Below are 228,367 nucleotides of genomic sequence, written 5' to 3' on the forward strand. Positions count from 1 at the left end.
GAGTGCGAGCATCGAGCGCGGATGGGCGCCGGCGGAGGTGAGCCAGCTGCCGCCGGGCGGTGTGACATGGGCGGAGTGGTGTCCGCCGTCCTCCCTCAGGAAGGCGAAGATGTCGGTCCGGCGCTCGTCGTCACCGGCACCGGCGTTCATCAGGGAGTCGTCTCGCAGCCATGCGCTCATGAAGCAAGATCTACCCGGAGTTACCATTCCGTTTCTGAGAGTTGCCGGAAACGGGGACAGGGCGGGGCGGGCAGGAGTATCTTGCGCACCGGCATATGCCGGGTGGGATGTTCCCGGGGCACGCCCTATTGCTGGGACCCGCCGCGCTGCAGCTCGCGGCCGAATTCGATCATCTTCTTGGCGTAGTCGGCCGTCCACTCCGCCCGCTCGGCGATGTCCGCGGGGGTCAGCCGGTCGAAACGGCCCGGGTCGGCGAGCTGGGCCGCCGCGAGGGCCTGGAACTCCACCGCCCGGTCGGTGGCCGCCCGGAAGGCGAGCGTCAGCTCGGTCGCCCGGGCCAGCAGCTCCTGGGGGTCCTCGATCGACTCCAGATCGAAGAAGTGCTCGGGGTCGGCGGCGGCCTCCGACGGCTCGAAGAGCAGCGGTGCCGGTCGCAGCTTCCGCTCGCTCCGCTCGGGTTGCGCCATGTGGTTCTCCTCCTCGCACAGGTTCGGCCCCGTCCCGGCCGCCCCCCATTGACCTTGTTCTTTGATCTGTTCCCCGGCCGCTCTCTGCCCATGGCCGTCTTCTATTGTCGCGGCCCGCGCAAGGCCGCCTACGGAGCCCAGCTCACGCGGTGTTCCGCCATGTGAGCGAGGACCGCGTGGTTGGCCCCCCAGCCGTCGGGGGCTGTATCCATTGGCCGCCTCCGGCGGCGTGCCGGACTCCGTCCGGCGTTCGGGGGCGCGAGCCGTCCGCTGTTGCGGGTTCACGGGCGCCAGGTGACGCGGTGGTTCGACCAGTGTTCCCATGTGGACTGCATCGCCTCCCAGCCGTCGGGGAATTTGACCGTGACGCCCAGCTGGACCGGCTCCGTCGAGGGATGTTCGTCCAGGAGGTCGCTCACGCCCGCGCGGCACACCACGATGCACGCGTGCCGGTGGCGCGACGCCAGCACGCACAGCCTGCCCGTCTCCAGGTGGAACGCCGTCGCGTCAGGTCGGCCCGACAGCGGGTGCAGCACGACCGTGACATCGAACTCCCGGCCCTGCAGACGGTTGGCCGTGTCCACCGTGACATCCGCGACGCCCACCTGAGCCAGCGCCGCCCGTACCGCCGCCGCCTGGTCGCGATGGGCCGTGCCGACCGCGATCCGGTCGGCGGTCACCGGGACCGGGTCCGGGGAGCGCTCGGAGACGGCCGCGCCGCCGCGGTCCAGCAGCCGGCGGACGACCAGGGCCACGGCCCGTACCGCCTCCGGGTCCGTACGGGGCGTGTGCCGGGCGGGCAGCTCCAGCAGGCCCCAGCCCGACTCGGCCGCCTCGTCCAGCACCCGGTCGGGGCCCGAGCCGTCCGACGCCACCCCGAAGGCCAGGCGCCGCTCCGACTCGCCCGTGCCGCTGCGGAAGGGCGTGTACGGATAGAACGCGTCGGAGACCAGCGGCGCGGCCGACGCCGGGAGCCGCCACGACACCGGCAGCCGGTGCTGCGGCAGCTCCGGATTGTGGGCGAGCAGCGTGGAGACCGCACTCGCGGACGGGTCGTAGGAGAGCCCGGCCCACTGGTCCGCGGCGACGATCGAGAACGGGTCCAGCTGACCTGGGTCGCCCACGAACAGCGCCCGCTCGAAGAGCCCGGCGACGGCGAGCAGCGCGTCGGAGCGCATCTGGTAGGCCTCGTCGACGATGGCGTGCCGCCAGGGCTCGACGCCCTGGACATGTGCCCACTTCGCGGCGGTCGAGATGACGATCTCCAGGCCCGCGAGGTCGCCCGCCTTCGCGGACTTGCGGACGTTGTCCAGTTCGTCGAGCGCCTTGTCGTACGGGTCGGGGTCATTGCTGTGCAGGCGCCCGACCGGCAGCTCTGGCTCCTTCTCGGCGAGCCGCAGGACCAGGTCGTCCACCTGGGCGTTGGTCTGCGCGATGACCATCAACGGCCGTCCGGCCGCGGCCAGTTCACGCGCGGCGTTCACGACGAGGGTGGACTTGCCCGCGCCGGGCGGTGAGTCCACGACGACGCCGCGGTGGGCGCCGTCCAGTGTGTCGGCGAGGATCGCGCCGGTGGCCCGCGCGGCCTCGGCGGCCGGATCGAAGGCGTGCGCCGTCACAGGAGATCCTCCGCAGTCACCGGGTCCGGGCTCTCCGCGGCCGTGCCCGGGGGCCCGCCGTGCGTCCACGGGGTCTCCTCCGGGTCCGGCAGCTTCGGGCCACCCCGCTGGTCGTGCTCGAACAGGGTCCAGGCGATCCGCTCGCCCTTGTCCGGTACGGAGCCTTCCGCGGGGTCCCTGGAACGGCCCATGCGGTCGGTGAGCCGCAGCACCAGCGTCCCGTCCGCCTCGTGGCGTACGAACTCGGCCGTCTGCGGCTTACCGCCCAGCGAGCGGTACACCTTCGCACGCTCGCCCAGATACGGCCGGTCGTCCGTACGGACCGTGAGCAGCGGGCGGGGGCTCGGCCGCTTCGAGTCGGACCAGGCCATCACGACCTCGGTCACCTCGCCCAGGAACGCCTCGCCCGCCAGCCTGCGTCCGGCCAGCACCAGCGGGTCGTCCAGCGCCTCCTGCGCCTCCAGCTGGGCCTGAGCCGTCTCCCGGGAGGCGAGCTTCTGCGCGGCGGTCACCGCGTCGTCGCGTCGTGGCTGCGGCGGCTCGCCCGCGCGGACGCGGTCGCGGTGCCCGGTGAACGACCAGCGGTCCCGCGTCCAGCGGTCGGCCGCCCGGGAGCCCTCCGGCAGCGCGCGCAGCAGCTCCAGGCTGCGCCACACGGCGTGCCAGGTGGGCTTCAGCTGGGTCAGCAGGAGGCGGCGGATCTCCCGCTCGGCGAGGGTGAGTTCACCCAGCCGGGCATCCGCCTCGGTGCCGTCCTGGGCCGCCCCGAGCGCCTGGCGTGCCCGGTCGTACCGCTCGACCGCGGGAGCCAGCAGTCTGTTGTCGAAGGCCGGGTCGGTGGCCGGACCGGCGGGCGGGCACAGCAGCTGGCCCCGGGCGTCCCGGGCGAGCTCCGCCCGCAGGGCCGCATCCGCCCCCGACTCGCCTGGAGGTGGGGGTCCCCCCGGCGAAGCCAGGGGGCGGTCGATCCAGGCGAGCAGCGCACCGAGGTGCTGGTCCTCCAGCGAGGACTGACCGGTCGCCCAGTGCCGCCCCAGGAGATCGGTCGCGGCGAGCAGCAGCGAGGAGCCGGGCACCCGGGCCCGCTCGCCGTAGTGCGTCAGCCAGCGGCCGAGCAGCGGGACGCGCGGCGGCGCGGGATAGGGCGTGTCGGGGTCCTGCTCAGCCGTACGCCGAAAGCGCATCGAGCGGCCCAGCAGCCGTACGAAGTCGATGCCCGCCCGGCCCGGCACGATCAACTGCGGTGCGTCCGCGCACAGTTCGACCTCGACCTTGACCCGCTTACCGGTCTCGGGATCGCTCTCGCTGCGCTCGGCGGGCTCCACGTCGTCGGCGTACGCGTCCAGGTGCGGCAGTACGGCGTCGGCGAGCTCGGCGAGAAAGGCGAAGCGCAGATCGCGGTCGCGCGGCTGTGCCACGACCAGCAGCCGCGGCTCCTGCTCGTCGGTGCCGACCAGCGCGCCCAGCGGTGCCCCCGCCTCACCGGCCGTCGTCAGCGGTACGAGAACCAGCGGGCGCTCGGACAGATGCCGGTGACGCACCGTCGCGAGCGCAGTGGCCCGGCCCGACTCCACGGCCTCCAGCCGGGCGAGGGTGGAGATCAGCGACATCCGGCCGCCTCCAGTGCTTCGGCCCGTAGAGCGGCGGCCCGGCGCAGGGCGGCGACCGCCGGGTCGTCCGGATCGCCTGCCGTGCCCCGGGCCGCGGACAGGACGTCGCCGATGGTCGTCAGACCGCCGAGCTCGCCGCGCACCCCGCGCCCCAGCGCCTCCACCGCACCGGCGTCGCGGGCCCGGTCACGGCAGTGGAAGGCCAGCTCGCAGGCGGCCAGGCACTCGGGGGCGTACGCGGCCGACACCGACTCGACCGCTGCCGTCAGCTCTTCGGCCGGGCGCTCCACATCGAAGGTCGTGCCCTCGGGCAGGGCCTCGGCGATGTCCTCGATCCGGGTCAGCCTGGCCAGTTGACGCCGGGTGACCGACAGCTGCTTGCGTACGTCGACGACGGACGCGGTCGGCAGATTGGAGAAGTCCTTGGGGCAGACCAGCAGGACCGAATGAGCCACCTGCGCCCCGCCCGTCACCGCCGCCACCCGCTCCAGCGCCAGTACGTACACCGCGGCCTGGCGCGCGGCCGCGCCCACCTTCGCCGCGTCCGCCGAGGCGTCGATCATCGGGAAGGACTTGATCTCGACGACCGTCCACGTCCCGTCCGGGTGGACGACCACCGCGTCCGGCTCCAGATAGGCGGGGGAGCCCGCGACCTCCAGCGCCAGCATGGGGTGGTCGAGCAGTGTCCACGCCTTCTCGGCGGTCGCCTCGCGCAGCGCGAGAGCCGTGCGCGCGGCCCGGCCCTCGGGCCCGGCGGCCGACAGTTCGGGCACCCGGACCTCGGCCGGGGTGTCCACGCCGAGGAGCCGCGTCAGCTCCTTGCCGCCGTCGGCCTTGACCTTCGCCTCGAAGGCGTTGCCGCGCATGAAAGCGAACTGGGACTGGCCGAACGCCGCCGGGGATCCCAGTGCGGAGGCGAGCGCCGCCTTGTCCACCCCGGCACCGTCCAGCAGAGCACGCCGCTTGCAGCCGGGGTTGGCCGCGAGGGCGGCCAGCGCGCGGGCGTCGAGCGGATGGGGCTGGGCGGCGGGACCGCGCAGCTCAGCGAGCCGCTGCCGTAGTGCTGTCGTCGGCGCCTGCGGAGGTGGTCCGCTGTCCAGGGATTCGCTCACCCGCGGAAGTCTCGCATCCGGCACTGACAATCGGGGACTGCGAGGCGGAAGGGGCGGTCGACAGGCGGGTGCGCACACGGTCGGCGAGACGCAGCGCGGGCCTGGTCAGCAGGGCGCCGACGCCCATCACGGCGCATCCGGCGACAGCGTCGAGGAAGTAGTGGTTGGCCGTGCCCATCACCACCAGCGTGGTGAGCAGCGGGTAGGCGACACCGAGTGCCTTCATCAGCGGCGTACGCCCGTGGCGCCACAGCATCACGCCGCACCACAGCGCCCAGCCGACGTGCAGACTCGGCATCGCGGCGTACTGGTTGGTCATCGCGCCCATGCCGCGCGGGGCGCTCGCCTGGCCGCCCCACCAGCCGTACGAGCTGTACTGCGCCATCGTGTCGACGAAGCCCTGGCCCGCGTCGAGGAGCCGCGGCGGGCAGGTCGGAACAAGCGTGAAGCCGACGAGGCCGAGAAGCGTGGAGAGCATCAGCCAGGTGCGGGCGGCCCGGTAGCGGGCGGGGCGTCGGCGGAAGAGCCAGACCAGGACGACCGGGGTGACCAGGTAGTGCAGCGAGGCGTACGCGAAGTCGGCGGGTATGCCGAGCGCGGGGGTGTGAGTGAAGAGGCGGTTGAGCGGGTGTTCGGCGTTGAGGAGGAGTGCCTTCTCGGCCCGGAGTATCGCCATGCCGTGGTCGACCGCGGTGTTCACATCGCCGCGCGCGAGCAGCCGGCCGGCCGAGTAGGCGGCGTAGACCACGGCGAGCAGCGTGAGTTCGGTCCACCAGCGGGGCCGATGGCGGGTCGCGGTGTACGGCATCCGAACGTTTCTCCCGTTTGTGTTCAGGCGGCCATCGGCCAACCGCTCAACCGTACGGCGTATGAGAAAGTGCTCGGGCGTCGGGTCCCGGCCTCTGGAGGACGCTGAGATCCTCCCGGAGGTTGCCTTGCGTTCAGGTGCGAGATGATGGGACGACACCGCTCGTGAACCGCTCGCGAACCTCAGGAGAGCCCCTCATGGCACCGCGCATCCTGCTCGCCCGGCACGGCCAGACCGAGTGGTCGCGGCTCGGCAGGCACACCGGCCGGACGGACATCCCCCTGCTCGAAGAGGGCAGGCGCGGGGCAAAACTTCTCGGTGAGCGACTGCACCGCGCACCGTGGTCGGGCCTGGAGTCCGTCGAGGTCCGCACGAGCCCGCTGGTGCGGGCGAGCGAGACCTGCGCGCTGGCGGGGTTCGCGGAACGGGCGACCGAGTGGGACGCGCTCATGGAGTGGGACTACGGGGGCCTGACCGCGGGGGCGATCTGGGCGGACCGCCCGGACTGGTTCATCTGGCGCGACGGCGTCCCCGAGGGCGAGACCCTGGCCGAACTCGGCGCCCGCGCGGACAAGGTGGTCGAGTGGGCGCGCTCTGCGGACCGCGACGTCCTGGTCTTCGCCCACGGCCACATCCTGCGCGTCCTGGGCGCGCGGTGGCTGGGCATGGACCCGTCGTTCGCGGCGAGAATCCGACTGGACCCGACGTCGCTGTCGGTACTGGGGTGGGCGTACGGGGAGCCGGCGCTGGACCGCTGGAACGACACGGGGCACATGGAGCTGTGACGGGTCCGCGGCGCGGTTGAGGGTGCCGCTGCGCGGGGCTGAAAGGTGCGGCCCTGCCGCACATTCAGCCCCGCCGGCGTTTGAGGCGCGGGGTCCGGGGCGGAGCCCCAGTTCGGGAAGGGGCGGGTAGGGGAACAGGCCCGCCGCAGGCGCACCCCCCGCCTACACCCCCCGCCCCGCCTCCCCCACCCGGTCCAGGAACACCCCCACGTCCCCCGCCCTGCGCTGCCCCCGCAGCACCCGCGCCGTGTCCGACAGCATCGACTGGATGCGCGTCGACCGGACCTCCTCCAGCAGGTCCAGCACCTGCTGCCCCGCCCGCGCCGCCTCGGCCGGTGCGCCCGCGTGGGCCAGGTTCAGGGCCAGTTCCGCCTGGTACAGCGCCAGGTTGCGGGTGAAGCGGCGGTCCTGGAGGGACGCCGCCCGGCGGGCGTGGCGGGCCGCCCGGGACCATTCGCCGAGGGCCGACCAGCACTGGGCCTGCAGTGCCTCCAGTTCCGGTTCGCCGAAGAAGGACATCCACTCGGGGTCCGCGTCCGCCGCGCCCCGGTCGAAGTACCCGTGCGCCCGCACCAGGGACTTCTCGCAGGCGCCGCGGTCCCCCATCCCCGCCCAGCCCCCCGCCTCCCGCAGCGAGAGCAGGGAGAGCAGCCGCGCCGAGGCCAACCGGTGTGCCGCCCGCTGGCCGGCCTGGGCCGAGCGCACGGCCTCCCGGTACCGGCCCGCGTCCCGGGCCAGGAACGACGTATTGCAGAAGGCGTGCGCCTCGAGTGCCCCGTCGCCCGCCACGCGCGCGGTCGCCAGCGCCTCCGCGTAGTGCGAGCGCGCATCGTCGAAGCGGCCCGAGTCGTGTGCCAGCCAGCCCACGGAGATGGCGAGTTCACCCGCACCCGAGTGCAGCCGGTCCGCCGTCGAGCGCCGTGCCGCCGTGCCCGCGTCGAGCAGCGCGTACGCCGCCCGCAGCGGCTGTGCGGCCTGCCGGTAGAGCCCGTCCGCGCCGTGCCGGTCGTCGAGCAGCCGGATCCGCCGTACGGCCTCCTCGACGGCGTTGACCTCAGCCTCGCCGACCCGGCGTTGGTTGGGCACAAGACCGAGTCCGAGCCCGAGGGACGCGGCCGCCACCGTGGTGGTGCCGCTCGTCATGAATGCGCGACGCAGCACGTCGCTCTCCTCGTCGATGTCGCTGTCAATGTCGAAGGGGCAGCAGGGATGCGCCGGTTCGGGCCCCCGGCGTCGTGCGACCCGGCCGCCCCGCACGCGTTCCCGCGCCGTGAAGCCGAGATCCGTCAGCGTCAGACCGGGGAACATGTGCAGGAACACCCGCTCGTACGCGTAGTTCGGACAGCGGATCTCGCCGGCCTCGACCCGCCCGATGTAGCGGGCGTCGCACGAGACCTGTTCGCCGATCTCCCGAGCGGCCTTGCGCACCGCCGCCGCGAACTCTCCCGCCGAGCGCTGCCCGCGCAGTCTGCGGAAGGCGAGATTGGGAACTGCCTGTAATCCCTGCCCTGATGCCTGTGACGACGACGCCATGGCGGAGCCCTCTCTTGGTGCACCGTGTTCCGGCGGAGCAAGAACGTACCTTCTGTGACGAGCCGCACACACAAGGTTTGCCTACAAAAGGGATATCTCCCCCTCGATCTGCCATGAACTGCCATCCTTTGCGGCGGCGTGCCGCCGTAGCCCTTGACGCGTACAAGCGTTGAACCTCTTGGAGGCGCGGTACGTGTCTCCACTCGAGCGAGGAGGGGATCCCCTTGTTGGAGGTCGGCATGGAGACCAGCGCCCTTGGCGGCTCAGGCACGACTGCGACGACAGCTCGCCACAGACCAACCCCGGACAGCAGCGCACCACCTCACGGCGCACCGGCCCACACCCCGCGGCCGGTCGAATCCACCGAATCCATCGCGTCCAACGAGCCCTGCGACCTGGTGACCGTCCCCGCCCGCCAAGGGCTCGAGGCGGTCGACATCCTGCGTCGCGGTGCCGCCCCGGCCGTCGCCCCCGTACTGCACGACGGCGCCTGCGACACCCTCGGCTTCCTGGTGCCGCCGGGCACCGCCGACGGCTGGGACATGCCGGGCAGCGCCTGTACGCAGACCGCGGGACGCGGTCTGCGCCTCCCCGAGGAGCCCCCGGTCACCGGCTCCGGCTGGCTGCTTCCGCCGGACGGCACGGACCCGGTCACCGACCCGGTGGTGCTGCGCGAGGCGCTCGGCGAGGCGGCCCGGCTGATCGAGGCGGCCGACAACTGCAGCTGAGCCGCGTATCGGCTCTGCGCCGATAATGGGTTGGTGGCAAGGAACAAGCGGCGCAGCCGCACGGGCGGGGCAGGCGGCCCCGAACCTGTCGTCGAGCAGGTCGACGGCGGGCTCGCCGAGCTGATACCCGACCGTGAGCGGCCCCGTGGCTGGACGCTGCTCATCGACGGAGCCCCGCAGTCCCATGTCGACCTCGACGACCCGGTCCATCTCTCCTTCGAGTACCAGCGTCGCCTCGGCCATGTCATCGACCTCGCCGCCCCGCCCGGCCGCCCCCTCCAAGCCGTTCATCTCGGCGGCGGCGCTTTCACTCTCGCCCGCTACATCGCGGCGACCCGCCCCCGCTCCACACAGCAGATCGTGGAGCTGGACGCCCTTCTGGTCCAACTGGTCCGCAGGCAGCTCCCGTTGGACCCCGGCGCGCGGATACGCGTCCGGTCCATCGACGCCCGCGCCGGGCTCGGCAAAGTCCCGGACGGCTGGGCGGACCTGGTGATCGCCGATGTCTTCAGCGGCGCCCGCACACCCGCGCATCTGACCAGTACGGAATTCCTCGGCGAGGTGCGCAGGGTCCTCGCGCCGGGCGGGTTCTACGCCGCCAACCTCGCCGACGGGCCGCCGCTGGCGCATCTGCGCGCCCAGGTCGCCACGGCCGCGGTGGTCTTCCCCGAGCTCGCGCTCGCCGCCGACCCGACGGTGCTGCGCGGGCGCCGCTTCGGCAATGCGGTGCTGCTCGCCTCGGACGTCCCGCTGCCCGTCGCGGAACTGACCCGCCGCGTGGCGACAGACCCGCACGCCGGCCGGGTCGAACACGGAAAGGCGCTGGACGACTTCACGGGCGGCGCGCCCGCGGTGACGGACCAGAGCGCGAAGCCGTCACCGACCCCGCCGCCCGACGCCTTCCGGTAACGCTAACGCTCGTCGAACTGCACCATCGGCGGATGGCCGTTCCAGGTGCAGAAGACCGAGCTCTCATGGCCGTCGCGGGTGAACGTCACGCGGATCCACTCCGGTTGCTTCCAGACCTGCATCTGCCAGCCCGCGTCCGGAGTCGCCGACACCAACTCGGCCCAGGTCTTGGCGATGTCGAAGACGACCCGGCCGCCGTCGACGGTGTAGCCCTTCACGTTCCCCGGCGCCGGCGGCGACGAAGGGGGCTGCGAGTACGGCGGCTTGGTCTCGCCCGCCTGCCCGGCCGAAGCAGTGGCCGACGGTTTGCTGCTCTTGTCCGTTGTGGCCGGTTTCGACGCGGTAGGGCTCGGCGGCCGCTGCGTGCTGGAGGCCTGCGGTCTCGCGCCCTGCGTCGTCGCCGCGTCCGCGCTGATGGGCAGCGCGCGCGGACGGTCGTACGCGGTACCGGACATGACGGTATGGACGCCCCACCAGGAGAGCGTGACTGCGGCTCCGGTGGACAGCGACCACGCCAGGGCATGTACGAGTCCTCGATGCATCCGGGCCATACTGCACCACGCGCCCCACGTCTGTCCCGGCCAGGGTCTGGCGGGGACTCCCGCAGTGACATCGGCCGCTCCCGCCGCGGGCCGGATGGCGTACGGTGCCGCCCATGGCAAGTGTGCTCGTCGTCGAGGACGACCAGTTCGTGCGCTCCGCCCTCATCCGGCACTTGACCGAGGCCTCCCACACCGTGAGGAGCGTCGGCACGGCCCTGGAGGCGCTGCGCGAGGTGGCCCATTTCCGTTTCGACGTGGTCATCCTCGACCTCGGTCTGCCGGACCTGGACGGGTCGGAGGCGCTGAAAATGCTGCGCGGTATCACCGACGTACCGGTGATCATCGCCACCGCGCGGGACGACGAGACGGAGATCGTCCGGCTGCTCAACGACGGCGCCGACGACTACCTCATCAAACCCTTCTCGGTGGAGCATCTGTCCGCGCGGATGGCCGCCGTGCTGCGCCGCTCGCGGGCCGCCGCCGGAGAGGCTCCGCCCTCGCGCGTCATCCAGGTCGGCGGGCTCTCCATCGACCCGCTGCGCCGCCAGGCCGAGTTGGACGGGGCGGCACTGGACCTGACCCGCCGCGAGTTCGACCTGCTGGCCTTTCTCGCCGGGCGGCCCGGCGTCGTCGTACCGCGCAAGGAACTGCTCGCCGAGGTGTGGCAGCAGAGTTACGGCGACGACCAGACCATCGACGTCCATCTGAGCTGGCTGCGGCGCAAGCTCGGGGAGACGGCGGCGAGGCCCCGCTATCTGCACACCCTGCGGGGTGTCGGTGTGAAGCTCGAACCTCCGAACGGACAGCGGCCGAACGGACACATGCCATGAGATGGGCGCTGGTCAAGGTCTCCCTCGCCGTCACGGCGATGGTCGTGCTCGCCTTCGCCGTCCCGCTGGGCATCGTCATCAAGGAGATGGCCAGGGACCGTGCCTTCTCCAACGCCGAGCGACAGGCCGCCGCCATCGGCCCGACCCTCTCCATCACCGCCGACCGCGATCCGCTGGAACGCGCGGTCCTGTCCACCCAGGCCGGTTCGGCCGGGCGGATGGCCGTGCACATACCGGCCTCCGGTGAGCCCGGCAGCAAGCCCGTGGACATCGGCACCCGCCGAGCCGCCCAGAAGGACCTGCTCACCACGCAGCGCCTCGGCCGCGCCTCCATCACCGAGGTCACCGGCGGCTCCGCGCTGCTCCAGCCCACGGCGATCAGCACCGGCCAGATCGCCGTCGTCGAGGTCTTCGTGCCCGACGGCGAGGTGTCCAACGGCGTCGACACGGCCTGGCTGGTGCTCGCGGGCGTCGGTCTGGCGCTGGTCGTCGGCTCGGTCGCGGTCGCCGACCGGCTCGGTATACGGATGGTGCAGCCCGCCCAGCGGCTCGCGGGTGCCGCGCACGACCTCGGCGAGGGCAAGCTCGGGGCGCGCGTCCCCGAGGAGGGCCCGACCGAACTGCGTTCCGCCGCGGTCGCCTTCAACTCCATGGCCGACCAGGTGGTCCAACTGCTCGCCAACGAACGCGAACTGGCAGCCGACCTCTCGCACCGGCTGCGTACACCGCTCACCGTGCTGCGCCTCAACGCCGCCTCGCTCGGCGAAGGACCCGCCGCCGACCAGACCAGGGCCGCCGTCGAGCAGCTCGAGCGCGAGGTCGACACGATCATCCGCACCGCCCGCGAGGCCAAGCCGCAGACCATGGCGGCCGGCCCCGGCGCGGGCTGCGACGCCGCCGAAGTCGTCCGGCAGCGGATGGACTTCTGGTCGGCGCTGGCGGAGGACGAGGGCCGCAAGGTGCGGGTCGCGGGCGTCGACCGTCCCGTACGGATCCCGGTCGCCCGCCCCGAACTGGCCGCCGCGCTCGACGCGCTGCTCGGCAATGTCTTCCGGCACACCCCGGAGGGCACGGCCTTCTCGGTCGACGTCCACAACGGCGAGGACGCGGTCATCGTGCTGGTCTCGGACGCGGGCCCGGGCATCACCGACCCGGAGGCGGCCATGGCCCGCGGCAACAGCGGGCACAGGGACGGCTCGACCGGGCTCGGGCTGGACATCGTGCGCCGGGTGGCGGAGTCCACGGGCGGGGACGTACGGATCGGCAGCTCGGTGCTCGGCGGCACGGAGGTACGGATCTGGATCGGCCTCGACCCGCGCGAAGGCGGGGGCCCGGTGCGCGGCCGCGGCCACCGCGGAACGGTTCGTCGACGCAGGCGGACGAGGGGAACTGGTCTCTACCATTAATCGCCTCCCATGCCTTCCTTAAGGCCGCCCTAAGAAGTGCAACCCCCGCCCCGAACTGGTCATTTGTCCGTTTCCGTCTCGCTAGCGTGCTGCCTCACCACCCCCCACCCCCGTAACGCAGAGGCAGGCACGCAATGGGCAGCAGTACGCACCGGCGCAGGGCGAGCGTCAGGACCAAGGCGGTCGGCGCCGTCGTCGCCGCCGCGGTGATCGGCGGCGCGGCATTCGCCCTCACGGGCACCGCGCAGGCCGCGTCCATCGGCGCCGCGTACACCAAGACCAGCTCCTGGACCGGCGGTTACACCGGCCAGTACGTCATCACCAATGACACCGACACGGCGCAGACGGACTGGACGCTCGAATTCGATCTGCCCACGGGCACCACGATCAGCTCGCTGTGGAACGGCGAGCACACGGTCAGCGGCCGGCACGTCACCGTGAAGCCCGCGAGCTGGAACAAGCGGCTCGCGCCCGGCGCCTCGGTCACCGTCGGCTTCGTCACCGCCGCGAGCACCACCGCGACCGCGGGCGACCCGACCTCCTGTCTCATCAACAAGGTCAAGTGCTCGGTGGACGACGGCGCGACCCCGCAGCCCAGCGGCCGTCCCACCGAGCAGCCCAAGCCGACGCCCACCCCGACGGCGAGCGCCACCCCCACCAAGCCCCCGACCTCGGCACCGACGCCTACGCCTACGCCGAAGCCCACGCCCACCGAGACACCCGGCGGCGGCACCGGCGCGCGATTCGCGCCGTACGTCGACACCTCGCTCTACCCGGCATACGACCTGGTGGACACCGCGACCAAGACCGGGGTCAAGGAGTTCAACCTCGCCTTCATCACCTCCGGCGGCAGCTGCGCGCCCCTCTGGGGCGGTGTCACCGACCTCGGCAGCGACCAGGTGGCCTCCCAGATAGGCGCGCTGCGCGCCAAGGGCGGCGACGTCCGCGTCTCCTTCGGCGGTGCCGCGGGCTCCGAGCTGGGCCTGCGCTGCTCCTCCGCCGACGAGCTCGCGAAGGCGTACGGCAAGGTGATCGACGCGTACAAGCTCACCAAGGTCGACTTCGACATCGAGGGCGCCGCCCTGCCGGACACCGCCGCCAACTCCCGCCGCTCGCAGGCGATCGCGCAGCTCCAGAAGTCCCACCCGGGCCTGGACGTGTCCTTCACACTGCCCGTGATGCCCGAGGGACTGACCCAGCCCGGCGTGGATCTGGTCGCCGACGCCAAGAAGAACGGCGTCAAGGTCAGCGCGGTCAACATCATGGCGATGGACTACGGGCCCGCCTACAGCGGCGACATGGGCCAGTACGCCATCCAGGCGGCGACCGCGACCCAGGCGCAGATCAAGGGCGTGCTCGGTCTGTCGGACGCGGCCGCGTGGAAGGCCGTCGCCGTCACGCCGATGATCGGCGTCAACGACGTCGCGACCGAGATCTTCAAGGTCGACGACGCCACGCAGCTGGTCGAGTTCGCGAAGTCGAAGGGCATCGGCTGGCTCGCGATGTGGTCGTCGGCGCGTGACAAGCAGTGCGCGGGCGGCGCGAAGCCGTCGGCGGACGCGACGTGCTCCTCGATCGTCCAGGAGCCGCTGGCCTTCACGAAGGCCTTCGGCGCCTTCAAGTAACCCCTACGAGAACGTCGGCGCCCCCCACCCGCGCGCCCCGGCCGGACCACCCCCCATCCGGCCGGGGCGCGCTTTCATGCGCCATTGAGTGATTCATCGCCCCACCCCGTACTGAACAGTGGCGAACGAGGGTCACAGGCACCGCATTCCCCACCTGGAGGCGCCCCATGGAGGATCCCCCGACCGGCGATGTCTCGCTGGTCTTCCCGCCCGACCCCTTGTGGGTCCGTGCGGCACGCGAAACCGTACGGACGCTCCTCGGCGCGACCCGGCGGACCGAACTGATGGACACCGCGGTCCTGCTCACCTCCGAGGCTGTGACGAATGCGATCAACGCCTGCGTCCTCAAGGGCTGCACCGCCCCGGTGACCCTCTTCGCCGGCTGGACCGACGCCCACCGCCTGCGCATCCTCGTCCACGACGAGGCGCCCGGGGTTCCGGCCTGTCAGACGCCCGCGGAGGAGGACGAGAGCGGTCGCGGCATGCAGCTGATCTCGTACGGCGCCGACGCGTGGGGTGTCTGCAGCCACGGCCCGGGCCGAGGCAAGGCGACCTGGTTCGAACTGACCCACTGAGTCCGGTGGTTGATCATCCACGGGAAGGACAGAGTGTTGCGCCCACGTGGGTTGCCCTTTCTCGCGCTCATCCTCTGCGCGGGAGCCCTCGGAGCCGGTACGCGCCAGGCCCCGCCCCCGGCCCCGACCACAGACGGGTACTGGACGGCGCAGCGCATGGCCGATGCCGTACCGGTCGACTCCGCCTCAGGCACGTCCCGTGTGGGACCGGCCGCGCCGGGCGGGATCAAGAAGGGGGAGTACTTCGGCGGACTGCCGATGGTCGGCACCTTCTTCTACGACGGCAGGCCGCTCGGCGGAGAGGTGACCTCCTGCACCGGCAGCGTCGTCCACAGCGCTACCAAGGATCTCGTCCTCACCGCGGCCCACTGCGCGGGCGGCCTCAAGCGATCCACGCACAGCGTCTTCGTACCGCAGTACCGCCACGGAGCCCCCGCCGCCCGCCAGCCCAGTGGCATCTTCGAGGTGCGGCGGGTCTTCGTCGACCCGCGCTACGAGCACAACACCAAGAAGCCCGTCTCCGACCTGGACTTCGCCTTCGTACGCCTCGCCCCCAACAGCAGGGGCAGGGCCGAGGACGTCACCGGCTCCCTCACCCTCACCCTCACCCGGGCGGCCGGCTACCGCCACAAGGCCACAGTGATCGGCTATCCGAGCGGCGAGGACGTCAACAAGAAGCACCAGGCGCTCCGTTGCGATGTCACCACCTCGCGCCTCACCGGCCTGCGGCAGATGCGGATGACGTGCGCCGGCTTCCACGGCGGGGTGTCCGGCGGTCCCTGGATCACGGACTACGACCCGGCTACCCGCACCGGCAAGGTCATCGGCAACACCGGCGGCTACAACGGCGGAGGCAACGACCAGAACGTCGACTGGATCACCTACTCGCCGGTGTACGCCAAGGACGCGCAGGCTCTGTACGAGGACGCGGTGGCGGACAGGAGCGACGCGGACATCAAGCGCCCTCCGTACCGGCGGTGAGCCCCGTGTTCAGCCCCCGGCCGTGCGTCACTCCGGAGGCTCCGGCAGCACCCCCGTCCGCGCCAGTTCCCCGTACCAGTACGCACTCGACTTGGGCGTACGGGCCAGCGTCTCGTAGTCCACGTACACCGCGCCGAAGCGCTTGCCGTACCCGTACGACCACTCGAAGTTGTCCATCAGCGACCACAGGAAATAGCCGCGCACATCCGCGCCGTCCGCGATCGCCTGCCCGACCGCGAGGAGATGGCCGTGCAGATAGCGGATGCGGTCGGGGTCGTGGACCGAACCGTCGGCGGCGGGCTTGTCGACGTACGCCGCCCCGTTCTCGGTGATCATCAGCGGCAGGCCCGGGGCCTCGCGGGTGTAGTGCAGCAACAGGTCGTAAAGCCCCGTCGGGTCGATCGACCAGCCCATCTCGGTACGGTCGCCGGGCGGCTGGTGGAAGGAGACCCCGTCCGCGCCGGGCCAGGGGGAGTGCTCGCTCGCGCCGTGGCCGTCATTGCGCTCGGCGTGATTGTCAGTGGCAGCCGATACAACTGCAGGTGCGTAGTAATTCAGTCCGAGCGAGTCCAGGGGGTGCTTGATGACTGCGAGATCGTCGCCGTGGACGAAGGACCAGTCGGTGAGGCGCGCGGTGTCCGCGAAGAGATCTTCCGGATACGTGCCCTTCAGCATCGGGTCCGTGAAGATCCGGTTCGCGAGCGCGTCGATCCGGCGGCGGGCTTCCAGGTCCTGGGGGCTCTGGCTGCTCGCCCTGACCACACTCGGATTGAGGCTGACGGAGAGCTGGGCGCCCGCGGGGAGCGCCGAGCGCAGCGCCTGGGCCGCCAGGCCGTGGCCGAGGTTGAGATGGTGGGCGGCCCGCAGGGCGGCGACAGGATCGGTGCGGCCCGGGGCGTGCACACCGGAGCCGTATCCCAGAAAGGCGCTGCACCAGGGCTCGTTGAGGGTGGTCCACATATCCACGCGATCGCCGAGGGCGTCGGCGACGATCCGCGCGTAGTCGGCGAAGCGGTGCGCGGTGTCCCGCTCGGGCCAGCCGCCCGCCGTCTCCAGCTCCTGGGGAAGATCCCAGTGGTAGAGGGTGAGCACGGGACGTATGCCGCGCTCGATTAGATCGTCGACGAGGCCGCGGTAGAAGTCGAGGCCGCGCTGGACGGCGGGCCCGCGGCCGGTGGGCTGCACGCGCGGCCAGGAGACCGAGAAGCGGTAGGCGTTGACGCCGAGGTCCGCCATCAGCGCGACGTCCTCGGCGCGGCGGTGGAAGTGGTCGACGGCCGTGTCCCCGGTGTCACCGCCCTCCACCTTGCCCGGCGTATGGCTGAAGGTGTCCCAGATCGACGGCGTGCGGCCGCCTTCGCGTACGGCGCCCTCGATCTGGTACGCGGCGGTGGCGGTGCCCCACAGGAAGGCGGGCGGGAAGGTCATGGGCGCGTCGGACATGGGTGCTCCCAACATGTGTGTAGGTACGGGAATGTGAGGAGGCGTCAGCCCTTGACGGCGCCCTGCATGATGCCGCCGACGATGTGTTTCCCGAAGAGGACGAAGGCGATCAGCAGAGGCAACGTGCCCAGCAGCGCGCCCGCCATGATCACGGACTGGTCGGGGATGAAGCCGCGGCCGAGCCCGGTCAGCGCGACCTGCACGGTGGGGCTGCCGTTCTGGGTCAGCGCGATGATCGGCCAGAAGAAGTCGTTCCAGGCCATGACGAAGGTCAGCATTCCCAGCACGGCCATCGCGGGCCGCGCGGCGGGGAAGACGACATGCCACACCACGCGCCAACTGCTGGCGCCGTCCACGCGCGCCGCCTCGATCAGCTCGGTGGGCAGTGCCTCGATGAGGTACTGCCGCATGAAGAACACGCCGAAGGCGCTGACCAGGGTGGGCAGGATGACGGCTTGCAGCTGGTCGGTCCAGGACAGCTCGGCGATCAGCATGTACAGCGGTACGACGCTGAGTTGCGGCGGCACCATCATCGTGCCGATCACCAGCAGGAGCAGGAGGTTCTTGAAGCGGAAGCGGAGTTTGGCGAAGGCGAAGCCGGCGAGCGTGGAGAAGACGACGGTCCCGGCCGCGATCGACCCCGCGACGATCGTGGTGTTGAGCAGGGCGGCGCCCATGTTGGCATCGGTCCAGGCGAACTGGAGGTTCTTGAAGAGATTGCCGCCGAACCAGAAGGGCGGGGGAGTCTGCGCGAGCCGGGTGTTGTTGCGGGAGGCGGCGATGGCCGTCCACACGAGGGGGAAGAGGGAGCCGATGGTGAAAACGATCAGTACGGCATAGGTGATCCGGCCACCGTGCAGGTGGCGTCCGGCGCGCTTGGCGCCGCGGCTGCCTTTGGCACCTGTGGTTCGGCCGGCGCCTTGGGCGCGTGCGGCGCGGCCCTTGGCCCGCTCGGTGCTCAGCGAAGTCGTCACGTCACATGCCCCCTACGCGCTCTTGCTCAGACGGCGGGCGAGCAGCCAGTTCACCGCGCCGATGACCAGCAGGATCAGGAACATCGACCAGGCGATCGCGGAAGCCCGGCCGAGATGGAGGTTCACCCAGCCCTGCTCGTACAGATAGAGCCCGAGCGTCTGGAACTGATGCTCGGCGCCGCCGGTCGCACCCGCGCTGCCGTTGAACAGCAGTGGCTCGCCGAAGAGCTGGGTCGCGCCGATCGTCGAGACCACACAGGTGAACAGGATCGTGGGCCGCAGCGAGGGGACGGTGACATGCAGGAACTGCTGCCACCGCGAGGCGCCGTCGAGCGCGGCCGACTCATAGAGATCGTTCGGGATGGCCTGCATCGCGGCCAGATAGATCAGCGCGTTGTAGCCCGTCCACCGCCAGATGACGATGGTGGAGACGGCCAGTTGGGAGGTCCAGGTGCCGTTCTGCCAGTCGATCTTGTCGAAGCCGACCAGACCCAGCGCCCAGTTGATCATTCCGTAGTCGCGTCCGAAGAGGAGCACGAAGACGAGCGTCGCGGCGGCCACCGAGGTGGCGTACGGCGTCAGCGCGGCGACGCGGAAGAACATCGAGCCGCGCAGCCGGTAGTTCAGCAGATGCGCGATGCCGAGCGCGATCAGCAGCTGAGGCACCGTGGAGATCAGCCCGATGGTGACGGTGTTCCTCAGCGCGTTCCAGAAGAACTCGTCCTCCAGCAGCCGGGAGAAGTTCCGCAGCCCGACCCACTCCATGTCGGTGGGCGCGGTCAGTTCCACCTGGTGCAGCGAGGCCCAGCCGGTGTAGAGCAGCGGGAAGAGCCCGAAAGCCAGGAAGAACACGAAGAATGGCGCGACGAAGGCGTACGGACTCCACCTGACGTCCAGCCGGTAGCGACGGCTGCGCCGGGCCCGGCGGCGCTGTTCGGCCGCAGATTCGCCCGGTGTGCGCGACTCGGGCGATGTGCGGGGGCCGGGGGGTGTGACCGGGCCGGAGGGTGTACGCGGGCCGGGGGGTGTGCGCGGGGCCGCGCCCTCCTCCCCCTGGGAGGGCGCGGCGGCCTGTGCGTCACTTGCCATACCGGTCACTGGTCCAGTGCGTTGTCGATCGCCTTCACCGCCGCGTCCCACCCTTGCTGGGAGGAGCGGCCCTTCTGGTCGACCTGGAGCATGCCCACGTCTCCCAGGTTCTGCGCGATGATCAGGTCCTTCGGCCCGACGATCTGGACGGGCACACCCTCGGCGGCCTTGGAGAAGATCTCCCCGATGGGCGCGTTGCCGAAGTATGCGTGCTTGGCGCCGGAGACTTCGGGCAGGGAGTACGCGGCCTTGGCGCTCGGGAAGCTGCCGCGCTTGGCGAAGAGCTTCGCCTGCTGCTCGGGCGCGGTCAGCCAGGCGGCGAGCTTGGCCGCCTCCTCCTTGTTCTTGCCCGCGTCGGGCACGGCCAGGAAGGAGCCGCCCCAGTTGCTGGGCCGGGGCGCGGCGGCCACGTCCCACTTGTCCTTGCCCGCGGCTCCGCCCTTGTCCTGGATATAGCCGAGCATCCAGGCGGGGCAGGAGACGGTGGCGAAGGTGCCGTTGGCGAAGCCCTGGTCCCAGGCGGGCGTGAACTGCTGGAGCTTGCCGGTCAGACCCTCCGTCGCGAACGCCGCGGCGATGTCCCAGGCCTGCTTCACGGCCGGGTTGGTCTTGTAGACGACCTTGCCGTCCTTGTCGTAGAAGCGGTTCTCGTTGCTGCCGGTGATGGCCGACATCACTCCGGTCGCGGAGTCCACGAATGCCGTGCCCTTGGGCGCCTTGGCCTTGAACTGCTTGCCCGCGTCCAGGTACTTGTTCCAGTCGCCGGCCCACAGTTTGCCGACCGCCTCACGGTCGGTGGGCAGACCGGCCTTGGCGAAGAGATCCTTGCGGTAGCAGATGCCCTGCGGCCCGATGTCGGTGCCGAGCGCGATCGTCTTGCCGTCCTTGGTGGTTGCCTGCGCCCACTTCCACGGCAGGAACGCGTCCTTCTGCACGCCCGCCGTCGTGCCGAGGTCGACCAGCTTGCCCCCCTGAGTGGCAGTGATCTCCGCGATGTTGTTGACCTCGACGGCCTGGATGTCGGCGAGTCCGCTGCCGCTGCCCAGGTGGGTCAGGAGCTGCGGGTAGTAGTTCTCGTTCCGCTCGATGGAGGTCTGCTTGATCTCGATGTTCTTGTGGAGCTTCATGTACTCGTCGTACAGACCGGCCTCCTTGAGGCCGAAGGCGCCGAAGACCCCTACGGTGAGCGTGGTCCTGCCCTTGCCGCCGCCGCCGTCGGAGGCACTGCCGGTGGGTTCGTCGCTGTCCTCGGCACAGCCGGCCAGCAGACCGGCGCCGAGCGCGGCGACGACCGCGAGGATTACTGCCCTGCGCATTGCGTCCTCCTTGTGCCCTGACGTGCCGACCCCCCGGCCAACTGGCGTGCGGCCCCGTTACGTTGACGTTCTGCGGCTCGGGCGGGGAACGTGCGGGTTGTGTATGACTGAGGTACGGTGGGAGCGCTCCCATATGTGATGTGTTGAAGGGTCGCGGCTCGCCGCAGGGGTGTCAAGGCACCCGGCACGTTATGTTCTCGGACGGGAAGCCTGGGGAGGCGGAGATGGTGTCTCGCACAATCCGAACGCGCAACGGCGGGCGGGGCACGGGCAGGCCCACCCTCGAAGAGGTCGCCGCACGCGCGGGCGTCGGCCGTGGCACGGTCTCGCGCGTGATCAACGGTTCGCCGCGGGTCAGCGACGCCACCCGCGCCGCCGTCGAGGCGGCCGTCGCCGAGCTCGGGTACGTACCCAACCGTGCGGCCCGCGCGCTGGCCGCCAACCGCACCGACGCGATCGCCCTGGTCGTCCCGGAGCCGGAGGACCGTTTCTTCGCCGAGCCGTACTTCTCCGACATGGTCCGCGGTGTCGGCGCGGCCCTCGCCGACACCGACATGCAGTTGCTGCTGACCCTCGCCGGCAGCGACCGCGAGCGCCGCCGCCTGGCCCAGTACCTTGCCGCCCACCGCGTCGACGGCGTCCTGCTGGTCTCGGTGCACGCCGACGACCCGATCCCCGAGATGCTGGAGGACCTCTCCATCCCGGCCGTGATCAGCGGCCGCCGCTCCGCCGACGAGACGCTCGCCGCGGTCGACTCCGACAACTTCGAGGGCGCCCGCAGCGCGGTGACGCACCTGGCCGCCCGCGGCCGCCGCTCGATCGCGACGATCACCGGACGCCTGGACGTGTACGGCGCGCAGTGCCGCCTGGAGGGCTACCGCGCCGCCCTGACGGCGGCGGGCCTGCCCGCGGACGCCCGGCTGACGGCCCCCGCGGACTTCACCGAGGAGGGCGGCCGCCGTGCGATGCGGGACCTGCTGGAGCGCTGCCCCGAACTGGACGCGGTCTTCGCGGCCTCCGACGTGATGGCGGCGGGCGCCCGCCAGGTGCTGCGCGAGTCAGGCCGCCGGATCCCGGACGACGTGGCGCTGGTCGGCTTCGACGACTCGGCGGTGGCCCGCCACATGGACCCGGCGCTGACGAGCGTGCGCCAGCCGATCGAGGAGATGGGGCGCACGATGGCGCGGGTGCTGCTTGAGGAAATTTCGGGGCGGACGACGGGGCGACCGCAGATCGTGCTGCCGACGGAGCTTGTCGTACGCGAGTCCTCGTAGAAACGATCAAGGGCCCCGGCCTGTCCGCGACGGGGGACGCAGGCAGACCGGGGCGGCATTCGGGTGCCGGGGATTGCTCCGACACCTGCTCTACGGGGACGGGCGGCTCGTCCGTCGCGACAGAGCTGATGTTTCTTACATCATTCGATGGTGAGCCGGCCCGTGCGAAGGGTGGCGTGGTTGGCGATGCTCCCTTGTGTGTTCTCGGCGCGAGGCCTCTCCTCGCCCCGTCGTGCACGTGCTGGGCCCGTAGCAGGGGCCCGTCACCGCCTCGGCCGGGGTTCCTGGCCGGAGTCATCGGCCGAGGCGGGGCTCATGGGGGATTCAGGGGCAGGCCCACACCTCGACGTCGAGTTTGTGCGCGCCCTGTCGGCCGGTGGCTCGCCCGCACGAGACGGCGCCGACGGTCAGCTGCTTGCCGCAGGCGAAGCACGCGCGACCGGCGTACTGCTCGTAGTTCAGGCTTCCTGCGGGCGGCACTGGCTGGCGCCGGCACACCCTCCGGGCTGATCGAGGCTTGGCCGGGGCGGTCACGACTGGCCTCGCCGCGGGCATGTCCGGCAGCGGCGGGGAAACCAGCGGGTGCGCATGTCGAGGCGGCGGAAGAAATGCTCGCCCCCGATGTCGACCGCGGTCCCGGCGGTGAGGACGATCCCGCAGAACACACAGTCCATGCCGCGCTGCTGGCGCTGGGTCAGCGTCCCGATGGCGGGGAGGTCCGGCAGGGAGGTGGTCATGCCGCGCTCCTTGCCGTCGCAGTTTCCCGCGCGGCGGGCAGACGCTCGTCGAGGGCCTTGACTCCGCGGGCGTCGGCGCAGGAGGAGTGTGCGCGCTTCGTCCAGCCGCCGCCGCTGTTGCTGTTGCTGTGGACGATCCCCACGAGACGGTCAGCGCCGGGCAGCCCGCAGTAGGTGCAGTTCATCGAAAGCGCCCTCGGTCGCAGTGACTGGCTTGTCACTGACCGTAGGAACGTTGCCGAGAAAGCCCGAGGAAATTGCTCGGGATTTCTCCAACTGCCGGAGAGGTTGCGCCTTATGAGGCTGGTGCGTCCATCGCGGCGTGCAGCAGCTGGCGTGCATCGGTGCCGTACCGCGCCATGGTGGCGAGCCGATCGAAGACGGCGCGGTACAGGGTCAGCTCCTCGGGCTGCGTGAGACGCATCTCCGCGGCGACGTCTCGACCATGACGATTCGGTTGTCGAAGAGCCAAAACCCGTGAAGTGGGCTGACAGGCAGGCGCACGCCGAACGGGACAATGCCAAGCCGGACGGACGGGAGCGACGTGGCGCTCATCAGGCGGTCGATCTGCCCAGCCATCACGCCGCGGGGTGCCGTCCCGTACCGCAGCACCGCCTCGGTGATGACGAAGTGGAAGCGCCGGCCTGGTTGGTAGAGCGCGTTCTGTCGCTCCATGCGGGCCTGCACGCCGGCGTCGATGTCGTTGACGATGCCGTACAGGTCGACGACCTCGGCGAGGCGGCAGCGCGCATACTCCGGCGTTTGCAGCAGGCCAGGCACCCACGTGTTCTCGAAGGCGCGGATGGTGCGGGTCGTGGCGTCAACCTCGGCGAGGGCCTGCTGCCGCAGCTTCGTCCCGTCACGAAGCTGGCGTCGCCATTCCGCGTACTGGGTCTCGAGGTTGCGCAGCGCCGCAGTCAGCGCGGAGGCCGCGTCCGGAGCGCCGCAGGCACAGGCCCATGCGGAGATGTCCGCCTCGGACGGGGTCTGCTTGCCGAGCTCAATCTTGCTGACCTTGCTGGCCGGCCAGCCCAACGCCTCCGCGAGCCCTTTGCCGTTGAGCGATGCGTCACGGCGGAGTTCACGGAGGCGCTGGCCGAGCGCTTCACGCGCTTCGTGGATCTTTGTCACCGGGTGACGGTCCGCCCGGCGACGTAGTCGGCATACGGAATGGCGTGGTGCCAGGCCGTGTCACGCAGGTAGCTGTGCCTGACCACTTCGGCAGGATCCTCGATCATCTCGGTACCGAGGGGGACGCCATCCGCAGTGAAGTGCATACGGCCCAGCCGACGGGAGTCGAAGAGCCAGTAGTCATAGCCTGGCAGGCCGAGCTTGTCCGCTTGGTCCTGCGACAGATACCGGATGTCCTCGCCGACTTGGACGTTGAACTGGCACAGCCACAGCTCGAATTCGAGGTAGTCCGTCAGGACGTCCGGGACGACCCGTACGCGCTCGATCCGCTTGCCCTGCTCGATGCCGCGGCGCATGGTGTCGAGCCATGGCCGGAACCAGTCGGTGCCGGGGTTCTCGCCGCGCCGGTGGCGGGCGAAGGGCTCCTGCTCCTCGTCGACGGTGTAGAGCGTGCGGGTCTCCAGCCGCCACGCGGTGTGCTCGAAGTCCTCGAAGAGGCGGCCGAACGCCTCGCCCGTGATCAGGTCGGGCACGTCACTCCTTGGGTGCGAATCGGGTGAGGAGTTCGCGGGGGATCTCGACGAACGTCTCGCCGTCGAGGACGTCCCGCAGTTGGCCGAGGGCCTCCTCGTCGGTGACCTTGTAGCCCTGGACGACGATGGTGCCGCGGTCGGTCTCGTACAGCGTCGGGCAGTTGCCGCCGCCCGAGGTGGTGCCGACAAAGCGTAGCTTCATGACGCTTCCCCTCTCACTGCTATTTCTCGAAATTGCAGCACCGGTACGAGGGTTGGGCAAAGGCGCGATCCGGACGCACGGGCCAGGCCACTGGCTCGTTCTGTCGCTGGGCTGCCCTCGGGCACGACCAAAAGCGAGGCGCCCCCTCCCCGATGCCTGCGAGGAGGGGGCTGGCCTGCTGGAAATCCGTGCTCACACGGTGGAACGTACCTGCCTCGTGAAATCGGCCGTACGGGTTGTGTGATGCCATGCCGTGTCCCGGGCCTGGCATGCGGCGAGGACTTCGCTGGGGTTCTCGCTGACGATGACGCCGAGGGTGGTGTCCTGCTCGTCGAACACGAAGCGCACCAGGGTGCGGGAGTCGAAGAGCCAGAAGTCCCAGTCCGGCAGGCCGTAGCGTTCGGCTGCCGCGCGGGTGAGGTTGCGGATGTCCTCGCCTGCGGCGACATTGCCGAGGCCGGAGGCGAGCAGGAACCGCTGCCCGTCGGTGGGCGGTGTGTCAACGACGCGGACCCGCTCGAACCGCTTCCCCTGCGACACCTGTGCGGCGACGTTGTTGCGCCAGTCGTCGAACGGCTCGGCGGCGATGTCTTCCCCGGCCTGCCACCGCTGCCACTTCGGGCTGTTGCGGTCGGAGGCGTAGCCCGGGCGGGTCTCCAGCCTCCATGCCGTGTGCTTGAAGTCGCTGAACAGGTGGCCCACTTCCGTGAACGGCACCATGCCCGCAGACTCGCTCCGCGGGGCGAAGCGGGTGAGGAGGTCACGCGGGACGATGACGACTGTCTCGGAGTCCTTCACATCGCGGAGTCTGGCCAGTTGCGCGGGGTCGGTCAGACGCTCGCCTTGGACGAGGATGCCGCCCGTCGCCTCGACCTCGTAAAGGGTGGGACAGTCGCCGCCGTCGCTGGTGGTGCCGATGAACCTGAGAGTCAAGGGCCCTCCGTGCTGGCTGGTTGGTGGTCCAGGATGCGCCGGACAGTTGGAGAGCGCCTGCGGATTGCGTCAGATTGCGGAGCACTGCCGCGCCGTGCCGGTTGCGCGCTACCCGCCATCGCGGTGGGCGTCGTACTGGCGTGAGGTCGCGGCGCCGCTGATGTCACTCATCCGTGACTCAAACGGGCGCGGACCGCGCTGCATTATGGGCACGCTTGCCGGATGCAGATGACCGAACCCTTTGCGGCCAGCATCGCCGCCGTCGCACCGGTTCTCGTGCTTGTGGCAGCAGTCGAGCTGGCCAACTCAGAGCGCAAAGCCGCTGCCGCCCTTGTCGAGATCGGCGACGAGATGGAACGGGACCGGGCCAACGGACTCCCGCGACCCGACGGGAGAGCCGCTCTCAAGTATCTGCGCCCAGTCATGAGAAGCATGTTGGGGCAGGTCGTCGCTATGGCTTGGGCGGTGTTCGGGATCTTGCAGGTCGCCGCAGTCACAATCTCGCTTGTTTGGCTCGCGACGCCGAAGGCGAAGCCTCACACCGGCTCGGCCATTGTGTGCCTGGTGGCCATTTTGGGGGGAATGGTCTGGCTGATCGCGTTCCCCTTCATTCGCTCGCTGTTCTCTCCGCTGGCTCAGGCGTCGCGCCTCAGCCGGATCGCCCGACAGTGGGAAGGGCCCGAGCGCGTGGATGCCTCTCCGGGTGGGGCCGCGGACGGTTCCTGATACGGGCGCGCCATGCCCCGACCGGAGGGGATTGGTCGAGGCCTCCCGAGTGCCAGGACCGGCGCACGAAGATCCTCGACAGCCGGTAGACCTTCGGCGGGGCGCGTAGCGGGCCAGTGGGGATGTCGCCGGGTACGGTCGGCTCCTCGACGAGCCATGGCCGCGGCCCCAGTCGTGCCGCCACTGTCCGCCGTGCGCCTCGAGGCGCTTTTGGATCGTGTGGCGCCATCGGCGTCGGGACTGCCACACGGCGTCCTGCCGCCACTGGACCTGAGCTGACCGTGCCGTCCCCCGGGGCGCTCCAGGGTCGGGCCAGGGGCTGCGCTCCCGTTGTGTTCCCGACGTTTCGGGCATGAAGAAGGGCCGACCCGTTCTCACAGGTCAGCCCTTGATCATTCAGGGTGAGTAACGGGACTCGAACCCGCGACATCCTGGACCACAACCAGGTGCTCTACCAGCTGAGCTATACCCACCACGACCGGTCACTTTCCGACCGGCCGAGAAAAAGTGTACAGGGTCCCGGAGGGTGCTCGCGCCCGGGTTTACGCCCCCTTGGCGCTCGCCCCCTCCGGCCCTACTCCGCGGGAAGCACGTGCTTCGCCGCGATCTTCTTCGCGGTCTCCGAGTCCGGTCCGGGCTGCGGCACGAAGACCGCCTCCCGGTAGTAGCGAAGCTCCGCGATGGATTCGCGGATGTCCGCCAGCGCCCGGTGGTTGCCGTTCTTCTCCGGACTGTTGAAGTACGCCCTCGGGTACCAGCGGCGTGCCAGTTCCTTGACCGAGGAGACATCGACGATCCGGTAGTGGAGGTACTGCTCCACCTTGGGCATGTCACGCAGCAGGAAGCCGCGGTCGGTGCCGACCGAGTTTCCGCACAGGGGAGCCTTGCCGGGCTCCTTGACGTGCTTGCGTACGTACGCCAGGACCTGCTCCTCGGCGGCCGCGAGCGTGGTGCCGCCCGCAAGCTCGTCGAGGAGGCCCGAGGTGGTGTGCATCTGCCGCACCACCTCGGGCATCGTTTCCAGCGCCGCGTCCGGCGGGCGGATCACGATGTCCACCCCTTCGCCGAGCACGTTCAGTTCCGAGTCGGTGACCAGTGCGGCCACCTCGATGAGTGCGTCGTCCGCCAACGAGAGCCCGGTCATCTCGCAGTCGATCCACACCATGCGATCGTTCATGCGTCCTACCTTAGGTCCCCCGGCGATCGGGGGGCGTCGCATCCCGTCGGACTATGGCGCACTCCGCTGGCCCGGCAGGCTCGGACGGCCGTGGCCCGACGCGTACGCGTCGGAAGGAGGCTTCCCGAGCTCCGGCGGAGCGGCCGATGTGGCCGCCGGTCCCGTCGCTCCGGCCGCCGCCGCGGTCCTTCTGGCCTGGGGGCCCGCCTGCGCCGGTACGACGGCCTCCACCACCGGGGGCGGTGCGGACTCGCTCTGCGGACGGCGGACCCGGTAGGCGGCCCGGTACGCGGCCGGTGAGGATCCCAGCTGGCGCCGGAAATGGCCACGCAGCGCCACCGGCGAGCGGAAGCCGCAGCGGCCCGCGACCTCGTCGACCGAGTAGTCGGAGGTCTCGAGCAGCCGCTGGGCCTGAAGCACCCGCTGGGTGATCAGCCATTGCAGCGGCGCGCTGCCGGTCAGCGAACGGAATCGCCGGTCGAAGGTGCGCCGGCTCATGTACGCCCGGGCCGCCAGGGTCTCCACATCGAACTGTTCGTGGAGATGCTCCAGCGCCCACGAGACGACCTCGGCCAGCGGGTCCGACCCGATTTCCTCTGGTAAAGACCTGTCCAGATACCGCTCCTGCCCCCCACTGCGGCGCGGCGGCACGACCAGCCTGCGGGCCAGCGCCCCGGCCGCCTCCGTGCCGTGGTCGGTGCGCACGATGTGGAGGCACAGGTCGATTCCGGCCGCCGTCCCCGCGGAGGTGAGCACATCGCCGTCGTCGACGAACAGCTCGCGCGGATCGACATGGACGGACGGATATCTCTTGGCCAGTGTCGGCGCGTACATCCAGTGCGTGGTGGCCGGGCGGCCGTCAAGCAGACCGGCCGCCGCGAGTACGAACGCACCCGTGCACAGGCCGACGATCCTGGCCCCCTCCTCATGCGCCCGGCGCAGCGCGTCGAGCGCCTCGGGCGGTGGCGGTGACGTGATCGACCGCCATGCCGGTACGACGACGGTGCCTGCTCTGCCGATGGCTTCAAGGCCGTACGGCGCGGTCAGTTCGAGCCCGCCGGTGGTCCGCAGCGGGCCCTCCTCGCCACCGCAGACGAGCAGTCGATAGCGGGGAACTCCGGCGTCCTGACGGTCAATTCCGAACACCGAGAGCGGGATGGAACTTTCAAAGATGGGGCCGCCGCTGAACAGCAGCACCGCGACAACCTCCCGGCGCCGGCGGCCGGAAAGCTTCCGCGCTGCCTCCGGTGCGGCGGAGTCCTGACTCATGACGCTAAGCCCCCCTCGGTGTTCGCGTCTCCCCGTTCGTTTCGGGCCTTTCGCTCCTGCACGTTTCCCCTCGGTTTTGCACGAGTCCCGAGTCTTCGATACTCATGATCGAATCTACTGTGTCCCGTGGCGCCGACGTGACAAGTTCGGCATGCCCCGCTATGTCGACATGGCAACTTGGCGCGAAGCATTCGATCACGAAGCGTTCCACTTGGCGGGCGCCCAGGGAAGTGCGCCTGGCACTCATGGCCCATCCACGTAGGGCGCAAGGGCCGCGAATAGTCCTTTCTTCCCTGGTGGCAAGGGGGTTGGCAGGCCATTTCGCCAAGGGGGAGCCAGTGACGCGAAGTTGGCTGAAATCATACGGGTGCGAGTGTACGAACCCGTCAGCCGCCGGGCGCACTTCCCGCCCCGTGCCGACCGCCCCGGCGCGCCCCCGGACCGGTCCGGGCGCGGCGGCCGCGCGTTGGGGTGGCCTCGGCCGTACGGGCACGGGCCGCACCGCGCTCGGACTGGCGCAGCAGCACCCGGCAGGCGGCGGTGACCGCGGCGAGACCGAGGGCAGCGGCGGCCGCCCCGCCGACGGACGTCCCGTACACGACCAGCACGACAGGCACGAGCACACAGCTGAAGGCCGCCCAGCGGACCACGTCGCCGGCGGACTCGGACGAGGGGTGCGGGACGCACCCGACGGGCCCGGCGGGCGCCTCCTGCTGCCGTCGCGGCGCGCGGCGCCGTCCGTGCTGCGGGGCCGGGGAGGGGGCGGGAGAGGGGGCGGAGGCGGGGGCGGACGGTGGTGCGGACACGGAAGCTCCCTGGAGGCGGCGGGGTGACCGAGGTGCCAACGACGGGCGCAGCGGTTCGGTCACCCTGAGTCGTCCCGGCAGTGTGCCGGACGGCTGTACATACCAAGCGGCATTGCCATACGGGGCGGGCTCGGGCATGCTCCCTGGAACGCCGGAGGAGGGCCTGTGGGCTCTGGGCAGGGGAAGGAGTGTCGCCGTACCCTTGGGGGTATGCGCCAGGGAAGATGATTCCCGGACACAGCTCTGCCGCCCACCGTCGCCCTCCCATGAGGATCTGAACGCCGAGACACCGATGGCCGGTCACGAATTCCCCGAACCCGCGGACCGCAAGCAGGTCGCCGACCCCACGTCGGACCTCCAGGCGGCAGAAGAGACACGTCATTCCTGCGATCCGGCCTTCCGGCACGGAGTCGTCGTCGGCTTCGACGGGTCGACGTCCAGTGAGCGGGCGCTCGCCTACGCCATCGGCATGGCCAAGAGGTCCGGTTCCGGCCTGATCATCGTCCATGTCGCCAACCGGCTGCCCACCACCGTCTGGGCGGGCTGTGAGCCCCCGGTCTTCGTGGATGTCCCCGATCACCGCACCGAGGTGCTGGGCCTGGAGCTCGCCTGTGCGGACTATCTCGCCGAGGTGCCCTGGATCCTGGTCGAGCGCGGTGGTGACATCTGCCACGAGCTGGAGGAGGTCGGCCGGGAGTATTCGGCCGACGCGATTGTGGTCGGCTCGACGCACGGCATCGTCGGGCGCCTCTTCGGCTCGGTGGCGGGACGGCTCGCGAAGCGCGCGCAACGGCCTGTTGTCGTCATCCCGTAGCCAACCCGTAATCACGCTTCCACTTGCGCTTTCCGCCCAGGTCGCGCGGGGTCAACTCCCTTGGTGTGCACGGAAATCTACCCACCCGTACAGGTGGATTGTGCGCTTGTGAAGGGTAGATAAGGGTGGCTGGGAAGCAGCACAACTGCACAGGACACGAAGGGAGCCCGCCGTGGACAACGAAGTCTCTGCGGGAAGCGCTACTACCTCGACTCTCGGCCACCTCGCGCTCGGACTGACCCTGCTGGCGTTCGGCGTCGGCCACACCGGTGTCATCGACAATGTGGCGGCGACGGACGCCGCCGGTCTCGCGACGTGGGTGGGCGGCGTCGCACTGTTCATCATCGGTCTTCTCGAGTACCGCGCGGGCAACGCCGGTGCGGGCACGGCGTTTTCGGGTCTCGGCGCCTTCTGGTTCACCTGGGGCACCGGGGTCGGCACGGAGATGTCGGCCGAGGCCGCAGGCCTCTTCCTGCTGCTGTGGGCGCTGCTCGCACTCACCCTGACCGCCGCGTCCGCAGGCAGCGGACTGTTCGGACAGGGCGTCTACGGGCTGCTGTTCGTCTCGCTGCTGCTCATAGGCATCGCCTCCTTCGCGGACAACGACGGTCTGGCCAAGGCGGGCGGCTGGGTCGGCGCGGTCGCGGGCCTGGCGGCCTGGTACGGCGCGACGGCCGCACTCGCCAAGTGGCCGACCTTCTCCGGACGCGCTGCCGGCCGTGGAGTGACGGCCACCGGCTGAGGCAGCCGCAAAGCCGGCGCCTGGGCCGCGCCGGCTTACCCAAAAGGCGGTCCCCCCTACGCAAAGGTGGCTGCGCAAGGGGGACCGCCCCTCTTTGCGGCTAAACCGCCGCCGCTCTCGCGGAGGTGGTTGATCGCCGTTGGGGTTGCTCAATTGATGGTTGCGGTACGACCAGAAGTGGGGCGACCTACTCGACGGTGACCGACTTTGCCAGGTTGCGCGGCTTGTCGATGTCGCGGCCCATGGCCAGGGCCGTGTGGTACGCGAAGAGCTGGAGCGGGATGCCCATCAGGATCGGGTCCAGCTCGTTCTCGTTCTTCGGCACCACGATCGTGTGGTCGGCCTTCTCCTGCTCGCGGTGCGCGACGGCGAGGATCCGGCCGCTGCGGGCCTTGATCTCCTCCAGGGCCGCGCGGTTCTTCTCCAGCAGCTCGTCGTCCGGGACGATCGCGACCGTCGGCAGCGCGGGCTCGATGAGCGCCAGCGGACCGTGCTTGAGCTCGGAGGCCGGGTAGGCCTCGGCGTGGATGTAGGAGATCTCCTTGAGCTTCAGGGAGGCCTCAAGAGCCACGGGGTAGCCACGCACACGGCCGATGAACATCATCGACTTGGCGCCCGCGTACTCCTCGGCGAGCTTCTTGATCTCGGCCTCGCCCTCAAGGATCTCGCTGATCTGCGCGGGCAGCTTGCGCAGGCCCTCGATGATCCGCTTGCCGTCGGAGACCGAGAGGTCGCGGATGCGGCCCAGGTGCAGGGCGAGCAGCCCGAAGGCGACCACGGTGTTGGTGAAGCACTTGGTGGACACGACGCAGACCTCGGGGCCGGCGTGCACGTACACGCCGCCGTCGGCCTCGCGGGCGATCGCGGAGCCCACCACGTTGACCACGCCGAGGACGCGGGCGCCCTTGCGCTTGAGCTCCTGGACGGCCGCGAGCACGTCGTACGTCTCACCGGACTGGGAGACGGCGATGTACAGGGTGTCGGGGTCCACGACGGGGTTGCGGTAGCGGAACTCGGAGGCCGGCTCGGCGTCCGCGGGGATCCGGGCCAGGCCCTCGATCAGCGAGGCGCCGATCATGCCCGCGTGGTACGAGGTGCCACAGCCGAGGATCTTCACACGGCGGATGCCACGGGCCTCGCGGGCGTCCAGGTTCAGCCCGCCGAGGTGCACGGTGGAGAACTTCTCGTCGATACGGCCGCGCAGGACGCGGTCCACCGCGTCGGACTGCTCGGAGATCTCCTTGTGCATGTACGTGTCGTGGCCGCCCATGTCGTAGGAGGCGGCCTCCCACTCGACGGTCTCGGGGGTGGCGGTGGTGCGCGTGCCCGAGGTCGTGTACGTCCGGAAGTCGTCGGCCTTCAGGGTGGCCATCTCGCCGTCGTCGAGGGTGACGACCTGGCGGGTGTGGGAGATCAGCGCGGCGACGTCGGAGGCGACGAACATCTCCTTCTCGCCGATGCCGAGGACGACCGGGGAGCCGTTGCGGGCCACGACGATGCGGTCGCTGAAGTCGGCGTGCATGACGGCGATGCCGTAGGTGCCCTCGACGACCTTGAGCGCCTCGCGGACCTTCTCCTCGAGCTTCTCGGCCTGGGAGCGGGCGATCAGGTGCGTGATCACCTCGGTGTCGGTCTCGGAGGCGAAGACGACGCCGTCGGCCTCCAGCTTCGCGCGCAGCTCGGCGGCGTTGTCGACGATGCCGTTGTGGACGACCGCGACCTTGTTCTCGGGGTCGAGGTGCGGGTGGGAGTTGATGTCACTCGGGGCGCCATGGGTGGCCCAGCGGGTGTGTGCGATGCCGGTGGTGCCGGCGAAGCGCTTGGGGACCCGGGCCTCCAGGTCACGGACCCGGCCCTTGGCCTTGACCATCTTCAGGCCGGGGGCCTTGGGGCTCGTGATCACGATGCCCGCGGAGTCGTAGCCCCGGTACTCCAGCCGCTGCAGGCCTTCGAGCAGCAGCGGAGCCACGTCACGCTTGCCGATGTAACCGACAATTCCACACATAGAGTTTTGCCCTCCGGTAGATCAGGTGTGTGCCCGGCCGGTCAGCCGTAGACGATGCGGCGCAGCTGGCGGAGCGAGAGCTCCGGCGGCGCGACGGCGCGGTACGGCAGCTCGGCCGCGATGCGCTCGAAGATCTCCGTGTTCGCCAGGCCACCCGATTGCAGCTCGCGGTGGCGGCGGCGGACGAATTCCTCGGTCCTCTCGTCGAAGTACGCCAGCACGTCGAGCACCACACGGGCCGCCTCACCGCGCTGGAGCGCGGTGCTGCGCACCAGATGGTCGATGAGATCGTCGTGCGACGATGGGCGGCGTTCGAGCACCCGTAGATATTGCGGGGTCACCTGTCGCGAATGCAAGAATCCTGCCCGATTGCGGGCACATCTCACTCAGAGGTGCTTGAGAACCGCCCGTTTTGCGGTGGTGAACTCCTCTTCCGTCAGTATCCCGGCCTGATGCAGCTCGCCCAGCTCCCGGAGCCGGCGCAGCAGCGCGTCATGATCGTCGCTGCCGGACGCGGGGGCCGACACGGCGTCCTGCGGTGCGTACGGATGCGGCATCCGTGCCGTTACGGCGGCCCCGACCAGCGCCATCAGGGGGTCCTTGCGGAAGCCCCACAGCTCCACGGCGTACGGGTCGTACTTCGGTGGGGGCGGGGAGCCGACCTTGGTCACCCGGAACCGCAGGTAGCCGTTCTCCAGACCGGCCGAGGGCAGCCACTCCACCGCCTCCACGTCCTCCAGGGCGATGCTGCGGGCGCCGCCGGACGACTTGGACTCCTCGGTCTTCCAGTTCCACTCCAGCCGGATCCGCTCACCGTCGAAGGTGGCGGTGCCGTCTCCCGCGCCGACGGTGATGGGCAGGGCGGGGCCCGGCAGGAGATAGGTGTCGACGGGGCCGGTCTGCACCTGGTCGAGGAGCAGGGCGTTGCGGACCTCGTCGACGAAGTACTCGGCGACGCCGGTGCGGTCGTTCTCGACGGTGAGCCGGTAAGGGGCGGAGCTGTCCTCCAGCTTGCCGCCGGTGATCTGCAGCAGCGGGTCGGCGCCGTTGCGCAGCCGCAGTCGCAGGCGTCCGGACTTCTTGCCGGGCTCGAAGGAGATCCCGGCGAGCGCGGTCAGGGGTACGGCGACTTCCCCGAGGGTCTTGCGCAGCAGACTGACGTTCTTGTCGCTGCCGGGCACGATGCGCACCGTGTCCCCGTCGAAGGTCCAGGTGCCGTCCTTCTGGATGATTTCCGCCATGCGGTGATTCTTTCACCTGAGGCTTGAGGGAGTGGTCTACACCTTGACCTCAACTGGGGTGCACGGTACGCATGATGACTGCCGTTCGGTTGTTCAGCACCACAGTTGCGACGCCCGTCGAAGGGACCCAGCCTGTGAGACAGCCCAGAGCGTTACCCCGTCTGTTCGGCTCGCTGCTGCTTGTCGCCGCCGCGGGCATCGCCGCCATCGGCGCCGGGCCCGCGCCCGACCGGTCGGTGCCCGACCGGTCCGCGTCCACCCCACGGCCGCTGGGGCAGATCGTCCCCGCGCCCGCGTCCGTGAGCCCGGGCGGCGCTCCGTACACGCTCACTCCCTGGACCCGGATCCGGGTCGACCAGCGCTCCCGCGAGGCACAGCAGATCGGCACGTACCTCGCCGGGATTCTGCGGCCGTCCACCGGATACGCCCTGCCCCTCACTGACGGCCCCGCCCCCGGCGGCATCCGGCTGCGGCTGAGCGCCGACGAGCGCGCCCTCGGCGACGAAGGGTACCGGCTCCAGTCGTCCCCCGCCGGGCTCACCCTCACCGCCCGCAAGCCTGCCGGCCTCTTCCACGCCGTGCAGACGCTGCGCCAACTGCTGCCCGCGGCCGTGGAGAAGGACGCCCGCCAGCGTGGCCCGTGGCAGGTCGCGGGCGGCACCGTCACCGACACCCCGCGCTACGCCTACCGGGGCGCGATGCTCGACGTCTCCCGGCACTTCTTCACCGTCGACCAGGTCAAGCTCTACATCGACCAGCTCGCGCTCTACAAGATCAACAAGCTGCATCTGCATCTCTCCGACGACCAGGGATGGCGGATCGCCATCGACTCCTGGCCGCGTCTGGCCACCTACGGCGGCTCGACCCAGGTCGGCGGCGGGCCCGGCGGCTACTACACCAAGGCCCAGTACAAGGAGATCCTCGGCCACGCCGCCTCCCGCTATCTGGAGGTCGTCCCGGAGATCGACATGCCGGGCCACACGAACGCCGCGCTCGCCTCGTACGCCCAGCTGAACTGCAACGGCGTCGCACCGCCGCTCTACACCGGTACGGACGTCGGCTTCAGCTCGCTCTGTGTGCCGAAGGCCCTGACGTACGACTTCGTGGACGACGTCGTACGCGAGCTCGCCGCGCTGACACCCGGCAAGTACCTCCACATCGGCGGCGACGAGGCGCACTCCACCAGCCATGCGGACTATGTGGCGTTCATGGACAAGGTGCAGCCGGTCGTCGCCAAGTACGGGAAGACGGTGGTCGGTTGGCACCAGCTGACCGGCGCCACGCCCGCGAAGGGCGCGCTCGCGCAGTACTGGGGTCTGGACGGCACCAGCGCCCAGGAGAAGGCGCAGGTCGCGAGGGCCGCGCGGAACGGCACCGGGCTGATCCTGTCGCCCGCGGACCGGATCTACCTCGACATGAAGTACAACAAGGACACCCCGCTGGGGCTGGACTGGGCGGGCTTCGTCGAGGTGCGCAAGGCGTACGACTGGGATCCGGGCGCGTATCTGCCGGGCGCTCCGGCGTCGGCGGTGGCGGGGGTCGAGGCACCGCTGTGGTCGGAGACGATCTCGACGAGCGACCACATCGAGTTCATGGCGTTCCCGAGGGTGGTGGGGGTCGCGGAGCTGGGCTGGTCGGCGGCGTCCACGCACGACTGGGAGGCGTACCGGCTGCGGCTGGCGGCGCAGGGACCGCGGATGGAGGCGCTGGGAATCGACTTCTACCGCAGCCCGCAGGTGCCCTGGCCTTCGGGCTGATCGACGAAAGAGGGACGGGCGTGCCGGTGAGGGACCGTAGTCACCGGCGCGCCCGCCCGTTCAGTGGGAGAACCGCGCGATCGGGTTCTCCAGCGCGCCGACCAGCTGCAGCGCCCCCGCCGGGTCCGCCAGGTCCACCATCTGCTTGTTGTTGCGCAGCTGGAGCCGGTTGAGGCAGGAGAGCGCGAACTCGTCCGCGAACATGTCGTACTCCCGGAACTTGTCCGCCAGATGCGGCACCGACTCCTGGTAGGCCAGCACGCACTCCGCGACCGTCCGCCAGAACGTCTCCTCGTCCAGCCGCCCCTCCGCGACCAGCGTGGCTCCCAGGAAGCGGAAGAAGCAGTCGAAGACGTCCGTGAAGACGGACAGCAGCTTCATGTCGTCGGGGACGTCCGCGCGGATCCGTTCGACGGCCGGCGGCAGCACCGCGTCCGGGTCCATCACCGCGATCTCCTCGGCGATGTCCTTGAAGATCGCCCGCTGGACCGTGCCGTCCTCGCCGATGACGAGGATGACGTTCTCGCCGTGCGGCATGAAGACCAGGTCGTACGCGTAGAAACTGTGCAGCACCGGCGTCAGATACGCGTCCAGATACCGGCGCAGCCACTGGGCGGGAGCGAGCCCCGACTCGTCGATCAGCGCGCCCGCGAACGACGCGTCCTGGTGGTCGACATGGAGCAGTGATGCCATGGTCGCGAGCCGCTCGCCCGCCCGCAGTGACGGCACCGGGCTCTCGCGCCACAGCGCGGCGAGCATCTTGCGGTACGGCGAGTAGCGGTCGGTCGCCCGCTCGTACTGGCGGTGGTGGTACCCGATCGCCGCCCGCTCCCGGATGATCGAGAAGCGCGCCGCCTTCAGTACGTCGTCGCTGTCGATCAGGCCCGCGAGCCAGTCGTTGATCGCCGGTGTCGCCTCCATGTACGCGGCCGAAAGGCCCCGCATGAAGCCCATGTTCAGGACGGACAGCGCGGTTTTGACGTAGTGCTTCGCCGGCGCGCTCTTGTTGAAGAAGGTGCGGATCGACTGCTGCGCGAGATAGTCGTCGTCGCCCGCCCCCAGGCACACGAGCCGCTGCTGGGCGACCTCGGCGGCGAAGGTGACGGACAGTTTGTTCCACCACTGCCAGGGGTGGACGGGCAGCAGGAAGTAGTCGGCGATGTCGAGCCCGAGGGCGCTGAGCTGCCCGCCGAAGCGGGCGAGCGCCGCTTCGCCGAGCTCGCTCCGGACGAGTGACTCGTAGTCGAGGCCGGTGCCTGCCGTGAAGGTGGCGACATCCCGCCGGGCGGCGAGCCAGACGAGGCGGATCTCGCCTGCCGTCTCGGGGGCGTACGAGAGGTATTCGTGCACCCCGAAGCCGAGCCGGCCGTTGTTGGCCACGAAGCAGGGGTGGCCTTCGGTCATGCCCGTCTCGATGGCCTGGAAGCCGGCCGTGGCGAGCTCGGCGGAGGTGACGGGCTTCTTGGTCAGTTTGTACGCCGTGCCGGAGAGGGTGGAGGAGATCTCCTCCAGATAGACCGGCAGGATCTCCTCGCTCAGGCCCAGCGAGCCCCGCAGTTCGATGAAGAAGTCCAGCGCGTCCACGGGCTGCTTCTCGCCGTCCCGGTGCCGGGTGATGGAGTCGGTGTGGACCTGCCAGTGGTCGAGCGCGAACCGGCCCGCGGTGAAGCGGTATTCGCTCGCGGCGTCGTCGCTGAGAACCCGGTAGCGGTCCTCGCCGAGCGACTCGGGGACCAGCAGCCGCTCGTGCGAGAACTCCGCCAGCGCCTTGCGTACGAGGAGCCGGTTGGCCTGCTCCCACAGCTCGGGCGTCAGATGCGACACGGCGTCGGTGAGGGTCATGCCGCCACCCCCCGGGCCGCCTCGAACTGTGCGCGGGTGCAGAAGCTCAGCAGCGCGTCCTTCTCCGGCTTCTTGATCTCTCGCTCCGGCACAAAGCCGACGGCCTCGTTGAGCGCGTGCACGGCCTTGTTGCGCACGTCCGGCTCGACGACCACGCGCTTGGTGGCCTCGTCCGCGAAGAGCGTGTCCATCACCGCGGTGATCACCGCGCGGGTGAAGCCGTGCACGGGCGTATCGGTCGGCGCGACCAGGAAGTGCATGCCGACGTCGCCCGGCCGGGGGTCGTACAGCCCGACGAGTTCGACGTGTGCCGGGTCGTAGCGCTCCATCAGGAAGACGGGCTCGCCGTCCTTCAGCCCGATGAAGGCGTGGTGGTGCTCATGGGCCGATATGGCCATGTACTCGCGCTCGACGTCCTGCAGTTTCGCGTCCTGCATCAGCCAGAACGCGGCCTTGGGGTGGGTGACCCACCCGTGCACCAGCTCGGCGTCGGCGAACGGATCGAGGGGACGGACGGTGAACGTCATACAGAGAACTCCTGGAACGCGATGGACTTTTCGACGGCGTAGTACTCGGATCCCAGCAGCTCTCCGATGATGTAGGCATTGCGGTACGCACCCATGCCCAGGTCGGGCGAGGTGATGGAGTGCGTGTGGACCCCCGCGTTCTGCAGGAAGATCTCGCGGCCCGCCGTGTCGATGGCGTAGTTGCGGGCGACGTCGAAGCGGCCCTGCCCGTCACGGCGGATACGGTCGGCGACGGGCCCCAGGAATTCGGGCTCGGCGTACTTGTACCCGGTGGCCAGGATCAGCCCCGAGGTCTGCAGCTCGAAGTCCTTGCCCTGCTCCTCCTGGCGCAGCCCGAGGGTGTATGTCCCGCTGTCGTACCGCGCGCTCCGGAGCGAGGAGTTGGTGAGCAGTCTGGTCGGGACCGGGCCCTTGAGGCTCTTCTGGTAGAGCAGGTCGAAGATCTCGTTGATGAGATCGCCGTCGATGCCCTTGAAGAGGCCCTTCTGCTGGGATTCGAGGCGGTAGCGGGTGGCCTCGGGCAGCGCGTGGAAGTAGTCGATGTACTCCGGCGAGGTCATCTCCAGGGTCAGCTTGGTGTACTCCAGCGGGAAGAACCGCGGGGAGCGAGTGACCCAGTTGAGCCGGTAGCCGTGTACGTCGATCTCGGACAGCAGGTCGTAGTAGATCTCCGCCGCGCTCTGGCCGCTGCCGACGAGGGTGATCGACTCCTTCTGCTGCAGCGCCTCTTTGTGGTCGAGGTAGCGCGAGTTGTGCAGAAGGTCGCCGTCCAGTCCCTGGCAGGGCTCGGGGATGTACGGCGGGGTGCCGGTGCCCAGGACGAGGCGCCGGGCGCGGAACTGTTCGCCGTCCTCGGTGTGGACGACGTACAGCTCGTTCTCGTACTCGACCCGGGTCACGGTGGTGCTGAAGCGGATGGAGCTCAGTTTGGCCGCGGCCCAACGGCAGTAGTCGTTGTACTCGGTCCGCAGCGGATAGAAGTTCTCGCGGATGTAGAACGAGTACAGCCGCCCCGATTCCTTCAGATAGTTGAGGAAGGAGTAGGGGGAGGTGGGGTCGGCGAGGGTGACCAGGTCCGACATGAACGGCGTCTGGAGGTGGGAGCCCTCCAGGAACATGCCTGAGTGCCACTCGAAGTCCGGCTTGGACTCCAGGAAGAGGCCGTTCAGTTCAGCGATCGGCTCGGTCAGGCAGGCCAGTCCGAGATTGAAGGGCCCGAGCCCGATACCGACGAAATCCAGGGGCTCATGAGGCGTGGACAAGATTCTCTCCCAGGTACTGCTCGGCGTGGCCGGCGATCAGATCGAGTACGGCGGCGATGTCTTCGGTCGTCGTCTCGGGATTGAGCAGGGTGAACTTCAGGTACTGGCGGCCGCCGACCTTCGTACCGGCCACCACGGCCTCGCCCGACGCGAACAGCGCCTTGCGGGCATACAGGTTGGCCCGGTCGATCTCGGCGGGGTCGGCGGCGGACCACGGGATGTAGCGGTAGACCAGCGTCGACAGCTGCGGCTGCACCACGACGTCGTAGCGCGGGTCGGCGGCGAGCAGCTCCCAGCCCGCCGCGGCCAGGTCGCAGACCTCGTCGAAGAGCTGCCCGACGCCGTCAGCGCCCATCACGCGCAGTGTCATCCACAGCTTCAGCGCGTCGAAACGGCGGGTGGTCTGCAGGGACTTGTCGACCTGGTTGGGAATGTGCTCCTCCAGCGTGCGCCGCGGGTTGAGGTAGTCCGCGTGGTACGTGGCATGGCCGAGCGTGGCCCCGTCCCGTACCAGCACGGCGGACGAACTCACCGGCTGGAAGAAGGACTTGTGGTAGTCCACGGTCACCGAATCGGCGTGCTCGATGCCGTCGAGGAGATGACGGCGGGTGGGGGAGGCCAGCAGTCCGCAGCCGTACGCCGCGTCCACATGCATCCAGGTGCCGTACTGCTCGGCCAGCCCGGCGATCTCGGGCAGGGGGTCGATGGAGCCGAAGTCGGTGGTGCCTGCTGTCGCGACGACCGCCATGGGGACCAGCCCGTCACGGGTGCAGCGCGCCAGCTCGGCGGCGAGAGCGAGGGTCTGCATCCGCTTGTTGCGGTCGACGGGGATAGAGACGACGGCCTCGCGGCCGAGGCCCAGCAGCGTCGCCGACTTCTGCACGCTGAAGTGGCTGCACTCCGAGGTGAAGATACGCAGCTTGGCCAGGTCCGTCGTTTTGGCCTCCTCGCGGGCGAGCAGCAGCGCCTGGAGGTTGGACTGTGTGCCGCCGCTGGTGAACACGCCGTCGGCGGCGGCTCCGAGGCCGATCCGCTGCGCGGTCCAGTCGATGAGGCGCCGTTCGATGAGGGTGCCGCCCGCGCTCTGGTCCCAGGTGTCGAGCGAGGAGTTGACCGCGGAGAGCACGGCCTCGCCGAGCACTGCCGGGATGACGACCGGGCAGTTGAGGTGGCCGAGGTAGCGGGGGTGGTGGAAGTAGACCGCGTCGCGCAGGTAGACGGTCTCCAGCTCGTCGAGGGCGGCGGAGGCGTCGCCGAGCGGACGGTCGAGGTCGACCGCGGAGATCACCGGAGCGAGTTCGTCGGCGGTCACCCCGGTGAACGGCTTCCGGGTGGTGGCGAGTCGGTGCGCCACCCGCTCGACTCCTTCGGTCACGGAGCGCCGATAGCTCTCCGCCGTCACGTCATTGAGCAGGTGCGAGCGCATGCGATGTCCTCCGGACAAGCGAGGGGGGCGAGGGATGCTGAAGTAAGGTTAGCCTAACCTAACTTTCCAGGCCAGCGGTCCCTCGCCCCCTCGGGGCACGGCTGTTATGCCGTTGTTCACATGTCGTCAGCCTCGCTCGCGGCTTCGTCCGGCACGCCCGCCTCGGCCTGTTCGCGCAGGCCGTCCTCGCTCACGCCGCGCCGCCAGTAGCCCACGAACGTGACGCGCCGGCGGTCGAGTTCACGCTCGCGCACCAGATGGCGGCGCAGTGCCTTCACGCTGCCCGATTCGCCCGCGATCCAGGCGTACCCCGTGCCCTCGGGCAAGTCCGCCCGGCTGACCGCCTCCAGGGCCGAGGGGGCGCCCTCTTCCCGTACGAGCCAGGTGACATGGGCGTCCGACTCGGTCCTCACATCCTGGCGGTCCTCGGTGTGCTGCACCTCCAGCCAGACCCGGGCCCGCATTCCGGCGGGCAGCCACTCCAGGATCGCCGCGGCGGCGGGCAGTGCGGTCTCGTCGGCCCAGATCAGCACCCAGTCTGTGTCCTCGGGCGGACGGCAGCGCACGGCGGTGTTGTCGGCGACGGCCGGGCCGAGCACCGTCACCCGGTGACCGGGCGCTGCCTGGAGGGCCCAGCGGCAGGCGGGTCCGCCGTCGGCGTGGACGGCGAAGTCGATGTCCAGCTCTGCGGGTTGGAGCCGCTGCTCCCGCACGGTGTACGAGCGCATCACGGCGCGCACGTCCTCGGGCAACGCACGCCAGGCGCCGAGCGCGGCGTACAGGTCACCGTCCTCGGGCACCGGTACGACGGGAGTCTCCTGGCCGGGGTGCGGCAGGAAGAGGGAGAGGCTCTGGTCGCGGCCTCCGGCCCAGAAGGCCTTCAGGTCCTCGCCCCCGAAGGTCACGCGGACCATGGACGGGCCAAGCCGCCTGGTCCGTACAACCTTCAGGTCGAAGAAGCGGAACGGGGCGAGCTCGGCCGTCGTCGTCATGGTCAGGCGACCTTCTTCGCGGTCTCGATGGCCTTGGCCAGGTCTTCGAGGATCGGCGCGCACTTGTCGTAGGAGTAGATCGGCTCGGTGACGCGCGGGACGACCTGACCGGCCTTGACGGCGGGCAGCTGGGTCCAGGTCGGCTTGCTCTTGAGGGCGTCGGGCTGGAGGGTCCCGGTGCGGTTGTCCAGGATGATGATGTCTGCGCCGTACTTGCCGGCGTTCTCCCAGCTGAGCTCCTCGAAGAAGCCCTGCGCGTTCGGCTTCGGCTCGACGAACTTCACGCCCAGCTCCTGGAAGTACAGGGTGTCGGCGGACATCTTCGGCACGGAGACATAGAAGAGCTCCGGGGTGCCGGAGCCGATGAGCACCTTGACGTCGGGCTTGGCCTTGGCGGCGGCGCGCAGACGGGCCGCGGCCTTCTCGAAGCGGGCCTTGGCATCGGCCGCCTTCTTGCCCTTGACGTCACCGCCGAGCGATGCGGCGAGTTCGGCGTGGCGCTCCAGCGCCTTCTGCATCGTGGTCTCGGCCGCCCACAGCAGAACGCTGGGGGCCAGCTTCATGATCTTGTCCTTGGACTGCGGCGGGACGTACCACGGGTCGTCCTTGACCCACATGTTGGTGATGAGCAGCTCGGGGTTCAGGGCCGCGTACTGCTCGATCTTGAACTCGCCGTAGACATTGCCGATGACCTTGACCTTGGTGACATCGAGGTCGCCCGCCTGGACGTCGGGCTTTTCGTCCTTGGTCGTGGTCGGGCCGAAGACGCCCTTGACCTTGACGCCGTAGTCGTAGAGGGCCGCGGCGGTGCCGGTGAAGGCGACGATGTTCTTCGGGAACGCCTTCAACTGGACGTTCTTGCCGCGGTCGTCGGTGAAGGACCAGGGGCCCGACTTCTCGGCGGCCTTGTCGGTGCCGCCCTTTTTGTCGTCGCTGCCGCAGGCGGCCAGCGCCGCGCCGAGACCGAGGGCGCTGCCCGCGGCGAGCAGACCGCGACGGGTGAGATGGGAAGGGCGGGCGTTGGGCATGATGATGTCCGCTTTCGTACGTGCCGGGTCGGCCACTGGGCAGTTCGAAGGTAGGTTAGCCTAACCTCAGAAACTGTCCAGTGGGCGTCCCGGCCCAAGCCCGCCCTCCGGGGCGACCGGGTCAGCCCGTAAGCCCCAACTCCCGGGCGATCAGCATCCGTTGCACCTCGCTCGTGCCCTCGCCGATCTCAAGGATCTTGGAGTCGCGCCACATCCGGGCCACCGGATACTCGTTCATGAAGCCGTAGCCGCCATGGATCTGGGTGGCCTCGCGCGCGTTGTCCACAGCGACCGTTGAGGAGTACAGCTTGGCGAGCGCCGCCTCCTTCTTGAACGGCTCGCCCTGGACCAGCCGCGAGGCCGCGTCGCGCCAGCCGACCCGGGCCATGTGCGCCCGCATCTCCATGTCCGCGATCTTGAACTGTATGGCCTGGTTGGCGCCGATCGGCCGGCCGAACGCGTGGCGCTCCTTGGCGTACTTCACGGACTCGTCCACACAGCCCTGCGCGAGGCCCGTCGCCAGCGCCGAGATGGCGATCCGGCCCTCGTCGAGGATGCGCAGGAACTGGGCGTAGCCGCGGCCCTCCTCGCCCAGCAGATTCGCCAGCGGCACGCGTACGTCGTCGAAGGACAGCTCGCGGGTGTCCGAGGCGTTCCACCCGACCTTGGAGTAGGGGGCGGCGACGGTGAAGCCGGGGGTGCCGGAGGGGACGATGATCGAGGAGATCAGCGGCTTGCCCTCGGCCGTGCGGCCGGTGACCGCGGTGACCGTGACCAGGCCCGTGATGTCCGTACCGGAGTTGGTGATGAAGCACTTCGAGCCGTTGATCACCCACTCGTCACCGTCGCGGACGGCCGTCGTCCTTGTGCCGCCGGCGTCCGAGCCCGCGCCCGGCTCGGTCAGGCCGAAGGCGCCGAGCATCTCGCCCGAGCACAGCTGCGGCAGCCACTGCCGCTTCTGCTCCTCGGTACCGAAGCGGTACACGGGCATCGCGCCGAGCGAGACACCCGCTTCGAGGGTGATCGCGACGGAGGAGTCGACGCGGGCCAGCTCCTCCAGGGCGATGCCGAGGGCGAGATAGTCACCGCCCATGCCGCCGTACTCCTCGGGGAAAGGCAGTCCGAACAGGCCCATGCGGCCCATCTCGCGGACGATCTCGTAAGGGAACTCGTGGCGCTCGTAGAAGTCGCCGATCTTCGGCGCTATCACGTCGTGGGCGAACTGCTCCACGGTGCGGCGGAGTTCCTCGTGCTCGGGGGTGAGCCGGTGGTCCAGGGACATGGGGGAGTCACTCCTTGTGGGAGAGGGCACGGACGGTGCGGGAGGGGCTCGGTCGGCCCAGCTGTTCAGCCATCCACACGCTCGTGGCGGTGAGGCGGCCGAGGTCGACCCCGGTTTCGATACCGAGGCCCTGGAGCATCCACACGAGGTCTTCGGTGGCGAGGTTTCCGGTCGCGCTCTTCGCGTACGGGCAGCCGCCGAGGCCGCCCGCGGAGGCGTCCACGGTTCTGACGCCGTGCTGGAGCGCGGCGAGGGTGTTGGCGAGTGCCTGGCCGTACGTGTCGTGGAAGTGCACGCCGATGGCATCGGTCGGCACGCGCTGTTCGTTCAGGGCGGCGAGCAGGGCCTGTACATGGCCGGGCGTCGCCACGCCGATGGTGTCGCCGAGGCTGAGCTCGTCGCAGCCGAGGTCCATGAGCTGCTTGGCGACGCGGACGACCTGGTGGACGGGGACGGGCCCCTCCCACGGGTCGCCGAAGCACATGGACAGATAGCCGCGGACATGGATCCTGTCCGCTCGGGCCTTGGCGACGACCGGCTCGAACATGGCCAGCGACTCGTCGACGCTGCGATTGAGATTGCGCTGCGCGAAGGTCTCGGTCGCGGACCCGAACACGGCGATACGGCGCGCACCGAGGGCGGCGGCCCGCTCAAGACCGCGTTCGTTCGGTACGAGAACGGGCAGGGCTACCCCCTCGATGTCGCCGACGAGGGGGAACAGCTGCTCGGCGTCGGCGAGTTGGGGCACCCACTTGGGGTGGACGAAGCTGGTCGCCTCGATCGTGGTCAGTCCCGCGTCGGCGAGCCGGCGGATGAACTCCGCCTTGACCTCGGTGGGGACGACCGTCTTCTCGTTCTGCAGGCCGTCACGTGCCCCGACCTCGTGGATCCGGACGCGGGGCGGCAGATCCTGGGCGGGAACGGCCATGGGAAGCCCGTCGGTCATGCTTCCTCCCTCGGGGTGACGACCGCCAGGATCTGGTCCATGGCGACGGTCGAGCCGGGCGTGACGTCCAGCTCGGTGACGGTGCCGGCGTGCGGGGCGGAGATGACGTGCTCCATCTTCATCGCCTCGACGACGAGGAGGCCCTGGCCCGCCTCGACCTCGTCCCCGACGGCGACCTTGACGACGGTGACGGTGCCTGGCATGGGCGCGGCAAGGGTGTCCGCGCCCGCGTGCGCGGCGCCGCTGAGGGACGCCTCGACGGGGTCGTGGTCCTGGACGTGCCAGGACTCGCCGTCCCGGCCGAGCCAGGTCCCCTCCGGGGAGGGGGCGCACTGGAAGCGATGTGTGACCCCGTCCAGCTCAAGGGTGACGTTGCCCGAGTCGGCGTGGACGAGCCGGGTGCGCTGGATCTCCCCCGCGCCGGGCAGGAGTTCCGCGTCCGTCGACTCGCCGCGTACGCGAATCGCCACCGGGTCCTGTCCCGGCACGCGGAAGTGATGGACCGTCCAGGCCGGTACGCCGCCCAGGCGCCAGCCGTTGGCCACGCCGAAGGGGTCCGTCCAGCCCCCGGCAGGGGGGAGGCCCTGCTGGGCCAGCAGCGCCGCCGCCGCGTACACCTCCTGCGGGACCCCGTCCACGACCAGGCTGTCCGCGTCCCGTTCCACCAGGCCCGTGTCCAAGTCGCCCGAGACCACGGCCGGGTGGGCGAGCAGACGCCGCAGGAAGCCCGCGTTCGTCGGGACGCCGAGGGTGACCGTGTCCGCGAGGGCCGCACGCAGCTTGCGCAGGGCGGTCGCGCGGTCGGGGCCGTAGGCGATGACCTTGGACAGCATCGGGTCGTACAGGCTGGAGACCTCCGTGCCCCGCGTGAGACCGGAGTCGGTGCGTACGCCGTCGCCCTGCGGCTCTTGCAGAGCCAGGACCGTGCCGCCGGAGGGAAGGAAGCCCCGGGAGGGGTCCTCCGCGCAGATACGGGCCTCGACCGCGTGACCCGTGAGGGTGATGTCGTCCTGGACGAAGGGCAGTTGCTCGCCCGCCGCGACCCGCAGCTGCCACTCCACCAGATCCAGACCGGTGATCAGCTCCGTCACCGGGTGCTCGACCTGGAGACGGGTGTTCATCTCCATGAAGTAGTACGAGGACGGATCGCTGCCCGGGACGATGAACTCCACCGTGCCCGCGCCCACATAGCCGCAGGAGAGGGCCGCCTCCACGGCGGCGGCGCCCATCGACGCACGGGTCTTCTCGTCCAGCAGGACGCTCGGCGCCTCTTCGATGATCTTCTGGTGGCGGCGCTGCAGCGAGCACTCGCGCTCACCCAGGTGCACCACGTTCCCGTGCCCGTCCGCGAGGACCTGGATCTCGATGTGCCGGGGCCGGTCGATCCAGCGCTCCACGAGCAGGGTGTCGTCGCCGAAGGAGGCCCGCGCCTCGCGCCTGGCCGCCGCGATCTCGTCGAGGAGCGCCGACTCCACGCGCGTGAGGCGCATGCCCTTGCCACCGCCGCCCGCCGAGGGCTTCAGCAGCACGGGCATGCCGATCTCCCGGGCGGCGTCGGCCAGTTGGTCGTCGCTCAGGCCGGAACCCGAGGAGCCCGGAACCACCGGGACGCCCGCCGCCCGCACCGTCTCCTTCGCTCGGATCTTGTCGCCCATCAGCGAGATCGCCGAGGCGGGCGGCCCGATGAAGGCAAGACCCGCGTCGGCGCAGGCCTGCGCGAAGGCCGCGTTCTCCGCGAGGAAGCCGTAGCCGGGGTGGACCGCCTCCGCGCCCGTGCGTGCCGCGGCTTCGAGCAGCCGCTCCACGCGGAGGTAGCTCTCGGCGGCGGCCGGCGGGCCGATGCGGACCGCGGTGTCCGCCTCCCGTACATGCCGGGCGTCCGCGTCCGCGTCGCTGAAGACGGCGACCGAGCGGATGCCCATCGCGCGCAGCGTACGGATGACGCGCACCGCGATCTCGCCTCGGTTGGCGACAAGGACTGTGCTGAACATCGTCATGGTCCGTCTCACATCCGGAAGACGCCGAAGGCGGGGTCGGTCAGCGGGGCGTTGGCGCAGGCGGTGAGCGCGAGCCCGAGCACCTGGCGGGTCTCCAGGGGGTCGATCACGCCGTCGTCCCAGAGCCGGGCCGTCGCGTAGTAGGCATTGCCCTGGGATTCGTACTGGGCCCGGATCGGCGCCTTGAAGGCTTCCTCGGCATCGGCGGGCCACGCCTCGCCGCGCCCCTCCAACTGGTCCCGCTTCACGGTCGCCAGCACGGAGGCCGCCTGCTCGCCGCCCATCACCGAGATCTTGGCGTTGGGCCACATCCACAGGAAGCGCGGCGAATAGGCCCGGCCGCACATCGAGTAGTTGCCCGCGCCGTACGAACCGCCGATGACGACGGTCAGCTTCGGCACGCGCGTGCAGGCCACGGCCGTGACCATCTTCGCGCCGTGCTTGGCGATGCCGCCCGCCTCGTAGTCCCTGCCGACCATGAAGCCCGAGATGTTCTGCAGGAAGAGCAGGGGGATGCCGCGCTGGTCGCACAGTTCGATGAAGTGCGCGCCCTTCTGGGCGGATTCGGAGAACAGGATGCCGTTGTTGGCGACGATGCCCACCGGGTGGCCGTGGATCCGCGCGAAGCCGGTGATCAGGGTCTGCCCGAACTCGGACTTGAACTCCTGGAACCGGGAGGCGTCGGTGATCCGGGCGATCACTTCCCGGACGTCATAGGGGGTGCGGGAGTCCACCGGCACCGCGCCGTACAGACCGGCCGGGTCGACCTTCGGCTCCTCGGACGGCTCGACCGACCAGGGCAGCGGCCCGCGCTCGGGCAGCGTCGCCACGATGTTCCGTACGATCCGCAGCGCGTGCGCGTCGTCCTCGGCGAGATGGTCGGTGACGCCCGAGATACGGGAGTGGACCTCGCCGCCGCCGAGCTCCTCGGCCGTGACGACCTCGCCGGTCGCGGCCTTCACCAGCGGCGGGCCGCCGAGGAAGATCGTGCCCTGGTTGCGGACGATCACGGCCTCGTCGCTCATGGCGGGCACATACGCCCCGCCCGCCGTGCAGGAGCCGAGGACGGCAGCGATCTGCGGGATGCCCGCGCCGGACATGCGTGCCTGGTTGTAGAAGATCCGTCCGAAGTGCTCGCGGTCGGGGAAGACCTCGTCCTGCATCGGCAGGAAGGCGCCGCCGGAGTCGACGAGATAGACGCAGGGCAGCCGGTTCTCCAGGGCCACCTCCTGGGCGCGCAGATGCTTCTTGACCGTCATCGGGTAGTACGTGCCGCCCTTGACGGTGGCGTCATTGGCGACGACGACCACCTCGCGGCCGCTGACCCGCCCGATCCCGGCGATCACGCCGGCGGCCGGTGCCTGCCCCTCGTACATCCCCTCGGCGGCGAGGGGAGCGAGCTCCAGAAAGGGGGAGCCGGGGTCCAGGAGGGTGTCCACCCGGTCGCGCGGCAGCAGCTTTCCGCGCGCGGTGTGGCGGGCGCGGGCCTTCTCACCTCCGCCCAGACGCGCGGCGGCGAGCTTGGCGCGCAGGGCGTCGGCCAGCTCCTGGTGCGCCGCCTCATTGGCCTGCCAGGCCGGGGAGGCGGGGTCTGCCGCACTCGCCAGCACGGGTGCCTGCTGCATCGCTCGAGCTCCCTTGCTCGGTTAATGAGCGTTAACGTGTTTCCTCTAGGTTAACGAGCGCTAACACCCCTGTCTAGAATGAATTCCCATGAGCACCAGGACGGCGGCCCCGACGCGCCGCGAGCAGATCCTCAAGGAGGCCGCGCGCCTCTTCGCCGAGCGCGGCTTCCACGGGGTCGGTGTCGACGAGATAGGAGCTGCCGTCGGCATCAGCGGGCCGGGTCTCTACCGCCACTTCGCGGGCAAGGACGCGATGCTCGCCGAGCTGCTCGTGGGCATCAGCGAACGGCTCCTGAGCGGCGGCCGGCTGCGGGTCGAGGAGTCCGCCGCCGACCCCGAGGTGCTGCTCGCCGCGCTGATCGACGGGCACATCGACTTCGCGCTGGACGACCGCCCACTCATCACCCTGCACGACCGGGAGCTGGACCGCCTGCGGGAGAGCGACCGCAAGCTGGTGCGGCAGCTTCAGCGCCAGTACGTGGAGCTGTGGGTCGAGGCGGTCCGCGCGATGTACCCGGCCCTCGCCGAGGCGGACGCCCGGGCGGCCGTCCACGCGGTCTTCGGCCTGCTCAACTCCACTCCGCACCTGGGCCGCCCGGACGCCCGCCCGGGCCGTGACGCGACGGCGGACCTGCTCCACCGCCTGGCCCGCGGGGCCTTCGCGGCCGCGGCGGACGGCGCCTGAGGCGCCCTGGCGTACGCGAAGGGCACATGTACAGTCCAATCGGCGCCACGACCGGCGCAGCGAGGCCTGACCAGCCTTGTCGACAACGGGGGTTTCATGTCAGAACACATCGGGCCCGACCGCCGGGAAACGATCGAGCGGAACCTGTGGGCCGCGCCCGCGATGTTCGTCGCCGTGTCCTGGGCGCTGTTCCAGAAGGACGACGCCTCGTCCGCATCGACCGTCGCCTGGATCATCTACACCGCGGGATGGATCCCGGCCCTGGGCCTGCTCGTCAGGTCTGCCGCCCAGCGCAGGAATCCCGGTGTCGGGGCGGTGTTCGCCTTCGGGCTCCTCGTCCTCATGGGGCTGCTGTTCTGGGCGAACCACGGGTGACGCACGCCTGAACTTCCGGCCGGGCGGCCGCTCCGAGGGGCGGCCACGCCTGTGAGTGACGCGATCGGCACGTCCAGCGTTCGGGACACCCGGCACGCGGTGTGCGCCTGACGGCACAATGGGCGCATGCCGATACCCAGCCGTGCCGCCCTTGTCGACCACCTCGTCCGCACACGTATCGCCGGAGATGTCGCCACGCCCCGCGACAACAACCTCTCCCACTACCGCAAGCTCGCCAACGGTGACCGTCACTTCTGGCTGGGTCTCGAGCTCGGGGACCGCTGGACCGACGAGCAGGACGTGCTCGCGGTCATGGCCGAGCGGTGCGGGGTCAACGACGATCCCGAGCACCGGACCGGGCAGGACACCATCGACCCGGAACTGACCGTCGACGCGCTGGAGCGGCTCGCGGCTCGGCTGCGCAAGGCGGCCGCCGACCAGGAGCGGGTGCTCTTCGCGACCGGGCATCCCGGTGGTCTCCTTGACGTGCACCGGCAGACGGCCGACGCGCTGCGTGCCGCCGGGTGCGAGATCGTACGGATTCCCGGCGGTCTGACGGCCGACGAGGGCATGGTCTTCCAGTTCGCGGACGTCGCGATGCTGGAGCGCGGCGCGACCCTGTGGCACACACACTCCCCGGCCCCCATGGCAGCGATCCTGGACGGCCTGGAGCGCGATGGCAGACCGCAGCCCGACCTTGTGGTGGCCGACCACGGCTGGGCGGGCTGCGCGGGACAGCGCGGCCTGGACTCCGTCGGATACGCGGACTGCAACGACCCCGCGCTCTTCATCGGCGAGGCGGAGGGCACCCTCCAGGTGGCCGTGCCGCTGGACGACCACGTCACGGACCCGCGCTTCTACGACCCGATGACGGCGTACCTGCTGGACGCGGCGGGGCTGTCCTGACGCACCGGATCAGCGCGGTACGCGGACCACGCCCTCCTGGATGACGGAGATCGCCAGCCGGCCGTCCTGGGTGTAGATCCGGGCCTGCCCCAGACCGCGGCCGCCGGACGCCGACGGGGACTCCTGGTCGTAGAGCAGCCATTCGTCCGCCCTGAAGGGGCGGTGGAACCACATCGCGTGGTCGAGCGAGGCGCCCACCACGTCGCCGACCGCCCAGCCGCCGCGGCCGTGCGCGAGCAGCACCGAGTCGAGCAGTGTCATGTCGGAGACGTAGGTGGCCAGGCAGACGTGCAGCAGCGGGTCGTCGGCGAGCTTGCCGTTGGCCCGGAACCACACCTGCGAGCGCGGCTCGCGCGCCTGGCCCACGGTGCCGTACGGCGGCTCGTCGACGTAGCGCAGATCGACCGCGGCTCGCGCCTGCAGCAGTCGTTCCACGGTGCCCGGGTCGACGAAGTCCTTCGCGTACCTGGGCAGAATCTCCTGTGCCGTCGGCAGCGTCTCCGGGGCGGGTGCGGGCGGCATCGGCGCCTGGTGTTCCAGGCCTTCCTCGTACGTCTGGAAGGACGCCGAGAGGTGGAAGATCGGCTGCCCGTGCTGGACGGCGACGACCCTGCGGGTCGTGAAGGAGCGGCCGTCGCGGATGCGGTCGACCGTGTAGACGATCGGCACGCCGGGGTCGCCCATGCGCAGGAAGTACGCGTGCAGGGAGTGGGCCGTGCGGTCGTCGGGGACGGTGCGGCCGGCGGCGACGAGCGCCTGGGCCGCGACCTGTCCGCCGAAGACGCGGGGGACGATCGCCGAGCGGGACCGTCCCCGGAAGATGTCCTGCTCGATCTGCTCCAGGTCGAGCAGATCGAGCAGTTCGTCAAGTGCTTCGCTCATGAGGAGAAGGTAGTTGAGGAGCCAACTGCCTTACAGGCCCATGTCCTTGGCGATGATCGACTTCATGACCTCGCTGGTGCCGCCGTAGATGCGGTTGACGCGGTTGTCGGCGTAGAGGCGGGCGATCGGGTACTCGTTCATGTAGCCGTAGCCGCCGTGCAGCTGGAGGCAGCGGTCGATGACGCGGTGGGCGACCTCGGTGCAGAAGAGCTTCGCCGAAGCGGCCTCGGCGGCGGTCAGCTCGCCCGCGTCCAGGGCTTCCAGAGCACGGTCGGAGACCGCCTCGGCGGCGTCCACCTCCGCCTGGCAGGCGGCCAGCTCGAACTTGGTGTTCTGGAAGTGCGCGACCGGCTTGCCGAACACCGTGCGCTCCTGCACGTACTGCTGGGCGAACCGGACGGCGGCCTTGGCCTGCGCATACGCGCCGAACGCGATGCCCCAGCGCTCGGAGGGAAGGTTCGCGCCGAGGTAGTGGAAGCCCTTGTTCTCCTCGCCGAGCAGATCCTCGACCGGGACCTTGACGTCGACGAAGGCAAGTTCGGCGGTGTCGGAGGTCTTCAGGCCGAGCTTGTCCAGCTTACGGCCGACGGAGTAGCCCTCGGACTTGGTGTTCACGGCGAACAGGGATATGCCGAAGCGGCGGTCGTCCTCGCGCGGGGCCGAGGTGCGGGCGCAGACGATCACGCGGTCGGCGTGCACACCACCGGTGATGAAGGTCTTGGCGCCGTTGAGGACGTAGTGAGTCCCGTCCTCCGAGAGCTTGGCGGTGGTCTTCATGCCGGCGACATCAGAACCGGTGCCCGGCTCGGTCATCGCCAGCGCCCACATCTCCTCGCCGGTGACGAACTTCGGCAGGTAGTTCTTCTTCTGCGCGTCGGTCGCCAGCATCTTGATGTACGGCAGAGCGAGCAGCACATGCACACCGGAGCCGCCGAAGTTGACGCCCGCGCGCGAGGTCTCCTCGTAGAGCACGGCCTCGAACTTGTGCGTGTCCATGCCCGCGCCGCCGAACTCCTCGGGCACGTTGATGCCGAAGACGCCCAGCTCGCCGAGCTTGTAGTAGAAGTCGCGGGGCGCCTGGCCTGCCGCGTACCACTCGTCGTAGACGGGGGCGACCTCGGCCTCGATGAAGGCGCGGATCGTCTCGCGGAACGCCTCGTGGTCCTCGTTGTAAACGGTGCGGCGCACGGTCGACGCCTCCTTCGGGGTGCTGGGCGGATGTCTAAGCGCTTGCTCAGTACTAAGTTACCCGGCAGTCGCAAGTGCTGTCCAGAGTGATGCTGAGCACGCCGCGATGTCCCCCAGGGGCGGGTGTCAGGCTGCCGCCCGGCCCGGCTGAGGGGCTTCTCCCTCGTACGCCGCCAGCGCGGCCTGGCGGCATTCCAGCAGCTCGCGCAGGTCATCGGGGGTCAGCTGCTCGTGTGCCAGCTTCAGGCCCGCCCTGCCCTCCAGGTCGGCCCATGCCCCGCGGGCGCGCTTGTTGGCGATGCGCCTGGCATCGCTCCGCAGGAAGCCCGACCCGGCCGCGAATCCGGCGGAGGCCAGGGCGATCAGCGCCGCGGGGACGCGTGCGTCGGCCGTCGCCAATCCGGCGGCACCCGAAATGGCCGCGAGCAGAGCCCCGGGGAAACCCAGGGCGATGTGGGCCTTCGTCCAGAACTCCGCCCGCCGCTGGGCGAGCTCCCGCTGTCGCGTCGCCTCGTCGCGCAGACGCCCGATCTCGGCGCGCAGGCGGCGCGAGGGCTCATCGGCGGACGGGCGCGTGGAACCGGCGGTGGTGGTCATGTCTCGATTCCAACACGCCTTCTCCTCCAGGGACTTGAGATCGTGACGACAGCTTTCGAGACCGGGATTGGTGGGCTCCCGCCAGAACCGTCCACCCCCGGAACGCCGGTCACCTCAGCCGTGCCGCAATGCGAACCACAGCTCCATCCGTACGTCCGCGTCGTCCAGGTCCTCGTCGAGGAGCGTCTGGCATCGGGCGATGCGCTGACGGACCGTGTTGCGGTGGATCTCCATCGCCGCCGCCGTGCGGTCCCAACTGCCGTGCAGGGACAGCCAGGTGCGCAGCGTCTCGACGAGGGCGGGGGAGTCCGCTAGGGGCGCCAGGCGGTGGCGGGCCTCGTCGAGCGAGACGGGGGCGGTGTCCCGGTGGCGGACCAGGGCCTTGCGGGTGGCCGTGGCGCGGCGCACCGCCCTGGCTGCCTGTGCGTCGGCCGCGGCCAGCTCCTCGGGGAGCACGGGCGCGCTCACGCCCAGCGTCCAGCCGGGCTGTGCGCCGACCTCGCGCTCGGCGGGGAGCAGGACTCGTACGCAGCCGTCCGCGTCCGGATCGACCAGCGCGCTGCCGAGCGCCGCGCCCAGTGCCGTAGCCGCGAAGGGGCTGTCGTCGCCACCCTGCCCATGGACCACCCTCCAGGGCCCCGGTCCCAGCAGTGGAGCGGTCTTGGCGGGGCTCGCGCCGAGCAGCATGCGTACGAGGGCGGCGCTGCGGCCCGCCGCGTCGGCGCCCTGGTGCGGGGCTGTGAGCAGCGAGAGCAGGACCACGGCGACCCCGGCGACCGTGTGGTCCCCCGCTTCGCGGGCGGGTGCCGCGAGCCCGAGGACGAGGCCCCGGCTGCCGCCGAGTGCGTACGCGGAGAGGTGGGAGACGGCGGCGACGCCCGGCCCTGCGGGCCCTGCGGCCCCGGGCTCCGATGCCGATGGCGGTGACACCGTGTCCGTCGCCGATGCGGGGGTCGGGCGCGGCGACGGGCCCGTGCCCGGGCTCACCACCCGCGCCAGCCGGATCACCCCCGCCCTGGCCTCGGGGGACGGCGCACGGCCCGACGACGAAAGTTCCGTGCCGTCCGTGCCCAGCAGGACCGCCCAGCCCTCAAGACGTACCGCCAGCTGGTGCAGGACCGCCGGGACCGGGTCCGGGCGGGCCGCCGCGGCGGCGAGGCCCTGCTGGGCCTGGGTGACCCGGCGCAGTTCCCGGTGGCGGGCTTCCGCCATTAGCCGCCACACCGCCCGCGCCACCGCCGTGAACGTCGTCTGCGGCGGCACTTCGAGCAGCGGCAGCCCATGCCGGTCGCACGCCTCGATCAGGTCCGCCGGCACCGTGTCGTACACCGGCGCGAGCCCGAACCCGAGCGCCGTCGCCCCCGCCTGAACGATGCGCGAGACATAGCGGTCCGGGTCCTTCAGCAGCACCCCCGCGCTCAGCAGCAGCTCGCCGCCGAGCAGATACGGAAAGGGATCCGCCATCTCCGAGGTGTGCACCATGTGCACCGCCGCGCCCGCCTCCACCGGCCCGGCGATCTGGCGCAGACCGAGATCCTCGCGGGCCAGCAGTGCGGCAAGAGGGATCGGCGGGGTCGGTGGGGCTGCTGCGGTCTCCGGCATGGACAGTCCATCCATCGGCGGCGTGAAGAATGGATAAAACCTACACTTCAGCGTTGCATTCCAGCCACCTACCGTCATCGCACAAGACCCGAGGACCCGGGGGACGAGACGGAAGGAAAGCCGATGGCTGTCGACTATGCAGTAATCGTCGTCTATCTGGCCGGCATGCTCGGCATGGGCTGGTGGGGCATGCGGCGCGCCAAGTCCAAGAGCGAATTCCTGGTCGCGGGCCGCCGCCTCGGGCCCGGCATGTACTCCGGCACCATGGCAGCCATCGTCCTCGGCGGCGCCTCCACCATCGGCGGCGTGGGCCTCGGCTACAAGTACGGACTCTCCGGCGCCTGGATGGTCTTCGCCATCGGCCTCGGCCTGCTGGCCCTGTCCATCTTCTTCTCCGCGCGCATCGCCCGGCTGAAGGTCTACACCGTCTCCGAGATGCTCGACCTGCGCTACGGCGGCAAGGCCGGTCTCATCTCGGGCGTGGTGATGTGGGCGTACACCCTGATGCTCGCCGTCACCTCGACCATCGCCTACGCCACGATCTTCGACGTCCTCTTCGACATGAACCGGACCCTCGCGATCATCCTCGGCGGCTCGATCGTCGTCGCGTACTCCACGCTCGGCGGCATGTGGTCGATCACCCTCACCGACATGGTGCAGTTCGTCGTGAAGACGGTCGGTGTGCTGCTGCTCCTGCTGCCCATCGCGGTCGTCAAGGCCGGCGGCTTCGGCGCGATGAAGGCCGCGCTGCCGACGGAGTACTTCGACCCGCTGGGCATCGGCGGCGAGACGATCTTCACGTACGTCCTGATCTACACCTTCGGCATGCTGATCGGACAGGACATCTGGCAGCGGGTGTTCACCGCCCGCAGCGACAGGGTCGCGCGCCACGGTGGCACCGTCGCCGGTACTTACTGCCTCGTCTACGCCCTCGCCGGCGCCGTCATCGGCACCGCCGCCAGGGTCCTCTACCCGAAGCTGCCGAACGCCGACGACGCGTTCGCGACCATCGTCAAGGACGAACTGCCCATGGGCGTGCGCGGCCTGGTGCTCGCCGCGGCCCTCGCCGCCGTCATGTCGACGTCCTCCGGAGCGCTGATCGCCTGCGCGACCGTCGCCAACAACGACATCTGGTCGCGCCTGAGGGGTCTCACCTCCCGGGGCGGCGGCGACCACGACGAGGTCAAGGGCAACCGCGTCTTCATCCTGATCATGGGCGTCGGCGTCATCTGTACCGCTATCGCGCTGAACAACGTCGTCGAGGCGCTCACCGTCGCCTACAACCTGCTCGTCGGCGGACTGCTCGTGCCGATCCTCGGCGGCCTGCTGTGGAAGCGCGGCACGGTGTACGGCGCGCTCGCCTCGGTGATCGTCGGCGGCGTCGCGGTCATCGGCCTGATGGCCTCGTACGGAATCCTCGCCAACGAGCCGATCTACTACGGCCTGCTCCTGTCGCTCGCGGCGTATGTGATCGTCTCGCTGGCGACCAGGCCGACGGACGCGGCGATCCTGGCGAACTGGCGCGAGCGTCTGGCGGGCCGGGGCGCCGAGGACGAGGCCGCCGCCGAGCCCCTGGCTGTTCCCAGCTAAAGTCGAATTACCGCAACGAAGCGTACGAAAGAAGGCAAAACACATGAGCAGCAACGAGCAGCCGCGCGGCCCGATCGACTCGTCCCGTATTCCGCGGTACGCCGGACCCGCGACGTTCGCCCGGCTGCCCCGGCTCGACGAGGTCGGCACCACCGATGTCGCCGTGGTCGGCGTTCCCTTCGACTCCGGGGTCTCCTACCGTCCCGGCGCACGCTTCGGCGGCAACGCCATCCGCGAGGCGTCGAGGCTCCTGCGCCCCTACAACCCGGCGCAGGACGCCTCGCCCTTCGCTCTCGCGCAGGTCGCCGACGCGGGCGACATCGCCGCGAACCCGTTCAACATCCACGAGGCCGTCGAGACGATCGAGGCCGCGGCCGACGATCTGCTGGGCACCGGCGCGCGCATGATGACGCTCGGCGGCGACCACACCATCGCGCTGCCGCTGCTGCGCTCGGTCGCCAAGAAGCACGGCCCGGTCGCGCTGCTGCACTTCGACGCGCACCTGGACACCTGGGACACGTACTTCGGCGCGGAGTACACCCACGGCACCCCGTTCCGCCGTGCCGTCGAGGAGGGCATCCTCGACACCTCCGCCCTGTCCCACGTGGGTATCCGCGGGCCGCTGTACGGCAAGCAGGACCTGACCGACGACGAGAAGATGGGCTTCGGCATCGTCACCTCCGCCGACGTCTACCGGCGCGGCGCCGACGAGGTCGCCGACCAGCTGCGCCAGCGCATAGGCGACCGCCCGCTCTACATCTCCATCGACATCGACTGCCTCGACCCGGCGCACGCCCCGGGCACCGGCACGCCCGAGGCGGGCGGCATGACCTCCCGCGAGCTGCTGGAGATCCTGCGCGGCCTCGCCTCCTGCAATCTCGTCTCCGCGGACGTGGTCGAGGTCGCCCCGGCGTACGACCACGCGGAGATCACGTGCGTGGCCGCCTCCCACACCGCGTACGAGCTGACCACGATCATGTCCCGCCAGATCGCGGCCGCGAAGGCGGCGCAGTGACGCACGACCACGATCTCGTCCTGCGGCCGACCGAGGCGCAGACCGCGGCCGCGCTGAACCCCCCGGCGGGCCGCAACGGCGGCGATCTCGTCGTCGAGACCCTGGCCGGTCTCGGTGCGACGACCGTCTTCGGGCTGCCGGGCCAGCACGCGCTGGGCATGTTCGACGCCCTGCGCCGCTCCTCGCTCTCGTACGTCGGGCTGCGCGTCGAGAACAACGCGGGCTTCGCCGCCGACGCGTACGGCCGGATCACCGGCGAGGTGGCGCCGCTGCTGTTGTCCACCGGCCCGGGCGCGCTGATGGCACTCGCGGCGCTGCAGGAGTCCGCGGCTGCCTCCGCCCCCGTCCTGGCGATCGGCAGCCAGGTGCCCACGGCGGGGCTCGGCGGCGGACGGCACGGCTATCTGCACGAACTGCGCGACCAGCAGGCCTCGTTCAGGGATGTGGTGAAGTCCGTCCACACGGCCCGCACCCAGTCCCAGATCCCGTCGGCGATCGCGGCGGCCTGGGAGTCGGCGCTCACGGCACCCCACGGGCCCGTGTGGGTCGAAATCCCCCAAGACGTCCTGCTGGCGCCGACGACGCTGCCGGTCGTGACCGCCATGGACGCGACCCCGCACGAGGTCGTGCCGCGCCCCGAACTGACCGCGGTCGCAGCCCACTTGCTGTCCGGAGCCGCCCGTCCGGCGATCATCGCGGGCGGCGGAGTCGTACGCTCCGACGCGTCCGGCAAGCTGCTCGCGCTGGCGGAGAAGCTGAACGCCCCGGTCGTCACCACCTTCGGCGGCAAGGGAGCGTTCCCCTGGGAGCACCCGCTCTCGCTCCAGTCCTGGCTGGAGGACCGCCACACCACGGACTTCCTTCAGTCCGCGGACGTACTGCTCGTCGTCGGCTCGGGACTGGGCGAACTGTCCTCGAACTACCACACGTTCGCCCCGCGCGGCCGGGTCATCCAGATCGAGGCGGACGCCGGCAAGCTGGAGTCCAACCACCCGGCCCTGGGCATCCACGCGGACGCGCGTCTCGCGCTGTCGGCGCTCCTCGAGACGGTGGAGGAGCGCGAGGACGACACGGCGGCCGCATCCGTACGGACGGTCCTGGACCGGGTCCGGGCCCGGATCGCGGCCCAGGAGCTCACCCTGGAACAGCAGGTGCTCGCCTCGGTCCGCGAGGCCCTGCCGGACGACGCCCCCAGCTTCTGGGACATGACGATCCTCGCCTACTGGGCCTGGTCCGCCTTCGACGCCCGGCACTCGAACACCATGCACTCGGCCCAGGGCGCGGGCGGCCTCGGCTACGGCTTCCCGGCGGCGCTGGGCGCGGCCGCGGCCGACCCCACCCGCCCGGTCCTCGCGGTCTCCGGCGACGGCGGCGCGATGTACTCGATCGCGGAACTGGCGACGGCCCGCCAGTACGACCTCCCCGTCACCTGGCTGATCGTGGACGACGGCGGCTACGGCATCCTGCGCGAATACATGCAGGACACCTTCGGCGAGGCGACGGCGACGGAACTGTCCCGCCCGGACTTCGTGGCCCTGGCGGAATCCTTCGGAGTGCCCGCGGTCCGTACGACCCCGCAGTCCCTGGCCGAGGACCTCGCGAAGTCCCTGACGGAGCCGGGCCCTTCGGTGGTCGTGCTCCCGGCGGTCCTGCGGATGTTCGCCCCGACACACCTCTGAGACGACCCGCCCCCGACCCCTGCGCCCTGCCGTTCACTCCCCCGGGACGGCGGGGCGCAGGCATGTCTCGCTCAACCCACTCGGACCGCGGGGCCTTGCCGCTCCCCGGAAGTGGCCATATGCTTCATATGTCGTCGCCCTATGGAGGATATGTCATGTCGAATCTCTACGTGGAAGTCGATGACGATGCCCTGAGCGAGGCCGCGTCGATACTGGGCACCACGACGAAGAAGGACACCGTCAATGCCGCGCTGCTGGAAGTGGCGAAGCGCCGACGACGCCTGAACGCGCTTGAGGAACTGGCCGCGATGGGTGAGCGTGGCGACTTCGACGTTCTGCTGGACAAGAGCAACTACCGTCGATGAGCCCGGTCACCCACCTCATCGACACGTCCGCCGCCGCCAGGATTCTGACCAACAAGTCGGTGCGGGAGCGGTGGAGCGAGCATCTGGCGGAGGGCGTGATCGGCCTCTGCGACATCACCGAGATGGAGATCCTCTTCTCGGCCCAGTCCCTGGCCGACCGGCTCGCAAAGGAAGAGCTGCTTGCCGAGCTCTTCAACTGGACCCCCGTACCCGACGACGTATACCGGCGTGCCCTTGCCGTGCAACGGATGCTGACGGAGAGGGGCGAACACCGCAGCGCCGGCCCCGTGGATCTTCTGGTTGCCGCTACTGCTGAGCTGTCCGGACTCACGGTGCTTCATTACGACGCCGACTTCGAGACCGTTGCCAGGGCCACCAAGCAGCCCACAATGTGGGCGGCCCCGCCCGGCACGATCTGATCGGCAGCTCCTCGGCCTGCCGGTCCGATCGGCCCGGACGGCGTGCCCCCATACTCGTTTCACCGCGCGCCGCCCGAGTGCGCCGCAGCGCGGAGTCCCGGCCGGTCCGTGGGCCGTACACTCCACCCATGGGTTGCACACAAGCGATGAGGGAGAGCCTGCGACAGGCACCTCGGGCGCTGTGCGTTTCCGGGCCCGGTGCCCGCTGCCGCGCTCTGCACGGTCACGGCTGACCGACCCGACCGGCTCGAACGATCCCACCGGCCCTCTGGGGCCTTTCGCCCCGCCCGCGGAGCTCCTTCCGTGCAGCCCGGGCTTCTCTCCGGTTTCCGGAACACCGCACCACCTTCTTTCTGTCTGCTGAGCACCACCTCCGCGACTCCTCGGCGTGCCATCGGCATCGCCTTCGGCGACGGCCGGGCGACCGGCGAAGCCACACCCCTGAGAGGACCCCCTGTGAAGTTGAGCGAGTTGCTGGCCGGGCACGACCATGAGGTTCTTCTGGGCGATACGAAGACGAGGATCACCGGGGGAGCCTGCTTCGACGCCCACCGCGTCTCGTCGGGCTCGCTGTTCATCGCGGTGCCCGGGCACCGCGAGGGCGGACTCGAGCTCGTCGGTCCCGCTCTGGCGCGTGGCGCGGTCGCGGTTCTCGTCGACCGAGCGGTACCGGACGCGGTGTGGGCGTCGGCCGACGGAGTCTGTGTCGTACGGGTGGCGGACACGCGCAAGGCGGCCGCGGTCGTCACCTCCCGCTACTACGGCGAGCCCGGGCGGGCGATGGACATGGTGGCCGTCACCGGCACCAACGGGAAGACGTCGGTGTCGTACATGGTCGAGTCCCTGCTGCGGATCGCGGAGGGCGCGCGCGTGGGCGTCATCGGGACGGCCGGCAGCCGGATCGGGGACGAGCTGATCCCGATGCCGAGATCGGTGCTGACCACGCCGGAGTCGCCGGACTTCCAGTACCTGCTCGGGTGCATGCGCGACCGGGAGGTGAGCACCGTGGTCCTGGAAGCCACCTCGATGGGCCTGCTGAACCACCGGATCGACCGGGCGTTCCTGGACGTCGGGATCTTCACCAACCTCACGCAGGACCACCTTGACGACCACGGCACCATGGAGAACTACCGGGACGCCAAACTGCGCCTGTTCCAGGGGCTGTGCCGGCGCGCGGTGGTCAACGCGGACGACCCCGTGGGAGCCGGGATCCGGGCCATGATGCCCGGTCCCGGTGCGGTCTCGACGTACGCACTCGACACCGAGGCCGACTACCGGGCGACCGACCTCAGCATGAACGCCCTCGGTACGCGCTTCACCCTGCACCACGCCGGCCGCAAGTACCCCGCGGCGATCCCCGTCCCCGGGCGCTTCTCGGTGTCCAACGCGCTGGCCGCCGTGGCGGCCTGCCATCTGCTGGGGCACGACCTGACGGGACTGGTCACCGCACTCGACCGGATGCCGGCGGTCCCGGGGCGTTTCGAGCGCTTCGAGACGCCTCGCGGCACCTCAGTGATCGTGGACTACGCGCACTCTCCCGACTCCCTGGACAAGGTGCTCACCGCCATCCGGGACTTCGCCACCGGCCGGGTCGTCACCGTCTTCGGCTGCGGCGGCGACCGGGACGTCACCAAGCGCGCGAAGATGGGGGAGATCGCCGGGGCCCACTCCGATCTGTGCGTTCTCACCTCGGACAACCCTCGCAATGAGGACCCTGAGGCGATCCTGGACCAGATCGCGCCGGGTCTCGCGGTGGTCGGCACCCGCTTCGAGCGCTTCGCCGACCGCCGCGAGGCGATCGCCTTCGCGCTGGACGCCGCGGGGCCGGGCGACATCGTCCTGGTCGCGGGGAGGGGCAGCGAGCCGTATCAGACCGTCGGCGAGCAGCTGCTCCCCTTCAGCGACATGGCGACGGCGCGGGAACTCGCGGCCGCTCAGCCGTAGCGCGCCGGGCGGCCGAACGTTCACGGGAAGTCCGCCCGGGCTCAACCCGCACCGGCCTACGGTGGCGCCATGCGTCTGCGAACCGTACTCGCCACCGTCTCCGCCGGCCTGGCCGTCGCCACCTGCCTCGGCGCCGCCGCTCCCGCCGACTCCCGTCCCCGCACGGGCAGTTGCTCGCCCCGGGTGAGCATCGACAATTACTCCGACGCGCTCGACAAGACCGAGTTCCAGGGCACCTTCGTCGGCAACTTCTCCGCCCTCGCCGTCGACACGGACGGCGGCATCGCGGCGGTCTCGGACCGCTCGGAGCTGTTCGGCCTCGACCGCGTGAGTCTGCGGCCGACGAGCGTCGTGCATCTCGCCGACGAGAAGGGGGCGCAGCTCGACTCCGAGGGGCTTGTCGTCGAGCGGGACGGCAGCCGGCTGATCAGCTCCGAGATCGAGCCGTCCATCCGTCGCTACAGCCGCGAGGGCGCGATACTCGCCTCCCTCCCCGTGCCCGAGGCGCTGCGCGTCGCTCCCGCGGGGCGGGCCACGCGGAATCTCACCTTCGAGGGGCTGACGCTGGGGCCCGGCGGCCGTACCCTCGTCGCCGCCATGGAGGGCCCGATCGCCGGTGACGGGGCCGGGATCATGCGGCTGCAGACCTGGAAGCGGCACAGCCCGAAGCAGGACTTCCGTCTCGACGAGCAGTACGCGTACCGCGCCGACGCCGGTCTCGGGATCAGCGAGACCACCGCCACCGGGGACGGCCGGCTGCTCGTGCTCGAGCGCGGGTTCACGCCGGGCATCGGCAACACCGTCCGGCTCTATCTCGCCGACCTGCGGCATGCCGACGACGTCAGCGGTGTCGAGTACGTCACGGGGCAGGACGGGGTCCGGCTCGTACGCAAGACCCTGCTCGCCGACATCGCCGACTGCCCGTCCCTCGGTGCCCCGGCCAAGCAGCCCCAGCCCAATCCGCTGCTGGACAACATCGAGGCCATGACGGTCACTTCGCGAGGACCCGGTGGCCGGCTCCAGCTCCTGCTGGCCAGCGACGACAACCAGAATCCCGCCCAAATCACCCGTTTCTACCGGCTTTCGGTCTGCCTTCCGCAGTACTGAGCCTCGTACTGAGACCTCACTCACTACAACTTTTCGGCCAGTCGTGAGTCATGTGTGGCGGGTGCACCGCAGAGGCGCACCCGTGACAGCACCAGGAGACAGGGAAAGCCTCCATGACTCACCACCGAATATCGCGCCGCGCGCGGGCGGCTTCGGCCGTCGTGGCCGCGGGCGTGTTCGTGCCGCTGGCCGCGGGCTCCGCGCCCGCGGCCGCCGCGACCCCGCAGGTTGCCTGCACTTCCAAGACCGTGGGACTCGCCGCCAAGCTGACCGCCGACATCACCGCCGCGCTCTCGGGCCGTAGGTCGACGACCGCCGTGCTCCTCAACGACCGCGTCAGCAAGACGAGTTGTGTTCTGCGCCCGGACCAGAAATACGACTCGGCCAGCGTGGTGAAGGTGACCGTGCTCGGGGCCCTGCTGCTGGACGCGCAGCGGCAGAAGCGCGGCTTCACCCAGCGCGAGTTCACGCTCGCCTACGACATGATCACCAAGTCGGACAACGCCGCCACCAGCGCCCTGTGGAAGCAGCTCGGCCTGACGAAGATCAAGAGCTTCCTCACGGCCGCCGGGATGACCCAGACGATCCCCGGCGCCGATGGTTACTGGGGGCTCACCCAGATCACCGCTCGTGACGAGCAGAAGCTGCTCGCGCTGCTGACCGTGCCGAACACCGTGCTGTCCGACGGCAATCGCGCGTACGCCCTCAAGCTGATGAGCAAGGTCATCACCTCCCAGCGCTGGGGCACCCCGGCCGGAGCCCCCGCCGACGTCACCGTTCAGGTCAAGAACGGCTGGCTGTCCCGGGCCACCCACGGCTGGCGCGTCCACAGCATCGGTGCCTTCACCGGCAACGGCCACGACTACACGATCACCGTCCTGACGTGGGACAACGCGACCATGGACTACGGCGTCACCACCATCCAGGCCGTTGCCCGCGCCATCCACAAGGACCTCAACCCGACCACAGCCCGGTCGGCCGAGGTCTTCACCCCGCCCGCCGTTCCGCAGGAGGCCCTGCCGGCCACCCCGGAGACGGCCGCGAGGGACGCGATTTCCGCCATCCGGTGAGGCGCCCGTTCGCCGGGGCGGGATGAAATCCGCAGCTCGCCGCGTTGGTGCTTTCCGGTAGATCAGAACACGATTTCAGAACTGGATCGGGCGACCGGGAGGCACCACGTGGCGGCGGCAGACCAAGGCTGGGCACGGAGGCTCGCCGGTTACGCCTGGCGTTACCGGCGCAATGTGGTGCTCGCGCTCGGTTCGTCGCTGGGCGGTATGGCCGTCATGGCGCTCGTCCCGCTGATCACCAAGGTCGTCATCGACGACGTGATCGGTGACGGAACACGGTCCGTCGCCGTCTGGACCGGGCTGCTGATAGTCGGGGCCCTGGTCATCTACGCCCTCACCTATGTACGCCGCTACTACGGCGGACGCCTCGCCCTCGACGTCCAGCACGATCTGCGGACCGAGATGTACGGGACAATCACCCGTCTGGACGGCCGCCGTCAGGACGAACTCTCCACCGGCCAGGTCGTCGGCCGCGCCACCAGCGACCTCCAGCTCATCCAGGGCCTGCTCTTCATGCTCCCGATGACCATCGGGAACATCCTGCTCTTCCTGATCTCTCTCGCGATCATGGCGTGGCTGTCGCTGCCGCTCACCCTGATCGCCCTGGCCGTCGCCCCGGCCCTCTGGTACATAGCCAAGCGCAGCCGCGTCCGGCTGCACCCCGCCACCTGGTACGCCCAGAGCCAGGCCGCGGCCGTCGCGGGCGTCGTCGACGGCGCCGTCTCCGGCGTACGCGTGGTCAAGGGCTTCGGGCAGGAGGACCAGGAGACCGGCAAACTGCGCGAGGTCGGCCGCAAACTCTTCGCGGGCCGCCTGCGGACCATCAAGTTCAACGCCAAGTACACCCCCGCGCTCCAGTCCGTCCCCGCGCTCGGGCAGGTCGCGATGCTGGCGCTCGGCGGCTGGCTGGCCACCCGCGGCCAGATCACCCTCGGTACCTTTGTCGCCTTCTCGACCTATCTGGCGCAGCTCGTCGGCCCGGTCCGGATGCTCGCCGTGGTGCTGACGGTCGGACAGCAGGCCCGCGCCGGTGTCGAGCGCGTACTGGAGCTGATCGACACCGAGCCGACGATGCAGGACGGCACCAAGGAACTCCCGGCGGACGCGCCGGCGACGGTCGAGTTCGACGACGTGACCTTCGGATACGACGAGCAGCGCCCCGTCCTGGACGGCTTCTCGCTGGAGATCCTGCCGGGCGAGACCGTCGCCGTCGTCGGCTCCTCCGGCAGCGGCAAGTCAACCGTCTCGCTGCTGCTGCCCCGCTTCTACGACGTGACGCACGGCGCCGTCCTGGTCGGCGGCCACGATGTGCGCGAGCTGACCATGGAATCCCTGCGTGCCGCCATCGGCCTGGTGCCGGAGGACAGCTTCCTCTTCTCCGACACCGTGCGCACCAACATCGCGTACGGAAAGCCGGACGCCACCCAGGAAGAGATCGAGACCGCCGCGCGCGCCGCCCAGGCCGACCGCTTCATCGCCGAGCTGCCCCAGGGCTACGACACCAAGGTCGGCGAACACGGTCTCACCCTCTCCGGCGGCCAGCGCCAGCGCATCGCGCTCGCCCGCGCGATCCTCACCGATCCCCGGCTGCTGCTCCTGGACGACGCCACCTCGGCCGTGGACGCCCGTGTCGAGCACGAGATCCACGAGGCGCTGCGCAGCGTCATGGCGGGCCGGACCACCCTGTTGATCGCCCACCGCCGCTCCACGCTCGGCCTCGCCGACCGGATCGCCGTTCTCGACGGCGGACGCCTCGCCGACATCGGTACGCACGAGGAGCTGACCGGGCGCTCGGCCCTGTACCGGCGGCTGCTGACCGACCCGGACGAGCTCGGCGGCGTATCACCGGGCCACACCCCGACGCCCGCCGCGGAACCGGAGGAGGACAACTCCGTACGGGACGAGCTGGACGCCGAGTTCGACGTCGAGCGCGGCATCACCCCCCGCCTGTGGGAGCGCGAGGAACGGGCCGAGGAGTCTGCGGCACCCGGCGCCACCCCCGAGCTGCTCGCCCAGGTCGAGGCGCTGCCCCCGGCGACCGACACCCCCGAGATCGACGAGGCGCGTGCCGTACGCCCCGAGCAGACCTACGGCCTGCGCAGGCTGCTGCGCGGCTTCGGACTGCCCCTGCTGGTCAGCCTGCTGCTGGTGGCGACCGACGCGGGCATGGGCCTGCTGCTGCCGGTCATGATCCGGCACGGCATCGACGAGGGCGTCGAGCAGGTGGCACTCGGCGCGGTGTGGGCCGCGTCCCTGCTCGCGCTGGCGAGTGTGGTCGTGCAGTGGCTGGCGCAGATCGGCGAGACCCGGATGACGGGCCGCACCGGCGAGCGCGTCCTCTACTCCCTGCGTCTGAAGATCTTCGCGCAGCTCCAGCGGCTCGGACTCGACTACTACGAGCGCGAACTGACCGGCCGGATCATGACCCGGATGACGACGGACGTGGACGCCCTGTCCACGTTCCTGCAGACGGGCCTGGTCACCGCGTTCGTCTCGGTGGTCACCTTCTTCGGCATCCTGGTCGTCCTGCTCGTCATCGACCTGCAGCTGGCGCTGGTGGTCTTCGCGACCCTGCCGGTGCTGATCGTCGGCACGTTCTTCTTCCGCAAGAAGAGCGTCAAGGCCTACGAACTGGCCCGTGAACGCATCAGCGTCGTCAACGCCGACCTCCAGGAGTCCGTGTCCGGGCTGCGGATCGTGCAGGCCTTCCGGCGCGAGCGCGACGGCGCGGACAGGTTCGCCGGCCGCAGCGACAGCTATCGCCAGGCCCGGGTGCGCGGCCAGTGGCTGATCTCGGTCTACTTCCCCTTCGTCCAGCTGCTGGCCTCGGTCGCCGCCGCGGCCGTGCTGATCGTCGGCGCGAGCCGCGTCGAGGCGGGCACCCTCAGCACCGGCGCGCTCGTCGCCTACCTCCTCTACATCGATCTGTTCTTCGCGCCCGTGCAGCAGCTCTCCCAGGTCTTCGACGGATACCAGCAGGCGACGGTGTCGCTGGGCCGCATCCAGGAGCTCCTCCAGGAGCCGACATCGACCGCCACCGCGAAGGCGCCCGTCGATGTGCGCTCGCTGCGCGGTGAGGTCGCCTTCGAGAACGTCGACTTCGCGTACGGGGACGACGAAGCGGCCCTGAACTCGATCGACCTGCGCATCCCGGCCGGCCAGACCGTCGCCTTCGTCGGCGAGACAGGCGCGGGCAAGTCGACGCTCGTCAAGCTGGTCGCGCGGTTCTACGACCCGACAGGCGGCCGGGTCACCGCCGACGGCACCGATCTGCGCGAGCTGGATCTGACGGCCTACCGGCACCGGCTCGGCGTCGTCCCCCAGGAGGCGTACCTCTTCGCGGGGACCGTCCGGGACGCCATCGCCTACGGCCGCCCCGGCGCGAGCGACGCGGAGGTGGAAGCGGCGGCCCGCGCGGTCGGCGCCCACGACATGATCGCCACCCTCGACGGCGGCTACCTGCACGCGGTCTCCGAACGCGGCCGCAACCTCTCGGCGGGCCAGCGCCAGTTGATCGCGCTGGCCCGGGCCGAGCTCGTCGACCCGGACATCCTGCTGCTCGACGAGGCGACCGCGGCCCTCGACCTGGCCACCGAGGCCCAGGTCAACCAGGCCACGGAGCGGTTGACGGGCCGCCGCACCACGCTGGTCGTCGCCCACCGCCTGACCACGGCGGCCCGCGCGGACCGGGTCATCGTGATGGACCGCGGAAAGGTCGTCGAGGACGGTACGCACGACGAACTCCTCGCCCTGAACGGGCCGTACGCCATGCTCTGGCGCACCTTCATCGGGGAGGACGAACCCGCCGCCGTCTGACGGATCGCCGAATACCGCAACCATAGGACGCCCGGCTGCGTCGTACGCATGTACGGGGCCGTGACAAAGGGGTGCGAGCGTGTTCGGTGGAACGGGGAACATAGACGGGTCGGGGAACAAACGACGGGGACGGCGGCTGCTCGCGCAGGGCGTCGCCGTCTTCATCGCGGCAGGTGCGCTCACGCTGGCGGGACCGGGCGCATCACACGCCGAGGCCGCCGTCTCCACGTGCAGCGGCCGGCCGCTGAAGACCGTCAAGTTCCCCAGCGGCGAGCTGCGGGTCTACAAGAACCGGCAGTACGCCTGCGCCGTCACGGTCGCCAGCAGGCCCGGCGCGCGGCGGGTCATGTCCATATCGCTCCAGGCGCGCGGCGGTCGGGCCGCGGTCGACAAGGGCAATTTCACCCGCCAGGCGGGACCCGTCACCGTTCACGCGCTCAACCGCTGTGTACGGGCCACCGGTTCGATCGCGGGCATCTCGCGCTCGACCGGCTGGATCCTCTGCTGACGCCTCCGCCGCCCGCCGCCTGACACCTGGTCGGACCAGCCGATCCCAACTGGGGCTGGCGGGACTGGTGTTCCCCCGCTAGGTTCACCGCGACCACAGGTGAATCAAGGGGAGGGTGAATGCGCAAGGCGCTCAGATGGCTGCTGTCGCTCGTGGTGCTCATTGGCACCGTGAGTGCGGCCGGTGCGACGGCCGGTGCGGCTACCGCCGCCGAGCCGACGGCCGGCACGGACATCAAGGACCAGATCCTCGCGATCGAGGGCATGAGTCTCATCGAGGAGAAGCCGTACCCGGGTTACCGGTACTTCGTCCTCAACTACACACAGCCGGTCGATCACCGGCACCCCGGCAAGGGCACGTTCAAGCAGCGGATCACCCTGCTGCACAAGGACACCAGCCGCCCCACCGTCTTCTTCACCTCCGGCTACAACGTGAGCACCACGCCACGCCGCAGTGAGCCGACGGCGATCATCGACGGCAACCAGGTCTCCCTGGAGTACCGCTTCTTCACCCCGTCCAGGCCCGACCCGGCCAACTGGTCCACGCTGGACATCTGGCAGGCGGCCAGCGACCAGCACCGGGTCTTCAAGGCGCTGAAGAAGATCTACACCAAGAAGTGGCTCGCCACCGGCGCTTCCAAGGGCGGCATGACGGCCACCTACTTCGAGCGCCACTACCCGCGGGACATGGACGGCGTCGTCGCGTACGTCGCGCCCAACGACGTGGTCAACAAGGAGGACTCGGCGTACGACCGGTTCTTCGAGAACGTCGGCACCAAGGAGTGCCGCGACAAGCTGAACGCGGTCCAGCGCGAGGCACTGGTACGGCGCGAGCCGCTGGAGGCCAAGTACCAGGCGGCCGCGACCGCCGAGGGCTACACCTTCACGACCGTCGGCAGCCTCGACAAGGCGTACGAGGCGGTCGTCCTCGACTACGTCTGGGCCTTCTGGCAGTACAGCAAGCTCGCCGACTGCGGATCGATCCCGGCGGCCGCGACCGCGAGTGACCAGGAGATCTACGACAGCGTCGACGCGATCTCGGGCTTCTCCGCCTACACCGACCAGGGCCTGGAGACGTACACCCCGTACTACTACCAGGCAGGCACCGAGCTGGGCTCGCCCGACATCAAGCAGCCGCACCTGAACGGCCTGACCCGGTACGGGTACCAGCCGCCGCGGAACTTCGTGCCGCGTGACATCCCGATGCGCTTCAAGCCGTGGGTCATGCGCGACGTGGACACCTGGGTGCGGCACAACGCCAACCAGATGCTCTTCGTCTACGGCCAGAACGACCCGTGGGGCGCCGAGCAGTTCCGGCCCGGCAGGGGCACCCACGACAGCCATGTGTATGTCGCTCCGGGTGCCAACCACGGCGCCAATGTGGCCGCCCTGGTGCCCGACCAGAAGGCGGCAGCCACCGCCGCGATTCTGAAGTGGGCGGGCGTCGCCCCGGCCGCCGTCCAGCAGGACGAGGCGAAGGCGAAGCCGCTGACCAGGTACGACGCGAAGCTCGACAAGCGCGACATCGAGCGGGAGCCGGCCCTGCGGCCGTAGGTCCCCTGGGGCTGCGCCCGCCGCCGAGTGATCCTCACACGCGGCGGGCGCAGCCCACCGGCTTGTCCCCCTCCAGCCGTACATACAGCGCCGTGGACGGCGGGCACTTCGCCCGGCGCTCCACCGAGGACGCCACCGTGAACTCCGGTGCGCGCGTTCCCGATCCGTCGCAGGCCGTCTCCTTCACCTGGCCCGCGCTCGCGCTGTAGACGCAGTCGCCGACCACGGTGTGCGGACCGCCGCCCCCGCCCGGGTCGCCCGGATGCGGCGGCTCCAGATTGCGCATGCAGGCGTACCCCTGACCCACGTCGCCGTCGCCGTCCTCGTCCGTCGAGAGGCGGCTCTCGGAGATGTGCAGGACGAAGTCGGTGGCGGCGGGGCAGGCCGGGCCCGCCGACAGTCGCCCCTCGTTGCGGGCGGTCACCCGGGCGGACGCCTTCTCGCTGGTGCAGGGCACTTCACGGAAGTCGCGGCCGCGCGAGGCGCAGTCGCCGGGACCGAGGAAGACCGGGCCGTATCCCGCGGGCGTCGGGCCGGCGCTCTCGACCTTGCTCGCGGCCGCTCCGGTGCGTCCGCTCGTCTGCTGGCAGCCTGCGATCAAGGCCACCACCAGGGCGAGTACCGGTACCAGGCTGCTCACCACCCCGGCTGACCGCTGCTTCACGCCCATCACGTACCCCCCACGAGCCCCGACCCCCGGCCGGTCCGTCCGGCGTGACCCGCCGGGGCGGGCCACGCCGGACGTGCGGGGCGATTGATGACATTTTGCGGGAGTGCGCCGGGGGTGCGTGGCACGTTTGCGTATGTCGGTCTTTCGCCCTCGGGTCTTTCGCTCTCCGGTACGACGGACTCTGTCAGTCGTACGACAGGCCGTGGCCGATGGGATACAGCACCTGGAGCGGATCGTCCGCACGCTGCACCGGCACCGGAAGCTGCCCTTCCGGGCCGCACCGGCCAGCGATCACCCGTACCGCCGCGCGCAGTTCGACATCGGTCCAGCAGTATGCGGCGAGCGCCGCCCGTACGCCGGTGAGCTGGGCGATGTCATACGGATTGCGGATGGCGACCACGACGACGGGCACGCCGGTCGCGGCGAGCCGGGCCACCAGGGTCCGCTGCGGGCTGGTCGCCGTGACGTTGTACGTGCCGACGATCACCGCGTCCTTGCCGCCCGCCGCGGCAACCGCCTCGTCGATCTTCGCGGCCGTCGGGGTGATCCCGGTGGACAGCGCGCTCGCGGCGAAGCCCAGTTCGGTCAGCGCCTTCGCCAGTACGGAGGTCGGCGGTCCGGTCGTCCCGGTGGGTGAGGCCGGATCGGCGCCGACCACCAGGAGATTGCGCCCACTGCGCCGGTTCAGAGGCAGCAGCCCGCCCTCGTTGACCAGCAGGGTCGTGGTGCCCTCGGCGATCCGGTCGGCCGCCGCGAGATGCGCACGGGCGCCGACGGTGCGCTCCACGTCGCGCCGGGAGACGAACGGGTCGCGGAACAGGCCCAGTTTCTCCTTCAGGAGCAGGATGCGCAGGATCGATTCCTCCAGGCGGGCCACGGTGAGCTCGCCGCTCCTGACCGCGCTGAGGACGCCGTTCCAGGCGACCGCCAGGTCCGGCGGGTTGAGCAGCTGGTCCACACCCGCCTTCAGCGCGAGCACCGGCACCCGGCTGTCGCCGTACTTGTCGCGCACGCCCTGCATATTGAGCGCGTCGGTGACCACCACACCGTCGTAACCGAGCTCCTCGCGCAGGATGCCGGTGAGGATGGGGCGCGAGAGCGTGGCCGGGTCGTTGCTCGGGTCCAGCGCGGGGAACTGGATGTGCGCCGTCATGATCGAGTCGATACCGGCGGCGATCGCGGCCCGGAACGGCGGGGCGTCGATCTCCTCCCACTGCTCGCGGGTGTGGGTGATGACCGGGATGCCCGTGTGACTGTCGACGGTGGTGTCGCCGTGCCCGGGGAAGTGCTTCGACGTCGCGGCGATTCCGGCGCTCTGATAGCCCTTCACCTGCGCGGCGACCAGGCCTGCCACCGCGTCGGGGTCGGCACCGAAGGAGCGGACCCCGATGACCGGATTGGCGGGATTGACGTTGACGTCGGCGACCGGGGCGTAGTTCTGGCAGATACCCATCGCGGCCAGCTCGGCCCCGGCGATCCGCGCCGCCGTACGGGCGTCGGAGCGGGACCCGCCCGCGCCCAGCGCCATCGCACCCGGCATCAGGGTGGCGGGCCTGCCCACGCGGGCCACGATGCCGTGCTCCTGGTCCGTGGAGATCAGCAGCGGTACGGGAGTGGACTGGGCGAGTCCGGCCCGCTGGATGCCGTTGGACAGATCCGCGATCTGGTACGGATCACGGGTGTTGTGCGCCCAGGAGAAGTAGATGATGCCGCCGACGTGATACGCCGCGATCAGCTCGGCGGCGGTGCGGACGCCCATCTCCTTGAGGTTCAGCTCGATGTCGGCCTGGTCGGGGGCGGTGGCTGAGTGCCCGTACACCCGCATCACGAAGAGCTGGCCGACCTTCTCCTCCAGGCTCATCCGGGAGATGAGCCGCTTGAGGCGGTCGCGGTGGGAGGGAAGGGCGAGTGCGGGGGAGGCGCCGGCAACGGCGCCCGCCGCCACGGCGGTGGCGGCAGTCGCGGTGAGGAGGGTGCGTCTTGTGAGGCTCCGGTCGTGCATGGGGCTCCTTCCGGCCTTGCTCGACAAGGGAGTTGAAGGAAACTTCCAAGGACACACGGATAGCCCGAAAATTACTGCCAGGTCAAGGGTGTGGCAAGACAAAGACGGCGCGGCGCGCGGAAGGTCACCGGGACGGGGGCCGCCACCGGTGTTGTCGGAGGGGGCCGCACCGGTGGCGGTGTGCTGCCGGCCGCAGGCGGCTGGAGAGGGGTGGTCAGCGATCGCAGCCAGCAGCGAGAGCCGACACCGCACAGCGGAGACTCACCCGGCAGTACGGCCCGTTAGACGGCCGGTCCGGGTGGGGGGTTCCCCGCCGCGCCGGGGTTGCCGCCAATTGGTACGCGAGGCGCCGCGCGGGGCGGGCGGGTCGCCTGCGGCGGGCTTTCTCCCCACCCCGCCCTCCCCCAGACTCCGTCCGGGGGGACCCCAACCTTCCCGCGCCTCAAACGCCGGCGGGGCTGAGTGTGCGGCTGGGCCGCACATTCAGCCCGTCCGGCGCTTGAGGACACGCGCGAAGCGCGTACGGGGGTCTGGGGGCTTGCCCCCAGTTCGGGATGGGGGTACCTCCCACGGCCGCCAGGCCGTAGGGGGAGGGCGGGTAGGGGAGAAGGCCCGCCGCAGGCGCACCCCGCACCCCGCACCCCCGCCGTCAACCCCCCGCCCACCGCCCCCGCAACACCCCCACCGTCTCCGTGATCGCCGGCCTCCTCGCCGCCCCCGCCCGCCACAGCGCGTACAACCGCCGCTTCGGCACCGGATCCAGGCCCACCGCCACCACCCCCGCCGGCAGCGTGCCCCGGCCGAGCCGCGGGATCAGGGCGATGCCCAGTCCGGCCGCGACCAGCGCGAGCTGGGTGTGGTACTCCTCGGCCCGGTGGGCGAGATCGGGCTCGCACCCGGCCGCGCGCAGTGTACGGACCAGCCAGTCGTGGCAGACCGTGCCCGGCGGCTGGCAGATCCACCGCTGCCCCGCCAGCTCCTCGCGGCGTACGGACGCGTGCGCGGCCAGCGGATGCCCCTCCGGTACGAGCAGATCGCACAGGTCGTCCCCGATGACGGCCTGCTCCACCCCCTCGGGCGCGGGCAGCGGCGCGATGTCCCAGTCGTGCGCGACTGCCACGTCGATCATGCCGCGGGCGACCAGGTCGATGGACAGATGCGGGTCGACCTCGGTCATGCGGGCGTCGAGCCCGGGATGCCTGCGGCTCAGTTCGGCCAGGACCTCGGGAAGCAGACCACGCGCCGCCGTGGCGAAGGCGCCGATGGTGAGCCGCCCGGTCGGCTGCCCCCGGCGCTCCTCCAGCGTGGTCTCGGCGCGTTCGACGATGGCGAGCAACTCCTGTGCGGTGGCGGCCAGATGACGCGCCTCCTCGGTGAGCGCGACGCCCCGCCCCCGGCGCTCCAGCAGAGTCGTACGCGTCTCCCGCTCCAGCTTGGTGATCTGCTGGGACACGGCGGACGGGGTGTACCCGAGCGCGACGGCAGCCGCGGCGACGGACCCGTGGACGGAGACGGCGTGCAGTGCGCGCAGTCGTCCCAGATCGAGCACGGCGGCCTCCCTATGGTGTGTTCCTGATCGGGCACTCGTAAGCAACGCTCAATTCCACCATGAAGAAACCCGCGCTGGTGCTACATGGTCGACGCCGTTGATCATCGACCCATGCGCCCCGTACACATGGCACTCGCCGTCCTGGTCACCGCGGTCTGGGGAGTGAACTTCGTCGTCATCGAGCTTGGGCTCGGCCACTTTCCGCCCCTGTTCTTCTCCGCCCTGCGCTTCCTGGTGGCCGCGCTGCCCGCGGTCTTCTTCGTGGGCCGTCCCAAGGTCGCCTGGAAGTGGGTGATCGGCGTCGGACTGGCTCTGGGCGTCGCGAAGTTCGGGCTGCTGTTCATCGGTATGGACCGCGGGATGCCGGCCGGGCTCTCCTCGCTCGTCCTGCAGATCCAGGCGGTCTTCACGGCTCTGTTCGCGTCAGTCGTCCTGCACGAACGTCCGGGCAGGGTGCGGATCCTGGGCATGGCGATCGCCCTGTGTGGCATCGTCCTCGCGGCGGTCGACGAGGGAACCTCGGGACCCGTCCTCGCCTTCCTGCTCCTCATCGCGGCCGCGGCCTGCTGGGGCGTGTCCAACGTGCTGACCCGCAAGGCGTCCCCGCCGGACGCCCTGAACTTCATGATCTGGGTCTCCACCGTCCCCGTGCTGCCGCTGCTCGCGCTCTCCCTGCTCCTCGAAGGCCCCAAGGCCGACATGGAGGCGCTGCGCTCCCTCGACTGGAGCGGGGTCGGCACCATCGTCTATGTCGCCTGGGGCGCGACGGTGTTCGGCTTCGGTGCCTGGGGTTTCCTGCTGCGCCGCTACCCCGCCACCGCCGTCGCCCCCTTCTCGCTTCTCGTCCCGGTCTTCGGCATGTCGTCCGCGGCGCTGCTGCTCGACGAGTCGGTGAGCCCGCTGCGCTGGGGCGCGGCGGTGCTGCTGGTCGGCGGTGTCGCGCTCACCTCACTGTCGCGAGCAGGCGTTCCAGGTGCTCCCGTCCCGGCACCAGCAGTCCCGGCAGATCGGCTGCCTCCGGATGCCAGCGCTTCTCGTACTCCCAGCACAGCCACGTCTCCTCGGTGAGCGTGGCCAGACACTCGGACAGCGGCAGTACGCCCGCGCCGAGCGGCAGTGGCGCGAGGTCGTCGGCCGATGCGACGTCCTTGACCTGGACGTAGCCGAGGAAGGGGGCGAGCGCGGCATGCGCCGCGGCCGGGGACTCGCCGTCGAGCCAGGGGTGCACCACGTCCCAGATCGCGCCGACGTGCTTGTGGCCGACCGTGCCCAGGATGCGCGAGACACCGGCGCCTGTGCGGTGCGAGTCGTGGGTCTCCAGCAGGATCCGTACACCGAGTTCGGCAGCGGTCTCGGCGGCGGTCCCGAGCCGGCGGGCGGCGGTGGCCTCGGCCTCGTCCGGGTCCTGGTCGCCTGCGCCGGCGAAGACGCGTACATATGGAGCGCCCAAGTCCTTTGCCAGCCACATCAGTTCGTCGAGCTCCTTGTACACCGGAGCGTCGTCACCGGCGGCAGCGACGCCGGTGTACCCGCACACGGTGAGAATTTCCACGCCCGCCCGCTCGAACTCCGCCACCACGGCGGCCCGCTCCCGCATGCCGGTCCCCGGATGTACCGGCTCCTCGGGGTGGGCACGCAGCTCGACCCCCTGGTAGCCGGTGTCCACGGCGAGCGCGACCACGTCGGGGACCGGCATGCCCGGCACACCGAGGGTGGAGAAGGCGAACTTCACGTGATCGTTCCTTCCAGCAGGGGCAGCCGCCAGTCCTGGCCGACCAGATCGGCTCCGTACGAACGGTGCGGCTTCTCGGCGACGAGGGTGAACCCGGCCCGCTGATAGATCCGGCGGGCACCGGCCAGTACGTCATTGGTCCACAGCACCAGTTCTCGATACCCCACATCGCGGGCGAAATCCACGACGGTGCGCACCAGCAGGTCGCCGAGTCCGTGCCCGCGCGCATCCGGCTCGACCAGCAGCAGCCGCAGCCGCGCGGTCGCGGGGGCGTCGTCCCGTACGCACATGACCGACCCCACCGGCCGCCCGTCCAGCTCGGCGATCCACACCCGCTCCAGATGGGGATCGTGGTCCTGGGCGAAGTCCGCGACGATCCGGGCGACGAGCCCCTCGAAGTCGGCGTTCCAGCCGTACTCGGCGCCGTACAGGGCACCATGGCGCTGCACGATCCACCCCAGATCCCCGGGACCGGGCTCGCGCAGCACGGGCCCTTCCCGGTGGGCGGGCCGCCCCCGGCCGAGGATCTCGCGCACGGTCCGCATCGCCTCGACGAGCCGCGGCCGCTCGTCGTCGGGCACCTTGGCGAGCAGCGCCCCCACGGCCTCCCGCGACCGCTCGTGGAGCAGCGCGGCGGCCTCGCGCCCCCGCTCGGTGAGCGTGATCCGCTGCCGCCGCGAATCCACCTCGGACGGCGCCCGTCCGACCAGTCCGTCCCGCTCGAACTTGGCGAGGAGCCTGCTCAAGTACCCGGCGTCGAGGGAGAGCTCGGCCCGCAGATCGGCGGCGTCGGTACGGGGGCTGTGGGCGAGCTCGTACAGGACGCGGGACTCGGTGAGGGTGTACGGGGTGTAGAGGTGCTTGCTGTAGTCGAGCGCGCCGATGAGGTTGGTATAGAAGCGGTTGAAGGCGCGGATTTCCTGGATGGGCATGGGCTGCTCCGGGCTCTATCCTTGACTGAGTCAACGGTACGACGAGGCCGTAGTCCCGGCAAGAGGGCGACCCGCTCCGGGCAGAGCTCCAAGTCCGGGAGCAGGAAGATGGTTGATTCTTCACATCAACGGAACCGGCTGCCGCCCGCTGATCCCGGATTCGCCCCGTCTCACCCCTTTCGCGGCGGCGCCGTCGACGACCGTGCCATCAGTTCCGCCGCGATCGTCGCGATGCCGCCCGGCGGCGCGGCCTCCGTGCCCATCGCCAGGCGGCCCGCCCGTGCCCCCGCCTCGTACAGCGGCAGGCGGACCGTCGTCAGCGCGGGTACCGCGTCGATCGAGAAGGGGAGGTCGTCGAAGCCCGCCACGGAGACGTCTTCGGGGATGCGCAGGCCCTGGTCGCGCAGGGCCGCGCAGGCGCCCAGCGCCACGGTGTCGTTCGCCGCCACGACGGCGGTCAAACCGGGGTCGCGGCGCAGCAGTTCGAGGGTCGCGTCGTAGCCGGAGCGGCGGGCGTACGGGCCGTGGACCGTGAGCCGGTCCTGGTCGCCGTCGACGCCCGCCGCGGCCAGTGCCGCCCGATGGCCCTCGAGCCGGTGCCGGGTCGTCGTGCGCTCGGTCGGCCCCGCCACATAGCCGATCCTGCGGTGGCCGAGCGCGACCAGATGCTCGGTGAGCCGCCGCCCGCCGCCCCGGTTGTCGAAGGCGAGCGCGGCGACGATCGCCTCGCTGCCCGGCAGCGGGGGCCGGCCGCAGAGTACGACCCGTGTACCCGCGTCCGCGAGCTTGGCCAGCTTCGTGGTCATCGCCGCGATGTGGTCCGGGTCCTCCAGTGCGCCGCCGGTCAGGACGACGGCCGCCGCGCGCTGGCGCTGGAGGAGGGTGAGATAGGTGAGTTCGCGCTCGGGGGAGCCGCCGGTGTTGCACACGACGGCCAGTTTCTCGCCGCCCGCGCGCCCCGAGCCCTCCTGCCCGCCGATCTCGGCCTGGGCGGCCCCGGCCATGATCCCGAAGAAGGGGTCGGCGATGTCGTTGACGAGGATGCCCACCAGATCCGATGTGGCCGCCGCCAGCGAGCTCGCGGGCCCGTTCAGGACGTAGTCGAGCTCGTCAACCGCTCGCAGCACCCGTTCCCGCGTTGACGCCGCGACCGGGTAATTGCCGTTGAGGACACGGGAGACGGTGGCCGGGGACACCCGGGCGCGTGCCGCCACATCCGCCAGGGTGACTGTCATCGCTTTCCTCCGCGGGAGACGGGACGGGACCCTTGTCCGGGCCGCCGTGGGCAGGCTAGCGTCATACCGCGTAGAAAGCGCTTGCTACTCGTGTATCAGGGGAAAACGGCCGTAATGAGGGAAGGCGGAGGCGACTTCATGACACGCAGGACTGTGCGGATCGCCATGAGCGGCGTCACGGGGCGGATGGGTTACCGCCAGCACCTGGTGCGCTCCCTCCTCGCGATCCGCGAACAGGGCGGCCTCGACCTCGGCGACGGCGACGTCCTGTGGCCCGAGCCCGTCCTCGTCGGCCGCCGCGAGCACGCCCTGCGTGAGATCGCCGAACGCCACGGCCTGGCCCATGTCTCCACCGACCTCGACGCCGTGCTCGCCGACGACAGCATCGACATCTACTTCGACGCGCAGGTCACCTCCGCGCGCGCCCGTGCGATCAGGCAGGCCGTAGCGGCGGGCAAGCACATCTACACCGAGAAGCCGACCGCGACCGGTCTCGCGGACGCGCTGGAACTGGCCCGTCTCGCCGACGCCGCCGGCATCAAGCACGGTGTCGTCCAGGACAAGATCTTCCTGCCGGGCCCGCTGAAGCTGAAGCGCCTCGTCGACGGCGGCTTCTTCGGCGAGATCCTGTCCGTACGCGGGGAGTTCGGCTACTGGGTCTTCGAGGGCGACTGGCAGGAGGCGCAGCGCCCGAGCTGGAACTACCGCGCCGAGGACGGCGGCGGCATCGTCGTCGACATGTTCCCGCACTGGGAGTACGTACTGCGCGAGCTGTTCGGCCGGGTCACCAGCGTGACGGCGCAGATCGCCACGCACATCCCGCAGCGCTGGGACGAACGCGGCAAGCCGTACGCCGCGACCGCCGACGACTCCGCGTACGCCACCTTCCAGCTGGAGGGCGGTGCCGTCGCCCAGATCAACTCCTCCTGGGCGGTACGGGTGATGCGCGACGAACTCGTCGAGTTCCAGGTCGACGGCACGCACGGCTCGGCCGTCGCGGGCCTGCGCCGCTGCCGCGCCCAGCACCGTTCTGCGACCCCGAAGCCCATCTGGAACCCGGATCTGCCCGCCACGGAGTCCTTCCGCGATCAGTGGCAGGAGGTGCCGGACAACGGCGAGTTCGAGAACGCCTTCAAGGCGCAGTGGGAACTGTTCCTGCGACATGTCGCGCTCGACGAGCCGTACCACCGGGACCTGCTGGCGGGCGCGCGCGGCGTGCAGCTCGCCGAGCTGGGTCTGAAGTCGTCGGCCGAGGGCCGCCGCTTCGACGTGCCGGAGCTGTCGCTGTGACGATCAGGCTCCTGGGCGGGGTGTACGAGCCCCGCACCGAGCCGGCTGTGTTCGCCGGTGGGGCCGCGCTCACCTCCCGTACGGTCTTCGCGGCGCCGCATGTCGTGGCCGACCCGTACGCCGATGTCTCGCCGGACTCGCCCGCCGCCGTCGACTGGGACGCCACGCTCGCCTTCCGACGCCATCTGTGGTCGCACGGTCTCGGCGTCGCCGAGGCCATGGACACGGCGCAGCGCGGCATGGGTCTCGACTGGGCGGGCGCGACCGAGCTGATCCGGCGCTCGGCGGCCGAGGCCAAGGCGGTGGGCGGCCGCATCGCATGCGGGGTGGGCACCGACCAACTGACCGGCCCGGCTGATCTGCAGGCCGTCCGTACGGCGTACGAGGAGCAGCTCGCACTCGTCGAGGAGACCGGCTCGCAGGCGATCCTGATGGCCTCGCGCGCGCTGGCGGCCGCGGCCGGGACCCCTGACGACTACGTGGCCCTCTACACCCACCTGCTGCGCCAGGCCTCCGAGCCGGTGATCCTGCACTGGCTGGGTCCGATGTTCGACCCGGCGCTGGAGGGGTACTGGGGCTCGTCCGACCTCGACGCGGCGACGCGGACATTCCTGGAGGTCATCGCGGCGCACCCGGACAAGGTCGACGGCATCAAGGTCTCGCTGCTCGACGCGCAGCGCGAGATCGACCTGCGACGGCGGTTGCCGGAGGGTGTCCGGTGCTACACCGGCGACGACTTCAACTACCCCGAGCTGATCGCCGGCGACGAACGAGGCTTCAGTCACGCGCTGTTGGGGATCTTCGACCCGCTCGGTCCCCTGGCGGCCCATGCGGTACGGGTCCTCGACACCGGCGATGCCCACGGTTTCCGCACACTTCTCGACCCGACCGTCGGGCTGTCCCGGCATCTGTTCCAGCCGCCGACGCGCTTCTACAAGACGGGCGTGGTGCTGCTGGCCTGGCTGGCGGGGCACCAGTCGCACTTCACGATGGTGGGCGGCCTGCAGTCGGCGCGCTCGCTGCCGCACCTGTTCCGGGCGTACGAACTGGCCGACGGCCTTGGACTGTTCCCGGATCCCGGGCTGGCCGAGCACCGTATGAAGTCCCTGCTCACGATCTACGGAGCCGGTCGATGACGACGGACTTGACGCGCCTCAGCATCAACCAGATGACGGTCAAACAGCTCACCCTGCCCGAACTCACCGAGGCGTGCCGGACCCTGGGCATCGGCGGGGTGGGCCTGTGGCGCGCACCGGTCCAGGCGTACGGAGTGTACGCGGCCGCCAGGCTGGTGCGGGACTCTGGCCTTACGGTCACCAGCCTGTGCCGCGGCGGCTTCTTCACGGCGACCGACCCGGCGGAACGGACCCGCGCACTGGCCGACAACCGCACGGCGATCGAGGAGGCCGCGGCCCTCGGCACGGACACCCTGATCCTGGTATCGGGCGGTCTCCCGCCGGGTAGCAGGGACCTGCCGGCGGCGCGCGAACGCATCGCGGACGCGCTGTCGGTCCTGGCTCCCTACGCGGGGGAGCGGGGCGTGCGCCTGGCGATCGAACCGCTGCACCCGATGTTCGCGTCGGACCGCTGCGTGGTCTCCACCCTGATCCAGGCCCTGGACCTGGCGGAACGCTTCCCGTCGGACCAGGTGGGCGTGGCGGTCGACACGTACCACATCTGGTGGGACGACACGGCCCCGTCGGCCGTGGCTCGCGCGGGCGCGTCGGGCCGCATCCACGCCTTCCAACTGGCGGACTGGATCACCCCGTTGCCGTCAGGCGTCCTGCACGGCCGCGGCCAGCTGGGCGACGGCGCAGTGGACCTGCGCGAGTGGCGGGACCGGGTGGACGCGGCGGGGTACGGCGGGCCGATTGAAGTGGAGCTGTTCAACGAGGGGTTGTGGGCGAGGGGCGGGGTGGAGGTGCTGCGGGAGACGGTGGGGCGGTACGCGGAGCACGTGGCGTAGGGGAAGTGTGCGGCGAGGGTGGCGGGGCCCGGGCGGGCTGCCGACATACCAGTGCCCGCGGGAGCTTGATTTTTGAGCACGGCTCCGATTGACCCGGCGGCGCGAAGCTGCCGCTCCGGGGCATCGGGGCGCCGTCCCGCATGCACCACCGGGCGGGCGCACGCGGTGGTGCGAAGTTTGCGGCTGTGCGGCGTGCGCGGCCTCCCGCCGGTGGGTACGAAGGCGGGGTTGGGCGGGCGCTTCGGGCTTCCCGCCCCGGGCACGAAGCTGCCGGTCGGCGAGCGCTCCCGGCCTGCCACCTGCCGCGAAGATCCCGCCGCACGCACTTCGGGCCTTGCCTCCCAGCCGACCCCGGCTCCCGCCCCGGTGCGCGCGATTGCCCGCGCGGCCCGTAGCTCCCGGATCTGCGGCTCACCCCGCGGCGCGGAAGCTGCCGCTCCGGGGTCCGGGGTCTGAGGGCGTCAGCCCCGACGCTCACCTCCCCCAGGGGGCTGGGGGCTTGCCCCCAGTTTCGGGAAGGGGCGGGGTGGGGGACCAACACACCCGCACCCCCACCCCCACCCGCCCCCACGCCCGGGCGAAACGCGAGGATCACTCCATTTCGTCGGCATTCCGAGATTCCGCAAAAATAACTGCCCGCAGTCGTACAACCCTTTCCCCGTCACGCGAGTCGTATCTGTCATCAAGGCTCCTGGGGGGATCTGGGGGGATTCGGGGAGTTCTTGATGGAGGGGGAGTTCGAGGGGCCCGGTCGGTCGACCGGGCCCCCTTGGCCTTGCCGGGCGCCGGCTGTCGCGGCACCTGCCGGGTCGCCGCCCGCCCGCCGGACCGGAGTTGTCCACAGGCCGCCCGCACTGTCCGACCCCGGCTGTAGCGTCGGATCATGTCCAATCTGGCAGTGCTCGAAGGGGTCCTCGAGCGGATCACGTACGCCAATGAGGAGAACGGCTACACGGTCGCCCGCGTCGACACCGGCCGCGGCGGCGGTGATCTCCTCACGGTGGTCGGCTCGCTGCTCGGCGCGCAGCCGGGCGAGTCCCTGCGTATGGAGGGCCGCTGGGGCTCCCATCCCCAGTACGGCAAGCAGTTCACGGTGGAGAACTACACCACCGTCCTCCCGGCCACCATCCAGGGCATACGCCGCTATCTCGGCTCGGGCCTGATCAAGGGCATCGGCCCGAAAATCGCCGAGCGCATCGTCGATCACTTCGGCGTCGACACCCTCGACATCATCGAGCAGGAGCCGAAGAAGCTCATCGAGGTCCCCGGACTCGGCCCGAAGCGGACGAAGTTGATCGGCGCCGCCTGGGAGGAGCAGAAGGCCATCAAGGAGGTCATGATCTTTCTCCAGGGCGTCGGCGTCTCGACCTCCATCGCGGTGCGTATCTATAAGAAGTACGAGGACGCCTCGATCTCGGTCGTGAAGAACCAGCCGTACCGCCTGGCCGCCGACGTGTGGGGCATCGGCTTTCTCACGGCCGACAGGATCGCGCAGGCGGTCGGCATTCCGCACGACAGCCCCGAGCGGGTCAAGGCGGGCCTGCAGTACGCCCTGTCGCAGTCCACCGACCAGGGGCACTGCTTCCTGCCCGAGGAGCAGTTGATCGCGGACGCGGTGAAGCTGCTCCAGGTGGACACCGGCCTCGTCATCGAGTGTCTCGCCGAACTCGCGGGCGACGAGGAGGGGGTCGTCCGTGAGCAGGTCCCGGCCCCCCACGGCGGCGAGGCGCTGACCGCGGTCTATCTCGTCCCCTTCCACCGCGCCGAAATCTCGCTCGCGGCTCAGCTGAACCGTCTCCTGCGTACCGCCGAGGACCGGATGCCCGCGTTCCAGGACGTCGCATGGGACAAGGCGCTGGCCTGGCTGGCCGAGCGGACGGGCGCCGAGCTGGCGACCGAGCAGGAGCAGGCGGTCCGTCTCGCTCTCACCAGCAAGGTGGCCGTCCTGACCGGAGGCCCGGGATGCGGCAAGTCGTTCACGGTCCGCTCCATCGTGGAGCTGGCCCGCGCCAAGAAGGCCAAGGTCGTCCTCGCGGCCCCGACTGGGCGCGCGGCCAAGCGTCTTGCCGAGCTCACCGGAGCCGAGGCCTCCACCGTGCACCGCCTGCTTGAGCTCAAGCCGGGCGGGGACGCCGCGTACGACCGGGACCGGCCCCTGGACGCGGACCTGGTGGTGGTCGACGAGGCGTCGATGCTCGATCTCCTGCTGGCCAACAAACTGGTCAAGGCGGTCGCTCCGGGTGCGCATCTGCTGCTGGTGGGGGACGTCGACCAGCTGCCGAGCGTCGGCGCGGGCGAGGTGCTGCGCGATCTGCTCGCGGACGGCGGTCCGGTGCCCAGCGTCCGCCTCACCCGGATCTTCCGTCAGGCCCAGCAGTCGGGTGTCGTCACCAATGCCCATCGCATCAATTCCGGCGTCCAGCCCATCACTTCGGGGCTCTCGGACTTCTTTCTCTTCGTGGAGGAGGAGACGGAGGACGCAGGCAGGGTCACCGTCGATGTGGCTGCCCGCCGGATTCCCGCCAAGTTCGGCCTCGACCCGCGGCGCGATGTGCAGGTCCTCGCGCCGATGCACCGCGGTCCGGCCGGCGCCGGCACGCTCAACGGGCTGCTTCAGCAGGCGATTACCCCCGCGCGGCCGGACCTCCCGGAGAAGCGCTTCGGCGGCCGGGTCTTCCGGGTCGGCGACAAGGTCACCCAGATTCGCAACAATTACGAGAAGGGCAAGAACGGCGTCTTCAACGGCACCGTCGGCGTGGTCACCTCGCTCCAACTCGACGATCAGCGGCTGACGGTGCTGACGGACGAGGACGAGGAGGTTCCGTACGACTTCGACGAGCTGGACGAGCTGGCCCACGCCTATGCCGTGACCATTCACCGCTCGCAGGGCAGTGAATACCCCGCGGTGGTGATCCCTGTCACCACAGGAGCGTGGATGATGCTGCAGCGGAACCTCCTGTACACCGCGGTCACCCGGGCCAGAAAACTCGTCGTGCTGGTCGGCTCCCGTAAGGCGATAGGGCAGGCAGTGCGCACCGTTTCGGCAGGCAGACGCTTCACCGCGCTCGACCACCGGCTGACCGGCGGTTGACACGGACGGCTCGGCCGCCCGGGGGAAGTCACCCGGCCCCGAGGGTCGGGAAACACCACCCCGGTTTCCGGAACCTGGGCGAACGGGGCAAGATGAGCAGGTTGGCGGCACTGAGTGCCGCCAGTAGGCCCAATGGTCGACCCCGAGTGCACTCTCCTGAGCCAAATGGGGGATGGTAGAGACAGTCAGGGCACCTCGAAGAAGAGGCACTACGTCGGTGAGGGATGACGTGAGCGACAACTCTGTAGTACTGCGGTACGCGGACGGTGAATACACCTACCCGGTGGTCGAGAGCACCGTCGGCGACAAGGGCTTCGACATCGGGAAGCTCCGAGCCAATACCGGTCTGGTCACCCTGGACAGCGGATACGGCAATACCGCCGCCTATAAATCCGCGATCACCTACCTCGACGGCGAGCAGGGCATCCTGCGCTACCGCGGCTACCCGATCGAGCAGCTGGCCGAACGCTCCACCTTCCTCGAGGTGGCGTACCTGCTGATCAACGGCGAGCTTCCGACAGTCGACGAGCTGGCGGCCTTCAAGGGTGAGATCACCCAGCACACGCTGCTGCACGAGGACGTCAAGCGGTTCTTCGGCGGGTTCCCGCGTGACGCACACCCGATGGCGATGCTGTCCTCGGTCGTCAGCGCGCTGTCGACGTTCTACCAGGACAGCCACAACCCGTTCGACGAGAAGCAGCGTCACCTCTCCACCGTCCGGCTGCTCGCCAAGCTGCCGACGATCGCGGCGTACGCGTACAAGAAGTCGATCGGCCACCCCTTCGTCTACCCGCGCAACGACCTCGGGTACGTGGAGAACTTCCTGCGGATGACCTTCTCGGTCCCCGCGCAGGAGTACGACCTGGACCCGGTCGTGGTCTCGGCGCTCGACAAGCTGCTGATTCTGCACGCGGACCACGAGCAGAACTGTTCGACCTCCACCGTGCGTCTGGTCGGCTCCTCGCAGGCGAACATGTTCGCCTCGATCTCCGCCGGTATCAGCGCCCTGTGGGGCCCGCTGCACGGTGGCGCCAACCAGTCCGTGCTGGAGATGCTCGAGGGCATCCAGGCCAACGGCGGCGACGTGGACTCCTTCATCCGCAAGGTGAAGAACAAGGAGGACGGTGTCCGGCTGATGGGCTTCGGCCACCGCGTCTACAAAAGCTTCGACCCGCGCGCGAAGATCATCAAGGCCGCGGCGCACGATGTCCTCTCGGCGCTCGGCAAGTCCGACCAGCTGCTGGACATCGCGCTCAAGCTGGAGGAGCACGCGCTCTCCGACGACTACTTCGTCTCGCGCAACCTCTACCCGAACGTGGACTTCTACACCGGTCTGATCTACCGGGCCATGGGCTTCCCGACCGAGATGTTCACCGTGCTCTTCGCCATCGGCCGTCTCCCGGGCTGGATCGCCCAGTGGCACGAGATGATCAAGGAGCCGGGTTCCCGCATCGGCCGTCCGCGCCAGATCTACACCGGCGAGGTCCTGCGCGACTTCGTCCCGGTCGAGGCCCGCTGACACCACGTCCGCGGCGGTCGGCGGCGGTCGGTCCTGGCAGTAGATGGAGCCGGTGACCGTACCCCGCTGAGCGCCGCCGCACAGAACGCGGAAAGCGCCCCGCTGCCGATCCCCCCACGGGTCGGCGGGCGGGGCGCTTCCCATATCCCCGGAGCGGATTCCCCCCACGGGATCCGGCCGGGCGCCTGCTGGCTGCAGGAGCTCCTCACGCGGTCTGCCGGGGTACGTACGCACGGGAGGGCCGCTCAAAGCTCCCCGGGCACGTGCCCCGGCCAACGCTTGCCTGAGACGTCCCCCAAGACATCCCATGAACGTCCCCCAAGACGTTCTCGGCATCGCCAATTTAGACCCGCGAGGAGCCTTAATGGTTACCCCTCAATATCTGTGATCTAGGTCTCCTTGTGAAGGTCTTGTGACCTATTTGTAGTCACCAGAAGGAGCGCAGAAGGAGGCTGCTGGTTGCCGCAAATGCGGACGAAAAGGCCATGCCGAATCCGGTGATCATGGGGTTGACCAGGCCTGATGCCGCGAGAGGTAGTGCGGGGACGTTGTAGCCGACGGCCCAGTAAAGATTCCCTTTGATCGTTGCCGACGTCCGGCGTGCGAGACGGATCGCGTCGGCGGCAACCCTCGGATCCCCACGTACGAGTGTCAGGTCACCGGCCTCGATCGCCGCGTCGGAGACGACGGGCGCGGAGAGTACGGCCGAGGCGACGAGGCGTTGGCGCGGGGCAGTCGCCCGGCAGGAGGCGTTCGCGGGGTGCTGAGGGGCGTGGGCGGAGGACTTGCGCCCGGCGTCGGGGGTAGGTGCTCAGGCTCGGCCGACGAGCTCGTACCCGGCCTCGTCGACGGCCTCGCGTACGGCGGTCTCCTCCAGCGGGGCGTCGGAGACGACCGTCACCTGGCCGGTCGCGGCGACCGCCTTCACCGAGGTGACGCCAGGGAGTTCGGAGATCTCGGCGGTGACGGCGCCTTCGCAGTGGCCGCAGGTCATGCCGGTGACCTGGTAGACGGTCGTGACGCCACCGATCTGCACATCGGCCGCACCGCCGTGACAGGAGCCGGTCGACGAGCAGCAGGAGCCTGTCGCCTGGGCGGTCTCGGTGTTCGTCTCGGCGGTCATGGCGTTCTCCTCTTCGAGCGTGCAACACGTACGAGTTCATGGTGGCGCCGGAGGTCCACGGGAATACCGAGGCTCCCCGACACTCGCCAGACTATACCCCTAGGGGGTATTAATGCGAATGTGCGCCCGGCTCGGCGTCGCGCTGCTCCGCAGCCCGTTGTCCGGCCGGGCAGAAACCGACGATGGGGGCCAGGTAGCGGAACAAGACCTTCTTGATCTCGTCGATGTACGCCTGCCGCTCCTCCCCCTCATGGGCGAGGACCAGATCGAGGCCCGCCTTGAAAATGGCGAAGATCATGGTCGCGATGAGGGAGAGCTCGGCGGGCGGGGCGTCGGGGAGGAAGCTCGCGACGATCTCCTCGATCCGCGTGAGCAGCACGGCGTGCAGGGCGTCGAACTCCTGGGTGATCTGGCCGGGTACGTCCGGGCCGTGCACCAGGACGGCGAAGGCCGGGTTCTCGTGATTGAAGGCGAAGAGTGGATCGAGGACCGCGTCCAGCAGCTGGTCGAGCGGGAGGTCCAGATTGGCGGCGGTCAGAGCCGCGCCGTGGGACTCGCGCCACCGCTCAAGGAGCCGGCCGCCCAGCTCGACGGCGATGGCTTCCTTGTTCGGGAAGAACTGGTAGAGCGTGCCGGGGGAGACGCCCGCCTCGCGGGCGATGGCGTTGGTGCTGGCCGCGGTGTAGCCGCTGCTGCAGAAAACGCTGGCCGCGGCGTCGAGGAGCTGGGCGATACGGCGCTCGCCGCGGGCCTGCCGACGGCGCGGCTTGGCGGCGGGTGTCGGCTCGTCGCTCGCGGGGGTGGCGGGCTCGGCGGTGGCGGGCTCGGCGGTGGCGCGCCGGGCGGGCCCGGTTGCGGGCGGCTCGGGCCTGGTCGGCTCCGGCTCGGAGGTCGCGGCGCGGGTGCGCCGGGTCGGGGCGGGCTCGGCGGTCGCGGCGGGCTCCGGCGTCGTGGGCTCCGGCACGTGAAATCCCCAGCTTCCTCAAGCGGTTGACAAACGCGAGTGGTCGCTCGCATTCTTGATTAATGCGAGCGATAGCTCGTGTTTGCCAGTCTATGGCAATGGTCGACCCATGCTGCCTGCCGGGAAGCCAGCGCATGGGCCACGGTGAAGGGGACACCGCACCATGTCCGAAGTCAACAGCCCGCCTCCCCTCGGGGGATGGACCCGCTTCGTCACCGCGCGCCCCCGGCTCTCGCTGCTCGCCGCCCTCGTCCTCACCGCGCTGGCCGTATTCGCCGGCAGCTCAGTCGCCGAGCGCATGGGCAGCGGTGGCTGGGCGGACCCGTCCGCCGAGTCGACGTATGCCACCAAGGCGCTGGAGCGGGAGTTCCCCGCCTCCCAGCCGAACGTGCTGCTGCTCGTGGACAGCGGGCGGGCAAGCGTGGACGACCCGGCGGTCGCCGCCGAGGGACGGCGCCTGGCGGAGCGGCTGGCCGCCGAGAAGGACGTCACGGGCGTCGGTTCGTACTGGCAGACGGGCTCACCCGCGCTGCGTGCCCAGGACGGTCGGCAGGCTCTGATCGCAGCCCGCATCCAGGGCGACGAGAAGGCCGCGGCCGAGGTGCTGCAGCGGATAGCGCCCGACTTCCGCGGCGCCCACGGCCCGGTGGACGTCTCGATCGGCGGCCCTGTCGCCGTGCAGCACGAGATGACGACGATCATCCAGGACGACCTGCTGCGGGCCGAGATGATCGCCCTGCCGGTGACGCTGGTGCTGCTGGTGATGGTGTTCGGCAGCGCGATCGCCGCGCTGCTCCCGCTGGGAGTCGGCATCGTCGCCATCCTGGGGACCAATGCCGTACTGCGCGGCATCACCGAGTTCGCCGATGTCTCGGTCTTCGCACAGAACCTGACCACGGCCCTCGGTCTCGGACTCGCCATCGACTACGCCCTGTTCATCGTGCGCAGATTCCGCGAGGAGCTGGCTGCGGGGGCAGAGGTGCGGGAGGCGGTGGGCATCACGCTGCGCACGGCGGGGCGCACGGTTCTGTTCTCCGCGCTGACCGTGGCGGTGTCGCTGGCCGCGATGCTGGTCTTCCCGCAGTACTTCCTGCGGTCCTTCGCCTACGCCGGGATCGCGGTGGTGCTCCTGGCGGCGGGCGCCGCGCTGATCCTGCTGCCGGCCGCGCTGATGCTCCTGGGGCATCGGGTCAACGCACTTGATCTGCGCCGCCTGTTGCGGCGTGGGCGAGGCAAGGGCGCTGCGGGTGCGGACGGGGCTACGGCTGAGACCGGTGCGGGATGGGGGCGCTTGGCGGGCCTGGTGATGCGCCGCGCCCCGCTCTTCGCCTTCGCCACCGTTGCGGGTCTGGTGCTGCTCGGACTGCCCTTCCTGGGCGTGAAGTTCGGTACGCCCGACGATCGCCAGCTGCCGTCGACCGCCGAATCGCATGTGGTCCAGCAGGAGATACGGGACGGCTTCCCCGGCAGCCCCGCCGGTGGCCTCGAAGTCTTCGCCGAGGACACCGAAGACGTAGAGTCCCGCACGACGCCCGCCGAGTACGCCGACTACCGCGCTCGCATCGCCGCACTGCCGGGTGTGCTGCGGGTCGACGGGCCTGTCGTCGCGAACGGTTCGGCCTACTTCACGGTCCAGCCCAAGGGTGAGGCGGTCGGCCGGGAGGCCCAGCGGCTGGTGCACGAACTGCGCGATGTCCCGGCCCCGTTCGAGACCTCGGTGACGGGCAGGGCGGCGGTGCTGGAGGACTCCAAGGCAGCCATAGCGGACCGGCTGCCGATGGCGCTGGGGATCATCGCCGTGGCCACCCTGCTCCTGGTCTTCCTGCTCACCGGCAGTGTGCTGATCCCGATCCAGGCGGTCGTGCTCAACGCACTGAGCCTGACAGCGATGTTCGGTGCGGTCGTCTGGGTCTTCCAGGACGGCAACCTCTCCGGAGTGCTCGCTTTCACCTCCACCGGGGACATCGAGACGACGCTGCCCGTGCTGATGTTCTGCATCGCCTTCGGGCTCTCCATGGACTACGGCGTCTTCCTGCTCTCCCGTATCAAGGAGGAGTACGACCACACGGGCGACCATGAGCATGCGGTGAGGTTCGGCCTTCAGCGCACCGGCGGGCTGATCACCGCGGCGGCCGTGATCCTGGCTGTCGTGATGGTGGGCATCGGCACCTCACGGGTGACCAACACCAAGATGCTCGGTCTCGGAATCGCGCTGGCCGTGCTGATGGACGCCATGGTGGTGCGCAGCCTGCTGGTCCCGTCGGTGATGAAACTGATGGGCGCCTCGACCTGGTGGGCGCCCGGGCCGCTGCGCCGCTTCCACCAGCGGTTCGGACTGAGCGAGGGCGAGATATCCCAGCCCGCTCCGCAGCCGACCTCGGCGTCGACCCCGGCCTCGGAGCCGAAGGTGGACTCGGAGTCGCAGCTGAAGGCGGACTCGGGGCCGGAGACGGACCCCGACGCGGTACGGGACAAGGTCGAGGCCTGACGCCGCGAGCACGCCGGAGCCCCGCATCAGGGGGGCGGGGCTCCGGTGGTGCAGGTCCTGGCGGCGGGCCCTCGGCGGGGCCCGTCGGTTCTCACTCCCGGCGGCCCCTGTTCCCGGGGCGATTGGCGACCCACGCACGGATCGTGTCCGCGTACCAGTAGGGCTTGCCGGTCTCCACATGGTCGGGCGGCGGGAGAAGGCCGTGCTTGCGGTACGAACGGACCGTGTCCGGCTGCACCTTGATGTGCGCGGCGATCTCCTTGTACGACCAGAGTCTTCTGTCCGTCATATGTGTGGCACCTCCCTGCGTGCGCGGCAGCGGCAGCCGGGGGGCTGTCGGGGGAGCTGCGGCGCGGACGCTGGCGATCACTGAGCCTGTGCCCGTTGAACGACTGTGGGTGACGGGAGGGGTGGGCCTGTTGATCGCCTGTGACGGAAGACCCGCGTAATGGAGACATGCGTGATGAGCGGGCGACAACCGTGACAGAAGTGGTGCCTGCGCGTCAGGCGCCGCACGAGCGCAGGAAACGGCGTGTCCGCCGGGCGATCGGGAAGGGTTTGTCGGGCGGGCAGGGATACATGTCCTGCTCGACGATGGCGAAGAGTTCGACGTCAAGCGCCTGAGCCGCGGCCAGTACGGGCTCCAGCGCGGGCACCCCGGCCGGCGGCTCGCACATCACACCGCGGCCGACGGCCGGCCCGAACGGCACCTCGTCCGCGACCACTTCGGCCAGGATCTTTGGATCAACCTGCTTGAGATGGAGGTAACCGATCCGCTCGCCGTAGGTCTCGATCAGCTTGACGCTGTCGCCGCCGCAGTAGGCGTAGTGCCCGGTATCCAGGCAGAGCGAGACGAGCGAGGGATCGGTGGCGTCGAGGAAACGGCTGACGTTCTCCTCGCTGTCGATATGCGTGTCCGCGTGCGGGTGGACGACGATCTTCAGCCCGTAACGCTCACGCACCTCGCGGCCCAACCGCTCGGTCTGAGCGGTCAGATCGCGCCATTGTGCGGGGGTGAGGGTGCTGTCCTCCAGCACCTGGCCGGTCTTGTCGTCGCGCCAGAAGGAGGGGATGACGACCAGATGCTCCGCGCCCATCGCCTGTGTCAGGGCCGCGATGTCCGCGACATGTGCCCAGGTCTTGTCCCAGACGGCGGGCCCGTGATGCAGGCCGGTGAAGACCGTTCCGGCCGAGACCTTCAGGCCGCGCCGGGTCGTCTCCTCGCCGAGGCGGGCGGGGTCGCTCGGGAGATAGCCGTACGGGCCGAGCTCGATCCATTCGTATCCGGCCTGGGCGACCTCGTCGAGGAAGCGCTGCCAGGGGACCTGCTGGGGGTCGTCGGGGAACCACACCCCCCAGGAGTCGGGGGCCGAGCCGACCCGGATGCGGTTCAGGGAGGGGACGGATGAGGTCATGCCGGTCAGCTTTCCGGCCGCCGGAGAAGGGTGTCAAGAGTTCGTCCGAATGTAAGGACAAAATGTTGACAGGGCTCAGGACGGAGCACTAGACCTGGGTGCAGCCGGCGTCGAACCGAAGGGACGCGCATGCCTCAGCCGTACGACGTGATCACCATGGGACGGATCGGGGTGGACCTCTATCCGCTGCGGACCGGGGTCCCTTTGGCGCAAGTCGACACGTTCGGAAAGTTCCTCGGCGGCTCGGCCGCGAATGTCGCGGTCGGGGCGGCCAGGCTCGGCCGGCGGACGGCGGTGATCACCCGCACCGGTCAGGACGCCTTCGGCGACTATCTCCACCAGGCACTGGGGGAGTTCGGCGTCGACGACCGCTGGGTGACGCCGGTGGCCGAGTACCCGACCCCCGTCACCTTCTGCGAGATCTTCCCGCCGGACGACTTTCCCCTCTACTTCTACCGGCAGCCCAAGGCCCCCGACCTCGAGATCCACGAGCACGAGCTGGACCTGGCGGCCATTCGCGAGACGCGCGTGTTCTGGATGACCGGGACCGGTCTGTGCGCGGAGCCGAGCCGTACGGCGACGCTGGCCGCGCTCGCTCACCGGGACCGGTCCGCGACCACCGTCTTCGACCTCGACTGGCGGCCGATGTTCTGGAAGAACCCGGACGAGGCGCGGCCGTACTACACAGAGGCGCTCGCGCACGCCACCGTCGCCGTCGGCAATCTGGAGGAGTGCGAGATCGCCACCGGCGAGCGCGAACCGTATGCCGCGGCCCGCGCGCTGCTGGCCGCCGGGGTCGAGCTCGCCGTGGTCAAGCAGGGGCCCAAGGGGGTCCTCGCCGTTCACCGGGACGGTACACAGGCCGAGGTTCCGCCGGTCCCGGTCGAGGTGGTCAACGGACTCGGCGCGGGAGACGCGTTCGGCGGGGCCCTGTGTCACGGGCTGCTGTCCGGCTGGGAGTTGGAGCGCATCATGCGGTACGCCAATGCCGCAGGAGCGATTGTCGCCGCGCGCCTGGCCTGCTCCGCCGCGATGCCGTACGCCGCCGAGGTCGACCAGGTCCTCTCCGGGGACCCGGTCCCGCCGTCCCCGGCCCCACCGCCGTCGCGGCCCGTGCCCGGGCCGGTCCCATCGCCCGGCCAGGCGCCCGCGCTCGGGCCGGTCCCGCCCGGAGCCCTGTCGTGAGCCCCGTCGACATCGCCGAGCTCGTCGGTATCCGCACCCGCCACCCAGAGGCCGTGGCCGAAGCCGCATCCCGGCGGCGCAGGCGGCCCCGGCTCATCGGCGAGAGCGGCCGCCTGATGATCATCGCCGCCGACCATCCCGCCCGCGGCGCCCTCGCCGTCGGTGAGCGTCCACTCGCCATGGCCAACCGCCTCGACCTGCTCGAACGGCTCTGTCTGGCGCTCTCCCGCCCCGGCGTCGACGGCGTCCTCGCCACCGCCGACATCCTCGACGACCTGCTCCTCCTCGGTGCCCTCGACGACAAGGTAGTCATGGGCTCGATGAACCGCGGCGGCCTGGCCGGCGCCGCCTTCGAGCTCGACGACCGGTTCACCGGCCACCGTCCCCAGGACCTGGACCGCCTCGGATTCGACGCGGGCAAGCTGCTGCTCCGTATCGACTACGAGGACCCGGGCTCGCTCGACACCCTGTACGCCACCGCCCGAGTCGTCGACGAGATGGCGGAGCGTCAGCTTCCCGTCTTCGTCGAGCCGTTCATCTGTCACCGGATCGACGGACAGCTCCGCAACGATCTCAGCGCCGAGGCAGTCACCCGGTCGATAGCGATCGCGTCCGGGCTTGCAGGCACTTCCGCGTACACCTGGCTGAAGGTCCCTGTCACCGACGACCCCGACGACATGGCGTCGGTGATGGAGACCTCCACCCTGCCCGCGGTCCTTCTCGGGGGAGAGATCGGCGACGACCAGCACGGCGCGTACGAGAAATGGCGTGGTGCGCTGCAACTGCCCACCGTCCAAGGACTCGTGGTGGGACGCTCGCTGCTCTATCCGGTCGACGGAGACGTCGCCGGTGCGGTCGATACGGCCGTAGGACTGCTGTAGGGGGTACGGAGAAGTCATGAGCGACCACGACGACCAGAAGCAGTATCTGCGGGCGGGCAGCGCGGCCGACGGGCCCTATACCCTCCGGATCGACCCGGAACAGGCCGGCTGGGGGTACTCCAGCCTGCGTGTACTGGAGCTGAAGCCGGGCGGTTCACACTCCCTCGTCGCCGGGGACAGTGAGTGGATCGTGCTGCCGCTCACCGGCGGTTGCACGGTGCAGACACAAGGCGAAATCTTTGAACTGCAGGGCAGAGAAAGCGTGTTCGGCGGAGTGAGTGACTTCGCCTATGTCCCGCGAGATGCCCATGCACAGATCGCCTCCGGTGCGGGAGGCCGCTTCGCCCTGGCAGGAGCGAAGTGCGAGCGACGACTCCCCGCTCGCTACGGCCCCGCGCCGGAGGTACCGGTCGAGCTGCGCGGCGCGGGCAACTGCTCGCGCCAGGTCAACAATTTCGCCGCGGCCGACACCTTCGACTGCGACAAGCTGATCGCGGTCGAAGTGCTCACACCCGGCGGGAACTGGTCCTCGTACCCGCCGCACAAGCACGACGAGCACCGCCCCGGAGCCGAGTCCGAGCTCGAGGAGATCTACTACTTCGAGATCGACCACGACGGCATGGGCTACCACCGCGTCTCCCCGTCGAGGCCCGGCGGTACGGACGTGCTGGCCGAGGTCCGCACCGGCGACGCGGTTCTCATCCCCGACGGCTGGCACGGCCCGTCCATCGCCGCGCCCGGCCGCGACATGTACTACCTCAATGTCATGGCGGGCCCGGGCGACACCCGGGAGTGGCTGATCTGCGACCACCCGGACCACGGCTGGATCCGCGACACCTGGCCGGCGCAGCCCGTCGACCCCCGCCTTCCCCTGTACGAAGCCGGAACCGAAGAGGGTGCCCGATGAGCAGTACGCGCCGACTCACCGTCGCCCAGGCCCTCGTCGCCTTCCTCGCCCGCCAGTACAGCGAGCGCGACGGCCGCCGCCACCGCCTGATCGACGCCACCTGGGGCATCTTCGGTCACGGCAATGTGGCCGGACTCGGCCAGGCGCTCCTGGAGTCCGGAACTGACATGCCGTACATCCAGGGCCGCAACGAACAGGCGATGGTGCACGCCGCTGTCGGTTACGCCCGCCAGTCACGGCGCCTCTCCGCCCACGCCGTGACCACATCCATCGGCCCCGGCGCCACCAACCTCGTCACCGGCGCGGCGCTCGCCACCATCAACCGGCTGCCCGTCCTGCTGCTGCCCGGCGACATGTTCGCGACCCGCCCCGCCGACCCGGTCCTCCAGCAGCTCGAACTCCCCTACGCGGGCGATGTGTCGGTCAATGACGCCCTGCGACCGGTCTCGCGCTATTTCGACCGGGTCACTCGTCCCGAGATGCTCATTCCGGCTGCCCTGCAGGCGATGCGCGTCCTCGCCGACCCCGCCGACACGGGAGCCGTGACGCTGGCCCTGCCCCAGGACGTGCAGGCCGAGGCGTACGACTGGCCGGAGGACTTCTTCGCCGAGCGCGTCTGGAAGGTGAGCCGCCCCAGGCCCGATCTGGACGCCCTCGAAGCGGCCCGCCGCGCACTGGCATCCGCCCGCCGCCCCCTGATCGTCGCGGGCGGTGGCGTCCACCACAGCGAGGCCGAGGAAGCGCTGAGGTCGTTCACCGGCGCCACCGGCATCCCGGTCGCCTCCACCCAGGCGGGCAAGGGGTCGCTGCCCCACGACCACCCCTGTGACGTCGGCGGAATCGGCCACACCGGCACCGCCACGGCCGACGAGCTCGCCCGCACCGCCGACCTCGTGATCGGCATTGGCACCCGCTGGTCCGACTTCACCACCGCCTCCGCGACCCTCTTCCAGAACCCCGCCGTCCGCTTCCTCAACATCAACATCACCGCCTTCGACGCCCACAAGATGGCCGGGCTCTCGCTGGTCGCGGACGCCCGTACTGCCTTGGCCGAACTGGCCGGGGCGCTCGGCACCCGCTTCCGCGTCGAGCCCGCCTACGCGACGGAGTACGGCGACGACAAGGAACGCTGGGAGCACCGCGTCGATGCGGCCTACGAGGCCGAGGACCCGGACACCCGCCCCACCCAGCCCCAGGTGCTCGGCGCACTCGACGCGCTGGTCACCGGCGACGACATCCTGATCAACGCGGCGGGCTCGCTCCCGGGCGACCTGCACAAGCTGTGGCGGGCCCGTTCCGCCGACCAGTACCACGTCGAGTACGGCTACTCCTGCATGGGCTACGAGATCCCGGCGGCCATCGGCGTCGGCATGGCCGCGCCGGGACGACCGGTGTGGGCGCTCGTCGGCGACGGTACATATCTGATGAACCCCACCGAGATCGTCACCGCCGTCCAGGAGAACGTCCCGATCAAGGTGATCATCCTGCAGAACCACGGATACGCCTCGATCGGCGGCCTCTCCGAGTCGGTCGGCGCCGAGCGTTTCGGCACCGCCTACCGCCACCGCTCCGCCGACGGTACGTACACGGGCGCCCCGCTCCCCGTCGACCTGGCCGCCAACGCCGCCTCCCTCGGGCTGCGTGTGATCCGCGCCAAGACGGTGCGTGACCTGCGCGAAGCGCTTGCCGAGGCGCGTGAGGCGGACGTCCCCACAGGTGTCTACGTCGAGACCGAAACGGCAGACACTGTGTCGGGCGCGCCACCGGCGCAGGCGTGGTGGGATGTTCCGGTGGCCGAGACCGCGACCCGCCCGTCGGCGGTCAAGGCCCGGGAGGAGTACGACCGGCAAGTCTCAGCCCGACGCCGCCATCTGTGACGCCGCCATCTGCGAAGGAGCACGAAATGAAGACCGTCAACCACTGGATCGGTGGCAAGACCGTCGAGGGCGCGTCAGGCAACTGGGGCCCGGTCACCGACCCGGCGACCGGCGCCGTCACCACCCAGGTCGCCCTCGCCTCGGCGGAGGAGGTCGACGCCGCCGTCAGCGCCGCGAAGGAGGCGTACGCCACCTGGGGCACGTCCTCGCTCGCCCAGCGCACCTCCATCCTCTTCCGCTACCGCGCACTGCTCGACGCGCACCGCGACGACATCGCCGCGCTGATCACCGCCGAGCACGGCAAGGTCCACTCCGACGCGCTCGGTGAGGTCGCCCGCGGTCTGGAGATCGTGGAGCTCGCCTGCGGCATCACCACCCAGCTCAAGGGCGAACTGTCCACCCAGGTCTCCAACCGGGTCGACGTCTCCGCGATCCGCCAGTCGCTCGGCGTCGTCGCCGGCATCACGCCGTTCAACTTCCCGGCGATGGTCCCGATGTGGATGTTCCCGCTGGCGATCGCCTGCGGAAACACCTTCGTACTGAAGCCCAGCGAGAAGGACCCCTCGCCCGCGAACTTCCTCGCGGAGCTGGCCGCCGAGGCGGGCCTGCCCGACGGCGTGCTCAATGTCGTCCACGGCGACAAGGTCGCGGTCGACGCGCTGCTCACGCACCCGGACGTCGCCGCGGTCTCCTTCGTCGGCTCCACGCCGATCGCCCGCTACATCCACGCCACCGCATCCGCCAACGGCAAGCGCGTCCAGGCGCTCGGCGGCGCGAAGAACCACATGCTGGTCCTGCCCGACGCGGACCTGGACGCGGCTGCGGACGCGGCGGTCTCGGCGGCGTACGGTTCCGCGGGCGAGCGCTGCATGGCGATCTCCGCGGTTGTGGCGATCAGCTCCATCGCCGACGAGCTGGTGGACAAGATCCGCGAACGCGCCGAGAAGATCAAGATCGGCCCCGGCAACGACCCCGTGTCCGAGATGGGCCCCCTGATCACCAAGGCCCACCGCGACAAGGTCGCCACCTATGTCACAGGCGCGGCGGCCCAGGGCGCGGAGGTCGTGCTCGACGGCACCGGCTACACGGTCGACGGCTTCGAGGACGGCCACTGGATCGGCCTGTCGCTGCTCGACAAGGTCTCCACCGACTCCGACGCGTACCGCGACGAGATCTTCGGACCGGTGCTGTGCGTGCTGCGCGCGGACACCTACGAGGACGGCCTGGCCCTCATCAACGCCTCCCCGTACGGCAACGGCACGGCCATCTTCACCCGCGACGGCGGCGCCGCGCGCCGCTTCCAGCTGGAGGTCGAGGCGGGCATGGTCGGCGTGAACGTGCCGATCCCCGTCCCCGTGGGCTACCACTCCTTCGGCGGCTGGAAGGATTCGCTCTTCGGCGACCACCACATCTACGGCAACGACGGCGTGCACTTCTACACCCGCGGCAAGGTCGTCACCACCCGCTGGCCGGACCCGTCGGAGGGCCACATCGGCGTGGACCTGGGCTTCCCGCGCAATCACTGACGCCCGCCCGTAATTCGGTGGTCCGGTCCGCCCAGGCCGGACCACCCTGCCATGCAAGAACCGCAGCGCCGTATCCGAGCGCTCCACACCGAATCCACAGTCACCGTCTTCCAGGCGTACCCTCCGGCCATCGGCCTCCCGGCCGCCCGCGACGGACGCTTTCCCGCGGCCTGGAAGCGGGACCGGATGACCTGAGTCATCAAGCCGCGTTCACAGCCTCTTCCGTGCTGCGGGCAGCCGTCGCCGAGGCTGCTCTCTCCACGTCGATGCCGTCTCGTGGCAGACGTGCACAGGGCCGTGTGTCCGGGCCGGCGGCCGCCGTTCGGATCACCCCAGGCGGCCCTTCAGGTGATTGCCGGACGCCTCATGAGCCAGGCAGCCGTCGCAGGGGTACGACGTCTCAGCAGAGGACGAATCCAGAACGCCGTGAGGAGCTTGACGATGTACGCAGCAGTCCGGCGGTACGAGGGGGTGACCGATTCGGCCGAGGCGGCACGTCTCGTGAACGAGGGGTTCGTGCCGCTCATGCGCGAGGTCTCCGGCTTCGTGGCCTATTACTGGATCGATACCGGGGACGGAGTGATGATCTCGACCAGCGTCTTCCAGGACCAGGCCGGTGTCGAGGAATCGATCTCGAGGGCTGCGGGCTTCGTGCGGGACAACCTTGCTTCACTGCTCCCCAACCCTCCCCAGGTCATGGCCGGCGAGGTGGTGGCTTTCGCATGACAGCGTTCGGGCGAGCCACATGAGATGCCCTCCAAGGCTGTACCGGCCTGCGGTGCCCACATGGTCGCCCTTCGCAGCGCCGATCCCGCGAGGTGCGTCGGCCGCAAAGAGGACTGTGAACACGGCTTGACCTGGATCAAACCGTCATTTCTGTCGATGATGTACCGCTGCGGCTGGGCAACGAAGGCAGGTCAGGAAACCGTCCTGGCTGTTGAGATCACCCGCGACGGATTCGAGTGGGCGCTGCGCAACGCGTGCCTGTCGAGCTAAGTCCGCGGGGTACACCCCGACCGCGCCACCTGGCAGCATCAGTTGAAGCGCGCGCCCACTCGCATCCAGTGGGACCCCGAGAGGGTCCTGCACCTGCAGCCCCTGCCGTACCGTTCCCTTCAACTCGGCCTCTCTGGCGAGGCGCACGACGCTACGCCGACGAATGGACGGTCGCCGTCCGCGACGTGACCCCACTCGCCCACGAGATCCACACGCTCGTACGCAGTGGCGACCTCGACTTGGCAGCCCGCCTGCTGCCCCAGGAGCGTCCGTACCCTGCCGTAAACGAACTACTGACCCACCTGCGTCCCTGATCGAGCAATCACAGCGCGCAAAAGACCGCGCCATTGGGTCACAGGACAGCACAGGCTCGCCGAGACGGGCGTCAAGCCAAGTACCCCGTTCGAGACGAACTGGGGGAGCCTGGTGCCCGACTGGCATCGCGCCGGTCGAGGACTGAAACAGCCGAAACGTGGCGCTGGACGGTGCGCACACAGAGCCGGCTGCACGACGGTCGTCGTCAGCCTTCGGAGGTCGACGACGTCGTCCGATGCGACTGCGGTGGCCTGCACGGTTCGGCGTCAGGAGCTTCAGCGGGAGACAATGGGAGTCCCGCACCGGGCGAGGTGGTGGCGATGCCCGCATGGCATCTGCGCGACTATCGCGACGACGATCTTGACCAGGCAATCCAGATCTGGGAGCAGAGCCGCCAGGCCGACGAGATCCCCGTTTTCCCGGTTGCCGAAGTGATGGCCGCGGCCCAGAACGGTCAGACGGCAGTCGTCGCTGTGATCGGCAACGAGCTGGTGGGCATGGCAGTGGCGCACGCGCACGGCACCCGAGCGTGGGTTCTCCTGGTGGCGCTCGCCTCCCGCTGGCGCGAGCGCGGGATCGGCAGTGCCCTGCTCGCCGAGCTGGAACGCCGCTTGCAGGCACTGGGTGTGCGCCGCATCAGCGCCCTTCTCCCCGCCCACGGGACCGGCACCAAAGCCCTCCAGCACTCCGGCTACCTGTCCAGGGAGGACCTGACCTACTACGAGAAAATCGAACCACGCAGAACCGCCGACACCGACGTGCTCACGGCACTGGGCGGCCGGTTGCTGCCCGATGGGCTCTGGGACGCCATGGCCGGCATGGAGCAGGAGAAGCAGGTCGTCGAACGGCGGATCGTGCTCCCCTTGGCGGAGCCGACGCTGGCCGACCGCTACGGCGTGGCCCCACCGAAAGCGGTCATCCTGTTCGGTCCACCCGGCACGGGAAAGACCAGCTTCGCCAAGGCGGTGGCCTCGCGGCTCGACTGGCCATTCGTGGAGCTCTTCCCGTCCCGGCTCGCGGCCGACACAAGCGAGGGGCTGGCCGCGGCGCTGCGGCAGGCATTCGCGGACCTGGCGGAGCTGGACTCGGTACTGCTCTTCATCGACGAGGTCGAAGAGATCGCCGGCGTACGATCCGGGCAGGCGGTCGACCCCGGACATGGGGTGACCAACGAGCTGCTCAAACTCATCCCCGGCTTCCGAGAGCACGACGCCCGGCTGCTGATCTGCGCCACCAACTCGGTACGTTCTCTCGACGCGGCCTTCCTGCGGCCGGGCCGCTTCGACTATGTCATCCCGATAGGGCCACCGGACCCAACCGCCCGCGCGGCGATCTGGGCGCGCTATCTCGGGGCCGCGGCCGATACGGTGGACATCACACAACTGGTCCGGGCCAGCGAGCTGTTCACCCCGGCCGACATCGAGTTCGCTGCTCGCAAGGGGGCACAGGCGGCATTCGAACGCGAAGTCACGCATCGTCAGGGTGGATCGGCCAGCACTGATGACTACATGACCGCCATCGCCGATACCCGGCCAACGCTCACCGCACAGGCGCTCGAAGAGTTCACCGAGGACATCCAGAAGTACATTCGGCTTTGACGCCAATCCGAAGGTGGGTCATACGGTGGATGCGGGTTTTGACCCCAGCGGCACGTGTCGGTTCGTCGGCCTCCGGCGCTCAGCAGCGTGCCGCCGGGTTCCCGCCCTGCGTAGATCCTGCGCCTTCAGCCTGACTGCTCACATGGCAGAGCAGGCTCGGCGGGACGGGGATCTCGTGCCCGGTCGGTGTCGCGAAGGCCGAGGGGGCCTCTCGGAGCAGGTGACGGCGACGCTGAAGGCGCTACTAGTCCCCCACCTTGTACGCCGGGTCCACATAGCAGGGTGAGGTCAGCGACACCGACAGACTGTCACGGGCTTCCTTCTCCCACTTGGAGGCGTTCTTGTACGTCGAGGGAAGCAGCAGCTCGATCGTTGCGGTGTGGTGGTCCTTCTCGTGCTCGACGTCGAGTTGGAGCTGCTTGGCCTCCGACCTGGCGGGCTCGAAGCGCACGACCGTCCATCCCTTGGCGGACAGGTCCTTGTGGAGCTTGTTCATCGCCTGCTTCAGGCTGTCGGCGGAGGGGCCGTACATGGACCAGAAGTGGCGGACCCGGAAGCCGTTGTCCACGCCGTCGCAGGGGGCGGCGTCGGGGGCTCCTGTGTTGGCCTCCCTCAGGCCGGACGTTTCGAAGATCGTGCTGGACTGGCCGCGCACCAGGTCCTTGGCGACGGATACCGACTTCTTCTGCGGTTCGTAGTCCAGACCGCCGTTGTCGTCGTTGCTCATGGCTGTGCATCCTGTCGCGAGAAGGAGGGTGGTGGCCGCGAGGGCGCCGAGCCGTGCGGTGGCACGTCCGGCATGGTGATCAGTTGCTGCCATTCGACTCATCCCGATGTCACTTCGTTGTATCGGCCCACGGTGATCCGGGCCTGGTAATTGAGGCTCTCCGTGCCTTCGTCGCAGTAGCCGCTGTGGCCGCGGGAACCGTCCGTGGAGACGATCTTCGCGCCGATCGAAGATCTGTCGAGTTCTGGCGAATAGTCGGAAGCCCCAACGGCATGGGCGGAGCACACTGGTTGACCGCGCAGACGGCGCTAGCCGCCCTTGGTCCGACGATGAGAGACCTGCTCCCGTGCCGTGCGCCAACGTGACCGTGTCTGCTCGACCACGCCGTCCCACTGCTGGCGGACCTCATGGTCTGAGGGGCGCCGGCCGTGACGGATCCGACTGAGCTCGTCTCGTACTTCTCGTCCAAGGGCAGCCGATGCGACGAGGACGAGCATGACTGCGAAGAGGGCCGAGATCATCGCGAAGACGGCGCCGACCACCCCGTAGCGTGAGACGTAGGAGTTGAAGAGACGCGGCAGGTAGAGCGTTGCGCCCACGTAGTAGACGGCTGTCAGTACGGCTGCGGTGACGCCGAAAGGGATCAGGTCGGGCCAGGTGATCCGCTTCGCTGACAGGATCCAGCCGCTCCAGACAAGGAACACGGCGGTTACCGATGCCTCGCCGACCGCGGTCACCAGACCTAGCCCGCTCCCGCCGAGGAAAGCGGAGAGCCACCCGGTGACCACTGCGTAGGCACCAAGGGTGAGGATCCACCACAGACCGTTTCGTGTGTTGCGCACGCTGAGGGGCTTGAGTTCCCATGTCTGTTCGAAGAGCCGCTGCGAGGCTCGCGCGAAGCTCAGCACCGAGATCGTCAGGAAAACCACACCGAAGACGCCCACGCTCGCGCTTGTGCTCTCGGCAGGGGAGAAGAGGGAGTTGACTGCCTCGGCGCCCGCTCCGGTGAGGCTGTAGCGCTTGATGATCCGCTCTGCGGAGTCGTAGTGGACGACATCGCTCAGGACGGCGCTGCCGAGGATTGCCAGCGGGACCAGAGCGGTGAGAGCGCTGGACGCCAGGGCCATCGAGCGGTCGAAACCAACGATCTTCTGAAACCGGTTGATGACTCGCAGAGCGAAGGCGGGACGCAGCCAGAACGTCAGCGTTCTGACGAGACGCTCGCGATTGATTCTCGCCGTCCTGCCCTCCGTGAAGATCGGAACCTGTTGGGGCGCGGCGCGAGCTTAACCGACGGTCATGGGGTCGATCACGGGCGACACGGATGTTTGGCTCAAGGGCTGTGAGCGGAGCTTGACCTGGATCAAGCCCTGTTCCTGTGGACGATGTACCGCTGCGGCTGGGGCACCAAGGAGGCGGCCAGGAGACGGTCCTCGCCGTCGAGGTCAGCCGCGACGGCTTCGAGTGGGCTATGCCACACGCGCTCGTACGGGACGGTGAACTGGACGCCGCGGGCAGGCTTCTGCCCGAGGAGCGCCCGTACCCGGCTGGGCAGGAGCTCCTCGGGCAGTTGATCGGTCAGAAGAACCGGCTCGGCTAGAACCTAGAACAGCGAGTACAGCAGCTTGTTCGGGGAACCGGTCCGCGGGTCCTGGACCTTGCCCGTCGTCGCGCCGTTCACGATCGCGTCCCTGACCTGCGCCGGGGTCGCCGTCGCGTGCGTCGACAGATACAGCGCCGCGATGCCCGCCGTGTGCGGCGTCGCCATCGACGTGCCCGAGATCGTGTTCGTCGCCGTGTCGCTGTCCTTCCACGACGAGGTGATGTTCACGCCCGGTGCGAACAGGTCCAGGCACGTCCCGTAGTTGGAGAACGACGCCCTGCGGTCCGCGTTGTCCGTCGCGCCGACCGTGATCGCCTCGGGGACTCGGGCCGGCGAGTAGTTGCACGCGTTCGCGGGGAGGCCGAGGAAGTTGCCGTTGCCGGCGGCGATCGCATAGCTGACGCCCGAGGCGATGGACTTCTTCACCGCGTTGTCCAGCGAGGTGTTCACCCCGCCGCCCAGGCTCATGTTGGCCACCGCCGGTTTCTTCGCGTGGGCGGTCACCCAGTCGATCCCCGCGATGACCCCGGCCGTCGTTCCGGAGCCCTGGCAGTTCAGGACACGTACGGCGATGAGCTTGACGGCCTTGGCCACGCCATACGTCCTGCCGCCGACCGTGCCTGCCACATGCGTGCCGTGGCCGTTGCAGTCCTGGCCGTTCTGGCCGCCGCCCACGGTGTCCGTGCCGACGCTCGCGCGGCCGCCGAACTCGCTGTGGGAGGTGCGGATCCCGGTGTCGATGATGTACGCGTTCACGTTCGACGCGGTGGTTTTGTAGGTGTACGACTTCGACAGCGGCAGGTTGCGCTGGTCGATGCGGTCGATGCCCCAGGTCGGGTTGGCCTGGGTGTCATTGAGGCGGACCGTGGCGTTCTGCTCGACGTACGCCACGCGCGGATCGGCGGCGAGCTTCGCCGCTTTCTCGCCGGACATGGTCGCGGAGAAGCCCTGGAGGACGCTGCGGTAGGTGAGTTTCGGTGTGACGCCCAGATCGGCGGCGCGGGTCGAGCCGTCCTTGAGGACGACAATCCAGCTGTTGTGTATGGCAGTTGCAGTGGGAGCGAGACGAAGATCGCCGAGGGGCGCGCTCTGCGCGGTGGGGGAGGCGGCGAACTGGAGACCGGCGGCAAGGGCGATTACGGGTATCAGCGCCCCGAAGCGTCGGGCAGTGGCTCTCATCTCGTGCACCTACCTTTCGTTGACCGATGACGGACAAGTACGGGCGTGCATGGTGCCAGGAGCTGCATATGCGCTGGCCAGGGTCTTGTGACGTGACCTGCGACACAAGACAGCTTCGCCACTTGCCGCATGACGGATCCACACATTGTGAACACCCAGAAGGTCACAAATCGGCGCTCGGGCCCCCGGTGTTCACTACCGGGCCGGGAACTCCCAGGTGAGCATCGCGAACACCCCGTCGTCCTTCGCGCCCGTCGAGCGGTACGTCGCCAGCGCCGCGTCATTGTCCGTGTCCACGCCGACCCAGAGGTCGTAGCAGCCGCGCTCGCGCGCCACCTCACGCAGCGCCTCGACCAGGGCCCGTCCGATGCCGCGCCTGCGATACGGCTTGTCCACCGACAGCTCGTACAGACACATCTCCGTCCCCTTGTCGGGGTGGAGCATCTCGATGCCCGAGACCATTCCGGCCGGAGCCCCCTCGACATAGGCGATCAGCATCAGATGCCCGGGCGCCGCGAGGAAACGCTCCGCCCACTCCGCCCGCGCCGGCCCGTCATAGAGATGCTCGGCCGCGACGAGCTCGGCCACCGTGGTCGCGCGCCGGATGTCCATACGGGTCCCTTCGGGGCGGCGGTGCATACCGCGTCTGGTGTACGAGGACCGTACTGCGTACTACTCGAGGAGGCTCAGCAGTTCCGCCTGGCGGCAGCCGAGAGGGAACAGGGATCCGCTTAGGGTTTCAAGCATGCAGATCCGACTTCCCGGGCCGCGCGGCCGATGGCTCGCAGGCGTCGCCGCCTTCGCCGTTCTCGCCGGAGCGGGCACCTGGACCGCGGTCGCCGACGACGGCGCACCGGCCGTGCAGCGTGAGGACCGGGTGCAGGAGATGCCCGGGGCGAAGATCGACACCTCCTACTTCACGACGGGCGGCAAGGAGCGCCGTCCCGCCGTGCTCCTCGGCCACGGCTTCGGCGGCAGCAAGGACGACGTACGCTCCCAGGCCGAGAAGCTGGCCCGCGACGGATACGCCGTGCTGACCTGGTCCGCCCGCGGCTTCGGCACATCCACCGGGCAGATCGGGCTCAACGACCCCGATTTCGAGGTCAAGGACGTCTCGCGGCTCATCGACTGGCTGGCGAAACGGCCCGAGGTGCAGCTGGACGCGAACGGTGACCCGCGCGTCGGCGTCGCCGGTGCCTCCTACGGCGGAGCCATCTCGCTGCTTGCCGCCGGATACGACAAGCGCGTCGACGCCATCGCCCCCGCCATCACGTACTGGAACCTCTCCGACGCGCTCTTCCCGGACGGCGTCTTCAAGAAGCTCTGGGCCGGGATCTTCTTCTCGACCGGCTCGGTGGGCGCGCCGGGCACCTCCGAAGACCGGCCCACCGACGCACCGGCCGACGCACCCGCCGGGGACACGGCCCCAGGCGGTGCCGGGCCTCAGGGCGCAGCCGGAGCCGCCACCCCCGCCGGGCCCGCCAACCCGGGCGGTTGCGGACGCTTCCAGCCCGCGTTGTGCGCGATGTACGAACGCGTCGCCGTTGCCGGAAAGCCCGACGCCGCCGCCGAGCAACTCCTTGAGCGTCGCAGCCCCTCCGCCGTCGGTGAGCGCATCAAGGTGCCCACGCTGATCGTGCAGGGCCAGTCCGACTCCCTCTTCCCGCTCGCGCACGCCGATGCCATGGCCAAGCGGATCAGCGCCAACGGCGCGCCCGTCTCCGTCGACTGGATCGTCGGCGGCCACGACGGCGGCGACCGGGAGGCCGGCCGGATCGAGTCCCGGATCAGCGACTGGTTCGGCCGCTATCTCAAGCAGGACAAGAGCACCGACACCGGACCCGCCTTCCGCGTCAGCCGCACCGGAGGCATCGACTCCACCGACGGTCAGGCGCTGCTGCGCGGCGCGACCGGCGACCGCTACCCGGGGCTCACGAGCGGTGCTCAGCCCATCGCGCTCACCGGCCGCGAGCAGAGTTTCTCCAACCCGGCCGGCGGCACTCCGCCCGCCATCTCCGCGGTCCCCGGCCTCGGCGGCGGCCTCGGTCAGCTCTCCTCCCTCGGTCTCGGTCTCTCCCTCGACTTCCCCGGCCAGTTCGCACGCTTCGACTCCGCGCCCCTCCAGCAGTCCTTGCGGATCACCGGCTCGACGACTGCCCGCGTCAAGGTCACCTCCTCCAGCGGTGAAGCGGTTCTGTTCGGCAAGGTCTACGACGTCGGGCCCGACGGCCGTGAACAGGTGCTGCCCTCCCAGCTCGTCGCTCCCGTCCGCGTCGAGGACGCCAAGCAGGGCAGGGACGTCGCACTGACCCTGCCGGCCGTGGACCATCAGGTCGACGCCGGACACCGGCTGCGGCTGGTCCTGTCCGCGACCGACCTCGGCTATGCGTCCCCGGCCGCACCCGCCACGTACACCGTCGCGCTCGCTGCAGGCGGCACCCTGGCGGTGCCCACCGCACCCGCCGTGAAGACCCAGGCCGCTGGACTTCCCTGGTGGACCTGGGCGCTCCCGGCCGCGGGCGCACTGATCGCGGCGGCGCTCCTGCTCACCGCCCGGCGCAGGGTCCTCGCCCCGGCGCCCGACCCCGGGCTGGCCGAAGTGCCGCTGGAGATCACCGGCTTGACCAAGCGGTACGCCAAGTCCGCCGACCGGTATGCCGTACGGGAGCTGTCCTTCCGCGTCGAGAAGGGCCAGGTCCTCGGCCTGCTCGGCCCCAACGGCGCGGGCAAGACCACCACCCTGCGCATGCTGATGGGTCTCATCCGGCCCGACGAGGGCGAGATCCGCGTCTTCGGCCACGCCATCCGCCCCGGCGCGCCCGTCCTGTCCCGGGTCGGCGCGTTCGTCGAGGGCGCGGGCTTCCTGCCGCATCTCTCGGGCCGCGACAACCTGGAGCTCTACTGGCAGGCCACCGGCCGCCCCGCCGGCGATGCGCATATCGAGGAGGCTCTGGAGATCGCGGGTCTCGGCGACGCACTCGCCCGCGCCGTACGCACTTACTCGCAGGGAATGCGTCAGCGCCTCGCGATCGCCCAGGCCATGCTCGGCATGCCGGATCTGCTGATTCTCGACGAGCCGACGAATGGACTCGACCCGCCCCAGATCCGCGAAATGCGGGACGTGATGATCCGGTACGCGGCCGCGGGCCGCACGGTGATCGTCTCCAGTCACCTCCTCTCCGAGGTCGAACAGTCCTGCACCCATCTCGTGGTCATGGACCGCGGCCGGCTGGTGCAGGCGGGACCGGTCGCGGAGATCACCGGCGAGAGCGACACCCTGCTCGTCACCACCGCCGAGGAGGTTGCGGATCCGGTGGTCGAGAAGATCGCCGCACTGCCGGGAATCGGCTCGGCGTCCCGTACGGACGACGGACTGCTTGTACGCCTCGACGGGGCCACGGCCACCGGCATGATCGCCGAACTCGTCCGTCTGGATGTGCCGTTGACGGGCGTCGGTCCGCACCGCCGCCTGGAGGATGCCTTCCTCACCCTGATCGGAGGTTCCGCATGAGCACGCTGGTCGAGTCGGCCCCGGGCTACCGGGGGCGCCACACCCTGCCCCTGCGTGTCGAGGCCGTACGGCAGCTGAAGCGCAGGCGGACGCTGGTCATGGCCGGGGTGCTGGCCGCGCTGCCCCTCATTCTGATCGCCGCCTTCGCGATCGGCGGCACCCCGGACGGCGGGGACAGCGGTCGGGTGACCCTGATGAACACGGCCACCGCGTCCGGGGCGAACTTCGCGGCCACCTGTCTGTTCGTCTCAGCGGGCTTCCTGTTGGTGGTGCCGGTGGCGCTGTTCTGCGGCGACACCGTGGCGTCGGAGGCCAGCTGGTCGTCCCTGCGCTATCTCCTCGCCGCTCCCGTGCCGCGCACCCGGCTGCTGTGGTCCAAGCTGGCGGTGGCGCTCGGCTTCAGCGCGGCGGCGATGGTGCTGCTGCCGCTGGTGGCTCTGGCGACGGGCACCATGGCTTACGGCTGGGGGCCGCTGGAGCTGCCCACGGGCGGCTCCCTGGACACCGGCGACACTCTGCCGCGTCTGGGACTGGTCGTGGCGTTCATCTTTGTCTCCCAACTGGTCACGGCCGGGCTTGCGTTCTGGCTGTCCACCAAGACCGACGCCCCGCTGGGCGCGGTCGGCGGCGCGGTGGGTCTGACGATCATCGGCAATGTGCTGGACGCGGTCACGGCGCTCGGGTCATGGCGTGATGTGCTGCCCGCGCACTGGCAGTTCGCGTGGATCGACGCGCTCCAGCCACAGCTGGAGTGGAACGGCATGGTGAAGGGCGCGGCGGTCTCGGTGACGTATGCGCTGGTGCTGTTCGCGCTCGCCTTCCGGAACTTCTCCCGCAAGGACATCGTGTCCTAGGCCCTGTCCGGCCGGACAGGGCTTAAGGGGTCTCCGGCGAGTCGCATCGCTACAGCCAGCCCCGACGAGCCGCTTCCGCTCCCGCCCGGAAGCGGCTCGTCGTGCCGAGAGCGGTGAGCAGTTCACCGACGCGGCGGCTGTATGTGCGCCCCGACATGCCGAGCCGGGCCGCGGCCGCCTCGTCCGTGAGCCCGGTCAGCATGGCGTGGAGCACGGAGCGCAGATGGGCCGGCACAGGGCCGACCATATGCCGGGTCGGATCATCGCCCGTGTCCCACCAGGTGCGGTGTGTGCGGACCAGGGCCTGGACGACGACAGGATCGCGGATCAACAGCACGCCGTTGTAGTGCAGTTCCAGATCGAGCGGCACGGCAGCGACCGTGCGGTCCGCGACGACCATCTTGAACGGAATGGAGTCCGTCACCCTGACCGCGCCGGGGCAGCGCAACGGCTCCCGTATATGAGTCAGCCCCTGCCGGGGTGCGATACGACGGACCGCCGCGATCTGCCCGGTGGTCGAACGCACGCAGGCGTCGGCGAATTCGAGGAACCGCTCCGGAATGCCCTGGCCCAGCGCACCTGCCGGGTCGTCGAAGCTGAGGAGCTCACGGCGTGCGGAGCGGACCAGCCGGGTCAGAGCCGCTCTCACCTTCGCTGCTCCTTGAACAGGCTGCCCAGGCGCGTCGCGCAGAACAGACCGTGAAACCTCTGGACCGAGCACGGAGCCCGGAACCACCCCCACTGTCATCGCAGATCATCCCCCCCGCCATCCACGCAGACATACGGTCCGTCCCCTTCGGATTCGCATGCCACTCCATGTACGCACACGAATGCACATGGTGACAAGCGCCTGGTCGGGGACTGGCGAGTCCTTGCCAGTCTCTTCGTTTCCGAGCGGTGGCCGGTCACAATGGAGGCAGGAGAGACGAGTGCGAGCGGTCGAGCCGCTGAGGGAGTTGCCCTTCCCGGGCGGGGCAACTCTCGCCCGCCGTTGCCGCATTGAGATTCATCCGCAACTCCTTCGACTGCTCCCTGGAGCCGTCTCGGACGTCACATTCACAAGTGACGATCCAGGGGAGCCCAGATGAAGCTCAGCACACGGACGTACAGGGGAGCGGCGGCCGCGATACTGGCCGGCGGCATGCTGCTGACCGCGGGCTGCGGGGCGGGAGGCCAGGCCGACCGGTCCCACAGCGGCGAGCAGCGGGCGAACGACGGCTCGAAGCCCGCACCCGCGCCGATCGCGCCGGACGGCGGGGGAGGCGCACCCGCGGAGGGGGTTGACGGCGGGTCGGAAGGACAGCGAAAAGACGACGCGCTCCAGGACTCAAGGCCCCCGGCCGACTATCTGTCGACCTTCGCGCTCGACGTCGACACCGCCTCGTACGGCTATGCCCGCCGCACACTCGCCGACGGACAGCGGCCGCAGCCCGGTGACATCAGGCCCGAGGAGTTCGTCAACAGCTTCCGGCAGGACTACCCGCGGCCGAAGGGCGACGGATTCTCCGTGACGGTCGACGGTGCACGGACCCGTGGCGCCGAGGGCGAAGTGGACGGGGAGGGCTGGTCGGACGGGGAGGGCTGGTCGCTGGTTCGCGTGGGGCTCTCGACCCGCCCCTCCGACCGCGCGGGCGAACGGCCGCCCGCCGCCCTCACGTTCGTCATCGACATCTCCGGCTCCATGGCCGAGCCGGGCCGCCTCGACCTCGTCCAGGAATCGCTGGGCATCCTCACCGACGAGCTGCGCGACGACGACTCGATCGCCGTCGTCACCTTCAGCGACGAGGCCGAGACCCGGCTGCCGATGACCCGGCTCAAGGGCAGCCGCGAGCGGATCCACTCGGTGATCGACAGCTTGGAGCCGACCGACTCCACCAATGTCGAGGCGGGCGTACGGACCGGCTACGACGAGGCGGTCGAGGGCTGTCGCCGCGGAGCCACCAATCGCGTCGTGCTCCTCTCCGACGCCCTCGCCAACACCGGCGAGACCGACGCCGACGCGATCCTCGACCGCATCGACGACGCGCGTCGGGAGTACGGCATCACGCTTTTCGGCGTGGGCGTCGGCAGTGAATACGGAGACGAGCTGATGGAGCGGCTCGCCGACAAGGGCGACGGCCACACCACGTACGTCTCCACCAGCCAGCAGGCCAGGAAGGTCTTCGTCGACCAACTGCCCACCCATGTCGAGCTGCGCGCACGGGACGCCAAGGCGCAGGTGGCCTTCGACCCCAAGACCGTCAAGCAGTTCCGGCTCATCGGCTACGAGAACCGCGCGGTCGCGGACGAGGACTTCCGCAACGACCGTGTGGACGGCGGCGAGGTCGGCCCGGGCCACACGGTGACGGCGCTGTACGCGGTACGGCTGCGGGAGGACGCGAGCGGTCATGTCGCGACGGCGACGGTCCGCTGGCTCGACCCACGCACACGCGCGCCGCACGAGCAGACGGGCTCCGTCGAGACCGACGCGATCGACGGCGCGCTGTGGGGCGGAGCCTCCAAGAGGCTCCAGATCACGGCGGTCGCGGCGTACTTCGCCGAATCGCTGAGGGGCGGCTCGATGCCGGGCGCGCCGGGTCTGGGCGAACTGGCCGAGCGGGCAGGGTCGCTGGCGAAGTCGACCGAGGACGGCGCGGTGCGGCAGCTGGCGGAGGCGATCAGGCAGGCGCAGAAGCTGCGGGACTGAGACGAGGGTGAGACGGCGCGGCGGTCGGGCTGCGCCCTGACGACGGCTCGGCGCTGGTCGGGCTGTGCCGTGGTCACGGCGCGGCGGTCGGGCCCGGCTGCAGCCCGGCCGCGCGGGGTCGCCTGCCTGTCGCCAGTCACCTGTCGCCTCGTGCAGGAGGCGGGCGGCGTCGCCGCGCGCCGCCCCGTACTGCCGCCCAGCCCCGGTGCGCGCCGCTCCAGCACGACGATCCGGCCGGGGCTCTGTCGTCATGGTGCTGTGTCGGCGAGACACGGAGGGACATGATGTGGGCCATGGCCACCCTTCTGCTCGCCCTCGCCATCATCTCCACCGGTCTGTACGCGGGGTTCATGCTGACGTTCCGGACCGGGGTCATGCCCGCTCTCGCCCGGCTGTCCGACGATCAGTTCCTCACCGCCATGCGCCGGATCAACGAGGTCGTGCCGCGCCCGCTCTTCCTTCTGATCTTCTTCGGGATCATCGCCTTCCCGGCCGCGGCCCTCGCCGTCCCCGTCGACGGGCGCACGGACACCCAGCGTTGGCTGATCGTCGCGGGCCTGGTGTGCGCGGTCCTCAATCACCTCGTCACCGTCGTCGGCAACATCCCGCTGAACAACGCCCTCGCGACGTCGGAGAACGACCCCTCTGCCGGACCCGACAGCGAGGTCCGCGCGGCCTTCGAGCCCCGCTGGAACGTCCTGCATCTGATCCGCACACTGTTCACGATCGCGTCGTTCGCCCTGCTGGTCAGTGCCGCGCTGTAGCGACGTGACAGCACCGGTGCCCCCAGAGGCCACCGACGTATCCGCTGGATGTCGGGTTCGCGACACCGGAATGTCGCGAGAGAGGGGCAGGTTCCCGGGCAGCCCTCCCGCCACGTGCCGCGACCGCGCCGCGAGGCGGGCCCCATGAACGAAGGACGGCCGAGAACGTGGCCATGCCCGAGACCCTCCCCCTGCAGCGGCACCCGCTGAACCGCCGGCGGCAGCTGCCAGTCCGCAGGATCCTCTGCTTCGTCCCGTTCGTCCTGGTTGCCGTCTGGGCGGTCGGCAACTGGCCCCTCGTGGCCTCCGGCGTCAGCCGCCTCGGCGGCGCCGACATCAGCTGGCTGCTCATGGGCGGCGTCGTCACCGGACTGTGCTGGGTGGCGGCGTCCTGCGTACGCCAGGGAACCGTAGTGGAACGGCTCCCCACCGGGCGCCTGCTCGCCTCGCAGTTCGCCGCCGGAGCCGCCAACCACTTGCTCCCGGCCGGACTTGGGGCGCATGTGGTCACCCTGCGCTTCCTTCGGGGCTGCGGCATTCCGCTGGACCGTTCGACGGCCGCGCTCGCCCTCTACAGCCTGGTCGAGGCGGTCGCCAGGATCGGACTGCTCCTCGGGCTGGTGCTCGCCTTCCCCGACGCGCTGCGGCTCGATGAGCTCGTACCGCCGGGGAGTACGGTCCCGACGGCGCTCCTCGTCGCGGTCGCCGTGATCGGAGCGGCTGTGATCGTGCTGCTCTCGATACCGCGGCTGCGCCGCTTCGTCGCCGGTTTCCTGCGCACAGCGCTGACCGACGCACGCGCCCTGCACAAGCGGCCGTCCCGGGCGCTGGCCCTGTGGGGCGGCGCACTGGCCTTCCCGCTGCTGCAGGCAGGCGTGCTGGTCTGTGTCGCCCTCGCCCTTGAACTGCCGGTCTCGTGGCACTACATCGTGATCGCCTATCTGGCGGCGAGCATCGCGGCCGGTTTCATCCCGGCTCCGGGCGGCATCGGCTCGGTCGAGCCCGCCCTGGCCGTCGCCCTCGTCACGGTCGGCGCGCCGCTCGTGGTCGCCACCGCGACGGTTCTCGGCTTCCGCTTCCTCACCGTATGGATGCCGCTGCTGCCGGGGGTGGCGGTTCTGGCCGCGCTGGTGCGGTGGCGGGTGCTCTGACCGGTACGGTCAAGCCCTACGGCGGTGCGTGCCGTCAGTGCGCACGAAACTCAGCCCCTGCCGCCCGATGCGGGTCGTCGCACGGGTCAGGCGCGTGCGTCAGGCACCGGGTGCGCGGTACTCCACCTTCTGGCGGGCCGCTTCGTCGATCTCGTCGGCCGTCAGCAGGACGACGGTGTTCGTGCGAACGCCACCGGCCGCCGAGGTGACCAGGCCCATGGCCGCGGCGGAGGCGTTGCTCGGCAGGTCCGCGATGACGTAGACGTCAACCTCGCCGAATGCCCAGTACATGGATTCGATCTGGCCTCCCAGGCCCTGAACCATGCGTTCGACGACCTCGCGGCGCGACGCGGCACCTTCCTTGAGCATTCCCTTCAGGCCGTCCACGGTCAGTGTGACTCTGAAAAGGTATTTCGACATCGGTCTCCGCCTTCGGCATCGTCCCGATCCTTGCCCTTTACCTGAATTCTCCTCCGCCTCGCGTCCCCCGTCGCGGCGAAGCCCGACCTGGTGCCAGAGCCGCGACCGGGATTCCGGAGACCGCGGGCCGGCTACCGCGCGGGGACTGCGAGTTCACGCCCGCGGTAGAAGGCTTCCCGCTCCTCGACGACGTACGGGGCCATGGCCTCGTGCCGCCGCGTCTCCGCCTCGGAGGCCCGCCAGGAGTCGCATGCCTCCTTGGTGTCCCAGAACGACACCCCGGTGATCTCCCGGCCGTCCTCGCTCCAGTACGCGTATGCGTAGCGCAAGGCCTGCGGATACGGGTCCGGGCGCCAGGACCTCTCGAACTCCTCCAACGCGCCGGGCTTGATGCGGCGCGTCGTCACCCAGACGAATAGCTCCTTCATCGCAGCCTCCTCCGGAACGCCGCGTTCGGCCTGACGGCGTCCTCTCCCAACCACCGTAGGTCGGCGCTGGCGCTCGCGCCTCCTCTCCGCGGGGCGGCTAGTGGGGCGTGCTGACGTCGTCGCTCTCGGGTGCCGTCGTGGGTTCTCCGCGGCGTACGGAGCCGGGGGCGCGGGCGGCAGGGTGGTCGGCGCGGGCGGAGGAGGACAGCTGCCAGGGGACGCTGGTCACCATCACCCCGGGGGTGAACAGCAGGCGGCTCTTGAGCCACAGCGCCGACTGGTTGTGCAGCAGGTTCTCCCACCAGTGGCCGACGACGTACTCGGGGATGAAGACCGCGACCACGTCGCGCGGGCTCTCGCGCCGTATCGAGCGCACGTATTCCACCACCGATTTGGTGATCTCGCGGTAGGGGGAGTCGAGGACCTTGAGCGGGACCTCGATGCCGTAGTCCTCCCACTGCCGCTGGAGCGCGGTGGAGGCGTCGCGGTCGACCGCGACGGTGAGGGCTTCCAGCCGGTCGGGCCTGAAGGCGCGTGCGTAGGCCAGCGCCCGCAGGGTCGGTTTGTGGATGGTGGACACGAGCACGATGGCCAGCACCCGGGAAGGCCGGACCATCTCGCTGCGCGGGTCGGTGATCGCGAGTTCGGCCGCGACGGAGTCGTAGTGGCGGCGGATGCCGCGCATCATCACGAACAGCACGGTCGCCGCCAGCACCGCCAGCCACGCGCCCTGGGTGAACTTGGTGGCCAGCACGATGACCAGGACCAGACACGTGACGACCGCGCCCGTGGCGTTGATGACCCGCGCGAGCTGATGGCGGCGGCGGACCGTCTGATCGGGCTCGGTGCGCAGCTCGCGGTTCCAGTGCCGGACCATGCCCGTCTGGGAGAGCGTGAAGGAGGTGAACACGCCCAGGATGTAGAGGTGGATGAGGCTGGTGACATTGGCCTTGTAGCCCCACAGCAGCAGTCCGGCCACGATCGCCAGGGCCAGGATGCCGTTGGAGAACGCGAGCCGGTCGCCGCGGTTGTGCAACTGGCGCGGCAGATAGCGGTGCTGGGCGAGAATCGAGGCGAGCAGCGGGAAGCCGTTGAAGGCGGTGTTCGCGGCGAGGATCAGGACCAGGGCGGTGGCGGCCTGGATGAAGTAGAAGCCGACGCTGTTCTCGCCGCCGAAGACGGAGGCGGCCAGCTGCGCGATGACCGTGCGCTGCGTGTAGCCCTCGCAGTCGGTCAGCCCCGTCAGCCGGCAGGAGTCGTCGGTGATGTGCACCTTGGCCACGATGGCGAGCGTGGTGACGCCGACGAACATCGTGATGGCGATGATGCCCATCGCTGCCATGGTGGTCGCGGCGTTCTGGGACTTGGGCTTGCGGAAGGCGGGCACGCCGTTGGAGATCGCCTCCACGCCGGTCAGTGCCGTACAGCCGCTGGAGAACGCGCGCAGGACCAGCATCACCAGCGCGAGGCCCGCCAGGTCCGCGTCCCCGGGCGCCGCCTTGATGCCGTAGGCGGCGCTTTCGGCCACCGGCGCGTCACCCATCAGATAGCGGAACAGGCCGGTACCGACCATGATCAGTACGCCGCCGATGAACAGATAGGTCGGCGTGGCGAACAGTTGGCCCGACTCGCGTACACCGCGCAGGTTCATCGCGGTCAGCAGGGCGACGAAGACCAGCGCCATCAGTACCCGCTCGTCGGCCAGTTCGGGCACCGCCGAGATGATGTTGTCGACGCCGGAGGCGACCGATACGGCCACCGTCATCACGTAGTCGACCAGCAGCGAGGAGGCGACGACCAGGCCGGCCGACGGGCCGAGGTTCGTCGAGGCCACCTCGTACGAGCCGCCGCCGCTCGGATAGGCGTGCACCACCTGGCGGTAGGACAGCACCACCACGGTCATCAGCGCCACGACCGCGGCCGCGATCCAGGGCGTGAAATGCAGATACGCCAGGCCGCCCAGCGTGAGGACCAGCAGAATCTCCTGGGTGGCGTACGCCACCGAGGACAGCGGGTCGGAGGCGAAGATCGGCAGAGCGAGGCGCTTGGGCAGCAGCGTCTCGCCCAGCTCTTCGCTGCGCCTTGCCCGGCCGATCACCAGCCGCTTGAGTATCCCGGTCACGTTGAGCACGGCGCGAGCGTAAGCCGCCCCACCGGCCGGAATGCACCGTCAGAGGGGTCTGAGGGGCATCAAGAACTCGTTAGGATTCGCCGAGGCTTCGTACAAATGGCGCAATTTCGCCGAGGAGGGCGGCCGGCCGACGCGTCAGAACCGACCGCGGCGGCCTGCGCGAGGGCCCGCCTCGAAACGGCTGCGCGCCTCGAGCCGTTCCCTCAGGCCCAGACGCTGTCGGCCGCACCGCCCGCTTGCGGGGTTCCGCGGTGGACGTACACCGACCGCCGCCGGTCTCGCCCAACTCCCGCTGGGCCGCGGGGAGAACTAGGAGGCGATGCGCCGCAATCCGCCCGTGGCCGCTCCTTCCGCCTGCACAGCCCGACCATTGACTGAGAAGATCAACTTCCCGCTGAAGCCGGCTTCGCCGGTGCTGTGCGGCCTCTCCGTCATCCATGACGTGCTGAGCGTGAAAAAGCCCCCCACGAGGGAGGGCCGGACATCGATCGGGAAGAGTGCCCCCGGCAGGACTCGAACCTGCGGCCAAGCGCTTAGAAGGCGCCTGCTCTATCCACTGAGCTACGGGGGCCGAATGGTGGCCTCGGTGGCCTGGAGCCCACGTCGGGTGGTCCGTGACCTTGCCGGGGACAAGGATAGGGCTCCGATCGCCTTGACCCCGTTGCTTCACCTGCGTGGCACGATGTGGAGGTTCGGTGAAGCGAACCGATAATCGCAGGCAGGCGCGATTCACGCACCGCTTTTAGCGCCTCGCGTCTCGGGTGTTGTGCACTCGTTATGCCTGCGCCCCACTCGCCCCATGTGTCCCGTCTGTCCGACCGGCGCGCAGGGAGGGCTATACGCTTCAAAAAGCCACTTAAATTGGGCATTCTTCGCATGTGGTGACCTTGGATGCACGGCCTCAGCTGATCGACGCACTCTCCGCCCTCCGCGACCGTGTCGCCGCCGTGCGTCTCCCTCTTCCCCTTCCTGGCGCCCCGCGCGCTCGGCAGACGCGTGCAGAGCTGCTCGCACAGCTCGACGACTATCTCGTGCCCCGGCTCAAGGAGCCCGAAGCGCCTCTTCTCGCCGTCGTCGGCGGATCCACCGGTGCCGGGAAGTCGACCCTCGTCAACTCCCTTGTGGGGCGGCGGGTCAGCGAGGCCGGGGTGCTGCGGCCCACCACCCGTACGCCGGTGCTCGTATGCCATCCCGACGACCACCACTGGTTCGCGGGAATGCGGGTCCTGCCGCACCTCACCCGCGTATGGCTGCCCCAGCAGGACGAGACCGAAGGGGAACAGGACGGTGCCCGCGAGGCGGCCGACGCGCAGAGCTCCCTGCGGATCGAGACCTCCGCCGGCCTCCCCCGTGGGCTTGCACTGCTCGACGCGCCCGACATCGACTCGCTCGTCGTCGAGAACCGGCTGCTGGCCGCCGAGTTGATCTGCGCCGCCGATGTGTGGGTGATGGTGACGACGGCCTCGCGGTACGCGGACGCGGTCCCCTGGCATCTGCTGCGTACCGCCAAGGAGTACGACGCCACGCTGGTCACCGTGCTCGACCGGGTGCCCCACCAGGTCGTCGCGGAGGTCTCGCGCCAGTACGCGGCCCTGCTGACCAAGGCCGGACTCGGCGAGGTGCCGCGGTTCACGATCCCGGAGCTGCCCGAGTCGGCGGGCGGCGGCAACGGGCTGCTGCCCACCACCGCCGTCGCCCCCCTCTTCGCCTGGCTGGCCCACCGGGCGCAGGATCCGGCGGCCCGCCAGCAGGCACTGGCACGTACCGCATCGGGCGTGATCGATTCGCTCAACGCCCGGATGCCGGAGCTCGCGGCCGCGGTGGCGGGGCAGTACGCAGCGGCCGTACGGCTCACCGGCGCGGTCGAGGACGCGTACGACAAGGAGCGCGAGCGGGTACGCGGACAGCTCCGGAGCGGTGCGGTGCTCGCGGGCGACGCGCGGACTCGCTGGCGGGGGTTTCCGCGCGACAGCTCCGCGGGCGAGCTGCTGGACGCGCTGGTGGGCAGCCTGTCCGCGCTGCTGCAATGCGCCGTCGCTGCCGCCGACGAACGCGTCCAGGACGTCTGGCGGCGCGAGCCCGCCGCGGAGGCCGTCCTCGCTCGGGGAGGGCGGCCGGATCTGGAGTCCGCGGAACGGATCGGGATCGCCGTGCGCCGCTGGCGGCGGGAGCTGGAGGAGCTCGCCGACGAAGAGGTACGCCGGCTGGAGCTGAATCTCCCGCCCGACGCGGAGACCGTGGCCGCACTGATCGCGGCCGCACTGCTCGGCGGCAGGCGCGCACGCGGAGCGGGGGAGCGCCTTGCTGAACGGATCGGCGCCAAGGGCGCGCTGCGACTGCGCGACAAGGGCGGCGAGCTCATGGCGACATACATCGACGGCGTACTGCACGGCGAACGCGACCTCCGGCTGGCACCCGTGGACGCACTCGAAGTGACCCCCGAGCCGCAGGCCGAACTGATCGCCGCGCTGTCCGTACTGCAGAAGGAGAGGTGACGGCGTTGACCGCCATCACTGACGACGAGAACGAGGCCGCGGACCGCTGGGACGACGGGCTGATCGCCCGGCGCGCGGGCGGCCGCGACGACAGTGGGCTGCGCGATGAGGAGACAGGGGAGGGGACCGAGGAGGAGGTGGGCGAGGAGCATGTCCCGATCGGCGGGGCGTACGTCGGGCCGCTTCGGGTACGCCTCGACGCCCTGCGGGAGCTCATCGGCCTGTCACGGACGCGGCTGGACGGGCAGACACTCGCTGAAGCGGGACGCGTCCTCGACGAGGCGGCCGCCCGCCAGCGGCTCTCCTCGCGGCACACCGTCGTCGCCATCGCGGGCGCCACAGGCAGTGGCAAGTCGACGCTCTTCAACGCCCTGGCCCAGGTGCCGATCTCGGAGACCGGACTGCGCAGGCCCACCACCACAGGACCGATCGCCTGCACATGGTCGGATGGTGCCGCCGGGCTGCTCGACCGGCTCGCCATCCCGCCCCGGCTGCGGCGCAGACCCCTCGCGGGCGGCGCCGAGGAGCTGTCCGGGCTGGTGCTCGTCGACCTGCCCGACCACGACTCGGCACTGGTCCGCCACCGGGAACAGGTGGACCGGGTGCTGGCACTGGTGGATGCGGTGATCTGGGTCGTCGACCCGGAGAAGTACGCGGACGCAGCCCTGCACGAGCGGTATCTGCGGCCGCTCGCCGGGCATGCGGAGATCACCTTCGTGGTGCTGAACCAGGTGGACCGGCTGCCGGGCGAGGCAGCCGACCAGGTGCTCGACGATCTGCGCCGCCTCCTGGACGAGGACGGTATGGCACTCGGCGAACACGGCGAACCCGGCGCAACCGTGCTCCCGCTCTCCGCGCTGACCGGCGAAGGCGTCGGGGAACTGCGGGAGATGATCGGGACGTTCGTACAGGAGCGCACTGCCCCGGCGCGGCGCCTGTCCGCCGATGTGGAGGCCGCCGCGGCCAAACTGCGTGCCGTGTACGTGGCCGACGGCAGGACCGGACTGAGCGAACGCTCGCGCGAGGACTTCGCCGCCCGGCTCGCCGAGGCGATCGGTGCGAAGGCCGCCGGTGAGACTGCGGAGCGCGAGTGGCGCAGGAACGCCGGGCGGGCGTGCGGGACGCCCTGGCTGCGGCTGTGGCGCTGGTACGAGGGCACGCGCACGCCGGGCAGCGGGGCGCCGGAGGCCGCGGAGCCGGTAGAGGAGGAGCTCACCGCGCGACAACGGGTCGAACAGGCAGTGCGTACGGTCGCGGACGAGGCGGCCGCCGGGCTGCCCGGGCCCTGGGCGCAGGCGGTGCGCGAGGCAGCGGTGCGCGGGGCCGAGGGGCTGCCGGAGGCGCTGGACGAGCTGGCGACGCGGGAGGCGGAGGCGACGAGCGGACGGCCCCTGCGGCCGAAGTGGTGGCCGGCCGCGGTACTGGCACAGGCATCGATGACGCTGCTTCAGATCTACGGCGGGCTCTGGCTGGTGGGCCAGATCATCGGTGTCCTGGAGCCGGGGCTGCTGACACCGGCGATGCTGATGCTCGCCGGGATCGTGGGCGGGCCGCTGGTGGAGTGGGCGTCGGGGGCGGCCGTACGGGGGCCGGCGCGGCGGTACGGACAGGACGCCGAGCGGCGGCTGCGGGAGGTTGCGGCCGGGTGCGGGCGGGCGAGGGTGCTCGACCCGATCGCGGGGGAGCTCATGCGCTACCGCGAGGTGCGGGAGCAGTACTCGACGGTGTCGTCGGGGAAGGCGGGGGCTTCCGTGGCGGTTCCGAGGGGCGGTTCCGGGGGCGGGCCTGGGGGCGGGTCTGTATGGCTTCAGCGGTGACCGGGGTGAGGGGGGTGACGGGGTTTTCCACAGAGGGGCTCTCGTCCACAGGCGTCAGCGGGATCTTTCCGTCCGGTCCAGCATGGAGATCGGTCAGCACAACCGGACGGGGAGGTGGCTGTCGTGAACGACACGATGGTGACGGTAGTGGGCAATGTCGCCACGAATGTGGAGTACCGGGAATCAGTGGCTGGAGGCATGGCGCGATTCCGATTCGCTGTCACACCGAGGCGATGGGACAAGCAGAGCGGAAGCTGGACGGACGGGCACACCAGCTTCTACACGGTCTTCGCCTGGCGGTCACTCGCCATGAATCTGGCCGGGTCGGTCTCCGTGGGGGACCCGCTTCTTGTCCATGGGCGGTTGAAGGTGCGCGAGGAGGAGCGGGAAGGGCAGCGCAGGACATCGGTGGAGATCGACGCGGTGGCAGTGGGCCACGATCTGACGCGCGGGACCTCGGCATTCCGGCGCGTGGTGAAGGCGGAACCGAATCTGACGGCCCGTCCGGCGGAGCGCGCCGGCCGGCGATCCGAGGAGGTCGGTGTGGCGCCGGTAGCCGTGCCCTGACCAGGAGTTGTGGAGATTTGTCGATTCCGGTACGGGGATTCGGCGATGGCGAGAGAGACGGCGATAACGATTCCGAGTCGGAATGGTTGTCTGACGGTATGACTGGGGACTGGGGTGCGCGGCATCCATAGGATTTCGGCGTACCACGGGGCACTTGAGTCTGCAGGCGAGGCGCTCCCCCCACGCGTCACACGCGAATAGGGCCTCGCCCGGAGGGGAATTCTGTGTTTGCTGTGTTCTCTGCGTCGGTCGGACGCAGGCGGAGCGCTGCTCGTCGTCTTACTGCTGCGGCCTTGCTGTCGGGCCTCATCGCGACCGGCTCCCTGGCCGCCGCGGGCCCGGCCGCCGCCGACGACGACGTCCAGCACCAGGGTGGCGCGGTTGCCACTCTCGACGGGCTGAAGACCTTTGACCGGGCCGTGCTCCGCACGAACGGCAAGAAGCACGAAATCCCCGCCGGGGTCTTCGAGATGACCGTCGACGGCGGCGGCCGGTTGAAGACGTACTGCATCGACATCCACAACCCGACCCAGGACCAGGCGAAGTACCTCGAGACCCCCTGGAACCAGACCTCGCTGGGTACCAACAAGGACGCGGGCAGGATCCGGTGGATCCTGCAGCACTCCTACCCCCAGGTCGACGACCTGGCGGCGCTGGCCAAGTCGGCGGGCACCGGGCCGCTCTCCGAGAGGACCGCGGCGGCCGGCACCCAGGTGGCCATCTGGCGCTACTCGGACGGCGCGGACGTCGACGCGCTCGACCCCGCCGCGGAGAAGCTCGCGGACTGGCTGGAAGCCAAGGCTCAGAACGTGGCGGAGCCGAAGGCCTCGCTCAGCCTGGAGCCGAACGCCGTCTCCGGCAAGGCGGGCGGACGGCTCGGCCCGGTCACTGTCCGCACCGATGCCGGGCAGGTCGCCCTGACCCCTCCGGACGACGCGGCAGCCAGCGGGATCAAGATCACTGATGTGGCCGGGAAGCCTCTCACCGCGGTCGTCAACGGGGCTCAGCTGTACTTCGACGTGCCGGCCGGTGCCGTCGACGGCTCGGCGACGCTGACGGCGCAGGCCACCACCTCCGTGCCGGTGGGCCGTGCCTTCGCGGGTGCGACCAAGAGCCAGACCCAGATCCTGGCCGGCTCCAGCGAGTCCACGGTCTCCGCGACCGCCACGGCGACCTGGGCGAAGGCGGGCGCGATCCCGGCGCTTTCGGCGAAGAAGAACTGCGCCAAGGGCGGCGTGGACATCAGCGCGGCCAACAAGGGCGACGCCCCGTTCAGCTTCGAGCTGATGGGCTTCAAGCACACGATCCCGGCCGGGGCGTCCAGGACGGTCACCATCCCGGTCGCCGAGGACCAGGCGTACGACTTCACCATCACCGGGCCCGAAGGCTTCAGCAAGACCTTCAAGGGCGTGCTGGACTGCAAGACCACTGGCGCCTCGGGCCCCGAGGACACTCCCTCGTCTCAGCCCAGCCCGGCCTCGGCCGGTGGCACCTCCAGTGGCCTTGAGGGCGACCTCGCCGCGACGGGCAGCTCCAACGCCACCCCGATGATCGCGGGCATCGCGATCGCGCTGGTCGTGATCGGCGGCGGCGCGGTCTTCTTCCTCCGCAAGAAGAAGGAGACGCCCACCGAGGAGTGAGCGCTCCCTCGCGCAACGTGACACTGCGCCGAGACGGCCCCGGTTCGCCTGCTGTGCGGACCGGGGCCGTTCCGTCGGTGCCGGTCCTGTGCCGATGGCCGGACCGGAGCAGGGGCCCCCGACCTACCGGTTTCCATCGAGGGATGGACGTACGGCAAGATGGGGTGTTACTTGCCGACCTTGGGCATGAAACAGCCCCTCACCAGCGGGTTTCCCGTCGATGAGGGGCCGTTTCAGGCGGCTTGGGCCGTCTCTGGGCCGTCGTGGGCGTGACCGGCGGCCCGGTACATCGCGCTGATAGCTCTGCGGGTCCTGGTCTCGCTGCTGGGCATCAGGTGCGTGTAGACGCGGAGCGTGAACCCCGGATCGCTGTGCCCGAGATAGAGGCTGAGGGCCTTGATGTTCTCCCCGGCGTCCAGGAGGACCGAGGCATAGAAGTGCCGCAGAGCGTGCATCCCGTGTTCGCGGGCGACGATGTGACGCTCTCCCTTCTCGGGGGTGGGGATGATGCCGGCCGATGCGAGAGCCGGTTTCCACGCCTGGTCGTTGAACGCGTTGCTCCATGGGGCCTTGCCGACTCCGTTCGTGAAGACGAGGCGACGCGTGACCTTCGGCCCGGTGGGAGTGAGCCAGGGCAAGGTCACGTCGACGGGCGGGAAGCACGCCATGTGCTCGGTCAGAGCCGTCGACACCTCGGGGTCGAGGGGAACGTCACGCAGCTTGCCGCGCTTTGGTGGGGCGAACACGAGTGTGCCGCGGATCTTCTTGACCTGCTGCCGGACGTAGAGCCAGCCGAGATCCCCGACGTCGTCGACGGCGAGCCCGAAGATCTCGCCCTGACGCAGACCGCACCCGCCACCAACATCTGTCACGGCCCGGTACCGCTCAGGCAGTCCGGCCCGCACCGCGAACACCTGAGAAGCCGACCACGGGTGCACGCGTGACGGTGCCGGACGCGGAGCCTTGACCGATCGGGCCCGGCACGGATTGGAGGCCAGGAGACGGTCATCCACGGCCGCATTGAGAACAGAGGAGACCGCGTCAAAGATCAGGCGGCGGTAGGAGGCCGACGCCACCGTGTCTTCAAGCTGACGGCTCCAGTCCCGGATGTGCTCGGGCTGAAAAGACCCAATCGGCCGTGTTCCGAGGTAGGGCAGGGCATGAAGTCGAAGACGCCCCTCGACCGCGGCCCGGCTCGTCAGGTCGGTGGTCAGCGCCGCGATCCAGCGCTCCGCGTACTCCCGGAACGTCGTCCGAGCCGCACGAGGATCGATGTACTGGCCGCGAGCCATGTCCGCTTCGATGCTGGTCAACCAGGCATCAGCCAAGCGCTTCTGCTTGTCGGGGAAGCTCTTGGACTTCTCTGTGCCGTCCGGGCCGACGTAGCGCGCTCGATAGCGCATTCCGCTGCCGTGACGTTCCGTCTTAACCTTCACCGGACGCCCGTCTGAGCCGACTTCCGCCCGGTACCAGCGGTCTTGGATGTGTCCGGCCATCAGGCGGCAGCTCCGTTCTGCAGGGATTCGACCCAGGAGCGGACGTCGTCCGGGTCGTAGCGAAGGTGTCGACCGACGCGGAAGCCGCGGGGACCTGTGCGCTTGCGGCGCCACTGGTAGACCGTCTCGACGCTGGGTAGGTCGAACATCTCCACCAGGTCGTCAGGCGTCAGGTAGCGGCTGGGGAGCTGCACGGCCATGGTCACCACTCCTTCTCGTCGATCAGGGCTCCGAGTTCTTGGCGAGCTGTTTCGCGGTTGAGTTGAAGATCGCGGGCGATGGTGGCGGCGAGCGCGGATTCGCCGGGGGTGTGGCCGTGCCCGGCGTACTGCCAGGAGGCGAGGACGAGCACGGTGTCCGGCTCGGCGAGGGCGTCGCCCTCCTGGGCGGCGCGGTAGTCGGCGCGGATCTGTCGGAGGGCGCCGAGCGTGGTGGAGTAACGGCGGGACTTGGTGGAGAAGTGGCCGCGGAAGCCGAGCATGTGGGCCCATGCGGCGAGCTTGCGATCGGGGTAGAGCGGGGCGAGGTCGAGGCAGGCCTCGATGAGTCGGCGGGGATGGTCGGGCACGCCGAGTAGTTCGAGCACTTCCCGGTTGCCGATGCGACGATCCAGGCTGCCGGTCGACTCGGCGGCTTTGGTCGCGTACTTCGCGACGTAGGAGGCCACCGCCTGCTCGGTGATGTCGGAGCCGTCGCCGAAGGCATGGACGGGTCGGATGTCGAGCTGTCGGCCCCAGCGGAAAGGCCGGCACGGCTGGTCCCCGGCAGCGGGCACCATGATCGTGGTGTACGCGTGGGCGACCGCGGCGCGGATCGAGTCGGTGAGCACGGCGACGGTTGCCCAGGACGGCGGCGGCGAGTCGGGCCCGTCCGGTCCGTCGAGGCGGATCACGGCATGGAAGTGGATCGCTCCGCGCTTCTGGAACTCGGCGACCTTGCCGTAGGACAGGCGCAGTTGTTCCGCGAGAGCGCGTTGTGTGAGTCCGGCTCGTGCGGCGAGTTCGCGGCGCAGCCGGGTGGTGAAGCGCTGCCACAGATCCCCAGCGTGGTTGTTGAACAGGACCGTCCCCGCGTAGTCGTACGTCGCCGGGTCGAGCGCCGTGCCGAGGCCGGGATCGTCCTCCTGGTGGCGGGTGCCGCACCGGCAGACACCGCGGTCGGGCCGGTTGTGCACCGGGCCGAACGAGGGCGCGGTGAACGTGGCGAACACGCGGGGATGGTCGCGGACGGTGGCAGGGATGTCCTTGGACTCATCCCCGGCGAGCCCGGCGCGGATCAGGTGGTAGGTGTCCCCGGCGTAGGTGTAGGCGCAGGAAGGGCAGCGGGAGGCGCGGCGGTTGCCGCAGGCGACGCGGAGCCGTCCGCCAGGCTCGGTGTCGGTCGAGTAGTGGCGCAGGGTCTCGCCGGTGGTCTTGTCCTTGGCGAGCGTCCAGCCGGTCAGGTGGATTGGGTCGGAGCAGCCGCCCGTCCGACGCACCTGCTCTTGCCAGCGGTCGAAGCCGGGGGACCCGGCTACCCGCAGCGCGTCGCCGAGGGTGGCCGGGTCCAGGCCCGCCAGGGTGGCGGTGTCTGTCACGCGCTCACCCCCGTGAGGGTGAGGAGCGGGCGGCGGGTCAGGCGGGTGCCGGTGCCCTGGCAGGCCGGGCAGTGGACCGCGATGGTGCGAAGGTGGCCGCGGCGGTCGCGGCCGCCGAGTGTCACCCGCACGGTGGGGAAGCCGTCGCAGTTCGAGCAGATCCGCGCTGTGGCGGGGTCTTTGCCGGTCATGATGGGTGTTCCTTCCTGTCCATTGAGGTGGGTTGGGGCGCGGCTCGGGGCGGTGGTGACTTGGCGGTTTCGGCCGCCCCGGGCCGGTCAGAAGCGCTTGCTCTGGTTGTTCAGAAGCGAGCGGAGCACTACGGCGCAGACGGCGACCGAGGCGGCGGTGATGGCCACCGCGAGGAACATGGAGACCAGCACCGCGCCGACGACGAGGACCGCGGCCGTCCCACCGCCGACGAGGGCGAGGAGGGTGCCGGGGGTCATCTGGACGGCGGGGCGAACCGGAGCGGGCGCGGGTGCCGGAGCCGAAGCGTGGTGGCAGGTGCAGGCCGGTGCCGGGTGCTGCTGCTCGATGTGGGTCGGCGTGACGACCGGGCTGACGATGCCGGTCGGAGTCGGCATGGTGGGGATGCGCGGGCGGAGCATGTGGGTTCTCCCTTCGGTTACTTCTGGGTGTCGTTGACGACGTCGACGCCCGTGCGGGTGCCGGACTCGATCGCGGGGGCAAGGAACGTGTCGGCGAGAAGGAAGCCGCCGAGGAGGAGCACGACGATCAGCCATGTCGGAGGGCGGAAGAGCCGAATTCCGAAGTAGCCGAAGACGGCGACGACGAGGATCAAGGGCAGTTCGACGTTCATCGGGTGCTCTCCTGTCAGGCGATTCGGCACCGGTGGGTGCGGGCGGCGAGGGTGGCGGCGGAGCGGCTGGTGTAGTCCGAGGACCAGCCGCATCGGTCGGCGGTGCAGACGGCGGCGTGCTTCGTGCGTCCGTGCCGGTCGCGATGGGTGCCGACCTGAACGGGGCCGATGCTCATCACGGAGTGGAAGAAGTCGCGGGCAGGCATGGTCTGTTGTCCTTTCTGGTCAGGTGAGTTGTGCGGCGATGGCCTCTGCCATCGGGGCGGGGACGCCGAGGCGGGTGCGCAGGGTGTCCGTGTCGATCGGGTTGCCGGTCGCGGCGCGGTGGGCGTCGGCGACCTTGCGGGCGTGGGCGACGAGCGGGGCCGGAGCCGAGACGGCGACGGGTTCGGGCGTGGCCGCGGGCAGAGCCGGAGCAGGCTCAGGTGTTTCGACTGCCGCCGTCGCGGATTCGTGCGTCGTGACTGGTTCGGCCGGCAGATCGTCGACCGGCTCGGGGTGGGGCTGGGGCTCGGCCGGAGAGTGGGCAAGGAGCGTGCCGCCGAGGAAGGCGAGCGCGGGCCATCCAGCGATGCCGACGCGGAGCCAGGCCGGGGGATGTGCCACGTCGAGCAGTCCGGCGGTGGCGACGTTGGCCCCGAGGGAGGCGACCAGGGCGATCAGGAACCAGCACCAGGCCAGCCGGGACGGTCCGTCGTTGCGCAGTCGACGCCAGGCGGCGACCAGGAGCAGGTCGACGCTGACGGGGTAGGCCCATGCCTTCCATCCGGTCTGTCCGGCAGCTGCGGCGAGGTCGTGCAGGTGGGCGAAGGACAGGGCCCCGGCGATCACGGCTTGCACGAGGACGGCGTCGATGCGGAGCGAGTGGCGCATGTCTTCACCTCCTTCCGAGGGAGTGGCGGTCCCGCCCCCGTTCGGGCATGGCGGGGGTAAGGACCTGGCGCGAGACGGTCACGCCGACCGGGATGCAGGGAGATCAGGCGGAGACGGATGCCTCAGCGGGAGCCGGGATCTTGACCAGCGAGACCGTGGACGGCAGCGGTCGGAAGGGAGCCAGCTCCGGCAGATCCGGAGTGCGGTGCGCGTTGGCGTTGCAGACGTTCACTGCCTGGCGCAGCGAAGTGAAGGGCGTACGAATACGGACCCATCCGCCGGTCGAGTCACCGGCGACGGCGGTGCCCGGGCGGTCGGCGGGAATCTGCGTTGCGGCGAGCACGGCGTCCGGGGAGATGTCGCCGAACGCCATCTTGGCGGAGGCCTCATCGTTGACGCGGTGCGAAGTGCGGCCGGTGAGCTGTGCGCGGAGCATGGTGATCCCGTCGCCGAGCTCGGACCCGAAACGCTGCCCGCAGATTTCTACGTAGATGCCGGCAGCGCGGCCGAGCTGGACGAGCCGGACCAGTGCAGTGATGATGCGCTCGCGGCGCTTCTTCTCCGCTGCGTTGGCGAACAGCGACAGCTCGGCCACCTCGTCGACCAGGACCACGATCGGCACGGGGCGAAGGTGCTCGGGCAGGCCCCAGATGTCGGCGGTGATCTCCGCGTCCGGGATGTCCGAGCTGATGCGCTGCTCGCGTCGGACGATCCGGTATGTCGCTGCCATCCGATCCACGAGGACATCGAGCAGGGCGGCGGCATCGTCCGGGTTGTCGGCGAGCGCCGAGAAGCGCCGGGCCAGGGGATAGTGCTCTACTCCCTCCTTGCAGTCGATGCCGACCAGGGCGACATCGAGCGCGGCGAGCTCCTTGACCAACTGCCGCTGGTAGACCGACTTTCCGGACTCCGTCGCGCCGAGGTTGAGAGCGTGCGGAACCTGCCGGTAGTCCCGGTAGTGCACCTCCCCGTCCTCGCGCAGCGCGACCGGTATACGTAGTCCCTTGCGCTCGACCTTGGCGGGCATCTGCACCCGCTTGAGCACGTCGTAACCGGTCATCCGCAGCTCGACCACACCGGATTTGATCTCGCGGGACGTGACGCCCTGCATGGTGAAGGAGTGCCGCAGCCGATCGGTCGAGGCCACGAAATCGAAGGCGTCCTGACCGGGCTGGAGCTTGAGCCGCAGCACCAGACCGGTGCGGGTCAGGCGGAGCCGCAGAATGCGGGGCGGTCGAGGGGCGGGGATAGGCCGGTGAGCGATACGGGCCCAGGCCAGCCGCATTCGGGACGGCGGGACGGTGAGCCCGCAGGCGTCCATGACCGAGGCGTACCGGAACAGGACCCGCAGCACCGCGAGGACGGCCCCGATGACGAGCCAGTACCAGGCGGGACGCTGCCACTTCAGCAGCAGCGCCAGCCCGACGACGGCCAGCAGGCCGATCGCTGTCCCGGTCATGATCAGGCCGCCTTCTGCTTCGCGGTGTCCGCAGCGAGTGAGGTGACGGCCACGGCGCGGAAGCTGATGCCGTGCCGCTTCTGGCCGCCGAACTCGTTCTCCCACGGTCGGGCCACTACACCGGTCAGACCGACCGGGGTGCCGGTGGCCAGCTCGCCGGTGACGCCGGTCTCCAGAACGGTGAGGGTCAGGATCTCGGCGTTGCCGTTCATCACGAACATGACGTCGATCGTCATCAGCGGCGCGCCGGTCTCGCGGTCGATGGCGACCTCTCCGGTCTGGCGGTTAGCAATCTTCGGCTGCGGAGGCTGGGCCACCATCACGACCGCGCCGGTGGTGTCGACGGGAATCTGACGCATTGTCTTGTCTCCTGTGGTTGAGGCTGGTTGAACCCGCCGTATCGGGCGGTGAGATCAGGAGACCGCAGGAAGTGATGGACACATCACGGCCCGTATGGACGTTTGGGGACGTCTGAGCTATCGTCAAAACGTCCACGACGTCCCTGAGATGGCGGTACGAGATGGCGAACGAGCGTCTGCGCGCGACGATTTCGGCAAAGGGGGAGACCATCCAGTCGCTCGCGCAGCATGTCGGAGTGGACCCGAAGAGCGTCGAGCGCTGGATCACAACCGACCGCACGCCACACCGCGGGCACCGTTGGAAGGCGTCCAGCTTCCTCGGCGTGGACGAGGTCTATCTTTGGCCCTCGGTCACCAAGCAGGCGGAGACGGCCAGCACTTCGGAGCTGGTGACGTACTACCCGCACCGCGGAGCAGTGCCGGCCACACTCTGGTCATCGCTCATCGAGCAGGCCACGAGCCATGTCGAGATCCTGGTGTACGCCGGTCTCTTCCTGTTCGACAGCCACCCGGACCTGCCGGATCAGCTTGCGGACAAGGCCACAGCGGGGGCGCAGGTCCGGATACTCCTCGGCGACCCGGACTCTGAGATGGTCCGCCAGCGCGGCGAGGAAGAGGGCATTGGCAACGACCTTGCCGCCCGGGCCCGGATCACCCGCCGATACCTCGAACCCGCCACCAAGACACCCGGCGTCGAGATCCGGCTCCACGACACGATCCTCTACAACTCGATCTACCGGTTCGACGACGACATCCTTGTGAACCCCCACGTCCTTGGCGCTCCGGCCGGACAGAACCCAGTGCTGCACTTCCGATACATCCCGGGAGCGCGGACGTTCCGCCACTACATGAAGAGCTTTGACTACGCGTGGGACCTCGGCACCCCTTCGTAGACGCGGTAGCCAGCGGTCATGCGACGCTGGAGCCATGGCCCGCATCGACTACTTCAACGACCCGAAGGCCCCGAAGGCGAACAGCATCGTCCCGTCCGTCACAGCCGTGGCGCTCAACGAGGCGGGCGAACTGCTGCTGATCCACAAGACCGACAACGACCTGTGGGCCCTTCCCGGCGGCGGAGTCGACGTCGGCGAGTCGGTCGCTAACGCCGCGGTACGCGAGACGAAGGAGGAAACCGGGTTCGACGTCGAGGTGACTGGACTGGTCGGCCTCTACACCAACCCGGCACACGTCATGGCGTACGACGACGGCGAGGTACGGCAACAGTTCTCGATCTGCTTCACGGCGAAGATCACCGGCGGTGAGTTGCGCACGAGCAGCGAGAGCAAGGAAGTTGCGTTCGTACGGCCGGATCGGCTCGACGAGCTGAACATCCACCCGTCGATGCGGATGCGGATCGACCGCGGGCTGTCCGGCGAGGCGGAGCCTTACATCGGCTGATTTTTGCCGAGGCGCGCGATAGTCCGCTCGACAGCGGCTCCGAGGTACGGCCTCGCCTTGCTGATCGCGGTATGCACCACGCTGCCGGGCTCGTAGCGCACCAGGATCTCGTCCATGCGCCGGTCGAAGTCGAAGAGTTGCCCGGCGGGGCCAGTGGTCATGTCGGCGAAGATCAGCGCGTCCAGGACCGGAGAGTCTTCGCGTTCGTACGCGGCCAGTTCGGCCGAGAGCCCGCGTTGCTCGGCCTCATACACCGCGCCGGAGTGATGGGCGACGAGCCGCACCAGGCGGTCAGGAGCACCGAGGGACGCCAGATGCCGAGCACCGTCGAGCGGGTGGAACCCGGTGTCACTCAACTCGGGCGCGTACCCGATGTCATGGAGCCAGGCCGCTGCGACGAGGAGATCCCGTTCGCCCTCAGGCACAGCGCGCGACGCTTCGACGGCCCGCGCGGCGACAGCCTGACTGTGCAGCCAACGGTTCCCGAGCGGTGGCAACAACGACTCGGCCAGCTCGGCCGCTCCTCGGGGCGTATCCAGCGCAGAAGACATGAACGGCACGGTAACGCAGCGGGCTGACAGACCGCGACAGCCCAGCCAGAGAGGGCAGAAGGCCGCTGCGATAGAAGTTTCCCTACTCGATCAAGGCGCCGCGCAAGCGCGGCGCGCGCCGCAGCCCCCGGCTCGGGGGCTGCCTTTGTCTTCGCCCGGCTGCCCCCGGCCGGGCGGCGGCGCACCGAGCGCGAACACCAACCGTCAGAGAAAGGCCGGCACGTGGCTGGGGCGGTCGGCGTAGCGGCTTTACGCAGCCACCATGGGGCGAGCCTCCAAGATCATGGCCCCGATCGGGCAATTGCGGGCAGGCGAGGAGCCAGCCCGATTCGCGGCCAGCGTAAGGGGCCATGATCTCTCGCCCCATGGCAGCTCCCGCCCAAAGCCGCTACGCCGACCTCGACGCGGAACTCCGACCGTTGTCAGTGGCACCGGGTATCCTGATGGGTTTACCCAGAGGGCAACTCAACCACTATATCTAGGGGTTACTACTCCCTGGTACACAACAGGTAGTGGTGCGCCGTCAGTTCGACAGTTGCTGACAGTCCGTCCGAGGTGCTTCACTTAGATCGTCAAACCCAAGCAGGCCCCACTCGGGGCCCGACTTGAGGTCGGACTGCCGCGTGAGGCCTAGTGCGTTGGTACCGCCCTGGGACCCTACAACCTCCCCGCCTTGACTCCAAGACGGGGAGGCCAGGTAGTCCGCCTCAGAAACGGAGTATTAATGTCCGGACAGGCGAACTCCCGCGACGTGGTACGTCGCGACGACGGAACGTGGGCCGTCACGAAGCCGGGGTCCGATCGCGCCAGCGCGGTCACCAGCACCCAGGCCGAGGCCGTCCAGCGCGGTTCCCAGATCCTCGCGAAGGACGGCGGCGGGGAGCTCCGCATCCACGGCACTGACGGCCGCGTTCGGGATCAGCGCACCGTCAGCCCTGGCAGCGATCCGTATCCGCCGAGGGGCTGATCAATGTGGCTCACTTCTGGATCAACGATGAAGTGCATGGCGCCAAGGCTCGTCAGGTGCACGCCGACTCCTACGTGATCGAGGACGAGTACATCCACTTCCTCGACGAGGACGAGCGCAAGGTGATGAGCATCCGCAAGGACATTGCCTTCCTCATCCAGCGCAGCGACGGGTAACTCGCGTGCCCTCTGCGTGCCCGCTCAGACGGGCACGCAGAGGGCACCACGGGGAACTGCGGGTACTTCTCCATAAGCGGCCAGGTCAGAGTCTGGGCGGCTCAACCGCCATCCGCATACGCGATCTTCCAAACTGGTGCTCCATCATTCCACGGTGCCAGCGCTTGACTGCGTCTTGAGACTCCACCGACTTCGTAGCAAGCCCGCCGCCAGATGGCCAGCCCGGAACTGCTCATCACTGCGCGCTTCCTTCAGCTCGACGCTAAGTTACTCTCGACACCCAGGACCGTCGCGCGGCCCTACATACCAGTCCAGGCCAGTGGGGGACTAATGAACTTTGGACTTGACGCCAAGAAAGCTGCCGATATCTGCCAGACAGAAATGTATGGAGATTGGTACCGCGATCCTTGGGGGTGGCGTGAACTAATCTGGGTAACTAATAAGCCACAAGAATTTCCGTGGCAAGAGATTGTACATCGAGATGGCAGTATCACACTGCGCCGCGAGCCAAGATTCGAACCCACCGTCGTCCCGAAGAGTCGGCTAGGTGTCCGCCCGGCCGTCGTAATGTCGCTAGACGTGCGAATTGCATATGCGGCGGCAATAGCGCAGGTAACTTCAAAGCTTCACGCCAACCTGCCCGACTGGGTTTACGGCTGGCGATTGCGCACTGAAAAAAGGCTGTCCAACAATGGCGACGAATGGAAAAGCTACTCTTCCTTCTTCCACGATCCCTCCTTGATGGAGGGATATGCACTACAGACGGACATCACATCATTCTTCGCTTCCATTGACGTCAATAAGGCAGTCGATATCGTCTATTATGAGGCAGGCGATTCTGCTGGAGCACGCCTGATCGAAAAGATCGTTCGATCCCACGATGAACTCGCATCCAGAAATGGACTTCCTCAGCGAAGTTGGCCATCCGCCATCTTGGCGAACCGATACATGGCTCCACTCGATAATCTAATTTCACAGAGGTTGTCCACCGGGCAGCTGACAGGCGCAGTCCGCTGGATGGATGACATTTACGTAACCGGAGAGGAGTCGACTCTCTACAAATTCTTTCTTGACTTCCAGTCTCGCGTCCGAGAGCTGGGTCTTGAAGCCAACGCTTCAAAGAGCCACCTAGGCCGCCTCAAAGAGATCCGTCATGATGTCCTTCTCGAAGGACTTCAAGAAGTACCGATTCCCGTAAGAAAGAGAATTCAGATACTGGAAAATGGATCGGATGTCGTTGAGGCCGCTGTCGAGGAGATGGATATTGAATGGCTTAGGAGACTAGAAGATGCAGCCCTGAACAAGCCGTTCAGCCAATCCCCCGCCACGATCAAAGTTATCCTTAAGACTCTCAGGAAGCACAAGGAGTATGGAAGGTTTGATCGATGGCTTGAGTTTGCAGAGAAACTCTCCCATGTCGCAGACGCATTGGGCAGGTACTTCCGAGACGCCATTAGAGAGGACTCACTTAAAATGGGGTCCTACTGCGACTGGTACAGTGATTATCGGGCAACCGAGTGGGCTGCTATCCACTGGTCATCTGCCCAATTCGCCTTGGCCGTCCCTAGCTCAAAGCAGCTTCCCGCATACAAAGAAGTAATGTCGGAATGGCTTGAAAAGGGTTCCGACCTCCACCAAGTTTCAGTAGCGGCCCAACGATTGGCCCAGATTGACCCGACTGCAACCAAAGACATCATTCGACGGCGCCTGGATGATGAAGCCCGACCCATTTTTCAGCGAGTGTATTCTTTGGCTCTACTGAATGCACGAGACGAGCGGTCATTGATCTCGCGGACCATTAAGCAAGATGCAAGTAACGTAGTCACTCGCGAGTGGCTGGAAGCCAGCAACTATGCGCCTCCCAAAGTTGCTGCGGACTATGACTGGGTTGCCTCTGAGTAAGCTCCTACCTATAACTAATTGGCGTACGTGCACGGTTATGGTATCGGCACGCTTCTGCCGCTCGAATTCCTGCCAATACGCCAACCTCCGGGCCAAATATTGGCGGCGCTCATACGTCATCATGACTGAGCGGGCAACTCCCTTAGCAAGTCAGGTCACGTGCGTTGCTCCCGGCGTGTAGTCGACGGCCTGACATCACCAGCTGGCATCAACGGTGCCGGACGACGGCGGATCGAGGCGGCCGGAGAAGGAGCAGGAATTGCCCACCGAAGGTGTGTAGTAGCAGACCGCCACCCATCGTGATCGAACTTAAAAATCAGATGTCGGCACAGTGCGAGGCCCCCAGTCGATCACGGCTGGGGGCCTTTGACGCTTTCCGCCCGTGCTCCTCAGGGCAGTAAATCAGGAAAGTCTAGGGCTCAGCGCCCGCCGTCATGGCGGTCCTCCGAGGTCATGTCCCACAGTCTTTTGAGACGAGCCTTCATACTCCTGAATTTGGTCGCAATCTTCCTGCGGTTGGTCGCAATAATCGTGAGTACGACTCCGATGGCGCAGAAAAGCAGATCACGTAGGGTAAGCAGATCACGTAGAGCGTCCACGTTCCTCGAATCTCTCCATTCAACCTGTGGGGAGTATCGAGCTGGTCCCGGGCACAGGAAACCCGCAGCCAGCCAAACCGGTGTATGGCTCGGCACTGCTTTCGCTTCCTGTCTTTCTTTCTTTCGCTTCCTCTCGGCCCCGCCACGGATGTCAGAAGTCCGGGCGCAGAAGAGCCGACCGAGAAATCTTAGCAGCCGACGACACGGGCCGTGACCAGCCAATCGCATGTGGCTTGCGGAAGGGTTGGCTGCGTCCTGAGGAGCTGGTCCCCTCGGAGGCGGCACTCCTCCAGCCGACCCGGGCGGCGGCATGCCCTGCTGCGAGCGGGCCCGGTCCTTCGCTGGATGGAGTCAATGGCAGCGCCCCAGGGGAGTTCTCGGGCCGTCCCTGGGCCGTGCGAGGCCCCTCGACAGCGACCGGTGCCGACAAACAGTGACAGATCAGCCACGGCCGCTGTCAACGAAGGTCCAGGTGGCGGGCACCCTGAAGTACTGGTTTCCTTCGCGGGGTGGCGGTCAGGCAAGATGGGGTGTATCTGCCCACCCTCTTCTAGCCGGACGGTTTCTCTTGGCTGAGTACATCTACACCATGCGCAAGACGCGCAAGGCGCACGGCGACAAGGTCATCCTCGATGACGTGACGCTGAGCTTCCTGCCCGGTGCGAAGATCGGTGTGGTCGGCCCCAACGGCGCCGGTAAGTCCACCGTGCTGAAGATCATGGCCGGTCTGGAGCAGCCCTCCAACGGTGACGCGTTCCTCTCGCCCGGCTACACCGTCGGCATCCTGCTGCAGGAGCCGCCGCTGGACGAGTCCAAGACGGTTCTGGAGAACGTCGAGGACGGCGTTGCCGCGATCAAGGGCAAGCTCGACCGGTTCAACGAGATCGCCGAGCAGATGGCGACCGAGTACACCGACGCGCTGATGGAAGAGATGGGCAAGCTCCAGGAGGAGCTCGACCACGCCAACGCCTGGGACCTCGACGCCCAGCTCGAGCAGGCCATGGACGCGCTCGGCTGCCCGCCCGGGGACTGGGCCGTCACCACCCTCTCCGGTGGTGAGAAGCGCCGCGTCGCCCTGTGCAAGCTGCTGCTCGAAGCCCCCGACCTGCTGCTCCTCGACGAGCCCACCAACCACCTGGACGCCGAGTCCGTGCAGTGGCTGGAGGCGCACCTCGCCAAGTACCCCGGCACCGTCGTCGCCATCACCCACGACCGGTACTTCCTCGACAACGTCGCCGAGTGGATCCTCGAGCTCGACCGCGGCCGCGCCCACCCCTACGAGGGCAACTACTCCACCTACCTGGAGAACAAGGCCTCCCGCCTCAAGGTCGAGGGAGCCAAGGACGCCAAGCGCCAGAAGCGTCTGAAGGAAGAGCTCGAGTGGGTCCGCTCCAACGCGAAGGGGCGGCAGGCCAAGTCCAAGGCCCGTCTTGCCCGTTACGAGGAGATGGCCGCCGAGGCCGACAAGATGCGGAAGCTGGACTTCGAGGAGATCCAGATCCCGCCGGGCCCGCGTCTGGGCTCCGTCGTCGTCGAGGTCGAGAACCTCACCAAGGCCTTCGGCGACAAGGTCCTGATCGACGACCTGAGCTTCACCCTGCCGCGTAACGGCATCGTCGGCGTCATCGGCCCCAACGGCGCCGGCAAGACCACGCTCTTCAAGATGATCCAGGGTCTGGAAGAGGCCGACTCCGGTGTGATTAAGGTCGGCGAGACCGTCAAGATCTCCTACGTCGACCAGAGCCGCGCCAACATCGACCCCAAGAAGACCCTGTGGGCCGTTGTCTCCGACGAGCTCGACTACATCAACGTCGGCCAGGTCGAGATGCCGTCCCGCGCCTATGTCTCGGCGTTCGGCTTCAAGGGCCCGGACCAGCAGAAGCCGGCCGGAGTCCTGTCCGGCGGTGAGCGCAACCGCCTCAACCTGGCGCTGACCCTCAAGCAGGGCGGCAACCTGCTGCTCCTCGACGAGCCCACCAACGACCTCGACGTCGAGACGCTCTCCTCCCTGGAGAACGCCCTGCTCGAGTTCCCCGGTGCGGCCGTGGTCGTCTCCCACGACCGCTGGTTCCTCGACCGCGTCGCCACGCACATCCTGGCGTACGAGGGCGACTCCAAGTGGTTCTGGTTCGAGGGCAACTTCGATTCGTACGAGAAGAACAAGGTCGAGCGCCTCGGCCCGGACGCGGCCCGCCCGCACCGTGCCACCTACAAGAAGCTCACCCGGGGCTGAGGTTCACCTATGGCCCGGCACATCTACCGCTGCCCCCTCCGCTGGTCGGACATGGACGCCTTCGGGCATGTCAACAACGTCGTCTTCCTCCGGTATCTGGAAGAAGCGCGTATCGACTTCATGTTCCGGCTCGCGCCGGGGGACGGGTCGCCGTCGTTCTCCGGCGGGTCCGTCGTGGCCCGCCACGAGATCGAGTACAAGCGACCGCTGGTCCACCGGCACGAGCCGGTGATCATCGAGTCGTGGGTGACGAAGATAGGTGCGGCGTCGCTGACCATCGCGTACGAGGTCAAGGACGCGGAGGGCCCTTCGCAGGTCTATGTGCGGGCCTCGACCGTCGTCGTGCCCTACGACCTCGCCGCCGAGCGTCCGCGCCGGATCAGCGCGGAGGAGAAGTCCTTCCTCCTGAAGTACCTCGACGACGCGGGCGAGGGTGCTCTCGCAGCATGAGCGTCCCCGTGCAGAGTCTGCACTTCGCCGACGCGAGGGAGGCGGAGGATCTCGCCGCCTTCCTCGCCCGGCTGATCCACTACGACCGCGCCGCCGCCGTCCGCCTCCAGGCCGGTGGTGGCGCGCTCGCCGTTTTCGGGCGCCCGCCCTCCTTCGAGGTGCTCGCGATCCGTACGGCACGGCTCGACGACCCCGTCGAGCTGGATGTCACCGTCTCGGCGGGTGAGCTTCTGGAGTCCCTGGGCGGTGAGGGCGGCGCGGAGTTCACCGTGCCCGCGCCGGTCACCGGGCCGCCGTGGGCCGGGGTGCTGCCGCCGCGCGGCGGCTGGCGGGAGCTCGCCGGACTGCCCGAGGTGACCGCGATGCGCGGAGCCGTCGCCGCCGCGGTCGCCGAATTCCGCACGCGCGACGAGCAGTTGCCCGCCGAGCGCCGCACCCGCGCCGAGCGGGACCGGATCGGCCGCGAGATCTGGTCGCGCACGGTTGGCACCACCGGGCTGCCGCTGCGCGCCGTGCACGCCGCACAGTCGCTCGGCTTTCTGCGCCCGGGAGTTCCGGTCGCCCTGCTGTCCACGGGAGCCTGGCTCAGATTGCGTACACCCTTCGGGTCGATCGTCGTACGCGCGAATGGCCTCGGCGGACTGACGGTCACGCCCACCCAGCACGGCTGAGACCTGCTGCGGAAACCCGCTAGTCGGCCGCGTTCACCATCGAGGCCGCGGCATAGGTGAGGTAGTCCCACAGCTGCCGCTGGTGCGCCTCGGAGAGCCCGAGCTCGTCCACGGCCGCACGCATGTGCTTCAGCCAGGCGTCGTGTGCGGCCCGGTCGACGGTGAACGGCGCGTGCCGCATCCGCAGCCGCGGGTGGCCGCGGTTGTCGCTGTAGGTGCGGGGCCCGCCCCAGTACTGGATCAGGAACAGCGTGAGCCGCTCCTCGGCCGGACCCAGATCCTCCTCCGGGTACATCGGCCGCAGCAGCGGGTCCTCGGCAACGCCCTGGTAGAAACGGTGGACGAGACGCCGGAAGGTCTCCTCGCCACCGATCTGCTCGTAGAACGTCTGCTCCTCAAGGGTGCCGCGCGGAATCTCAGTCACCCCTCCATGGTCTCAGACGCACCGGCCGAGGACGCAGGCCCTAGGACCCATCCACAATCGGGTGCTCGCCTCGGCGGCGGCCGCGCAGGAGAGTGGAGGCATGGGTACGGAGCTTGAACGGTTCGCCGAGCCCGCGGCCGAGGCACGGCGCTCGATGGTGCGGACGATCATGGCCGACGGCGGGCTGACCGATCCGGCCTGGCGGGCGGCGTTCGAGGACGTGCCGCGGCATCTGTTCGTGCCGTACTACTTCGTGAGCCGGGGATACGCCCCGAGTGACGGCGTCGGCAAGGGTGCGTACGAGCGGCTGTGGTGCGAGGACCCCGATCCGCAGCGGCGGGCCCGCTGGCTGCGGGGTGCCTATGCCGACGGGCCGCTCGCGACGCGGGTGCGTGACGGGCAGCTGATCTCCTCCAGCAGCCAGCCCTCGCTGATGGCACGGATGCTTCAGGAGCTGGAGGTACGCGACGGGGACGCCGTCCTGGAGATCGGCGCGGGCACCGGCTACAACGCCGCCCTGCTCGCCCACCGGCTCGGTGACGAGCTGGTGACGACCATCGACGTGGACCCGGAGATCACCGAGTCGGCGCGCTCGCATCTGGCCGCGGCGGGCTACCACCCGGCCGTGATCACCGGCGACGGCGCGCGCGGCTGCCCCGAACGCGCCCCCTTCGACCGCATCATCGCGACCTGCACCCTGCCGTCCGTTCCCTTCGACTGGCTGCCGCAGTGCAGGCCGGGGGCGCGGATCCTGGCGCCGCTGTCCACCGGTCTGATCGCCCTGCGGGTGCACGACGACAGCCGCGGCCGCACCGCGGAGGGGCGCTTTCTGCGGACGGCCGCCTACTTCGTGCCGCTGCGCGGCGGCGCGGCCGCACGGGAGGGGCACACCGGCGGGCTGCCGAGGCGCGCGATCGAGAACGAGCTGTTCCGTTTTCTGCTGACGCTGACCGCGGGCAGTCTCGACCCGCACGAGGCACTCTCGCTGTGGGAACGCGAGCGGCGCCCGCAGCGGGACCGCTTCGGGGTCACGGTCAGCGGACACCACCAGTGGGCCTGGCTGGACGACCCCGAGGGGCCGTATGCCTGGCCCCTGGGGCGTCCCACGCGCTAGCCCCGGTCTAGCCCCGGCGGATCGTGATCGTCGTCCAGGCTCCGACATGGACCCGGTCGCCGTCGTTCAGCGGGATCGGGACATAGGGCTGGATCGGGTCCTCGGCGCCGTTGAGTGTGGTGCCGTTGGTGGAGTTCTGGTCGACGACCGCCCACGAGCCGTCGGGCTGCTGCACCAGCACCGCGTGCTGGTGCGAGACACCCGGGTCCTCCGGAGGCACGGAGAGATCGATGTCGGGGGACTCGCCGGTGGAGTGCCGGCGGCGGCCGATGGTGATCTGGTTGCCGACGAGCGGGAGCTGCTGCTCGGGGGAGTACGCGGGCAGGTTGAGGCCGGTCGCGTCCGGGCCGCTGCGCTGCATCATCGCCAGGAAGTACTCACGGTCGGGCGCGATGACGGCCGTCCAGCCCGCGGGTGCCGCCTGCTGGTACTGGGGCGGAGCCTGCTGGCCCTGCGGCGGGCCGGGCTGCTGGGTGTACTGCGGCTGCATCGGCTGCTGCTGATGCTGCTGGAACGGGTGCGGCTGCTGCGGTGCCTGCGTGTGCTGCGGCGCCTGAGGCTGCTGCGGTGCCTGCGTCTGCGAGGGCGGAGGAAGCATCCAGTCGTCCCCGCCGCCCGTCTGCTGGGGCCCCGGCGGCGCGGGAGGTGCGGGCTGCTGATACGCGGGCGGCGCAGGCGGGCCCGGCTGCTGCTGGAACGCCTGCGGCACAGGCGGCGGCCCCTGCTGCTGGAAGCCCTGCGGCGGCTGCTGCGACGGCGGCTCGTTCATCAGCGGCTCGGCGGGCCGGTTCATCTGCGAGGGCCGCGAGCTCTGGTACTCGTACGGGTCGTGCTGCTGCGGACTGGGGTGCTGCTGCGGCGGGGGCGCCGGCTGCGACTGGAAGCCCGGCGGCAGGTTCAGTCCGCCGACCGGCTGCGGGGGCGGAGCCAGCGGGGTGTACGAGGTCGCCGTGTGCGTGAGGAAGTTGTACCGGCACTCCTCGCAGAACGGGGCCATGGCCTCGCGCGGGGTGCGGCACTGCGGGCAGAGCTCGGCCTGGGCGGTGGCGTTCGGGTCGCCGGAGCCGGGTCCCGGGCCGGGGTAGCCGTAGGCCGGCGGGGGCGGCGGTGGAGGCGGTGGCACGGCACCCGCGGGAGCGCCAGGACCGGCCATGCGGTGGCCGCAGACCTCGCACCAGTCGTCGGAACCCGACTGGTGTCCGTTCGGGCAGGTCGGCATGTCGGCGCTTCCCCCTCTCCTCGTCCGGCCCGGGGGCCGTTTCACATCGGTGAATCTGGGTGTTGCTGGCTGCTACTTCTTCACACGAACCGTCTTGGTGGAGCGCGTTTCGAGGGTCATCTCGTCCGCCTCCGCGACCTTCGCCTTCAGTCGCACAGTACCCGTCGCCGCATCGACGACGTCCACCACCTTCGAAAGCAGTTTCGCAGTGTCCTCGTTCCCCGAGTCGGCCGCGAGCTGCACCGCACGGCCGAGCTTCGCGGTCGCGCCGTCGATGTCGCCCGACTTGCGGGCATCCAGCCCCTGTTGGATGACTTGTGCCAGTTCGGCCTGACCCGTGTAGTGCGCGACCTGCGGGTTGATCGAGGTGGACGCCACCATGTCGTCCGTCCACACCGCGCGTACGAGACCCTGCGACAGCACCTGCGGAGCACCGCCGTCGACGGCCGGAATGATCAGCGAGACGCGGGCGGCGAGCATCTCCTGGCCGATGCCCGCCTCCGGCACCTGCACGCATACGTGATAGTCGCGGGACTCGTCGCCCCAGGATCCCGTGGGGTAGTCCCCGGCCCGGGGACCCGCCTCCGTGCGCCGCCCGGTCAGCTCCTCCACCGTCGGCGCCACTTGCTTGATGAACTTGATCTCCACGCCGACGGGCGTCCACAGCCGCAGCGCCACGTCCGCGACCTCCTTGCCCATCGCGTTCTCCATCATGCTCGTGAAGTCCCTGGCCAGCTCGGCCGGGTTCGCGACGATGTCCGCCGTGCCGAGCAGCGCGGAGGCGATGCCGGTGACCTCCTTGACCTCCCAGTCGGTCCCGACGCCGCGGGCGTCGCAGGTGAAGCGCCCCGCGGCCGCGTCGAGCGTGGCCCGCAGATCCTCCGGTGCCTCGTGCTCGTTACGGCCGTCGGTGAGCAGGATGCCGTGCCGGATCGCGGTATCGGAGGTGGCGAGCAGCCGGTCGGCCAGCCTCAGCCAGGTGCCGATCGCGGTGCCGCCGCCCGCGGTGAGCCGCCGCAGGGCGTCCTTGGCCTGTGCACGGGTCGCCGGATCGGCGACGGCGAGCTTTCCGCCGCCGGGGAAGACCTCGGCGGCCACATGCGTGCCGGCGACCACCGCGAACGCGACACCGTCGCGCAGGGTGTCGATGGCGGCGGCCGTGGCATCACGGGCATTGCGCATCTTGGTCGGCGGGTAGTCCATCGAGCCGGAACAGTCGACCATGATCACTACGGCCGCGCTCGGCGCCTGCCCCGGTATGGCGGTGGGGGAGGGCGTGGCGCCCGTGAGCGGAGCCCCACCGCTGGTGCCGCCTCCGGTCGAGGTCACGGTGGCGATCGCGTTCACCTCACGGCCGCCCTCGGGCAGGTATGCGTTCTGGTACACCTCGACGGAGAACTGCGGCACCTGGGACTTGGAGAAAACAGCCATCTGAATCGGCTCCTTGAGGCTCCGCTCGGGCAGAGTTGGTCAGAATCGGTCAGCGAGGAACGGCATGAAGGTCCACGAGCCGCGGACAAAAGGGGGCTCAAGCCTTGTTGTAGGCCGATCCTGCCCCTTGGTGCGGCACGGCGAACGGCAGGACGGCCACTGTTACGTTGTCGTGGCCCCCACCGTCCAGGGCATGACCGACCAGAACCTGCGCGCTGTGCAGCGGCCGTCCCGCGGCATCGGCGGGGATCGCCCGGGCCATGTCCTCGGCGCCCTCGGCGTAGTTCCACAGGCCGTCCGTGCAGACCACGACCACACCGGAACGGTCCGGCTTGAACGACGCGGTGTGCGGCTCCAGTTCGTACGCGTCGGCTCCCAGCCAGCCCGTGATGGCGTGGGCGCGCTCGTCCGCGTACGCCTCGGCCTCGCTCATCAGGCCCGCCGCCACCATCTGGGCGGCCCAGGAGTCGTCTTCGGTGAGCCGGGCGGGCGGGCCGCTGCGGTCGTCGGGCACCCAGTACGCCCGGCTGTCGCCGACCCAGCCGACGACCAGCAGGCCGCCGGCCGCGACCGCGCCGACGATCGTGCACGCGGGCGCGTTCTGGTGGCGGTGCGGGTCGTGCTCCATCGCCTCGCCCTCACCGGGGTCGGTGGCAAGGGAGTTGACCGCGTCCGCGGCTGCGACGATCGCTTCGTGCATGGCCTGCTGAGGATGCGTGCCGCGCGGCAGGGTCGCCAGCAGCAACTCGTTGGCGGCGCTCGCTGCGGCCTCGGAGGCCTCGTCGGGACGGGTCGCCGACGACACCCCGTCGCAGACGATCGCGACGACGGCCGGTGAGCCGTCGGGCAGGGCCGTGGAGGAGACCGCGAACGAGTCCTCGTTGCGGTGGTGGCGCAGTCCGCGGTCGCTGACCGCGGCGACCGAGCCGAGTTCACGCTCCATGTGGTCGCGTTCGCGGGGCTGGGCGTGCCCGCAGTTCTCGCAGTAGCCGTCGGTGTCGACATGACCGGCGCGACAGGCCACGCAGAGCTTGGTGCCCGACGGGGCAGTTACGGGATCCACGGCGCGCGGGTCGGCGGCTTCGGCGGGGGCCGCCTCGGGTGCGGGCAACTCGAAGTCGCCACTGGACGAGACGCTGGGCGCGGCGTTGGGCGAGGCCTTGGGCGCGGTGGCTTGGACAGGGACGGCGGGGACATCGGGCGACGCCTCACGGCCCGGCCGGTTGTCGTACCGTACGGCCGCCGGGGCAGCCAGTGGGCCGCCGCCCGAGTCCGTGCCCGGCAGGTCGCCGGGCCGGTGGGTGGGCGCCGGGGTGCCCGCACTGTCCGTGCCGGTCGCCGCCGGCCACTGGACCGCCGTACCGATGGCGATGGTCGGGTGGTCGTCGGGCTGCTCGGGCACGGCCGAGAGGTCGTGTCCGCACGCGCCGCAGAAGAGGTCACCCGTCTCCAGCGGCTCGTCGCAGCTTGGGCAGGCCGACCCCGCGGCCGGTTGGTGCATCTGCGAGGCCATCAATCACACCCACGTCCGGGGGCGGAAGCGGTTGGCCCGCTCCACCAGGTCGATCCGCTCCTCGCCGCGCTGGGCGAGCCGGGCGAGTACCCGGTAGGAGCGTTCCAGCCCGAAGCGCAGTCCGCGCTCGTCCAGTTCGCTGCCGAGAAGCACGGTCGGCGTGCTGTGCGCCGCCGCGTGCGGTGCGCTCGGCGCGTTCTGTACGGACGGAGGGGCTCCGGGACTACCGGAGAGTACCCAGTCCAGGGCTGTGCCGAGTACTTCTGTCGACAACTGCTCGCGGCGTACGGCGTCCAGACCGAAGTCCTTCAGGCCGTCCACCTGCGCGGCGGCGGCCAACAGGTCGCCGATCAGCGGCTCGTGAACGGCGCGTCGCCGCAGCCTCGCCCGCACGGCGGCCACGCGCGCCGCCGTGTAGTGGATCGACGCCTCCGGCACCGACTCCAAAGTCCGTACGGCTCCGGCCCGGTCGCCCGCCGCGAGCTGCACCCGCGCGAGGCCGAAGGCGGCACTGACATAGCTCGGGTCGGTCGTCCACACCAGGCGGTAGTACTCCCCGGCGTTGTCCAGCTGGCCGAGCACCTCGGCGCACACGCCCAGCGCGAGCTTGGGCGCGGGCTCGCCGGGGAACGCGTCGTAGATCGCGTCGAAGGAGAGCGCCGCGACCTCGTTCTCCCCGGTCACCAGGGAGGTGAGGCCGCGGTACCAGACGACACGCCAGTCGTCGGGGTGCTGGCCCTCCAGGGTCGCGAGCGCCTTGCTCGCGGAGTCCAGTTCGCCCATCTCCAGGCGGGCGCGCAGCTCACGCAGCCGGGTCTCCGGGGAGGCGGCGGAGGCGGAGTGCAGCGCGGCGATCAGCTCGGCGGGGGCCGAGGCCATGAGACCGGCGAGGAAACCGGCGTTGGGGTCGTTCGGGTCGACGCGCGGCACGGGCAGCGCGAGAGAGGTCGCGCGGGATTCGAGCGAGGCGAGGTGGGGCGCGAGCGGGTAGGCGCCCGCGGCCCCTGCGCCCACGATCCCGCCCACTTGGGCGGGGCCTCCGTTGCCGTATCCGGCGCCCGAGAGGCCCAGTTGGGGCGCGCCCTCGCCCACACGCGCCGCCGGCACCAGCGCGCCGCCCGCACCCACCGGGGCCGAGCCGCCCGCCGCTGATGGCCCCATGCCCACCGAGCCGTTCGCCGCCGCCGACTGCCTACCGCGCCCGCGCCCGCGCCCACGGCCCGAAGCCGTCGCCGCACGCCCGCCCAGCTGCGACACGTCTCCCGTCAGCTCCGCGAACAACTGCGTGTCCGTGACTCGCAGTTCGGGCCCGAACAGCGTCGACAGCGAGGGCCGCGGGCGGCCCGTCTGGATCGCGACGACCTCCCTGAGCACCCCCGTCAGCTGCTCCGCCATCTCCTGCGCCGAGGCGAACCGCCGCGCCGGGTCCGGGTCCGTCGCCCGCACCAGCAGCCGGTAGAAGGACTCGTAGGTCTGGAAGACCTTGATGTTCTCCGGGTCCGGAAGGGAGTCCACGAACACGTTCGTGTAGCCCTGGAAGTCGAAGGTCAGCACCGCCAGCGTGCGCGCGACGGTGTACAGGTCGGAGGCGACCGAAGGGCCGACCTCGGCGACCTCCGGGGCCTGGTAGCCGACGGTGCCGTAGATAGCGGACTCGTCGTCGTCCATCCTGCGGACCGCGCCCATGTCGATGAGCTTGAGCTGGTCCTGCTGCTGGATCGCGTTGTCGACCTTGAAGTCGCAGTACAGCAGGTTCCGGCTGTGCAGATGCCCGAGGGCCTCCAGCGCCTCGATGCCGTACGCACACGCCTGCTCGACCGGCAGCGGATCGCGTTTGCCCGCCGTGTCGCGCCGCTCGTTGGCGATCTCCTTCAGCGACTTGCCGCCGACGTACTCCATGACGATGTAGCCGTCGAGCGAGCCCGTGCGCTGGTCGAGATGCTCCACGAAGTTGTAGATACGGACGATGTTGGAGTGCTCGATCTCCGCGAGGAAACGGCGCTCCGAGATCGCCGCGGCCATGGCGTCCTGGTCGCCCGTGTCCAGCAGGCCCTTGAGGACCACCCACCGGTCGGAGACCGCGCGGTCCACCGCCAGATAGACCCAGCCCAGGCCGCCGTGGGCGAGGCAGCCGATCACTTCGTACTGCCCGTGCACGATGTCGCCGTCGGCGAGCTTGGGCACGAACGAATACGGGTGGCCGCACTTGGTGCAGAAACCCTCCGTACGCCCCGGACGCTCACCGCGCGAACGGCCCACCGGTGCCCCGCAGTCGGAACGCGAGCAGAACCGCTTGCGCTCGGGAACCTCGGGGTTCTCCATCACCGCCGTACGCGGGTCGGGGCGCGGCACCTGAGGCACGGTGACCAGGCCCGCCCCCAGCCGGTTGCGGCCCGACGCGCCCGTGGAGGTGCCGGAGCTGCGCACCGAGACCGACCGGGTCGAGGTGCTGCTTCCGGTCAGCGAACGCGAAAGCCGCCCCGATACGGAACGCCGCGAGGTCGAGGAGCGCGACGAGGCCCGTGAGGAGCGTGAACTGCGCGCCGAGCCGGAGTCCCTGCCGCCGCCCGTGATGCCGGTGGGCTGCGAGGACACCATGCCGTTCGACGAGACGACGGGAGCGAGCCCGCAGGTGTCGCAGAACAGCTCACCGCCGCCCATGTCCTCGTAACCGCCCTCGCAGCCGGGGCGCTGGCACTTGTTGTTCTCGCTCATGAATCCCCCCTGCGGTCCTGGGGCCCGGCCTGGCGCGGGACCAGAACTTCGGCGGCGGCCTGCTGATAGCGCAGCACCGCCTGTTCGGCGACGCGCAGATCGCACGGCGCGCTCCACAGCATCCGGCGGGCCGCGTCGTACCGCTCGATCAGCAGCGGGTCCTCCGCCATGCCGTGCCGGGCCACCTTCGCCTTGTACGCGTCCAGGCGGCCGCGCAGCTCCGCGCGGACCGCGAGCGGCGCGGTCACGGCCGTCAACGACTCGCGGGCGCGCATCAGTTCGTCCTCGGCCTCGCGCTCCAGCGATTCGAGCAGCGGCGAGAGCCGGTGCCACTGCGAGTGCCTGCGGTACTCGGCTGCGGTGGCGAGCCGCTCCTGCAGCGCGGTCGCCGGGCCGCTGACCGCGGGCACCTCGGAGGCCGCGATCTTCGCGAGCACCTCGCCGCGCGCGGACCGTGCCTCGGCCAGCGTCCGGTCGGCGCGCGAGAGCACGTCGCGCAGCCGCATCAGCCGCTCCTCGGAGTCCTGCCGGACCTGGAGGACCGCCTCGATCTCGCGGCGGATGTCCTCAAGGGCGCGGGCCGCCCGGTCGTAGCGGTCGGTGTCGGGCCGTCCGCCGCCCGGGGCCGAACTGCCGGGCGCGGGCCGCCAGAAGGCGAGCGGATCGGAGATCACCTGGGCACGCAGCGTGGACAGCTCATGGGTGATCGCCTCCAGCTCGTCGCCGGCCGGGTGCTCACCGGGCCGTACGCCCACCGAGTGCGCGAGCGATCGGGTCCGCTGCAGTTCGGCGGAGAGCAGATCTATGCGGGCGGGCAGCGCCGACCACACCGAGTCGGCCGTGACGACCATGTCCAGCGAGCTCGCGTACAGCTCGTTCATCCGGGAGACCAGCTCTTCGAGCGTGAACTGCTCGGAGAGCTTGGCGGGTCCGGTGATGGACGGCGCGGTGTGCGTGGCGGTGCCCGCGACCGTGACGCTGCGGCCGCGCAGCCGCTCGGTCAGTTCCACCAGGTCCTCGCGGCTGGGCCAGCGGCGGCGGGAACGCAGCTCACGGGTGTTGTTCATGGCGGCGGTGTACGCGTCGAAGTACCCCCACAGCAGGGTGATCGCCTGCTCGGCGGAGGCCCAGCGGTCCTTGGTGACGCCGGTCAGCTCGGCGCCTTCGAGGAGCCGGCGGCCGGCATGGTCCTGCAGGGCGAGGAGCGACGTCTCGATCGCTTCGTGCTCGGCGCCGAGGCGCGCGAGAGCACGGTCCACCTCGTCCCGGTCCATCACCGGTCCTGGGGGTCCCCCCGCGAAGCTGGGGGAGGGTCCCGCCGCGCCCATCGATCACCTCTCTGCTCTTCCTTGCCGGACTAGCTTTCCTGCAGGACTAGGTCCGGTTTCAGCCGGTGCGGTACTTCGGCGCCGGCGGCCCGGGTATCCCGGGCAGATCGGCCACCAGCCACTTGTTGTACGCCTCCGTCCACGGGCCCTTGCGGTAGTCGTCGAGCACGCTGTTCACCCGGCGCACCAGGTCGTCGTTGCCGAGCTTGGTGGCGACGCCGTAGAACTCGGTGGTGAAGGGCTTGCCGCCCTTGAGCGCGACCGCCGGGTCCTGAGCGGCCTGGCCCGCCGCGAGGGCCGCGTCCGTGACGACCGCGTCGACGAGGCCCAGCTGCAGCCGCACCAGGCAGTCGAGCTGATTGGGCACGGTGAGCTGGTCCTCGTCCGATGCCTGCCCGTCGTGCGCGTCCTTGAACGTCGCCCCGAAGGAGTTCTTCTCCAGTGCCTCGTAGGCCGTCGAGCCCTCGGCCGAGCAGACCTTCTTCCCGGACAGCGACTTGTCGTACCCGGTGATCGACGACCCCTTGGGAGCCAGCACCTGCTGGCCCGTCTGGAAGTACGCCGTGGAGAACGCGACCTGCTTGATCCGGGCGCAGTTGATCGTCATCGTACGGACGACGATGTCCACCGTGCCGTTGTTCAGGGCGGGTATGCGCTGGTTGGTCGGGATGGCGCGGAAGATGATGGCGTCGGGCCTGCCGAGGATGTCCTTGGCGATGGCCCGGGCCAGATCGATGTCGAACCCTTCGAGGCCGCCGCTCGCCGGATTGCGGTAACCCCAGCGGTAGCTGTTCTGGTCGACGCCGACGATCAGCTTGCCGCGCTGCACGATGGCGTCGATGGTCGGTCCGCCGGCGGTCGACGACGGCAGCGAGGCCTCGGGGGTGGTGCAGCCGTCCTCCTTGGCGGGCACGACGGAGGCCACGCCCTGGGTGGCCGGCTCCGCACCGGGCTCCTGCGTGCCTCTCGCCAGCGGCAGCAGTGTGACGGCGGCGGTCAGCGCGCAGGCCGCGGCCATCCCCGCGACGCCCTCCCAGCCGCGGATCCTGCTCCTCACGTCCCTCATGGCGCCCCCTCTCACCGGTACTCCGAAAGCCTGCGGTTGATGCCGAGTACGGCTCCTGCCGCGCCGAGCACGGCCAGTGCGGCGGCGCCGACCGGCAGCCCGTCCAGCGCGCCGCGCCCGGACGTCGCCGACGCCGTGAACTCCCGCTGCTCATGGTCGATCGCCCTGCGCAGCGCCGCGTCGACCGTGTCGAACGACTGGCCCGTCGAGGCCTTCGGGCCGATGATCTGCTGCAGCGCGCTGTCGTAGTCACCGCCGTTGTCGGTGGCACGCGCCTTCTTGTGGCGGGTGCGCCACTCGGCGACGGCGCTGGTGGCGTCCGCGACGGGATCGCGACCCTCGGAGTCGTCCGCCAGGTCCTTCGCCGACGTCAGCGTGACACCTACGGCGTCCATCCGGTTCGTGTAATTGAATTCGTACTGGTCGTTCTTCCCGTCCGGGGTGAGGACCGCGCCCCGGGAGACGACTGCCAGGTTCTCGTTGGCGCGGGCCTGCAGCGCCTGCACCCGGGAGCTGTTGAGGGCCTTGAGGGACTCCTGGCCGCCCTCCATGGCGTTGTTCAGCTCGGCACGGGCCACCGAGTGCCCCACGATCAGCCAGAGCACGACGACCGTCGACGCGGCCGTGGCGGCGAGCAGCCCGTGGTTGAACATCCGGTTCGTCCGCCGGTAGTTGCGTCGCTGCGCCCAGACGAGCGCTCCCAGCACCAGCACACCCAGACCGAACGAGACGAACGGCCAGTCGCGCGCTTCGTCGTTGTCCTCGCCGAGGCGCTTCGTCTCCGCCTGGTAGAGCTTGTCGGCGGCGGGAAGCAGCTCGTTCGACATTTTCAGGTTGGCGTAGCGCAGATAGGCGCCGCCGAGCGGCAGCCCCTGCCGGTTGTTGGCACGGGCGCGCTCGATCAGGCCCGTGTAGCGGGGCAGCTGCTCGTTGAGAGCGGCGATCTGGCGGCCCGACTCGGTCGAACTGTCGCTGTTCGCCGCGGCGTTGATGAGCAGCCTGGACGCGGCCGTGATGTCCTTCTCGTACCGCTCGTGGATCGCGCGGGGCTCTTCGGCGCCCGCGAGGAAGCCATTGGCGGCCGCCGCGTCCGCGTCGGCCAGCGAGCGGTGGATGGACGCGGCGTCCGCGCTCAGCGGCTGACTGCGGCTCACCACATCGTCGGCCGCGGCAGCGCGGTCGGAGATCTCGAACGCCGTCACCGCGCCGAACGCCACGACCAGCGCCGCCAGAAGGGCCCCGATGATCTGCAGCCGCCCCGGCTCGGTCGTCGCCGCGGTGCGCAGTCGCTCCTTGCCCACGGCCCAGGCGCCGCGGTGTGCGGGTGGCTGGACGGCCGGTGGCTGTGCGGGCGCATGCCCCGGAGCCGACTGGGGCGCGGTGCGCACATTCGGCGGGTATGTCACGTGACCTCCCCCTCGGTCCCTGACGTCGGCCCGCCCCCCGGCGGGTCGGGAGACTGCTCCCGGCCAGCAGTATGGCCGGAGTGACCGACATTCACACCAGGATTGACTGGATCTTGTTCCCATCGCAGCAATCCAGGATCCTGCCAGACCGCTCTCCCCACCATGAATACGCCCCCCGACCTCGATCGGTTCCCGTTGGCGAGGGGTGGACACGGGTGCCGGACGGGCATGAGTTCAAACCCGTCCGGCGGGTGAGGACAGCGCCGCCCCATTGACCCTGCGCCACACGTGAATTGACGCTGCGCTACGCGTAATACGCGCGCAGCCGGGCACGGGCCTCTTGCGGCGCCCCCACATGGTCCAGCCCCAGCAGGGCCGCGCCGAGCACCGGCGGAGCCGTCACCACCTCGATGACCGCCTTCGGAGCCCTGGCCGCCAGCAAGGTGCCGACCTGCTCGTCCAGTTCCGGATGCCGGGCCGCGAGCACACTGCCGCCCAGCAGCACCGGCACCGCCTCGTCCAGGAGATCGAGCCGGGCCAGCGCCACCGTGGACAGCGCGACGACCTCCTGTGCCAGCCGGTGCACCAGCGAGCGGGCCACCGGGTCGCCCCCAGCGCTGGTCATGAAGAGGACCGGAGTGAGCTCGTGCTTGCGCGCCGAGGGGATGTGCTCCAGGTGCAGCGCCTCTATCAGGGCGTACATCGAGTCGAGTCCGAAGTGCGCGGGCAGCGTACGGGCGAGGGCCGTCGGCTCGCCGCGCCCGTCCTCCGCCCGCGCCGCGAACCACAGCGCCTCCTCCGCGAGGCCCGCGCCTCCGCCCCAGTCCCCGGAGATCTTGCCGATCGCCGGGAAGCGCGCGGTGCGGCCGTCCGGCAGCATGCCGACGCAGTTGATTCCCGCGCCGCACACCACCGCGACACCGCGCGGCTCGTCCACACCGGCGCGCAGGATCGCGAAGGTGTCGTTGCGGACTTCGGTCGTACGCCCCCAGCCGCGCCGCTGCACGGCCTCGGCCAACTCCCGTTCCTCCACCGGAAGATCGGCGTTGGCCAGGCAGGCAGAGACGTGCGCGACGCCCGTCACGCCCGCCTCGGCCAGCGCCCGGCCGACCGCTTCGGCGAGGGCGTCGATCGCCGCCTCCACGCCGACCTGTGGCGGCTGGAAGCCACCACCGCGCGCGGCAGCGAGCACGGCGCCATCCCCACCGATCACGGCCACATCGGTCTTGCTGTTGCCCGCGTCGATGGCGAGCACGCTCGTCTCCGCGGGCCGACGTGCGTTCAGGCCCACGCGAGGTGCTCCTGGTTGTGCGCGATCAGCTTGTCGGTGAGCGCATCGGCGTACTCGTACTGGCCGATCAGGGGATGGGACAGCAGCGCCTTGAAGACACGGTCGCGGCCGCCGCGCAGCGCAGCCTCCAGCGCCAGGTCCTCGTACGCCGTGACATGGGTGATCAGCCCGGCGTACAGAGGGTCGAGCTCGGGCACGGGCAGTGGTGTCGCGCCCTGCGCGCCGACGGCGGCCTGCACCTCGATCACCGCGTCGTCGGGGAGAAACGACAGGGTGCCGTTGTTGAGGGTGTTCACCACCTGGTACGGGCTGCCGCCCCCGCCGATCAGGGAGGCCGCGAGATCCACGGCCGCCTCCGAGTAGAAGGCGCCGCCACGCTTGGCCAGCAGCTCCGGCTTGGTGTCGAGCGCCGGGTCGCCGTACATCTTCAGCAGCTGCTCCTCCATCTCCGCGACCTCGGCGGCCCGCGAAGGCTTGGTCCTCAGCTCCCGTACGACCTCGTCGTGCGCGTAGAAATAGCGCAGGTAGTACGAGGGGACGACGCCGAGCCGGTCGAGCACCGCACGCGGCAGACGCAGATCGTCGGCGATCGCGTCACTGTGCTCGGCCAGCAGCTTCGGCAGTACGTCCGCGCCCTCCGGGCCGCCGAGCCGCACCCCCGTCTCCCACGTCAGGTGGTTGAGGCCCACATGGTTCAAGTGGACGTCGGTGGCGGCGACTTCGAGGAGGGCCGCGAACCTGCGCTGGAAGCCGATGGCGACATTGCACAGGCCCACGGCCTTGTGGCCGGCCTGCAGCAGCGCCCTGGTCACAATGCCCACCGGGTTGGTGAAGTCGATGATCCAGGCGTCCGGGTTGGCACGCCGCACCCGCTCGGCGATGTCGAGGACGACCGGGACCGTGCGCAGCGCCTTGGCCAGGCCGCCCGCGCCCGTCGTCTCCTGACCGACGCAGCCGCACTCCAGCGGCCAGGTCTCGTCCTGGTTGCGGGCCGCCTGACCGCCGACGCGCAGCTGCAGCAGCACCGCATCGGCGTCCGCGATGCCCGCGTCGACGTCGGAGGTGGTGACGATCTTCCCGTCGTGGCCCTGCCTGGCGAAGATCCGCCGTGCCAGACCACCGACGAGCTCCAGCCGGTCGGCCGCCGGGTCGATGAGGACCAGTTCACTGAGCGGGAGGGTGTCCCTCAGCCGGGCGAAGCCGTCGATCAACTCAGGGGTATAGGTGGATCCGCCACCCACGACTGCGAGCTTCATCTGGTTCTAGCCCTTCACTCCGGTCAGTGTGACGCCCTCGACGAATGCCTTCTGGGCAAAGAAGAAGACGAGGATCACGGGGGCCATGACCAGGACGGTCGCGGCCATGGTCAGATTCCAGTCCGTGTGGTGCGCGCCCTTGAACGACTCCAGGCCGTAACTCAGCGTCCAGGCAGCCGGGTTCTCCGAGGCATAGATCTGCGGGCCGAAGTAGTCGTTCCAGGCGTAGAAGAACTGAAAGAGCGCTACGGCGGCGATGCCCGGCCTGGCCATCGGCAGCACCACCTTGAGCAGGGTGCGCAGCTCGCTGCAGCCGTCGACCTTCGCCGCGTCCAGATACTCATTGGGGATGGTGAGCAGGAACTGGCGCAGCAGGAAGATCGAGAACGCGTCGCCGAACGCCATCGGGATGATCAGCGGCCACAGCGTCCCCGCCAGGTCGAGTTGCTTCGCCCAGAACAGGTACATCGGGATGATGACCACCTGGGGCGGCAGCATCATCATCGAGATGACGAGCATCAGCGCGAGCCGCTGGCCGCGGAAGCGGAATTTGGCGAGGGCGTACGCGACCGGGATCGAGGACACCACTGTGAGAACGGTGCCGAGCCCCGCGTACAGCAGCGTGTTGCGCCACCAGGTCACAAAGCCCGGAGTGTCCAGCACCCGGCTGTAGTTGCCCCACTCCCAGGTCTGGGGAACGAGGTCGCGGGTGAGTGCCTGCTGGTCGCTCATCAGCGAGGTGAGGACGACGAAGACGAACGGCAGCACGAAGAAGAGCGCGGCCGCGACACCCAGGGAGTGCACCGCGATCCAGTGCAGCAGCGTCTTGCGGCGTGCGGTCCGCTCCGCCTCGCCGACGATGCTTGCCGCCCGGACGGGCTTGTCGAGGATCTGGGTCATGATGGTCAGTCACCCACCTGGACGAGGCCGCCGCGCCTGCGCATCAGGAACGCGGTGAAGACCATGGAGAGCACGAACAGGACGAGCGCGATGACGGCCGCGGCACCGTAGTCGAAGCGCTGGAAGCCGACGTTGTAGACGAGCTGCGGCAGCGTCAGGGTCGACTTCTCGGGGTAACCGGGCTCGAACTGCTGCCCGCTGCCGCCGATGATTCCGGAGGCGACCTTTCCGGCCACCAGCGGCTGTGTGTAGTACTGCATCGTCTGGATCACGCCCGTGACCACGGCGAACATCACGATCGGCGAGATGTTCGGCAGGGTGACGAAGCGGAAGCGCTGCCAGGCCGAGGCGCCGTCCAGCTCCGCCGCCTCGTACTGCTCCTTCGGCACATCGAGCAGCGCTGCCATGAAGATCACCATCAGATCACCGATGCCCCACAGCGCGAGCGCGGTGAGCGCGGGCTTGGACCAGCTGGGGTCGGTGAACCAGCCCGGCGTCGGCAGCCCGATCGAGTCGAGGATCGAATTGACCGGTCCCGTACCCGGGTTGAGCAGGAAGACGAAGGCGAGCGTCGCCGCGACCGGCGGGGCCAGATACGGCAGATAGAACAGGGTCCTGAAGACCCCGGCGCCCGTCTTGATCTTGGTGATGAGCAGTCCGACGCCGAGGCCGAACAGGACGCGGCAGGTGACCATCACGAGCACCAGCCACAGCGTGTTGCGCAGGGCGGGCCAGAACATGGGGTACTCGCTGAAGACGTACGTCCAGTTGTCCAGGCCGTTGAAGACGGGGGGCCGGAAGCCGTCGTACTTCATGAAGGAGAAGTAGACGGTCGAGATCAGCGGGTAGGCGAAGAAGACGCTGAAGCCGATCAGCCACGGTGACATGAAGGCCGCGGTACGAAGCGCCGAGCGTCGGCGCTTCGTCCGCAACGTGTGCGTAGTCACTGTCTTCTCTGCTACTTCTGCTTGGCGATGTCGGTGTCGATCTGCTTGGCCGTCTTTTCCAGACCGGCCTTCAGGTCGCTCGCCTTTCCGGACTCGTACTGGTAACCGAAGTCCTGGAAGGTCACCTGGTACGCGCCGCCGTCGACGTTGGCCGGCGTGGTGTTGGACTTCGGGTGCTGCGCGATGTCGATGAAGGTCTTGAAGTCCGGGTCGATGCTCAGGTTCGGCGACTTGAGCGCCTCGATCGTCGAGGGCACGTTGTGGATGCCGTTGGCGAACGCCACCACCGCCTCGGTGTCCGTGGTCATGTACTTCACCAGCTCCCACGCGGCGTTCTGCTTCTTGCTGGTGGAGGCGATGCCCATGATCGTGCCGGACAGGTAGCCCTTGCCGTAGTCGGCGACCTGCTCGTCCGCGACCGGCAGCGGCGCGGTGCCGATCTCGAACTTCACCTTCGCGTCCTTGGCCATGCCCAGCCGCCACTCGCCGTCCAGCTGCATGGCGACCTGACCGGTCTGGAAGGGGTGCTTGGCGCCCCACTCGTCACCGAAGGTGTTGCGGTACTTCTCCAGCTTGGTGAAGCCGCCCAGTTTGTCGACCAGGCCCTTCTGGAAGGTCAGCATCTTCGAGAACGCCGGGTCCTTGGCGATGTTGGACTTGCCGTCCGCGTCGAAGTAGGTGGGGCCCCACTGCGAGGCGTAGTGCATGGGGGTCGTCTCGTAGCCGTGGTAATTCGGCATGAAACCGAGCTGCTCGTAGCTGTCGCCCTTGGTCTTGGTCAGCTTCTCGGCGACCTTCTCGAACTCGCTCCAGGTCTTCGGCGGGGCGGTGATCCCGGCGGCCCTGAAGGCGTCCTTGTTGTAGTAGAGGCCGTACGCGTCGTTGAGCAGCGGCAGCGAGCACTGGTTGCCCGCGAACTGCGTGTAGTCGAGCAGCGGCTTGTGGAAGACCTTCGCCGGGTCGATCTTCGACTTCGCCAGGAAGGGCTTGAGGTCGACGAAGGCACCGGAAGTGCAGAACTTGCCCACGCTGTCGGTGGTGAAGGAGGAGACCACATCCGGGGCGTTCGAACCGCCCGCCCGCAGCGCCTGGTTGATCTTGTCGTCGGTCATATTGCCGACGATCTTGACCTTGATGTTGCTGTGCGCCTTCTCGAAGCGGGAGACGTTCTCCTGGATGGCCTTGACCTCGCTGGGGGCGCTCCAGCCGTGCCAGAAGGTGATGGTCGTCCTGGCGTTCGGATCATCGTTGGCCGCGGCGTCGCTCGAGCCCGTACAAGCCGAGGCGAACAGGGATATCGCGGCGGTCGCGGCGAGCGCGGCGGCCGTCTTCCGGGTGCGTGTGGACATGGCGGAGTCTCCCTGTGACGGGTCGGGGGCTGTGGCGGGTCTTTCGGCTGTTTCGGGCAGGGCAGCTGGATCAGCGGGAGGTGTCGAAGACTTCGTCGCGCGTGGTGGCCAGAGCGCTCTCCAACGCACCGCGCAGGACGGGGTGTTCTCGTACGGAACCGAGGACGAGACGCGGCCGGGGGGCGGCCAGTTCGATGAGCTCCGCCTGCACGCGTTCGCGCAGCGGCTCCCCGCCGGCGGCGATCACATCGCCGGACAGGACGACGAGTTCGGGGTCGAGCACGGCGACCATGGAAGCCAGACCGGTGGCGAGACCGGTCGCGTAGGCGTCGAGCAGCTTGCGGTACGGCCCCGAGTCGGCCTCCGCGGCCCGGGCGACGAGAGAGGCGGCGACCTCGGCATGCGGTCCGTGACCGACGCCCTCGACCCCGAACTCGCGTGCCAGCCGGGGCAGCGCCTGGGCGCCGGCCAGCTCCTGGAAGCCGCCGCTGTTGGCCTTGGTCACCTGCCGCACCAGCGGGGTGCCGGGCACGGGCAGGAAACCGACCTCCCCGGCGCCGCCGGTGAAGCCACGATGGAGGCGCCCGCCGATCACGACGGCGGCGCCCAGGCCCTCCTGGTTCCACAGCAGTACGAAGTTCTCGTGCCCGTGCGCCGCGCCCAGGCGCTGCTCGGCGACCGCGACCAGGTTGACGTCGTTCTCGTACTCGACGGGCATGGGCAGCACCGCGGCCAGCTCGTCGAGGAGGGTGGGGGCGTGCCAGCCGGGCAGGTGGGAGGCGTACCGCAGCCGCCCGGTGGACGGATCGAAGGCACCGGGCGTACCGATGACGAGCCGGTGCACATCGGACCGGGTCACCCCGGCGGCCTTCACGGCCCCGTCGAGCGCCTCGGTGACCTGCCGTACGACACTCTCGGCGCGCCGCCCCGGGGTCGGCAGCTCGAACTCCCCGACGGTGGCGCCGGTGACATCGGCGACGGCGGCGTGAATGCGCTGCGGGGTCACATCGAGCCCGGCGGCGAACGCGGCGCGCGCGTTGACGGCGTACAACTGCGCATTGGGCCCCGGCCGCCCCTCGGTGGTCCCGGTGGCGACGACGAGCCCGGCGGATTCGAGCCGCGCGAGCAGCTGCGAGGCGGTGGGCTTGGAGAGGCCGGTCAGCTTCCCTATCTTGGTGCGCGACAGCGGCCCGTGCTCCAGCAGCAGATCGAGCGCGGCCCGGTCGTTCATGGCGCGCAGTACGCGCGGAGTACCGGGTGTGGTTCCGGGGGTACCGGGTGTACCCCCGGGTGTGGTTCCGGCCACGACGGATGCACCTGCCCTTCGGCTGCGGATGTCCTCAGCTGGACTGTTAGGAAAGTTTCCTATTCAGTTGGGAGGAAGGTAAGCCGCATGTCAGGCGAGAGTCAATGGTCGGGGCGGCCTGGGCAACCAAAGCGTTACGTGGGCGGCCCGCGGGGCCAGGTACAGGAACCGGGTTCACTGACGCGGACATGAGGACGGGCCCCTGCCGGATGGCAGGGGCCCGTTCGCCTTGCTGAGCGGCGTCAGCGGCCGTCGGTGAGCACTTGAGCGGTGGGCGCCCAGTACCCGGTGAGCCCGCCGGCGGTGATCCGGACCATGGGCCTGCCGTTCACGATGGCCCTGCGGTCGAAGGGCGCGTTGGACGCACTGGCGAACTTCACCTTCTTGGTGGTGCCGGTGATCCCGTCGGCGCCGAACTTGACGCAGGTGACCTCCACGTTTGCGGGGAAGGTCGCCGTGCGCTGCGGACGGTAGGTGGTGGAGACGTACTCACCGCGCAGGAAGACCTTCGGGTAGGCCTCACCGACCCACCAGCCCGCGTACGTACCGGCGTTGATCCGGTAGTAGATACCGCGGCCCATGATGCGGCGGCGCACATTGACGGGCGCCTGGGTGGCCTTGGCGAAGGTCACCTTCTTGATGGCCAGCTGCTTGTCGCCCTTGGAGGAGGACCATCCGTAGTTGTCGTCGGCGCCGAGGGTGTCGAGCTTGTAGAGGGTGTGGGTGCCTGCGGCGAAGGCCGCGACGGACCCCGCGCGCAGGATGTACGCGGGGAAGTCGTCGATCAGCAGGTCGTGCCGGTTGGCGATGGTGGGGCTTCCGGTCTGCCAGTGGAGCTGGCGGAGCAGGTTGATGTGGTGCTGGTGGTAGGTCGGCGCGGGTATCCGGTGGGTGTCGCAGTAGAACGAGAACCAGCGGGTGTTGCGCAGCCGCGGGAAGTGATCGCGGATCGTGGTGAGCGAACCGTCGTACAGCTGCTCGGCCAGCGGGTTTCCGGTCGCCTGGAAGTAGTCCCAGAGCCCGAACATGGCGAAGACCATGCCGTTGTAGGTGTAGTCCGAGGTGCCCGGGGCGTCGATCGGGTACTCCTGGATCCACAGGTACCCGTCGCTGTCCTTGTTCACCGCCCATGGCTTGGCGTCGTCGGCGCGCAGCATCGAGGCGAAGGCGCCGTCGGCGGCGGCCTTGTAGAGCGTGCGCTCCGTCTCGGTGATCCCGTCGAGCTGGGAGAGCTGGGTGAAGAGGCTGATCGCCTCGCCCTGTGCCATGCCGGAGTACCAGGGAGCCTTGTACGCGATGCCGCTGTGCGCGGCGTGCGCGAAGTTGAAGGGGTACGGGAAGTACCAGGCACCCCGGGACTCCACCCGCTTGTCGATCAGGCGCTGAGCCTGAGCCTTCGCGCGCTTGAGGAAGAGCGCCTTGCGGGTGGCGTCCTTCTCGGTGCGGTAGCTGGATATGCAGCCCAGACCGAACTGCATCTGGGTGACGGGCTGGTCGTACCCGGCCGCGGTCCAGCTCGGCCGGTACTGGATGACGCCCTGGGCGTCGAGGAAGGTGTGCTCGGTGTTGGGCGTGACATTGGCCCACGACGTCGGCCGGTCCCGCCACGGGCGCAGCGCCTCGGGCAGATCGGTCACACACTTGTAGCCGGCCGTCTTGAACTCGAAGGGCAGGACGGTCGGTACGGAGTCCTCGACCACCTGCGGGTTCACGGGCTCATCGGCGTACGGGATCAGCGTCCGCGCACCCGGCTTGGAGATGGTGCCCTCGGCCATCTGATCCGGCAGGGGCGGCAGCGGCGGCGGCTCGGTCCCGCCGGGCGTCGCGGGAAGGCTCAGTGCGAGCGACCTCGGCATCCCGCCGAAGGGGTCGGGCGTGGGGGTGTCGAACACCCCGGTGGCCATGGCGGTGAACGTCCCCCCACCCGCCACGGCAGCACCGGCGACGGTGCCTCCGGCCACACGTATGAAACGTCTGCGGCCGATGTCGGCACGTCTCTTTCCAGCCATGACTGAAGAACCCCCCACGGGTGAACACGCGTCAGTAAGTGAAGGGATCTTATGTGATTCGTGTGAAAGCTGTAACGCGCATGTTCAGATCGGGACGCACTCGTTCGGCAGGGATCAGTAGTGCACAGCACCGGGCCGCCTGGCCGGCAGGTGGAGGTCACTGTCCATCGAGGGTGATGTCCGCACAAGGCGCCCAATATCCGGTCAGCCCGCCGGCGGTGATCTGGACCATCGGCCGTCCGTTGACAAAGGCCCGTCGGTCGAAGGGAGCGTTCGAGTTTTTGGTGAAGGCGACCGTCGTGCTGGTGCCCACGGAACCATCGCTGCCGAACTTGTAACAGGTGATCTCGGCATTTGCCGGGAAGGTCGCGGTCCGGTTGGGGCGGTAGATGACGGTGCAGTATTCGCCGCGGAGGAAGACCTTCGGGAAGTACTCGCCGACCCACCAGCCCGCGTACGCACCTGCGTTGATCCGGTAGTAGACCCCACGCCCCTTGATGCGGCGGCGCACATTGGCCGGCGCCTGGGTGGCCCTCGTGAACGTCACCTCCTGCACGCCCAGTTGTGTGTCGTCCTTGGCCGCTGACCACCCGTAGTTCTGGGTCTCGCCGAGGGTGTCGAACTGATAGAGCGTGTGCGTGCCCTCGGCAAAAGCGATCACCAGAGACGCCGGGACGGGCGGCGGGAAGTCGTCGATCAGCAAGTCGTGCCGGTTGGCGATGGTGGGGCTTCCGGTCTGCCAGTGGAGCTGGCGGAGCAGGTTGATGTGGTGCTGGTGGTAGGTCGGCGCCTGTATCCGGTGGGTGTCGCAGTAGAACGAGTACCAGCGGGTGTTGCGCAGTCGCGGGAAGTGATCGCGGATCGTGGTGAGCGAACCGTCGTACAGCTGCTCGGCCAGCGGGTTTCCGGTCGCCTGGAAGTAGTCCCAGAGCCCGAACATGGCGAAGACCATGCCGTTGTAGGTGTAGTCCGAGGTGCCCGGGGCGTCGATCGGGTACTCCTGGATCCACAGGTACCCGTCGCTGTCCTTGTTCACCGCCCATGGCGTCCCGTCGTCGGCCCGCAGGAGCGAGGCGAAGGCGCCGTCGGCGGCGGCCTTGTAGAGCGTGCGCTCCGCCTCGCTGATCCCGTCGAGCTGGGAGAGCTGGGTGAAGAGGCTGATCGCCTCGCCCTGTGCCATGCCGGAGTACCAGGGAGCCTTGTACGCGATGCCGCTGTGCGCGGCGTGCGCGAAGTTGAAGGGGTACGGGAAGTACCAGGCACCCCGGGACTCCACCCGCTTGTCGATCAGGCGCTGAGCCTGAGCCTTCGCACGTTCGAGGAAGAGCGCCTTGCGGGTGGCGTCCTTCTCGGTGCGGTAGCTGGTGATGCAGCCGAGCCCGAACTGGCATTGAGTCACTGGCTGGTTGTAACCCGCTTCGGTCCGGCTCGGCCGGTACATGATGGCGCCCTGTGCGTCGAGGTAGGTGTGCTCTGAGTCCGGACTGACGTTGCCCCAGGTCGTGGGACGGTCTCGCCAGGGCCGCATGGCTTCCGGCAGATCGGTGGCCATCGTGAACTGTGACGTCTTGAACTCGAAGGGCAGGGTTGTCGGCACGGAGTCCTCGACGGCCTGCGGGTTCACCGGCTCATCGGCGTACGGAATCTGCATCCGGGCACTCGGGCGGCTGATCGTGCCCTCGGCAAGCTGATCCGGCAGAGGCGGCAATGGCACGTCTGTGCCGCCCGGCATCGTGGGCAGGCTGAGGACAAGTGAGTGCGGCATGCCCGGGTACGGGCCGAGCCCGGCCGGGGCGAACGTTTCGACGGCCATTGCGGGGATGGCCCCTCCACCCGCCACGGCAGCACCGGCGATCGTGCCTCCGGCCGCACGTATGAAGCGTCTGCGGCCGATGTCGGCATGTCTCTTTGCAGTCATGACTGAAGAACCCCCAGGGGTAGCACAAGGCGTGGGTGGACGCGCCTGGTCCCGGCAGCCTTTCGGCTGCCGGGACCAGGTCGGGTTGGTGTTAGTTGTAGGGCTTGAAGAATCTGGTGGAGGCGTAGGCCCACTGAGTGGACAGGGCGGCATAGCCGGCCAGCCCGCCGTTGAACATGGCGTCGGGCCTGGCGGTCCAGGTCCACGTCTTCACGGACCCGTCGGACAGGTGGTGCATCGCGCCGATGTCGTCGCGGCCGTCACCGTTGTAGTCACCGATCACCAGCTGGCTGCGCTTGATGTCCCAATTGCCGGCAGCGCTGGCGAGGGTCACGAAGGGGGAGCCGAACTGGTTCTTGCCGTTCACCGTGGTGGAGAGAAGGGTGGAGACCTTGTCGCTGCCGTCGGCGTAGTCGTACCAGATCATGGCGTCGTCGCGGCCGACTGCCCGAACCCGACACGGCGCGCCGTCCGGGCCGTGATCGTCCGAAGGGTGGCTCGGTCCGGGCCACCCCTGACGAGGCCGAAGCGATTCCGTACTAATTTGTCGATCAAGCCTGCGGCCTGGGGCTAAGGTTCGCCGACGGACTTCATGCGGTCGTCCGTTCGAGGAAGGGTCTGGGGAGGCCCTTGGAGGGGATCAGTCATGCCTGCAGGCAGATGGAGACGCGCTCGCCCATGGAGCGCGCTGGTGGGTGCCGTACTGGTGGCGGGGGTGCTCTCGACCCCGGCCTTCGGCGTGGAGGATGACCCGGTGCCCCTGGCGCCGCGGATCACCAGCAACGGCCCCTACACCGAATGCGCGACGGAGTGCGTCGGGCAGGGCGAGCCCGGGCTGGCTGGGATGTTCACGTTCCGGCCCAACGTGGCCGACATCGATGCCGCGACGGGGAGCACCGATGTCACGGGCTACCGCGTGAGGTTGCTGACCGATTTCGGAGCCACAGTGGTCAGCGGGGCCGAGCCGGCGCCCTATGCAGCGGTGCCTGCTAATGATGGAATTCAGGTTCTGGAAGTGCAGGCCAAGGACTGGGGCGGGCGGTGGGGCAATCCCGCGGAGTTCACGTTCAAGGTGAAGCCGGCGTCGGGCGCGGTCGGGCAGTGGCAGTTCGCCGACCGGCCCACGGACCCGGCGGTGACCACCACGAAGGACACTGCCACCGAGGGCACTGAGCGCCATGACGCGACGCTCAAGGGCGGCGCGACATGGTCGGACCGGGCGCGGCGCGGCAAGGGTGACTATTCGCTCAGCCTGAACAGCACCAACCCGGACAAGGGGAAGGCGTACGCGGCGACGGCCGAGCCGCCGGTCGATACCAAGGGGTCGTTCACCGTCTCAGCCTGGGCGTATCTCTCCGGTACGAGGTCCGATCAGGTCGTGCTCTCGGCTCCAGGGGCGCGCGATGCCGCATTCAGCCTGCGCTACTCCGCCGAGCAGAAGAAGTGGGCCTTTGGCCGTGGCGCTCGAGACGCCGACGGCACGACGGAGGTCGTCTCCTACGGTGATGCGACGAGCCCGCCGGTCGGTGTCTGGACGCATCTGGCAGGGGTGTTCGACACCAAGAGGGACGCGGACAAGACAAACGACACTGTCCAGTTGTTCATCAACGGCCGTCCTCAGGGCCAGCCGGTGAATCTCTCCGCCCAAGCCGCGGCGTACGAGCCATGGTCGTCCACCAAGGGGCTTCAAATCGGCCGGACCAGGGCTGATGGCAGCTACCAGGACTACTTCCACGGTTATGTCGACGAAGCAGCCGTCTGGCAGAGGGCGCTCAGGCCAGTGGATGTTCGCGAGGTGTCGCAACTCGAGACTGAGGGCGGGCCCGCGACCGCGCTCGTGGCGGAGTGGAACGCCGGGCCCGCCATTGGGAGTGAGATCAAGGACGTCAGCGGCTACGGCCGACCCGCCCTCGCTCTGTCGGCAGAGGGGGCAAAGCTCCGGGCGGACGAGGCGGGGACGAGCACGCTTGCCCTCGACGGAGTGCAGGGGTTCGCGGCGGCGCAGGGACCGGCGGTGGACGAGACCGGTTCGTTCACGGTGTCGGCGAGGGTGCGTGTGGACGGTGCGGAGTGGGCGGCCAAGCCGATCGGTTACCACGGAATCGTGGCCGGCCAGAAGCTCGCGGGCGAGTCATCCTGGGCGCTCGTACTGACCAAGTTCGACACTGACGTCTCCGCATGGAGCTTTGTGCGGACCGCGGTGGACGAGGGCGGCAACGTGACCGAGCGCGTCGAGGTCCAGGCCGACGACGTGATGGGGGACTTCGACACCCCGATCGACGTCACCGGCATCTTCGACGCGGCTGCGACCACCCCTGGTGATCCGGACACTTCCGGCAGGCTCAGGCTCTTCATTGGAAGCACCCCGCATGGGGGAGGCCCCCATGCGGGACTCACGTCGCGGGCGCAGGGTACGGGTGAACTGGCCGTCGGCCGCGGCGTCGACGGCGGCAGCCTCGAGCACTACCTCCCGGGCAGCCTGGACCGCTTGCGTATCTGGAGCGGTGCGATGTCGGCGGACGGGCTTTGGCACGTGCTTGAGCCAGAATCGGTCGGCTGACCTCTGAGGACGGGGACATGAGAACGGGCGCCTGCTGTAAGGGAGGTGCCCGGTCTCGGTCTCGTGAGCAACTTCGACAGGTTAGCCGGAGGTGTGTTGGGTGGGTCGTCGAGCGCACCATCGCATGGCTTCACGGATTCCGCCGCCTCCGCGTCCGATGGGGGACTACGCGACGACATCCACCAAGCCTTCCTTGGCACCCGCCACCTGCGGGTGAAGTCATACGCTCCTATATCTCACTGTGCATCAGGAGGGGAACAGGGTGGGGAAGACAGGAACTAACAGGTTGGCGACCGCCGTTGCCGTGGCCTGTGCCGCTGCGGCGAGCTCGGTGGTCGCCATGCCTGCCGACGCCGTGGCGAAGCCCATTGCCGCGCCGGCGGATTTCAACGGGGACGGCTATCAGGACCTGGTCGTCCCGGCGCCCACGGCCAAGGTGGGAGGCATGGACGGAGCGGGGGCGGTCGCTGTCCTCTACGGTTCGAGGACCGGGGTGTCCACCCTGCGCAAGGCCGTCATCACACAGAACACCGCTGGTGTGCCGGACGCCGCTGAGGCACAAGACCTCTTCGGTGCCTCGACGGCGTTCGCCGACCTCGACAAGGACGGCTACAGCGATCTGGTCGTCGGAGCGCCCGACGAGGACCTCGGCAGCGTCGTGAACGCCGGCGGAGTCACCGTCCTGTGGGGTGGCAAGAACGGCTTGGCCGCAGCAAGCGCGCTGCCTGTGACGTTGGTCGGGGGCGGCCGGTACGGCCTGGACGTCGCCGCGGTGCGCGGCAGCGGTGGGGCGCGCGTACTGGTCGGAGGCTACGACGGGTCGATCGAATTCAGCGGCACCTTCGCACGCGACGGCTCGGTCAGCACGAAATCGCTGAATCGGGACACGCCCTCGGTCGGCGTCACCGATTACCTGGTGCGCGACAACGGGGGCGCGGCGCGGATCATCACCTCCGTCCGGGTCGGTGGCCACAGCGGCGGCCTCGTGTACGTCGAGCCCACAAGCCCCAGCACCCCGCTGCCCATTGATGGCACGACCACCGCCACCGGGGATGTCAACGGCGACGGCTACAACGACCTCGTTGTTGGCGACCCTGACGAACCGATCAGTGGCACCTACGGCCACAAGGGCGGTCAGATCACTGTCTGGTATGGCGGGGAGAGCGGTCTGGCGGCAACCCCGGTGCGGATCAGCCAGGACACGGCCGGCGTCGTCGGCACGTCGGCGAAGTACAACCGTTTCGGCACCGCCCTGGCTGTCGCAGATCTGAACAAGGACGGTGTCGGCGACATCGTCGTCGGCGCGCCCGGACAGACGCAGAACGGCAAGGGGCGTGCCGGTGTCGTCGTCATCATCCCCGGTACGAAGACCGGCGCGCCCGGCGCCGGCTCGTACCAGCTCTCCCAGGAGACCGCGTCGGTTCCCGGGGTGTCGGAACCGGGCGACGGGTTCGGTCTCACGCTCGCGGTCGGCGACGTCAGGGCCGACGGTCGTCCTGATGTGATCATCGGCGCGGAGGGCGAGGACAGCTACCGCGGCGCGGTGTGGGTCCTGCCGGGCGGCTCCACCGGCCCCACCGGAACGGGCAGCGTAGAGCTGACCGCCGGGAAGCTCGGAGTGGCCGGGGAAATGCCCCAGGTGGGCGGCTTCCAGCCGTCGTGAGTCCCGGCCACGCCCCGCCCGCGTGAAGGGGCAGGGCGTGGAGGGCTGCGGCCCGGCGATTTGCGGATCAGGTCGGGGGTCGGTGAATCGCCGTAGCGGCGCGAGCCGCGCCAAGCAAAACGGGCGCCCGGCCTTAACGGCCGTAGCGCCCGTTCCCGTACTGCGTACTACTTCGACATGTTCGCCTGAGGCCCGATCGGCGTCGCCGCCATCGACTGCGGTGACGTCGTCGACGCGTACGCCGAAGGTGCCGCCATTCCCGCCGTCGGGTCCGTCGTCGCCGCTTCCTCCGCCACCGGCGGGAGGCCGCCCACGATGCGGATGCCCGCCCTGTCGAAGGCCTGCTTGATGCGCCAGCGCAGTTCGCGCTCCACGCCGAGCGCCTTGCCCGGCATCGTCTTCGCCGAGACCCGGACCGTCATCGAGTCGAGCAGGACCTCGTTCAGGCCCAGCACCTCGACCGGGCCCCACAGGCGCTCGTTCCACGGCTCGGACTTCGCCAGTACGTCCGCGACCTCGCTGATCACCGAGCGGATGCGGTCCAGGTCCTCCGTCGGGCGGACCATGACGTCCACCGAGGCCGTCGCCCAGCCCTGGCTGAGGTTGCCGATGCGCTTGATCTCGCCGTTGCGGACGTACCAGATCTCACCGTTGTCACCGCGCAGCTTGGTGACACGCAGGCCCACCTCGATCACCTCGCCGGAGGCGACGCCCGCGTCGATGCTGTCCCCGACTCCGTACTGGTCCTCCATGATCATGAAGACTCCCGAGAGGAAGTCGGTGACCAGGTTGCGCGCGCCGAAGCCGATCGCGACGCCCGCGACACCCGCCGATGCCAGCAGCGGTGCCAGGTCGATCTTGAACGCGCCCAGGATCATCAGGCCCGCAGTGCCGAGAATCACAAAAGAGGAGACCGAGCGGAGTACGGATCCGATGGCCTCGGAGCGCTGGCGGCGGCGTTCGGCGTTGACCAGCAGGCCGCCGAGGGCCGTGCCCTCCACCGCCTGGGCGGAGCGGTTCATCCGCTCGATCAGCTTGGTCAGGGCGCGGCGCAGCAGCATCCGCATCACCAGCGCGACCAGCACGATCAGGGCGATACGCAGGCCGGTGTTCAGCCACGTGGACCAGTTCTGTTCCACGTAGCCCGCGGCGTCTCCCGCCTGCTTGGCGGCCTCGTCGAGCGAGCGCGGCTCGGTGGAGGGGCCGGCGGCCAGTAGGACGGAAAGGGACACGAGGGGAACCTCCAGGCATTGCGGTGGCAGACCAACCACCCTAACGGGGCATCCGGTGTGCTCCGTTGCGGTGTTCGAGGGAGAGACGAGGCTCACCCGGGGATGAACTGGTCGAAGGCATGTGGTTCAAAACACCTCGAGCCCGTTACCTGTACGTGGTGGCGCTCGGACCTGGCATGAGGAGACACTGAAGAGCAGATCGTCCCGGCGCGAGCCACGCGCCGCCGGCGTACAAGGAGGCATCCACCGTGCCGCACGTTCTGGTCCTCAACGCGTCGTACGAGCCGCTCGGCGTCGTACCGCTTCGCCGCGCGCTCATCCTCGTCCTGGAGAACAAGGCTCTCTGCCTCGAGGAATCCGGCGCCTTCATGCACAGCGCGACCCGTGTCATCGCCGCACCCAGCGTCGTACGGCTGAAGCGGTTCGTGCGGGTCCCTTACCGGGGGCCCGTTCCTCTCACCCGCAAAGCACTCTTCGCCCGCGACGGCGGGCGCTGCATGTACTGCGGTGGCGTCGCAACCAGCGTCGACCATGTCATTCCGCGCAGCCGTGGCGGACAGCACGCCTGGGACAACGTGGTGGCGGCCTGCCGCCGCTGCAACCACGTCAAGGCCGACCGGCATCTGCGCGAGCTGGGGTGGCGGCTGCGCCATCACCCCGCCCCGCCGAGCGGGCTCGCGTGGCGCATCATCGGGACCGGGCATAGGGACCCGCGCTGGCTGCCATACCTGCAGCCGTACGGCGCGGACGACGCGATGGCCCGGATCGACGGCATCTCTGCCTGAGAGCGGGTCCTTTTTGTTGGCGCACGGGCGCTGGACCTCCGGGTCCCGCGCCCAGAGCCCGCCCAGAGCCTGAGCCACGGCCCGCGGCGCCGAGCCCCGTCGGCCTCACTCCGCTACTGCGTACGCCTCCACCGACCACAGTGAGTAGCCGTACTGCGTGGCCCGCGCATCGCCCTGGACCCGGACGAAGCGGGTGTCGCGGCTGTCCGTACGGATCATCTCGCGCCCGCCCCTGCCCTCGCCCACCGTCGCCGCCGTGCGCCAGGTGCGGCCGTCCGCCGAGACCTGGATGCGATACCTCGTCGCGTACGCGTCCTGCCAGTGCAGGACGACCTGGCCGACCCGCGCCGGGCGGCCCAGGTCCAGCTGCCACCAGGCGCCGTCCTCGGGGGGTGAGGACCAGCGGGTCTTCGGGTCGCCGTCGATCGCCGAGGCCGCCGGGAAGTCGGCCGTCTCGTCGCCGGACGAGGACGCGACGGAGCCCGCGGCGCGTGCGAGGTCGGGGCCCGCGGTGCGTGGGTAGGCGCGCACCGTCAGGGTGCGCTCCTCGCCCGCGAAGGACAGCGGCACCTCGTACTCCCCGGCCGGCGTGCCCGCCGGGACGGTGACCTCGACCGGCACGGTCGTCCCCGGCCCGCGCGGCACCGTCGTCTCCTTCGGCACCGTCACCTTGATGCCCGCCGGGGCCTTCGCGGTGAGCGCGCCGCGCACCTCGGCCGGGCGGCGCGCGGTCAGCCGGACCCCGGCCTGCTGCGGGCCGCCGCCGATCTCTGCGTCCGCCTCGCCGCGTACGAGATCGAGGCCCGCGAGGGGCTCGTCCGCGAACCAGGGCACCACGGACCGTACGGCGACAGGCTGCGCACCGGCCGATGTGATCCGTACGCCGTCCACCCGCAGGCCTTTGGCGTCCGCCTGGGTCCAGCCGCTTGCCGAGAGCGGGCCGAGCGGGCGCCAGCCCTCGCCCGGAACGTGTGCTTCCAGGTTGCCGGACACCGCGCCCGCGCCCGGCCTGCCGGATCCCGCGCCCGCGCCCGCGCCCGCGGACGGCTCGGTCATCGCGGTCACGGCCACGACCGGGCGGGGCCGGTCCAGCCACAGCGTGTCCTCGCCGGCCGTCTCCTTGAAACGGTCCGCGCCCGTCCAGGCCGCCGACTCCTTCGCGGCCCGGTCCAGGAAGGGGCCCAGGACACCCTTGCCGACCGTCGCCCGGCTCGTCTTCAGTGCCGGGCGCAGCGGCTCGAGGTCCAGCGAGGCCCGCCAGGCCGCCTCGCCGTCGCCGCGCGCCTGCGCCTGGAGCATGTCGACGGAGAGTTCGCCCGCGCGGCCGTAGCGCCCCAGCTGATCGAGCCACGGGCGTACTTCGTCGTCGAGTCGCCCGTCGGCCGACTGCTTCAGGCGCTGCGGGGCCTCGCGCATCACGGTGAACGCGGCCCGCAGCGCGGCAGCCGCCCGGTCACGGGCTGCCGCGTCCCTCGTCGTGCGGGAGTGCCAGAAGTCCTTCAGCAGCGGCTGCAGATAGCCGGACTCGGCGGGACTGAGGAGCGAGGAGGAGTGGTTGCCGGCGAGTGCGGTCAGCGCCTCGCGGGTCCTGGTGTCGCCGCCCGCGAGATCGTTGATGGCGGCTTTCCAGGACTCCTGGGGGCGATAGCCCTTCGGGTTCCAGGCGTAGTCGGCGGCGGTGAACAGCGGGATGCGGGAGGCGGACGCCTGTTCCATCGCGTTCGCGAGCAGCGCGGCGGAGCCGGTCGCGACGGCGGGCTCGCGGCCCGTGTAGGGGCCGAGGAATATCCGGTCCTGCGCGTAGTCGTTGACCGGGTAGTTGTCCATGGTGACGACCGGGTGCCTGAACACGTCGCGGGCACCGACCAGTTCGCTTCCGGTGATGGTGCGGGGCACCACGCCGACGCCCGTCCACGCCACCTGTACCCGGCCGTCAAGCTTGCCGGCGAGGGCCCGCCGGTAGTCGGTGGCTCCGTCCTGGTAGAACTCCGTCGGCATCAGGGACAGCGGCTGCGCGCCCGGATACCGGTCCGCGAGATGCGCCGCGACCGCGCCCGCGACCCGCGCCTGCGCCCTGGCCGCCGCCTTCGGTCCCGAACCGAAGGTGTCCGCGTCCCTGCCGCAGTGCCACTCGCTGTAGCTGACGTCCTGGAACTGCAGCTGGAAGGCGCGTACACCCAGTGCCCACATCGCGTCGATCTTGCGGGTCAGCGCCTTGATGTCGCCGTCGTCGGCCAGACACATCTCCTGCGCGGGCGCGACGGCCCAGGCGAGCGTGACGTGGTTCTGCCGGGCACGCTCGGCGAGTTCCCGGAACTGCGCGCGCTGGGCGGCGGGATACGGATCGCGCCAGCGGGCCTGCCGGAAGGGGTCGTCGCCGGGCGCGTACAGATAGCGGTTCTGCTTGGTGCGCCCCATGAAGTCCAGCTGCGCCAGCCGCTGTTGCTGGTTCCACGGCTGACCGTAGAAACCCTCCGTCATGCCGCGTACGGCCGTGCCCGGCCAGTCGCGTACGAGCACTCCGGCGACGCTCGCACCGCTCCCACTGCCAGCGACCGCGCCGGTCTTCCGCACGATCAGCTGACGCAGCGTCTGCACGCCGTGGAAGAGACCGTCGTCGCCGACCCCGTCGAGCGCGATCGTGTCACGGCTCTGGATCCGGCCCACGGCGATCCGGTAGCCGCCGGAGGGGAGATCGGCGCGTTCGCGAGCCCGCAGGGCGCGCAGCGCCTCCTCCGCGCCGCTCCCGCCGATGCGCACGACGGGCCCGCGGCCGGGCAGTTCGCTGTGCACGGTCCTGACGCCGGACTCGTGCAGCAGCTCCTTCAGCCGCTGAACGGCGTACGGATCGGCGGCAGGGTCTGCGAGGACGGTCGCGTCGCTGTCGAGCGGAACGGACGGTCCCGCCGCGCGCATCGTCTGCGGACGCGGCCAGACCGCGGGCAGCGCCGCCTCGCCTTCGGGGTCCGTGGCGGTGCCGACGGGGGAGCCGGGGTTGTCGGGAGCCGCGACCGCGCTGTGCGCGCCGCCGAGCAGGCTGCCGATGACAGCGACCGCGACGGCTGTCGCGGTGCGCCTCCTGCGCGCGAGCCGCACGCCCGTCTCCCCTCGTGTCCCCTGTCGTTCCGGCCGTCGTTCCCGTTGTCGCTCCGAAGCTGTTCCGGTTCTCGTTCCGGTTGGTTTCGAGCCCACCACCCCCACACAGAGGGTGTCAATGCAGGTGGCCGTTGTGCACCATTTGCCTGGCGCGATGGGCGGTTTGATCCAACTGCCGCGCCGGGAACGGAATGTGACGCGGAACACGTTGACTGATCGTGTACGTCTGCCGTCGCGCCCACTGGGTAGGGCTGCTGTGTCCCGCTACCGTCCGTCTGGAGTGACCTCATGGCCGCATCCGCACACCTTCTGCTCTCTGCCCTGTCCAAACAGGTCCCGGGCCCCGGCCCGCTGACCAGCGAACCCCCGCTCGCCGACGCCGCACCGCTGACCAGTGAGCCGCCGCTCGCCGAGGCCGCCCCCCTCACCAGCGAGCCGACAGCCCCTGGCACGGCCGGCGGCACGGAGTCCCCAGGAGTCTGAATGGGCCTTGCCCGGCTCGCCGCGCTGCACGGAGTCGCCACCGCCTACGCGCCCTCCGAGGGCCGATGCGTCCCCGTCCCCGATGCGACGGTCGTCGCGGTCCTCGCCGCCCTCGGCGTCGACGCCTCGACCCCCTCGGCGGTACGGGACGCCCTGGCCCGCGCCGAATCGGCCGCCGCGGAGCGGCTGCTGCCGCCGACGCTCGTGCTCTGGCCCGAGGGCGATGTCCCGGCGCCCCTGACCGGGCTCCCCGCGGGCACGGCCCTGCGCGTCGAGACGGAGGAGGGTGCCGAGCTCGCCCCGCAGCCGGTGGCGGAGCCCGGGCAGACCTGGAGGGAACTCCCCTACGGCGTCCACCAGTTGTACGCCCGGGCCCCCGACGGTCGCAGCGCCCGCTCCACCCTGGTCGTCGCGCCCGGCCGGGCGCCGCAGCCCGACGGCCGCTCGTACGGCTTTCTCGTGCAGCTCTACTCCCTGCTCTCCGCCCGCTCCTGGGGCATGGGCGACCTCGGGGACCTGGCGGAGCTCGCGACCTGGTCCGGACGGTCGCTCGGGGCCGGTTTCGTCCAGGTCAATCCGCTGCACGCGGCCGTTCCCGGCGCACCCACCGACCCCTCTCCCTACCGGCCCTCCTCGCGGCGCTTCCCCGACCCCGTCCATCTGCGGATCGAGGACATCCCCGAGTACGCGTACGTCGGCGCCCGCGACCGGCGGCGGCTGGACGAGCTGTGCGAGAAGGGGGCCGGGCTGCGCGAATCGGTGCTGCAGAAGGGCGCGTTGATCGACCGCGACGCCGTCTGGGCGCTCAAGCGCGAGGCCCTGGAGATCGTGCACCGCGTGCCGCTCGGGCCCGGCCGCCGCGCCGACTACTGCGACTTCCTGGCCGGGCAGGGGCGGGCACTGGAAGACCACGCCACTTGGTGCGCCCTCGCCGAGGTGCACGGCCCCGAGTGGCACGGCTGGCCCGCCGCCCTGCGGGACCCGCACTCTCCGGAGACGGTCCGGGCACGGTACGAACTGATGGACCGGGTCGACTTCCACAGCAGGCTCGCCTGGCTGACCGACCGGCAGCTGGCCGCCGCGGGGCGGGCCGCGTGCGAGGCGGGCATGGGCGTCGGCATCGTCCATGACCTGGCCGTCGGCGTGCATCCCGGTGGCGCGGACGCCTGGGCGCAGCAGGACGCCTTCGCGGCGGGCATGTCGGTCGGCGCGCCCCCGGACGCCTTCAACGCCCGCGGCCAGGACTGGGGTCTGCCCCCGTGGCGGCCCGATGTTCTGGCCGGGTCCGGCTACGCCCCGTACCGCGGACTGCTGCGCGGCCTGCTCCGTAACGCGGGCGCGCTGCGCATCGACCATGTCATGGGCCTGTTCCGCCTCTGGTGGGTCCCGGAGGGCAGCCCGCCCACCGACGGCACCTATGTCCGCTACGACGCCGAGGCGATGCTCGCGCTTCTCGTCCTGGAGGCCCACCGCGCCGGCGCCTGTGTCATCGGGGAGGACCTCGGCACGGTCGAGCCCGGCGTGCGCGAGGCCCTCACCCGCCGCGGGGTGCTGGGCACCTCGGTGCTCTGGTTCGAGCGCGACTGGGCGGGCACGGGCCGACCGCTGCCGCCCGAGCGGTGGCGCGAGGACTGCGTGGCCACGGCGACCACCCACGATCTACCGTCCACGGCCGCCCGGCTGACCGGCGGGCATGTGGCGCTGCGCCACCGCCTCGGCCTGCTCACCCGCCCTCTGGACCAGGAGCGCACACAGGACGCGGCGGACGTCGCCGAATGGCTGGACCTGCTCGGCGGTCTCGGCCTGCTGCCCGAGGGCAGGGGGGATGAGGAGGGGCAGATCCGCGCGGCGTACCGCTTCCTGCTGCGAACGCCCGCCCGCATGGTCGGCGTCTGGCTGCCCGACGCGGTGGGCGACCGCCGCCCGCAGAACCTCCCGGGCACCTGGGACCAGTACCCGAACTGGCGGCTGCCGGTCGCGGACGCCGACGGGCGCCCCGTCAGCCTGGAGGAGCTGGCGGCCTCGCCCCGGCTGCACGCGCTGATGGAGATCTTCGGCCCGGATTCCGGAGCTCGCCCCGAAGCCAGGCCCGAACCCCGTCCCGAGCCTCGTACGGCACCCCCGGACGCGCGGTCGTGACAGCCGTTCGCTACGTTGGCACCGTGGACAAGAAGAACGCTTTGCGCGCCGGCGCCGTCGCGGCCGGTACGACGCTGATGATGCTGCTCATGTCGTCGCCCGCGCTCGCCCTGACCCCCGACGACGGCGACGACCCGGGCCAGGGCCTGAGTGTGGCCGAGACGCTGGGCCTTTTCGTGGCCGCGCCGCTGGGGCTCTTTGTGCTGATCGCGGGCCTGGTGATGGTGCTCGACAAGTCCAAGAAGCAGGTCTGACCGGCCTCTCGGCCTCAGCTGGCTTTCCCGGGCGCTCCGCGGTGTGAACACACCCCCGGGGCGCCCTTGTCATGCCCCGACGTCTTGCCCCGACGCCCGAATGCGTCGCAGGTCCGGCCCTGCAGCCCCGCCGATCTTTCAGCTCTCCTTCAAGTAATCGTCGAAAAGTTTCGATGGACCTAAGCGTTCCCTCGCTGCGACGGTAGATCGCACCAGCGAGAGAGCCCCGGGTCGGGGGAGAGGGGCAAGGGGTACCGATGGCAGTCCTGGACCGCATCCGCAGCAGTGAGGCGACCACGGCGAGGCGGATGCGGCAGGGCTCAGGCGACGGCCCTCGCCACGGCGCCGGGCTACTGCTCGCCGCCGTCGCGACGGTCGTCTGGTCGGGGAGCTTCGTCGCCTCTCGTGCCCTCCACGATTCCGTCCCGCCCGTGCAGGCAGCGTTCTGGCGCTGGATCATCGCGATCATCGCCGTCGCGCCCTTCGCGCTACGGGAGGCCTGGCGTCAACGAGCGCTGATCCGGCGCCACTTGGGATTCATCACGCTCGCCTCACTGCTCGGCGTCACCGTCTACAACACCCTCGTCAACCAGGCCGGTCTCACCACCCCGGCCGGCAACATGGGCATGATCATGGCTGCGTCGCCCGTCCTAATGGCCGTCTGTGAACGCGTCGGCGGGCAGCGGCTCGGAGCGCGGCGCCTGGTGGGAATGGCCGTCGCCTGCACGGGAGTTCTGCTGCTCGTCGGCAAGGGATCCCTCGCGATGGACTTCACCGCGGGTGATCTGTGGATGTTCGGGGCCACGCTCAGTTTCGCCTCGTACAGCGCACTGCTGCGCCGACGGCCCGCCGAGATCGGCGGACGCGCCTTCCTCTTCATGACGTTCGTGCTTGGCGCGCTGATGCTGACGCCGGTGTTCGCGATCAGTCTGGCCGTCCAGGGCGGCTTCGCGCCGACGGCCGGGACGGTCGGGCCGCTGGTGTACGTCGGAGTCTTCTCCTCCGCGCTCGCCTCCTTCGCCTGGAACAAGGCGATCGCGGTGATCGGCGCGGCGCGGGCCGGAGTCGTCTACTACCTGCAGCCGGTGTGCGTGGCTGTGCTCTCCTTCGCCCTGCTCGGCGAGTCGACCGGCCCGAGGCAGATCCTGTGCATGGTGCTGATCCTCGGCGGGGTGATGCTGGGGTCGGGGGCCCGGGTCAAGTGAGGCTCCAGCAAAGGGTCTTGCGTAACCACTACAGGTGGAGCACTATGGGCGTCGTGGTCGGAGCCCCGGCCGCCAGAACCAGTGAATGAGGATCAGCTTGCGAAAGCTCGTGTACTACATCGCCGTGTCCATCGACGGCTTCATCGCCGCGCCCGACGGGGACGGGGACGTCTACCCCATCAGCGAGGAGTTCACGGCGTACGCCGCGGCGGAGTATCCCGAGACGCTTCCCACCCATGTCCGTCCGATGCTCGGCATCGAGAACGCGGCGAATGTGCACTTCGACACCGTCGTCATGGGGCGCAACACCTATGAGCCGGCGCTCCGGATCGATGTCACCAGTCCGTACGCGCACATGCGCCAGTACGTCGTCTCCCGCAGCCTCAAGGAGTCACCCGACCCGGCCGTCGAGATCGTGTCCGGCGACATGGTCGCCAAGATTCGCGAGCTCAAGGCCGAGGACGGCGATCTCGGGATCTACCTGTGCGGCGGGGCCGATCTCGCCGGGCAGTTGCGCGACGAGATCGACGAGCTGCATGTGAAGACCTACCCGGTGGTGCTGGGCGCGGGGATCCCCATGTTCTCGGAGAAGTACGGCGCGATGAACCTCGAGCTGATGAGCAGCCGGGCCTTCGACAACGGGCTGATCTTCACGACGTACGCGCGGAAGCGGTAGCCGACGGGCCCGGGCCGGGCCGATAGCGTGCGGCCATGACCGAGTGGGACATCAAGAAGCTCCAGATCCTGCGCACCCTGAGCGAGCGGGGGACCGTGACGGCCACGGCGGAGGTGCTGATGATGACCCCCTCGGCCGTGTCGCAGCAGCTCTCGAATCTGGCAAAGCAACTCGGCGTACCGCTTCTTGAGGCGCAGGGGCGGCGGGTGCGGCTCACCGACGCGGCACATCTGGTGCTGCGGCAAGCGGAGGCCGTCTTCGCCCAACTGGAGCGGGCGGACGCGGAGTTGACCGGCTACCTGCAGGGCGAGGCGGGGGAGGTGCGGGTGGGGGCCTTCTCGACGGCCGTGCCCGCGCTGGTCGTGCCCGCGGTGCGGGAGCTGAGGCAGGCGCATCCCTCGCTGGAGGTACGGGTGCGGGAGGCGGAGGCGGCGGAGGCGTACGAACTGCTGCTGTCGGGGGACGTGGACGTCGCGCTGTCGCTTGCCGCGCACGCGCCGACGGCCCGTGACCCGAAGTTCAGCCGCTTCCCGCTGCTGGCGGACCCACTGGACGTGGCCCTTCCGGCCGGGCACCCGCTGGCGTCCTCCGCCGGACTGCGGCTCGCCGACCTGTCCGGCGAGCCGTGGATCTTCGGAGGCAGCGGACCGTGGTCGGAGATCACGTTCGCGGCCTGCGAGGCGGCGGGCTTCGTGCCGGAACAGGCGCACTCGGCGGCGGGCTGGACGGCGATCCTGGCGATGGTGGAAGCGGGGATGGGCGTCGCGCTGATCCCCCGCATGGCGGCCGAGCGGGGCGATCGTGCGGGCGTGGTGATGCGCGTCCTGAGCCCGGACCAGCCGCGGCGGCATGTGGTGGCGGCGGTTCGCAGGGGAGCGGAGGAAGGACGGGGGGTGGGGCGGGTGGTGGCGGCGCTGAGGGGGGTTGCAGCGAGGCGGTGAGGGGCGGCGGTGGGCCTGCGGCGGGCCCCACGCGGCGGAGCCGCACATCGATAGAGCCCCTGCCGCCCTCCTCCTACGGCCTGGCGGCCGTAGGAGGTACCCCCATCCCGAACTGGGGCAAGCCCCAGACCCGTATGCGACCTTCGGCCGCATGTCCTCAAACGCCGGACGGGCTGAAATGTGCGACCGAGCCGCACAAGCCCGCCGCAGGCGCACCGCCTATGCGAACGGGCGGTTGCGCCTCGCATCGTGCATCGCTCTGATCACGACGCCTCCTTGGCGACGGCGAGCGACTGCAGATACCGCATCAGCGTCATCAGTACGTCACGGCTCGACGCACGCGTACGCGCGTCGCACGCCACGATCGGCACCGACTCCGGCAGATCGAGCGCGCCGCGCACCTCGTCGAGCGGGTAACCCGGCGCGTCCGGGAAGGAGTTGACGGCCACCACGAACGGCACCCCGCGCTCCTCCAGACGGCCGATGACGTCGAAGCTGACCTCCAGACGGCGGGTGTCGACCAGCACCACCGCACCCAGGGCGCCCTCGAACAGGCCGCGCCACAGGAACCAGAAGCGTTCCTGGCCGGGCGTGCCGAAGAGGTACAGCACCAGCTCCTCGTTGATGCTGATCCGGCCGAAGTCCATGGCGACCGTCGTCGAGGTCTTGCGCTCCACGCCGGCCGTGTCGTCGACGCCGACCCCGGCCTGGGTCATCGTCTCCTCGGTGGTCAGCGGCCGGATCTCGCTCACCGAGCCGACCAGGGTCGTCTTGCCGACTCCGAAGCCGCCCACGATGACCACCTTGACGGCGGCGGTGGCCGTCTCCGGCAGCACGTCCTCGCTGCGCGGCCCGACGGCCTGCTCAGAGCTTCTGAAGTCCATCGATCACTGCCTCAATCAAAGCGCGGTCGGGGAGTTGGGCGGGTTTGACGGGTGCGCGGGCCAGTACCCGGTCCTCGGCCAGCAGATCGCTGAGCAGCACGGTGACGACGCTCACCGGAAGCCGAAGATAGGCGGAGATCTCGGCCACGGAGAGCGGGGCGTGGCAGAGCCGGATGATCGCGGCCTGCTCGGGCTGCATACCGGGGCGGGAACCCGACTTGGCCACGATCAGCGTGACCAGGTCGAGTGCGGTGGGTGCGGAGGAGCCGCTGCGGCCGCCCGTGATGACGTAGAGCCGCTCGGGACTGCTCTCCTCCCAGTCCCCGCCCGGGTTGCTCACGCGGTGTGCCCCTCGTGCCGCGGCGGCGTGCTCATGTGCTCCCCGATCCGCAGCACGAGGTCCCGCATCCGCTGTCCCATCAGCCCGGCGTCGACCCCTTCGTCGGCCAGCACGGCGAGGAACGCCCCCGAGCCCGCCGCCATCAGATAGAAGAAGCCGCCGGTCATCTCGATGACGACCAGGTGCATCCGGCCGTCGCTGTGCGGCAGTTCGGAGGCGACGGCGCCCGCGAGGCTCTGCAGCCCGGCGCAGGCGGCGGCCAGCCGGTCCGCGGTGTCGGTGTCCGCGCCGTACTGGGCCATACGCAGCCCGTCGGCGGACAGAACGACCACGTTCCGGGTCTGGGGGACGCCCTCTGCCAGGTCCTTGAGCATCCAGTCCATGTTCGTCCGGGTGGAATGCTGCTGAATCATGGCTGCGTGTTTCCCTTGCTCGTCTGGGTGGTCTCACCGGCGAGGCCGCTCTGGAAGGCGCTCAGCCACATGCCGGGCTGCACCTCGGGGGCGGCCTCCGGCTCGGGCGCGGCGGATGCGGCGGATGCGGTCGGTTCGGTGACGGGAGCCTTGCGACGCCGCTGCGGCAGACCGGTCGGGGTCCGTTCGGTCACGATCGGTGCCTCTTCGTCCGCCGTCATCGGGCCGGTCACCTGCCGGGACGGCGGCTGCGGGGTGATCGTGCCGGTGGCGCGGGGGCCGGAGGACGCCCCGATGCCGTGCGCGAGACCGGTCGCCGACGACGCGGTGGTGATCAGTGCCTGCGGCACGACGAGTACGGCGCGCACACCGCCGTACGCCGACGAGCGCAGCGAGACCTGGAATCCGTACACCTGCGACAGCCGGCCGACCACGGCGAGGCCGAGGCGGGGCGTCTCGCCCAGGTCGTTGACGTCGATGCCCTGCTGGGCCTGGCGGAGCATGCGCTCGGCCCGCTTGCGGGCCTCCTCGCTCATGCTCACGCCGCCGTCCTCGATCTCGATGGCGATGCCCGACTGCACGTCGACGGCGGTCAGATGGACCTTGGCCTGCGGCGGCGAGTAGCGGGTGGCGTTGTCGAGGAGCTCGGCGAGCGCGTGGATGAGCGGTTCGACGGCGGTGCCGACGACCGCGACCTCGGAGACGGAGTGGAGTTCGACGCGCTGGTAGTCGATGATCCGCGACATCGCGCCGCGCATCACGCTGTAGAGCGGTACGGCCTTGCTCCACTGGCGGCCGGGCCGCGCACCGCCGAGCACGGCGATGGAGTCGGCGAGCCGGCCGATCAGCGCGGTGCCGTGGTCGATCCGCAGCAGATCGCCGAAGACCTCGGGCGACTTGCCGTGCCGGTCCTCCATCTCCCGCAGTTCCTGGGCCTGTTGGTGAACGATGGCCTGAACACGACGGGCGATGTTCACGAACGCGCGCTGCGCGGACTCGCGCAGGTCCTCCTCGGCGACGACCGCGTCGAGCACCGAGCTCAGCACCGCCTGGTGCTCGGCCGGCGCGTCGAGCGAGTCGAGCACGTCCTCGGGGAACTCGCCCGTGCGCAGCCGCTCCACGACCTGCGGCAGCAGCTCACCGGCCAGCCGTGCAGTCTCGGCCTGCTGTCGTGACAGCACCGCTTCCCGCTCGGCGAGCCGGGCGCTCAGCTCCTCGATCCGCCGGCCGCGCCGCGCCACTTCCGCGCAGGCGACGGCGACCAGCACGACTGCCGCGACACCGATCCAGACCACGGCGGTACGCGCCGGGGCGGAGACCAGGACAGCGGCCACCGCGGCGGCCACGGCGGTCACGACGACGAGCAGGAGCCACCCGAAAGCGGCCGCGTTCCGCGGACTTCCGGTCGACGTTTCCTGTCGAACCATCAGCATCCTCAAACCATCGAACCGGAAAGATCATATGACGACGGGCGGGAGCATATCTCGTTCGGATTACGGGAGATGACGCCGGGTCATCGAATTGGCGGGATCTTCATGTGCCCCCTGAAACGGAATGCGCCCCGGGCCGAACGGCCCGGGGCGCCTGCCTGCGCGGATGCGCGTCTACACGGTTACGCGGCGGCCGCGTCGGCTGCCTGTGCCCTCAGCGCACGCTCGATTCCCGCACGCGATTCGGAGATCAGCCGCCGCAGCGCCGCGTTCGGCTCGGTCGATTCCAGCCATGCGTCCGTCGCGTCCAGCGTGGCCCGCGAGACCTGGAGCGCGGGGTAGAGACCGACCGCGATCTGCTGCGCGATCTCATGGCTGCGCGAGTCCCACACGTCGTTGACCACCGCGAAGTACTTCCCGGTGTACGCAGCCAGCAGCTCACGCTGATCGGTCTGGACGAAGCCCGAAATGACCGCCTCCTGCTGGGCGTTCGGCAGCTTGTCGGACTCCACGACCGATGCCCAGGCCTCGGCCTTCGCCTCGGCCGTCGGCCGGGCCGCACGCGCCGTCATCGCATGGCGCTCGCCCGCCGCGGTCTTGTCCCGCTCGTACTCCGCCGCGATCTCGTCCTCGTCCAGCTGCCCGACCGCCGCGAGACGCTCCACGAACGCCCACCGCAGCTCGGTGTCCACCGCCAGGCCCTCGATGGTCTCGGTGGCGTCCAACAGCGCCTGCAGCAGGTCCAGTTGCTGCGGCGTACGCGCGGTCGCGGCGAAGGCGCGCGCCCACGCGAGCTGGTGGTCGCTGCCCGGCTGAGCCGCGCGCAGATGCGCCAGCGTCGCGTCCGTCCACTCTGTGAGCCCCGCCTCGCGCCACTCGGGCGCCGCGTACAGGTCGATCGCCAGCTTCACCTGGCGGTGCAGCGACTGCACGACGCCGATGTCCGACTCCTTGCCGATGCCGGACAGGACCAGGGACAGATAGTCCCGGGTGGCCAGCTCGCCGTCGCGGGTCATGTCCCAGGCGGATGCCCAGCACAGGGCGCGCGGCAGCGACTCGGTGAAGTCACCGAGGTGTTCGGTGACGACCCGCAGCGACTCCTCGTCGAGGCGGACCTTCGCGTACGACAGATCGTCGTCGTTGAGCAGGATCACCGCGGGACGGCGGGTGTTCTTCGGGAACGGCACATCCGTGAGCTCGCCGTCCACATCCAGCTCGATGCGGCTCGTACGGACCAGCTTGCCGCTCTCGTCGAGGTCGTAGCAGCCGATCGCGATCCGGTGCGGGCGGAGCGTCGGCTCACCCTTGGCACCGGCGGGCAGCGCCGGGGCCTCCTGGCGTACCGAGAACGAGGTGACGTACCCCTCCTCGGAGACCTCGAGCTCCGGACGCAGGATGTTGATGCCCGCGGTTTCCAGCCACTTCTGCGACCAGGTCTTCAGATCACGGCCGGAGGTCTCCTCCAGCGCGCCCAGCAGATCGCTCAGCCGGGTGTTGCCGAAGGCGTGCGCCTTGAAATACGCCTGCACACCGCGGAAGAACTCGTCCTGGCCGACGTACGCGACGAGCTGCTTGAGCACCGAGGCGCCCTTGGCGTACGTGATGCCGTCGAAGTTGACGAGCACGTCGTCGAGGTCGCGGATTTCGGCCATGATCGGGTGGGTGGACGGCAGCTGGTCCTGCCGGTACGCCCAGGTCTTCATGGAGTTCGCGAAGGTGGTCCAGGACTGCGGCCACCTCGACTCGGGGTGGGCGGCCTGGCAGGCGATCGAGGTGTAGGTGGCGAACGACTCGTTCAGCCACAGGTCGTTCCACCACTCCATGGTGACCAGGTCGCCGAACCACATGTGCGCCAGCTCGTGCAGGATCGTCTCCGCGCGCACCTCGTACGCCGCGTCCGTCACCTTGGAGCGGAAGACGTACTGGTCGCGGATGGTCACCGCGCCCGCGTTCTCCATCGCGCCCGCGTTGAACTCCGGCACGAAGAGCTGGTCGTACTTGGCGAAGGGATAGTCGTAGTCGAACTTCTCCTGGAACCACTCGAAGCCCTGACGGGTGACCTCGAAGATCGCGTCGGAGTCCAGGAACTCGGCGAGCGAGGGGCGGCAGTAGACACCGAGCGGGACGGACTGACCGTCCTTCTCGTAGCTGCTGTGCACCGAGTGGTAGGGGCCGACGATCAGCGCCGTGATGTAGCTGGAGATACGGGGCGTCGGCTCGAAGTGCCAGACATTGTCCTTGGGCTCGGGCGTGGCCGAGTTCGAGACGACCGTCCAGCCCTCAGGGGCCTTCACGGTGAACTGGAACGTCGCCTTCAGGTCCGGCTGCTCGAAGGAGGCGAAGACACGGCGGGCGTCCGGCACCTCGAACTGCGTGTAGAGGTACGCCTGCTGGTCCACCTGGTCGACAAAGCGGTGCAGGCCCTCGCCGGTGTTGGTGTACGCGCAGTCCGCGACGACCTTCAGCTCGTTCTGGCCCGCGTGCAGCTGCGCCAGCGCGATCCGGGAGTCCTGGAAGACCGCGGCGACATCCAGCGCCTCGCCGTTGAGCACCACCTCGTGCACGGCGGGAGCCACCAGATCGATGAACGTCTCCGCGCCCTCCTCTGCGGAGTCGAAGCGCACCGTGGTCACGGACCGGTAGGTCCCGCCCTCCTGCGCGCCGCTCAGATCGAGGTCGATCTCGTACGAGTCGACGGTCAGCAGGCTCGCCCGCTGCTGCGCCTCTTCGCGGGTCAGATTCGTGCCAGGCACGCTGTCATCTCCTCGGTTTCGTTACGTTTGCGGCCATCTTTCCACGGGCTGCGGTGGGGCCGCCCGTCGTTAATTCCATGTCCGTTTCCCGCCGGAACTAGGAGCCCGGAAGCGCCACGCTGAACCCATGACCAACACACTCTTCACCGCGCGGCCCATCGAGGCCGCCGCTCTCAAGCAGCTGCGCGACACCGACGACGCCGGGCGTGCGTGCGCCCCGTACACGGACACCGAGGGAGGCGAGGTGCTGCGCTGCTGTCTGCGCACCAGCGCGGCCGGCGAACGTATCGCCCTCGTCTCGTACGCACCGCTGCGCCGCTGGGCCGCGGAGACGGGGGCGCAGCCCGGTGCGTACGACGAGCAGGGCCCCGTCTTCATCCACGCCGAGGAATGCGAGGGGCCGGGCGACGGGGACGGCTACCCCTTCGCCCGGCCGGGGGCGCTGCGGGCGCTGCGGCGCTATGACGCGGAGGGGCGCATAGCGGGAGGCCGCCTCCTTGAGATCCCGGAGGCGGCGACGGAGGCGTTCGAGGAGGCGCTGCGGGAGGCGTTCGCGAAGCCGGGGGTGGTGCTGGTCCACGTCAGGGCGGTGGAGTACGGCTGCTTCCAGTTCGAGGTGCGGCGGTAGGGGGTGGGGCGGTGCGCCTGCGGCGGGCCTGTCCCCACCCCGCCCTCCCCCTACGGCCTGGCGGCCGTGGGAGGTACCCCCATCCCGAACTGAGGGCTCCGCCCCAGACCCCGTATGCGACCTCCGGCCGCATGTCCTCAAACGCCGGACGGGCTGGATGTGCGGCCCCGCCGCTACCCGCGGAGCTCGTCCGCGACCAGTTCCGCGATCTGGACCGCGTTCAGCGCCGCCCCCTTGCGCAGGTTGTCGTTCGACAGGAACAGGGCAAGACCGTTCTCGACCGTCTCGTCCACCCGGATGCGGCCCACGTACGACGCGTCCTTGCCCGCCGCCTGCAGCGGCGTCGGGATCTCCGAGAGCTCGACCCCGGGCGCATCCTTCAGCAGCTCGTACGCCCGCTCCACCGAGACCGGACGCTCGAAGCGCGCGTTGACCTGCAGCGAGTGACCCGAGAACACCGGCACCCGGACGCACGTGCCGGAGACCTTGAGCTCCGGGATCTCCAGGATCTTGCGGGACTCGTTGCGGAGCTTCTGCTCCTCGTCCGTCTCGAAGGAGCCGTCGTCGACGATGCTGCCCGCCAGCGGCAGGACGTTGAAAGCGATGGGGCGCTTGTAGACGTTGGGCTCGGGGAACTCGACGGCCTCGCCGTCGAACGTGAGCTGGTCGGCGGCCTCGGACACCGCGCAGGCCTGGGTGCGCAGCTCCGCGACACCGGCCAGACCGGAGCCGGACACCGCCTGGTAGGTGGTGGCGACCATCGCGGTGAGGCCGGCCTCGGCGTGGAGCGGGCGCAGTACCGGCATCGCGGCCATCGTCGTGCAGTTCGGGTTGGCGATGATGCCCTTGGGCCGGTCCTTGATCGCGTGCGGGTTGACCTCGGAGACGACCAGGGGCACCTCGGGGTCGCGGCGCCAGGCCGAGGAGTTGTCGATCACGACGGCGCCCTGTGCGGCGACCTTCTCGGCGAGCGCCCTGGAGGTCGCGCCACCTGCCGAGAAGAGCACGATGTCCAGGCCGGAGTAGTCGGCGGTGGACGCGTCCTCGATGGTGATCTCCTGGTCCTGCCAGGTGAGGGTGGTGCCCGCGGACCGCGCGGAGGCGAAGAGGCGGAGCTCGTCGACCGGGAACTTCCGCTCGGCGAGGATCTTGCGCATGACTCCGCCGACCTGACCGGTGGCTCCGACGATTCCGACCCTCACGGTGACTCCTTCTGTCTGTGCGTCCATCTGTACGTGTGACGCGGGCAGCCTGCCCATCATGCGTATGACCCGGGACTGCTTGTCCAATCCATTGTCCGGCATGTGAAAACCGGCATACGAAAGGGGGCGGGCGTCCGGTATGGACACCCGCCCCCGATCAGGGACTGCGTTACGGAGTGACCTTCTCGATCACGACGCTGCCGGCGCCCGCGACGGTGCCGCGGCCGTTCAGCAGCTGTACCTCGCCGAAGAACTGACGTCCTTCGGGAGCCGCGCCACCCACCAGAATCTCGGCGCTGACCTGCGCCGACGCTCCGTTGGCGAGCTTGACCGGCTTCGCCGAGTCGACCTTGACCGAGCCGAGCGACGCCGCGAAGTACACATCGCGGTAGTTGTACTCGGTGGTCCCGGCCGGGACGGCGTAGCCGTCGACGACGATGGTGTAGGTGCCGGCGGCCGGCTTGAGCAGGCTCACCGCCTCCTCCGAGTCGCCGTCCGCCGACTGTCCGACCTGCACACCGTCTCGCAGGACCGTGAGGTCCAGGTCGGCGCCGGTGTCGGAGACCCCGCCGATGGCGACGTCGAGACGCTCGACGCCCTCACCGATGGTGACCGTCGACTCCTGCGACTCACCGTTCTTGATGGACGGGCGGGCGACCTTCGCCGAGCCCAGCGAACCGCCCGCGAGCTTGCCGTCGATCGCGGCGAAGCCGTTGGTGACCTTCCATTCGACGGCGGCCGGCGTGCCGACCTTCGCCTCGGGGAGCGTCTTGACGGCCGGGTCGAAGGAGGCACCCAGCAGGCTCACGTCCAGCTTGTACGGGTTGTCGAGCAGCGGAGACGTACGCCGCGACTCGACCTCGATCTCCCAGACGCCCGGCGTCGGCTCGGCGTACGAGCGCAAGTCCGGACGGCAGGTGTTCGCCGGATTGTTGTAGTTCGGGTAGCAGAAGATCGTCGAGCTGTCCTCGACACCCACGCCGTACGGGTGGATGCCGATGAACCGGGTCTGGCTGTTCGCGGCCAGACCGCCGAGGGCGACCTCGAGGTTCTTGGCGCCCTCGGGCACCGTGACGAAGTACGACTTGTGGCTGTTGCGCTGCACCGAGCCGGACGCCGAGAAGGTGTACGCAGGCTTCGCGAGCTCCTTGGAGACGACCACGGTCGCCATGATCTGCTTGTCCACGCCCTCGGTGCGCGGGTCGTCCGCCTCCAGGATCGCGCTGTGCAGGCCGGCCGTGCGGGGCCTGGCCTCGACCTTGACGGTGACCGGGGTGTTCAGCGGCAGCGTGACCGCGCCGCTGCCGGGCAGGTCGAAGGTGCCGTCGTTGTACTTCCAGTCCAGCTCGTGCCGCACGGGGCGGTCCGGTCCCGTCGTCCGGGTGATGACGACGTCGTAGGACTTCTTCTGGCCCGCCTTCAGACCGCCCTCGCGGTCGTAGAGGCCGGTGCCGAAGCCGGGGGTCTTCAGCGCGAAGTCGATCGCGGTGTCGACCGGGGCCTTGACGCTGTAGTCGTGGGCGGTGGCACCGTCCTTGATGGCGTCCCAGGCGTCCACGATGTTGATCAGGCCGGAGCCCTGCTCGTGCGCCTGCACTCCGGGGATGCGGTGCGCGGTGCTGGTCAGCGCCGTGCGCAGCTTCGCCGGGGTCAGCTCGATGTGACGCTGCTTGGCGGCCGAGAGCAGCAGTGCGCTCGCGCCGGCGGCCTGCGGCGAGGACATCGAGGTGCCCTGCAGCATGGAGTAGCCGGCCGGGAGCTCGTAGCCCGCCTCCTTGACCGGGCCGCCGGGCAGCCAGGTCTGGGTGGTGTTGATGGAGGCACCGGGCGCGGTGATGATCGGCGCGAAGCCGCCGTCCTCACGCGGTCCGCGGGAGGAGAAGGGGAGCATGGCGTACTTCTTGGTCACCGCGGAGCCGTAGTTGGCTGCCCAGGTCTGCTTGGAGATGGCGGCGCCGACGGAGATGACCTTGTCGGCGAGGCCCGGGTCACCGATGGTGTTGGTGCCCGGACCCTCGTTGCCGGCCGAGATGACCAGCTGGACGCCGTAGGTGTCGATGAGGCGGGTGTAGAGCTCCGCGCGGGCGTTGTTGCCGTCGTTCAGCGCGGGCAGACCGCCGATGGACATGTTGACGATGTCCACGCCGCGGTTGATGACCAGGTCGGCCATGCCCTCGGTAAGCGCGACGTTGGTGCAGCCGCCGCTCCAGGTGCAGGCGCGCGAGGAGACCAGCTTGGCGCCGGGGGCGGCGCCGTTCATCCGGCCGCCGAAGAGGCTGTTGGCGGCGGTGATGCCGGCGACGTGCGTGCCGTGCTCGGACTCGATGACGCCGATGTTGACGTAGTCGGCCTTGGCGCCCGCGGCGTTGTAGACGACGTCCTTGCGGACCTCGATGACGAACGGAATGCGCTCGACGACGTCGGTGGCCGGGTTGTCGGTGCCGAAGTAGCCGACCTGGAAGCCGTTCTTGTACGGCTTCATCACGGTGTCGTTGGCGAAGTTGCCGTCGTTGTCGAGGTCGACCCGGGCGGTGCGGGTGCCCGCGTCGTACAGCACGCCCCAGACGTCGGTGGTGTCGCCGTCCCGGTTGAGGTCACCGGCCATGTCGCCGCCCTTGGTGGCGGCCTCGGCGAAGAGGTTGAACTTGTACGCGCCCGCCGGGGCGGAGTACGTCCGGCCGTTGACGGTGAACGTCGGGCCGCTGACATCGAGCGTCATCCGGCGCCAGGTGGCGTCGCCGTCCGCCACCGGGTCGGTCGCCGTGACCCAGTCGACGATCTTGCGCTCGCCGGTGGTGGTCTTCTGCAGCGCCGGGTGGCCGAGGTCGACGCCGGAGTCGAGGATGCCGATGGTCACACCGCGGCCGTCGGCCTTGGGGTGCTCCTTGACGAAGTCGACAGCGCCGGTCTCGAAGGACGGGTTGTACGGGTTCTTCGCCGGGGTGTTCTTGCCCGGCGCCGGGTACTGCGTCGTCTGCGCGGCCGCGGTGCCCGCGGACTTGGCGGAGTCGGCTGCCGGGGTCGGGTCGTCCAGCTTGACCTCGTGCTTGAGGTCGATGCCGTGGACGCTGGAAAGCTTGGCGGCCGCCTTGAGCGCGGCCTCCGCCTTGCCGGTGGGGAGGGTGGCCCGCACATAGCCGAGCTGGTCGTACGTCTTGCCGACCACGGCACCCTCGACCGCGTCGAGCTGCCCGGCGACCTGCTCGGTCGCGCCGGGCGCGGTGGCGACCATGACGGTCACGCTCTTCTCACCCTTGGCCTCGGCCTGGGCGAGGAGTTCCTCGTCGGCCGAGCCGAGCTTGCCGGACGAGGTCGCCTTGACGCCGGCGGACGTGCCCGGGTCGTCGGCGGGCGCGGCCGAGAAAGCGGGTACGGCGCCTGCTGCTACCAGTGCGGCCACGATCGATGCGGCGGCCGCGATGCGGGCCGCGCGTCTGTGACCTGGTACGGAGCGCCCGGAAAGAGGGCTCTGGGATTGGGGGGTCATCAGCATCCCTGCTTGTGAAAGGAAGGGTCCGGAATTCGGTGCCGGATGACCGCTCAGCCTTGCGTAAGTGACAGGGGTTTGTGGAGAGTTGTCAGAGGCATGATGTGGTCATGGCGGAAACCCGCCACTGCGGACGGTACGCCATGAGGGACAAAGGGGAGATTCAGTCCCCGCGTCCGAGGGTGTGGTGTCGCGAGGCCTTCGCCCGGTTGCCGCACACGGCCATGGAGCACCGGCGCCGCCGGGACCCACCTCCACTGAAATGGGGATCTTGGGCGTACGTCTACCCTCACCGCATGAACAAGCAGTTGCGGAACAGGGAGTTGAGGGTTGCGGCCTACGCCGTGTGCGTACGGGAGGAACAGATCCTGCTCGCCCGCTGGGTGGCCCGCGACGGGGCCAAGAAGTGGACGCTTCCCGGAGGCGGCATGGACCACGGGGAGGACCCGCTCGACACCGTCGTCCGCGAGGTCGAGGAAGAGACGGGCTACGCGTCGGAGATGACCGCACTGCTCGGCCTGGACACCATCCGCCGCCAGTACCCTCGCAGACTCGGTGCGTTCGCCGACTTCCAGGGGCTGCGCATCGTGTACGAGGGCAGGGTCACCGGCGGCGAGCTGCGCCATGAGACGGACGGGTCGACGGACCTCGCGGCCTGGCATCCGCTCGCCTCGGTGACCGCTCTGGAGCGGGTCGAGCTCGTCGACATCGGTCTGGAACTGTGGCGCTCCAGGCCCCCGGTGGGCCGTATCGTCCGCAATGGCCGATAGCCGCTCAACCCTCCCACCCCGGGCAACGCCGTATGCGAGCGGCTGATCGCTCAGCGCGGGAGCACCACGACATAGGCGGCCGGGTCGCGGTCCGCCGCCGCCATCAGGGCGGTGCGGACCACGGTCGCCTGCTGCTGCGGCGCATCACGCAGCCTGCGCGGCGTGATGTACACGACGGTGATGCCGAGCCGCTCCAGATGCTCGCGCTTACGGGCGTACTCCGACCAGAGCGCGTCCTCGTCGTGGCGGGGCGCACGGGTGTCCAGCTCGACGGCGACGGCCTGTTCGGGCCAGTAGGCATCGAGGCCGCCGAGGTGCGGGCCGCCGGGAAGACGCAGGTCCACGTTCCACACGGGGGCGGGCAGGCCGTGTTCGCGCACCAGGTCGTACAGCAGGTCCTCGGCCAGTGCCCGGCCCTCGGCGAGCAGCCGGTCGACGGCGTCGACGACATGGGGGCGGTTCAGCAGCCGAGCCCGGTTCAGCTCTTTGACGACCGCGGCGGGTTCGCAGTGCCCGCCCCGGACGGCCTCGGTGAGCAGCTGCCGTACCACCTGGGCATCCGCGAGCTCCGCCACGGCGTCAGCGAGGGCACGCGCCACGGGCGCGACGGGCACGCCGGTGATCTCCTGCGGTCCCGGCAGCTCGTGCGAGCGCACGAGCCGGACGCAACCGGTCGACCGCAGCCGCCGGGTACGGGGCACGAGGACGTCGATCCGTTCGAGGGAGAGGAGCGCCGGGGCGGAGGAGAACTGATGCAGGGCCAGCGCGGCCAGCCCGGTGACCATGACCTCCCCGTAGCGGGGCGCGGAGCTCCGGGGCTCGCCCTGCGCGGGAATGACCGGGCGCCCGGCGTACAGGAGCGCGCCGTGCAGCCGCTCCTCGCTCGTCGGCGGACCGGGGTGCAGCAGAAACACCCCGGGCAGCAGCGACTGCCAGGGCCCACCGGGCCGGCACTGCGCGGTGGTCCGCGCGGCGGACACTCCGTGTGCCCGCAGCTGCGCGGCGGACAGGACGCGGCGCTGGACGTCGGAGAGGTGGGAGAGGGGGAGGGGGGAGAGCGGGGTGTTGTGGTTCATGCGACGGGGATGCCCGCGGGGGGCCGGGGGGCTAACCGCTGTTACAGGCCCGTCGACATTTCGGGACAACCTCGTCCTAAAGTACGGGCGTTCGACTGCCGATCAGACGCAGCGGCGTGAGCCTCCGCCGGGGCTCCGCCCCGGACCCCGCGCCTCAATCGCCGGAGGGGCTGAATTCTTCAGCCCGTCCGGCGTTTGAGGACACGCGCGAAGCGCGTACGGGGTCTGGGGCTTGCCCCAGTTCGGGATGGGGGTACCTCCCACGGCCGCCAGGCCGTAGGGGGAGGGCGGGTAGGGGACAAGGCCCGCCGCAGGCGCACCCCGTCCGCGTCAGCCCGCCGCCCCCGCGTCGCACGCCTGCGCCCGCAGCCCCCTCGCCAAGTCGTCCCGCGACTCCCGCACCAGCCGCCTCAGCGCCGGCGCCGCCCCCTCGTGTGCCGCAAGCCACGCATCCGTCGCCGCCAGCGTCGCCTCGCTGTCCTGCAGGCCCGGGAACAGGCCCTTCACCACGTCCATGCCGATCTGGATCGACCGCTCCTCCCACACGCGCTCGATCGCCTCGAAGTACTTCGGCACGTACGGTGCCAGCAGCTCCCGCTGCCCCGCCTGCGCGAAGCCCGAAATCGTCGCTTCTACCAGCGCGTTGGACAGCGAGTCCGACTCGACGACCTGCGCCCACGCCTGGTCCTTGACCGCCGCCGACGGGCGCGCAGCCAGGCAGCGGACCTGGTGGCGCCTGCCCGAGGCGGTGTCGTCGCGGGCGAGCTCAGCCGCGATGAAGGTCTCGTCCGCCACCCCGTGCGAGGCCAGCGGCTCCACGAAGGCCCACCGCAGTTCCTGGTCCACGTCCAGGCCGTCGATCTTCGCCGAACCCTCCAGCAGGCCCCGCAGCAGCTGCAGATCCGCCGCCGACGTCGCCGTCGTGGCGAAGAACCGCGCCCACGTCAGCTGGTGCTGGCTGCCCGGCTCGGACTGCCGCAGCTCCCGCAGCGCGCCCTCCGCGAGCAGCCGTGCGCCCTGCTCGCGCCAGGCGGGCGCGGCGTAGTGGTGCAGCGCCGAGCGTGCCCACATGTGCAGCATCTGCAGCACGCCGATGTCCGACTCGCGTCCCGCGAACCGCAGCACCAGGTCGATGAAGTCCCGCGCGGGCATCAGCGCGTCCCGCGTCAGATTCCACAGCGCCGACCAGCACAGCGCCCGCGCCAGCGGGTCCGTGATGTCGCCCAGGTGGCTGCGCAGCGTCGCCAGGGAGCCCTCGTCGAAGCGGATCTTGCAGTACGTCAGGTCCTCGTCGTTGACCAGGATCAGTTCGGGCCGCTCGGCGCCAGCGAGGGCGTCCACGACCGTCCGTGGCCCGGTGACGTCCACCTCGGCGCCGGCGTAACGCACCAGCGCACCCGCCTCGCCGCGGTAGAGACCGACCGCCACCCGGTGCGGCCGCAGCTCGCCGCGCGGCGGAGCCGCAGAATCAGACGCAGTGTCCTGCGCCACCGCGAGCTCGGTGATCCGCTCGCCCGCGTCGTACGTCACCACAGGGGTCAGCGAGTTGACGCCCGCCGTCTCCAGCCAGGACCGCGACCAGGTCGCCATGTCCCGCCCGGACGTCTCTTCGAGCACCGCCAACAGGTCGGCGAGGCGTGTGTTCCCGTACGCGTGCCGCTTGAAGTAGCGCCGCGCGCCCTCCAGGAAGGCGTCCTGGCCGACGTACGCGACGAGCTGCTTCAGTACTGACGCGCCCTTCGCGTACGTGATGCCGTCGAAGTTCAGCTTGGCGTCCTCCAGGTCACGGATGTCGGCCGTGATCGGATGGGTGGAGGGCAGCTGGTCCGCCCGGTACGCCCACGACTTGCGGTTGTTGGCGAAGGTGATCCAGCCGTTGGTGAAGCGGGTCGCCCCCACCATCGAGAAGGTGCCCATGAAGTCCGCGAAGGACTCCTTCAGCCACAGGTCGTCCCACCACACCATGGTGACCAGATCGCCGAACCACATGTGCGCCATCTCGTGCAGGATGACGTTCGCCCGGCGCTCGTACGACGCCTGCGTCACCTTCCCCCGGAAGATGAACTCCTCGCGGAAGGTCACACAGCCCGGGTTCTCCATCGCCCCGATGTTGTACTCCGGCACGAACGCCTGGTCGTACTTCCCGAAAGGGTACGGGTAGTCGAAGTGGTCGTGGAAGAAGTCCAGTCCCTGCCTCGTCACCAGGAAGATGTCGTCGGCGTCGAAGTGCCTGGCGAGTCCCTTGCGGCACATCGCGCCGAGCGGGATCTCCAGCGTCGTCCCGTCGTCGAAGGTGCGGGTGTAGACGTCGGTCTCGTAGTGGTACGGACCGGCCACGACCGCCGTGATGTACGAGGAGATCGGCTTCGTCTCGGCGAAACGCCACACCCCGTCCTCGTCCCGAGCGCCCTCGCCGTTGCTCCAGACGGTCCAGCCCTCCGGCGCGGTCACCTCGAAGCGGAACGGCGCCTTGAGGTCCGGCTGCTCGAAGGTGGCGAAGACTCGGCGGGCGTCGGCCGGCTCGTACTGCGTGTAGAGATAGACCTCGCCGTCCTCCGGGTCGACGAAGCGGTGCAGTCCCTCGCCGGTACGGCTGTACGCGCACTGCGCGTCCACGACCAGTACGTTCTCCGCGGCCAGAGAGTCGAGCGCGATCCGCGAGCCGTCGAAGACGGCGGCCGCGTCCAGCTTCTCGCCGTTCAGCGTGACGGCTGTCACGACAGGCGCCAGCAGATCCGCGAAGGTCGATGCGCCCGGCTCGCCGCAGCGGAAGCGGATCGTCGTCACCGAACGGAAGGTGCGTGGCCCGGAGCCCTCCCGGGGCTCCCCGACCGCGGATCGCAGATCGAGGGCAACCTCGTACCCGTCGACGGACACCAGCTCGGCCCGTCGACGGGCCTCGTCGCGGGACAGATTCTCACCGGGCACGGGCACTCCTTCGTGTCTCGTTCGGACAGGACCGATCCTCCCATGCACACCTGAGCGGGGTGCGTGCGGGAATCGTCCGGTGACCATCTGCGTTGCCCGTTGGAGGCGTGCGTGACCCATACCGAGGAGAGACATGTCCGAGAACGGTCAGACCGGCAAGACCCCCGTCGACTTCTGGTTCGACCCCCTCTGCCCCTGGGCGTGGATGACCTCGCGCTGGATGCTCGAAGTGGAGAAGGTCCGCGACGTAGAGGTCCGCTGGCATGTGATGAGCCTCGCCGTCCTGAACGAGCCCAAGCTCGACGAGCTCCCCGAGAAATACCGCGAGGCCATGAAGGAGGCGTGGGGCCCCGTCCGCGTCGTCATCGCCGCGCAGCAGAAGCACGGCGACGAGGTGCTCGGGGACCTCTACACCGCGCTCGGCACCCGCTTCCACAACCGCGGCGAGGGCGCGACCCGCGAGGCCATAGCCGGCGCGCTGGAGGAGGTGGGCCTCCCGGCCGAGCTGATCGAGTACGCCGACTCCGACGCGTACGACGCCGAGCTGCGCGCCTCCCACAAGGAGGGCATCGACAAGGTCGGCCAGGACGTCGGCACCCCCGTCATCGCGGTCCCGGGCTCGGACGGCGAGCAGCTCGCGTTCTTCGGCCCGGTCGTCACGCCCGCCCCGAAGGGCGAGGAGGCGGCGAAGCTCTGGGACGGCACGCTGATGGTCGCGTCGATCCCCGGCTTCTACGAGATCAAGCGCACGCGCACGCAGGGCCCGATCTTCGACTGACCTCTCCCTTCGATCCTTGCTCCTGGAAGGACCCCCGCGAGTCAGGTTCTCGCGGGGGTCCTTCGTCATACCGCCCGCACGTGAAGGCTGAGAAGACGATCACGGGCAGGACGCTTCAGGTTCCCCCGTTCACGGGGTGATGAGCGGGGTGCGCTCCTTGGCACGGTCGTAACGCCTGGCTACGTCCTGCCAGTTGACGACCTGCCACATCGCCTCGATGAAGTCCACCTTCTGGTTCTTGTACTGAAGGTAGAACGCGTGCTCCCAGGCGTCGAAGACCAGGATCGGGATCGAGCCCTGGCCGACGTTGCCCTGGTGGTCGTAGACCTGCTCGACGATCAGACGCCCGCTGACCGGCTCGTACGCGAGAACGCCCCAGCCCGAACCCTGGGTGGTCGCGGAGGCCTTGGTCAGCTGGGACCTGAACTTGGCGAAGGATCCGAAGGACTCGGCGATCGCGTCCGCGAGCTCGCCGACGCTGTCCGCGGCCAGCGGCTCACCGCCGCCGTCGCCGGTCATGTTGTGCCAGTAGATCGAGTGCAGGATGTGGCCGGAAAGATGGAACGCGAGATTCTTCTCCAGGCCGTTGATCGTCCCCCATTCCTCCTTGTCGCGGGCCTCTTCGAGCTGCTCCAGGGTGTCGTTGGCGCCCTTGACGTAGGCGGCGTGGTGCTTGTCGTGGTGGAGCTCGATGATCTGCGGATTGATGACCGGTTCGAGCGCCGCGTAGTCATAAGGAAGTTCAGGAAGCGTGTAAACGGCCATGTCTGTCCGGTCCCTCCGACTGCTTATTGCACATCTTATGCAAGTGCAGGCTAGCAGCAAGAGGGTCGGGTCATGATCAGGCGCCGGCCCTAGGACTCCGGGCTCCCTGCCGCGGCCCACTGGTCCCTGGCGATCACGGCGAGGTCCGGGAAGTCGGTGACGACCGCGCCGAGCCCGTAGTGCAGGGCGTACTCGCCGAACGCGTCACCGAAGTCGTTGGGATTCGTCCCGCGGCGCAGCGCCGCGGGCAGGAACTGGTTCTCCGCGCGGAAGGTGTACGCACCCACCTTCAGGCCCGCGGTGTGCGCGTCCGCCAGTAGCGCCGAGGGCGCGACGACCGAGGACTTGTCCGGGCCGATCCAGTCCGCGTACTCCGCGATCTCGCGCAGCCCGTCGGGCTTCATCATCTGGGCATACGTCGCGGTGTGGCCGTAGGGACCACCGGTGGTGCCGATCGCCTGCCACAGCGGAAGCCGCAGCCGCGCGTCCGCGATCCGCAGCAGGCTGGGCGGCTCGAAGGACTGGATGACGCACTCGCGGGCGCCGAGCCGGTTCCTGCGGACGACGCGCACGAGCTCGGGCTCCAGCGGGAGGCCGCTGGAGCGGAAGTACGTCGGATGCTTGGTCTCGGGGAAGACGGCGACCCTTCGGCCGTACCGCTTGGCCAGCGCGCGAGCGAGATCGACGACCTCCTGGAAGGTCATGATCTGCTGGGTGCCGTCGAAAACGGTATTGCGGTTGCGGATCAGCGGCAGTCGCTCGACCGCCCGGAGGGTCTTCAGCTCGGCGAGCGTGAAGTCCTCGGTGAACCAGCCGGTCACCGCGCGCCCGTCGACCGTCTTCGTCGTGCGGCGCTCCGCGAACTCGGGGTGCTTCGCGATGTCCGTCGTCTGTGAGATCTCGTTCTCGTGCCGGACGAAGGTGTACGCGGCGGCCGTGTGCTCGGGCCGCCAGCCCGCGGAGCCGCGGTGGCCAAACACCAACGGGCGTGCGGGGTGCGGGTGTTGATGCTCTTCCGCGGCGGCGGGCAGAGCGGCGGTCACGGCGGCGGTGGCGGTGGCGGCGCCTGCGGCGAGCAGGATCGAACGGCGTCTCGGCATCGCGGGCATGCGGGTCTCCTCATCGGACTCGGTCGTGGGGCGCGTTTGTTCATTGCGCTTTGCCACGCCGGGTTGCGGTGAGGAGGCGGGGGAGTGTCCGCGTCATGTCCTGCGTGCCCGGTCCGCCCGAATGCCGTACTCCCCCTACGCCCGCAGGGCGTAGGGGGAGTGTCGTCACACGCCGGACGGGCTGAATGTGCGGCCGGTGGGGGAACTCAGCCGGCGGCCCGGACCCGCCGATCCCGCACCTGGCGGACGTAGCCCACGATCGCCAGCGCCACGGTCAGTCCACCCGTGTAGTAGAGCTGCGTGCGGGTGTCCGGCTCCCGTGCCATCAGGACGAAGACCGCGACCATGCCCGCGAGCGCGACCCACGTCAGCGCCGGGTAGAGCCACATCTTCACGACGAGTTTCGAGGGGTCCTCGCGCTCGGTGCGTCGGCGCAGCACCAGCTGCGAGACCGCGATGAAGATCCATACGACCAGAATGATCGCGCCGATCATGTTGAGCAGCCACATGAAGACGTCGTTGGGCCGCCAGTAGCTGAGCAGTACGCACAGGAACCCGAACACGGACGACACCAGCACCGCGGTGCGCGGCACCCCGCCGGAGGTCCGGCCGAGCGCCTTCGGGCCCTGGCCGCGGGCGACCAGCGAGCAGGCCATGCGGGAGGCGCCGTAGACGTTGGCGTTCATCGCCGAGAGCAGGGCCACCAGCACGACCACGTTCATGATCTGACCGGCCGCGGGGATGCCCAGATGGTCCAGCGTCGCGACGTACGGGCCCTTCTCGACGACCTTCGGGTCGCCCCACGGGACCAGCGTGACGATGACCGCCATCGAGCCGATGTAGAAGACAGCGATACGCCACATCGCCGTACGCACGGCCTTGGCGACGCCCTGCACCGGGTGCTCGGACTCGGCCGCGGCGATGGTGACCGTCTCCAGACCGCCGTACGCGAAGACAGAGGCGAGCAGTCCGACGACGAGACCCTCTGTGCCGTTCGGCAGGAAGCCGCCGTCGCCGGTGAGGTTGGCGGTGCCGGGCGCGTCCGTGCCGGGCAGGATGCCGAGGATCGCCAGCACGCCGATGCCCAGGAAGAGGGCGATCGCGCCGACCTTGATCGCCGCGAACCAGAACTCGAACTCGCCGAAGTTCTTCACGGCAGCCAGGTTCGTGCCGCAGAACACCAGCATGAACAGCGCGACCCAGGCCCACTCGTGCGTGCCGGGAAGCCAGCCCGTCATGATCTTCGCCGCACCGATGCCTTCGAGGCCGACGGCCACACAGAGCAGGAACCAGAACGCCCAGCCCGCCGTGAATCCGGCCCAGGGGCCGATTGCCCGGTCGGCATGCACCGAGAAGGAGCCTGATGCCGGGTTCGCCGCCGACATCTCGCCGAGCATGCGCATCACGAGCATGACAAGAAGGCCGGAAATCGCATACGCGATGACGATCGACGGGCCGGCCGCGGCGATGCCCGCGCCGGATCCGACGAAGAGTCCGGCTCCGATGACGCCGCCGAGGGCGATCATCGAGAGATGGCGTTGTTTGAGTCCGTGCGAGAGCGGAGCGTCGGCCTGCTGGTCGACGGGCGCGGGCGCGGAGGTCCGAGACATGGGCGTGCCCTGTTCAGTAGCTGAGACGGGGAGAGGACCACAGTCTGGTTGCGTGTACCGCTGACACGGAACGGATGTCCGCTATACGGGCACCAGGCTTACACCTGGTGAACACATCCTCACGCCCACCTGCTTCTTGCCCTCCCGGTTCATTTGGCAAGATCCCACAGTGTCCCCAACATCGGCCCCTCCGCGCAAAACGAGCCGACCATGCTCCGACCTCAGTGATGAGAATCACGCCAACTCGCGCATCTCGCGCCGCCTTTGTTCGATCCCCACCAACTGGCGGAGTGGGCCTTTGTCGTCGGCCGACCGTGATCAGCACCTTCCCCGCGGGTTAGCGTCGCCGTGTCCCCAACCCGTCCTCGCTTCAGCGGAGTCCCGATGAGTACTGCTTCCGTCACGTCCCGCCCCGGAGTGGTCCTCGCCGACCTGCTGCCCGCATCCCGTACGAAGGACATCGCGCTCGTACTCGGCGGCGCCGCGCTCACCGGCATCGCGGCCCAGATCGCCGTCCCGGTCCCCGGCTCACCGGTCCCGGTCTCCGGCCAGACCTTCGCGGCCCTTCTCGTCGGCACCGCGCTCGGCGCCCGTCGCGGGTTCCTGTCCCTCGCGCTGTACGCGGTGGCGGGCATGGCGGGCATGCCGTGGTTCGCGCAGGCGACGTCGGGCTACGGGATGCCGTCCTTCGGCTACATCCTCGGCATGATGCTCGCGGCCACGGTCGTCGGCGCCCTCGCGCGCCGCGGCGCCGACCGCTCGGTGCTGCGCACCGCGGGGGCGATGGCGGTCGGCTCGCTGATCATCTACGCGGTCGGTGTCCCGTATCTCGCGCTGGCCGCCGGTATGACGCTGTCGAAGGCCGTCGCCGCCGGTCTGACGCCGTTCCTGATCGGAGACGCGCTGAAGGCTGCGCTGGCGATGGGTGCACTGCCCGCGGCCTGGAAGCTCGTCGGCCGCCGCGGCTGATGCCGGCGGTGCTTGATTTCAAAACGTGAGGGCCCGCGGCCAACAACGGCCGCGGGCCCATCCGTCTACGCTCGCGCCGGGTTACGAAGACCTGACCGAGTCCTTCACACCGCTCTGATCGGCATCGGCAACCGCGCCGCCCTTGCCCAGCATCTGCCGCACCACCGCGACGCCCACCACGAGCACCGCCACCAGCAGCGACAGCAGCACCTGCTCCCGCGCGTCGCCACCGTCGTAGACCATGTAGCCGAGCACGAAAACGATCATGCCGATCGTCAGCCACGTCAGATACGGGAAGAGCCACATCCGCACGATGAGCTTGTCCGGCGACTCGCGCAGGATGATGCCGCGCATCCGCAGCTGGGTGACGCAGATGACCAGCCACACGAACAGCGCGACCGCACCGGACGCGTTCAGCAGGAACGCGAAGACCGTGTCGGGCCACTTGTAGTTGAAGAAGACGGCGAGGAAGCCGAAGACGACAGAGCCGAGGATCGCCGCCTGCGGCACGCCCCGCGAGTTCGCAGCGCCGAAGGCCTTCGGCGCGTCCCCGCGCCGTCCGAGCGAGAACGCCATGCGGGAGGCGGTGTACAGGCCGGAGTTGAGGCACGACAGCACGGCCGTCAGCACGATCACGTTCATGATCTGCCCGGCGTGCGCGATCCCGATCGAGTCCAGGGACGCGACGTACGAGCCCTTGGCGAGGATCGACTTGTCGTTCCACGGCAGCAGCGTCAGCACCACGAAGATCGAGCCCAGGTAGAAGACGCCGATCCGCCAGATCACGCTGTTCGTCGCCTTGGTGACCGCGCGCCGCGGGTCCTCGGACTCGCCCGCCGCCAGGGTCACGATCTCGCTGCCCATGAAGGAGAAGACGACCATCAGCACGCCGGTGAGGATCGCGCCCGCGCCGTTCGGCATGAATCCGCCGGCGTCCGTCAGGTGCGCGAAGCCCGCGCCGGGGTTGTCGGAGCCCGGCAGCACGCCGAAGACGGCCAGCAGGCCTATCACGATGAACGCGCCGATCGCCACGACCTTGATGCCCGCGAACCAGAACTCGAACTCGCCGTACGAGGACACGGACACGAGGTTCGTCGCCGTCAGCACGACCATCACGATCAGCGCCCAGCCCCACTGCGGGACCGCCGGTACCCAGCCTTCGAGGATGTCCGCGCCGGCCGTCGCCTCGACCGCCAGCACGACGACCCAGAAGAACCAGTAGAGCCAGCCGATGGAGAACCCGGCCCAGCGGCCGAGCGCCCGGTCCGCGTAGGCGGAGAAGGAGCCGGAGGTCGGGTTGGCCGCCGCCATCTCGCCGAGCATCCGCATCACGAAGACGACCAGTGCACCCACGAGTGCGTACGAGAGGAGGATGGCCGGTCCCGCCGCGGCGATACCGGCCTTGGAGCCGACGAACAGTCCGGCGCCGATCACACCGCCGATGGCGATCATGGACAGATGCCGGTTCTTGAGTCCGGCCTGGAGACCACCTGAGGGCTGCGAGTTACCGGTCGTACCGGCCTTCTCGCCTTCCTTCGTGAGGGTCTGCTGCGAGGTCATGGACGAATCCTTAGGTTTGAGTGCACTCGGGTCACGAGCCCCCGCATTCAAACGCGCGACTCCAGATGTGTGAAGTCCCGTCTCCGGATCGTTAGGTCCGGGTGATAGGCGGAAGCCCGCGGCCCCGACAGGGCCTGACCCCGGTCACCGCTACCCGGACACTCGCGTGCCACACTCGGATCATGCGCGTGTACCTCGGCTCCGACCATGCAGGCTTCGAACTCAAGAACCACCTCGTCGAGTGGCTCACGGCCCATGGCCACGAGCCCGTCGACTGCGGTCCCCACATCTACGACGCCCAGGACGACTACCCCCCGTTCTGTCTGCGTGCCGCCGAGAAGACGGCCGCGGACCCGGACAGCCTGGGCATCGTGATCGGCGGCTCCGGCAACGGCGAGCAGATCGCCGCCAACAAGGTCAAGGGAGTGCGCGCCGCACTCGCCTGGAGCGAGCAGACCGCAGCGCTCGGCCGTGAGCACAACAACGCGAACGTGATCTCCATCGGCGGCCGGATGCACACGCTGGAAGAGTCGGTGAAGTTCGTCGAGATCTTCCTCTCCACCCCGTACTCGGGTGAGGAGCGTCACACCCGCCGTATCGAGATGCTCTCGGCGTACGAGGAGACCGGCGAGCTTCCCCCGATCCCGGCCCACCACCCGCAGCAGGGCTGAGCGTGCCCGAGGGCCATACGATCCACCGACTGGCCGCCGACCACTTCGAGAGGTTCGGCGGCCGGCCTGTGCGGGCGACCAGCCCGCAGGGGAAGTTCTCCGACAGCGCGGCGCTGCTCGACGACCAGGCTCTTGAGAGCACCGAGGCGCACGGCAAGCACCTCTTCCTCGGCTTCGGCCCGCTCGGCTGGGTCCATATCCATCTCGGCCTGTTCGGCAAGGTCGCCTTCGGCGACGCGCCCGCGCCGCCGCCGACCGACACCGTGCGGCTGCGGCTGGCCAACGCGACGGCGTATGTCGATCTGCGCGGGCCCACGGCCTGCGCGCTGATCGCCGACGGCGAGAAGACGGCGATACACGAGCGCCTGGGCCCCGACCCGCTGCGCCCCGGCGACGATCCTGACCGCGCCTGGGCCCGTGTCTCCCGCTCCCGCACCACCGTCGCCGCGCTGCTCATGGACCAGAAGATCATCGCGGGCGTGGGCAACGTCTACCGCGCCGAGGTCCTGTTCCGGCACGGCATCGACCCCTACCGCACGGGCAAGGACCTCACCCACGGCGAGTGGACCGCGATCTGGGTGGACCTCGTGGAGCTGATGCGCGAAGGAGTACGCAACAACCGCATCGACACCGTCCGCCCCGAGCACACCCCCGAGGCGATGGGCCGCCCGCCGCGAGTCGACGACCACGGCGGCGAGGTCTACGTCTACCGCCGGGCACACCTGCCCTGCCATGTCTGCGGCGGCGAGATCCGCACCGCCGGTCTCGCCGCACGCAATCTTTTCTGGTGCCCGGGCTGCCAGCAGGCCTGAGGTACCGGCGCGCGTGACGTACTAGGTCCTGTCCGGCCGATCTTGCCGGGCTCGCGTGCCCTGGCACGCCCATCTGCTGTGTTGTCGTCAGTCGCCGACGCTCCGCGTCGGCTCCTTCCTCCGCCTTGCAGCTGCACGCACCAGACCCCGCTCACTGATCCGGCCTGATCGACCGGACAGGAACTAGAAGCCGTGCGGCAACCAGGGCGCGACGTCCGAGGCGAACGCCACCGACGCCTCGGCCAGCGCCCCCTGCCGCAGCTCCCGCACCCTCCCCGCCCCCGCCAGCGCGACCAGCGAAACCCCGCCCAGATAGGCCGCGCCCAACTCCCGTACGGACAGGGCCAGATCCGCGTGGTCCTCGGTCCGCTTGCAGGACGCGCCCTTGTGGTCGCCGGTCAGCCGCCAACGGCCCGCGTTCCAGGGGCAGAAGGCGTCCTCGACGTCGAAGACGACATCCACCGGCGTCTGGTACGTACGCGCCTCCAGGGCCGCGCCCAGCTCCACGAGCCGTACGAACATGCCGTCCCGCACCCGCACTTCGCACCGCCGGATGTCATTGACGAGATGCAGCAGCGGATCGTCCACCGGCCTATTGCGCGCCAGCACCTGCACCGTCAGGTCGATGTCGAAGAGGAAGCCCCACAGTACGGCGTACGTCACCGGGTCGAGCGCCTCGATGTGCCGCAGGGTGATGCTGCCCTTGGGGCCGCGCGCATCCCAGTCCGGCTTGGTGTGGAAGCGCACGAAACCGACGATCTCGCCCTCCCGCTCGGCGACCACGCACTGCATCGGCGAGGCACCGTGCCGCTCGGTCTCCGGGTCGAGCAGCGGCAGCCGCTCCCAGCCGGGCCTGCGGGCGAGCATGCCGGGCCGTGAGCCGATGGTGCGGACGTACACCGCCTCGCACTCCGCTGCGACCTCCGCGACGTCCGCGAAGCGCAGCCGGACCGCGTCAGCGCCCTCGGGGAGGGCGATGTGTCCCCGGACGGTGTCGATCGTCAGGGACATCTGCTGGGTCCCGAGGCCGTAGCCGAATCGTCCGTAGATCTCCGGTTCCGACGCCGTCAGTACGGCGATCGGCTCGCCCCAGCCGCGTACGTCGTCGAGCTGGCGGCGCATCATCGCGGTGAGCACCCCGCGGCGGCGGTGTGTCGCGGCCACGCTGACCATCGTCACGCCCGCGGCGGGCACCATCGCGCCGCCCGGCACCGAGACCCCGAACGTGAACGCCCCGGCCGTCCCGACGCACTCGTCGCCGTCCCAGGCGCCGATGGAGCGCTCGTGCTCGGTCAGCGAATGGTAAAGCTCACGTTCTTCAGGGGCCTCCGCCACACCACCGAACGCGCGCTCCAACTTGCCGTACCAGAGGTCCCATTCGGTACGGCGCAGTACGCGAAGTTCGAGAGTCATATGCCATGCCTACCAGGGCAACGGCGCCGAGGCGACCCGATTTCGAACGCATTGTCACCGGGGTCCCCCTGCACGGATGGCGGGCGGGTGGATAGGGTCCACGGCAATGGCCCGCGGCTCTGCAGCAGACTCGTTCACGGCCCGGTTGCGGAAAGCCGTGCACCGGGGACGCATCGCGCTGCGCAAATCCGGAGTCGACTACTTCCGCGGCGACGGCTCCGACTGGATCGCGCTCGTCGGGCTGCTGCTGACGATCCCGGCCTTCACCTGGGGCACGGTCGTGATGCCCGTCTGGGTCTCCCCGGCGGCCCTCGTCCTGCCGATCGTGGCGGGCGGGCTGCTGCTGCGTCCGGCGAGCCTGCTGGGTCTGTACGCGGCGGCAGCGGCGGCGCTGATCGTCGAGTCGGTCGTCCTCGGCCCGTACGCCGAGGGCCCCGCGCGCGTGACCCCTGGAACGGTTCTCGCCGTCGCCGCCTGCGGTCTCTTCGGACTGCTGATAGCCCAGTTCAGAGCCCGGGTCGGAGTGCCCTGGCGGCGCGGCGGGACGATGCTCTTCGACCTGCGTGAACGCATCCGGGTGCAGAGCGCCCTGCCCCGGCTCCCCAAGGGCTGGCACCGCGAGATGTCGCTCCGCCCGGCCGGCGGCCAGTCCTTCTCCGGCGACTTCGTGGTGGCGGCCCGTACGAACGGCGGCCGCACTCTGGAGGTCATCCTCACCGACGTCTCGGGCAAGGGCATGGACGCCGCCTCGCGTGCGCTGCTGCTGTCCGGCGCGTTCGGGGGTCTGCTCGGCTCCCTGCCACCGCACGGCTTCCTGCCCGCGGCCAACGGCTATCTGCTCCGCCAGGACTGGGACGAGGGCTTCGCGACCTCCATCCATCTCGTCCTGGACCTGGACTCCGGAGACTACGAACTGTTCTCGGCGGGCCATCTGCCCGCGCTCCAGCTGAACGCGGGCAGCGGCCGCTGGGAGGAGAAGGGCGCCGAAGGCCCGCTCCTGGGGGTGTACGACGGGGCACAGTTCGACCCGGTCAAGGGCTCCCTGCGCGTCGGCGACGTACTGATGCTCTTCACCGACGGCCTGGTGGAGGCGTCGGGCCGTGACATCAGCGAGGGCATAGACCGCCTCACCGGTGAGGCCGACCGCTATGTCGCCTCGGGGTTCGAGGGCGCGGCCTGGCATCTGATCGAGGCCGTCGCGAAGGACGTCAACGACGACCGGGCGCTGCTGCTCCTCTGCCGCGAGGCGTAGGGGGGCCGGCAGGTGTTTTGTCCTTAGCCGCCGGACGGGGGCCTGAGATGCTCGAACGCCCACGACGGCGTCCTGAGGAGTCCTGATGGCGACGACAGACACCGCGGTCTGGCGCGAGCGCGGCAATCCTCTGGTCGCCGGGTCCGGCAGCGGCCCGCTGCACGGCGTACGGCTGGCGGTCAAGGACGTGCACGCCGTCGCCGGCCACCGGCTGGGCGCCGGCAATCCGGCCTGGCTCGCCGAGGCGGAACCCCAGAGCGCGCACTCGTGGGCCGTGGGCACCCTGCTGGCCGCGGGAGCCGACGTGACCGGCATCGCGCAGACCGACGAGTTCGCCTACAGCCTCAACGGGACGAACGCGCACTACGGCACCCCGCCCAACCCGGCGGCACCCGGCCGCGTCCCCGGCGGCTCCTCCGGCGGACCGGCCGCCGCGGTCGCCCTCGGCCAGGCCGACGCCGGGCTCGGCAGCGACACCGCCGGATCGATCCGGGTGCCCGCCTCGTACTGCGGGCTCCACGGCCTGCGGCCCACCCACGGTGCCGTCCCCGCCGCCGGAATGCTGCCGCTGGCCCCCTCGTTCGACACGGTCGCCTGGCTGGCGCGGGACGCGCGCACGCTGGCACGGCTGGGCGACGTACTGCTGCCATCAGGCGGCGCCGGGGGCCAACGTCCTTTCCGTACCGCCCTGGTGGCGAGGGATCTCGTCGCGCTCGCCGACGCGGGAGTACGTGAGGCCTTCGGCCCGGCGGCGGCGGGACTGGCCGAGCGGCTTGGCCTGAAGACGGAGGAAGTCCCGTCCCTCGGAGGCGATCCGGCCGAGCGGGCGGCTGCCTTCGCGACCGCTCAGGCGGCGGAGGTGTGGGAGTGCGACGGGGCCTGGGTGAGCGCTCATCCCGGGACGTTCGGGCCCGGCGTCGAGGCACGGTTCGCCCGCGCCGCCGCGGTCACCCCCGAGGAGCGGACCGCAGCGGAGGAGGTGGTCCATCACAGCGCTCGCGAACTGCTCGCGGCTCTGCCGGACGACGCTGTACTGCTCCTGCCCGCGGCGAGCGGACCGGCCCCGCTGCCGGACGAGGACAGCACGCGCAAGGCTGCCACCCGGCAGGGGACGTTCCGCCTCACCTGCCTGGCGAGCGGCGCGGGACTGCCGTGCCTGGTGCTTCCGCGGATGTCGGTGGACGGACTGCCGGTGGGGCTTGCGGTGATCGCCGGCCGCGGGAGTGACCGCGCGCTGCTCGACCTGGCTGTGCGCAGCGCCGGGCAGGGCTTTCGCCCCTGACCCGGGGCTCCGGGGGCCCAACTGCCCGGCAGGGCGCGGCCGTGCGCCCGTACAGTCGTGCCATGCCGTATCTCACGCTCACCGAGATCGAGGCCGTCGCCCGCGAGGCCCACGCCGCCCAGACGGACAAGGCGGGACGCCCGTACGCCGAGCATCTCGCCGCCGTCGCGGAAGGTGTGCGGGTCCGTGGCGGGAGCGATGAGCAGATCGCCGCGGGATGGCTGCACGACGCCGTCGAGGACGACGCGCTGTCCCGGGAGTGGCTGGACGCGGCCGCGCTGCCGCAGACGGTCAAGGACATGGTCCTCGCCCTCACCAAGCGCAGGGGTGAGGATCTGGAGGAGTACACGAGACGCATTCTGGCCACGCCGGGCGCGCGCCTCGTCAAGGAGGCCGACCTCGCGCACAACGCCGATCCGGCGCGGCTCGCGGTCCTCGACGAGGCGACGCGGACGCGGCTGACGGCGAAGTACGCGAAGGTACGCGGCCTGCTGGGCCTGCCGGACGGTGACCTGGCCTGACCGTACGGGTCGACGGAACCGGGCCCCGGACCCATGTGCCCGGTCCCGCCCGGCACCACCGTGCGGCTCAGCTCGGCGCCGCGCGGCTCAGCGCCGTGGCCCAAGCTCCGCCGCGTCCCGCCGGAACGCCCAGTTCATCTCCGGCTCGGTCACGAACCGCAGAGCCCTGCGCACCGGCGGCGTGCACAGCAGCGTCACGGCCGCCGCCGCGATCACCGTGAGCACGATCTCGCCGCTCGGATCGCTCAGCCACGCGTACGTCTCGAAGACATGCCCGTAGTCCGCGGCCTTGATCAGCAGGCCGTGTCCCAGATAGCCGCAGATCGTCCCGGCGCCGAGCACGGTGAACCAGGTCCTGCGGCCCGGCACCCAGGCCAGGAACCCGGCCGTGAGCAGCGCCGCGCACCCGAAGAACGCCAGTGTCATCACAAGACCCACCCACCACGGCTCGCCCAGTTCCTGGGCGCTGCTGGAGCGGTAGAGCCAGCTGAAGTTCATCCGGGGCGAGGCCCAGTACGCGAAGGCGCCCGCGCCCGCGAAGAGCGGCAGCGCGAGCAGCCGCACCTCCCGGCGCCGCACCATCTGGAAGTGCTCGGGCTTCAGCGACAGACCCAGCACGAAGAACGGCAGGAACTGCAGTACGCGCTGGAGGTTGAGATCCGCGCCGATGTTCGGCGTCAGCGCGGCGAGCGAGGCCAGGGCGAGCGCGACCGGCACCGGCCACCGGATCAGCCTCCACAGCGGCGCGGTCAGCCGCCAGATGAACAGAGCCGCCAGGAACCAGGTCAGATAGAAGGGGTCGAGCAGGCTGATCGGCTGTTCCGGTGCGTGCTGCGCCCAGCGCCTGAACAGGGAGTACACGACCTCGAAGACGACGTACGGCACGGCGATCCCGGTCAGCAGCCGTCTGAGCTGGTCGGGCCTGCCGGTGTAACTCCGTGAGAAATAGCCGGAGATGAGGATGAAAGCCGGCATGTGGAAGGTGTAGACGAGCAGATAGAGCGCCCGGGATGCACGGCTGCCGTCCATCACCGGTTCCCATGCGTGCGCGATCGCGACGAGCACGATGGCCAGATACTTCGCGTTGTCGAAGTAGGCGTCTCGACTGGTGGACTTCGCCGATGCCCTCTGGGCCGCGGCGGCTACGGCCGGTGTGGCCGACTCCTGTGTTGTAGGGACGGGCTCCGACTCCCGGGCCTGGGGGAGCGGGGCCCTGCTGAATCCATTCGGAGCGTGGAACATCTGAGGCACCCTAGCCTCGCCCATTCGATTTCGTAAAACCCTCTGCGCATGTCTCCCATTCGAATCTGAAACCGCCACCAACCGCCCGCTATGCCCCAATTAATCCCTCTTAAATGGTGCATAGCGGCACCCTCTTGTGAGTGCGTGAATTTCCTCACCGGACGCCTTCGAATTTCGCGTGACCGACGTGTGAGGGCATGGAAACGATCAGGCCGAATTCCTTCGGTATTTCACCCGGCCGGATCAGTCTCCGCACGCGTACAGGCGCACGCGTGCGCGCGGATGGCGTGATCCCGTCGTCGATGATTCGTCAGCAGGGAGCATGTATGGGGCTGTTGGTGGCACCATGGTCATGGCGGGGGTGTGCTGGGCCGCACACTCCCGGGCCGGCAAGGCGGACCGACCGAGGGTGTGATCAGTTGTGGCCATTTCACTGTCTGTGGTGCTGCTGTTGGCGATCATCCTCGTGGTGCTGATCCGCGGCGGCTCCATCAAGGCCGGACCCGCCATCGTCGCGGTGCTGTTCGGCTTCTTCCTCGCGTCGACGGGCATGGCGCCGTCGATCAACAAATTCCTCGACTCGATAGCCGACACCATCAATCAGATCAGCTTCTGAATCGGCGTTCAGAAGCAGCGTCTGACCCGGCACCGCCCGGCGGTCCGTCGGCCCTGCGCGGAGAACGACTCAGGCCCGGTCCTGGTGGTCAACCACCAAGCCGGGCCTGAGACATGAAGAGCGGGCGACGGGAATCGAACCCGCGTAGCTAGTTTGGAAGATCGCGTACGCGGATGGCTGCTGACCTGGGCGGTGACTGACCTGGGCTGGAGGCATCCCGTGACTGCCACTCCCCGTGAGTCCCCAACACTTCCCGCCGGATCGGGCACGCAGCGGGCACGATGGATCTGATCACTCGTACACGACTGCGGCGCTCAGGGCCCGGGCAAAGAGCGTCCAGTCGCCGTTGGGTGGCATCGTCTGGTCGAAGTTCTTGTACCAGCCGGGAGAGTCGTTGATCCACGCGGCCAACGCCTCCAAGTAGCTCTCCAGCGTCGGATTCTCCCAATCGTCACCGTGTTCGATGAGATCGGCACGCAGGTTGCGGATGTGCGCAGCCAGGGCTTCTCTGCTGTCGACTCCGTCCGATGGGCCGTTGTGGGCCGAGAGCTGGATCATGGCGGCACCCTAGCGCGCGGGCGGTGAGGGAGAGGCTTTGGGCGGGAGCTGCCATGGGGCGAGAGATCGGGGGCCCGTAAGCTTCCCGCGACTCGGGCAGTCTCCTGACCTGCCCGCAATAGCCCGATGTGGGCCCCCGATCTTCGAGGCTCGCCCCATGGTGGCTGCCTAAAGCCTCGGAACGCCGACCGCCCCAGCCCCGTGCCGGCCTTTCTCTGAGGGTTGGTGTCCGCGCTCGGTGCGCCGCCGCCCGGCCGGGGGCAGCCGGGCGAAGACAGAGGCAGCCCCCGAGCCGGGGGCTGCGGCGCGCGCCGCGCTTGCGCGGCGCCTTGAACCCGTAGAGAAGATTTCTACTCACTCCACGATCGGCTTGCCGGACCGCGCTGTCAGAAGCGCAACAGGACTGCGGTCGCGTCGTCGTGGCGCTTGCCGCGTGGCCACCGCTGGGCATCAGGGTCAGCGTTCTCCATGGCGCGGGCGCGGTCGATCAGGCCTTGAGGGCCCGCGGCTTCGAGATGTTGTATCGCCTCGGGCCAGGTCATTTCGTGGAAGTCGTCCACTGGCCTTGCTGCGCCGTCTGTCAGTAGGGCGACGGTCTTGATGTCGGAGAGTGGAGCCGAGCCCGTCAGAGCTTCCTCTGCCGCTTTCGGGTCGTGTGCTGCCACCCAGTAGCCGTCAGCTTGGTTCATGACGTCGCGCTGGGCGTAGACGAGTTTGCGGCGCCTGTCCGTCGCTGTCAGCCCTTCCAATGAAGCTGCCATGTTGAGGCGTTGCCTTGCCGTTACGTCGGAGACGCGATGGTCGGCGACGGTTTGCAGCCCATGCCACGCGCTGATCACGATGGTTGAGTCGCTGAGTGCCAGCCACTCAAGCGACTCACTGCGGATCCGCGCCATGGCGACGGTCGCTGTGGGGGTCATCGGGTCGTTGAGATCGCAGGTCGATGCGTGCAGTTGGCTGACGTGATGGATGGAGTCCGCCAGGCACTCAGTCAGGCTGGTTCGCTGCTCGGTCGCCCGGCGATGCAGGTCGGTACCGAGCTGCCGGACGAACCAGGGGACCCCGTGGACGCATCCGGTGCTCAAGCCATCGGGTATGCCCGCTCCGTCGAGCACGACTGCGACGTCCGGGCTGGCGATGACGAAGTCTTCGTTCTCATGGCCTGGCCTTGGTGAGGTGGCGAACGAGACACGCATGTCAGGCTGTCTCGTGCCGGAGGATGTCGGTTACGGCTCGTGTGCCCGTGATTCGCTTGCTCCCGGCCTCGTAGTCACAGCCGATGACCATGGAGAACGGCTCGCTACCGGCCTGCTCGTAGAGCTCTGCAAGGTGTCCGGAGAGGTAGTGGGCAACGCCCAGCGAGCCGACTGCGTGCACCCCGGCGATCAGCAGGAAAGTTCCTTCGCCGTCCGGCCGTGGGAGCCGACCGAGATAGGCGACGTCCCCGTACTGGGGATCGCCTGGCTCGTCGCTCGGGGACGTGTGGACCTGCTGGTTCTCACGCTCGATCAATGCCCATCTGCCGTCGTCCAACGTCTCGAACGACAGACGGGGGTCCGCCGCCAAGGCCGCGGCCGTGACCGGCGAAGTCTTGGGACCACAAACGACTACGAGCCCGTCACGGTCAAGGTCAATGTCCCCCGACGTGGGGATGTACTCAAGCTCGCCCTCAAGCTGCAACCGGTGCGCCAAATTGATCAACTGCTGCCCAGTGGCGCTGTCCTCCAGGGCGACGTACTCGCGTTCACCGGGACGCTGCGGGACGGCAACGAACACACGGTCGACACCCAGAAAGGCACGCTCGGTCGGCGGGCCAGCGTCTTTGAGCTGGGCAACGCGTGCGCGGCTCACTCCCATGAGCTTGGCCACGTCGGCCATCGAAAGGCCGTTCTGACGCAGCCACGCGATGCTTTCCTTGCGCATCCGGGACGTCTCCACGACGGCAGCTTGCAGCTCCTCCATCAGCTCAACCGCGGCTTTGACTCGCAAACCGTGGTCCTTGATGGCTGCTACGCGTCGGACTTCATTGATCATTGCCCGACGCCTCCGATCTGACGTAGGGCGGAAGGCTTCACAACCTGAATGATAAGGGGGGCTTGACACTCGCGCCAGACAGGTGCACCTTAGTGTTAATCCCCCCTTAGCACTTCGGGAAGGGGGGGGCTCGGATGGTAACCCCCCCTTACCGGTAGGAGATGTGCTCCATGGCTAGCTTCAAGATCGACACCTCGACCGCCATCGTCTTCGTTGCGGTTGAGCCGAAGATGAAGATCATCAACAAGCAGACCGAAGAGGTCGCCGTCGACCGGGAGACCGGCGCGAAGATGATGACGGTCGGCCTGACCATCGCGGATGAGGGCGAGGCCAACCTCTACACCGTCTCGATCCCGGAGACGGGTGTTCCGGCGGGGCTCACGCTCGGCATGCCGGTCAAGGTCGTCGGCCTGAAGGCCCGTGACTGGGAGAACACGTTCAACGGTGAGAAGCGGTTCGGCATCGCGTTCCGCGCGGTCGCGCTGGTCGCCCCGTCCACGGCCAAGGGCTGAGCGCCGTGTCGGGAACCTGGTTCCTCGTCATAGCGCTGGTCGTCACCGCTGCGGCGCTGGTGCTGCGGAAGGTCTGCCCGGCCTGGTACTGGCGCACGTTCGGGGTCGTCTTCGCGATGCTGCGGGTGGTCTTCCGGTACTCCTCGGTCATGGACGCGTGCGGGCTCACTGTTCCTCCGTCCCGGCTGCGGCTGGCCCTGGCCCGGATGACCGGCCGCCCGGCACCTGAGTCCCGGGTGCCGCGGATTCTGCGGATGCGGCCGACGCGTACCGGTCTGATGCTGCGGCTGAAGATGCGGCCCGGTCAGGACGCGTTCGACTTCACGGCCTCCACGGACCGGCTGCGGCACTCGTTCTCCATGCACGGCATCACCTCGCGTGAGGTCAAGTCGGGCGTGGTCGAGCTGCGCATGACCGGCTACGACGTCCTGGCGCGGGTGCAGATGCCTGCGAAGGTCGAGCGCGAGGGGCTGCGGATACCGGTCGCGCTGCGGGAAGACGGGGAGGTCCACTACCGCGACTATCAGGAGGTGCCGCACTCGCTGAACCTCGGTGCGACGAAGTCGGGGAAGTCGGTCTATCAGCGCCACTTGGTCAAGGAACTCGCTGCCCGGCACGTTGCCCTGGTGGGTATCGACTGCAAGCAGGGTGTTGAACTCGCCCCGCTGGCCCGCCGGTTCTCCGCGCTGGCCGACAACCCGGACGATGCCGCCGACCTGCTGGAAGCACTCGTAGCGCGGATGGGCGACACGTATCGGGTGATCCGGCGCGAGCAGCGGATCAGCGCGGACACTCCGGATGCGGAGATCACCGCCGACATCTGGGGCCTGCCCGAGCACCTGCGGCCGGTGCCCGTCGTCCTCCTGGTCGACGAGGTGGCGGAACTGGCGCTGTTCTCCAACACCGCGGAGAAGAAGCGCCGCGAGAGGATCGTCACCGCCCTGGTCCGCCTCGTCCAGCTCGGCCGCGCCGCCGGGATCTACGTGGAGATCTGCGGGCAGCGCTTCGGCGCCGAGCTCGGGGACGGGATCACCATGCTCCGTGCCCAGCTCACCGGCCGCATCTCGCACCGGGTCAACGACGAAGCCTCCGCCAAGATGGCCTTCGGCGACATCTCCCCGGACGCGGTGCTGGCCACGACACAGATCCCGGTCGAACGCCCGGGCATGGCGGTGGCCGGTGACTCCACGGGCGGCTGGGTCCGCATCCGTACCCCGTTCACGACGATGCGACAGGCCGTGAACGCCTGCACCGCCAACGCGTACCGCACTCCCGCGCTGGATGGCCTGGATGCCTTCCGCCCGGTGCTGCCCGCCCTGGATCCGGTCGAGATCCCGGCCCCGGCGGTCGAGCCCGCCACGGCCTGAGCACATCCCGCACCCCGGTTGGCGTGACCGTCTCGCGCCAGGTCCCTACCCGAGCCATGCCCGAAAGGAGAAGCCCCGTGACGGCACCCAAGCGCACCGGCCGCGCCCGGCCAAGAGCAAGTGCACGCCGTGTCCGGACTGCACCACCGGTCAGGTCTCCGAATCCTTCAAGGTCGGCGCCCGCGGCAAGCGCGAGAGCCCGGACCGGCAGGAAGCGCTCTGCCTGACCTGCTTCGGCACCGGCCAAGCCCCGACCGACTGATTCCGCCGGGTGCCGGGCGGCTGGACGTATGAGCCCCGCCCGGCCCCGGCCCCAACCCCTTTGTGAAGGAGGTGAAGACCCGTGGCTCGCTCGATCCGTCCGGATGCCGTGCTGGTGCAAGCCGTGATCGCCGGTGCCCTGTCCTTCGCCCACCTGCACGACATCGCCGCCGCTGCCGGACAAGACGGCTGGAAAGCCTGGGCCTACCCGATCTCTGTGGATCTGCTGCTCGTTGCTGCCTGGCGGCGCCTGCGTATCCTCCGCAGTGCTGGCGGGCCGACCCGCTCGGCGTGGACCTGGTTCACCGTCGCTCTCGCCGCCTCGCTCGGCGCGAACGTCGCCACCGCGGGACTGCTCGACCTGACGGACGTCCCGGCCTGGCTGCGGATCCTGGTCGCCGGATGGCCTGCCCTGGCCTTCCTCGGCGGAACCCTCCTGGTCCACACACCCGCTGACCACGAGAACACCGAGCCTGGGCCGCTGCCGGTGGTCGAGCCCGTGAGTGTGCCGGCCGATTCGGCACTCGAAACCGAGCTCGATGCGGTCGAGGCTCCCGAGCTGGTCCCGGCCTTGCCTGCACCGCCGCCCGCTGATGTGCCGCCCGCGCTCGTGGACCACGCCCAAAGGCTCGCCGACGCCCACCGCACCGCGACCGGCACACCGATCGACGCCGACACCCTGCGCGACCGCCTCGGCCTGCCCGGCCCGATGGCCGACCAGCTCGCCGCCCAACTCACCTGACCAGACAAGGAGAACCGCTCATGCCTGCCCGCGACTTCTTCCACTCGATCACCCGGATCGGCCCGGTACAGATCGGCACCCACCGCGACCGTCACGGACGCACCAAGCACGCCGCCGTCTGCTCCCGCGACGACTGCGGCTGGTCCTCCGACTTCACCACCCGCTCCGCCGCCGAACTCGCCGCCCGCACCCACCGCTGCCGCGCCCACTGACCCCCAGGAAGGCCCTGCCGTGAACGTCGAACTTCCGCTGATCGTCCTGGTCGCCATCTTCGGCTACTTCGGGATCAAGCTCATGCGCCCGCCGACCTGGCTGATCATCGTGCTCCTCCTCGGCGGCTTCCTCCTCGCCGACACCTTCCTCGCCCCCGCCATCAAGTCCGGCACCAAGACCGGCGTCGAGGTCGTCAACGGCACCACCAAGTGACCCACCCAGAAGGGAGATCCACCATGCTCCGCCCGCGCATCCCGACCATGCCCACCCCGACCGCCATCGTCACCCCGATCGACCGCCCGGCCCCGATCGAGCAGCGGCACCACGCCACTGCGTGCGCCTGCCAGCACCCCGCCCCGGCACCCGCCCCTGCCCCGGCTCGCGCCGTGCCCGCGGTCCGGCTCAGCCCGGCCGGATTACTCGCCGTCGTCGGCGGTGGTGCCGCGGTCGTTCTCGTGGTCGGCGCGGTCCTGGTCTCGCTCCTGCTCGCCGTCGCCGTCACCGCCGCATCCGTCGCGGTCTGCGCCGTGGTCCTGCGCTCGATGCTCAACAACCCGCGCCATCGCTGACCAGCCCTCCGGGCGGCACCGAAACCGCCAAGTCTCCGCCGCCCGGACGGCCCTAGCCCCTACCCGATCAACGAAACCGGAAGGACTTCACATCATGCCCCAGCACAGCCATGCCCCGGTCCGGGTCTGCCCCGGCTGCGACGGCTTCGCCTCCGCCGCCGTCACCCTCGGCGGCCGCGACCGCAACGGCAACCGGCGCACCATCACCGCGCACTGCCGCACCTGCCACGGAACCGGCTCCGTCCCGCCCCTGCGCCAGCTCCTCGACGCCGCCGCTACCGCCGCCTTCGATCACCGCTGACCCGACGGGGCACCGACCGCGCACCTGCCGCCGGTGCCCCGTCCCCCTGCTCTCTCTGAAAGGAGGACCCTCACTTGACCGCGACCGCGCCGCCCGTGCGTGACCTCGCCTTCCTCGCCTCGCTCGGCACCATGCCCGGCCTCATGCGGCAGCTGCGGGGCCTGGGCGGCTGCACCACCCCAATCCGCCTCGACGGACAGCGCACCGAGCACACCCTGAACACCACGACCGGCGAGATCGGCCCCGTCGTCCACCACTTGAACTCCGCCGACCTGCCCGCCGGGAACCTCCTGGTCCGCTGCAACAACCGGCGCGCCACCCGCTGTGCCGCCTGCGCGGAGACCTACCGCCGCGACACCTACCAACTGATCACCGCAGGACTGCGCGGCGGAAAGGGCACCCCCGAGGCGGTCGCCACTCACCCGCGGGTGTTCGCCACCTTCACCGCCCCCAGCTTCGGCCCCGTCCACAACCGCCCCACCAAGGGCCGCTGCCGCTGCGGGATCCAGCACCCCACCGACGCACCCGAGTTGGGGACCCCGCTCAACCCCGAGACGTACGACTACGAAGCAGCCGTTCTGTGGAACGCGCACGCCTCCAAGATCTGGGCCCGGTTCTCCATCTACCTCCGCCGCGAAGTCGCCAAGCGCGCCGGACTCAGCCAACGGGAATTCCGCGATCACGCCCGCGTCTCCTTCGCCAAGGTCGCCGAATACCAGCGCCGCGGCGCGATCCACTTCCATGCCGTGATCCGCCTCGATGGCCCCGAAGGCGGCGACACTCCGCCCCCGGCCTGGGCAACGGCTGAACTCCTCGCCGACGCCATCCGCGCCGCCGCCGGTGCCGCCGAGGTTCCCGGACCGGTCCTCGACGGCCGCGCCCACACCTTCGCCTTCGGCGACCAGCTCGACATCCGCCCCATCCGCTCGGCCGACTTCGACGGCGCCACCGAACTGACCGAACGCGCTGTCGCCGCCTACATCGCCAAGTACGCCACCAAAGGAGCCGAGACCGCGACCGGCACCCTCGACCGCCCCATCAAGTTCCTCGCCGAACTCGGCCGCAAGTCCATCCCCGAGCACGCCCGCCGCCTGATCCGTACCGCCTGGACCCTCGGCGCCCGCAAGGACCTGGAAGACCTCCGGCTCCGCGCCTGGGCCCACATGCTCGGCTTCCGCGGCCACTTCTCCACCAAAACCCGCCGCTACTCCACCACCCTCGGCGCCCTGCGCACCGCCCGCGCCGAATGGCGACGCCTCCAAGCCCACATCGCGCACGGTGACGAAAACCCCGTGCCGGCCGAACCGGACAGTGACGATTCGACGCTCGTCCTCGCGCACTGGGCCTTCGCCGGAACCGGCCTCACCCGAGGCGAGGAATGGCTCGCCGCCTCCATCACCCCCGACGGCACGGAAGGAGATCACGCATGAATGAGCGGTACCTCAGCGTCGACCAGGTTGCCGAAGTGCTCGGTACCACGGTCCGGTTCCCTCGGCGGCTGATCGAGGAACGTCGCATCGAGTACGTCAAGGTCGGCCGCCATGTCCGCATTCCTGAGAGCGCCATACGCGAGTACATCGCCTCGCACACGATCCAGCCCCGTCAACCGCGCGCGGCGCTGAAGAGGGCGGCCTGATGGCAGGGAAGCGCCGCCACTTCGGCCGTGTCCGCAAGCTCCCGTCCGGCCGCTATCAGGCCCGCTACGTGGCTCCTGACGGGCAACTGAGGCCTGCGCCGCACACGTTCGCCACCAAGCGTGACGCGGACGACTGGCTCGCCGACAAGCAAACCGAGATCCGCCGCGGCGACTGGCACGACCCGGACGCCGGGAAGGTCGCCTTTGGCCCGTACGCCGCTGCCTGGATCAAGGAACGCGAACTGACCTCCACCACACGGCAGCTCTACGGCTCTCTGCTGCGGCACCACCTGGAGCCCGACTTCGCGACGGTCAACGTCGCGGAGATCTCGCCTCCTGCCGTCCGGCGCTGGCGTGCCGACAAGCTCGCGTCGGGGACCGGTCCGACCACGGTTTCCAAGGCGTATGCCCTGCTGCGGGCCATCCTCGGCACGGCTGTGGCAGATCAGATGATCAAGCGCAATCCGTGCCAGATCAAGGGCGCCAGCACGGTGCATACCCCGGAGCGGCCGACCGCCACCGTGCAGGAGGTCTACGACCTGGCCGGGTCGATCCAGCCCCGATACCGGGCGCTCGTGCTCGTGGCGGGCTTCCTCGGGCTGCGCTGGGGCGAGTTGGTCGGCCTGCACCGCCGGGACATCGACCTTGAACACCGGACCGTACGCATCCGGCGTGCCGTAGCTGAACTGTTCAACGGGCAGCAGGAGATCAAGGCACCCAAGAGTGCTGCGGGCAAGCGCACCGTGGCGATCCCCGCTGCGATCGTCCCGGACATCCGCGATCACCTGGCGCGCTACGCCGAACCGGGCGCCGACGGGCGGGTGTTCATCGGAGCCAAGGGCGCGACCCCGCGCCGGAACCACTTCAACCGGCTGTGGCGCAAGGCGTGCGAGGACGCCGGGATCAAGGGCCTGCACTTCCACGATCTTCGGCACACGGGCAACACCCTTGCCGCGTCCACAGGCGCGAGCACGCGGGAACTCATGTCAAGAATGGGTCACAGCACGGCCCGTGCCGCGCTGATCTATCAGCATGCGAGCGCTGCCCGTGACCGGTTGATTGCCGACGCTGTGAGCGGTCTGGTCAAGAAGGGCCGCAAGGGCGCGAAGACGCCAAAGAAGAAAGATCGAAAGCCCAAGGGGCACGCGGGGGACACGGGGAACTGAACTCAGCCCCGGGAAGCGATCAGGGCCAGGCGGAGGATTGAACCTCTGACCTGGCCCTGCGTCGTACAGAGCGGGCGACGGGAATCGAACCCGCGTAGCTAGTTTGGAAGACTAGTGCTCTACCATTGAGCTACGCCCGCACGCATCGCACCGCAGGTCACGAGGGCCGCGGTACGAAGAGCATCGTAGCGGGTCCGGGGCAGGTGCCGCACACCCCATTCCCCCCTGCGCCGCCTCCCGAACAATGCGGCAGCCGCATGGCCTGCGGGCATGTACCCTACGTGTCGCACCGACGGGGTGTGGCGCAGCTTGGTAGCGCGTCCGCTTTGGGAGCGGAAGGTCGTCGGTTCGAATCCGGCCACCCCGACCATCATCACGATCGCTCTTCAAGATCACATTGTGGGGCTCATCCTGCTTGCGGCTACTATGCAAGCTGCGTGCCCGTGTGTCCGACGAGTCCGGCGAAAACCGGCGAGTCTGATGGAGAGACCGGGCCGAATCCGCTGAGCCGCCTCCAGTGCGGCGGACGCAGCAGAACCCCAGAATCAGCCACCAAGGAGACCGAACCGTGAAGAGCGCCGTGGAGACCCTGAACCCGACTCGGGTTCGGCTCACTGTCGAGGTGCCCTTCGAGGAGCTCAAGGACAGCCTCGACGCGGCGTACAAGAAGATCAACCAGCAGGTCACGGTCAAGGGCTTCCGCAAGGGCAAGATCCCGGCCCGAGTGATCGACCAGCGGTTCGGCCGTGGTGCGGTGCTGGAGGAGGCCGTCAACGACGCCCTCCCGAAGTTCTACACCGAGGCCGTCAACGAGGCCTCGGTCAACCCGCTCGGCCAGCCCGAGGTCGACATCACCGAGCTGAAGGACGGCGAGCTGCTGGCCTTCACCGCCGAGGTCGACATCCGCCCGGCCATCGAGATCCCGGACTACTCCGGCATCGAGATCACCGTCGACGCCGTCGAGGTCAGCGACGAGGACGTCGAGAAGTCCGTGGAGCAGCTGCGCGAGCGCTTCGCCTCCACCAACCCGGTCGAGCGCGCCGCCGCCGAGGGCGACGTCGTGACGATCGACCTCGAGGCCAAGGTCGACGGCGAGGTCCTGGAGGACGGCGTCGCGGCCGGCGTGCAGTACACCATCGGCTCCGGCGAGCTCCTCGACGGCATCGACGAGGCCGTCACCGGCCTGGAGGCCGGCGGCGAGGCCACCTTCACCTCGCAGCTGAAGGGCGGCTCCGCCGAGGGCAAGGACGCGGAGGTCACCGTCAAGGTCACCGCCGTCGCCGCCCGCGAGCTCCCCGAGCTCGACGACGACTTCGCGCAGATGGCGAGCGAGTTCGACACCCTCGAGGAGCTGCAGGCGGACAGCCGCAAGCGCCTGGAGAACATGAAGCAGTACGACCAGGCCACCCAGGCCCAGGAGCGCGTCCTCGACGAGCTGCTGAAGCTGGCCGAGGTGCCGATCCCCGAGAAGCTTCTCGAGGACGAGGTCAAGACCCGCAAGCACAACCTCGAGCACCACCAGCTCGGCCAGATGGGCATCGACCTCGCCAAGTACCTGGAGATCCAGGGCAAGACCGAGGAAGAGTTCGACGCCGAGACGTCCGAGCAGGCGATCAAGGGCATCAAGACCCAGTTCATCCTCGACGAGCTGGTCAACAAGGAGAAGCTGAACGTCAACCAGGAGGAGCTCACCGAGCACCTCATGCGGCGTGCGGCCTCTTCCGGCATGAGCCCCGACCAGTTCGCCCAGGCGGTCGTCGAGGGCGGCCAGGTGCCGATGCTCGTGGGCGAGGTCGCCCGGGGCAAGGCGCTCGCCGTGGTCGTCGAGGCCGCCAAGGTCACCGACACCAACGGTGAGGTCGTCGACCTCGATGACGAGGACGAGACCGAGGTCGCCGCGGAGACGGTCGAGGCCGTCGTCGACGGTGACGAGGCCGAGGAGACCACGGAGAAGGCCGAGGCCTGAGCCTCGCTCTGAACCACTGATTCGGGCCCCGGACGCAACCGCGCCGGGGCCCGACTCGTACTGCCGCGCACCCCTGTCCACCTTGCGCTCCGAGCGAACAGTTGGGGAACCGGGATGGCGCCCGCCGACCAGCGCGTTAGGGTCCATGAATACGAGGGCAGGTCAGTCCCCGCCCCCAGTACGAAAGATGCTGAGACGGCCAGGGCCGTCAGAGACGAGCAGGTGGATACGTGACGAATCTGAAGCCTTACGCCGCGGGTGAGCCGTCCATCGGTGGCGGCCTCGGCGACCATGTCTACAACCGGCTGCTCGGCGAGCGCATCATCTTCCTCGGCCAGCAGGTCGACGACGAGATCGCCAACAAGATCACGGCGCAGATGCTGCTCCTGGCCGCCGAGCCGGACAAGGACATCTACCTCTACATCAACAGCCCCGGCGGCTCGGTGACGGCCGGCATGGCGATCTACGACACCATGCAGTACATCCCGAACGACGTGGTCACGATCGGTATGGGTATGGCGGCCTCGATGGGCCAGTTCCTGCTCACCGGCGGCACCGCGGGCAAGCGCTTCGCGCTCCCGAACACCGACATTCTGATGCACCAGGGATCGGCCGGCATCGGCGGCACCGCCTCGGACATCAAGATCCAGGCCGAGTATCTGCTTCGCACGAAGAAGCGCATGGCGGAGATCACCGCCCTCCACTCCGGCCAGACCGTCGAGACGATCATCCGCGACGGTGACCGCGACCGCTGGTACACCGCGGAAGAGGCCAAGGAGTACGGCCTCATCGACGAGATCATCTCCGCCGCATCGGGCGTTCCGGGCGGCGGCGGCACCGGCGCCTGAGCCGCCCTGCCCCCAGCCCCCGCCCGTAGAACGCCACCAGGATGGTGAACACCCACATGAGTAACTTCCCCGCGAGCGGCCTCTACACCGGCCCGCAGGTGGACAACCGCTACGTCGTCCCGCGCTTCGTCGAGCGCACCTCCCAGGGTGTGCGCGAGTACGACCCGTACGCGAAGCTCTTCGAGGAGCGTGTCATCTTCCTCGGCGTGCAGATCGACGACGCCTCCGCCAACGACGTCATGGCGCAGCTGCTGTGCCTGGAGTCGATGGACCCGGACCGCGACATCTCCATCTACATCAACAGCCCCGGCGGCTCGTTCACGGCCCTCACGGCCATCTACGACACGATGCAGTTCGTGAAGCCGGACATCCAGACGGTCTGCATGGGCCAGGCGGCCTCCGCCGCGGCCGTGCTGCTCGCCGCCGGTACGCCCGGCAAGCGGATGGCCCTGCCGAACGCGCGCATCCTGATCCACCAGCCGTCCTCGCAGACCGGCCGTGAGCAGCTCTCCGACCTGGAGATCGCGGCCAACGAAATCCTGCGGATGCGTACGCAGCTGGAAGAGATGCTGGCCAAGCACTCCACCACGCCGATCGAGAAGATCCGTGACGACATCGAGCGCGACAAGATCCTGACCGCCGAGGACGCGCTTGCGTACGGCCTCGTCGACCAGATCGTCTCGACCCGTAAGAGCACGGCCGCAGCGGCCGCCTGACCGGTCCGGTCCCCTTGGTGCGGAGCACAAGCATGTGAACCGCGCCAAGGGGGGCCCGAACGGGGGGCCCGGCAAGGTACCGTCGGATATGAGGCACCAGGAGTCGGCTGAACCAAGCTGCTCCCAGGCGAAGGGGAAGCACCTCGTGGCACGCATCGGTGATGGCGGCGACCTGCTCAAGTGCTCGTTCTGCGGAAAGAGCCAGAAGCAGGTGAAGAAGCTCATCGCAGGCCCGGGTGTGTACATCTGCGACGAGTGCATCGACCTCTGCAACGAGATCATTGAGGAGGAGCTCGCCGAGACCTCCGAGGTGCGGTGGGAGGAACTGCCCAAGCCGCGCGAGATCTACGAGTTCCTCGAGGGGTACGTCGTCGGGCAGGAGCCCGCGAAGAAGGCCCTCTCGGTAGCGGTCTACAACCACTACAAGCGCGTCCAGGCCGGCGAGAACGGCGGGGGCACGGGCCGGGACGACGCGATCGAACTGGCCAAGTCGAACATCCTCCTGCTGGGCCCCACCGGGTCCGGCAAGACTCTGCTCGCCCAGACCCTGGCCCGGATGCTCAACGTCCCGTTCGCCATCGCCGACGCGACGGCGCTGACGGAGGCCGGGTATGTCGGCGAGGACGTCGAGAACATCCTGCTGAAGCTGATCCAGGCGGCCGACTACGACGTCAAGAAGGCCGAGACCGGGATCATCTACATCGACGAGATCGACAAGGTCGCCCGAAAGAGTGAAAACCCGTCGATCACCCGTGACGTGTCGGGCGAAGGCGTCCAGCAGGCCCTGCTGAAGATCCTCGAAGGCACGACGGCCTCGGTCCCGCCCCAGGGCGGACGGAAGCACCCGCACCAGGAGTTCATCCAGATCGATACGACGAACGTGCTGTTCATCGTGGGCGGTGCCTTCGCGGGCCTGGAGAAGATCATCGAGTCGCGGGCGGGCGCGAAGGGCATCGGCTTCGGCGCGACGATCCGCTCGAAGCGCGAGATCGAGGCGAGCGACCAGTTCCAGGAGGTCATGCCGGAGGACCTGGTGAAGTTCGGGATGATCCCGGAGTTCATCGGCCGCCTCCCGGTCATCACCTCGGTCCACAACCTGGACCGCGAGGCCCTGCTGAAGATCCTGGTCGAGCCGCGCAACGCACTGGTGAAGCAGTACCAGCGCCTGTTCGAACTGGACGGCGTGGAGCTGGACTTCGACCTCCCGGCCCTGGAGGCGATCGCCGACCAGGCGATCCTGCGCGGCACGGGCGCGCGTGGCCTGCGGGCCATCATGGAAGAGGTCCTGATGTCGGTCATGTACGAGGTCCCCTCCCGCAAGGACGTCGCACGGGTGGTCATCACGGCGGACGTGGTGCACAACAACGTGAACCCGACGCTGGTGCCGAGGGAGCCGCGGATCGTGAAGAACGACGGACGGCACGAGAAGTCCGCGTAGTTCTTTTTGCGCGTACGGCAAAGGGGCGCCCGGCCAGCTGAACTGGCCGGGCGCCCCTTTGTGTTGGATCAGACCTTCTGGCGGCCCGTCTTGTACAGCTCGGCGGCGAGCTTCGCGACCTCGTCCTGCGGCGTCCCCGTCGGCTTGGACAGGTCCACGATGTTCACGACACCGTAGGTGCTGTAGTCGGCCCAGATGCAGGTCGGAACGACAATCTCCTTGGGCATCCCGGGCGAGGAGTCCTTGCTCGTGCTCGAGAGCTTCAGGTTCTGGCACTTCATCAGAGCGCCTTCGAAGCCGTCGGGCTTGAACTCCTCCGGGCTGCCGACGAGTTCGATCTTGAACGTCCCGCTCTTGTCGCTGTTCTTCGTGGCGTCCTTGAACGAAGCGTCGAGCACCTTCGCGGGGTCGGCGATCTCGCCCCACACACCATGGAGGCTCAGCGTCTTGCCAGCAAGTGGATTGGTCTTGTCAGCACCCGCCTGGTACTGCGTCACCACCTGCTTCGGGTTCTTGACGCTGAGGGCCTCAGCCTTCTTCTTCTCCTCGTCGGACATGGGCGTCGACTGGTCGCCGCGCTGGCTCTTCTTGAAGTCGCTGACCGTCGCCGGGGGCACGATCTTGTAGCCCTTCGTGTCCGCCGAGACGTCCCCGTTCCCGCTGCTCCCGCCCAGCAGGAAGTACGCGCCGCCGCCGATCACCGCGAGTGCCACGACCGAGGCCGCCACGATCAGGCCCGTCTTCTTCTTCGGGGGAGCCGGCGGGGGCGGGACCTGGCCGCCGCCGTAGGGCTGGCCGTACTGGGGCTGCTGGCCGTACGGGCCGGGCTGCTGGGGCTGGCCCCACTGGCCCGGCTGCTGAGGCTGCTGCGGCGGGACGCCGGGAGGGGTCTGCTGGGGGTAGCCGTAGCCGGGCTGCGGGGCCTGCGGCTGCTGGCCGTAGGGACCCGGCTGACCGTACGGTCCGGGCTGCTGAGGCTGTCCGCCGTACGGGCCCGGCTGGTTGTAGCTCATTACTGGGTTCCCCTCCAGATACTTATGTGGTTCGAACATCCTGGCCCAAGCCCCAACTCCTTGGGGCGGCAGGGGTCACACCGTTACGGAAGATTCCCGTTTCAGTACGGCCCTGTGACACCCGTAAACTGAGCCCGTGACCGAGAACACTCAGCAGCAGCCAGCCAGCAACCCCGAACTGCCGACCCAGTACGCGCCGGCCGAAGTAGAGGGGAAGCTGTACGAGCGCTGGGTAGAGCGCGGTTACTTCGAGGCGGACGCGAAGAGCGAGAAGCCCGCGTACACCATCGTCATCCCGCCGCCCAACGTCACCGGCTCCCTGCACCTGGGCCACGCCTTCGAGCACACGCTGATCGACGCCCTCACCCGCCGCAAGCGGATGCAGGGCTACGAGACGCTGTGGCAGCCCGGCATGGACCACGCCGGTATCGCCACCCAGAACGTCGTCGAGCGCGAGCTCGCCAAGGAGGGCAAGTCCCGCCACGACCTCGGCCGTGAGGCTTTCGTCGAGCGGGTCTGGCAGTGGAAGGCGGAGTCCGGCGGGCAGATCTCCGGCCAGATGCGCCGCCTCGGCGACGGTGTCGACTGGAGCCGCGAGCGCTTCACCATGGACGAGGGCCTCTCCCAGGCCGTCCAGACGATCTTCAAGAGGCTCTACGACGACGAGCTGATCTACCGCGCCGAGCGCATCATCAACTGGTGCCCGCGCTGCCTGACCGCCATCTCCGACATCGAGGTGGAGTACCAGGACGACGAGGGTGAGCTCGTCTCGATCCGTTACGGCGAAGGCGACGCGTCGATCGTCGTCGCGACGACTCGGGCCGAGACGATGCTCGGTGACACCGCCGTCGCCGTTCACCCCGACGACGAGCGCTACGCCCACCTCGTCGGCACGGAGATCGAACTGCCGCTCACCGGCCGCCGGATCCCGGTCGTCGCCGACGAGCATGTCGATCCCGAGTTCGGCACGGGCGCCGTCAAGGTCACCCCGGCCCATGACCCGAACGACTTCGAGATCGGCCAGCGCCACGGCCTGCCGAATCTCGCGATCATGGACGAGCACGCGGTCATCACCGTGCACGGCCCGTTCCAGGGTCTTGACCGGCTGGAGGCCCGTTCCGCGATCGTCGGCGCGCTGCGCGCCGAGGGCCGGATCGTCGCCGAGAAGCGTCCGTACACCCACTCCGTCGGCCACTGCTCGCGCTGCAAGACGACGATCGAGCCGCGTCTTTCCATGCAGTGGTGGGTCAAGGTCGGCCCGCTCGCCAAGGCCGCCGGTGACGCGGTCCGCGACGGCAAGGTCAAGATCCACCCGCAGGAGATGGAGAAGCGGTACTTCGACTGGGTCGACAACCTCCACGACTGGTGCATCTCGCGCCAGCTGTGGTGGGGCCACCGCATCCCGGTCTGGTACGGACCGAACGGCGAGATCGTCTGCGTCGGACCGGACGAGCAGCCGCCGGCGGGCGAGGGCTGGACCCAGGACACCGATGTCCTGGACACCTGGTTCTCCTCCGGCCTGTGGCCCTTCTCCACCCTCGGCTGGCCCGAACAGACCGAGAGCCTGGCGAAGTTCTATCCGAACTCCGTCCTGGTCACCGGGTACGACATCCTCTTCTTCTGGGTCGCCCGGATGATGATGTTCGGCCTGTACGCGATGGACGGCACCCCGCCGTTCCACACCATCGCCCTGCACGGCATGGTCCGCGACCAGTTCGGCAAGAAGATGTCGAAGTCCTTCGGCAATGCCGTCAACCCGCTGGACTGGATGGACACTTACGGTTCCGACGCCGTCAGGTTCACGCTGGCCAACGGTGCCAACCCGGGTGTGGACGTCCCGATCGGCGAGGACTGGGTCAAGGCGTCGCGCAACTTCGCCAACAAGATCTGGAACGCGACCCGCTTCGCGCTGATGAACGGCGCGACGGTCGAGGGCGAACTGCCGCCCGCCGAACAGCAGTCGGCGGCCGACCGTTGGATCCTCTCCCGGCTCAACGCGGTGGTCGCCGAGGTCGACGCGTACTACGACGACTACCAGTTCGCGAAGCTTGCCGACGCCCTCTACCACTTCGCGTGGGACGAGGTCTTCGACTGGTATGTCGAGCTGTCGAAGACGACGTACTTCGCGGGCGGCGAGCAGGCGCGCGTCTCCGGTCGCGTCCTGGGCGAGGTCCTCGACGTCACGCTGCGACTCCTGCACCCCATCGTCCCGTTCGTCACCGAGACGCTGTGGACCACGCTCACCGGCAAGGAGTCGCTCGTCATCGCCGACTGGCCGAGTGACAGCGGTTTCCGCGACAAGGCCGCCGAGCGGGAGATCGAACTGGTTCAGCGCGTCGTCACCGAGGTCCGCCGGTTCCGGTCCGACCAGGGGCTGCAGCCCGGGCAGAAGGTTCCGGCCCGGCTCAGCCTGGACGGCACGGCGCTGGCGCCGCACGAGGCCGCCATCCGGCAGCTGCTCCGGCTGCAGCCGGAGGGTGAGGGCTTCAGCGCCACGGCGACCCTCCCGGTCGCGGGGGCCACGGTCGCACTCGACCTGTCCGGCACGATCGACGTCGGCGCCGAGCGCAAGCGGCTCGCGAAGGACCTGGCCGCGGCCGAGAAGGAGAAGGCCCAGGCGCTGGGCAAGCTCGGCAACGAGGCGTTCCTCGCCAAGGCCCCGGACAACGTGGTCGACAAGATCCGTACGCGCCTCGCCAAGGCCGAGGAGGACATCGCGCGGATCACCGCCCAGCTGGACCGGCTGCCGCAGGCGTAGTCACGACGTACGAGAGGCCCCGGGGGAGCACCCCGGGGCCTCTCGCGCGTTCACGCCCCGATGCCCCGCTACTGCTCGCGGGGTACGCAGACCACCCGAAAGGGGCGGGGCGAACGTCCTGTCACTGCTCCTCCGTAGACTGGCCCCGTGAGCAACCAGCCCGACCCCTTCGACGAGATCGTCGACGCCGAGACAGACCGTGACCCCGACCTGGCGGTGATCGAGGCCGGCAGCCGTACCCTGCGCGCGCAGGCCGGATCGCTCCAGGGTGACCCCGTGCCCGCCCGGCCCGCAGACCCGGAGGTGGACAAGGCGCTGCGCGCGGTCGAGGCGGACCTGGCGACGCGCTGGGGCGAGACGAAGCTGGAGCCGTCGGTCGCCCGTATTTCTGCCCTGATGGACGTGCTGGGCGAGCCCCAGCGTGCGTACCCTTCGATCCACATCACGGGGACGAACGGCAAGACGTCCACGGCCCGCATGATCGAGTCGCTGCTCGGCGCCTTCGATCTGCGCACCGGCCGGTACACCTCGCCGCACGTCCAGTCGGTGACCGAGCGGATCAGCCTGGACGGCGCCGCGATCGACGCCGAGCGCTTCATCGAGACGTACAACGACATCAAGCCGTACATCGAGATGGTGGACTCCCAGCAGGAGTTCCGGCTGTCCTTCTTCGAGGTGCTGACCGGCATGGCGTACGCGGCCTTCGCCGACGCGCCCGTGGATGTGGCCGTCGTCGAGGTCGGCATGGGCGGCAGCTGGGACGCGACGAACGTCATCGACGGATCCGTCGCCGTCATCACCCCCATCGATCTGGACCACACCGACCGCCTCGGCGAGACGCCCGCCGAGATCGCCGTCGAGAAGGCCGGTGTCATCAAGCAGGGCGCCACCGTCATCCTGGCGCAGCAGCCGGTGGACGCCGCGCAGGTGATGCTGAAGAAGGCCGTCGAGGTCGACGCCACGGTCGCGCGCGAGGGCATGGAGTTCGGCGTGGTCGCCCGCGAAGTCGCGGTCGGCGGCCAGCTGGTGACGCTGCGCGGACTCGGCGGGGAGTACGAAGAGATCTTCCTCCCGCTCTACGGGGCTCATCAGGCGCACAACGCCGCGGTGGCGCTCGCCGCCGTCGAGGCCTTCTTCGGCATCGGCTCCGAGCAGGCCCGCACGCTCGACATGGACACCATCCGCAAGGCGTTCGCCTCGGTGGCTTCTCCGGGCCGCCTGGAGGTTGTGCGCCGCAGTCCGACGGTCGTGCTGGATGCCGCGCACAATCCGGCGGGCGCCCGCGCGGCCGCCGACGGGATCACCGAGTCGTTCGGCTTCTCCCGCCTCATCGGCGTGGTGGGCGCGAGCGGCGACAAGGACGTCCGGGGCTTCCTGGAGGCCTTCGAGCCGATCTTCGCCGAGGTGGTGATCACCCAGAACTCGAGCCATCGGTCGATGGACGCCGACGAACTGGCGGCGGTCGCCGTCGAGGTCTTCGGCGACGAGCGGGTGGTGGTCGAGCCGCGTCTCGACGACGCGCTGGAGGCGGCGATCACGCTCGCCGAGGAGGAGTCCGAGTTCGCGGGCGCGGGCGTCCTGGTGACCGGTTCCGTGATCACGGTCGGCGAGGCCCGGCTGTTGCTGGGGAAGGGCTGACATCCGGTGCGTACGCTCTGTGCTTCCACCCTGATCGGCGAATTCTTTGTGATCGGCTTCGCCGGTCTCGTCGCCATGAAGTCCGACGAACTTTCCATGACCACTGTCTGGACCGTGTGCGGCATCGGGATGCTGCTCTCGGTCCTGCTCTGCGGAATGATCGGCCGCCCCGGCGGAGTGCAGCTCGGCTGGGCACTGCAGATCGCGCTGATCGCCAGCGGCTTCGTGGTGCCGACGATGTACTTCCTCGGGGCGATCTTCGCCGGCCTGTGGTGGGCCTCGGTCCACTACGGCCGCAAGATCGACGAGACGAAGGCGAGATGGGCCGCTCAAGCCCCCTCAGAGCCTGACGCTGCGTAATCGGCGTACTGTCCGGCCCTGTAGCCTCTGAACTCCCGAATCCGCATATGCAAGGAGCCCGCACCGTGAGCCAGCGCACGCTCGTCCTGCTCAAGCCCGACGCCGTACGCCGCGGCCTGATCGGCGAGATCATCGGCCGTATCGAGGCCAAGGACGGCTGGACCATCAGCGCGCTGGAGCTGCGCACCCTGGACCGGGAGATCCTGGAGCTGCACTACGCCGAGCATGTCGGCCGGCCGTTCTACGAGCCGCTCGTCGAGTTCATGCAGTCCGGCCCGGTCGTCGTGCTCGTCGTCGAGGGCGAGCGGGTCATCGAGGGCCTGCGCGCCCTCGCGGGGCCGACCGACCCGATCGCCGCCGCGCCCGGCTCGATCCGTGGGGACTTCGGCACTATCGTGCGGGAGAACCTCATCCACGCCTCGGACTCCGAGGAGTCCGCCATTCGAGAACTCAAGATTTTCTTCCCCGGGCTTTCCTGATTGGCAGTCAGCCATACAGAGCTCTCCACCTGGGGCGACCGAAGGAATTTCGGTCGCCCTTCGGTGTACATAGGCGCTTTGCGGGAACGCATCGCTCCGACACCTCGTCACCACATATAGAGGTGGACTCACCGCGCGGTGTCCGTGCAGGCGGCACTACGATGAAACCTCCACGCCACAG

At 69.7% G+C, this 228,367-nt stretch carries 202 protein-coding genes, 4 tRNA genes and 7 pseudogenes (1 of these 213 running past the window's edge); 101 read left to right on the forward strand and 112 right to left on the reverse strand.

All coding sequences use genetic code 11. The features are described from left to right. The 6 genes from OHA61_RS24850 to OHA61_RS24875 all read right to left on the reverse strand — a co-directional run. Positions 1-180, reverse strand: the start of a protein-coding gene (locus tag OHA61_RS24850) for a bifunctional DNA primase/polymerase (RefSeq protein ID WP_406304882.1). The gene continues 477 nt to the left of window position 1, outside the view; 180 of the gene's 657 nt are visible here — the first part of the coding sequence; it begins with the start codon at positions 178-180; the stop codon falls past the left edge of the window. A gap of 125 nt (positions 181-305) precedes the next feature. Further along, positions 306-647, reverse strand: a complete 342-nt coding sequence (locus OHA61_RS24855; RefSeq protein WP_389371861.1) for a hypothetical protein — start codon at positions 645-647, stop codon at positions 306-308. Between the two features lie 281 nt (positions 648-928). Beyond that, complete coding sequence (locus OHA61_RS24860) at positions 929-2,266, reverse strand: AAA domain-containing protein (protein ID WP_324980263.1); 1,338 nt, start codon at positions 2,264-2,266, stop codon at positions 929-931. Beyond that, positions 2,263-3,876 carry a hypothetical protein gene (locus OHA61_RS24865; protein WP_406304883.1) on the reverse strand — a complete coding sequence of 538 codons (1,614 nt, stop codon included), beginning with the start codon at positions 3,874-3,876 and terminating at the stop codon, positions 2,263-2,265. Before OHA61_RS24865 ends, OHA61_RS24860 begins: the two co-directional genes overlap by 4 nt. After that, positions 3,867-4,988: a hypothetical protein gene (locus OHA61_RS24870; protein ID WP_406304884.1), complete on the reverse strand. Its 1,122-nt coding sequence runs from the start codon at positions 4,986-4,988 to the stop codon at positions 3,867-3,869. The genes OHA61_RS24865 and OHA61_RS24870 overlap by 10 nt, the downstream gene beginning before the upstream one ends. After that, positions 4,918-5,796 carry a phosphatase PAP2 family protein gene (locus OHA61_RS24875; protein WP_406304885.1) on the reverse strand — a complete coding sequence of 293 codons (879 nt, stop codon included), beginning with the start codon at positions 5,794-5,796 and terminating at the stop codon, positions 4,918-4,920. Before OHA61_RS24875 ends, OHA61_RS24870 begins: the two co-directional genes overlap by 71 nt. 197 nt (positions 5,797-5,993) lie before the next feature. On the opposite strand from OHA61_RS24875, the gene OHA61_RS24880 reads away from it, so the two are divergent. Further along, on the forward strand, positions 5,994-6,581 hold the full coding sequence (locus OHA61_RS24880; RefSeq protein ID WP_406304886.1) for a histidine phosphatase family protein: 588 nt from the start codon (positions 5,994-5,996) through the stop codon (positions 6,579-6,581). Positions 6,582-6,743: 162 nt separating this feature from the next. Here OHA61_RS24880 and OHA61_RS24885 read toward each other — a convergent pair whose 3' ends face one another. Further along, entirely contained in the window at positions 6,744-8,114 is a 1,371-nt protein-coding gene (locus OHA61_RS24885; RefSeq protein WP_406304888.1) for a tetratricopeptide repeat protein, read from the reverse strand. 239 nt (positions 8,115-8,353) lie between these two features. Between OHA61_RS24885 and OHA61_RS24890 the strand changes: the two genes are divergently transcribed. Then, a complete protein-coding gene (locus OHA61_RS24890; protein ID WP_406304889.1) occupies positions 8,354-8,842 on the forward strand; it encodes a hypothetical protein in 489 nt (162 codons plus the stop codon). Positions 8,843-8,875: 33 nt separating this feature from the next. Further along, positions 8,876-9,751, forward strand: coding sequence for a spermidine synthase (locus OHA61_RS24895; protein ID WP_406304890.1), 876 nt, complete (start codon positions 8,876-8,878; stop codon positions 9,749-9,751). Positions 9,752-9,753: 2 nt separating this feature from the next. Here the strand turns inward: OHA61_RS24895 and OHA61_RS24900 are convergent, their stop codons facing one another. After that, positions 9,754-10,302, reverse strand: coding sequence for a hypothetical protein (locus tag OHA61_RS24900; RefSeq protein WP_406304891.1), 549 nt, complete (start codon positions 10,300-10,302; stop codon positions 9,754-9,756). A 104-nt stretch (positions 10,303-10,406) separates the two neighbouring features. On the opposite strand from OHA61_RS24900, the gene OHA61_RS24905 reads away from it, so the two are divergent. The 5 genes from OHA61_RS24905 (at position 10,407) to OHA61_RS24925 (ending at position 15,710) form a co-directional block, all read left to right on the forward strand. Continuing rightward, positions 10,407-11,123: a response regulator transcription factor gene (locus tag OHA61_RS24905; RefSeq protein ID WP_361918246.1), complete on the forward strand. Its 717-nt coding sequence runs from the start codon at positions 10,407-10,409 to the stop codon at positions 11,121-11,123. Continuing rightward, on the forward strand, positions 11,120-12,529 hold the full coding sequence (locus tag OHA61_RS24910; RefSeq protein ID WP_406304892.1) for a sensor histidine kinase: 1,410 nt from the start codon (positions 11,120-11,122) through the stop codon (positions 12,527-12,529). The genes OHA61_RS24905 and OHA61_RS24910 overlap by 4 nt, the downstream gene beginning before the upstream one ends. 134 nt (positions 12,530-12,663) lie before the next feature. Continuing rightward, positions 12,664-14,154 carry a cellulose binding domain-containing protein gene (locus tag OHA61_RS24915; RefSeq protein WP_406304893.1) on the forward strand — a complete coding sequence of 497 codons (1,491 nt, stop codon included), beginning with the start codon at positions 12,664-12,666 and terminating at the stop codon, positions 14,152-14,154. A gap of 167 nt (positions 14,155-14,321) precedes the next feature. Further along, positions 14,322-14,729 carry an ATP-binding protein gene (locus OHA61_RS24920; protein ID WP_266476145.1) on the forward strand — a complete coding sequence of 136 codons (408 nt, stop codon included), beginning with the start codon at positions 14,322-14,324 and terminating at the stop codon, positions 14,727-14,729. Between the two features lie 156 nt (positions 14,730-14,885). Beyond that, on the forward strand, positions 14,886-15,710 hold the full coding sequence (locus OHA61_RS24925; protein ID WP_406304894.1) for a trypsin-like serine peptidase: 825 nt from the start codon (positions 14,886-14,888) through the stop codon (positions 15,708-15,710). 27 nt (positions 15,711-15,737) lie between these two features. Here OHA61_RS24925 and OHA61_RS24930 read toward each other — a convergent pair whose 3' ends face one another. From OHA61_RS24930 to OHA61_RS24945, 4 genes are all read right to left on the reverse strand, one after another. Then, positions 15,738-17,153 (reverse strand): GH1 family beta-glucosidase, encoded by a 1,416-nt coding sequence (locus OHA61_RS24930; RefSeq protein WP_406304895.1) that lies wholly within the window; start codon positions 17,151-17,153, stop codon positions 15,738-15,740. 44 nt (positions 17,154-17,197) lie between these two features. Further along, positions 17,198-18,013 carry a carbohydrate ABC transporter permease gene (locus OHA61_RS24935; RefSeq protein ID WP_406307452.1) on the reverse strand — a complete coding sequence of 272 codons (816 nt, stop codon included), beginning with the start codon at positions 18,011-18,013 and terminating at the stop codon, positions 17,198-17,200. Between the two features lie 126 nt (positions 18,014-18,139). After that, on the reverse strand, positions 18,140-19,225 hold the full coding sequence (locus OHA61_RS24940) for a carbohydrate ABC transporter permease (RefSeq protein WP_406304896.1): 1,086 nt from the start codon (positions 19,223-19,225) through the stop codon (positions 18,140-18,142). Then, entirely contained in the window at positions 19,222-20,532 is a 1,311-nt protein-coding gene (locus OHA61_RS24945) for an ABC transporter substrate-binding protein (RefSeq protein WP_406304897.1), read from the reverse strand. Before OHA61_RS24945 ends, OHA61_RS24940 begins: the two co-directional genes overlap by 4 nt. A 224-nt stretch (positions 20,533-20,756) precedes the next feature. On the opposite strand from OHA61_RS24945, the gene OHA61_RS24950 reads away from it, so the two are divergent. Further along, the gene (locus OHA61_RS24950; protein WP_406304898.1) at positions 20,757-21,806 is read left to right on the forward strand and encodes a LacI family DNA-binding transcriptional regulator; all 1,050 of its coding nucleotides are present in this window, start codon (positions 20,757-20,759) and stop codon (positions 21,804-21,806) included. A gap of 324 nt (positions 21,807-22,130) precedes the next feature. Here the strand turns inward: OHA61_RS24950 and OHA61_RS24955 are convergent, their stop codons facing one another. From OHA61_RS24955 to OHA61_RS24990, 8 genes are all read right to left on the reverse strand, one after another. Continuing rightward, positions 22,131-22,286 carry a hypothetical protein gene (locus tag OHA61_RS24955; RefSeq protein ID WP_406304900.1) on the reverse strand — a complete coding sequence of 52 codons (156 nt, stop codon included), beginning with the start codon at positions 22,284-22,286 and terminating at the stop codon, positions 22,131-22,133. Positions 22,287-22,336: 50 nt separating this feature from the next. Further along, the gene (locus OHA61_RS24960; protein WP_406304901.1) at positions 22,337-22,543 is read right to left on the reverse strand and encodes a hypothetical protein; all 207 of its coding nucleotides are present in this window, start codon (positions 22,541-22,543) and stop codon (positions 22,337-22,339) included. Beyond that, positions 22,540-22,728, reverse strand: a complete 189-nt coding sequence (locus OHA61_RS24965) for a hypothetical protein (protein ID WP_406304902.1) — start codon at positions 22,726-22,728, stop codon at positions 22,540-22,542. The genes OHA61_RS24960 and OHA61_RS24965 overlap by 4 nt, the downstream gene beginning before the upstream one ends. A gap of 110 nt (positions 22,729-22,838) precedes the next feature. Continuing rightward, on the reverse strand, positions 22,839-22,967 hold the full coding sequence (locus OHA61_RS24970; RefSeq protein ID WP_406304903.1) for a hypothetical protein: 129 nt from the start codon (positions 22,965-22,967) through the stop codon (positions 22,839-22,841). After that, positions 22,940-23,674: a helix-turn-helix domain-containing protein gene (locus tag OHA61_RS24975; protein WP_406304906.1), complete on the reverse strand. Its 735-nt coding sequence runs from the start codon at positions 23,672-23,674 to the stop codon at positions 22,940-22,942. The genes OHA61_RS24970 and OHA61_RS24975 overlap by 28 nt, the downstream gene beginning before the upstream one ends. Further along, a complete protein-coding gene (locus tag OHA61_RS24980; RefSeq protein ID WP_406304907.1) occupies positions 23,671-24,207 on the reverse strand; it encodes a DUF6879 family protein in 537 nt (178 codons plus the stop codon). The genes OHA61_RS24975 and OHA61_RS24980 overlap by 4 nt, the downstream gene beginning before the upstream one ends. Before the next feature lies 1 nt (position 24,208). Beyond that, positions 24,209-24,409 (reverse strand): hypothetical protein, encoded by a 201-nt coding sequence (locus OHA61_RS24985; RefSeq protein ID WP_406304908.1) that lies wholly within the window; start codon positions 24,407-24,409, stop codon positions 24,209-24,211. 192 nt (positions 24,410-24,601) lie between these two features. Further along, entirely contained in the window at positions 24,602-25,342 is a 741-nt protein-coding gene (locus OHA61_RS24990; RefSeq protein WP_406304909.1) for a DUF6879 family protein, read from the reverse strand. A 222-nt stretch (positions 25,343-25,564) separates the two neighbouring features. On the opposite strand from OHA61_RS24990, the gene OHA61_RS24995 reads away from it, so the two are divergent. Beyond that, positions 25,565-26,068: a hypothetical protein gene (locus tag OHA61_RS24995; RefSeq protein ID WP_406304910.1), complete on the forward strand. Its 504-nt coding sequence runs from the start codon at positions 25,565-25,567 to the stop codon at positions 26,066-26,068. Positions 26,069-26,468: 400 nt separating this feature from the next. Here the strand turns inward: OHA61_RS24995 and OHA61_RS25000 are convergent. The 4 genes from OHA61_RS25000 to OHA61_RS25015 all read right to left on the reverse strand — a co-directional run bounded on the left by OHA61_RS25000 (position 26,469) and on the right by OHA61_RS25015 (position 29,320). Further along, a tRNA-His gene (locus OHA61_RS25000) sits at positions 26,469-26,541 on the reverse strand. Between the two features lie 101 nt (positions 26,542-26,642). Then, positions 26,643-27,245 carry an oligoribonuclease gene (gene orn, locus OHA61_RS25005; RefSeq protein WP_324990415.1) on the reverse strand — a complete coding sequence of 201 codons (603 nt, stop codon included), beginning with the start codon at positions 27,243-27,245 and terminating at the stop codon, positions 26,643-26,645. Between the two features lie 51 nt (positions 27,246-27,296). Then, positions 27,297-28,514 (reverse strand): helix-turn-helix domain-containing protein, encoded by a 1,218-nt coding sequence (locus tag OHA61_RS25010; RefSeq protein WP_324990413.1) that lies wholly within the window; start codon positions 28,512-28,514, stop codon positions 27,297-27,299. Positions 28,515-28,900: 386 nt separating this feature from the next. Next, a complete protein-coding gene (locus OHA61_RS25015) occupies positions 28,901-29,320 on the reverse strand; it encodes a hypothetical protein (protein WP_406304911.1) in 420 nt (139 codons plus the stop codon). A 292-nt stretch (positions 29,321-29,612) separates the two neighbouring features. Between OHA61_RS25015 and OHA61_RS25020 the strand changes: the two genes are divergently transcribed. After that, positions 29,613-30,134: a universal stress protein gene (locus OHA61_RS25020; RefSeq protein WP_266476182.1), complete on the forward strand. Its 522-nt coding sequence runs from the start codon at positions 29,613-29,615 to the stop codon at positions 30,132-30,134. 172 nt (positions 30,135-30,306) lie between these two features. Beyond that, on the forward strand, positions 30,307-30,876 hold the full coding sequence (locus OHA61_RS25025) for an acetate uptake transporter (RefSeq protein ID WP_266476184.1): 570 nt from the start codon (positions 30,307-30,309) through the stop codon (positions 30,874-30,876). A gap of 187 nt (positions 30,877-31,063) precedes the next feature. Here OHA61_RS25025 and glmS read toward each other — a convergent pair whose 3' ends face one another. The 3 genes from glmS to OHA61_RS25040 form a co-directional block, all read right to left on the reverse strand. After that, a complete protein-coding gene (gene glmS / locus OHA61_RS25030; protein ID WP_406304912.1) occupies positions 31,064-32,881 on the reverse strand; it encodes a glutamine--fructose-6-phosphate transaminase (isomerizing) in 1,818 nt (605 codons plus the stop codon). Between the two features lie 41 nt (positions 32,882-32,922). Beyond that, the gene (locus OHA61_RS25035) at positions 32,923-33,201 is read right to left on the reverse strand and encodes a hypothetical protein (RefSeq protein ID WP_266478803.1); all 279 of its coding nucleotides are present in this window, start codon (positions 33,199-33,201) and stop codon (positions 32,923-32,925) included. Positions 33,202-33,267: 66 nt separating this feature from the next. After that, a complete protein-coding gene (locus OHA61_RS25040; RefSeq protein WP_406304913.1) occupies positions 33,268-34,122 on the reverse strand; it encodes a DUF4429 domain-containing protein in 855 nt (284 codons plus the stop codon). Positions 34,123-34,256: 134 nt separating this feature from the next. Between OHA61_RS25040 and OHA61_RS25045 the strand changes: the two genes are divergently transcribed. Then, positions 34,257-35,879, forward strand: coding sequence for a beta-N-acetylhexosaminidase (locus tag OHA61_RS25045; protein ID WP_406304914.1), 1,623 nt, complete (start codon positions 34,257-34,259; stop codon positions 35,877-35,879). 60 nt (positions 35,880-35,939) lie between these two features. Here OHA61_RS25045 and OHA61_RS25050 read toward each other — a convergent pair whose 3' ends face one another. The 10 genes from OHA61_RS25050 to OHA61_RS25095 all read right to left on the reverse strand — a co-directional run bounded on the left by OHA61_RS25050 (position 35,940) and on the right by OHA61_RS25095 (position 48,806). Next, complete coding sequence (locus OHA61_RS25050; RefSeq protein WP_406304915.1) at positions 35,940-37,721, reverse strand: IucA/IucC family protein; 1,782 nt, start codon at positions 37,719-37,721, stop codon at positions 35,940-35,942. Continuing rightward, complete coding sequence (locus OHA61_RS25055; RefSeq protein ID WP_406304916.1) at positions 37,718-38,248, reverse strand: GNAT family N-acetyltransferase; 531 nt, start codon at positions 38,246-38,248, stop codon at positions 37,718-37,720. Before OHA61_RS25055 ends, OHA61_RS25050 begins: the two co-directional genes overlap by 4 nt. Next, a complete protein-coding gene (locus OHA61_RS25060) occupies positions 38,245-39,510 on the reverse strand; it encodes a lysine N(6)-hydroxylase/L-ornithine N(5)-oxygenase family protein (protein WP_406304917.1) in 1,266 nt (421 codons plus the stop codon). The genes OHA61_RS25055 and OHA61_RS25060 overlap by 4 nt, the downstream gene beginning before the upstream one ends. Next, a complete protein-coding gene (locus tag OHA61_RS25065) occupies positions 39,494-40,936 on the reverse strand; it encodes a pyridoxal phosphate-dependent decarboxylase family protein (protein WP_406304918.1) in 1,443 nt (480 codons plus the stop codon). The genes OHA61_RS25060 and OHA61_RS25065 overlap by 17 nt, the downstream gene beginning before the upstream one ends. Before the next feature lie 116 nt (positions 40,937-41,052). After that, the gene (locus OHA61_RS25070) at positions 41,053-41,928 is read right to left on the reverse strand and encodes a siderophore-interacting protein (RefSeq protein WP_406304919.1); all 876 of its coding nucleotides are present in this window, start codon (positions 41,926-41,928) and stop codon (positions 41,053-41,055) included. Positions 41,929-41,930: 2 nt separating this feature from the next. Next, positions 41,931-42,956: an ABC transporter substrate-binding protein gene (locus OHA61_RS25075; RefSeq protein WP_406307453.1), complete on the reverse strand. Its 1,026-nt coding sequence runs from the start codon at positions 42,954-42,956 to the stop codon at positions 41,931-41,933. 121 nt (positions 42,957-43,077) lie between these two features. Then, the gene (locus OHA61_RS25080) at positions 43,078-44,238 is read right to left on the reverse strand and encodes an acyl-CoA dehydrogenase family protein (protein ID WP_324980209.1); all 1,161 of its coding nucleotides are present in this window, start codon (positions 44,236-44,238) and stop codon (positions 43,078-43,080) included. Between the two features lie 7 nt (positions 44,239-44,245). Further along, a complete protein-coding gene (locus OHA61_RS25085) occupies positions 44,246-45,184 on the reverse strand; it encodes a hydroxymethylglutaryl-CoA lyase (protein ID WP_361907030.1) in 939 nt (312 codons plus the stop codon). After that, positions 45,181-47,175 (reverse strand): acetyl/propionyl/methylcrotonyl-CoA carboxylase subunit alpha, encoded by a 1,995-nt coding sequence (locus tag OHA61_RS25090; protein ID WP_406307454.1) that lies wholly within the window; start codon positions 47,173-47,175, stop codon positions 45,181-45,183. The genes OHA61_RS25085 and OHA61_RS25090 overlap by 4 nt, the downstream gene beginning before the upstream one ends. 14 nt (positions 47,176-47,189) lie before the next feature. Continuing rightward, positions 47,190-48,806: a carboxyl transferase domain-containing protein gene (locus tag OHA61_RS25095; RefSeq protein WP_406304920.1), complete on the reverse strand. Its 1,617-nt coding sequence runs from the start codon at positions 48,804-48,806 to the stop codon at positions 47,190-47,192. A gap of 88 nt (positions 48,807-48,894) precedes the next feature. On the opposite strand from OHA61_RS25095, the gene OHA61_RS25100 reads away from it, so the two are divergent. The 3 genes from OHA61_RS25100 to OHA61_RS25110 all read left to right on the forward strand — a co-directional run bounded on the left by OHA61_RS25100 (position 48,895) and on the right by OHA61_RS25110 (position 50,772). Beyond that, positions 48,895-49,491: a TetR/AcrR family transcriptional regulator gene (locus tag OHA61_RS25100; RefSeq protein ID WP_406304921.1), complete on the forward strand. Its 597-nt coding sequence runs from the start codon at positions 48,895-48,897 to the stop codon at positions 49,489-49,491. 96 nt (positions 49,492-49,587) lie between these two features. Continuing rightward, positions 49,588-49,866, forward strand: coding sequence for a hypothetical protein (locus tag OHA61_RS25105; RefSeq protein WP_324985295.1), 279 nt, complete (start codon positions 49,588-49,590; stop codon positions 49,864-49,866). 126 nt (positions 49,867-49,992) lie between these two features. Then, positions 49,993-50,772, forward strand: coding sequence for a phosphatase (locus OHA61_RS25110; protein WP_361907035.1), 780 nt, complete (start codon positions 49,993-49,995; stop codon positions 50,770-50,772). A gap of 9 nt (positions 50,773-50,781) precedes the next feature. Here OHA61_RS25110 and tesB read toward each other — a convergent pair whose 3' ends face one another. From tesB to OHA61_RS25130, 4 genes are all read right to left on the reverse strand, one after another. Then, positions 50,782-51,654 (reverse strand): acyl-CoA thioesterase II, encoded by an 873-nt coding sequence (gene tesB, locus OHA61_RS25115; protein WP_361907037.1) that lies wholly within the window; start codon positions 51,652-51,654, stop codon positions 50,782-50,784. A gap of 30 nt (positions 51,655-51,684) precedes the next feature. Next, positions 51,685-52,842, reverse strand: a complete 1,158-nt coding sequence (locus OHA61_RS25120; RefSeq protein ID WP_406304922.1) for an acyl-CoA dehydrogenase family protein — start codon at positions 52,840-52,842, stop codon at positions 51,685-51,687. Between the two features lie 126 nt (positions 52,843-52,968). After that, the gene (locus OHA61_RS25125; protein ID WP_406304923.1) at positions 52,969-53,439 is read right to left on the reverse strand and encodes a hypothetical protein; all 471 of its coding nucleotides are present in this window, start codon (positions 53,437-53,439) and stop codon (positions 52,969-52,971) included. A 114-nt stretch (positions 53,440-53,553) separates the two neighbouring features. After that, positions 53,554-55,041 (reverse strand): PucR family transcriptional regulator, encoded by a 1,488-nt coding sequence (locus OHA61_RS25130; RefSeq protein WP_406304924.1) that lies wholly within the window; start codon positions 55,039-55,041, stop codon positions 53,554-53,556. 123 nt (positions 55,042-55,164) lie between these two features. Between OHA61_RS25130 and OHA61_RS25135 the strand changes: the two genes are divergently transcribed. From OHA61_RS25135 to OHA61_RS25185, 11 genes are all read left to right on the forward strand, one after another. Then, a complete protein-coding gene (locus OHA61_RS25135; RefSeq protein WP_406304925.1) occupies positions 55,165-56,631 on the forward strand; it encodes a sodium:solute symporter in 1,467 nt (488 codons plus the stop codon). A 43-nt stretch (positions 56,632-56,674) separates the two neighbouring features. After that, on the forward strand, positions 56,675-57,646 hold the full coding sequence (speB, locus tag OHA61_RS25140; protein ID WP_328677722.1) for an agmatinase: 972 nt from the start codon (positions 56,675-56,677) through the stop codon (positions 57,644-57,646). Continuing rightward, positions 57,643-59,325, forward strand: a complete 1,683-nt coding sequence (locus OHA61_RS25145) for a thiamine pyrophosphate-binding protein (protein WP_406304926.1) — start codon at positions 57,643-57,645, stop codon at positions 59,323-59,325. Before speB ends, OHA61_RS25145 begins: the two co-directional genes overlap by 4 nt. A gap of 155 nt (positions 59,326-59,480) precedes the next feature. Then, entirely contained in the window at positions 59,481-59,690 is a 210-nt protein-coding gene (locus OHA61_RS25150) for a type II toxin-antitoxin system VapB family antitoxin (RefSeq protein WP_361907048.1), read from the forward strand. Next, positions 59,687-60,109: a PIN domain nuclease gene (locus OHA61_RS25155; RefSeq protein WP_406304927.1), complete on the forward strand. Its 423-nt coding sequence runs from the start codon at positions 59,687-59,689 to the stop codon at positions 60,107-60,109. The genes OHA61_RS25150 and OHA61_RS25155 overlap by 4 nt, the downstream gene beginning before the upstream one ends. 456 nt (positions 60,110-60,565) lie before the next feature. Next, positions 60,566-62,053, forward strand: coding sequence for a UDP-N-acetylmuramoyl-L-alanyl-D-glutamate--2,6-diaminopimelate ligase (locus OHA61_RS25160; RefSeq protein WP_406304928.1), 1,488 nt, complete (start codon positions 60,566-60,568; stop codon positions 62,051-62,053). Between the two features lie 69 nt (positions 62,054-62,122). Next, a complete protein-coding gene (locus tag OHA61_RS25165) occupies positions 62,123-63,160 on the forward strand; it encodes an esterase-like activity of phytase family protein (RefSeq protein ID WP_406304929.1) in 1,038 nt (345 codons plus the stop codon). A gap of 113 nt (positions 63,161-63,273) precedes the next feature. Then, positions 63,274-64,230 (forward strand): serine hydrolase, encoded by a 957-nt coding sequence (locus tag OHA61_RS25170; protein ID WP_324990782.1) that lies wholly within the window; start codon positions 63,274-63,276, stop codon positions 64,228-64,230. Positions 64,231-64,338: 108 nt separating this feature from the next. Further along, the gene (locus OHA61_RS25175) at positions 64,339-68,046 is read left to right on the forward strand and encodes an ABC transporter ATP-binding protein (protein ID WP_406304930.1); all 3,708 of its coding nucleotides are present in this window, start codon (positions 64,339-64,341) and stop codon (positions 68,044-68,046) included. A 79-nt stretch (positions 68,047-68,125) separates the two neighbouring features. Then, positions 68,126-68,554 carry a hypothetical protein gene (locus OHA61_RS25180; RefSeq protein ID WP_324990777.1) on the forward strand — a complete coding sequence of 143 codons (429 nt, stop codon included), beginning with the start codon at positions 68,126-68,128 and terminating at the stop codon, positions 68,552-68,554. A gap of 119 nt (positions 68,555-68,673) precedes the next feature. Then, positions 68,674-70,107 carry a S28 family serine protease gene (locus tag OHA61_RS25185; protein ID WP_406304931.1) on the forward strand — a complete coding sequence of 478 codons (1,434 nt, stop codon included), beginning with the start codon at positions 68,674-68,676 and terminating at the stop codon, positions 70,105-70,107. Positions 70,108-70,141: 34 nt separating this feature from the next. Here the strand turns inward: OHA61_RS25185 and OHA61_RS25190 are convergent, their stop codons facing one another. The 3 genes from OHA61_RS25190 to OHA61_RS25200 form a co-directional block, all read right to left on the reverse strand. Continuing rightward, on the reverse strand, positions 70,142-70,777 hold the full coding sequence (locus tag OHA61_RS25190) for a hypothetical protein (protein WP_406304932.1): 636 nt from the start codon (positions 70,775-70,777) through the stop codon (positions 70,142-70,144). 184 nt (positions 70,778-70,961) lie between these two features. Beyond that, complete coding sequence (locus OHA61_RS25195; protein ID WP_406304933.1) at positions 70,962-72,779, reverse strand: glycoside hydrolase family 3 protein; 1,818 nt, start codon at positions 72,777-72,779, stop codon at positions 70,962-70,964. Positions 72,780-73,428: 649 nt separating this feature from the next. After that, on the reverse strand, positions 73,429-74,328 hold the full coding sequence (locus tag OHA61_RS25200; protein ID WP_406304934.1) for a LysR family transcriptional regulator: 900 nt from the start codon (positions 74,326-74,328) through the stop codon (positions 73,429-73,431). Positions 74,329-74,439: 111 nt separating this feature from the next. Here OHA61_RS25200 and OHA61_RS25205 point away from each other — a divergent pair, with 111 nt between their 5' ends. Next, positions 74,440-75,396 (forward strand): EamA family transporter, encoded by a 957-nt coding sequence (locus tag OHA61_RS25205; RefSeq protein WP_406304935.1) that lies wholly within the window; start codon positions 74,440-74,442, stop codon positions 75,394-75,396. Here OHA61_RS25205 and OHA61_RS25210 read toward each other — a convergent pair. The 3 genes and pseudogenes from OHA61_RS25210 to OHA61_RS25220 all read right to left on the reverse strand — a co-directional run. Next, positions 75,290-76,060, reverse strand: a pseudogene (locus OHA61_RS25210) (sugar phosphate isomerase/epimerase family protein); the annotation flags it as partial. The gene OHA61_RS25205 and the pseudogene OHA61_RS25210 overlap by 107 nt on opposite strands. After that, positions 76,057-76,992, reverse strand: coding sequence for a GNAT family N-acetyltransferase (locus OHA61_RS25215; protein ID WP_406304936.1), 936 nt, complete (start codon positions 76,990-76,992; stop codon positions 76,057-76,059). The pseudogene OHA61_RS25210 and the gene OHA61_RS25215, both read right to left, overlap by 4 nt. A gap of 170 nt (positions 76,993-77,162) precedes the next feature. After that, positions 77,163-78,227 carry a LacI family DNA-binding transcriptional regulator gene (locus tag OHA61_RS25220; RefSeq protein WP_406304937.1) on the reverse strand — a complete coding sequence of 355 codons (1,065 nt, stop codon included), beginning with the start codon at positions 78,225-78,227 and terminating at the stop codon, positions 77,163-77,165. Between the two features lie 138 nt (positions 78,228-78,365). Here OHA61_RS25220 and OHA61_RS25225 point away from each other — a divergent pair, with 138 nt between their 5' ends. The 5 genes from OHA61_RS25225 to OHA61_RS25245 all read left to right on the forward strand — a co-directional run bounded on the left by OHA61_RS25225 (position 78,366) and on the right by OHA61_RS25245 (position 86,093). Then, complete coding sequence (locus OHA61_RS25225; protein WP_406304938.1) at positions 78,366-79,517, forward strand: Gfo/Idh/MocA family protein; 1,152 nt, start codon at positions 78,366-78,368, stop codon at positions 79,515-79,517. Next, a complete protein-coding gene (locus OHA61_RS25230) occupies positions 79,514-80,653 on the forward strand; it encodes a dihydrodipicolinate synthase family protein (RefSeq protein WP_406304939.1) in 1,140 nt (379 codons plus the stop codon). Before OHA61_RS25225 ends, OHA61_RS25230 begins: the two co-directional genes overlap by 4 nt. After that, complete coding sequence (locus tag OHA61_RS25235) at positions 80,650-81,483, forward strand: sugar phosphate isomerase/epimerase family protein (RefSeq protein WP_406304940.1); 834 nt, start codon at positions 80,650-80,652, stop codon at positions 81,481-81,483. The genes OHA61_RS25230 and OHA61_RS25235 overlap by 4 nt, the downstream gene beginning before the upstream one ends. An 883-nt stretch (positions 81,484-82,366) precedes the next feature. After that, positions 82,367-84,574 (forward strand): ATP-dependent RecD-like DNA helicase, encoded by a 2,208-nt coding sequence (locus tag OHA61_RS25240; protein WP_406304941.1) that lies wholly within the window; start codon positions 82,367-82,369, stop codon positions 84,572-84,574. A 229-nt stretch (positions 84,575-84,803) separates the two neighbouring features. After that, a complete protein-coding gene (locus OHA61_RS25245) occupies positions 84,804-86,093 on the forward strand; it encodes a citrate synthase (RefSeq protein WP_324978645.1) in 1,290 nt (429 codons plus the stop codon). A gap of 427 nt (positions 86,094-86,520) precedes the next feature. Here the strand turns inward: OHA61_RS25245 and OHA61_RS25250 are convergent. The 3 genes and pseudogenes from OHA61_RS25250 to OHA61_RS25260 all read right to left on the reverse strand — a co-directional run. Then, positions 86,521-86,775 (reverse strand): annotated as a pseudogene (locus tag OHA61_RS25250) (heavy metal translocating P-type ATPase); the annotation flags it as partial. A gap of 129 nt (positions 86,776-86,904) precedes the next feature. Then, positions 86,905-87,216, reverse strand: coding sequence for a heavy-metal-associated domain-containing protein (locus OHA61_RS25255; RefSeq protein WP_406304942.1), 312 nt, complete (start codon positions 87,214-87,216; stop codon positions 86,905-86,907). Between the two features lie 109 nt (positions 87,217-87,325). Further along, on the reverse strand, positions 87,326-88,180 hold the full coding sequence (locus OHA61_RS25260; protein WP_406304943.1) for a TetR family transcriptional regulator: 855 nt from the start codon (positions 88,178-88,180) through the stop codon (positions 87,326-87,328). 163 nt (positions 88,181-88,343) lie between these two features. On the opposite strand from OHA61_RS25260, the gene OHA61_RS25265 reads away from it, so the two are divergent. Next, a complete protein-coding gene (locus OHA61_RS25265) occupies positions 88,344-90,668 on the forward strand; it encodes an MMPL family transporter (protein ID WP_406304944.1) in 2,325 nt (774 codons plus the stop codon). A 91-nt stretch (positions 90,669-90,759) separates the two neighbouring features. On the opposite strand, the gene OHA61_RS25270 is transcribed toward OHA61_RS25265, so the two are convergent. Then, on the reverse strand, positions 90,760-90,957 hold the full coding sequence (locus OHA61_RS25270; protein WP_266476241.1) for an AlpA family transcriptional regulator: 198 nt from the start codon (positions 90,955-90,957) through the stop codon (positions 90,760-90,762). Positions 90,958-91,171: 214 nt separating this feature from the next. Continuing rightward, positions 91,172-92,083, reverse strand: a complete 912-nt coding sequence (locus tag OHA61_RS25275; protein WP_406304945.1) for a sugar phosphate isomerase/epimerase family protein — start codon at positions 92,081-92,083, stop codon at positions 91,172-91,174. A gap of 129 nt (positions 92,084-92,212) precedes the next feature. Between OHA61_RS25275 and iolC the strand changes: the two genes are divergently transcribed. The 9 genes and pseudogenes from iolC to OHA61_RS25320 all read left to right on the forward strand — a co-directional run bounded on the left by iolC (position 92,213) and on the right by OHA61_RS25320 (position 101,368). Next, positions 92,213-93,268 (forward strand): 5-dehydro-2-deoxygluconokinase, encoded by a 1,056-nt coding sequence (gene iolC / locus OHA61_RS25280; RefSeq protein ID WP_406304946.1) that lies wholly within the window; start codon positions 92,213-92,215, stop codon positions 93,266-93,268. Next, positions 93,265-94,149, forward strand: coding sequence for a deoxyribose-phosphate aldolase (locus OHA61_RS25285; protein ID WP_406304947.1), 885 nt, complete (start codon positions 93,265-93,267; stop codon positions 94,147-94,149). The genes iolC and OHA61_RS25285 overlap by 4 nt, the downstream gene beginning before the upstream one ends. Positions 94,150-94,165: 16 nt before the next feature. Beyond that, entirely contained in the window at positions 94,166-95,056 is an 891-nt protein-coding gene (gene iolB, locus OHA61_RS25290) for a 5-deoxy-glucuronate isomerase (protein WP_406304948.1), read from the forward strand. After that, positions 95,053-96,933 carry a 3D-(3,5/4)-trihydroxycyclohexane-1,2-dione acylhydrolase (decyclizing) gene (gene iolD / locus OHA61_RS25295; protein WP_406304949.1) on the forward strand — a complete coding sequence of 627 codons (1,881 nt, stop codon included), beginning with the start codon at positions 95,053-95,055 and terminating at the stop codon, positions 96,931-96,933. Before iolB ends, iolD begins: the two co-directional genes overlap by 4 nt. Positions 96,934-96,959: 26 nt before the next feature. Further along, positions 96,960-98,459: a CoA-acylating methylmalonate-semialdehyde dehydrogenase gene (locus OHA61_RS25300; RefSeq protein ID WP_406304950.1), complete on the forward strand. Its 1,500-nt coding sequence runs from the start codon at positions 96,960-96,962 to the stop codon at positions 98,457-98,459. Between the two features lie 51 nt (positions 98,460-98,510). Next, positions 98,511-98,651 (forward strand): annotated as a pseudogene (locus OHA61_RS25305) (DUF4291 family protein); the annotation flags it as partial. Between the two features lie 249 nt (positions 98,652-98,900). Beyond that, positions 98,901-99,185, forward strand: coding sequence for a hypothetical protein (locus OHA61_RS25310; RefSeq protein WP_406304951.1), 285 nt, complete (start codon positions 98,901-98,903; stop codon positions 99,183-99,185). Positions 99,186-99,245: 60 nt separating this feature from the next. Next, positions 99,246-99,769 (forward strand): annotated as a pseudogene (locus OHA61_RS25315) (DUF4291 domain-containing protein). 312 nt (positions 99,770-100,081) lie between these two features. After that, a complete protein-coding gene (locus OHA61_RS25320) occupies positions 100,082-101,368 on the forward strand; it encodes an ATP-binding protein (protein WP_406304952.1) in 1,287 nt (428 codons plus the stop codon). 244 nt (positions 101,369-101,612) lie between these two features. On the opposite strand, the gene OHA61_RS25325 is transcribed toward OHA61_RS25320, so the two are convergent. Both OHA61_RS25325 and OHA61_RS25330 read right to left on the reverse strand, forming a co-directional pair. Next, a complete protein-coding gene (locus OHA61_RS25325; RefSeq protein WP_406304953.1) occupies positions 101,613-102,188 on the reverse strand; it encodes a hypothetical protein in 576 nt (191 codons plus the stop codon). Between the two features lie 215 nt (positions 102,189-102,403). Then, a complete protein-coding gene (locus OHA61_RS25330) occupies positions 102,404-103,222 on the reverse strand; it encodes a hypothetical protein (RefSeq protein WP_406304954.1) in 819 nt (272 codons plus the stop codon). 226 nt (positions 103,223-103,448) lie between these two features. On the opposite strand from OHA61_RS25330, the pseudogene OHA61_RS25335 reads away from it, so the two are divergent. Beyond that, positions 103,449-103,695, forward strand: a pseudogene (locus OHA61_RS25335) (DUF4291 family protein); the annotation flags it as partial. A gap of 3 nt (positions 103,696-103,698) precedes the next feature. On the opposite strand, the gene OHA61_RS25340 reads toward OHA61_RS25335, so the two are convergent. Both OHA61_RS25340 and OHA61_RS25345 read right to left on the reverse strand, forming a co-directional pair. Continuing rightward, positions 103,699-104,886 carry a S8 family peptidase gene (locus tag OHA61_RS25340; protein ID WP_406304955.1) on the reverse strand — a complete coding sequence of 396 codons (1,188 nt, stop codon included), beginning with the start codon at positions 104,884-104,886 and terminating at the stop codon, positions 103,699-103,701. A gap of 186 nt (positions 104,887-105,072) precedes the next feature. Continuing rightward, positions 105,073-105,489 (reverse strand): GNAT family N-acetyltransferase, encoded by a 417-nt coding sequence (locus OHA61_RS25345; protein ID WP_406304956.1) that lies wholly within the window; start codon positions 105,487-105,489, stop codon positions 105,073-105,075. Positions 105,490-105,622: 133 nt separating this feature from the next. On the opposite strand from OHA61_RS25345, the gene OHA61_RS25350 reads away from it, so the two are divergent. Both OHA61_RS25350 and OHA61_RS25355 read left to right on the forward strand, forming a co-directional pair. Beyond that, positions 105,623-108,388: an alpha/beta fold hydrolase gene (locus OHA61_RS25350; RefSeq protein WP_406304957.1), complete on the forward strand. Its 2,766-nt coding sequence runs from the start codon at positions 105,623-105,625 to the stop codon at positions 108,386-108,388. Continuing rightward, positions 108,385-109,242, forward strand: a complete 858-nt coding sequence (locus tag OHA61_RS25355) for an ABC transporter permease (protein WP_406304958.1) — start codon at positions 108,385-108,387, stop codon at positions 109,240-109,242. The genes OHA61_RS25350 and OHA61_RS25355 overlap by 4 nt, the downstream gene beginning before the upstream one ends. 49 nt (positions 109,243-109,291) lie before the next feature. Here the strand turns inward: OHA61_RS25355 and OHA61_RS25360 are convergent, their stop codons facing one another. After that, complete coding sequence (locus OHA61_RS25360) at positions 109,292-109,891, reverse strand: DNA-binding response regulator (protein WP_406304959.1); 600 nt, start codon at positions 109,889-109,891, stop codon at positions 109,292-109,294. A 435-nt stretch (positions 109,892-110,326) separates the two neighbouring features. Between OHA61_RS25360 and OHA61_RS25365 the strand changes: the two genes are divergently transcribed. The 3 genes from OHA61_RS25365 (at position 110,327) to OHA61_RS25375 (ending at position 113,843) form a co-directional block, all read left to right on the forward strand. After that, positions 110,327-111,928 carry a von Willebrand factor type A domain-containing protein gene (locus tag OHA61_RS25365; RefSeq protein WP_406304960.1) on the forward strand — a complete coding sequence of 534 codons (1,602 nt, stop codon included), beginning with the start codon at positions 110,327-110,329 and terminating at the stop codon, positions 111,926-111,928. A 293-nt stretch (positions 111,929-112,221) separates the two neighbouring features. Further along, a complete protein-coding gene (locus OHA61_RS25370) occupies positions 112,222-112,692 on the forward strand; it encodes a DUF1772 domain-containing protein (RefSeq protein ID WP_405597842.1) in 471 nt (156 codons plus the stop codon). A 173-nt stretch (positions 112,693-112,865) separates the two neighbouring features. After that, the gene (locus tag OHA61_RS25375) at positions 112,866-113,843 is read left to right on the forward strand and encodes a YbhN family protein (protein WP_406304961.1); all 978 of its coding nucleotides are present in this window, start codon (positions 112,866-112,868) and stop codon (positions 113,841-113,843) included. A 99-nt stretch (positions 113,844-113,942) separates the two neighbouring features. Here the strand turns inward: OHA61_RS25375 and OHA61_RS25380 are convergent, their stop codons facing one another. The 4 genes from OHA61_RS25380 to OHA61_RS25395 all read right to left on the reverse strand — a co-directional run bounded on the left by OHA61_RS25380 (position 113,943) and on the right by OHA61_RS25395 (position 117,393). Further along, the gene (locus tag OHA61_RS25380) at positions 113,943-114,263 is read right to left on the reverse strand and encodes a GYD domain-containing protein (RefSeq protein WP_406304962.1); all 321 of its coding nucleotides are present in this window, start codon (positions 114,261-114,263) and stop codon (positions 113,943-113,945) included. Positions 114,264-114,394: 131 nt separating this feature from the next. Beyond that, positions 114,395-114,691, reverse strand: coding sequence for a hypothetical protein (locus OHA61_RS25385; RefSeq protein WP_406304963.1), 297 nt, complete (start codon positions 114,689-114,691; stop codon positions 114,395-114,397). 97 nt (positions 114,692-114,788) lie between these two features. Continuing rightward, positions 114,789-116,822 (reverse strand): APC family permease, encoded by a 2,034-nt coding sequence (locus tag OHA61_RS25390; protein WP_406304964.1) that lies wholly within the window; start codon positions 116,820-116,822, stop codon positions 114,789-114,791. A gap of 498 nt (positions 116,823-117,320) precedes the next feature. Next, positions 117,321-117,393: transfer RNA gene (locus tag OHA61_RS25395), tRNA-Arg, on the reverse strand. A gap of 307 nt (positions 117,394-117,700) precedes the next feature. Here OHA61_RS25395 and OHA61_RS25400 point away from each other — a divergent pair. The 4 genes from OHA61_RS25400 to OHA61_RS25415 all read left to right on the forward strand — a co-directional run bounded on the left by OHA61_RS25400 (position 117,701) and on the right by OHA61_RS25415 (position 123,341). Continuing rightward, entirely contained in the window at positions 117,701-119,317 is a 1,617-nt protein-coding gene (locus tag OHA61_RS25400; protein ID WP_406304965.1) for a dynamin family protein, read from the forward strand. Positions 119,318-119,322: 5 nt separating this feature from the next. Then, the gene (locus tag OHA61_RS25405) at positions 119,323-121,134 is read left to right on the forward strand and encodes a GTPase (RefSeq protein WP_406304966.1); all 1,812 of its coding nucleotides are present in this window, start codon (positions 119,323-119,325) and stop codon (positions 121,132-121,134) included. Between the two features lie 123 nt (positions 121,135-121,257). Further along, positions 121,258-121,701 (forward strand): single-stranded DNA-binding protein, encoded by a 444-nt coding sequence (locus tag OHA61_RS25410; RefSeq protein ID WP_406304967.1) that lies wholly within the window; start codon positions 121,258-121,260, stop codon positions 121,699-121,701. Between the two features lie 224 nt (positions 121,702-121,925). Then, positions 121,926-123,341, forward strand: coding sequence for a Cys-Gln thioester bond-forming surface protein (locus OHA61_RS25415; protein ID WP_406304968.1), 1,416 nt, complete (start codon positions 121,926-121,928; stop codon positions 123,339-123,341). A gap of 233 nt (positions 123,342-123,574) precedes the next feature. Here the strand turns inward: OHA61_RS25415 and OHA61_RS25420 are convergent, their stop codons facing one another. The 10 genes from OHA61_RS25420 to OHA61_RS25465 all read right to left on the reverse strand — a co-directional run bounded on the left by OHA61_RS25420 (position 123,575) and on the right by OHA61_RS25465 (position 129,927). Then, the gene (locus tag OHA61_RS25420) at positions 123,575-124,837 is read right to left on the reverse strand and encodes a tyrosine-type recombinase/integrase (RefSeq protein ID WP_406304969.1); all 1,263 of its coding nucleotides are present in this window, start codon (positions 124,835-124,837) and stop codon (positions 123,575-123,577) included. After that, positions 124,837-125,037 carry a helix-turn-helix transcriptional regulator gene (locus tag OHA61_RS25425; RefSeq protein WP_406304970.1) on the reverse strand — a complete coding sequence of 67 codons (201 nt, stop codon included), beginning with the start codon at positions 125,035-125,037 and terminating at the stop codon, positions 124,837-124,839. Before OHA61_RS25425 ends, OHA61_RS25420 begins: the two co-directional genes overlap by 1 nt. A 2-nt stretch (positions 125,038-125,039) precedes the next feature. Then, entirely contained in the window at positions 125,040-126,413 is a 1,374-nt protein-coding gene (repSA, locus tag OHA61_RS25430; RefSeq protein WP_406304971.1) for a replication initiator protein RepSA, read from the reverse strand. After that, the gene (locus tag OHA61_RS25435; protein WP_406304972.1) at positions 126,410-126,604 is read right to left on the reverse strand and encodes a hypothetical protein; all 195 of its coding nucleotides are present in this window, start codon (positions 126,602-126,604) and stop codon (positions 126,410-126,412) included. Before OHA61_RS25435 ends, repSA begins: the two co-directional genes overlap by 4 nt. A gap of 87 nt (positions 126,605-126,691) precedes the next feature. Then, complete coding sequence (locus tag OHA61_RS25440) at positions 126,692-127,024, reverse strand: SpdD-like protein (protein ID WP_406304973.1); 333 nt, start codon at positions 127,022-127,024, stop codon at positions 126,692-126,694. A gap of 17 nt (positions 127,025-127,041) precedes the next feature. After that, complete coding sequence (locus OHA61_RS25445; RefSeq protein ID WP_406304974.1) at positions 127,042-127,236, reverse strand: hypothetical protein; 195 nt, start codon at positions 127,234-127,236, stop codon at positions 127,042-127,044. 14 nt (positions 127,237-127,250) lie between these two features. Beyond that, positions 127,251-127,442: a mobile element transfer protein gene (locus OHA61_RS25450; RefSeq protein WP_366730681.1), complete on the reverse strand. Its 192-nt coding sequence runs from the start codon at positions 127,440-127,442 to the stop codon at positions 127,251-127,253. A gap of 19 nt (positions 127,443-127,461) precedes the next feature. After that, on the reverse strand, positions 127,462-128,109 hold the full coding sequence (locus OHA61_RS25455; RefSeq protein ID WP_406304975.1) for a DUF2637 domain-containing protein: 648 nt from the start codon (positions 128,107-128,109) through the stop codon (positions 127,462-127,464). A gap of 103 nt (positions 128,110-128,212) precedes the next feature. Beyond that, the gene (locus tag OHA61_RS25460) at positions 128,213-129,568 is read right to left on the reverse strand and encodes an FtsK/SpoIIIE domain-containing protein (protein WP_406304976.1); all 1,356 of its coding nucleotides are present in this window, start codon (positions 129,566-129,568) and stop codon (positions 128,213-128,215) included. 2 nt (positions 129,569-129,570) lie between these two features. Then, a complete protein-coding gene (locus OHA61_RS25465) occupies positions 129,571-129,927 on the reverse strand; it encodes a hypothetical protein (protein WP_175263373.1) in 357 nt (118 codons plus the stop codon). A 161-nt stretch (positions 129,928-130,088) separates the two neighbouring features. On the opposite strand from OHA61_RS25465, the gene OHA61_RS25470 reads away from it, so the two are divergent. Further along, a complete protein-coding gene (locus OHA61_RS25470; protein ID WP_406304977.1) occupies positions 130,089-130,820 on the forward strand; it encodes an XRE family transcriptional regulator in 732 nt (243 codons plus the stop codon). A 34-nt stretch (positions 130,821-130,854) separates the two neighbouring features. Then, a complete protein-coding gene (locus OHA61_RS25475; RefSeq protein ID WP_406304978.1) occupies positions 130,855-131,325 on the forward strand; it encodes an NUDIX hydrolase in 471 nt (156 codons plus the stop codon). On the opposite strand, the gene OHA61_RS25480 is transcribed toward OHA61_RS25475, so the two are convergent. Continuing rightward, on the reverse strand, positions 131,313-131,876 hold the full coding sequence (locus tag OHA61_RS25480; RefSeq protein WP_406304979.1) for an HD domain-containing protein: 564 nt from the start codon (positions 131,874-131,876) through the stop codon (positions 131,313-131,315). The two genes, OHA61_RS25475 and OHA61_RS25480, sit on opposite strands and share 13 nt — an antisense overlap. A 724-nt stretch (positions 131,877-132,600) precedes the next feature. Here OHA61_RS25480 and OHA61_RS25485 point away from each other — a divergent pair. The 6 genes from OHA61_RS25485 to OHA61_RS25510 all read left to right on the forward strand — a co-directional run bounded on the left by OHA61_RS25485 (position 132,601) and on the right by OHA61_RS25510 (position 138,874). Next, positions 132,601-132,843, forward strand: coding sequence for a DUF2188 domain-containing protein (locus OHA61_RS25485; protein ID WP_406304980.1), 243 nt, complete (start codon positions 132,601-132,603; stop codon positions 132,841-132,843). 5 nt (positions 132,844-132,848) lie between these two features. Beyond that, complete coding sequence (locus OHA61_RS25490) at positions 132,849-133,019, forward strand: hypothetical protein (RefSeq protein ID WP_406304981.1); 171 nt, start codon at positions 132,849-132,851, stop codon at positions 133,017-133,019. A 381-nt stretch (positions 133,020-133,400) separates the two neighbouring features. After that, positions 133,401-134,921 (forward strand): reverse transcriptase domain-containing protein, encoded by a 1,521-nt coding sequence (locus OHA61_RS25495; protein ID WP_406307456.1) that lies wholly within the window; start codon positions 133,401-133,403, stop codon positions 134,919-134,921. Between the two features lie 1,167 nt (positions 134,922-136,088). Next, on the forward strand, positions 136,089-137,753 hold the full coding sequence (gene ettA / locus OHA61_RS25500; protein ID WP_361905104.1) for an energy-dependent translational throttle protein EttA: 1,665 nt from the start codon (positions 136,089-136,091) through the stop codon (positions 137,751-137,753). A 9-nt stretch (positions 137,754-137,762) separates the two neighbouring features. Further along, positions 137,763-138,203: a thioesterase family protein gene (locus OHA61_RS25505; RefSeq protein ID WP_266476275.1), complete on the forward strand. Its 441-nt coding sequence runs from the start codon at positions 137,763-137,765 to the stop codon at positions 138,201-138,203. Beyond that, positions 138,200-138,874 (forward strand): hypothetical protein, encoded by a 675-nt coding sequence (locus OHA61_RS25510; protein ID WP_406304982.1) that lies wholly within the window; start codon positions 138,200-138,202, stop codon positions 138,872-138,874. Before OHA61_RS25505 ends, OHA61_RS25510 begins: the two co-directional genes overlap by 4 nt. 19 nt (positions 138,875-138,893) lie before the next feature. On the opposite strand, the gene OHA61_RS25515 is transcribed toward OHA61_RS25510, so the two are convergent. Continuing rightward, entirely contained in the window at positions 138,894-139,298 is a 405-nt protein-coding gene (locus OHA61_RS25515; protein WP_406304983.1) for a globin, read from the reverse strand. A 100-nt stretch (positions 139,299-139,398) separates the two neighbouring features. Here OHA61_RS25515 and OHA61_RS25520 point away from each other — a divergent pair, with 100 nt between their 5' ends. Continuing rightward, complete coding sequence (locus tag OHA61_RS25520; protein WP_406304984.1) at positions 139,399-140,412, forward strand: methyltransferase domain-containing protein; 1,014 nt, start codon at positions 139,399-139,401, stop codon at positions 140,410-140,412. Positions 140,413-140,419: 7 nt separating this feature from the next. On the opposite strand, the gene OHA61_RS25525 is transcribed toward OHA61_RS25520, so the two are convergent. The 16 genes from OHA61_RS25525 to OHA61_RS25600 all read right to left on the reverse strand — a co-directional run bounded on the left by OHA61_RS25525 (position 140,420) and on the right by OHA61_RS25600 (position 162,493). Then, positions 140,420-141,631 (reverse strand): FHA domain-containing protein, encoded by a 1,212-nt coding sequence (locus tag OHA61_RS25525; protein WP_406304985.1) that lies wholly within the window; start codon positions 141,629-141,631, stop codon positions 140,420-140,422. Between the two features lie 72 nt (positions 141,632-141,703). Next, positions 141,704-143,062 (reverse strand): vWA domain-containing protein, encoded by a 1,359-nt coding sequence (locus tag OHA61_RS25530; RefSeq protein WP_406304986.1) that lies wholly within the window; start codon positions 143,060-143,062, stop codon positions 141,704-141,706. Positions 143,063-143,159: 97 nt separating this feature from the next. Next, positions 143,160-144,575 carry a PP2C family serine/threonine-protein phosphatase gene (locus OHA61_RS25535; RefSeq protein ID WP_406304987.1) on the reverse strand — a complete coding sequence of 472 codons (1,416 nt, stop codon included), beginning with the start codon at positions 144,573-144,575 and terminating at the stop codon, positions 143,160-143,162. A gap of 3 nt (positions 144,576-144,578) precedes the next feature. Further along, positions 144,579-147,290: a tetratricopeptide repeat protein gene (locus OHA61_RS25540; protein WP_406304988.1), complete on the reverse strand. Its 2,712-nt coding sequence runs from the start codon at positions 147,288-147,290 to the stop codon at positions 144,579-144,581. After that, the gene (locus OHA61_RS25545) at positions 147,287-148,618 is read right to left on the reverse strand and encodes a hypothetical protein (protein WP_406304989.1); all 1,332 of its coding nucleotides are present in this window, start codon (positions 148,616-148,618) and stop codon (positions 147,287-147,289) included. The genes OHA61_RS25540 and OHA61_RS25545 overlap by 4 nt, the downstream gene beginning before the upstream one ends. 58 nt (positions 148,619-148,676) lie before the next feature. Further along, the gene (locus OHA61_RS25550) at positions 148,677-149,684 is read right to left on the reverse strand and encodes a glutamate ABC transporter substrate-binding protein (protein ID WP_406304990.1); all 1,008 of its coding nucleotides are present in this window, start codon (positions 149,682-149,684) and stop codon (positions 148,677-148,679) included. Positions 149,685-149,695: 11 nt separating this feature from the next. After that, positions 149,696-151,090 carry a hypothetical protein gene (locus OHA61_RS25555; protein ID WP_406304991.1) on the reverse strand — a complete coding sequence of 465 codons (1,395 nt, stop codon included), beginning with the start codon at positions 151,088-151,090 and terminating at the stop codon, positions 149,696-149,698. Between the two features lie 304 nt (positions 151,091-151,394). Then, positions 151,395-152,381: an N-acetylglucosamine kinase gene (locus OHA61_RS25560; RefSeq protein WP_406304992.1), complete on the reverse strand. Its 987-nt coding sequence runs from the start codon at positions 152,379-152,381 to the stop codon at positions 151,395-151,397. After that, complete coding sequence (locus tag OHA61_RS25565) at positions 152,372-153,637, reverse strand: 6-phospho-beta-glucosidase (protein ID WP_406304993.1); 1,266 nt, start codon at positions 153,635-153,637, stop codon at positions 152,372-152,374. The genes OHA61_RS25560 and OHA61_RS25565 overlap by 10 nt, the downstream gene beginning before the upstream one ends. A 6-nt stretch (positions 153,638-153,643) precedes the next feature. Next, a complete protein-coding gene (locus OHA61_RS25570) occupies positions 153,644-154,537 on the reverse strand; it encodes a carbohydrate ABC transporter permease (RefSeq protein ID WP_406304994.1) in 894 nt (297 codons plus the stop codon). A 5-nt stretch (positions 154,538-154,542) separates the two neighbouring features. Continuing rightward, on the reverse strand, positions 154,543-155,484 hold the full coding sequence (locus OHA61_RS25575; protein ID WP_406304996.1) for a carbohydrate ABC transporter permease: 942 nt from the start codon (positions 155,482-155,484) through the stop codon (positions 154,543-154,545). Between the two features lie 11 nt (positions 155,485-155,495). Beyond that, positions 155,496-156,833, reverse strand: a complete 1,338-nt coding sequence (locus tag OHA61_RS25580) for an ABC transporter substrate-binding protein (protein ID WP_406304997.1) — start codon at positions 156,831-156,833, stop codon at positions 155,496-155,498. Between the two features lie 70 nt (positions 156,834-156,903). Continuing rightward, positions 156,904-158,064: an ROK family transcriptional regulator gene (locus OHA61_RS25585; RefSeq protein WP_324987325.1), complete on the reverse strand. Its 1,161-nt coding sequence runs from the start codon at positions 158,062-158,064 to the stop codon at positions 156,904-156,906. Between the two features lie 317 nt (positions 158,065-158,381). Further along, positions 158,382-160,148: a D-glucuronyl C5-epimerase family protein gene (locus OHA61_RS25590; protein WP_406304998.1), complete on the reverse strand. Its 1,767-nt coding sequence runs from the start codon at positions 160,146-160,148 to the stop codon at positions 158,382-158,384. 157 nt (positions 160,149-160,305) lie between these two features. After that, positions 160,306-162,066 carry a D-glucuronyl C5-epimerase family protein gene (locus OHA61_RS25595; protein ID WP_406304999.1) on the reverse strand — a complete coding sequence of 587 codons (1,761 nt, stop codon included), beginning with the start codon at positions 162,064-162,066 and terminating at the stop codon, positions 160,306-160,308. A gap of 91 nt (positions 162,067-162,157) precedes the next feature. Beyond that, positions 162,158-162,493, reverse strand: coding sequence for a hypothetical protein (locus tag OHA61_RS25600; protein ID WP_406305000.1), 336 nt, complete (start codon positions 162,491-162,493; stop codon positions 162,158-162,160). Positions 162,494-162,757: 264 nt separating this feature from the next. Between OHA61_RS25600 and OHA61_RS25605 the strand changes: the two genes are divergently transcribed. From OHA61_RS25605 to OHA61_RS25615, 3 genes and pseudogenes are all read left to right on the forward strand, one after another. Continuing rightward, a complete protein-coding gene (locus OHA61_RS25605) occupies positions 162,758-164,626 on the forward strand; it encodes a LamG domain-containing protein (protein ID WP_406305001.1) in 1,869 nt (622 codons plus the stop codon). Between the two features lie 101 nt (positions 164,627-164,727). Beyond that, positions 164,728-164,908, forward strand: a pseudogene (locus OHA61_RS25610) (hypothetical protein); the annotation flags it as partial. 4 nt (positions 164,909-164,912) lie between these two features. Beyond that, complete coding sequence (locus tag OHA61_RS25615) at positions 164,913-166,289, forward strand: VCBS repeat-containing protein (protein ID WP_406305003.1); 1,377 nt, start codon at positions 164,913-164,915, stop codon at positions 166,287-166,289. Between the two features lie 167 nt (positions 166,290-166,456). Here the strand turns inward: OHA61_RS25615 and OHA61_RS25620 are convergent, their stop codons facing one another. Further along, positions 166,457-167,521, reverse strand: a complete 1,065-nt coding sequence (locus OHA61_RS25620; protein ID WP_406305004.1) for a mechanosensitive ion channel family protein — start codon at positions 167,519-167,521, stop codon at positions 166,457-166,459. 248 nt (positions 167,522-167,769) lie between these two features. On the opposite strand from OHA61_RS25620, the gene OHA61_RS25625 reads away from it, so the two are divergent. Beyond that, the gene (locus tag OHA61_RS25625; RefSeq protein WP_266476305.1) at positions 167,770-168,306 is read left to right on the forward strand and encodes an HNH endonuclease; all 537 of its coding nucleotides are present in this window, start codon (positions 167,770-167,772) and stop codon (positions 168,304-168,306) included. Between the two features lie 105 nt (positions 168,307-168,411). Here OHA61_RS25625 and OHA61_RS25630 read toward each other — a convergent pair whose 3' ends face one another. Beyond that, positions 168,412-171,402, reverse strand: a complete 2,991-nt coding sequence (locus OHA61_RS25630) for a beta-N-acetylglucosaminidase domain-containing protein (protein WP_406305005.1) — start codon at positions 171,400-171,402, stop codon at positions 168,412-168,414. A 288-nt stretch (positions 171,403-171,690) separates the two neighbouring features. On the opposite strand from OHA61_RS25630, the gene OHA61_RS25635 reads away from it, so the two are divergent. From OHA61_RS25635 to OHA61_RS25660, 6 genes are all read left to right on the forward strand, one after another. Further along, positions 171,691-171,885 carry a hypothetical protein gene (locus OHA61_RS25635; protein WP_266476309.1) on the forward strand — a complete coding sequence of 65 codons (195 nt, stop codon included), beginning with the start codon at positions 171,691-171,693 and terminating at the stop codon, positions 171,883-171,885. Beyond that, positions 171,886-174,024 (forward strand): 4-alpha-glucanotransferase, encoded by a 2,139-nt coding sequence (gene malQ, locus OHA61_RS25640; RefSeq protein ID WP_406305006.1) that lies wholly within the window; start codon positions 171,886-171,888, stop codon positions 174,022-174,024. It begins immediately after the preceding gene. 23 nt (positions 174,025-174,047) lie between these two features. After that, positions 174,048-174,278 (forward strand): hypothetical protein, encoded by a 231-nt coding sequence (locus OHA61_RS25645; protein WP_324990851.1) that lies wholly within the window; start codon positions 174,048-174,050, stop codon positions 174,276-174,278. Positions 174,279-174,535: 257 nt separating this feature from the next. Beyond that, entirely contained in the window at positions 174,536-175,483 is a 948-nt protein-coding gene (locus tag OHA61_RS25650) for a DMT family transporter (protein WP_406305007.1), read from the forward strand. A gap of 97 nt (positions 175,484-175,580) precedes the next feature. Continuing rightward, entirely contained in the window at positions 175,581-176,159 is a 579-nt protein-coding gene (locus OHA61_RS25655) for a dihydrofolate reductase family protein (protein WP_406305008.1), read from the forward strand. Positions 176,160-176,194: 35 nt separating this feature from the next. Further along, on the forward strand, positions 176,195-177,100 hold the full coding sequence (locus OHA61_RS25660) for a LysR family transcriptional regulator (RefSeq protein WP_406305009.1): 906 nt from the start codon (positions 176,195-176,197) through the stop codon (positions 177,098-177,100). A 263-nt stretch (positions 177,101-177,363) separates the two neighbouring features. Here the strand turns inward: OHA61_RS25660 and OHA61_RS25665 are convergent, their stop codons facing one another. The 5 genes from OHA61_RS25665 to pepN (OHA61_RS25685) all read right to left on the reverse strand — a co-directional run bounded on the left by OHA61_RS25665 (position 177,364) and on the right by pepN (OHA61_RS25685) (position 182,920). Then, the gene (locus OHA61_RS25665) at positions 177,364-177,984 is read right to left on the reverse strand and encodes an ATP/GTP-binding protein (protein WP_361907335.1); all 621 of its coding nucleotides are present in this window, start codon (positions 177,982-177,984) and stop codon (positions 177,364-177,366) included. Then, positions 177,965-178,324, reverse strand: coding sequence for a DUF742 domain-containing protein (locus tag OHA61_RS25670; RefSeq protein ID WP_266476322.1), 360 nt, complete (start codon positions 178,322-178,324; stop codon positions 177,965-177,967). The genes OHA61_RS25665 and OHA61_RS25670 overlap by 20 nt, the downstream gene beginning before the upstream one ends. Beyond that, positions 178,321-178,737: a roadblock/LC7 domain-containing protein gene (locus tag OHA61_RS25675; RefSeq protein ID WP_266476325.1), complete on the reverse strand. Its 417-nt coding sequence runs from the start codon at positions 178,735-178,737 to the stop codon at positions 178,321-178,323. Before OHA61_RS25675 ends, OHA61_RS25670 begins: the two co-directional genes overlap by 4 nt. Beyond that, a complete protein-coding gene (locus tag OHA61_RS25680) occupies positions 178,734-180,164 on the reverse strand; it encodes a sensor histidine kinase (RefSeq protein ID WP_406305010.1) in 1,431 nt (476 codons plus the stop codon). Before OHA61_RS25680 ends, OHA61_RS25675 begins: the two co-directional genes overlap by 4 nt. A 185-nt stretch (positions 180,165-180,349) precedes the next feature. Next, the gene (pepN, locus tag OHA61_RS25685; protein WP_406305011.1) at positions 180,350-182,920 is read right to left on the reverse strand and encodes an aminopeptidase N; all 2,571 of its coding nucleotides are present in this window, start codon (positions 182,918-182,920) and stop codon (positions 180,350-180,352) included. 127 nt (positions 182,921-183,047) lie between these two features. Between pepN (OHA61_RS25685) and OHA61_RS25690 the strand changes: the two genes are divergently transcribed. Then, a complete protein-coding gene (locus OHA61_RS25690) occupies positions 183,048-183,548 on the forward strand; it encodes a DUF1203 domain-containing protein (RefSeq protein WP_406305012.1) in 501 nt (166 codons plus the stop codon). 173 nt (positions 183,549-183,721) lie between these two features. Here OHA61_RS25690 and OHA61_RS25695 read toward each other — a convergent pair whose 3' ends face one another. The 3 genes and pseudogenes from OHA61_RS25695 to OHA61_RS25705 all read right to left on the reverse strand — a co-directional run. After that, positions 183,722-184,750, reverse strand: a complete 1,029-nt coding sequence (locus tag OHA61_RS25695) for an aspartate-semialdehyde dehydrogenase (protein ID WP_406305013.1) — start codon at positions 184,748-184,750, stop codon at positions 183,722-183,724. A gap of 169 nt (positions 184,751-184,919) precedes the next feature. Further along, complete coding sequence (locus OHA61_RS25700; protein WP_406305014.1) at positions 184,920-188,243, reverse strand: S8 family serine peptidase; 3,324 nt, start codon at positions 188,241-188,243, stop codon at positions 184,920-184,922. 157 nt (positions 188,244-188,400) lie between these two features. After that, positions 188,401-188,481: pseudogene (locus OHA61_RS25705) on the reverse strand (hypothetical protein); the annotation flags it as partial. Between the two features lie 52 nt (positions 188,482-188,533). Here OHA61_RS25705 and OHA61_RS25710 point away from each other — a divergent pair. Then, positions 188,534-189,007 carry an NUDIX hydrolase gene (locus tag OHA61_RS25710; protein ID WP_324990899.1) on the forward strand — a complete coding sequence of 158 codons (474 nt, stop codon included), beginning with the start codon at positions 188,534-188,536 and terminating at the stop codon, positions 189,005-189,007. 50 nt (positions 189,008-189,057) lie between these two features. Here the strand turns inward: OHA61_RS25710 and OHA61_RS25715 are convergent, their stop codons facing one another. Then, positions 189,058-190,083, reverse strand: a complete 1,026-nt coding sequence (locus tag OHA61_RS25715) for a hypothetical protein (RefSeq protein ID WP_406305015.1) — start codon at positions 190,081-190,083, stop codon at positions 189,058-189,060. 330 nt (positions 190,084-190,413) lie between these two features. Then, positions 190,414-193,011, reverse strand: a complete 2,598-nt coding sequence (gene pepN, locus OHA61_RS25720) for an aminopeptidase N (RefSeq protein ID WP_406305016.1) — start codon at positions 193,009-193,011, stop codon at positions 190,414-190,416. Positions 193,012-193,144: 133 nt separating this feature from the next. On the opposite strand from pepN (OHA61_RS25720), the gene OHA61_RS25725 reads away from it, so the two are divergent. Continuing rightward, entirely contained in the window at positions 193,145-193,789 is a 645-nt protein-coding gene (locus OHA61_RS25725; protein ID WP_406305017.1) for a DsbA family protein, read from the forward strand. Between the two features lie 129 nt (positions 193,790-193,918). On the opposite strand, the gene OHA61_RS25730 is transcribed toward OHA61_RS25725, so the two are convergent. From OHA61_RS25730 to OHA61_RS25740, 3 genes are all read right to left on the reverse strand, one after another. Then, positions 193,919-194,554 carry a superoxide dismutase gene (locus OHA61_RS25730; RefSeq protein ID WP_406305018.1) on the reverse strand — a complete coding sequence of 212 codons (636 nt, stop codon included), beginning with the start codon at positions 194,552-194,554 and terminating at the stop codon, positions 193,919-193,921. Between the two features lie 89 nt (positions 194,555-194,643). After that, entirely contained in the window at positions 194,644-195,663 is a 1,020-nt protein-coding gene (locus OHA61_RS25735) for a glycerophosphodiester phosphodiesterase family protein (protein ID WP_406305019.1), read from the reverse strand. Between the two features lie 206 nt (positions 195,664-195,869). Further along, positions 195,870-197,273, reverse strand: coding sequence for an amino acid permease (locus OHA61_RS25740; RefSeq protein WP_406305020.1), 1,404 nt, complete (start codon positions 197,271-197,273; stop codon positions 195,870-195,872). Between the two features lie 384 nt (positions 197,274-197,657). Here OHA61_RS25740 and OHA61_RS25745 point away from each other — a divergent pair, with 384 nt between their 5' ends. Beyond that, positions 197,658-198,242: a biotin transporter BioY gene (locus OHA61_RS25745; protein WP_406305021.1), complete on the forward strand. Its 585-nt coding sequence runs from the start codon at positions 197,658-197,660 to the stop codon at positions 198,240-198,242. 81 nt (positions 198,243-198,323) lie between these two features. Here OHA61_RS25745 and OHA61_RS25750 read toward each other — a convergent pair whose 3' ends face one another. After that, on the reverse strand, positions 198,324-199,802 hold the full coding sequence (locus OHA61_RS25750) for an amino acid permease (RefSeq protein ID WP_406305022.1): 1,479 nt from the start codon (positions 199,800-199,802) through the stop codon (positions 198,324-198,326). A 182-nt stretch (positions 199,803-199,984) separates the two neighbouring features. Here OHA61_RS25750 and OHA61_RS25755 point away from each other — a divergent pair, with 182 nt between their 5' ends. Continuing rightward, positions 199,985-200,473, forward strand: coding sequence for a ribose-5-phosphate isomerase (locus tag OHA61_RS25755; protein ID WP_142217169.1), 489 nt, complete (start codon positions 199,985-199,987; stop codon positions 200,471-200,473). Between the two features lie 2 nt (positions 200,474-200,475). Further along, a complete protein-coding gene (locus OHA61_RS25760) occupies positions 200,476-201,285 on the forward strand; it encodes an Fpg/Nei family DNA glycosylase (protein WP_406305023.1) in 810 nt (269 codons plus the stop codon). Between the two features lie 183 nt (positions 201,286-201,468). Here OHA61_RS25760 and OHA61_RS25765 read toward each other — a convergent pair whose 3' ends face one another. Then, a complete protein-coding gene (locus OHA61_RS25765) occupies positions 201,469-202,698 on the reverse strand; it encodes a GNAT family N-acetyltransferase (RefSeq protein WP_406305024.1) in 1,230 nt (409 codons plus the stop codon). A 106-nt stretch (positions 202,699-202,804) separates the two neighbouring features. On the opposite strand from OHA61_RS25765, the gene OHA61_RS25770 reads away from it, so the two are divergent. From OHA61_RS25770 to OHA61_RS25780, 3 genes are all read left to right on the forward strand, one after another. Beyond that, a complete protein-coding gene (locus OHA61_RS25770; protein WP_406305025.1) occupies positions 202,805-203,950 on the forward strand; it encodes a PP2C family protein-serine/threonine phosphatase in 1,146 nt (381 codons plus the stop codon). Positions 203,951-204,035: 85 nt separating this feature from the next. Further along, positions 204,036-205,232: an amidase gene (locus OHA61_RS25775; protein WP_406305026.1), complete on the forward strand. Its 1,197-nt coding sequence runs from the start codon at positions 204,036-204,038 to the stop codon at positions 205,230-205,232. A 62-nt stretch (positions 205,233-205,294) separates the two neighbouring features. Next, positions 205,295-205,753 carry an HD domain-containing protein gene (locus tag OHA61_RS25780; protein WP_406305027.1) on the forward strand — a complete coding sequence of 153 codons (459 nt, stop codon included), beginning with the start codon at positions 205,295-205,297 and terminating at the stop codon, positions 205,751-205,753. A gap of 87 nt (positions 205,754-205,840) precedes the next feature. Here OHA61_RS25780 and OHA61_RS25785 read toward each other — a convergent pair whose 3' ends face one another. Continuing rightward, the gene (locus OHA61_RS25785) at positions 205,841-206,995 is read right to left on the reverse strand and encodes an acyltransferase family protein (RefSeq protein WP_406305028.1); all 1,155 of its coding nucleotides are present in this window, start codon (positions 206,993-206,995) and stop codon (positions 205,841-205,843) included. Positions 206,996-207,416: 421 nt separating this feature from the next. Between OHA61_RS25785 and OHA61_RS25790 the strand changes: the two genes are divergently transcribed. Continuing rightward, positions 207,417-207,611, forward strand: a complete 195-nt coding sequence (locus OHA61_RS25790; RefSeq protein WP_266476365.1) for a hypothetical protein — start codon at positions 207,417-207,419, stop codon at positions 207,609-207,611. A gap of 291 nt (positions 207,612-207,902) precedes the next feature. Here the strand turns inward: OHA61_RS25790 and OHA61_RS25795 are convergent, their stop codons facing one another. From OHA61_RS25795 to OHA61_RS25805, 3 genes are all read right to left on the reverse strand, one after another. Further along, positions 207,903-208,169: a hypothetical protein gene (locus tag OHA61_RS25795; RefSeq protein ID WP_406305029.1), complete on the reverse strand. Its 267-nt coding sequence runs from the start codon at positions 208,167-208,169 to the stop codon at positions 207,903-207,905. Positions 208,170-208,555: 386 nt separating this feature from the next. Further along, the gene (locus OHA61_RS25800; protein ID WP_406305030.1) at positions 208,556-209,365 is read right to left on the reverse strand and encodes a protein phosphatase 2C domain-containing protein; all 810 of its coding nucleotides are present in this window, start codon (positions 209,363-209,365) and stop codon (positions 208,556-208,558) included. A gap of 1 nt (position 209,366) precedes the next feature. Next, positions 209,367-210,203: a sigma-70 family RNA polymerase sigma factor gene (locus tag OHA61_RS25805; protein ID WP_406305031.1), complete on the reverse strand. Its 837-nt coding sequence runs from the start codon at positions 210,201-210,203 to the stop codon at positions 209,367-209,369. 170 nt (positions 210,204-210,373) lie between these two features. Between OHA61_RS25805 and OHA61_RS25810 the strand changes: the two genes are divergently transcribed. From OHA61_RS25810 to OHA61_RS25855, 10 genes are all read left to right on the forward strand, one after another. Beyond that, the gene (locus OHA61_RS25810; RefSeq protein WP_406305032.1) at positions 210,374-210,715 is read left to right on the forward strand and encodes a hypothetical protein; all 342 of its coding nucleotides are present in this window, start codon (positions 210,374-210,376) and stop codon (positions 210,713-210,715) included. A 5-nt stretch (positions 210,716-210,720) separates the two neighbouring features. Further along, positions 210,721-212,082, forward strand: a complete 1,362-nt coding sequence (locus OHA61_RS25815; RefSeq protein WP_406305033.1) for an FtsK/SpoIIIE domain-containing protein — start codon at positions 210,721-210,723, stop codon at positions 212,080-212,082. Between the two features lie 343 nt (positions 212,083-212,425). Next, a complete protein-coding gene (locus OHA61_RS25820) occupies positions 212,426-213,085 on the forward strand; it encodes a DUF2637 domain-containing protein (RefSeq protein ID WP_406305034.1) in 660 nt (219 codons plus the stop codon). A gap of 20 nt (positions 213,086-213,105) precedes the next feature. Beyond that, complete coding sequence (locus tag OHA61_RS25825; RefSeq protein ID WP_406305035.1) at positions 213,106-213,297, forward strand: mobile element transfer protein; 192 nt, start codon at positions 213,106-213,108, stop codon at positions 213,295-213,297. A gap of 19 nt (positions 213,298-213,316) precedes the next feature. Continuing rightward, on the forward strand, positions 213,317-213,511 hold the full coding sequence (locus OHA61_RS25830; RefSeq protein ID WP_406305036.1) for a hypothetical protein: 195 nt from the start codon (positions 213,317-213,319) through the stop codon (positions 213,509-213,511). Positions 213,512-213,534: 23 nt separating this feature from the next. Next, the gene (locus OHA61_RS25835; protein ID WP_406305037.1) at positions 213,535-213,867 is read left to right on the forward strand and encodes a SpdD-like protein; all 333 of its coding nucleotides are present in this window, start codon (positions 213,535-213,537) and stop codon (positions 213,865-213,867) included. A gap of 94 nt (positions 213,868-213,961) precedes the next feature. Continuing rightward, on the forward strand, positions 213,962-214,168 hold the full coding sequence (locus tag OHA61_RS25840; RefSeq protein ID WP_406305038.1) for a hypothetical protein: 207 nt from the start codon (positions 213,962-213,964) through the stop codon (positions 214,166-214,168). 131 nt (positions 214,169-214,299) lie between these two features. Next, positions 214,300-215,598, forward strand: coding sequence for a replication initiator (locus tag OHA61_RS25845; protein WP_406307458.1), 1,299 nt, complete (start codon positions 214,300-214,302; stop codon positions 215,596-215,598). Next, the gene (locus OHA61_RS25850) at positions 215,595-215,804 is read left to right on the forward strand and encodes an excisionase family DNA-binding protein (protein WP_406305039.1); all 210 of its coding nucleotides are present in this window, start codon (positions 215,595-215,597) and stop codon (positions 215,802-215,804) included. Before OHA61_RS25845 ends, OHA61_RS25850 begins: the two co-directional genes overlap by 4 nt. Continuing rightward, positions 215,804-216,970: a tyrosine-type recombinase/integrase gene (locus OHA61_RS25855; protein WP_406305040.1), complete on the forward strand. Its 1,167-nt coding sequence runs from the start codon at positions 215,804-215,806 to the stop codon at positions 216,968-216,970. Before OHA61_RS25850 ends, OHA61_RS25855 begins: the two co-directional genes overlap by 1 nt. A 69-nt stretch (positions 216,971-217,039) precedes the next feature. Here the strand turns inward: OHA61_RS25855 and OHA61_RS25860 are convergent. Next, a tRNA-Gly gene (locus tag OHA61_RS25860) sits at positions 217,040-217,110 on the reverse strand. 153 nt (positions 217,111-217,263) lie between these two features. Between OHA61_RS25860 and OHA61_RS25865 the strand changes: the two genes are divergently transcribed. From OHA61_RS25865 to clpX, 5 genes are all read left to right on the forward strand, one after another. Further along, positions 217,264-217,340, forward strand: a tRNA-Pro gene (locus OHA61_RS25865). 198 nt (positions 217,341-217,538) lie between these two features. Then, positions 217,539-218,936: a trigger factor gene (gene tig, locus OHA61_RS25870; protein ID WP_406305041.1), complete on the forward strand. Its 1,398-nt coding sequence runs from the start codon at positions 217,539-217,541 to the stop codon at positions 218,934-218,936. A gap of 230 nt (positions 218,937-219,166) precedes the next feature. Continuing rightward, complete coding sequence (locus OHA61_RS25875) at positions 219,167-219,784, forward strand: ATP-dependent Clp protease proteolytic subunit (RefSeq protein ID WP_406305042.1); 618 nt, start codon at positions 219,167-219,169, stop codon at positions 219,782-219,784. Between the two features lie 41 nt (positions 219,785-219,825). Further along, positions 219,826-220,500 carry an ATP-dependent Clp protease proteolytic subunit gene (locus OHA61_RS25880; protein ID WP_324989455.1) on the forward strand — a complete coding sequence of 225 codons (675 nt, stop codon included), beginning with the start codon at positions 219,826-219,828 and terminating at the stop codon, positions 220,498-220,500. A gap of 145 nt (positions 220,501-220,645) precedes the next feature. Then, positions 220,646-221,938, forward strand: coding sequence for an ATP-dependent Clp protease ATP-binding subunit ClpX (gene clpX / locus OHA61_RS25885; protein ID WP_328677831.1), 1,293 nt, complete (start codon positions 220,646-220,648; stop codon positions 221,936-221,938). Between the two features lie 68 nt (positions 221,939-222,006). On the opposite strand, the gene OHA61_RS25890 is transcribed toward clpX, so the two are convergent. Then, the gene (locus OHA61_RS25890) at positions 222,007-222,951 is read right to left on the reverse strand and encodes a hypothetical protein (RefSeq protein WP_406305044.1); all 945 of its coding nucleotides are present in this window, start codon (positions 222,949-222,951) and stop codon (positions 222,007-222,009) included. Between the two features lie 136 nt (positions 222,952-223,087). On the opposite strand from OHA61_RS25890, the gene OHA61_RS25895 reads away from it, so the two are divergent. The 4 genes from OHA61_RS25895 to ndk all read left to right on the forward strand — a co-directional run bounded on the left by OHA61_RS25895 (position 223,088) and on the right by ndk (position 228,186). Beyond that, positions 223,088-225,709, forward strand: coding sequence for a valine--tRNA ligase (locus OHA61_RS25895; RefSeq protein ID WP_361907289.1), 2,622 nt, complete (start codon positions 223,088-223,090; stop codon positions 225,707-225,709). Positions 225,710-225,856: 147 nt separating this feature from the next. Next, positions 225,857-227,347 (forward strand): bifunctional folylpolyglutamate synthase/dihydrofolate synthase, encoded by a 1,491-nt coding sequence (locus OHA61_RS25900; protein WP_406305045.1) that lies wholly within the window; start codon positions 225,857-225,859, stop codon positions 227,345-227,347. 6 nt (positions 227,348-227,353) lie between these two features. Beyond that, positions 227,354-227,707, forward strand: coding sequence for a DUF4233 domain-containing protein (locus OHA61_RS25905; protein ID WP_324974084.1), 354 nt, complete (start codon positions 227,354-227,356; stop codon positions 227,705-227,707). A gap of 65 nt (positions 227,708-227,772) precedes the next feature. Then, positions 227,773-228,186, forward strand: a complete 414-nt coding sequence (gene ndk, locus OHA61_RS25910; protein ID WP_266476387.1) for a nucleoside-diphosphate kinase — start codon at positions 227,773-227,775, stop codon at positions 228,184-228,186. Positions 228,187-228,367 lie beyond the last annotated feature (181 nt).

The organism is Streptomyces sp. NBC_00885 (assembly GCF_045207475.1).
Lineage (GTDB): Bacteria > Actinomycetota > Actinomycetes > Streptomycetales > Streptomycetaceae > Streptomyces.

Bases quoted from the DNA above. Each gene is read 5' to 3' on its own strand.
- OHA61_RS24855 (WP_389371861.1), bottom strand. From the start codon at position 647: ATGGCGCAACCCGAGCGGAGCGAGCGGAAGCTGCGACCGGCACCGCTG.
- OHA61_RS24865 (WP_406304883.1), bottom strand. From the start codon at position 3,876: ATGTCGCTGATCTCCACCCTCGCCCGGCTGGAGGCCGTGGAGTCGGGC.
- OHA61_RS24875 (WP_406304885.1), bottom strand. From the start codon at position 5,796: ATGCCGTACACCGCGACCCGCCATCGGCCCCGCTGGTGGACCGAACTC.
- OHA61_RS24880 (WP_406304886.1), top strand. From the start codon at position 5,994: ATGGCACCGCGCATCCTGCTCGCCCGGCACGGCCAGACCGAGTGGTCG.
- OHA61_RS24885 (WP_406304888.1), bottom strand. From the start codon at position 8,114: ATGGCGTCGTCGTCACAGGCATCAGGGCAGGGATTACAGGCAGTTCCC.
- OHA61_RS24890 (WP_406304889.1), top strand. From the start codon at position 8,354: ATGGAGACCAGCGCCCTTGGCGGCTCAGGCACGACTGCGACGACAGCT.
- OHA61_RS24900 (WP_406304891.1), bottom strand. From the start codon at position 10,302: ATGGCCCGGATGCATCGAGGACTCGTACATGCCCTGGCGTGGTCGCTG.
- OHA61_RS24905 (WP_361918246.1), top strand. From the start codon at position 10,407: ATGGCAAGTGTGCTCGTCGTCGAGGACGACCAGTTCGTGCGCTCCGCC.
- OHA61_RS24910 (WP_406304892.1), top strand. From the start codon at position 11,120: ATGAGATGGGCGCTGGTCAAGGTCTCCCTCGCCGTCACGGCGATGGTC.
- OHA61_RS24915 (WP_406304893.1), top strand. From the start codon at position 12,664: ATGGGCAGCAGTACGCACCGGCGCAGGGCGAGCGTCAGGACCAAGGCG.
- OHA61_RS24920 (WP_266476145.1), top strand. From the start codon at position 14,322: ATGGAGGATCCCCCGACCGGCGATGTCTCGCTGGTCTTCCCGCCCGAC.
- OHA61_RS24925 (WP_406304894.1), top strand. From the start codon at position 14,886: ATGGCCGATGCCGTACCGGTCGACTCCGCCTCAGGCACGTCCCGTGTG.
- OHA61_RS24930 (WP_406304895.1), bottom strand. From the start codon at position 17,153: ATGTCCGACGCGCCCATGACCTTCCCGCCCGCCTTCCTGTGGGGCACC.
- OHA61_RS24945 (WP_406304897.1), bottom strand. From the start codon at position 20,532: ATGCGCAGGGCAGTAATCCTCGCGGTCGTCGCCGCGCTCGGCGCCGGT.
- OHA61_RS24950 (WP_406304898.1), top strand. From the start codon at position 20,757: ATGGTGTCTCGCACAATCCGAACGCGCAACGGCGGGCGGGGCACGGGC.
- OHA61_RS24960 (WP_406304901.1), bottom strand. From the start codon at position 22,543: ATGACCACCTCCCTGCCGGACCTCCCCGCCATCGGGACGCTGACCCAG.
- OHA61_RS24965 (WP_406304902.1), bottom strand. From the start codon at position 22,728: ATGAACTGCACCTACTGCGGGCTGCCCGGCGCTGACCGTCTCGTGGGG.
- OHA61_RS24970 (WP_406304903.1), bottom strand. From the start codon at position 22,967: ATGCGTCTCACGCAGCCCGAGGAGCTGACCCTGTACCGCGCCGTCTTC.
- OHA61_RS24985 (WP_406304908.1), bottom strand. From the start codon at position 24,409: ATGAAGCTACGCTTTGTCGGCACCACCTCGGGCGGCGGCAACTGCCCG.
- OHA61_RS24995 (WP_406304910.1), top strand. From the start codon at position 25,565: ATGCAGATGACCGAACCCTTTGCGGCCAGCATCGCCGCCGTCGCACCG.
- orn (WP_324990415.1), bottom strand. From the start codon at position 27,245: ATGAACGATCGCATGGTGTGGATCGACTGCGAGATGACCGGGCTCTCG.
- OHA61_RS25010 (WP_324990413.1), bottom strand. From the start codon at position 28,514: ATGAGTCAGGACTCCGCCGCACCGGAGGCAGCGCGGAAGCTTTCCGGC.
- OHA61_RS25020 (WP_266476182.1), top strand. From the start codon at position 29,613: ATGGCCGGTCACGAATTCCCCGAACCCGCGGACCGCAAGCAGGTCGCC.
- glmS (WP_406304912.1), bottom strand. From the start codon at position 32,881: ATGTGTGGAATTGTCGGTTACATCGGCAAGCGTGACGTGGCTCCGCTG.
- OHA61_RS25040 (WP_406304913.1), bottom strand. From the start codon at position 34,122: ATGGCGGAAATCATCCAGAAGGACGGCACCTGGACCTTCGACGGGGAC.
- OHA61_RS25050 (WP_406304915.1), bottom strand. From the start codon at position 37,721: ATGACCCTCACCGACGCCGTGTCGCATCTGACGCCCGAGCTGTGGGAG.
- OHA61_RS25055 (WP_406304916.1), bottom strand. From the start codon at position 38,248: ATGACGTTCACCGTCCGTCCCCTCGATCCGTTCGCCGACGCCGAGCTG.
- OHA61_RS25065 (WP_406304918.1), bottom strand. From the start codon at position 40,936: ATGCGCTCGCACCTGCTCAATGACGTGACGGCGGAGAGCTATCGGCGC.
- OHA61_RS25070 (WP_406304919.1), bottom strand. From the start codon at position 41,928: ATGACGACGACGGCCGAGCTCGCCCCGTTCCGCTTCTTCGACCTGAAG.
- OHA61_RS25075 (WP_406307453.1), bottom strand. From the start codon at position 42,956: ATGCCCAACGCCCGCCCTTCCCATCTCACCCGTCGCGGTCTGCTCGCC.
- OHA61_RS25080 (WP_324980209.1), bottom strand. From the start codon at position 44,238: ATGTCCCTGGACCACCGGCTCACCCCCGAGCACGAGGAACTCCGCCGC.
- OHA61_RS25085 (WP_361907030.1), bottom strand. From the start codon at position 45,184: ATGACCGACGGGCTTCCCATGGCCGTTCCCGCCCAGGATCTGCCGCCC.
- OHA61_RS25090 (WP_406307454.1), bottom strand. From the start codon at position 47,175: ATGTTCAGCACAGTCCTTGTCGCCAACCGAGGCGAGATCGCGGTGCGC.
- OHA61_RS25095 (WP_406304920.1), bottom strand. From the start codon at position 48,806: ATGCAGCAGGCACCCGTGCTGGCGAGTGCGGCAGACCCCGCCTCCCCG.
- OHA61_RS25100 (WP_406304921.1), top strand. From the start codon at position 48,895: ATGAGCACCAGGACGGCGGCCCCGACGCGCCGCGAGCAGATCCTCAAG.
- OHA61_RS25105 (WP_324985295.1), top strand. From the start codon at position 49,588: ATGTCAGAACACATCGGGCCCGACCGCCGGGAAACGATCGAGCGGAAC.
- OHA61_RS25110 (WP_361907035.1), top strand. From the start codon at position 49,993: ATGCCGATACCCAGCCGTGCCGCCCTTGTCGACCACCTCGTCCGCACA.
- tesB (WP_361907037.1), bottom strand. From the start codon at position 51,654: ATGAGCGAAGCACTTGACGAACTGCTCGATCTGCTCGACCTGGAGCAG.
- OHA61_RS25125 (WP_406304923.1), bottom strand. From the start codon at position 53,439: ATGACCACCACCGCCGGTTCCACGCGCCCGTCCGCCGATGAGCCCTCG.
- OHA61_RS25130 (WP_406304924.1), bottom strand. From the start codon at position 55,041: ATGCCGGAGACCGCAGCAGCCCCACCGACCCCGCCGATCCCTCTTGCC.
- OHA61_RS25135 (WP_406304925.1), top strand. From the start codon at position 55,165: ATGGCTGTCGACTATGCAGTAATCGTCGTCTATCTGGCCGGCATGCTC.
- speB (WP_328677722.1), top strand. From the start codon at position 56,675: ATGAGCAGCAACGAGCAGCCGCGCGGCCCGATCGACTCGTCCCGTATT.
- OHA61_RS25150 (WP_361907048.1), top strand. From the start codon at position 59,481: ATGTCGAATCTCTACGTGGAAGTCGATGACGATGCCCTGAGCGAGGCC.
- OHA61_RS25155 (WP_406304927.1), top strand. From the start codon at position 59,687: ATGAGCCCGGTCACCCACCTCATCGACACGTCCGCCGCCGCCAGGATT.
- OHA61_RS25165 (WP_406304929.1), top strand. From the start codon at position 62,123: ATGCGTCTGCGAACCGTACTCGCCACCGTCTCCGCCGGCCTGGCCGTC.
- OHA61_RS25170 (WP_324990782.1), top strand. From the start codon at position 63,274: ATGACTCACCACCGAATATCGCGCCGCGCGCGGGCGGCTTCGGCCGTC.
- OHA61_RS25185 (WP_406304931.1), top strand. From the start codon at position 68,674: ATGCGCAAGGCGCTCAGATGGCTGCTGTCGCTCGTGGTGCTCATTGGC.
- OHA61_RS25190 (WP_406304932.1), bottom strand. From the start codon at position 70,777: ATGGGCGTGAAGCAGCGGTCAGCCGGGGTGGTGAGCAGCCTGGTACCG.
- OHA61_RS25195 (WP_406304933.1), bottom strand. From the start codon at position 72,779: ATGCACGACCGGAGCCTCACAAGACGCACCCTCCTCACCGCGACTGCC.
- OHA61_RS25205 (WP_406304935.1), top strand. From the start codon at position 74,440: ATGCGCCCCGTACACATGGCACTCGCCGTCCTGGTCACCGCGGTCTGG.
- OHA61_RS25215 (WP_406304936.1), bottom strand. From the start codon at position 76,992: ATGCCCATCCAGGAAATCCGCGCCTTCAACCGCTTCTATACCAACCTC.
- OHA61_RS25220 (WP_406304937.1), bottom strand. From the start codon at position 78,227: ATGACAGTCACCCTGGCGGATGTGGCGGCACGCGCCCGGGTGTCCCCG.
- OHA61_RS25225 (WP_406304938.1), top strand. From the start codon at position 78,366: ATGACACGCAGGACTGTGCGGATCGCCATGAGCGGCGTCACGGGGCGG.
- OHA61_RS25235 (WP_406304940.1), top strand. From the start codon at position 80,650: ATGACGACGGACTTGACGCGCCTCAGCATCAACCAGATGACGGTCAAA.
- OHA61_RS25240 (WP_406304941.1), top strand. From the start codon at position 82,367: ATGTCCAATCTGGCAGTGCTCGAAGGGGTCCTCGAGCGGATCACGTAC.
- OHA61_RS25255 (WP_406304942.1), bottom strand. From the start codon at position 87,216: ATGACCGCCGAGACGAACACCGAGACCGCCCAGGCGACAGGCTCCTGC.
- OHA61_RS25265 (WP_406304944.1), top strand. From the start codon at position 88,344: ATGTCCGAAGTCAACAGCCCGCCTCCCCTCGGGGGATGGACCCGCTTC.
- OHA61_RS25270 (WP_266476241.1), bottom strand. From the start codon at position 90,957: ATGACGGACAGAAGACTCTGGTCGTACAAGGAGATCGCCGCGCACATC.
- OHA61_RS25275 (WP_406304945.1), bottom strand. From the start codon at position 92,083: ATGACCTCATCCGTCCCCTCCCTGAACCGCATCCGGGTCGGCTCGGCC.
- iolC (WP_406304946.1), top strand. From the start codon at position 92,213: ATGCCTCAGCCGTACGACGTGATCACCATGGGACGGATCGGGGTGGAC.
- iolB (WP_406304948.1), top strand. From the start codon at position 94,166: ATGAGCGACCACGACGACCAGAAGCAGTATCTGCGGGCGGGCAGCGCG.
- iolD (WP_406304949.1), top strand. From the start codon at position 95,053: ATGAGCAGTACGCGCCGACTCACCGTCGCCCAGGCCCTCGTCGCCTTC.
- OHA61_RS25300 (WP_406304950.1), top strand. From the start codon at position 96,960: ATGAAGACCGTCAACCACTGGATCGGTGGCAAGACCGTCGAGGGCGCG.
- OHA61_RS25310 (WP_406304951.1), top strand. From the start codon at position 98,901: ATGTACGCAGCAGTCCGGCGGTACGAGGGGGTGACCGATTCGGCCGAG.
- OHA61_RS25325 (WP_406304953.1), bottom strand. From the start codon at position 102,188: ATGGCAGCAACTGATCACCATGCCGGACGTGCCACCGCACGGCTCGGC.
- OHA61_RS25330 (WP_406304954.1), bottom strand. From the start codon at position 103,222: ATGGCCCTGGCGTCCAGCGCTCTCACCGCTCTGGTCCCGCTGGCAATC.
- OHA61_RS25345 (WP_406304956.1), bottom strand. From the start codon at position 105,489: ATGGACATCCGGCGCGCGACCACGGTGGCCGAGCTCGTCGCGGCCGAG.
- OHA61_RS25350 (WP_406304957.1), top strand. From the start codon at position 105,623: ATGCAGATCCGACTTCCCGGGCCGCGCGGCCGATGGCTCGCAGGCGTC.
- OHA61_RS25355 (WP_406304958.1), top strand. From the start codon at position 108,385: ATGAGCACGCTGGTCGAGTCGGCCCCGGGCTACCGGGGGCGCCACACC.
- OHA61_RS25365 (WP_406304960.1), top strand. From the start codon at position 110,327: ATGAAGCTCAGCACACGGACGTACAGGGGAGCGGCGGCCGCGATACTG.
- OHA61_RS25370 (WP_405597842.1), top strand. From the start codon at position 112,222: ATGGCCACCCTTCTGCTCGCCCTCGCCATCATCTCCACCGGTCTGTAC.
- OHA61_RS25375 (WP_406304961.1), top strand. From the start codon at position 112,866: ATGCCCGAGACCCTCCCCCTGCAGCGGCACCCGCTGAACCGCCGGCGG.
- OHA61_RS25380 (WP_406304962.1), bottom strand. From the start codon at position 114,263: ATGTCGAAATACCTTTTCAGAGTCACACTGACCGTGGACGGCCTGAAG.
- OHA61_RS25385 (WP_406304963.1), bottom strand. From the start codon at position 114,691: ATGAAGGAGCTATTCGTCTGGGTGACGACGCGCCGCATCAAGCCCGGC.
- OHA61_RS25420 (WP_406304969.1), bottom strand. From the start codon at position 124,837: ATGGCCGGACACATCCAAGACCGCTGGTACCGGGCGGAAGTCGGCTCA.
- OHA61_RS25425 (WP_406304970.1), bottom strand. From the start codon at position 125,037: ATGGCCGTGCAGCTCCCCAGCCGCTACCTGACGCCTGACGACCTGGTG.
- OHA61_RS25435 (WP_406304972.1), bottom strand. From the start codon at position 126,604: ATGACCGGCAAAGACCCCGCCACAGCGCGGATCTGCTCGAACTGCGAC.
- OHA61_RS25440 (WP_406304973.1), bottom strand. From the start codon at position 127,024: ATGCTCCGCCCGCGCATCCCCACCATGCCGACTCCGACCGGCATCGTC.
- OHA61_RS25445 (WP_406304974.1), bottom strand. From the start codon at position 127,236: ATGAACGTCGAACTGCCCTTGATCCTCGTCGTCGCCGTCTTCGGCTAC.
- OHA61_RS25450 (WP_366730681.1), bottom strand. From the start codon at position 127,442: ATGCCTGCCCGCGACTTCTTCCACTCCGTGATGAGCATCGGCCCCGTT.
- OHA61_RS25455 (WP_406304975.1), bottom strand. From the start codon at position 128,109: ATGCGCCACTCGCTCCGCATCGACGCCGTCCTCGTGCAAGCCGTGATC.
- OHA61_RS25460 (WP_406304976.1), bottom strand. From the start codon at position 129,568: ATGACCGGGACAGCGATCGGCCTGCTGGCCGTCGTCGGGCTGGCGCTG.
- OHA61_RS25465 (WP_175263373.1), bottom strand. From the start codon at position 129,927: ATGCGTCAGATTCCCGTCGACACCACCGGCGCGGTCGTGATGGTGGCC.
- OHA61_RS25470 (WP_406304977.1), top strand. From the start codon at position 130,089: ATGGCGAACGAGCGTCTGCGCGCGACGATTTCGGCAAAGGGGGAGACC.
- OHA61_RS25475 (WP_406304978.1), top strand. From the start codon at position 130,855: ATGGCCCGCATCGACTACTTCAACGACCCGAAGGCCCCGAAGGCGAAC.
- OHA61_RS25480 (WP_406304979.1), bottom strand. From the start codon at position 131,876: ATGTCTTCTGCGCTGGATACGCCCCGAGGAGCGGCCGAGCTGGCCGAG.
- OHA61_RS25485 (WP_406304980.1), top strand. From the start codon at position 132,601: ATGTCCGGACAGGCGAACTCCCGCGACGTGGTACGTCGCGACGACGGA.
- OHA61_RS25495 (WP_406307456.1), top strand. From the start codon at position 133,401: ATGTATGGAGATTGGTACCGCGATCCTTGGGGGTGGCGTGAACTAATC.
- OHA61_RS25505 (WP_266476275.1), top strand. From the start codon at position 137,763: ATGGCCCGGCACATCTACCGCTGCCCCCTCCGCTGGTCGGACATGGAC.
- OHA61_RS25510 (WP_406304982.1), top strand. From the start codon at position 138,200: ATGAGCGTCCCCGTGCAGAGTCTGCACTTCGCCGACGCGAGGGAGGCG.
- OHA61_RS25520 (WP_406304984.1), top strand. From the start codon at position 139,399: ATGGGTACGGAGCTTGAACGGTTCGCCGAGCCCGCGGCCGAGGCACGG.
- OHA61_RS25525 (WP_406304985.1), bottom strand. From the start codon at position 141,631: ATGCCGACCTGCCCGAACGGACACCAGTCGGGTTCCGACGACTGGTGC.
- OHA61_RS25530 (WP_406304986.1), bottom strand. From the start codon at position 143,062: ATGGCTGTTTTCTCCAAGTCCCAGGTGCCGCAGTTCTCCGTCGAGGTG.
- OHA61_RS25535 (WP_406304987.1), bottom strand. From the start codon at position 144,575: ATGGCCTCGCAGATGCACCAACCGGCCGCGGGGTCGGCCTGCCCAAGC.
- OHA61_RS25540 (WP_406304988.1), bottom strand. From the start codon at position 147,290: ATGAGCGAGAACAACAAGTGCCAGCGCCCCGGCTGCGAGGGCGGTTAC.
- OHA61_RS25545 (WP_406304989.1), bottom strand. From the start codon at position 148,618: ATGGGCGCGGCGGGACCCTCCCCCAGCTTCGCGGGGGGACCCCCAGGA.
- OHA61_RS25550 (WP_406304990.1), bottom strand. From the start codon at position 149,684: ATGAGGGACGTGAGGAGCAGGATCCGCGGCTGGGAGGGCGTCGCGGGG.
- OHA61_RS25565 (WP_406304993.1), bottom strand. From the start codon at position 153,637: ATGAAGCTCGCAGTCGTGGGTGGCGGATCCACCTATACCCCTGAGTTG.
- OHA61_RS25570 (WP_406304994.1), bottom strand. From the start codon at position 154,537: ATGACCCAGATCCTCGACAAGCCCGTCCGGGCGGCAAGCATCGTCGGC.
- OHA61_RS25580 (WP_406304997.1), bottom strand. From the start codon at position 156,833: ATGTCCACACGCACCCGGAAGACGGCCGCCGCGCTCGCCGCGACCGCC.
- OHA61_RS25585 (WP_324987325.1), bottom strand. From the start codon at position 158,064: ATGAACGACCGGGCCGCGCTCGATCTGCTGCTGGAGCACGGGCCGCTG.
- OHA61_RS25590 (WP_406304998.1), bottom strand. From the start codon at position 160,148: ATGGCTGGAAAGAGACGTGCCGACATCGGCCGCAGACGTTTCATACGT.
- OHA61_RS25595 (WP_406304999.1), bottom strand. From the start codon at position 162,066: ATGACTGCAAAGAGACATGCCGACATCGGCCGCAGACGCTTCATACGT.
- OHA61_RS25600 (WP_406305000.1), bottom strand. From the start codon at position 162,493: ATGATCTGGTACGACTACGCCGACGGCAGCGACAAGGTCTCCACCCTT.
- OHA61_RS25635 (WP_266476309.1), top strand. From the start codon at position 171,691: ATGGCCGCATCCGCACACCTTCTGCTCTCTGCCCTGTCCAAACAGGTC.
- malQ (WP_406305006.1), top strand. From the start codon at position 171,886: ATGGGCCTTGCCCGGCTCGCCGCGCTGCACGGAGTCGCCACCGCCTAC.
- OHA61_RS25650 (WP_406305007.1), top strand. From the start codon at position 174,536: ATGGCAGTCCTGGACCGCATCCGCAGCAGTGAGGCGACCACGGCGAGG.
- OHA61_RS25660 (WP_406305009.1), top strand. From the start codon at position 176,195: ATGACCGAGTGGGACATCAAGAAGCTCCAGATCCTGCGCACCCTGAGC.
- OHA61_RS25665 (WP_361907335.1), bottom strand. From the start codon at position 177,984: ATGGACTTCAGAAGCTCTGAGCAGGCCGTCGGGCCGCGCAGCGAGGAC.
- OHA61_RS25675 (WP_266476325.1), bottom strand. From the start codon at position 178,737: ATGATTCAGCAGCATTCCACCCGGACGAACATGGACTGGATGCTCAAG.
- OHA61_RS25680 (WP_406305010.1), bottom strand. From the start codon at position 180,164: ATGGTTCGACAGGAAACGTCGACCGGAAGTCCGCGGAACGCGGCCGCT.
- OHA61_RS25690 (WP_406305012.1), top strand. From the start codon at position 183,048: ATGACCAACACACTCTTCACCGCGCGGCCCATCGAGGCCGCCGCTCTC.
- OHA61_RS25700 (WP_406305014.1), bottom strand. From the start codon at position 188,243: ATGCTGATGACCCCCCAATCCCAGAGCCCTCTTTCCGGGCGCTCCGTA.
- OHA61_RS25710 (WP_324990899.1), top strand. From the start codon at position 188,534: ATGAACAAGCAGTTGCGGAACAGGGAGTTGAGGGTTGCGGCCTACGCC.
- OHA61_RS25715 (WP_406305015.1), bottom strand. From the start codon at position 190,083: ATGAACCACAACACCCCGCTCTCCCCCCTCCCCCTCTCCCACCTCTCC.
- OHA61_RS25725 (WP_406305017.1), top strand. From the start codon at position 193,145: ATGTCCGAGAACGGTCAGACCGGCAAGACCCCCGTCGACTTCTGGTTC.
- OHA61_RS25730 (WP_406305018.1), bottom strand. From the start codon at position 194,554: ATGGCCGTTTACACGCTTCCTGAACTTCCTTATGACTACGCGGCGCTC.
- OHA61_RS25735 (WP_406305019.1), bottom strand. From the start codon at position 195,663: ATGCCCGCGATGCCGAGACGCCGTTCGATCCTGCTCGCCGCAGGCGCC.
- OHA61_RS25740 (WP_406305020.1), bottom strand. From the start codon at position 197,273: ATGTCTCGGACCTCCGCGCCCGCGCCCGTCGACCAGCAGGCCGACGCT.
- OHA61_RS25745 (WP_406305021.1), top strand. From the start codon at position 197,658: ATGAGTACTGCTTCCGTCACGTCCCGCCCCGGAGTGGTCCTCGCCGAC.
- OHA61_RS25750 (WP_406305022.1), bottom strand. From the start codon at position 199,802: ATGACCTCGCAGCAGACCCTCACGAAGGAAGGCGAGAAGGCCGGTACG.
- OHA61_RS25755 (WP_142217169.1), top strand. From the start codon at position 199,985: ATGCGCGTGTACCTCGGCTCCGACCATGCAGGCTTCGAACTCAAGAAC.
- OHA61_RS25765 (WP_406305024.1), bottom strand. From the start codon at position 202,698: ATGACTCTCGAACTTCGCGTACTGCGCCGTACCGAATGGGACCTCTGG.
- OHA61_RS25770 (WP_406305025.1), top strand. From the start codon at position 202,805: ATGGCCCGCGGCTCTGCAGCAGACTCGTTCACGGCCCGGTTGCGGAAA.
- OHA61_RS25775 (WP_406305026.1), top strand. From the start codon at position 204,036: ATGGCGACGACAGACACCGCGGTCTGGCGCGAGCGCGGCAATCCTCTG.
- OHA61_RS25780 (WP_406305027.1), top strand. From the start codon at position 205,295: ATGCCGTATCTCACGCTCACCGAGATCGAGGCCGTCGCCCGCGAGGCC.
- OHA61_RS25785 (WP_406305028.1), bottom strand. From the start codon at position 206,995: ATGTTCCACGCTCCGAATGGATTCAGCAGGGCCCCGCTCCCCCAGGCC.
- OHA61_RS25795 (WP_406305029.1), bottom strand. From the start codon at position 208,169: ATGATCCAGCTCTCGGCCCACAACGGCCCATCGGACGGAGTCGACAGC.
- OHA61_RS25800 (WP_406305030.1), bottom strand. From the start codon at position 209,365: ATGCGTGTCTCGTTCGCCACCTCACCAAGGCCAGGCCATGAGAACGAA.
- OHA61_RS25805 (WP_406305031.1), bottom strand. From the start codon at position 210,203: ATGATCAATGAAGTCCGACGCGTAGCAGCCATCAAGGACCACGGTTTG.
- OHA61_RS25810 (WP_406305032.1), top strand. From the start codon at position 210,374: ATGGCTAGCTTCAAGATCGACACCTCGACCGCCATCGTCTTCGTTGCG.
- OHA61_RS25825 (WP_406305035.1), top strand. From the start codon at position 213,106: ATGCCTGCCCGCGACTTCTTCCACTCGATCACCCGGATCGGCCCGGTA.
- OHA61_RS25835 (WP_406305037.1), top strand. From the start codon at position 213,535: ATGCTCCGCCCGCGCATCCCGACCATGCCCACCCCGACCGCCATCGTC.
- OHA61_RS25840 (WP_406305038.1), top strand. From the start codon at position 213,962: ATGCCCCAGCACAGCCATGCCCCGGTCCGGGTCTGCCCCGGCTGCGAC.
- OHA61_RS25845 (WP_406307458.1), top strand. From the start codon at position 214,300: ATGCCCGGCCTCATGCGGCAGCTGCGGGGCCTGGGCGGCTGCACCACC.
- OHA61_RS25850 (WP_406305039.1), top strand. From the start codon at position 215,595: ATGAATGAGCGGTACCTCAGCGTCGACCAGGTTGCCGAAGTGCTCGGT.
- OHA61_RS25855 (WP_406305040.1), top strand. From the start codon at position 215,804: ATGGCAGGGAAGCGCCGCCACTTCGGCCGTGTCCGCAAGCTCCCGTCC.
- OHA61_RS25880 (WP_324989455.1), top strand. From the start codon at position 219,826: ATGGTGAACACCCACATGAGTAACTTCCCCGCGAGCGGCCTCTACACC.
- OHA61_RS25890 (WP_406305044.1), bottom strand. From the start codon at position 222,951: ATGAGCTACAACCAGCCGGGCCCGTACGGCGGACAGCCTCAGCAGCCC.